The sequence below is a fragment of the Pedobacter punctiformis genome, assembly GCF_027213715.1.
Lineage (GTDB): Bacteria > Bacteroidota > Bacteroidia > Sphingobacteriales > Sphingobacteriaceae > Pedobacter > Pedobacter punctiformis.
On the sequence record NZ_JAPWGM010000001.1, the window covers coordinates 1038086 to 1268771 of the forward strand.

Here is a 230686-nt window from a genome sequence, read left to right on the forward strand (position 1 = left end):
ATTAGTGCAGTGCTGTTTAGCTTTATATTGTATAATCCGATGTCGAAGATTTACATTATGTTTATTCCAATAGGCATTCCGGCGGTTGTTTTTGGCGTTATTTATCTGGTTTATTGTGCATATGCCTCCAGAAATTCGAGAGACAGTATTAACCATGATGCACACTTTTTTGGCGCATTAACCGGACTAATTTTCACGATTGTTTTTGTGCCGGGTATTTTACAAAACTTCTTCACCGCATTAACAGGAGGCAGATAGTATTTAAATTAAGGCCGAAGGTTCAAAACCGTTCATTTCCAAATTAAGAATATACTGAAATCCGAATTATAAGATGATTCGGGTTTTGGAAACGAATGTCAGTTTTTCATCGCTTGCGGTCATCCCGTCATTCGCTATAGTCCTGATGAAAAATCAGGAGCTGCCGCTGCTACCGGGTTTATTAAAAAGGCTTTGTTTTCCTGAACGTTATTATTCTTGTAATAACTTCTTTAACTGAAATAATATATTATCCCGCCACCGGTAAATAAGGGTTTTCAAAAAAACTCATAGGTTGCTCCGGGTTTTTAATAATTTCGAAGACCACATAACCCCACGGTTTCCAAAAATTTTCTAAAACCTGCGCATAAATTTTATGTTGCCACACGTCAAAAAGAGGCTTGGTCATGTTTCCGCGTAAAGGCATAGCCTCAATGTAAGTGGTTCCCTCCACAGGCATAAAAGTGTATTCGGGCAGGCGGTTAAAAAGGTAGGCCGAATAATAAAAACGGGCGCTTAGTTCTTCAAATTGTTCAGCCGTTAAAGCCTTTCCTTCTACTTCATTCACAATATCCTGATGATAGCGTTTATTGGTGCCGTTGTCTTGTAAACAAGCAATTATTCCAAAATCTTTCATCTTTAAAGAGAAAGTTAAGGTATTAATTTCATCACGGAAGCTAAAAGGCGTTTCCTCATTTTCCAGTTTAACTATGGTTATAGACCAAGGTGTAAAATCTTCAAATACCAAACTGGTGTATAAGTTCTGAATCATGAAATTCAGGTTGCCAAACTTCATCATTAAAGATTGCGACATGTTTAAACCGTCAGCCGTCATTTCTTTTCGCAAAGCAGAATGCATTTCGATATAAACAAAACCGTATAAAAACTTACCAATCCAGTTAAATAAATCCAGTGGTGGCAATGCCGAAACAGCCTCGTAACCCTGCGCAAAGGCTGCTTCAATTTTAGCCTCAAGTGGATTTAAAAACTGCTCATTGATTTCGCTGTTTACCGGAATAACCAAAGTGTTATATGAACGGATACTTTCATCCAGAAACTGGATTTGTTCTTCTCCGGTTAATCCTGCCTGTGCTAAAAGCCATTTAGGAATTAAAGGAACCTGAACTACAGGAGAGTTGAACGTTTGACCGCTTAAAAAGCAGGTTTTGTATAAAAAATCAAATTTTTGGAAAGGATTGTATAAGCCGGTATTCATTGCTGCAATATTAGCCATTATATTTTTATGGCTTTACAACGGCGAATTATTTTAACGTTTGGATTATAAAGCACCCACTAATTGTTATTTAGTGGGTGCCATTCATCAGTAATTGTTATAAAAATAGGTAATGTCGTTTACCAGCTGGTTATAAATAGGTTTGGTAAACTCCAAAAATAAAGCACCCGGAGGTGGCGGTACCGTCTCTCTCCTCCTGCACATCATAAGTTGCTGGTTATTCAAAGCTCTTTCATCGCCTTTATAACTTGCCCAGCTGTCCTGCCAAATATAAGTTCCCGGAAATTTTTGCTGTCTGATTATTTTTTGACTTTGCCAATCGGTAATCGTTAAATCCAATAAACCCGAAGAAGAAACCTTCTTATCGAAAATGCTTAAAGTAGCTTTAACTGTTCCATAAATTACTTTTTTGTCCCTTGTCTCACCCATTACCACGCTATCCCGTTTTAATTTCTCTACCCGTTCCTTTACATAAGTTTCACCAACCACAAAATCATCAAAATTTAGACTTAAAACCTGGTCTGGTCTTATTTTTTGGCTGCTTGCCTGTTGTTCAGAGTAAAATAAAACAAATTTGTTTTTTTGATAATCACCTATGAAATTATCGATTTGCTGCTGGAAATAATCTGCACTCAATTTATAGATCCTGCTGTTTACCAAAATTGGTTGCACCACCACTCTGGTTACAGCAGCCCAATAGGCATCTTCCATTTTAGCTTTAGCATCTTTATAATTTGGATAAAAGTTCTGTGCTTTTTCAAACTCGTAATAAGCTTTTTTAGCACTTAACCGATCGTTTTGCTGCAATAAAGCAAGGCCTGAGTCGTATCTTGCCACCGCGGCACTATATTTACTGTCAGTAAGCTCTTTAATGTACTTAGAAGGATTGGCAACCACATTTAAACAAGCCGGACAGCTATTAATTTCATCGGCAAGCTGATTAATTTTTTGGTAATCATATATTACAGATTCCCATTTAAATGGATCGGCAGCTAATTTTGCCTCCTCTATCCTTCTTAAATGATCTTGCAAAGCAAGGTTATAGGCCGTTGATAAAACTTGAGTAGCTTCTGCATTTTTTGGCGAATTTTGTAATCGTCCTACAGCTTTAAGTACAGAAGCATCATAATCGCCTTTTTGCAGGGCTTTTTTTCCGGTGGTACATCCTCCAATAATTATTAAGGAAAAATAAATAAAATACCGTAATCTTGAAATGTTTTTCATGGCGGGGTGATTTGCGTTAATAAAACAAATATACTTCAGTCAGCTAATAGTTACCTATTATTTTATAGACGATTGATAATGAAAATAAGTTGCAAGCCATTTGAGCTGGAATTAAAACATCCTTTTTCTATTTCTAAATTTACCCGGACCAGTACGCCGCTGATGCTTTTAAAAGTTCAGTATGAAGATGTTATTGGTTATGGAGAAGCCTCTATGGTGCCTTACATGGGCGAAAGTTATGAAAGTGCAAATACCTTTATAAATCTCGTCGATTGGGATAAAATTCAATACCCGTTTAATTTTCAGGAGATTATTGCCTACCTCGATAGCCTTGCTCCAGGTCAGCCCGCTATAAAAGCAGCTATTGATATTGCCTTAAATGATATTCAGGGGAAAATTTTAAATAAACCTTGTTACGAAATTTATGGAGCTGATTTATCTAAAATGCCGGTTACCTCGTACACGGTGGGCATTGATACACCAGAAGTTATCCGCGAAAAACTGAAAGATGCTGAAGCGTTTAAAGTAATAAAAGTAAAACTGGGTCGGGATAACGATCAGGAGATTATTGAAACAATACGGGATTTAACCAATGTGCCTTTGTACGTGGATGCAAACCAGGGTTGGGCGGATAAAATTAAAGCCATTGATTTGATTTATTGGTTGCATAGCAAAGGTGTTGTTTTAATTGAACAACCAATGGATAAAAATAATCCGGATGGAAATGCCTGGTTAACCGAAAGAAGCCCGATACCATTATTAGCAGACGAAGCTGTGCAACGTTTAGCCGATATGGACAATTTAAAAGGTGTTTATCACGGCATTAATGTAAAGCTGATGAAAAGCTGCGGCATGTACGAAGGCCATCAGATGATTTTAAAAGCCCGGTCTTTTGGAATGAAAGTTTTAATTGGATGCATGAGTGAAACAAGTTGTGCTACTTTAGCTGCGGCAGCCTTAGCTCCATTATGCAATTGGGCTGATTTAGACGGCCCTTGGCTAACTAAAAATAACCCTTTTAATGATCCGGTGTTTGAAAACGGACGTTATATCTTAAAAGATTTACCCGGATTAGGTTTGGAAGGCGTTACTTCTGATCTTTTTCTTTAAAAGATCTTCTGATTTCTTTTGTCAGCTGAATTTTAAAATAAATTAAGCAGGCACCAGTGCCTACTAAAAAAGCTGCCGGAATGTATTTCCCGTTGTTATAGCACCAAACCAATCCGAAAAGAGAAAGGATAATGGCCAGGTTATAGAAAATATTTAATGCGAATTTTTTACCCACGGTATCAGATTAAAAAGATTGAGTGTATGCAAAACAGGGTTTCATCATACACTCAATCATTATGATTTAGTAAACAGGCATATTTGGATCAAAAGCCTCTTGCCAGGCTAAAATCCCACCTTTTAGGTTATAAAGATTATCAAAACCATATTGTTGTTCTAATTGCATTACAGCAGCAGCACTTCTTTTACCGCTCCGGCACTGAATAATAACAGGTTTATCTTTAGCAATTTTATCTGCTTCAATTAAAATTCCACCCAAAGGAATGTTTTCTCCTTCAAGGTTAGAAACTTCATATTCAAATGTTTCACGAACATCAATCAATTGAAAATCTTCTTTAGCGTCGATCTTCTGTTTTAGTTCTTGTACTGATATTTCTTTCATGTTATTTTGTGTATGCACAAAGATATAAAAAACTGAATTAGCCAGCCGATTAAAAAAACTTCTTACAATATTCAGATTTTTTGTAACATGTTTAGGCCTCAGGCGTTTAATTATAAAATATTATCATGGACAAACTGAACCGCTTTTTTTGGTTTTGCTCTGGCGCTCACATTCCAACACTCGAAAAATATCCATCTGAACAAAATAAATACACGGGAATTGGAGCCACCATATTCTTTACGGGGCTTTTTGCAGCCCTATCTGGAGGTTATGCGATGTATTTTGTGTTTAAAGGAGATGATTTAGCTATAATTTTCGCCATTGTTTTTGGATTATTATGGGGAGCGGCAATATTTAATATGGACCGTTACATCGTATCCAGTATTAATAAAAGTGCAACTACCAATAAACAGCTTTTGCAGGCTACACCACGTATTTTGCTGGCCATTATGATTGGTATTGTAATTTCAAGGCCAATAGAGCTGAAAATTTTTGATAAAGAAATTAAAGAGCGTTTAAAGGTGAGTTATTTAAACGGACAACGTGCAAAAATTGATACGTTAAATAAGGTCTTCGAAAATAAATATCAAGTTGAGTTTGGTCGTCTGAACCAACAAAAAGCAACAAGGGATTCTTTAGAAAAGGGAATAAAATCGGACAGACAAAAGCTGAATTTCGAGATTTTTGGTAATAAAACGACAGAAACATCCGGTGTGATGGGATATGGACCTTACGCTAAACGGAAAGAAGCTGAAATAAAACAAAGAGAAGCTGATTTGGATAGCTTAAAAACCAATATTGGCAAATCAGAAACTTTTATTGACAAAAGAAAACAGTTTGACGGTTTATTTACCGAAAAATTATTTACTGCAAAACAGCAGGATAGTTTGGCTAATATTGCCGGCTTTGCCGATCGGAACTGGGCTTTAGGGCAGCTTAAATTTAATGCTGATGGCACCCGGGATAATAACACCGCACTGGCTGTAACTTTTATTGGGTTATTGTTTATTTTCTTTGAATGTTTACCGGTTTTTGTAAAACTGATGAGCAGTCGTGGTCCTTATGATTTTGCTACTGCGGATGGTGATGAAGTAGCCATATATCAATCGAAAAAAGATAAAGATTTTGAAATTGAAGTAGCAGATAACATTCACGAAACCCGGGTGGATTCCGAATCCACAAAACGAAAGGAAATATTAAAAGGTAAAGCTTACCGGGATCTTGAAAAACATGATTGGGATCAGGAATAGTGTAAAATGTAAGATGGATGCCCATAAATAAGCCTGAATTATCTGCTGCTGCATACATTTCAACATTTAAAGTGGTATTTTAAGGCCTTCAAACTTTTTTTATGAAAAAAATTCTTGGTACAGCGATGATGAGTTTATTTTCACTCTGTGCTTTCGCTCAAAATGAGATCAGTTATGCGGTTTCTTTTCCAAATGCCATCCACCATGAGGCAGAAATCAGCATGTTAATTCCAAATGTTCCTGCAGGGCCATTAAAAGTAAGGATGAGCCGTTCTTCACCCGGGCGCTATGCTACGCATGAATTTGGAAAAAATGTATATAATCTTAAGGCTTTTGATCAAAATGGAAAAGCTTTGACGATTAATCAATCGGCCGGTGATGTTTATGAAATTCAAAATCATGGGAGCAATGTAAAAATAACCTATACTTTATTTGGAAACTGGATTGACGGAACTTATGCAGGCTTTGACGAAAGTCATGCCCACATGAACATTCCGGCAACTTTTGCTTTTCCGGTTGGAATGGATGCGCGCCCCCGGCTGGTAAAATTTAATTACAGCGAAAAGCAAAACTGGAAAGTTGCTACCCAGCTAAAACCTATGGGGAATGACACCTATTATGCCCGGGATTTGCAATATTTTATGGATAGCCCAACAGAAATAGCCAATTATAAAACAGCCAGTTGGGAAGTGAAAAATCCGGATGGAAAAACTCAAACCATTCATTTAATTGCGCATTCTAACGACGAACAAAAAACGATCGATAATTATGCAACCCAGCTCAAAAAAATGGTTGATGAGCATCTGGCTGTTTGGGGAGAATTTCCTGTTTATGATTATGGGCATTATTACTTTTTGGATGATGTTTACCCGGATAATGCAGGTGATGGAATGGAGCACCGGAATTCGACCTCAATTGTGCAGCGTACACCTAAAATTGAAGGCAACGAATCAGCCTTGCTGGGAACTTTTTCTCACGAATATTTCCACAGTTGGAATGTAGAAAGATTGAGGCCCAAAACCCTGGAGCCTTTTAACTTTGAACATTCAAATGTTAGCGATGAACTTTGGCTGGCTGAGGGTTTTACCCAGTATTATGGCAATTTATTATTAACAAGAGCGGGTTTAAAAACAACGGATAATGCTGTTCAAACTTTTAATGGTTTAATTAATGCTGTTTTAAATTCTGCAGGAGCGAAAAACTTTTCTCCGATTGAAGCGAGTAGATATGCGGTTTTTGCCGATGCAGGCGTAGCGATTGATCAAACCAATAAAGTAAATATTTTTACTTCCTATTATACTTACGGAGCAGCAACGGCACTGGCCCTAGATCTTCGGTTAAGGACAGAATTTAAACTTACGCTTGATGATTACATGAGGGCACTTTGGAAAGCTTATGGCAAACCGGAAATTGCCTATACTGTACCCGATTTGGAGAAAACTTTAGCTTCAATAACTAAAAATCCAGCTTTTGCAGCCGACTTCTTTAAACGGTATATTTACGGAAAAGAGAAAAACAATTACGAAAAGTTATTGCTAAATGCAGGTTTTATATTGCGTAAAGCAAATCCAGGCAAGGCCTATGCTGGCTTTGGGCGTGTAAATTTCAATAATGAAAAAGTAAGCTTGTCGCAAACCATGATGGGTACGCCCGCATACGATGCAGGTTTAGATATCGATGATATAATTTTAAGTATGGATGGTACAGAAGTTAAAGATATAGCCGCATTAAATAAAATTACAGAAAATCATAAACCAGGAGACGTAGTTACGATTAATTACAGTTATCGCGGAGCGCAAAAAACAACCCGTTTGACCTTTGCTGAAGACCCTGCTTTAGAAATTGTTTCTATAGAAAAAACGGGAGGTGTTTTAACACCTGAAATGCAAAAATTCAGAGATAATTGGCTAAACTCGCAGATTAAAATCAAATAAATACAAGAAAACGATAATAAAATGAAAAAAATATTCCTCTTTACCCTGGTTGGGTTAGCTGGGTTGCAGCTTAGAGCACAAAACATTGATAAAATTATAACGAAAGAATACACGGATCATTTGATTAAAACTTTAAGCAGTGATGAAATGCAGGGCCGTGCTACTTTTTCGCCGGGCATTGATAAGGCTGCAACTTTTATTGAGACAGAATTTAAAAAAATAGGCTTAAAACCTCTAACGGGGGCAACTGGTTTTCGTCAGAGTTTTTATAAATACCAGATCAAAAAACTAAGTACATCTGTAAAAATTGATGGTAAGGAAATTGATCCCGTATCAGTAATGATTGCCGGTGTAACTACAGAAAGTGTATCCATCAATAAAGGGAATGCCGAAATTATAAAGCTTGATGTAAATAAACCTTTTGTAGAGCAGTTTAGAGCTTCGCTTACCTCAAAGAAAAACCAATTGGTTTTAGTGGATGCAAAATTTGCTGAAAACTTTAAACGATATAAGAACTACATTGACAGACCAGCAACTTTAGATGAAAAGGATGTTAATGCTGCTGAAACGGCAACACAGGTTTTTGTATTAGGTGTTGATGCGGCTTCTGATTTTTCAGCTGAAGCCAAGAGTAAAGTAGATAAAATGCCTCTTTTCAATGTGGCGGGTATGATTCCGGGAAAATCAAAAGCAAAAGAACTGGTGGTTTTTTCAGGTCATTACGATCATTTAGGTATTTTGAAAAATACGGAAGGAGATAGTATAGCAAATGGCGCCGATGATGACGCATCCGGAACAACCGCAATGATTGCGCTTGCGAAATACTACAAAACCTTAAATAACAATGAACGGACCTTAATTTTTGTGGCTTTTACTGCTGAAGAAATTGGTGGTTTTGGTGCAAGATATTTCTCAGAAAAATTAAACCCTGACGAAGTGGTTGCCATGTTTAACATTGAAATGATTGGTAAAGATTCTAAGTTTGGAAAAAATAGCGCTTTCATTACGGGGTACGATAAATCTGATTTCGGAAAAATTTTGCAAAAGAATTTGGCAGGAACGGAATTTACTTTTTATCCGGATCCTTACCCACAGCAAAATTTATTTTATCGCAGTGATAATGCAACGCTTGCTGCGCTTGGCGTGCCTGCACACACCATCAGCACAGATCAAATTGATGTAGATAAATTTTACCACACGATAAAAGATGAATACAGCACTTTAGATGTAGAAAATATCTTATCAACCATTAAAGCCATTGCAAAAAGTGCAATTACAATTGTTAACGGAAAGGATACACCAACCAGAATCCCGAAATTAAAACAATAACTTTTCTAACCGGCCTTCATCTCTTATCTTTAATCAAGATTATAAGAAGATGAAGGCTATTTTTATTCTTGCAGTTTCCATATTTATCCTGTCGGCATGTTGCTGTACGGCTCCTGCTGCGCCCGAAGAAAAAGCAAAATCACTGATTAAAGAACTCTTTGAGGCACCTAAAAATTATACTTACGGTTATGAAGCGGGCGTATTTGGCAAAATAGACAGTTCTTATTCTACTTATGCTGGTGATCCCGAATATGCAAAGGTTTACGATAGTATACATAACAACCTTGATAAATTAATCGAAAGTTTTCCAGAGTTAATGAGCAGGCAGCAAGCATTAATACACGCAAAAAATGTGGAACAGAAAAAACTGGCAAACAAACGGCTTGATGAAATTATAAAGTACCGCGATGAACTATCGAAGAGAATGGATTTGCCAATGAAAATGCGGGACTCGATTAAAGAAAATTATAAGCCTGTATTTAATGGCTGGAAAATGGAACATCAGTATAAAGCCAATAATAGTTTTGGATTTAAAACAGACCGAAAAGATGTATTCTATTTTGATCCGGAATTGACTAAAATTGTTAAGCAGGAAGATATTTCTGATTTAAAAAAAGACGGTTTACCTTAATAAACCTTCGGTTGCCTAAATTGATTATTGTACCGGGTTATCGCGGTTGAGGTGATAGTTGTACGACCAGAACATTCGCAGGTTGATAAAATGAGTAACTGTTAACACCAGGGTTGTACTAAAAGGGAGTTCCTCAAACACTTTTGAAGAAGAAATGGTATAAGTGTAATTTTTGCCAGCTGTTTCTGTCCACCAGCAGGGTACTGCATTTATTTCTAACAAATGCTGCTCCTTTTCGTCAGATAAGTGGAAGGATATCGTGGCGTAACCCTCAGCCATGTAAAGTGTAAATTCACGTTCTATACCCTCTTCAATAACTCTAAAAGCTGTTTTTCCTCCGTTTTGAAATTTATATTCCAATACAGTTTCTTCTCTTCTTTTTAACGGAGACCATCCTAAAAGATTTCTTTCAAAATAATAGGTGGTTTTGTTGGGCAAATCGATTAACGGAGCATAATCTGCACCAACATTGGAGGTATTAAAAGGTTGCTTATACACTAAAACGCCGATCTCCTTATCTTCAGCGGTTATGCAGAAGTATCTTCCATTCTTTTGTTCCGTTTTGTAAGTGGCCATTTATATTGTTTTAAAGCCAAAGCCCTCTAAAATTACTGAATTTGGTATTCCATCACATAATCATCCATTACATAGCCATTACCAATATCAATTGTAACCGGTTCTTTAATGTTGAATCCGGCTTTTAAATAAAAATCTTTAGCCTTGTTGTATTTATTAACGTTAAGCTGCAAAGCACTGCCCCCGGCATCTTTAACCTGATTAAGGACTTCGTTCATTAAAATTTTGCCAACACCTTTGCCATGTGCACCTGGCAATACATAAAGTTTATGCAATTTATAAACCCGGTTTTCATGGTCCGAAATGGAGTACCCCGCAAAACCATATTGAAATTCATCTTCCTCAGCAATCAAAAAAATATGGCCTTCCATTAATTGTTTAAGCAATTCGCCCCTGCTGTACATTTTGTCCAGCATATAATCAATCTGAGCCTGCCCGATAATTTCGAGGTAAGTAGAAGGCCATGTTTCCTTTGCAATCATTCTGATCAGCTCAATATCTTCTTCTTTGGCTTTTCTAAGTGTTATCATATTTGTTCGCTGATAAAAATAGGTTCTCCTGAAAAACTAAAATCTATAAAGCCATCTTTAACAACGGTAAATAAACCCGTTTCATTTTGTAAAAGATTACTTACTTCAATATAAGAATTGCCATGAATGTTGAACAGAGTTCCTGCCGGTTTCCAAACGGAAAAACCGCTTTTTACCGCATAAAATTTTTCTGTAGCGGTAAATACCACTAAGTTTATACTATTGTTAAATCCGGCAAATCTTTCTAAATCAAATTTATCGGTAATTACATTTACTGCCGGATATTTTTCTTCAACTAGGTAATTTACCGCAACCATGAGCGCATCAACAGGGCCCTGAATAATTTTAGTGTTTTCCTGTGGGTCAATTTCTGCCGCATTAACAACCACATCAACCTTTAAGCCTAAAGAAATAATTTTGTCGTAATTGCTGTAATTAACCAATAATGTAGGGCTCCACTCTAAAAGCTGACCCAGATTTTCTTCGTTAAAATCGCCAAGTTCATCAATATATAATGCAGGCTCTTGCTTTTCTTTTACAATATGGTGTGAAGACATGTAGCGAAGATAAAAAAAATGAAGCAAGTAGTGATGTTTGGAGATCAGAACAAAAATGCGGTTACCTGTTATATGGATGTTCGTTAATCCAATGAAACCCCCGGTTTATGAGTCTGAAATTCTTTAAATCATACTTTTTAAAGGTAATGGATAATGAATCTTTATCTTTCGATCCGGATAAAATTAATTTATTCCGGTCATCAGCATTGTATTTAAACTTATATTGAGTTGGCACTCCTTTTCTTGGTCCCATTCCAATTTCTTTGGTTTCCGGATCTAATTTAAAGCTAAAAAATACGTTGCTGTCATTCATTAATTTTACGCTTACAAAATCTGAATTTTCTATAACCAGCCGTTTCCATCTTTCGTTATCTGTTGTTAAGGGCAGAAGCTCTTTTCCATTTAATTTGTAGCTTTCTACATTATAAACGCCATATAAAGCTGGTTTAGGAGCAAGAGCACCATACCGGTATTGTGAAGACCAAGCGTTGCTTAAGGTAAATCCGATGGTGGAAACAATAAATAAATATTTTAAGGAGGTTACAGTAATATTTTGCCACCTCTTTTTAAAAACCGGGGCCTGGGGTTTAATTAGTTGCTGTGGAGTATTGCTAAAGAAAAACCGATAAATGGTTAAAAAATAGGGTGCCAGAATAAAAAGACACATGAAGACCAAAGCCGTTGATAATATTTTAACGGGAACATCGAAAAAATAGTTCATGGCCATTACGTGTACACTCGCCGCTAAGGATAAGAATGCGCCCGCAACCATAGTTTTTCTGAAAAGAAGCAGTACCGATGAAATTTCAATAATCCCCATAAAGATGTTGTATCCTTTGGAAAGCCCCAAAAATGTCCAGGCTAAACCCATTGGTGATGCTTCTCCGAAGGGTTGAAGAAGACGGCTTAAATAAGGATCAGGAAATTGAAGTTTAATTACTTTAATCGAGCCGTATAAAATAAGTGTAAAAGCAACATAAAAACGTATAAACACAATTAACCAATAGTATAACTTATTATAGTTTTTTCGGCTCCGGTCTAATATTGACCATAAAAAACATCCGGCGAGCGAAACCATAAAAAAGAATAATAGGGAAATATAATCATAGGAGGTATCGCCACTTCCATTGGTGAAAATGGTAAAATCATACTCGTATTTTAACACATTGGCTGAAAACCATGGAATAAATTGACGGAGCAAGTGGCTGGGGTAAGAAAAAAGCAGGCGAAAAAAATAAAAGGCTCCATTATTATTGAAAATGATAAACAGAGAAAAGAGGATAAAGAAAAACTGAAATGAAATCTTTTTAAGAAGGCTCCAGTTCGAATCGTTTTGAGAAAAAGAGAGGTCGGGCATTTTGGTTGGGTTTTAAACCAAATCTAAAAAATATATCTTCATCAACAAACTGAAAACGAATGGATTTAGCTTCCTTTATGCTTTAACAGCCATATAGAATTCCTGATAAGCTTCTTCAAAATTATCAGCAAAATTTAGAGCTCCGGATGCCGCAATACCGTAAATTCCGGTCTGCATTAAAACTTCAACATTATTTAAAGTTATGCCACCAACGGCTAAAATGGGCATTTGAATATCGTTTGCTTTAAGTTTTATTATAGCATCGGTATAATCATTTAAACTTAAAACAGGCAAATTGTTTGGTTTTGTTTGTGTGGTTGCAAAGGGGCCAAATCCGGTATAATCTGCACTTTCGTTTGCCAGCCTGATCAGGTTTTCTATTGTGTTGGCCGAACCACCCAAAGTAATGTCATCACCAACCATTTTTCTAATGGCTAGAAAGTCTGCATCCATATTCTCGATATGAAAACCCTGAATATCGGCTTTGCCATTTAAATGAACATGGTTTGTTACAATTAGAGTTGTGCCCCAATCGTCGCAAATTTCTGCAATAACATTAATATCACTTAAAAGCTCATCATCATTTTTACTTAAACAACGGTATTGAATCCATTTTGCACCCGCTTCGCAGGCCTTTTGAACTTGTTCAATATGACTTAAATGAGGAATATCGTGTGTGATGTATTGAAACTTTTCTATGTATTTCATGCTGCGGAATTAATCAGATGGCCAAGATAAACAAAATCGTCATCGCAGAACAAGAAGCAACCTTATAACCTTACAGTTTTAAAGACTGCTACGTTAAGATTGCTCAATAGGCTGCGATGACGACAAAACGGATTGTTTTTTCTTAAAACTTTACGTTTAAGCTTAATAAAAAGTTTGTTCCGGCCTGAGGGAAATAAAAGTTTTCTGTTGTTAGCGCACCTCCTGATATATATCCGTAAGTGTAACCGTTGCTTTCGTATTTCTTATTTAAAAGGTTATTAACCAATAAACCGAGATTAACATTTTTAACGCCATTAAACTTAAAGTCGTAACCCAAACGGGCATTATTAACCCAGTAACCTTTTAGTCTGCGCTCCTCATTTTGAGTATTATCTAAATATTGTTTGCCTACATATTTACTTTGAAGGGCAATTGCAAAACCGGTGACAGGTTTATAAACCAACTCCCCAAAAATAACCTGGTTAGGAGAAAAAGATATGTTAGTGGTGCTGTAAGTATTAACTTTTTGTACTCCGGTATCGTAATCTTCAATGTATTCGGTATAGTTTTTAATTTTATTTCTGCTGAAAGCTGCATTTGCATTTAAAATAAATTGCGGACTAATAATGTAAGAACCATCTATTTCTATCCCCATGCGGTAACTTTTATCAACGTTTTGGCGGAAATTGCCCCCAACATCATTAATCTTACCGGTAAAAACCAACTGATCTTTATAAAACATACCGTAGGCATTTGCGCCCACATTAAACAACTTATTTTTAAAGCGGTAACCAAATTCTACATCGTTTAATGTTTCAGGTTTAGGGAAGGCGCCGGCGATTGCATCCGTATAATCGTTTCTGTTAGGCTCTTTGTTGGCCACACTGAATGAAGCATATAAATTGCTCTGAGGATTAATAAAATAAGTGGCGCCTATTTTTGGATTAAAGAAATTTAACTGATCTTTTATAGATAGCGTATTTAGTTTGTTCTCTGTTCCGTCAATAGTGTAATAAATACGGCGGTATTGTAAATCTGCAAAAATGCTTAATTGCTCAACAGGGCTGTAATTTGCTTTTGCATAAATATTAAAATCGGTTTTAAAACCATCGTTGTCGTAATAATGGCGATCATTGCTGCCATTTGATGCATACTGCGACCAGATAACCTGACCGAAATGGGCTCCTTTATATTCATTATAAGCGCCACCTAACGTAAAGTTAAGATTTTTCTCTGGTACATAATTTAAGGCATAAGTAACGCCATAAAAATCATTATCCAACCAGCGGCGACGGATTAAGTCTGTTTTCGAAATGGTGGTTGTACCAGCAACAACATTGTTTAAGCCATAAGCCGAAAATTTTTGGCCTGTTTTATACTCTTCGTAATAACCTTTTCCCTGCGTGTAATGCAGGGCCCCGTTAAAAGATAAAGTGCTGGAAATTTGGCGGGCATAAAGCAACTGATAATGATTTTGGGCATAATTATCCGTCTGATCGTTATAGGTAAAGGCATTATAAGTTCTGCCAGAATTAAGCAGGTTCGCTGCATCGGCCGCATTAAGCTCGTTCCGGGCAATATAGGCATTCATACCTGCAACATCGTTATTCAATCTCGATTCAGGAATGCCGTTCCACGATTGATACGTTTTTTCGTTGCCGGCGAATACATTTACACGCAATAAATCTTTTTCGCCTTTGTAAGCACCGGACAGATAAAAAGATTTTAACAGAGAAGAGCCCCTATCAACATAACCATCGGAACTGATTCTGGATAAGCGGCCGTCGAAACTAAATTTATTATTAATTAATCCCGTTCCAACTTTAACCGTATTTTTCCAGGTGTTAAAGCTTCCGAAGGTGTTGTTAGATTCGGCATAAGGCTCCGCTTCTCCTGAGGCTGTCTGGATATTTAAGCTTCCGCCAAAAGCACCTGCTCCGTTAGTTGAAGTACCTACACCACGCTGAATTTGAATGTTATCAACAGAGGAAGCAAAATCGGGCATGTTTACATAAAAAGTACCCTGACTTTCGCTGTCGTTAATTGGAATTCCATTAACCGTTACATTTATACGGCTGTTGTCCGTTCCACGGATGCTGATGCCTGTATAGCCAACGCCCGCACCGGCATCAGAGTTAACCACAACACCAGGTGTGTTTTGTAAGATAAAAGGTAAATCCTGGCCAAAGTTATTTTGCTGAATTTCTTCTTTATTCAGGTTTTTATAGGTTGTTGCAGATTTTTCTGTAGCTCTGGTTGCACGAACAATAACTTCTTCTGTAAGAAATGTTGAAATATTCAGGCTAAAATTTACAGTGTTGTTACCCGAAAATTCAATTGTTTTTTCTTCTGTTTGATAACCTACATAACTGGCTACAATTACAACTTTACCCGCAGATAAATTGCCAAGGGTATAATTACCACTGGCATCGCTTAATACCGCAGTTTTTTTATTCTTTAATTTAATGGTTGCTCCCGAAAGCGGTTTCTGATTATTATCGGTTATTTTTCCGCTAATGGTAATTTGAGCCATTGCAAAATAGGGCAACAGCATGGCAAGAACTGCCAGTAAACTTAACTTTTTCAATTTTTTGCTTTTTAGTAAAACCCGTCGTAAGTAGGGGTACTCCCGACTTTAGTTAAACTCCATAACTCCAATCCCTACGCCGGCATTACCCGGATCAGGTGCATTTAAGGTTTAGAGTATGAGGGTTAAGGTTTATGGCTTTGCGTGTCGCATAACCTTTTACCTTCGCCTTTTACCTTTCACCATAAAATGGGTATGTTCTCAGCCTGTTTTTGTGTTTTATAAAAAAACAAGGCACCCCTTTTGATTTGGCAAATGTAGAAAAATATTTAAAATCTACGCTTAATTATTTTGCGGCTGATTGATTTAAGAAAGTATCAACAGCATGTATTGCATTTTCGAACCTTTCTTCCCCTGCTCCGCCAATTACTTTATAGTTTGCATTAAGAGCGTTAAGTTCCTTATGCCAAACTTCCATAAAATATTCCCGTTGATTTGGGAAATCCCGCAAAGGATCGTCCTGCCAGGGTAAATCGATATCCATTAAAAGATATAAATCATAAGGCCGTTCAGGCAAAGCATCCAAAACAATTTGAGGCGTTTCGCCCAATACCTCATCACTCCAAATTTTAACTGTAATAAAAGTGGTGTCGCAAATAATAAAATCTTTAGCGTTGGTTACTAAAACGGCATCTTCCAGCGCAACCTGTCCGTAATACATATTTACCTCGTCCTGTAACGTGTAAGGGCCGACCAAAGTTTCGCAATAATAACGTGCATATTCAGGCACCCATGCTACCTTATAGTGTTTAGCTAAAAACTGAGACATGGTTGACTTGCCCGTACTTTCAGGGCCTACAATGGCGATTTTTTTAATTGCTTTGTTCACGGTAAGTTTTTCTCCAATCCAGATAACCTTTAAAAGCGATCAGGATTAATACAAAATATAAAACGGCACTTAAATTTAGGTGTTTGTAAATAAACAAAGGTACGTAGCAAATATTAGCGAACACCCATAAAAGCCAGTTTTGCAAAATTTTTCTGGTCAATAATAACTGGGCTATAAAACTTACGGAGGTGCAAAAGCCATCTGCATAAGGTACCGTACTATTGGTATAGTTATCCATAAACCAGCCGAGTAAAAGGCTAAGCCCCGGAATTATAATAATAACTAAAAGCCAGCCTTTTGTACTAAGATTCGTAATTAGTTTAGGTTTTTCAATTTTTTTACTGATCCAGAAATACCATCCATAAAAAGCAGTGAATAGAAAATAAACCTGCAGGCTCATATCGCCATACATAGCTTCTCTGTAAAATAATAAACCGTAAGCAACAACACTGATAATTGATATTGGCCAATTCCAGATGCTTTCTTTAGCGGCCAGATAAATGCAGATAAATCCGGTTATAACTGCAACCCATTCCAGTATAGAAGTGTGCTTAAATTGTTCAAAAAGAAACTGAAAAAATGGTATTACCAGCAAAGTCATAGATTCAAATGTAAAAGAAAATGGCTTTAAAAGAAAAAATCCGGTTGGGGAGGGCTCCCCAAACCGGATAATAAACCAAACAAACTATTTATGAAGAAAATCCTCTGTGGGTAACTAAGCCACGAGGAAGCTTTAGATCTAACTAAAGTATTTACAAAACGCAAATATGTTGTGGTTATTACAACATTATTGCCAATATCTTATTTAATATGTTTTCGTGACTTAAACATGACTTCTGGCCTCTGGCTGCCATAAAAATGTTACGGAGCCGGGAATTATGTTAAAAAAATTAACATAAAAAAGCCAAATGTTTTTATGAATTTGCGGCGTTGTATAAAAAAGAGCACACCAATTATAGTACATTGCGACTTTGCTTTAAGTACGTACAATAAAACAATTAATTAAATTGAAATGTTATTAATACTAATCCTGATTAAAAAGGATTGATTTTTAATAAAGCCCTATTAAAATAAATTATAATCAAATGAAAAAGCTAAGTATTTTTTTATTCGCTTTAATTTTATCCTCATTATGTTTCATTGCCTTTACCAGTATTAAGCTTGGCGGTATAACCGGCAGAGTAAGCCCGGCCAGTGCAGTTGTTTCAGTTTCTTTAATTTCAACGGGTACAGATACCTTAAAAGCTCAGGTTAACGATGGAGCATTTACATTTAGTAACCTTAAACAAGGTGTTTATACGGTTTGGATTAAGGCTGGCACACCTTATAAAGATACTGTGATTGATAATGTTGCAGTTAAGGACAGTTCTACAACCGATTTAGGGGAAATTAAATTGCAGCAATAGCCTGTTTATAGCTGTTATAACTTCTTAATAACAACTGGATTTTTTAATTTTTACTATCTTTAATTTTTCATCCCCTTTAAATATTTAAGCAATACAACCAATAGGGATGAGTTATTTAGAAGATATAAAAGAACATTATGCAAAGTTTGGCGACCAGGAGTTATTAACCTTTGCTGAAAAAAACGCTAAGGATTTAACCGCAGAAGCACGAACCGTTATAAGAGAGGAGCTTGCCAAACGGGGTTTATCCAAAGATGTTCCTGAAACAGATAAGCCTAACTTTAGTTCAGAACCCATTGAGTCCAAACCTTCAGCTGTTAATGAACTGGATGATGAATTTGAGGGATTTATGCACAGAAAACTATCATCTGCTAACTTTGGTGCTTTAACAATTAGTTTCATTGTCATTATTGTTCCGCTTATTATTATTGTTTTTGGTTTTTTATTACAACTGGTTCCGGTAATATTAATCGGCTTAATTTGTTTCGGTTTCTTTACTTTCCGGCTGAAAAAACTCAAAGGTGCACGTAAGGGAGGTGAATACTGGCTGGATTTAATCAGGTATAACAGTACCGATATTGTTTGGATAAAACCTATTGTGGTTAAACACACTGTTTATTTTGTGGTTACTTTATACAGGGAGAAACAGTTTCAGCTTTTAACCTCTGATCATTTGCAGGTTACAATTAACTGTGATTCAGATCATGACAGAGAAATGTTTTTCAGGGGAATTACAAAATACCTGTCTAAAACCCATATTGGTTATTCTGCAGAGGTGGACATTTTATATTCAGAAAGCCCTGAAAATTTTTTTCTGAATGTCAGAAGAAGTAGAGAATACTATCCGGTTTCGAGGCTGGCACCTTATCCATAAGGTGAAATAATAAAGAACAGGAAATTATAACTTTAAGGGATGTTATTTAAACATTCTTTTTATCATCAGAAAAAAAGAATGTTTAAATAATTGTTTGATTCCAGTGCCGTCTAATTTTTCAAAATCATTTTGTACTGATCGGTTTTTGTAATAATTGGCAAGTAATTCAGGTCAATTTTTACGAATCAGCTCCGGCCATAATTAATTGTTCTACGATTTCGTTATAACCTTTTTCAGAAGCATAATGTAAAGCAGAATGTTCATCATTATCTTTCTCGTTTACGTTAGCTCCTTTTTCAATTAGTAAAGCAGTCAAATCATTAAACCCACAAATGGCTGCAAGAATAAGCGGGGTTTCTCCCTCATTATTTTTAATGTTGATTTCCATACCTTTTTCAACAAGAAGTTTTGCTATTTCTTTGTTACCTCTTCCGCTTACGTAATGCAAAACCGTATTTCCGTCCAGCCTGCGAAGCAATAAATCCGCTCCTGAATTGATCAGTATTTCAGCTACCCTCAGGTTGTTTCGGATACAAGCCAAAACAAGAGGCGTTTCTCCCTCATCGTTCAGCGCATTAATATTGGTCGAACTTAACTTTAGTAATTCGTTCACAACTTCTGCCTGTTCGTTCCAAACAGCCTGGTGAAGTGGAGTGTTTCCTGAATTGTTTTTTTCTTCTGTTTCTCCGGCCAGCAAAACAATCGTATCCCGCAATCCTCTGCTTGTTGCATAATCCAAAGCACAATATCCGTTGTTGTCCTTAATGTTTTTGTCAGCCCCTTTTGATAAAAGAAACTTGGTAAATTCTGTTCTTCCGTCTGCTAAAGAATAAATAAGCGGGGTTTTTCCTTCCTTGTCTGTTACATTAATATCTGCTCCATTAGCGAGTAAAATAGTTACAATTTCCTTGTTCCCACTTTGAGAAATAATATGCAAAGGTGTGGTACTGTTATTGTTGGCCAGATTTACATCTGCCCCCTCTTCTACAAGAAGTTTCACAATATCTCTTGCGCCTTTTTGTGAAGCATAAAACAAAGCTGTGTTTCCTTGGCCATCTCTTTTATCCAGGTTTATACCTCCTTTTTTCAGAAAGGTCTGTACAATTCCCTTCTGATTATTTTTACAAGCATTTAAAAAAATATTTTCCATTGTATTTTAGTCTTTTTAAAATTGATATTATTTTTGGTTTTAGGGGCCAGCAATATTTTTGATAATTATTCTCTTTCCAGCAGCCAGGCCACCAAATTCTCATTGTTATTTTCAACTGCATAATCCAGGGCCGATTTTCCGGAATTGTCTTTTGAATCAATCAATAGATTTCCAAATTCGGCCAACAGTTCACAATAAGTTTTGGCTACAGATTTATCTGGATTGTTTACTGCATATATAAGTGCTGTTTTTCCGTTTTTGTCCTTCAATTCGGTTGAAGCACCCTGCTCCAAAACTGTTACAAGATTTTTCTCTGCTCTTTGAGAATCTCCCAAACACAGATACATCAAGGCCGAAATGCCTTCCCGGTTTGTCTTGTTTACATCTGCATTTGAATAAACGGCTTCTTCAATCAAAACTTTTGCAACCGAATTACTATTGTAAAGGGTTAAACCATCAGCATATTTAGCAGATATTGTTAAAAGCGTGTTTTCATCATCGTCTAAAAGTGAATTGATATCAAAACCAGTTTCGATATAGGACTTTAAAATTCTTGGGAAAGTTTTGTCGTTAAATTGATCTGAATTTGTATTGATATTTGACTCAGGAATATACAAATACCGAAACGGATGCCATGATTTACTATCCAGGCGGTAGGGGTCTGCCCCATTTTTCAGTAATAAATCTATACAATCAAAATGATGTAAAACCATTGCGATAGATAGGGGTGTCATTCCCTGGTAGCGATCCCCTTCTTTGTCATATTCTTCATTAAGATTTTCTCCAAGCTGAATCAAAGCATTCAAAGCTTCTGTATCTTTATAGATGCAGGCTTGAAAAACATTCATTCCTCCAGCCTTAAAATATAAAGGCGCTGTTTCCTGGTTTGATAAATCAACTCCGTTCAAAATTGCCCCGATTGGTTTAGATTTATAACGAACAGATACATCAATGGCCGTTTCTCCTTCATTATTTTTCTGATGCGGATCGGCTCCAAATTCCAACAACAGAAGCGCAAAAGTAATAAAGTGATTTACCCTGGCTTGTTTTACATTAAAATGCCATTCCAGCTCTGATCTTTTTTGAACATCCCTTTGGCTGTTTTCGTTAAAATCCGCACTCTGATAATTGTACTCTAATTGCTCCCGGGCTGTTTCAAAAGCAAACATAGAATTATATGAATATTGCGCCAAAATATGCAATAAGGTATTTCCGTTCCGATCTGTAAAATTGCTTTTTGCTCCAAGTTCTTCATATGCCTGAAGCATTTCGAAATAACCATTTTTTACGCCGATCATGATAGCCGTTTCTCCATCGTTATTCTTTCTGAGCGGGCTTACCTTTGCTTCTAAAAGTAATTTGGTTGTTTCGTAAATACGATTTTCTAAAATAAAGTAATTACCCAGCTGTTCAGCTTCAGCCATGATATGAAGCAGGGTATTTCCATATTTGTCCTCAACTCCTGCAGCTCTCCAGCCCTGGGAAAGCAAATATGTTATCATTTCTACATTAGCAAAAATGCATACCTGCTTCCAAACCTCAAATTGTAGTTCATCACTTAAATCCGAAAGACGGGATTTATACATTTCATTAATTTCCGAAAGCTCTTTTCCTTCGAGATAAGCATATCTTATTTCGGTTAAATTCATATCTATTTTACAGGTTCTTATCGTTTATATATTTTCTTTTGCTTTAGCGAATGCCAATCTGACATTTTCGCATTTTTCCATATCCGGTAAGGCCGATAGCCTGATGATTTCTTTCCAGTTTTCAAGATGATAATGTGTATCAACTAAAAGTCTTCTTATTCGTAATTTTGTAATCGGATGATTAAGATCAACCGCCGAAGAGGTCAAAGCTTTCAGGTAGTGTTTTCCCTGATATTCATCTTCCAGTAAAATATCCGGAATTTGATGATTAAGATTTGAACGGATGGATGGTACAGATAAAAAGGTTAAAGCCTCGTTTAAAACGTAAATCGTTTTCTGGTATTCCTTAGCAAAGAAATGACAAAGAGCCATATTATACAGCACTTCAACAGAAATGCTTTTTGAATTATCTGTCAGATGTTTAAAAGACTGATATGCCAGCAACCATTGAGAAGAATTAATATAGGCAATTCCTTCTGAAAACATCTCAGTTTCATTTGAAAGGATTTTTGGATCGGATCTTTTATTTATCAGCATATTTTAGGCTTGTTTTTATTCGTTGTTCTGGTTTAACTTACTCACCTGATACAAATTACCCTTGTACTGTTTTATTCAGTTGCTAATTTAATTATTTTGTTTACTTAATTACTACGGCCGCTTAATTTGTCTCTTTTAAACCTGAATTTTTGTGTTATTAATTATATTAATTTTGGAATACATGGCTGAAAATACTTTCCCTACCTGGCTGATAATAAAAAGCAAAGCCACTTAACTTTCTTTAATGTTTACTTTTGCCTGTTTTAAATACCTTTAAAAAAATACAAATACGATTATAAAACACTTATTAACAGCTGTTTTTCCATTATTAATCTCAGATCTATTTTTCATGAAAATTTATTCTAAAAAATTAGTCTAAACCACGTTAAAAGCCTATCTTTGCATCCCGACAGAACAGTTGGGATTTTTCTTCTTATCAAAGCACAAATCTCGTTGCTTCAGTGGTTCTAACAAGGGCCAACACTTTAGAATTTTAATTATAGTATTAAGCTTTACCAATGCCTAAAGACACTTCCATTCGCTCAGTATTAATTATCGGATCAGGACCAATTATTATTGGACAAGCCTGCGAATTTGATTACTCGGGTTCTCAATCGGCCTTATCTTTGAAAGAAGAAGGAATTGCCGTTTCAATTATCAACTCTAATCCGGCTACCATTATGACGGATAAAGTTATTGGTGACCATGTTTATCTGCGTCCTTTAACGGTTGATTCTATTGAAGAAATTTTACAGGAGCACATCGCTTCTGCCGATTTACCTAAAATTGATGCCGTATTGCCTACAATGGGTGGTCAAACCGCATTAAACTTGTGTAAAGAAGCGGAAGAGCGTGGTGTTTGGGAAAAATACGGTGTAAGGGTTATCGGTGTGGATGTTGCCGCAATCGAGAAAACTGAAAACCGTGAGGCTTTCCGCCAGTTAATGGTTGATATTGGTGTGGGAGTTGCGAACTCAAAAATTGCAAACTCATTTTTAGAAGGTAAAGAAGCTGCACAAGAAATTGGCTATCCATTAGTTATTCGCCCTTCATATACCCTTGGAGGATCTGGTGGTGGTTTCGTACATAAAAAAGAAGAATTTGATGCTGCACTAAAACGTGGTTTAGAAGCTTCGCCAACCCACGAGGTTTTGGTAGAGCAAGCCGTTTTAGGATGGAAAGAATATGAGCTTGAACTTTTAAGGGATAGCAATGATAACGTAATTATCATCTGTTCTATCGAAAATTTCGATCCAATGGGTATCCATACCGGAGATTCGATTACAGTTGCACCGGCAATGACTTTATCTGATCGTTGTTATCAGGAAATGCGTAACCAGGCGATAAAAATGATGAGAGCCATCGGTAACTTTGCAGGTGGTTGTAATGTTCAGTTCTCGGTTAATCCTGCCGATGATGAAATTATCGCAATCGAAATTAACCCACGTGTATCACGTTCATCTGCACTGGCGAGTAAAGCAACCGGATATCCAATTGCTAAAATTGCAGCAAAACTGGCTATCGGTTACAACCTTGATGAGATTGAAAATCAAATTACAAAAACAACTTCAGCATATTTTGAACCTACTTTAGATTACGTTATTGTTAAGGTTCCACGCTGGAATTTCGATAAATTTAAAGGTGCAAATAAAGAACTTGGCTTACAGATGAAATCTGTTGGTGAAGTAATGGCCATCGGCCGTACTTTTATTGAAGCCCTTCAAAAAGCATGTCAGAGTTTAGAAATCAACCGTGCCGGATTAGGTGCAGATGGCAAACAAAACCGCAACATTAACGAAATTATGGATGGTTTGGAGCATGCTTCATGGAACCGTTTATTCTTAATTAAAGATGCGATGACCATGGGTGTTCCTTTGGAATCTATCCGTAAAGTAACCAGAATTGATAAATGGTTCTTAAACCAAATTCAGGAATTGGTTGCTCTTGAAGTTGAATTAAAAAGATATTCGCTAAATAATATTCCTCAGGATTTCTTCTTTACCCTTAAACAAAAAGGTTTCTCTGATGAGCAAATCGCCTGGTTGTTGGGTAACGTAACTGAAGATGAGGTTTACGACAGAAGAAAAGCTTTAGGCATTAACCGCGTTTATAAAATGGTTGATACCTGTGCTGCGGAATTCCCGGCACAAACCCCTTACTACTACTCTACTTTTGAAGAAGAAAATGAATCCATTCCTTCTGACAGAAAGAAAGTAATTGTTTTAGGATCGGGCCCTAATCGTATCGGACAGGGTATTGAGTTTGATTATTCGTGTGTACACGGTTTACTTGCAGCTAAAGAAAGTGGTTTTGAAGCCATTATGGTTAACTGTAATCCTGAAACGGTTTCTACAGATTTTAACATGGCGGATAAGTTATACTTTGAACCGGTTTTCTGGGAACATGTTCGTGAAATTATCGAGCTTGAAAAACCCATAGGGGTTATTGTTCAGCTGGGTGGACAAACGGCCTTAAAAATGGCAGATAAACTAACGAAACTTGGTGTTAAAATTATTGGTACTTCTTTCGAGAATATGGATATCGCCGAAGATCGTGGTCGTTTTTCAGATTTGTTGAAAGAGCTGAATATTCCTTACCCTAAATATGGTGTGGCTGAAAATGCCGAAGAAGCTATTATTGTTGCAAACGAGGTAGGTTATCCGGTATTGGTTCGTCCGAGTTATGTTTTGGGTGGACAAGGCATGAGTATTGTAATTAACGATGAAGATTTAGAAAAAGCGGTTGTAAAATTATTGGGCGATTTACCGGGCAACAGGGTGCTAATCGATCACTTTTTAGACCGGGCTGAAGAAGCAGAATCGGATTCGATTTGTGATGGTGAAGATGTACACATTATAGGTATGATGGAGCACATTGAGCCTGCAGGTATCCACTCCGGAGATTCATTCGCAGTATTACCAACCTTTAGTTTAACAGAAAAGGTTACTAAATCAATGGAAGAATACTCTGTTAAATTAGCTAAAGCTTTAAATATCAGCGGATTGCTAAATATTCAGTTTGCGATTAAAGATGAGAAAGTTTATGTAATCGAGGCCAATCCAAGAGCATCACGTACAGTGCCTTTCATTGCGAAGGCTTATGATGTACCATATATCAATATCGCTGCAAAAATTATGTTGGGTGTAGCTAAATTGAAAGATTTTACCATCGAACGCAAGCTTAAAGGCTATGCAATTAAAGAACCGGTTTTCTCTTACGAGAAATTCCCGGAAGTAGCTAAAGAACTAGGTCCTGAAATGAAATCTACCGGTGAGGCCATCCGCTTTATTAAAGATTTGGAAGACCCTTATTTCCGCAAGCTTTACAAAGACAAATCAATGTATTTGAGTAAATAATTTTAATGGGCAGTATAATCACTGCCCATTTTTGTTAAAGTCATTCTGAAACTAAAAAGCATTCTAGCCTTTCATTATCAGTAAGTTACATAGAATAGTGTAAAAATTGTTTGATTTTAATGTAAGGAAGCCTGTTTTTCTAGTTTTTATGGCTGCATTAAAAATCATTGCACAATCCATAATTCTTTCCCATAACTATCCATCAACTAACCTATTCTAAGCGAGGCAGATCAACAAATTAACAGTAGTATCGTCAAAAGTGGCAAGTTGATTAACATCGAAATTACGGATCACCTGATTATCACTTCGTATTCATTTTATTCTTTTGCAGACAATAATCTTTTATACCACATATATTGACCAAGCTAAAGTAATCCTTTCAATTAGCTTTCTAATAAATTAATTCCATAAGTTCTTTCTTAATTTCTTTGCTCGCAGGAGAGTCAATTTTCTCTTTTCTATTAATTAGCTTTTTAGCAAGATTGTTAGCTTCTTTTTTACGGCCTTGTTCATAATATAACTTGGTTAAGAGATACTGCGGATAAAGTAAGTTTGGAACCATATTATGGGCCGCAAAATAAGATTCTTCTGAGGAGTTATATGCCTTAATTCTTTGATAGCATTCTCCAAGAGTGAGTTGGACTAAGACAGAGTTTTCTTTAGCCATCGCCCTCTTCAAGATCTTTATAGCCTCTACAACTTTTCCTTGCATGTATAGTGTCTTTCCATATTGGAGTAAGTATACCGCGTTTTGATTTTGCAAATAGTACTCCTCATGGTAATACAAAGCTGCAAGTTGATAATTCTGAGTTTGATAAACTCTATTGGCCTTAGTTAGATTGATAAATGATTTTCTCAATTTCACCACATAAAGTAAGTTAAGTGCTACAGCTAGTACTACCACACTCAAGATTCCTGCTTTTAGCCAGTTAAAATTATTGTACTCAGGTAATTTTAGTCCTGAATGGGAATTGCTGGCAATAAATGCTATGCAAATGATCATAATCAATTTGATTGGTAGTATAGAAAATGGATATGAAAATAGAGAAAAGGTAAGTATCGCGATCAAACTTGCCTTACAAGCTATGACTATCGGGGTATTGCATACCGAAAATGTTTGTATTAGCAGCAGCGTAAGAATGATTATACCAACAATACCGTTTTCGGACCAAAACTCTAAAAGTTCGTTAAAAGCATAGGTTACCGTCGATGCGTTAATAGTAAACACACTTTCCGGATTTTCACGAAAAAATTCACCCTGAGCATTCATATATCTTGATGAGAAACTTCCATGTCCTCCACCAAATACGAAATTTTCACCTATTAATGTGATTGTGTTTTTCCAAATAAATATACGCCCGTCGGCTGAATCTGCTTTTATTACATACAGCAAATAAAGACCTCCAATTGTAAAAAAAAACATAGCAACCTTTAGCAAAGTACTTTGTTGAGCCAACCAACCAGTTATTTTTAAATTGGTTATGGTTATTGAAAGGAATATTATTGCAACACCTGCCCCCATGAATCCCGCCCTTGATTTGGTAATCGGCAATGCCAAAACAATTACCAAAAGGCAAATTGGTAAAATATATCGACGGATTGTTTTGAGAAATAATCGTTTATTATCCTTGTCTTGTCCTTCTGAAAAAGCTTTTCGACTGAATAGTACATATTCTAATGCGAAAGGAAATACTGCAGTAAGATACCCTGCTAATGGACCCGGATTGAAGAAACTACCTGTGACTTTAAATATTGAATGGTTTGAGGACGCCAAGCCATAGAGCTGACAATTTGCGTAAACGGCTTGGACAGCTCCACCTACAATTAATATTAGAATGAAGTGGCGTTGATCTTCTTTAGGGATTCTTCTAAGGAAAATATATAATAAGGTCAGAAGTAAAAGCTCGTAGCACTCCTGCCAATTGCTTCCTTTACGAACAAAATAGTTGATCGAAATATAAAGGATTAATAAGGCCGCAAACAGATCAAGCATTTTAAAATGCCTTGTTTTTTTACCATCTGGAGATGTTTTAAAAAATAGCAATAATGGGATGATAGAGACAATTCCAGAGAATAGAATGAATTTTGAGGATTGAGTTCCATTATACATTTCGCTGGAGTTAACAGATGGCAAGATCCCATAAAGCATTATAACTACTGCAAAACTTATAGTAGAAATAAAACATTTCATGAATGATCTATTTTTATCTATTGTAAAAATGCTTGATAATAACCTACTCAAATCAATTCTTTTTTAGAGTTGGACGGATCTTTATGAGATAATACAACACCCCATAAATTGGCCACCAGGTTACCATAGTAGTTAAGCTTGCTTTTTTTTCCCTACTCAAAGTTTTATTCTTTGATATATCAAAAACTGCCCATAAACTAATGCATACAAATATCAAGATAATACCAGATATTATCATCATTACCAGCATATCTGATTGATATTTTTTCATCATTATTATCATAAATAGAATTTACATTTTTCAAAATTAAAGTCCCTCCAACAGCGCGGAAAATCTATGAGTACGCCCTTGTATATTTTTGCTCTTCCTAGTCACATATTCGTTTGGGTGTATGGGTGACCATTCCTTCGGATTGGGCAAAATGACTGCGATTAAGGCTGCTTGATTTTCATTAAGTTGGATTGGATTAATATTAAAAAATAACTTAGATGCCGCATCGATTCCATAAATGTGATCACCATATTCCACTACGTTTAAATACACTTCAAGTATTCTTTTTTTATCCCAGCACAATTCAATAAGAAATGTAAAATATGCTTCAAATACTTTCCTGATCCACGTCCTACCATTCCATAGAAAAACATTTTTTGCAGTCTGTTGTGTTATCGTGCTCGCCCCGATCTGTGTTTTGCTGTCACTAAGGTTGATTTTATAGGCTAATTTAATTGCGTTAAAATCAAAGCCATGGTGATATAAAAATGATTTGTCTTCAGCTACAACAACTGCTCTTTTTAGATTTATAGATATATCATTATAGTCAACCCATCTAAATTTAGACTGTACATTTTCAGCCGCAACCCTAGAATGCGGCATGGGTGGATTAACATAACGATAGATGAAGACCCAAAAGAATGTTGTGAGTATGAAAACATTAGTACAGAATAAAGCTTTTTTAAGACAATTAACTACAGTGAATGAAGGAATACGCATAAGGTGGGAATTCTAAAACAAATTGTACGTTTTCTTTATTTCACTACTACTGCTCTCAAATCCAACTAGTTATTACTTTCCTTTAATTTTAACAGTTCCATCTTTCTGTTTAATCTGTTGTGTAATTTAATTTTCATCTCTTTAGACATTCCACCTTTAGCTTCACTCATGATATGCTGCCTTGTGGATTTATCCATAGTTCGAAGTTCCGGAAATTTTTTACCGAGGCGACTTTGGCTTATCAATAAAATAGTTTGATTTTTGATTAATTCGCCTGGGTTACCAATACCGATGCTTTTGAAATATTCATACCTATCTTTATAAGTGACCCGCTGGCCAATAGATTGCCTCTCACCAATTGTCTTTTCTTTAGCCGCATAGGCCAACATAATGGCATCTAAACTCTTATTGAAGGCTATAAAGTCACTGTCTTTTTTTAATCTTATGACTAGTTCCTCAGAGAAAATTTTCTGATCCTTAGCACTAAGGGTATTATAATTTTTTAATTTAAGGGAATCATAGGATACTGATTCATTTGATTTTTGACAGCTAACGCAAAAACCGACTATTATAAGTATATATATAAACAGATAATTTTTCATAAAAAACAGTTTTTAATTACATCCAAATAAAACACAATCAGTATAATTGTCATATACCTGATCCAACTCTAAGTTCATTTGCGTCTCCATAAAGTCTAAACATCCATACGCGTCCCATATTGTAGGAAATGTCTCAGCAATGGTATCAACCGCATTCATAAAATCTAATGCAGGGTTTCCTGAATCAGGCAATATATATCCTGCTAACGCATCATAAAAACTACCGTCTACACAGCCCCACATATTATCTCTAGCTCTATCCCATGTTCTATTTTGATCATAATCCATGTCGCTGAAGCATTCTTGCTCGCAATTTGTGTCAGATAAAGCAGACCGAACAGCAGCTAAGCTTAAAGCATTGCCCTTTTTAATTGTTGTTGCTGAAATGTTTAGATACATTACAAACCCTAGCCCCAGTATAGGCAATACTTTTAAAAGCCTGATGACTTTCTGTTTTTTTTTCATAAGAAATGTTATTTAGATAAATTATTTGGGTACTCTAGGGAGATGATTTAAATATATTAATAAAAATATACTTATTACATGAAATTCATTTGTAATTTTTTAATTACAAGACAACCTGTTTCGCTTACGTCTATAGTGCTTGACATATAGACGAGTGATGTGATTTAAATTTGTATTCAATCCTATCAGTATATATATCATCAAAAATGATCCCTTTGTTTCGATGCAAAGTGGGCCGCCAAGTAAATAAACGACGTTCCTTCCCGGTGAACTCCAACGATCCAGCATACCATTTTTTAATCCTGATTTCTTTATTGAAACTTTTTTAATTGATTACAAATTTAGGTCTGCCTAAAAATTATAAATAAATATGAGAAGTAAAACCCTTGTCAGCAACTATTTTATTTTCGTCTAAAAGAAGCCAAATGACTTTATAAGACAAAACCGTAAAAAAGAAGTTTCCTACATTTTTCAGACACTTAAATTTTAGTCTGAAAAACATAGGAAAAATTAGTTAAATATTTATATGAAGCTAAAAGATAAGTTAAACCTAATATAAACGGTACATGCAAACATTTGACAATAGAATATAATTTATGATGGATTACTAGAAAAGTTTTTCTAATAAGTCTGGTTGCAAATCAGCATAACGGTTATCGCTTGCTAAAACTGGTTTGGTTACTACACTAATGTTTATATTCTGAGCATAAAAATCATCCATTTTCATTTTAGCTTCGCTACCCATTGCAGCCTCGTGGTTTTCAGTAAAGCCCTCTAACTTTAAGCTTGCCGCATCTTGTACAGTTGTAGTCAGGTTTATGGTATTTGCATTAATATCTGCGGTCGCTTGATCTTTTAGTGCAATTTTAAGGTTTAACAAATTAAATGATCCTGAGGTAATTACTTTCGAAGTATTCGAAGCTTCGATAGAGGAAAGGTTATTTACATGAGCAATAATGGTTAAAGCATCTTTAGTAAATGAACTGATGCGAAGCTCAGTGCCTTGTTGCTGTACTAAGGCATTGTTAGAATAATACTGGCCGTAAATTTCTACACCTTCTTTGTTGTCCTGAACCAGGATTAATTTTACATTACCGCTTACTGCAATTTTAGTAATGTTTTTTACCTGAGTTAAAGCAGTGTAACCTGCATTAATTTCTGAAGCATTGGCTGCTATTGTGGCGCTGCTTAATACAACTGTTGTTAAAGCTGCTGCGAATAAAGTTTTGATAAAATTTTTCATGATCTTAATATTTTGTGTTTATATATCTTTTTTTAAATCCCTAATAATTAGGTGGTTTTGTATATAAGACGACAATATTTTGAAAACGTTTCAGCAGGTTTGGGCATATTATACCAGAGCCATGTAATTATAGACGAACGCCAATTTTACCTATACGAAAAACTGTATAAATTTTGTAATTCAACTTATTTCATCATTTTGTTACAATAAATGGCGTAACAAAACACTTGGTGAGTGCTCTTTTAGGCGTATGATGGCCATAAGTTATTTTTTGTTAAAAAAAGTTAAAGCTCTTTTTAAACTAAAAATATAGTTTATATTCGCCTGCCTAATCAAAATTAACAAATGAGAAAAACCTTACTATTATTGTGCTTCTTCCTCTCCCTGTTTATCTACTCGAATGCTCAAAATCAGCAATTTATAAAAGGAAGAGTTATTGATACTGCTTCTACTTCTATTCTGAGTGGCACATCAGTTTCCATTTTAAGGGCAAAAGATTCTACCCTTGTAAAATTTACCAGGGCCTTGGATAATGGTACTTTTGAAATGAACAACATCCCAAAAGGAAAATATATTCTGCTCGTTTCCTATCCGAAATATGCAGATTTTGTTGATCATTTTACGCTCGACTCTATAAAACCTAGCATCGACTACGGGAAGATTAATTTAACCGGAATGGCCAAAATTCTTGCCGATGTAATTATTAAGGGAAACCGGGCTGCCATAAAAATTAAAGGTGATACCACTGAGTTTGATCCGAAAGCTTACAACATTGAACCCAATTCGAAGGTTGAAGATTTAATTCGCCAGTTTCCGGGTATCCAGATTGATAAAGACGGTAAAATAACTGCTCAGGGACAAGCCAATGTAAAGGTATTGGTAGATGGAGAAGAGTTTTTTGGTGATGACCCAACTTTGGTTACCAAAAACATAAGGGCCGATATGGTGGATAAAGTACAACTTTATGATAAAAAAAGCGATCAGGCCACATTTACAGGTATAGATGATGGGGAGAAAACAAAAACCCTTAACATTAAACTAAAGGAAGATAAAAAGAATGGCTACTTCGGTAAAGTTACCGGTAGTTACGGCACAGATGATTTTTATCAGGGACAGGCCATGTTTAATAAGTTTTGGGGAAAGAAAAAGTTCTCTGCTTATGGCATTGCGGGTAATACAGGCCAAGTAGGGTTAGGCTGGCAGGATAGCGATAAGTACGGCTCCAATAACATGCAGGTGAGTGATGATGGTGGAATTTATTTCTACAGTGGTGGTGGCGATGATCTGGATTCTTACAGCGGTCAGTATAATGGTAGAGGTATTCCGATAGCAAGATCTGGCGGTATGCACTTTGATAGTAAATGGAATGGCGATAAGGAATCGCTAAATACCAATTACAAAGTTGGATCAATGTCTGTAAGAGGAACTTCAAATACCATAAATCAGAATAACCTTTCATCGGGTGTTATTAACAGTAATTCGGACCAAAATTTTGATAATGATATGTTCCGTCAAAAACTTGATGCAACTTATGAGGTTAAACTGGATTCTACATTAACCTTAAAGGTAAATGTAGATGGGACTTTGAAAAACAGTACAACGATTACAAACAATATTACCACAAGTACACGTGGCGATAATACGCCGTTAAACAAATCGAGTCAAAGCATAAATAATAATGCCGACGACCAACAATTTAATATCAACGTGTTATTTACAAAAAGGTTAAAGAAAAAAGGCCGTACCCTTTCGCTTAATCTAAGTCAATCGGCAAGTAAAAATAAAACCAATGGCTACCTTAATACTTCCAACGATTATTATAACCTTACAGGAACTGCTATTGATAGTAGCAGAGTTGTAAATCAGTATAAGGTTAACGATATTACCAACAATGTTTTTAAATCTAATTTGGCTTACACGGAGCCGTTATCGCCAACATTAACGGTGATTGTAAATTATGGTTTAAATATTATAGGTGGAAAATCAGACCGTAAATCTTTTAATAAATCTGGAACTGGTAATTATGATGTTTTAGATACTGATTTTAGTAATGACTATGAACTAAACCAGATTGTTAATCAGGGAGGGGCAATTTTCAACTATAAAAAAGGTAAAACGATTATCAATTTTGGTTCTAAAATAAGTGGTGTTAACTTTAAACAGGCAGATTTATATCACAATAAAACCTATAACCGCAGCTTCATAAATTATATGCCTCAGGCATCTTATCAATATCGTTTTTCTCAGCAAAAATCGTTCAGGTTAAACTATAATGGAAATACTAATCAGCCATCATTGGATCAGTTGCAGCCAATTAGGGTAAATACGAATCCACTAAATGAAATTTTGGGTAATGCTGATTTAAGGCCATCATTCAGAAGCAATTTAAATGCAAGCTACAATTCTTACAAAGTTTTAACCAACGAATCTATTTGGGTAAGTGCAAATTATGGTTTTACCGCCAATCCAATTATTAGCGATGTGGTTACAAATTTAGGTGGTGCAAGTAAATCTCGCTTTGTAAACTTAACAGATAGAATGACTACAAATTTTAATATGTACGCTAACTATGGGCAGAAAATTAAAGGAATTGATTTGAATGCAGGTATATATGGAAGTGTTAATGGAAGTAATTCTTATAATTATATTACTACCCCACCATCCAACCTTCGCGAATTAAATAAGACTGAAAACTACAACTATTCGGGAGGGTTAAACATTTCGAAATACAAAGAGAAAAAGTATAATTTCTGGGTAAGTTTTGGACCAAGTTACAATGTGAGTAAGGCATCTGTACAAAAAACAGGAAATAGCAGTGGCTGGGGCTGGAATGGAAATGCATCAACAACGGTTCAATTGCCGGGTAAGTTTGAGATTTCAACAGATGGATCGTATCAGTTTAATGGCAAAACCCAAACTTTTGATGAAAACTTTGAACGGTTTATCTGGAATGCATCCTTAACCAAAAAATTCTTTAAAGGAGAAAACCTTAAGGTTTCTATTTCAGGAAATGACCTTTTAAATCAGAATGTTGGTTTTAGCCGATCTGCGTATAATGGTAATATTTCGCAAAACAGTTATACCACAATACAAAGATATTTCATGTTTAACGTAACATGGGATTTTAATAAAATGGGCGGAGGCGTAAAGAAATAAATCAAAAATTATGAAAGCTACTCTAAAATATACAATCTTATTTGCTGTTACGTTCATTAGCGGTAACCTTTTTGCTCAAAATGCACACTTCGTTCAAAATGGAGTAATTGAGTTTGAAAAGAGGTCAAATATGTATGCCTTAATTAAAAAGAAAATCACTAAAGACAATGAGTCTTATTTGCAGCCTGCTTTTGATGCCTACAAGAAAAATAACCCACAGTTTAAATCTGTAAAAAGCACATTAAGCTTTACCAAAGATAAAAGTCTTTATAAATGGCCTGAAACCAGTGAAAATGTAAATACCAATTGGGTAAGCTCTGATGCGCTTGCTGATTTAAAGAATACGATAGGCACTGATTTTAAAACAGATATTAGTACAACACAGAAAAATATTTACGAAGCCACTTATCTGGTTAAAGACAGTGTTAGAAAAATCAACTGGAAAATTACAGATGAAACACGTGAAATTGCAGGTTACGAATGCCGCAGAGCCAATGCAATTATTATGGATTCAGTATATGTGGTTGCCTACTATAGCAATCAAATTGCAGTTTCGGGCGGACCAGAATCTTTTACCGGTTTGCCGGGCATGATTTTAGGTTTAGCCTTGCCACACGAAAATGTAACCTGGTTTGCTACAAAAGTAACTGAGGTTACCGTGCCAGAGAAAGATTTGCTGCCCCCAGCTAAAGGTAAGCCGGTTGATAATAAGGGCTTGCAGGCCATATTAAAATCAGCAATGAAAGATTGGGGCGAGTATGCGCACCCTATGCTCAAAGCATTTTCATTATAAATTAAATACTGGTTTACATGCGGTAATTATGTTAATTTAGCATCATCAGCTTAAAAAATGTATAGCCAGTTATTTAATCACATTAAAAAATTTATAGAGCTTACGACGGAGGAGGAAGAAATGCTCTCGACCTATTTAAAATCTATTTCTGTAAAAAAGAAACAGTTCCTGCTTGAACAAGGACAGATATGCAGGGCAAATTATTTTGTGGTAAAAGGCTGCCTGAGGCTTTATTTTATTGATATTAAAGGTGCAGAACAAACCACACAATTTGCCATTGAAAATTGGTGGATTACTGATCTCACTAGTTTTTTGTTTCAAAAACCGTCCGAATTTTACATCCAGGCGGCAGAAACAGCAGAAATTATTGCTATTGAGCCTCATCATTACGATGAAATGTTCCGTAAACTGCCCAAACTGGAAAGATATTTCAGATTGATATTACAAAAAAATCACCAGGCCTCGCAAATGCGGATAAAATACCTTTATAGTCAAACTGCAGAAGAAAGATACCGTCATTTCAATCATTTATTTCCAGAATTTGTGCAGCGTGTACCACAATATATGCTGGCTTCTTATTTAGGTTTTACCCCTGAATTTTTGAGTAAAATAAGAGCCAAAAAATAAAATTCATACCCCAATTCATTTCTTAAACTACATTAACTTTTTTAATAATATAGATGCCGATCTTTACATTGTAAATAAAAACAAATACAATGGAAAGCAGAATAGACATCCAAAAAGTACAACCTGCGGCATACCAGGCCATGTATGCACTTGAGAAATACTTAAGCACAAGTAATCTGAATCCGATACTTAAAGAGCTGATTAAAATGCGTGCATCGCAAATTAATGGTTGTGCTTTTTGCATTAATATGCACACCACCGATGCCCGTAAATATGGAGAAACGGAGCAACGTATTTATCTTTTAAACGCCTGGAGAGAGACCAATTTATTTACGGAGGAAGAACAGGCCGTTTTAGCTTTAACAGAAGAAGTAACACTTATTAATCATCATGTTTCTGACGCTACTTACCAAAAAGTAGCCGGTTTTTTTAATGAAGAAGAAATTGCACAAATCATTATGGCAATTGTAACCATTAATGCCTGGAACAGGATTGCTATTACTTCAAAAACAATGGTTGGTTAGTTTTTTAAAGAGTTCGCCTGCAACTTAAACGGGCGAACTTATTTTCTGATGGATTATTTAAGGGCTTCAACCCTGAACCAATCGTATTCGGCAATTCCTGAATCATTAGTTTGGCTATCCCGAATAGCAAATAAACCCATTTTCGCTCCAATCCATTGGCCTGCATTGGCCTGGAATTCTGCACCTACATTTATAAAATTTATTCCATCCTCGCTATAACTGAATTTGCATTTTGCACCAAGGCTTACCTTTACCCTAAAATAAATGGTGCCTGATTTCAGTTTTGTGATTTCAGTTTCATCCTCTGATTTTCCCTTATCGGCATTAATACAAGAACCATAAACCAGATATAAGCCATCTTTTTTGCTCTTAACAGCAATATTTGCATAACTTCTACCCATAATGACCAATCCGGTTTTTTCATTTTCTAATTTAGGATTCGGTTTAAAAGTAAGTTTAGTTGTTGCCATAAATTCATCTGCCGGAAACTTTTGCAGCAATAAATTGGGTACATCCCAAAGGTTTTTAGCCTCTTCGGGAGTTTTAAAGGTATATAGTTTTAATACTCCTTTTGTAGCGTCGGTAAAAGCCCAAAAGGTTTTAGGGTTTGCCTGCCACTGCCATTGTAAACCTAATTGCTGAGTATTAAATTCATCGCTTTCATCGGGTGTCACTATCGGATAAACCTTTCCCGTGTTTGGTTTCTTATAAATCATGACTGGCTCACCCTTTCCCGAATTGTTTTGATCTAAACCAATAACCGGCCAGTTATTAACCCATTTCATAGGCTGTAAATGCACTACGCGGCCATAAGCATCTTTGTCCTGAAAATGCAGAAACCAGTCTTCGCCAGTTTGTGTACTTACCCAGGCGCCTTGATGCGGTCCATTTACGGTAGATTTCCCCTGATCCATAACCACTTTCCGTTCGTAAGGGCCGTAAATATTTTTACTTCGTAATATTAATTGCCAGCCCGTAGAAACACCTCCAGCCGGGGCAAAAATGTAATAATAACCATTGCGCTTATAAAATTTTGGGCCTTCAATGGTCGGGTCGAGTTCGTGGCCATCGTAAACAATAGTTCCTGTTCCTGTAGCACTTGTTCCTTCGGCATTTAAAGGCATTACCGCAATCACACTTTTTATGCCAGCTCTACTGCCTGCATAAGCATAGGCCAGATATGTTTTTCCATCTTCATCCCAGAGCGGGCAAGGATCTATCAAGCCTTTTCCTTCGGCAATCAATTTTGGTACAGACCATTCGCCGGTTATGGTTTTGGCTTTTGTTAGATAAATCCCAAAATCTGGGTCAGGATAATAAATATAAAACTCACCGTTCCGGTAGCGGATGGATGGTGCCCAAACACCGTTTCCATGTTGTGTTTTTTCAAAATGTTCAAAAGGAGGTTGTCTTTTTAAGGCATGCCCAATAATTTTCCAGTTCACTAAATCTTTCGAGTGCAGAATAGGCAAACCTGGAACGGCATCAAAACTTGAGGCAACCATATAAAAATCATCCCCAACACGAATGGCATCAGGGTCAGAGTAATCTGCATTGATTACCGGATTTTTGTAGGTTCCATTGCCCTGATCTGCTATCCACACTTTAGAAATATGATCTGTTTGTTGTGAAAATCCTGAATTGTAAAAAAACAGTGAGGGCAGAGATAAGCACAATTTAAGGCAGGTTTTTAAGGCAATAAAATTAGTTTTATCCATTTAACAGGTGATTTTGATAAGAAATGGCTATTGAATACTTTGGTTATAAACAAGAATAGGAGATTTTTTAATTTAATCCAACCTAAGAATATGCAATCGTTCCCGACATCGTTTGCGTTTTATTATTTGATTTTACTCGCAGCGCAAGGTTTTATTCTTTAAAATTGTTCATCATATATTTTATTAGAAACCGGCTGCATTGAAGGGTTAGAAAATCACGCAGCCGGTTTTAATTTTAGCCTAACCAAATGTGATATGAAAGCTTGTTTATTATTTATCCTGACATTGGTTTGCTTGTATGCAAATGCGATAGAGGTTAAGCCCGATCTTGTTGTGGCAGCCGATGGAAGTGGCAATTTTAAAACCGTTCAGGAGGCTATAAATACTGTACCCGATTTTAGAAAGGTTATTACGATAATACTGATTAAAAAAGGAGTGTATAAAGAGAAATTAGTTTTGGCGGCATCTAAACAAAATGTAAAATTCATTGGCGAAAGCAGGGATGAAACCATTTTAACTTATGATGATTTTGCCCAAAAGAAAAATATTTTTGGTGAGGAAAAAGGTACTTCAGGTTCGTCCAGTTTCTATATTTACGGCGAAGGCTTTTCTGCCGAAAATATTACTTTCGAAAACTCCTCAGGACCAGTTGGCCAAGCCGTTGCCGTTTGGGCTGGTGCTGATAAAATGATTTTTAATAACTGCAGGTTTTTAGGTTTTCAGGATACCCTTTACACGTACGGAGGCAATAACCGTCAATATTATAAAAATTGCTACATCGAAGGGACGGTCGATTTTATATTTGGAGCCTCTACAGCCTGGTTTGAAACCTGCACTATATTTTGTAAAAAGGCAGGTTACATTACCGCGGCATCAACTGCTGATACCACAAAATATGGCTATGTTTTTAGCAAATGTAAAGTTATTGGCAATGCACCATCAGATAGTTTTTACCTGGGCCGTCCATGGAGGCCTTATGCTAAAGTTGCTTACCTAAATTGTGAGCTGCCTGAGTTTATAAAACCGGAAGGATGGAATAACTGGGGTAAAGAGAGCAATGAAAAAACCGCTTTTTATGCAGAATATAAAAGCAAGGGAAAAGGAGGTAAAATTGAGAGCAGAGCAAGTTGGTCGCACCAGTTAACGGATGAAGAATATAAGCATTATACTTTGGAAAACGTTTTCCGTGGCTGGGTTCCGACACTAAAATAAACGACTTAATTTGTTGATTTATAGAGGTTAATGGGCTTTGTGATAGCGCTTTTTAGCCACGTTTCTCGGCAACGATTGCATAGATTTCTCTTCTGATTTACCATCAAACACCGTACACTTGTTTTAAGAAGAACCAAGTATAAATTTAACAGCGCAAAACAATGAAATTTTTCTCAGGTAATTTATGCCGTATCCAAACCGCTCTGGCTTGTTTAATTTTGTTTTCAGCAGTTCAGGCATTTGCACAGAAAACCGCTTTACCAATTATCAGACAAGTTAGTTTTAAAAAAGATACCACAAGCATTATCAGTTTTGGAGCCAAAGGAGATGGAGTTTTCTTAAACACAGAAAGCATTAATAAAACCATTGCAAGTGTAAGCCAAAAAGGAGGCGGTGTTGTTTTAATTCCTTCCGGCCTGTGGCTTACCGGACCAATCGAATTAAAAAGCAATGTGAATTTGCATTTAAAACGCGATGCCATTTTGCAGTTTACGGATGATTTTAACCAATACAAATTAGTAGAAGGAAATTGGGAAGGCGCTCCGGCATGGCGCAATCAAAGCCCGATATCCGGAAATAATTTAGAAAATATAGCCATTACCGGAACCGGAATTATTGATGGAAATGGTGGTGCCTGGCGCATGGTTAAAAAAGAAAAATTAACTGAGTCGCAATGGAAAAAACTGCTTGCCTCGGGCGGCGTGGTTAGTGAGGATAATAAAACCTGGTATCCTTCTCAAAAGGTAATTAAAGGTTCTAAGACAAAAAGTGCCGGTGTAATAGAAGCTGGAAAAACGGCAGCGGATTATGATGATATTAAAGACTTTCTTCGTCCGAATTTATTGGTGCTAACCAATTGTAAAAAAATTCTTTTGGAAGGAGTTACTTTCCAGAATTCTCCGGCATGGAATTTACACCCATTACTTTGTCAGGATTTAACTTTAAGAAATTTGCAGGTTAAAAACCCATGGTATGCACAAAATGGTGATGGCGTTGATATTGAATCCTGTAAAAATGTATTGATAGAAGGCAGCACTTTTGATGTGGGTGACGATGGAATCTGCATTAAATCTGGTCGGGATGAAGCCGGAAGAAAACGTGGTGTACCAACAGAAAATGTAATTATTAGAAACAATGTGGTTTATCATGCACATGGTGGTTTTGTAATTGGCAGTGAAATGAGCGGCGGAGCCAGAAATATCTGGGTATACGATTGTTCATTTATCGGCACTGATATTGGCTTACGTTTTAAAACAACCCGGGGCCGCGGGGGCGTAGTGGAAAATATTTTTGTAGATCGCATCAACATGATTGATATTCCTGGTGAAGCCATTTTATTTGATATGTATTATGCTGCGGTAGACCCGGTTCCTTTAGCTGGCGAAAAACGGGAAGCCATTAAAACGGTTTTGGTTCCGGTTACGGAATCGACGCCACAATTCAGAAATTTCTACATCAAAAATATTGTTGCAAACGGAGCCGATAAGGCTATATTTTTCAGGGGTTTACCCGAAATGAATATTAAAGATATTCATTTGGAAAATGTAACCATCCAATCGAAAAAAGGCATTGAAATTATTGAGGGCACGGGAATTTTCCTTAAAAATGTAAATGTAATTACAGAAGATACCAATCCGGTAGTACATGTGCAGAATAGCAGCAACATTAATATTGATGGATTACAGTTTAAAAAAGGAAGCGATTTATTGTTCAACATTACCGGTGAAAGATCAAAAGATATTAAGGTTTCAGGAACTGATGTTTCAAAAGCTAAAAATACTTCGGTGATGAGCAATGATGTAAATAAGTCAACTTTATCCATTAAAAAATAAGGTTATGAAGAGATATATCCTGCTCGTTTTTGTATTTGTTTTTGGCGCTGGTCAAAATGGGTTTGCACAGAAAAAACTTTCTGAACAGCTTACACTAACGGCAATAGAAACGATGTTTAAAGACAGCATTTACACCAATAATCCAAAGGGGCCAAAGTGGACTTACGATATGGGTGTAGTGCTTGAGGGTGCTGCTTCGGTTTGGAGAAATACAGGAGATGGCGATTATTTTAAATACATACAAGCTTCAATGGATGCTTATGTGGATAAAGCCGGGAACATAAAAAACTACAAACAGGAAGATTACAATATTGATAATGTTAAAAATGGAAGGTCTTTATTGCTTTTATATAAAGTAACCGGGCAGCAAAAATATTTAACGGCTGCTACACAATTGTATAATCAGCTGGAAAAGCAACCAAGAACTAAGCAAGGTGGCTTTTGGCATAAAAAAGTTTACCCAAATCAGATGTGGTTAGATGGTTTATACATGGGCGAGCCTTTTTATGCTGAATATGCGGCGTTAATGAAAAAAGATTCTGCTTACACCGATATTTCCAATCAGTTTATTTACATGGAGCAAAATGCGCTTGACAAAAAAACAGGCTTGCTTTACCACGGCTGGGATGAATCAAAAGCAGAAAAATGGGCCAATAAAATAACCGGAACTTCCGCGAATTTTTGGGCAAGAGCAATGGGTTGGTACATGATGGCGTTGGTTGATGTACTGGATAACTTTCCTGAAAATCATCCTAAAAGACCAGAACTATTGGCCATTTTAAAACGTACTGCAAATGCCATTGTTAAATATCAGGATGCTAAAACAGGGGTTTGGTACGATGTGATGAATATGCCGGAAAGGAAAGGAAATTATCTTGAGTCTTCGGCTTCTAGCATGTTTGTATATGGTTTGGCGAAGGCTGTACGTAAAGGATATTTACCGCCATCTTATTCCGTTGCGGCTACAAAAGGCTATAAAGGTTTGCAGAAAGAATTTGTTTCTCCTGCCGGAAATGAGCGCATTAATTTAAATGGAACGGTTGCCGTTTCGGGTTTGGGTGGCAAAAATCCATACCGCGATGGCAGTTTTGAATATTACATTAGCGAAAAAGTAATCACAAATGATCCGAAAGGTGTTGGTGCATTTATTTTGGCAGCTGCTGAAATGGAAATTGCTGCTTTGCCAAAACCGGGCAAAGGATTAACAGTTACCGTAGATAATTATTTTAATAATGAATTTAAAGACGGTCCCACAGGTTCAAAAATTCCTTTTCATTATCTGTGGGATGAGGATGATAATAATGGTTTTTCCTTATTTGGAAATGTATTTAACCAGGCCGGGGTAAAAACAGCTACACTTTCTGCTGCACCCACAGCAAATAACCTGAAGAATAGCAACATTTATATACTCGTTGATCCCGATGCGGAAAAAGAAACAGCAGGGCCAAACTTTATGAATGCGGAACATGCTAAACAAATTGCCGAATGGGTTAAGGCCGGAGGCGTTTTAGTGTTGCTGTTAAACGATGCCGGAAATTGTGAAATAACAAAATTTAATGTCTTGCCAGAAAGATTTGGTATTCATTTTAATGAAGATAGCCGCAATAAAGTTCAGGGGAGTAATTTTGAACAGGGTGCCATAAAAATTCCTTCCGGCAATAGCATTTTTAAAACGGCAAAGAAAGTTTACATCAAAGAAATCTCGACCATTGAGGTTAAAAGCCCTGCAATTTCTGCCTTAACAGATAATGGAGATGTTTTGGTTGCCACAGCAAAATATGGTAAAGGAACCGTTTTCGCTGTAGGTGATCCATGGTTTTATAATGAATATATAGATGGACGCAAGCTGCCAAAAGATTTAGAAAACTTTAAAGCGACCAATGATTTGGTAAACTGGTTGATTAAGCAAGTGCCAACTAAGAAATAACCTGATATGAAAATTAAAATATTGTTATCGCTGGCTTGCTCGTGTTTGTTCACATCCTGCTATGCGCAACAACCCACAGATTCTATAGCGGATAAAATGCTTATTTATCAGCTTGGCAATGGTGGCTGGCCTAAACAACTGGAAGATAAAAGTGTGGTTAAATACGAAAACCCCCTGACGCCAGAATTAAAAGAATTGATTAAATCCACTAAAGATTTACATGCAACTTTTGATAATAAAGCCACCAGCCGCGAAGTGGTTTATTTGGTCAAAGCCTATAAAAAAACTCAAAATAAAGCTTATTTAAAAGCTGCGGAAAAAGGAATAGATTATATTCTGGAAGCGCAGTATGAAAACGGGGGCTGGCCTCAATACTATCCTGATAAAGCATTATACCGTTCGGAAATTACTTACAACGATGATGCAATGATTAATGTGCTCAACATTTTACAGGATATCGCTACAAAAAGCAATGATTTTGAAGTTGTAAATGCGGCATATATTCCTAAAGCTGAAAAAGCCGTAACCAAAGGACTTAACTGTATTTTAAAAACCCAGGTTAAACAAAATGGAAATTTAAGCATATGGGCCGCACAATATGATAAAGATTCAATGTTGCCGGCTAAAGCCAGAAATTTTGAGCCTGCATCTTTAAGCACGAGCGAATCTGTTGGAGTTACCCGTTTTTTAATGCGGATTAAAACCCCTTCATCTGAGATAAAAACTGCAATTGAAGCTGCTGTGAAATGGTTTGATGCGAATAAAATTACCGGATACCGATTTGATGATGTTAAAGACAGTTCCAAACCAAATGGAGAAGATCGTTTATTAATTGCTGATGCTTCGTCGGTAATCTGGGCAAGGTTTTACAGTTTGGATGGAGATAAACCCATTTTCGGCGACCGCGATAATTCCATTAAAAATGATGTAATGGAACTGAGTTATGAGCGTAGAAAAGGATATGCCTGGTATGGCAACTGGGCTAGAAAACTGATCGAAAAAGAATACCCGAAATGGTTAATCGCCAACAGAACTAAATAATAAAATCGTCATCATAGCTAATCTATAATGATGAAAATGTAAGAACACATGATACTCAGTAAAGAAAATTTAATTAATATAAATTCAGCAGGTGTAGTAAAGCCAACTGCCGAAATTTTTGAATTGCCCGAAAGAGTTATTCAGTTTGGTACGGGCGTTTTGTTGCGCGGACTGCCAGATTATTTTATTGATAAAGCCAACCGGAAAGGTATTTTTAATGGACGTATTCTGGTAGTAAAATCGACTTCAAATGGTGGATCGGACAAATTTTCAAAACAAGACAATTTATATACACTTTGTGTTAAGGGTATTGAAGGTGGTGTAAGTGTCGAAGAAAATATAATCAATTCTTCCATTAACCGCGTACTTACCGCTTCGCAAGATTGGGCTGAAATTTTGAAGGCTGCACATAATCCTGAAATGCAGGTAGTGATTTCGAATACAACGGAGGTTGGTATTGTGATGAGTGAAGATAAAATAACTGATGACCCTCCTCAATCCTATCCCGGTAAGTTATTGGCATTTTTACATGAACGTTTTGTGGCTTTTAATGGTTCTGCTGAAAGCGGAATGGTAATTATTCCGGCCGAACTGATTAGCGATAACGCCAATAAATTAAAAGAAATACTATCAGAACTAGCCATTCAAAATAAACTCAACTGGGATTTTCTCCAATGGTTAAAAACAGCGAATTATTTCTGCAATACTTTGGTTGACCGCATTGTTCCGGGTAAACTTCCGGCAGAAGAACAAAAAGGAATTGAAGCAAAATTGGGTTACAGCGATGATTTAATGATTATGGCAGAACCTTTCCGGCTTTGGGCAATAGAATCTTCAAATAAAAAAGTAGAAGAAATCCTGTCCTTTGCACAGGCTGATAAAGGCATTTTTATTGTTCCATCCATCAATAAATTTAAAGAGTTAAAACTGCGCTTGTTAAATGGTACACATACTTTAAGCTGTGGTCTTGCAATTTTATCCGGTTTTAATACGGTAAAAGAAGCCATGACTGATGCAGGCTTTGCCACCTATATTAAAGGTTTGATGCAAAAGGAAATTTCGGAAGCACTGGTAAATGAGGAGATAACCTACGAAGAAACAATCGATTTTGCTTCAAATGTAAGCGATCGGTTCAGTAATCCGTTTTTAGAACATCAGTGGCAAGCCATAGCATTAAATTTTACCTCAAAAATGCAGATGCGAAATATTCCGCTGATCAGGAAAATGTATTGTAGAAATACAGAAGTTCCGGCGCACGTAGCTTTGGGCTTTGCAGCTTATATTTTGTTTAATAAATCTGTAAAAAACAAAGATCAGTATACAGTAAATGTAAACGGAAAAGTTTTTCAGATTCAGGATGAGTATGCAGAAATTTTATTTAATTACTGGAAAAGTCCATCAACAGCGGTAGAAAACATATTGGCTGATGAAAGACTGTGGTCTATCGATTTGACGCGGTATCCTGGTTTTAAAGATGCTGTAAAAAAGAACGTAAATTTACTAAAAGAAGAAGGTACAAAAGCTGTAATAAATAACTTGCGTGTAGAAAGGACAGTTTAAAATGGTTACGAGAATTTTAAAAATTCATCCAAATGATAATGTGTTGGTTGCCTTGCAAAATCTGGCAAAAGGGGAAACAATTATCCATGATGGGCAAGAATATATTTTACAGGACGATATCAATGCGAAGCATAAGTTTTTTATGCAGGATATGCAGGCTGGTGATCCGGTTATGATGTATGGCGTTTTGGTTGGAAAGGCCCAAAATTTTATCCCAAAGGGTGGTTTAATGAATACCGAAAATACCAAACATGCATCTGACCCTTATGAATTCAGGCCTTATCATTACGAATGGCAGGCACCTGACGTTTCTAAATTTAAAGACCGGACTTTTAACGGATATCTTCGGTCTGATGGCCGGGTTGGAACCGCGAATTACTGGCTGTTTATACCAACTGTTTTTTGTGAGAACCGCAACCTTGATGTCATTCGGGAAGCTTTACACAACGAGTTGGGCTATGCGGTAACCGATAAATATAAATCTTATGCCCACAACCTGGTTGATGCCTGGAAAAACGGGGAAAACCTAGACGAAGCCGATTCAAATTCAATTACTCAGGCCAATCCAGTAAGCAACCGTATTTTTAAAAATGTAGATGGAATTAAATTCCTGAACCATCAGGGCGGTTGTGGAGGAACGCGTCAGGATGCTGCGGTTTTAAGCAAGCTATTAGCGGCTTATGCAGATCATCCAAATGTTGCAGGAGTAACAGTTTTAAGTTTAGGCTGTCAGAATTTACAGGTATACGATTTGATGGAAGATTTAAAACAGCGCAATCCAAATTTCGATAAACCTTTATTTATTTTCGAACAGCAGCAATCGCAAAGCGAAGAGCAGCTGATTAAAGAAGCCATCAGAAAAACCTTTATCGGGCTAACCGAAATTAATAAAACAGAACGCCAGCCTGCACCATTAAGTAAATTGGTTTTGGGTGTAAAGTGTGGTGGCAGCGATGGTTTTAGCGGCATTAGCGCAAACCCGGCCGTGGGCTATACTTCCGATCTTTTGGTGGCTTTAGGCGGAACGGTACTTTTAGCGGAATTTCCTGAACTTTGCGGAGCCGAACAACAATTAATTGACCGTACAAAAGATGAAAATGCGGCAAAAAAATTTATTCAGCTGATGAAGGCTTACAGCCAGGCCGCTGAAAATGCTGGCTCAGGTTTTCACATGAATCCATCACCGGGCAATATAAAAGATGGTTTAATTACCGATGCCATTAAAAGTACAGGGGCAGCAAAAAAAGGAGGAACTTCTCCTGTTGAGGATGTGCTGGATTATACCGAAGCGGCAACAAAACCTGGCTTAAATTTAGTGTGCACACCCGGAAATGATGTGGAAGCCACTACGGGCAAAGCTGCATCTGGGGCCACCTTGATTTTGTTTACAACCGGCTTAGGCACACCAACGGGAAACCCGGTTTGCCCAACCATTAAGGTGGCAACCAACAATGCATTGGCCAGGCGCATGGGCGATATTATCGACATCAATACCGGGCCGGTAATAGAAGGCGAAAAAACCATAGAACAAATGGGCGAAGATATATTAGAATATTGTATTAAAGCCGCTAGCGGAGAGGTAATTCCAAAAGCAGTTTTGTTAAATCAAGATGATTTTATACCTTGGAAGCGCGGAGTAAGCCTGTAGGCCAATCCGTTAAAGCCCTATTGTAAATTAACCAAATTGATACCTAGCTGCACACAAATTAAATTTTGTATGTGCTTTCTACATAACATCCACTTCAAATGAAACCTTTTTTAGACGAAAATTTTCTTTTACAAAGTAAAACAGCACAAACGCTTTACCACAATTTTGCAAAGTCATTACCCATTATTGATTATCACAATCACTTAATTCCTGAGCAGATTGCTAATAATGTTCAGTTTACAAACATCAGTCAAGTTTGGCTTTCCGGCGATCACTATAAATGGAGGGCCATGCGTGCCAATGGTGTTGACGAAAAATACATTACCGGTGCGGGTTCTGATTACGAAAAATTTGAGAAATGGGCAGAAACCGTTCCTTATACACTGCGCAATCCCTTATACCATTGGACACATTTAGAATTGCAGCGCTATTTTGGAGTAAACGAATTGCTGTCGGGTAAAACGGCTCAAAAAATATATGATGAATGTGCTGCTAAACTACAAACTCCTGAATATTCAGTTCGTGGTTTACTGGCTAAAATGAATGTGGAGGCCGTATGCACTACTGATGATCCTTTGGATAGTTTAAACTTCCATCAGCAACTGGCCAGAGAAGGCGTAAATTTAAAAATGCTTCCCGCTTTTCGTCCGGATAAAGCCATGAACAGTGATGATGTGGAAGGTTTAAACGAATACATTGATAAACTGGAAAGTGTGGTGAATAAAACCATTGGTAATTTACAGGATTATATTGATGCACTAAAAAACCGCCATGATTATTTTGCCGCTAATGGTTGCTCGGTTTCAGATCATGGTTTAGAACAGATTTACGCAGAAGATTATACAGAAACTGAAATCTCAGGCATTTTCGATAAAATCCGTAGTAAACAAAAGATCTCTTATCAGGAAAACCTGAAATTCAAGTCCGCTATGCTGGTTTATTTTGCAGAATGGGATCATGAAAAAGGCTGGGTTCAGCAATACCATTTAGGCGCATTGCGGAACAACAATACCCGAATGCTTAGTAAATTAGGCCCCGATACAGGCTGGGATTCTATCGGCGATTTTAGTCAGGCCAGAATGTTATCTAAATTCTTAAACCGTTTGGATACACAGGATAAACTCGCTAAAACCATCATCTATAATTTGAACCCTGCAGATAACGAATTAATTGCAACAATGATCGGTAATTTCAATGACGGATCTGTAGCGGGTAAAGTTCAGTTTGGCTCGGCCTGGTGGTTTCTGGATCAAAAAGATGGAATGATCAAACAGTTAAATGCATTGTCAAATATGGGGCTTTTAAGTCGTATGGTTGGGATGCTTACCGATTCGCGAAGTTTCCTGTCTTTTCCCCGTCACGAATATTTCAGAAGGATTGTTTGCAACCTTTTTGGAGAAGATGTTGAGAACGGAGAATTACCCAATGACATGGAGTGGATTGGCAAAATTGTGCAGGATATTTCGTATTTTAACGCAAAAAATTACTTCAAATTTTAATAAAAACGTGCTTTTTGAAGGAAAATGGTTCGAAAGAAATCATTTCAATCGTTTTCCTTAAATTTTCAGCCTGATTGTGAGAATAGGTCGAAATACGCCGATTAGAGATAAAAATGAGTGACCAAATATCATCCCTGTCAAAAAAAAGAGAAAAAGTTTTAAGCTTCGGGGAATTACTTTTACGCATTTGTCCGGATATGGACGGGCAATGGCTTAAAGAAAATAAACTGCCTTTTTATGTAGGCGGAGCAGAGTTAAATGTAGCAACTGCCCTTGCCCTTTGGAATGTGCCTTCTGCTTATTTATCGGCAGTGCCCGATAATTCTATTGCGCATGAAATTGTAGATGACCTGGCAACTAAAAATATTGACATTTCTAAAATGATATTTGCAGGCAACAGGCTTGGTTTATATTATTTGCCGAAGGGAAAAGACCTTAAAAATGCAGGTGTAATTTACGATCGAGCACATTCCTCTTATTCAGATTTACAGGTCAATCAAATTAACTGGGATGAGGTTTTTGAAGGCGTAAGCTGGTTTCATTTCAGCGCCATTTGCCCGGCCATTAATCAATCGGTAGCTGATGTTTGTTTGGAAGCTGTAAAGGCTGCAAGCGCAAAGGGAATTACCATTTCTTTAGACTTAAACTATAGAGCCAAACTTTGGAAATATGGTAAAGAACCGATAGATATTTTACCTGAACTGGCCAGATACTGTAATCTGATTATGGGTAATGTTTGGGCAGCCAATAAAATGCTTGGAACAGCATTGCATACAGATTTAAAAACAGATGGTGCCTATGCAAAGGAAACGTTACTGCAACAGGCAACCAATACCTCGAAAGAAATTTTAAGTTTGTTTCCAGCTTGTAAAGTAGTTGCCAATACCTTTCGTTTCGATTATGGCAAGGGAATAAGATACTCAACGGCCATTTATACAGAAAATCAATTATCACTTTCAGCAGAATACGTTTCGGATGAAATTTTAGATAAGGTAGGCAGCGGAGATTGTTACATGGCCGGTTTAATTTACGGTTTTTATAATCAGTTGCCGGTACAGGATGTAATTGATTTTGCTACCGCAGCCGCTTACGATAAATTGTACATACCCAGCGATGCCACCACCAGCACCGTTACTGATATAGAAAAAAGAATTATACGCGATGATAAGTAATAAGCATAAAATTTTAGATGCCATTTTAGAACAAGGCATGTTGCCTCTTTTTTACCAGGACAGCGAAGAAGGAAGCGTAGAAATATTGCGCACTTTGTACAAAGCCGGTGTTCGGGTTTTTGAATACACCAACCGGGGTAAATCGGCCCTGCCAAACTTTAAAAAGTTAAAGGAAATCAGAGATGCTGAAATGCCTGATTTATATTTGGGTATCGGAACAATTAAAACGCCTGCAGATGCTCATGCTTTTATTGATGCTGGAACTGATTTTATTGTTGCGCCCATCGTAAATCCGGCTGTTGCCGAAATTGCCAATAAGCTGAATATGCTTTGGATTCCTGGATGTATGACGCCAACAGAAATTAGCGTTGCACAGGAAAATAAAGCGATGCTGATTAAAATTTTCCCGGCTAACATTTTGGGACCAGAATTTATATCATCCATTAAAGATTTATTTGCCGGACAATTATTTATGCCAACCGGAGGAGTAGAAATTGATGCAACGAATTTAAAAACCTGGTTTAAATCAGGTGTTTGTGCTGTAGGCATGGGCAGTAAATTAATCAGTAAAGAGGTTATAGCTAAAGGACTTTATGAGGAGTTATTTGACAATACCAAACTGGCGCTGGAGCTAATTCAGCAGAGTAAATAAAAAACTTAAACACCCAAACTAACCAAATGAACCAGGAAAAAATTGGTAAATACAGATGGACCATTTGCGCCCTTTTGTTTTTTGCTACCACCGTAAACTATTTAGACAGACAAGTATTGAGTTTGCTTTCGGGCAAGCTTGAAACAGAATTTAACTGGACCAATAGCGACTACGCGAACATTACCGCAGCATTTCAATTTGTTTACGCGATATCCATGCTTTTTGCAGGCCGGATTATTGATAAACTGGGTACAAAATGGGGCTATGCCGTTGCAATTGTTGTATGGTCTTTAGGTGCAATTTTACATGCAAAAGCCATTCCGGTGGGTGGTGCAATTTCTTCCCTTCTGGCTTTAGCCGGAATAACAGGAATTTCAATTTCCGTATTGGGTTTTATTGTTTCAAGAGCCGTTTTAGGCTTTGGCGAATCGGGTAACTTTCCGGCAGCCATTAAAGCAACCGCAGAGTATTTCCCTAAAAAAGAAAGATCATTGGCGACGGGTATTTTTAACTCCGGGGCAAACGTTGGTGCTATCCTTGCACCAGCAACGGTACCTTATATTGCCGAAGCCTGGGGCTGGGAAACCGCCTTTTTAATTATCGGTGCCGTTGGTTTTTTATGGTTAATTTTTTGGTTTATATTTTATGATAAGCCGGAAGAACAGAAACGTTTACATAAAGCAGAGCTTGAATATATTTTATGCGATACCGATCAGAAAGTTATTGTGCCCACTGAATCGGAAACAGAAGCTAAAAAAGTTTCCTGGTTTAAGTTGTTGGGCTATAAACAAACCTGGGCCTTTACCTTTGGTAAATTTATGACCGATGGTGTTTGGTGGTTTTTCCTGTTCTGGTTGCCCTCTTATTTAAAAGCACAATATGGCATGGAAGGAACCTCAATTTCATTCCCTCTTTTTGTATTGTACAGCATGACCATGATTGGAAGTATTGGCGGCGGCTGGTTTCCGGCATATTTCCTTAAAAAAGGGTATAATGTTTACGAAGGCCGTATGAAAGCCATGTTCGTCATTGCATTATTCCCATTGGTTATTTTACTGGCGCAACCATTGGGGCATTACACGTATTGGATTCCGGTGATTTTAATCGGGATCGGTGCATCTGCACATCAGGCATGGTCTGCAAATATTTTTACAACCGTTTCCGATATGTTTCCTAAAAAGGCTGTTGGTTCCATCATCGGTATTGGTGGCATGGCCGGAGGTATTGGCGGGGTAATTGTTTCAAAAGTTGGCGGAGCATTATTTGATCATTATAAAACACTGGGACACATTCAAACAGGGTACACCATAATGTTTGCTTTTTGCGCTGTTGCCTATATCATCGCGTGGGTAGTGATGAAAACATTAGTACCTAAAATGAAAATTATCGAACTTTAAAAAAATGATAGGGCATTATTAACCCAGTGCCCTATTTCTTGAAAATAAATCTATACTAAAACTATGGATTAAGCGAACCATAAAACTAATAACAACCAAAATTGAGTACAACATTAAATCTCGACAACCTCTTCGTTGAAGAAAGCCAGATTCCGGATGAATTCAGGCTTTCAGAAGAAATCAATCAGAAAGAGTTTCTCTCTAATGGAGAAATGAAAACCTGGACCGGACCTTTTAACGAAGTTTTTTCGCCTGTTTGCGTAAAAACCGCTGAAGGCTTAAAGCGAAAACGCATCGGTAGTTTCCCGGTTTGTACCGAAAAGGAATCTACTGAAGCACTCGATGCTGCGGTTGCGGCTTATGATAACGGCCGCGGGCAGTGGCCAACCATGAGTGTGGCCGACCGGATTACCTGTGTGGAGAATTTCACGCATAAAATGATCGAGCAAAAGGATATTGTTGTGAAGCTCATTATGTGGGAAATTGGTAAATCCTTTGCCGATTCGGTAAAGGAATTTGACCGTACGGTAGAATATATTTATGCAACAATTGATGCTTTAAAGGATATCGACAGGCAATCATCACGTTTTGAAATTGAGCAGGGAATTATCGCTCAGGTTCGCCGTTCGCCGCTTGGAGTGGTATTGTGTATGGGGCCATTTAATTACCCTTTAAATGAGACTTTTACAACACTTATTCCTGCTTTGATTATGGGCAATACGCTTTTATTCAAACCACCAAAACATGGTACTTTATTGCACTATCCTTTGCTTGAAGCTTTTCGTTCAAGTTTTCCAAAAGGCGTGGTGAATACCATTTATGGCCGTGGAAATATCATTGTGCCGGGTTTAATGAAATCGGGTAAGGTTAATGTGTTAACGCTGATTGGTTCAAGTAAAGTGGCCAACGAACTCAAAAAACTGCATCCAAAAGTAAACCGTTTGAGGGCAATATTGGGGTTGGATGCTAAAAATGCCGCCATTATTACTAAAGATGCTGATCTGGATCTGGCCGTTTCAGAAACCGTTTTGGGCTCACTTTCTTTTAACGGACAGCGTTGTACCGCCATTAAAATTGTTTATGTACACCGTAGTTTAGCGCAGGAGTTTTTAAAGCGTTTATCAGCAGAAGTAGAGAAATTAAAATTTGGAATGCCATGGGAAAAAGGCGTGGCATTAACACCGCTTCCCGAATTGAATAAACCTGAATATTTAAAAGAATGTATTGATGATGCTGTAACACACGGTGCAAAAGTGGTGAACAAAAATGGCGGTCAAACGCTTGAATCTTTTGTTTACCCTGCCATTATGTATCCGGTAAACAGCAATATGAAATTATACCGCGAAGAGCAGTTTGGCCCTGTTATTCCGGTGGTGCCTTTTGATGATCTGGAAGAGCCAATCGAATATTTAATCGGTTCGCCACATGGGCAACAGGTAAGTATTTTCAGCAATAATGCTGCTGTAATTTCTTCGCTGATTGATCCTTTGGTCAATCAGGTAAGTCGTGTAAATATTAACTGTCAGTGTCAGCGTGGACCGGATGTGTTTCCATTTACAGGGCGTAAAGACAGTGCGGAAGGCACCCTTTCGGTCGTTGATGCCTTACGTTCGTTCTCTATCCGTTCTTTGGTGGCCACCAAGCTAACAGACAATAACAAAAAACTGCTGAATGAAATTGTAAGCGACAATGATTCCAATTTCTTAAGTACGAAGTATATATTTTAGATTTTGTAAATCTATATTCAAAAAAGATGTCCCTGTGAGTTTATCAGAGTGGACATCTTTTTTAATTTTAAGGGCGCTTATTTCAGCTTCTTTACTAAATCCAGTTTTAACGTTTTAATTCCTTTTACCACCAGGCCCGCCACGGTTTTAGCACCTTGAGGACTTAGATGCGTATCGTCTTTTTTGCCTGCAGGATAATTTACATTTCCTGAATCAACGTGGTTAAATAATTTTATAGACGATTGATCACCCAGTTTTTTAAGCAAGTCTTCAGTCATAACCAGCATATCAATTAAGGGAACTTTTAATGAATCGGCAACTTTTCTGGTTACGGCAGGATAACCACCATGTGAATCGGTAAGGACACCGTTTTTAAAACTTCTCCTTGATATTGGGGTGAGTAACACCGGAATTGCTTTTTTATTTCGGGCTTCATTTACATAATTAACCAGATTGGTTTTAAACTCGCCTAATGAAGTCCCTACCGCGGGTTTATCTGTTTTTTCGTCATTGTGCCCAAACTCGATCAATACATAATCGCCGGGAGCTAACCGATCAATAACCGGCTGCCAGTGATCAACGGTTTGACCAGTTTTCTCGTTTACATCTGTTTTAAAAGATTTTGTACTTCTGCCATTTAAAGCCCGGTTATCAATGGCTACGTCTGAATTAAAAAAAGCCGGAAGTTCCATACCCCATCCGGTTTCAGGGAAGGCTTTAGGCAATTTGTTGGCGGCGGTAGAATCTCCAACAATGTATACCGTTGTTTTCTTTTGAAAAATGGTGAACTATGCCAGGCTAATAATCGCTATTGCGGCTAAACCGGGAAAGAATTTTATTTTCATATTAATTTTGACGTTGCTTATTGAATTGGATTCCAATGATCCGATCCGCCTAAAATATTTAGAAGAGTATAAGATTTAAATTCGTTGTTTGTTAACTGTTTCGCCCAGCTTACTCTTGATTGAACTGGAGCCCCCGGACCAGTATTTTTGTACTCAGCATAAAATGTAGTTTTTTCTTTGTCAGCAAACATGGCGTCTCCTTTCCAGGGATTCCAGCCTTCGGGAACAATATGACTGCCTAATTCGCATTGGATAAATACAGTTTTCGCATAAGGGCGCCAAGGCCTGCCTAAAAACACTTTTTTAACATCAGAACCGGCGATGAGTTTACAATTAAAAAAAACAAAACCAAAACGCTGACGTGAGGTGGTTGCCGCAGCTGTAATATAAGAATCGGCCAGGCTTTTAATGGTACAGTTTTGAAATACAGCTGTCGCTTTCCCAAAAATAAAATCGGTGGTACCTGCTATAAAACATTGCTCGTAATACTGTCTGCTATTTTCTGTTGCTGCAAACAACGCATCCTGGTGGCCTAAAATTTTGCAGTTTTTTGCCTTAAAACGATCACCTTCAACATGGAGTGCTACCGCTTGTCCAACTTTTCCAGAAGTATTTATAATGGTCAGGTTTTCAAGGCTAATGTCATCGGCTTCGACAAGCAAGGTATAAGAAGTATAGGTTGTTAATTTTTCATTTCCAAAAATGTCTTTCCCTGAAGGATTAGCTTTCCCTGAATAATCATTAAAACTGATAATGGTATTTTCCTCACTTTCTCCTACTAAAGAAATTTTGGTTTTCCAGGAGGGGATAATTAATTTTTCGTTGTAGGTGCCATTTTTAATATAAATTTTGACCTCCTTTTCTCCTAAATCACGAGTGGAATTAACCGCCTCCTGAATGCTTTTGTAATTGCCTGTTCCATCTTTTGAAACCGTTATTGTTGCAGGATATTTAACCTCCTGAGCATGGAGATGAAGAAATGAAAAACTACTTAAAATGAAGAGGGCTATAAATTTAAAATGAGGTGCTCTTGTCATTCTGATCAATATAAATCTGCACGATAAAGTTCATTAAAAAGGGGCAGATTAAAACCTGCCCCTTAAAAAAATATTGATTTAGTTTCTCCACCTTGGATCGCCTATTCCGTTTGCCTTTAAATCTGTTTGGCTGATGGTAAAGTTACCGGTAGCCGGAGCATTAAAGCCAGGGTTTAGCGTTGTAAAAGTTCCTGCATCATATTTGGCACCCGATGTGGCACTTCCTGACATATAGGTTGGTGCATTGAAATAATTATTTGCTGTAAAATTAGCTGCTACAATAATTGTTGATGCCTGGTTGGTTAAAATTCCGCCAGAATTAGCGACTATATTTTTGGAGAAATAAATTTCGTGTTTGGCTAAACGAACATAAAAAAGTCTATTGGCCGCACCATTACACATACCATTAAGCGTATTTGTAGAAACAGTAATAACTGAGGTTATTGAAGGGAAATTCGTAGAACCGGTAGGATCCATCCTAAAAAAGTCTCTTGCTAATACAGATGCATAAACCGTATTATTTGAAAAATTAAGCGTTTTAGTTAAACCCGATCTGAAATCAATAAAATCTCCACCATTACATTCTATACTGCTGATTATGTTGCCTTTAATGCTTACAGATTCGATAAGGGTTTTTAAGTTTACATAAATCAATCCTTTAACATAATTCTTGATTACGCAATTTTCAATAGACAAATTGCCATAGGCATTATCAGAAGCCTCATCATATATAATAGCCTGACTACCATTTAATGAACCCGTACCATCGATTTCTAAATCTTTTAAACCCAAACCAGCATTGGCTTTTACCCTCACAACCATGCCTTTAATCGCTGGCTTTTCTGATGGTTTTGCCCCTTTTAGAGAAATAGAGTTGGTTACTATAACATCTGCATTGATGTTGTAAGTTCCTGGAAATAATGCAAATACATCCCCTGCTTTAGCATTTGCCATTAAAGCTGCTAAATTATCGGTTGGCATTACCGGAATAGCACCTCCCAAATCAAGTAAAGTTGTAAAGGTGGTTGTGCCCCTAACTTTTGCTCCGTTTAATAATTTTGCGGTATATAAAGTTTCACCTGTTAAACCGGTAATGGATGCTTCGCCTGCTGTAATTTCAGCGGCGGTAATGGTGTGCGTAATATTACCTGGGGTTAATGTAATTGTTGTTGCGGGTTCTCCGGCCGGCCAGTTTAAGACAACAGAATTTGATGTTAATTTAGCGGTATTAATCGCCTTAAAAATTTGTTCGGCATCTGTTTTTACGGTTGCTGTAATCCATTTAGAATCCGTTACCCCTTCTCCAATAGCTTTAACCCGGATCGAATATTGCGTATCACCAGCAAGGCCGGTAACGGTATAAGGAACTTGTGTAAAAGCAATATTACTGATAGATTTTAATGGAGTACCAGAAAAATCTGCAGTTTCAAAAACCTCAATGGTATAGGTTTTAGCATTGTTTACTGCTTTCCATGTTAGTTTTACACCTGTTTTATTTACAACACTTGAGGTGAGATCGGTAGGAGAAAATGCCCTGTCAGTCTGTAAACTGGTAATTTCTTCTACTGTATTATCTTTACAAGCTGAGAACCCAATTAAAGCCATCAGAAAGAAAAGGCTGATATATAAATTATTTCTTTTCATAACCTTATGCGCTTATAAATTCAAATTTTTATTATTTAACAATCCGTTAGAAGAGTCTAAAAAGACTTGCCAAATTGGCCAGAACTGCTGTTTATTTGGGTCTTTTACGGCAAGTGCATCCCAATACGTAATGGCGTCACCCGTAGCAGCCATTGTCCATGCCTTGCTCGATGGGTAGTTTAAAGCAATGCCTTGCGCATCCGTATCCCCGAAGTTTAAGCCATAAATTTCAACAGTTTCGCCATTTGCAGCTGTTCTGTAATAAATTTTAGCTGGAAGTGCGGCATATTTACCCTGTCTGGTTTCTAATTGCTGCAATTTAGTTTTAGCCTCTGCAATTTTTACCCCTAATAAATTCCAACGGATTAAATCATTCTTTCTTAACATTTCGCCGGTAAATTCTAAAGCTCTTTCGTTTACAATTGCATCAAAGAAAGCTTGTTTTGATGCGGTTGCCGTAGCCATAAACGCAGTTACTTTTGCCGGATTAGTAGGGAAAGCTCTATCTCTGATCATTTTTAAATATGGAGCAGCTGCGGCCGGACCATCTAATTCGTTAACGGCTTCTGCGGCCATTAAAACCACATCCCCGTAACGCATGTACATCCAGTTTAAACCATCATCGTTGGTAGAGGTTACCCTTCTTTTCATCCACTCATAACGGTATTTACCAAAATATAAACGGCCTAATGCCGAAGGCACCTGGTAGCCGCCGGTATCGCCTGTGCCACCATCCCATTCGTAAGGAACGATGGTTACAGCTCTTCTTACATCATCTTTATCATACTCATATAACATAATTGGGTTTGGCCCATCAGTACCCCCTTTATTCTGCCCGGTATATTTATCTGTTTTGAGGTGTTTAACACCCAGATCAAAAATAACCCGGCCTCTGCCTTCGCTAAATGGAATTTCCCACATCGATTCTAAACCAGCTGCACCGCCTTCTTCATTTAGTTTTCTAAATATTTCTTCAAAGCCCAGTAATCTAAGTTTGTTGCTGTTGATGATGTCGATACATTCTTTTTTAGCAATGGCATACATTTTATCACGCGATAAATCCGGATCAGAACTTAAGCGTACTGTACCATCAAGACGTTGTGCATAACCACCCGCAGCTAAGGCCAAACGAGCTCTTAAGCCTTTGGCGAAAGCTTTACTTACCCGTTCTACTTTGGCTGTTATTGCATTTTCTCCCGGCCAGGGCAGGTAACCTTGTGCCTCATCTAAATCAGCTAATAATTGTTTGTAAATAACATCTCTGTCGTTTCTTTCCAAGTAGGTTGTTCCTGAAGTAATGGGCTCAAAACGAGCCGGTACATCGCCCCAACCCTTAATTAAATCGTTGTATAATACTGCACGCAGGGTTAAAATTTCACCTAAAATTTGAGCCATTTGCGGATTACTGCTAATATTGCCGTATGTTCTCAAACCCCTGATGGCTAAATTAGCCCTTTCAATACCTTCATAAAATTTGGCCCAGGCATTATCTGCTGTATTCATTTGACCATTGTTTACATTGGCATCGTAGTTAGATAACTTTGCTTTATCGTCTATCGTTTTTAAACCATTATAAACTTCTGCATCGTTGTTTAGTCCATAATAAACCAAAAACCGGCCACGGTAAGAATTGGTTTCTCCAAATGACTGAAGAATACCCGGAATTGATCCTTCTGCCAAAGCTGGAGTAGAAAAAATAACAGACTCGTCCAAAGAGGATTTTGCGGGAGCATCTAATGCTTTTTTACAGCTGCTTATAAAAGTAAGCGTTGTAAGGATGAACATTGTATATATAATCTTTTTCATTCTTTTTATATTAAATGATGTGCCTAAAAATTAACATTTACACCAAAAACAAACGATTGGCTTTTTGGATAAGCAGAATAATCTACGCCAGGTGTTAGTGAGCTTTTGCGGCGGGTAGAAACTTCCGGATCAAAGCCCGAATAGTTGGTTAACAGCCATAAATTATAAGCAGAAGCATAAACTCTTAATTTTTTCATTTTTAATTTCTCCGAAATTTTCGCTGGCAAGGTATAACCCAGTGTTAGCGTAGATAATCTTAAAAATGAACCATCTTCAACAGCCCAGTCGCTTAACACAAATGTTTTCATATAAGGAGACCATAGCGTTGTATTTGCATTCATGGCAGCAAGTTCGGCCGGATCATTACTAATGGTACCATCAGCACGTAAGTTTGTCCAGCGGTTTCCAGTAGCCATTTCAGAGATCATATTTCTGGAACTGTATTTACTGGTAGAAGTATATTCTATTTTATTGGCATTGTAAATATCGTTTCCATAACTCCAGTTAAAATAAGCACCAATATCGAAATTGTATATTCTTGAATTTATAGAGAAACCACCTGTATTTAATGGATTTGCATTACCAATAATTGTTCTGTCTGACAGATCGATTTTACCATCACCTGAAAGGTCTTCAATCTTCATAGAACCCGGACGTAAAGCTCCGATAAATGCAGTAGCATCTACCACTCCAGGTTTCAATGTCCAGTTACCCGTTGTTGCATTATAACCAGAGAAATCAGAAACTTCGTATCGGCCAGCACTGCGGTAACCATACATTCTACCTACCGAAGCGCCTTCTTCAACTAAATAATCAACACCAACTTCGGTTGAAGCCCAACCCGATGATGCGTTGATGTTTTTAACCGGACCTAATGAAAGTACTTTATTTCTATTGAAACTAATATTTGCATTAAATGATAAATCGAAATTGGTTTTGCGCACTGCATTCCAGTTCAGGGTAAATTCTAAGCCCTTATTTTGTGTTGAGCCAAGGTTGCGATACTGATTATCGTAACCGGTACCGGCAACGGGAAATAGAATTAATAAATCTTTTGTCTTATTTGAATAGGCATCAATCGTACCGGTAACCTTTGAGTTAAACAATGAAAAATCAAGACCTATATTCCTGGTGATGGTGGTTTCCCATTTTAAATCTGGGTTAGCCATAACTTTAGAAGCAGCCCAATAGCTACCGAAACCATTTACCCAAGTGGTAACAGAATTCTGGAAGCTTTGAACGGTTTGACCTACCGGGATATTGTTATTACCTGCGCTACCATAACTCGCTCTTAATTTTAAATCGTTAAGCCATGGTTTCGTTCCTTTCATAAAATCTTCCTGAGAAATTCTCCAGGCACCAGAAACTGAGGGGAAATAGGCCCATTGGTTTCCCGGCGAAAATTTAGAAGAGCCATCCGCCCTGAAAGTTGCACTCAGTAAATATTTGCCTAAATAATCATAGTTTGCTCTTCCAAAAAAAGAAAATAAGTTATTATCGTTAGAAAAATTGTTATCAATGGTGTTTGCTTTTCCTTGAGTAGATAAAACTCTGGCTTGCTCAAACGTAAAGGTTTTCGGAAGCCCATGCACAACGTTGATCAAAGTACCAGCTTCAGTTGTCATGTACTCCTGTCCCACCATCACATTTAAATTATGGTTTTTATTTAAGACTTTACTAAAGTTATAATTTAAAGTATTTGAATTTCTAAAGGTATTCGTGGTTGCATTTGCAAAAATAATGGCCGGTAGATTCTGGTTTTCTGCTGAAGGAACATTTCTTACATAATAAGTTGTGGTTCCATAAAAACGATCCTGATTATTTCTAACATCATCAATACCCACTTCAGCACGCAATCTTAAATTATCGATAATGTCATAAGTTAGGGCACCATTAACATTAAAAGCCTTACGACGGATATATTGGTTGTTATCAGAAATTGAAACCAATGGATTATACAAGTTAAATTCATCATCAGTTTCTGTAGTGGTGGTTAAACCCGGTACAGGAAAAGGTGGATAAATCATGGCAAATTTCAAGCGTGAATCTGCTGAAGAAACCTCGTTTTGCTCATTTGTACCCCCGCCATTTGTTTTGGCATCCGAATACCTAAATCCTAAATCAAGTGTAAGCTTGTCGAATAATTTATGGTTGAGCTTAAAGTTTAAATTTTGTCTTTGATAATCCGAAAGCTGCATAATGGCTTTATCCTTAACAAAGTTATGGCTAATGGTATATTTAGTTTTTTCGCCACCACCACTAATGCTTAAATTAGAGTTAAAAGTACTGCCTGTACGTCCAAAAACTAACTCTTGCCAATCGTTTGCAGGTACATTCTGGTATAAATCAATATCCTGGTAGTTGCCAAAATACTTGGTATAATCAGTTGGTGATTTATCTAAAAGCGAACGCTCATATTGCCAGGTTGCATAATCGTAAGGCGTTAAAACATCCAGTTTTTTCGCCAGTTTTTTTACCCCGCCAAATACATTAAAGCTGATGGCTGTTTTACCGTCTTTACTATTTTTTGTGGTAATCATGATTACTCCATTAGCACCTCTTGAACCATAAATCGCTGCAGATGATGCATCTTTTAAAATATCTATACTCTCAATATCCTGTGGCGCAATATCTGAAATCGAATTTACAGGGAAACCATCAACGATATAAAGAGGTGTATTATCACCTGTTATAGAGCCACCACCTCTAAGGCGTACCACTAATTCTGCATTTGGCGCACCTTCTGTTGATCCAATACTTACACCTGCAACCCGGCCCTGAATGGCCTCTATAGCAGAAGAAACGGGAGCTGCGGCGATTACATCAGCACCTACGGAGCCTACTGCACCCGTTAAGTCTTTTTTGCGCACCGTTCCATAACCAATATTTACCGTTACTTCCTGTAAGGTATTGGCATCTTCTTCTAAACTAACATCAAGTTTAGATTGATCGGTAACCGCAATACTGCGTGATTTGTAACCAATGTAACTAAAGGTCAAAATAGCACCATTTGAAGGGACACTTATTTTGTAAGCGCCCTTGCTATCGGTAGTGGTGCCAACTTTTGAATCTTTAATGTTAACACTTACTCCAATCAGTGGTAATCCGTCTGATTTATCTTTTACTATACCCGTTACCTGCTTATTTTGTGCGAATGCCAGGCCAACAGAAAAAGAGAGAAATGTTAATACGAGTAAAACTCTTCTCATAATCGTTTATTTATTTTGAAATTAATTTGGTTTCCGGTTAGAATGTGCCTGTTAAAACACAAAGAATATTATTCTTAACTTTTGCTTTAAAGGATGGTTAATATTTGGTTTATTTTAGCTTAACAATTTTACAAACTAAATATTAATTGAACTCAGATTTAACCAAAAAACTGTGCAATCGTTCCCGTTAACGTTATCATGTAATTCCCACTAATTTTAACTTTAAGTCGCCTTAACCGATATTTTTTGTAAATTCGGAACTGGTACTTAATATGAGACTTGAAACATCCACTATAAAAGATATTGCCAAAGCTTTAGGATTCTCAACTTCCACTGTTTCCAGAGCTTTGAGAGACCGTTACGAAATTAGTGAAGAGACTAAGAAAATAGTCTTGGCTTATGCTGAAAAGGTAAATTACCGGGCCAATCCAATTGCCCGCAGTTTGAAAGAACGCCGTAGCTATTCTATCGGGATTGTGGTGAGCGAAATTGCCAATAATTTCTTTTCTCAGGTCATTAACGGCATGGAATCTATCGCTTATGACAAAGATTACCATGTGATCATTTCTCAAAGCCACGAATCACATAAACAAGAAAAACTCAACGTAGAGCATCTTGCATCACGTTCTATTGATGGTTTACTAATTGCGCTGTCATCAGAAACTGAAGATATAGATTATTTAAGAGATTTGTATGCCCGTGGTTTGCCAATTGTATTCTTTGACCGCGTGCCCGAAAATTTTGAAACACATAAAGTAATTGCCAATAATTTTAAAGGCGCTTTTGATGCGACAGAACACCTTATTTTATCTGGCAAAAGAGTCATTGCACACCTGACCAATTCTGAAACCTTATCCAACACCAAAGAAAGATTAGAAGGCTATAAAGCAGCTTTGGCAAAATATCACATTGAGTTTAAACCCGAACTGGTTAAATATTGTCAGCATGGTGGCATGCACAGCGAAGAATTGGAAGTTGCGGTAAAAGAACTATTGCCACTTAAACCGGATGGCATTTTTATCTCCAGCGACAGGTTAACCACGGGCTGCATTATGGCCCTGAAAAATACCAATCCAGAAGTGGCACATAAAATTGCAATCGCTGGTTTTACCAATTCCAGCCTGGTTAATTTGTTTTCCCCATCATTAACTTCGGTTAAACAGCCTGCCTTTGAAATGGGACAGGTTGCGACCGAATTACTCATCAAAATGATTGAGGCCAAACGACCCGTAACTGAGTTTGAAACCAGGGTTTTAGACACCGAATTGGTTAAAATGCATAAACAACCAAGCAATCGTTTCCTTTAATTTTTACATTTCGCCTCCCTGTTCCATCCTACCGCTCTTTTACTTACCTTTGCGGCATGGTAGAAATCATATTAAAAAAGGGCAAAGAAAAAGCAGCATTGCAAAGACATCCCTGGATATTTTCGGGTGCACTGGATAAAATAAAAGGAAAACCAGAAAATGGTGATGTAGTAAAAGTATTTGCTTTTGATCATGAATTTTTAGCCTACGGATATTATAATGCCAATTCAAGAGTGGCGGTGCGCCTTTTAGAATGGAATGAAAACCAGCTGATCAATAAGTCCTGGTACCAGAGCCGCTTAAAACAAGCCATTGCTTCTCGACAATTTATTTTGAGCGATCAAACCAATACTTGTCGCCTCGTATTTAGTGAAGCCGATTTTCTACCCGGCCTTATCGTTGATCAATACGCCGATTTCCTTTCCCTGCAAATTTTATCATCGGGAATAGAAAAGGTAAAAACAGAACTGGTTGATATTTTGAGAACAGAATTACAGCCTAAGGGTATTTTTGATAAAAGTGATGCCACCGCCCGCAGGCATGAAGGTTTGCCCATTGAAAATGGCTTGCTTTGGGGCGAAAATCCGCCTGAATTTTTAGAAGTAAAAGAGAATGGAATTCGCTATAATATTAACATTGCGGAAGGACAAAAATCGGGATTTTATTGTGATCAGCGTGATAACAGACAGATTTTAGCCAGTTACACCAAAGGCAAAAAAGTTTTGGATTGCTTTAGTTACAGTGGTGGATTTAGCTTGAACAGTTTGGCTAATGGTGCAGCAAGTGTAACCAGTGTAGACAGCTCAGGCCTTGCCGTTGAAACCCTGAAACAAAATGTTGCTTTAAATAGATTTGAAGAAAGCAAAGTTACAACCATACAATCTGATGTAAATAAACAATTAAGAACGTTTAAAGAATCAGGAGAATTATTTGATGTAATTGTACTCGATCCGCCAAAGTATGCGCCTTCGCGTTCGGCTTTAGACCGGGCCGCAAGAGCTTATAAAGATTTAAACCGTTTGGGCATGTTGCTACTTGAAAAAGGTGGTTTATTGGCAACATTTTCTTGCTCTGGTGCGGTAGATTTAGAAACCTTTAAACAAATTATTGCCTGGGCTGCGCTTGATGCCGGTAAAGAAGTTCAGATTATTAAACAATTTAGTCAGCCCGAAGATCATCCGGTTCGCATCTCATTTCCAGAAGGCGAATATTTAAAAGGTTTATTGGTTAGGGTGCTTTAAGCAAGATTGTTATAGTTTTTGTTGCAAACTGAAGCTGAAGGCTGTATGTTAAAGCAATAAAGATTTTTGGTTTTGGAAAGCAATGGTCATTAGTTCTTAAAGAAGTTTGTTCCTGCTTTCCGCTGTATCCCCGATGAAATATCGGAGGATGCCGCTCCAATCAGGTTTATAAACATTGTAGGTGCAGGAAAGTAAACCGTCATCATGACGTGGTATTGTTATAATTTTCATCTGTTTAAAGCAATAGATATTTTTTGGAAAGGGAAGTTTTGTGAAATTAAATTTCTTCCGAACTTTCGGGCAGCTGATCGTATTCCCCTTTCCAGGCATAAAAACCAAAAATCATTAAACCTAAACTGATTGGAAAAAAGATAAACAGAATAATGCCCCACTGTAAAATGGTATTGGTTCGTTCAATATCAGTGTGGGTTAATCCAACTTTTTCTATGGCTTGAATAAACAAAAAAGTCATGGCCATTGGGCCCAAAACCATCCAGATTAACCCTAAAAATTTCTTTACTGCTTTCATCTTTTAATCGTTAATATTTTCGTCTCTTTTGTTTGATAAATAAATGGTTCCAATAACCAAACTTAAGGTTGCAATCCCAATTGGGTACCAAAGTCCTGATAAAGGTGTTGAGCCCGCAAAACTGGCAATCAGTGTGGCAATAAACGGAACCAGGCCTCCGAAAACACCATTGCCAATGTGATAAGGTAATGACATGGAAGTGTACCTGATTTTTGTTGGAAAAAGCTCAACCAAAAATGCTGCAATTGGTCCGTAAACCATGGTTACCAATAAAATCTGAAAGAAAATTAAACCCACAAATTTCCAAAAGGTTGCCGTTGGCAAAACCTTATCTTTTATAATCTCTTTTGCTGGCAATAAACCATTTTTAAGAGAAAGCGTATCCACCTGAATTTTATTAAAAGAAGCACCATTTTTCAATGTGACTTTTGTTGTAGAGGTATAAAGGCTGTCTGGAGTACCGGGTATCACTTCGTGCTTTACTTTCGGCGCCATATAAACGGCACCCGTTAAATCCATTTTAGAAGTATCCGTATCATTCAGAAATATTTGATAAATAGGCCGGTAAAAGACAATACCCAGCAGCATCCCGGTCAGCATAATCCATTTGCGCCCAACTTTATCACTCCAGGAACCAAAAACAACAAAAAAGGGCGTGGCAAAAGCAATTCCCCATAGCAAAATATACCGTGAGTCATTAAAATCAAGTTTACAGGTGTTTTCTAAAAATGACTGTGCATAAAACTGTCCGGTGTACCAAATTACACCTTGCCCCATGGTTGCCCCAAATAACGCCAGCAACACCATTTTGAAATTGGCTTTCTGACTAAAACTTTCCTTTAAAGGGTTTTTAGAAATTTTACCTTCAGATTTTAACTTGGAGAACATGGGCGATTCATGCATTTTCATCCGGATGTAAATCGAAACCACGACCAAAACAATAGATAATAAAAATGGAATGCGCCATCCCCAGTTGCCAAAAGCTTCTGCACCTAAAATGTTTTTAGTAATTACGATTACACCTAACGAAAGAAAAAGACCTAATGTTGCAGTGGTTTGAATCCAGCTGGTAAAAAATCCCCTCCGGTTTTTAGGGGCGTGTTCGGCCACGTAAGTTGCCGCACCTCCATATTCGCCACCTAAAGCTAAACCTTGAATTAACCTTAAAATTAAAACCAATATTGGGGCTGCGTAACCTATAGTTTTATAAGAAGGAATTAAGCCAATCAAAAAGGTAGAGCCACCCATTAATACGAGTGTAAGCAGAAAAGTGTATTTCCGGCCAATTAAATCACCTAAACGCCCAAAAACCAATGCCCCAAAGGGACGCACAATAAAACCAGCGGCGAAAATAGCAAGGGTGTTAATCAGTGCAGATGCACCTGCATCTTCAGGGAATAACTGATGACCAATAATTACAGCCAAACTGCCAAAAATATAGAAGTCGTACCACTCAATTAATGTGCCCAGCGAAGACGCACCGATCACTTTAAAAATATTATTCTTTGGGATGATTTCACTCATGAAAAAGGATATTTGGTTTTTCTAATATAGTTTAAATTTAAGAGGATAAGGATTTTAGCAAAAGATTGTAACTAAAATTGTTACACCAGCAAACATTTCGCTTTTAGAATTGTATTTTCACTCATAAAATAATAATATGCTTTTAATACAGAACATCCGGTTAAGCCGAATTTTAAGAAATACATGGCAGGTTGATCTGATTATGATCGTTTCCTGTACCGGGGCTTATCTGATTCGCGAATATTTAATTGCTTACCACTTCGAAATCCCTTCCATCATTCCGACTGTATTGGGTACGGCTATTGCTTTTTTTATTGGTTTTAATAATAACCAGGCTTACGACCGCTGGTGGGAAGGCAGAAAGATATGGGGCTCGCTGGTTAACGATTCCCGTTCATTTGCCCGCTGTTTAATTAATTATGTGGATAAAGACAATGAAGTAGCCAAAAAGATGGTTTTCAGGCACATTGCTTTTTTATATGCACTGAAAGCAAATTTAAGAGGAACAGTTGACGAAATTTATATTAAATACTTGAGTGAGGAGGATTTGAAAGAAATAGAGAAACACAGTAACGCCCACAATGCCATTCTGAATATTCAATCCAGAGATTTACAGATCTTATCTAAAACAAATGCGGTAGATGGTTTCAGATTTATTGAAATTAATGAAATGCTTACCCGTTTTTCGGATTCTATGGGAATGAGTGAGCGCATTAAAAACACCATTTTCCCTACAACTTATACCTATTTAACCAAGGTATTTATCTGGCTTTTTGTAGTTACTTTTACCTTGGTTATCAGTCAGTCGGCAGGTATTTTTTCTATTTTCCTGGGGTGGCTGATTGGATTTGTATTTGTTTCTACCCAAATAAACGGAATGAGCTTAGTCAATCCTTTCGAGAATAATTCTGCAGGAGTACCGTTGAATCAGATTACCCGAACCATAGAGATTAACCTGCTTCAAATGCTTGGAGAAGACGAAATTCCGGAGCCGGTAAAACCAATTAACGAAGAATATATCCTTTAAACCTAGTCTTCTATTTTAGAGTGATGTTTGGTGTCTTTCATTGTGCTATATAAAATCAATGAAATTAATACACAAAAACTAACATAGATGTAAAAGTAATTTTCGTGACCAATGTTTTTAAACCAGAGGGCTAAATATTCTGCTGTTCCTCCAAAAATTGCAACGGTTAAAGCATAAGGAAGCCCAACACCCAATGCCCTGATGTGTGCCGGAAATAATTCTGCTTTAACTACAGCATTAATACTAGTATAACCACTTACAATAATTAAAGCGCCAACCATTAAAAGAAAAATAAGCGTAGTGCTTGTCGCAAAAGTTAAGGTAATTAAAATAGGATAAGTACAAAGAGTACCTAAAATACCAAAACCAATCAGTAAGGGTTTGCGTCCGATTTTATCAGACAGTAAGCCAAACAAAGGCTGTAAAAAGGCAAACACCAAAAGCGAAACAAAGGATAAGATGGTCGATTTCTCTTTGGTTAAATGCACCGTATTTACTAAAAATTTCTGCATGTAAGTACTGAAAGTATAGAATGCAATTGTGCCACCGAGCGTAAGTCCAACCACGGTTAAAACTTCTTTAGGATAGTCTAATAGTGCCGCTATTCCTCCTTTTTGGGCTTTTTCACTGGTCGATTTGAAAGCGGAGGTTTCATTAATGTGCCTGCGTAAATACAAAGCAGTAAAAGATAAAATTGCACCAATAAAAAATGGAATTCTCCATCCCCAGGCATGTAATTCAGCAGAGGTTAATAGCCAGTTTTGTAAAATCAGCTGGATGCCCAGGGCCAATAATTGCCCGCCAATTAAAGTAACATATTGAAAACTTGAGTAAAAACCACGATGCTTTTTCGTGGCCATTTCACTTAAATAAGTCGCTGATGTTCCATATTCACCACCTGTGCTTAAACCCTGAATAAGCCTTGCGAAAAGTAATAACAGGGGTGCCGCTACGCCGATTTGATTATAACCGGGTGCTAAACCAATCATCAGGGAGCCAATGGCCATAATAAAAACCGAAAGTGTCATTGATTTTTTCCTTCCGTATTTATCTGCAATACTGCCAAATAACCAGCCTCCAATGGGGCGCATTAAAAAGCCAACGGCAAAAATTCCGGCGGTGCCTAAAAGCTGTGCTGTTGGATTGCTGTTGGGAAAGAAAATAGGAGAAAAGTATAAGGCAAATGCCGAATAGGTATACCAATCATACCACTCCACCAGATTACCTATAGATCCGCCAAAAATAGATTTTAGCCTGTGTTCAACATCTTTAATCTCATCTTTTTGTAAAGTATCAGCAGTTTTATGCATACAGCGAAAGTTTTACCCGGAATGGCTTAAATTAAATTTATGGCTTGGTTAGAAACAGAACAAATATAGCTTATTTGTGTTTTAATCCTGTCCGTTTACTGATCTAAGTATATTTCCTTATGAAAGATAATTTTTCTACGCAGGCAGCAGAATATGCGCAATTCAGACCTACTTATCCACCTGAACTCTATGATTTTCTCTTATCACTAATTAAAGAAAAGAATAATGTCTGGGATTGCGCAACTGGAAACGGACAGGTTGCCCGTGAACTGGCGAAGCATTTTAAGCAGGTTTTTGGAACGGATATCAGCGAAAATCAACTTAAAAATGCAGCTAAAGCTGAAAATATTTCTTACCTGATCGAACCTTCTGAACGCAGTTCTTTTGCAAATCATATTTTTGATTTAATTACGGTTGCCCAGGCCATCCATTGGTTTCAGTTTGATGCTTTTTACCTGGAAGTTAAACGTACTCTAAAACCCGAGGGCATTTTTGCGGCAATTGGTTATGGTATCATGCAGATTGATCAAAAAGTAGATGTTGTTATCCACAAACTTTACGAGGATATTTTAGGGAAGTACTGGGATGAAGAACGCAAATATATTGAAGAAGGATATCAAACTATTCCTTTCCCTTTTGAAGAGATTGCCACCCCCCATTTTTCCATTAAAACCACCTGGAATTTTGATCAGCTGATCGGCTACTTAAATACCTGGTCAGCTTTGCAGCATTACAAAAAAGCGAATGATAAAAACCCAATAGAATTTGTTTTTACAGAACTAAAAGAAGCCTGGGGAGACGATGCTTTGAAAGACATCACCTTCCCTATTTTACTAAGAGTGGGGCGTTAACTTTAATCGGGAAAATAGAAAGAATTTTACAGCTCAGGTTTCTGTCAGATCCATTAAGATTGCTTCGTACCTCACAAGGAGGAAATCATTTTCTTTACTTCAGCAAATCCAGAATACTTAAAGTGGTTAATTTTTTCTGCTCCCCGCTTTGCATATCTTTCAACGTAAGTTCTCCGCTTGCAATTTCATCACCTCCGATTAAAATCACGTAAGGAATTTTTTTAGCGTCAGCATAAGCCATTTGTTTTTTCAGCTTTGCTGCAGTTGGATATAACTCAGCAGGAATCCCTGCCGTTCTAAGTTGCTGCAGAATGGGTAAAGCATATTTTTCTGCCTCCGCATCGAAATTGCTGATGAGTACTTTCGTACCTATTTCGGCTGACGAAGGGAAAAGATTAAGTTCTTCTAAAACGTCATAAATACGATCTGCTCCGAAAGAAACACCCACGCCAGTTAAATCTTTAAGCCCAAACATGCCTGTTAAGTCATCATAGCGACCGCCACCACCAATACTGCCCATGGCAACTTCGTTGGTTTTAACCTCAAAAATGCAGCCTGTATAATAATTTAAGCCGCGTGCTAAGGTAATGTCTAATTCTAATTTGGCGGTAAGTGGCAAAGCGTAAGCAATAAGGCTGTCGACATATTCAAAAACCTGTTCAATTTCTGCAATACCTTTTAAACCAGTTTCAGAATTTGCCAAAACAGCTTTTAAACTGGCGAGTTTTTCCTCGTTTGTTCCTTGTAATAAAATTACCGGACGAAGTTTTTCTAAATCTGCTTCTGTAAAACCGCGTTCTAATAATTCTTTACACACGCCATCTAACCCGATTTTATCAAGTTTATCAATGGCAACCGTCATATCAATGATTAAATCAGGTTTGCCTATAATCTCGGCAATGCCTGATAGAATTTTTCTATTATTTATTTTAACAACAAAATCCTTCAAGCCCAATTTGCTTAAAGCTTCATCATAAATCAGGATAAATTCGGCTTCATTTAATAAACTTTCAGAACCTACCACATCAACATCACATTGATAAAATTCCCGGTATCGGCCTTTTTGTGGCCTGTCTGCACGCCAAACCGGCTGTACCTGAAAACGTTTAAAAGGTAAGGTTATATCGTTTTGGTGCATTACTACGTAACGGGCAAAAGGTACTGTTAAATCATAACGTAATGCTTTTTTAGACAAACTTGGAGTCAATTCTTTTGCGCTGATAGATTTTCTCGCCTTAACTTCTTCATCAAGAATCTTTTTTAATGTTGAACTTCTATTAATTATATAATAGAACCCGAGGTAGATTTCTTCATAACGGAAGTTACGATCAGAAATCTCAGAATAATAAGCTAGTCTATTAATAAACGGTTTGAATTTTAAGCTTTTGGTTCCTTTACTCAAAAGATATTTAACAAAGATGTTCTTAATCTCAAAGAAATAATTGGTTCTTTTTATTTTTGTATGGAAAAGACTAGATGACAATTTTGATAATAAAAGGTCTTTTTGGTAGAGCAGACTTGTATTTTTCAATATTGGAATAAAATCAATAAGCTGCTTTGCAAAATCATCTGCAATAAGTAAAAAATCTTTACGTGTGTCCTCTTTAACAAGGATGGAATCTAATTTCGGCAAGATTTTTTTGTTTAAATCACTTGTATATTCACCTGATTCTAATATCTTAAAAATCAGCTTGTCACCCTCTTCCCCATACTTCCCCATTAAGGTATCACTATTTTCCATACTTGGTGTTTGGATTTCTGCATAACCATATTTTTTGAAAACCGTTTTAATGGTATCATAAATAAAGTTGCGTTTAACCATTTCAACCGGAGAAAAATCGCGGGTACCTTTTGCTAACGAGGGTTTAATAACTGACATAGCCGCAAAAGTACAAAAATGTAAGGTTTATTAATAACGGCTGATAAAGAGTTTTATAAAGTGCGATAACCTTAAATATATGATTGTGCTGAGGCAAGAAGCATATTTGCGTTAGTCAGGGATGCTTCTTGCCGCAGCAGGGCAGGAATCGTTAAAAACACTTTTATCATCTATATCTAAATATCTAATATAATACCTTGGTTTAATGGCAAAAAAACTAAATTTGCGATAACAAAATCAAAATTATAATGAGTTTCAGAATAGAACACGATACCATGGGCGAGGTGCAGGTGCCTGCGGATAAATACTGGGGTGCACAAACCGAACGCTCACGCAACAACTTCAAAATTGGCCCGGAAGGTTCAATGCCAAAAGAAATTATACATGCTTTTGGTTATCTTAAAAAAGCTGCGGCATTAGCCAATACTGAATTAGGCGTTTTAGCTGTAGAAAAAGCAGATTTGATTGCTAAAGCTTGTGATGAAATTATTGCAGGCCAGTTAGATGACCAGTTCCCATTGGTGATTTGGCAAACTGGTTCGGGTACGCAAAGCAATATGAATGGTAACGAAGTAATTGCTAATCGTGCGCACGTAATTAATGGTGGTCAGCTTTCTGATGATAAAAAAGTACTTCACCCAAATGATGATGTAAATAAATCGCAGTCATCAAACGATACTTACCCAACGGCGATGCACATTGCGGCATACAAACTTACGGTTGAAAACACAATTCCTGGTTTAGAGAAACTGAGAAATACTTTAGCTAAAAAGGTTGAAGAATTTAGCAGCATAGTTAAAACCGGTCGTACCCACTTTATGGATGCAACTCCGCTTACTTTAGGACAGGAGTTTTCTGGTTATGTACAACAAATTGATAACAGCATCAGGGCAATAAAAAATGCTTTGGTTATGGTTGCCGAACTTGCTTTGGGCGGTACCGCCGTGGGTACAGGTTTAAATACCCCAAAAGGTTATGATGTTTTAGTCGCTAAAAAAATTGCTGATTTAACGGGATTACCTTTTGTTACGGCTCCGAATAAATTTGAGGCTTTGGCAGCGCATGATGCAATGGTTGAATTATCGGGTGCATTAAAACGTACGGCTGTTTCTTTAATGAAAGTTGCTAATGATGTGCGGATGTTAAGTTCAGGTCCACGTTGTGGAATTGGCGAAATTGTAATTCCTGATAACGAACCGGGATCTTCAATTATGCCAGGCAAAGTTAATCCAACACAACCAGAAGCTTTAACAATGGTATGCGCTCAGGTTATGGGTAATGATGTTGCCGTTTCAATTGGTGGTGCAACAGGTCATTTTGAACTGAACGTTTTTAAACCTTTAATTGCAGCTAACGTTTTACAATCTGCCCGTTTAATTGGCGATGCCTGCGTTTCTTTCAATGATAAGTGTGCGGAAGGAATTACTGCAAACGAGCCTGAAATTCAGAAACATTTACAAAACTCTTTAATGCTGGTTACGGCTTTAAACCCTCATGTGGGTTACGAAAATGCTGCTAAAATTGCCAAAAAAGCACATAAAGAAAATAAAACCTTAAAAGCAGCTGCTGTTGAGCTTGGTTTATTAACCAACGAACAGTTTGATGAATGGGTTAGACCAGAAGATATGGTTGGAAGCTTAAAATAATTTTAGAAAACAAAACCAATCTTTAAGCTGCAATAAATAATAAAACCCCAAGGTTTAAAAGTCTTGGGGTTATACAGTTTTAGGTTCCTTTTAAAAATGAGGACATTAAAAATTCAAATTTATTCAAATCACCATGCATAATGTTAATCCGGGCTTAAGGCTTTTTCATATTTTCCTCATCGCCTTTTTCGGTTTACTTGTTGCGGGCTGTTCCTTTAGTCCTAATATTCAGGGAAAAGGTGAGGTTTTTATGCAGGGTGTTTGGAATGAAGATTCTGTTGCTTTTAGTAATAAATTAACCAATTATACCCAGCATCATTTCAAGTTTACCTGTGATTCTTTCTATGTAGATTTAACCACCCACAGCAAAGTTAATTTTTACGAAGATTCCTGTTATAATAATGGGGTTTGGAAAGAATATGCTAAAGGCGTTTATGCTGTTCGCAGCGATACTTTATTTCTTGGAGGAACTTTTACACATGCCAACTACAAACAAAAAATATCAGGTTGCTACCGCATTGGCCGGTACGACAAAAACTTCCTGATTAAAAAATCTTCTGCAAATACATTGTTACTCCAGAGTTTAAGTGATCAGCGTGAAACAACTTTAACTTTGAAAGAAAAAATTACCTGCATACAAAAAGAATTATAAAAATGATATTTACATCCATTCAAAAGAAATTATTAACCGGTTTTGTGCTGGTTTCATTAGCGTATATGCCAATGAAGGCGAGCGCCTGGGGCATGCTTGGACACCGTATTGTGGGTGAAATTGCAGATGGCTATCTTAAAAACAGAACCCGTAAATCAATTGAGGCTATTTTGGGTGGCGAATCTCTGGGAATGTCTGCCAACTGGGGTGACTTTATAAAATCAGATTCTACCTATAACTACATGTACAACTGGCATTTTGTAAACCTGGCTGCCGGATTAACAAAAGATGGTGCTTTTAACTATCTGGAAACTGAAAAAGCGCCGAATGTGTACAATAAAATCCCGGATTTAGTAGCCGTATTAAAAAACCCAAACAGTACACTTGATGAAAAAAAGTTAGCCATACGCATGCTGGCGCATTTGGTAGGCGATTTACACCAGCCCATGCATACCGCACGTAAAGAGGATTTAGGTGGAAACCGGGTTTCGTTATTGTGGTTTGGAGAAAAGTCAAACCTTCATAAAGTATGGGACGAAGGTTTAATTGATTATCAGCAGTTAAGTTATACTGAATATGCAAGGGCAATAAATCATCCTTCGGCGATACAATTGGCTAACTGGCAAAATAGCAGTTTAAAAGATGCTGTTTATGAATCTTATACCATTTGCAATAAAATTTATGATAACATTAAACCTGATGCAAAATTAAGCTATCGTTATAATTTTGAATGGATTGATACCCTAAATGAACAATTGCTAAAAGGCGGCGTTCGTTTGGCAAAAATTTTAAACGACATTTACGCATAAAATAAATTTAATCAATACTTTAGCAATGCCGTAAACCCTTAAAGTTTAAGGCATTATTTTTTTATCTTGTAGCGAATGATCAACCATTTACGTTTATATTAAAAAACTAAAATATGATGAAGAACTTTCTATTAATCGCACTTATTTGCCTTGCATTTGGTTGTAAAAAGAAAGATATTGTTACCGGCAATGACATTACAAAATATAACTGGCCTTTGTCATCTGCTACGGTTAAGCCTGCAATGGTGGCCAATGGAATGGCTACAACCAATTACATGACAATGCCAGGCAATTCCACTTGTTTAAATCATAACTATACCCTTTCTTTCTATGATGATGGTTTCTTTTCCGTTTCATCTAACGGTCCTCTGTGTGATATGTTTGCTTCGTCAAAAGCTACATGGGTAATTAATGGTAACGATATTAAGTTAAATAACGGAATGGGTAATGAATCTGTTGTCAAATTGAATGGCAATACCATAACAGGTATAGACACATTCGAACAAAATGGTGTTACCTATACCGTAACTTATATCTACAAAGCAAAATCTAAATAGTATTGAAAATTTTAATGGTTTGTTTGGGTAATATTTGCCGTTCTCCGTTAGCGGAGGGAATTATGCGACAGCTGGCTGATGAACAAAACCTAAACTGGAAAGTCGCTTCGGCCGGAACAGGAAACTGGCATATTGGACAGGCGCCTGATCATAGAAGTATCGCAGCGGCAAAATCATTTGGCTATGACATCAGCAGGCAAAGGGCACAGCAGTTTAGCCATAATATGTTTGGAGAGTACGACCTGATTTTAGTGATGGACAGGAACAACCTGAACGATGTTTTGCGAATGGCAAAAACTGAAGAGGAACGGGAAAAAGTGAAACTTTTTTTAGATAACGAGGAAGTTACAGATCCTTACTGGGATAATACCTTGTTTAAGCCGGTTTGTGGGCAGGTAGAAAAAAGATGTAAGGAAATTATCAGAGCGCTTTCTTAAATTTACCCCAATCATTCTCCACAAACCATATATTATGAAAAAGATTCTTTCATCTTGTCTTTTAATTGCTGTTGTCATTTTATTTCAGGCCCATGTTCCTGTTAAAAAAGCAGCAAAAATTTTAGTGTTTTCAAAAACTAAAGGCTTTCGCCACAATTCTATCCCTGAAGGAATAGCTGCAATTCAAAAACTTGGTAAAGAAAATAATTTTGAAGTAGATACGACTGAAAATGCGGCCTTGTTTACAAAGTCAAACCTAAAAAAGTATGCGGCTATAGTTTTCTTAAACACAACTGGTGATGTTTTGGATAATGATCAGCAGACTGCTTTTCAAAACTACATTCATCAGGGCGGTGGTTATGTTGGGGTTCATGCGGCTACAGACACAGAATATGGCTGGCCATGGTATGGAAAACTAGCAGGAGCCTATTTTACCAGCCATCCAAAAGTGCAGGAGGCCAAATTTATTATAAAAGATATGAATCATCTGTCTACCAGATCTTTTAAAGATTCTGTTTGGATGCACAAAGATGAATTATACAATTTTAAAGATATAAACCCTGATATTAAAGTACTGATTACGCTGGATGAACATTCCTATACCGGTGGTCAGAATGGAGATTTCCACCCATTTAGCTGGTACCATAATTTTGAAGGCGGCAGGGCATTTTATACTTGTTTGGGCCATACTAAAGAAACCTACAACGATGATTTATTTTTAAAACATTTATTAGGTGGCATCCAATATTCAATCGGAAAGCATTAAATTTTCATTCTTTTTAGTTTTTGACTAAAATAGTTTCTTCAAATGAAGGTTTGATTAATATTGTACAGAATTTCAATAACCAATCCTTAATAAGGAAATGAGTACGTTACCTATAGTTTTCTTGAGGTTATAAACCATTTTTTTTGTAAAAGTTAATGCCAATAAACATGGAACAACAAAAATTATTTATGCTGATGCTGGGCTGTAAGCCAGAAGGCAGACAAACCGAACAGCACGATATTTTCTTTGGTATAGGTTCTTCTTTAGATGCACTGATTCCAGATATTTTTGCGTTTTGGCCTGAAGCCAAAGATAAAATTCATGTGGATGCCTGGCGTGAAGTCAATTATGTAGAAGGTTGTAAAGTTGAAGTGGTTACCGCAGATGAGGTTGTAAATAATAAACTGGGTTTGTTTTTTATTAATCTGGGCGGATATCGCCCGGATGAATTTGATGAACCACATTATAAGATGATTTTGGCTACCACAGATAAAGCGACAGCCATTAAACAGGCAAAAGAAACTGCTTTTTATAAACATACCGGTTTTGAAGGCGCCCCTTCTCATATCGATGATAAATATGGTGTGGATGTAGACGATGTTTTTGAGATCAGTGATGTTTTAACAAAGGAAGTTAAAAGCCATTATAAACTAAAGCTAACCGCAACTGATAACACAATACCCGACAAAATACACCTTGGTTATCTTCCGCTTCGAAATATCCAATAGTTTAAAATAGCTGATGGTTGTAAGCAATTTAAAAAAATGACAAACCTTTTTTTGATTGACCATGTTCTTTATACATCAGAACTATAAAAAGACATGAAAACAACAACAGTAACAACAGAGGTATTGAACGATTTGGTTCAAATTAATAACGACCGCATTGAGGGTTATGAAAAAGCACGTGAAGAATTAAAAGATGAGGACGCTGATTTAAAATCTTTATTTCTAAATATGATTGAGGAAAGCCAGAAATATAAAATGGCTTTAGCAACTGAAGTTTCCGCATTGGGAGAAGACATTGAAACCGGAACCACCACATCAGGCAAAATTTACAGAGGCTGGATGGATGTTAAGGCTTTATTTACCGGCCATGATCGCAAAACAGTTTTAAATAACTGTGAGTTTGGAGAAGATGCAGCTCAAAATGCTTATAAAATGGCATTGGAAGAAGAAGATTTGCCTTCAAATATCAGAACGTTAATCTCTGATCAAAAAGCATCTTTAAGGCGGTCGCATGATGAAATTAAAAGATTACGCGATACGCAGGCATAATCTTTAAAGTAAAAAAGCATCCCAATAACGGGATGCTTTTTTTATGCAATTTGTAATCGAATTATGATTCAAGCTCTTTATCCAAATGTTCGGTAACACGTAGAATAGTATTGTCAATTGTATTACTCAAAATAGTCAGGTAAGAACCTTTTTTAGCACTTTTAATCGCTTGTTCCAAACATTCTGTGCTTCTGTTGTTTATAATTACTTCTTTATTTGGATCAACTTCATAAATTCCTTTTAAAAGTAAATCAACCAATTCCTGTTGCTGGCGACCACGTAAATATTTCTCCTGGCAAATGTAAATCTTATCAAACATCTGTGCAGAAATACGTGCCGTTTCAATGATGTCTTCATCGCGTCTGTCTCCCGTTCCGGAAATAATACCCACATGCTCCGAAGCCTCTACGCTTTGTAAATAAGCTTTTACACCATTAAATCCGTCAGGGTTATGGGCAAAATCAACCAGAATTTTAAATTCTTTAAACCTGAATATGTTCATCCTGCCTGGTGTATGGGCCGCTGAAGGAATAAAAGTTTCTAATGATAAACGAATATCTTCCGGTTTGTAGCCCCATAAATAAGCGGCAAGTGTTGCAGCCAATACATTCTGAATCATAAAGTTTACCGATCCACCAAATGTTAGTGGAATGTGTGTGGCTTTATCAACCCTCAGCTTCCAGTCGCCTGTTTTTATGGTAATGTAACCATTTTCGTAAATGGCCGCAATCCCTCCTTTTTTGCAATGCTCTTTAATTACCGGATTGTTTTCATCCATACTAAAATACGCAATATTGCAGCGTGCTTCTCTTGCAATTTTAACACAGTAGCCATTATCAGCATTTAATACCGCCCAGCCTTTACGGCGAACAGCACCAATAACTACCGATTTTACGCGGGTTAAATCATCCAGATTATGAATGTCAGAAATACCCAGGTGATCTTCCTGTATATTGGTTACCACGCCAATATCACAGGCATTAAAACCTAATCCAGAGCGTAAAATGCCGCCCCTTGCCGTTTCTAAAACCGCAAATTCTACTGTTGGATCTTTCAAAATAAACTCTGCACTAACCGGTCCTGTGGTATCGCCCTGCATCAACATGGTGTTGTGCACATAAATACCATCACTTGTGGTAAACCCCACCCGCTTACCATTACTACGGATAATATGGGCAATTAAACGGGTTGTAGTTGTTTTTCCATTGGTTCCGGTAACTGCGATAATTGGTATTTGCGAAAGTTTTCCAGGAGGATAAAGCATATCGATTACCGATGAAGCTACATTTCTTGGCAAGCCTTCGCTTGGTGCAAGGTGCATCCTGAAACCCGGAGCAGCGTTTACTTCTAAAACCACCCCACCATTTTCATTTAAAGGTTGGGTAAGGTTTTGAGCCATAATGTCTATCCCACAAATATCCAGTCCGATAACCCTTGAAATCCGTTCGCAGATAAAAATATTTTGTGGGTGAACAATGTCGGTTACGTCAATAGAAGTTCCGCCGGTACTTAAATTAGCTGTCGACTTCAGGTAAACAATCTCTCCCTTTTCAGGAATAGTTTCTAAAGTATATTCCTTTTTAGCCAGTAAATCCAGGGTGTCGCGGTCAACAGCTATTTCTGTCAGTACATTTTCATGCCCGTAACCACGGCGTGGATCTTCATTTTCTTTGTCAATTAATTCCTGAATGGTGTGTATGCCATTTCCCCGCACATGGGCGGGATCGCGTTGCGCAGCTGCAACCACTTTATGGTCTATTACCAAAACCCTAAAATCAAATCCGGTAATAAATTTCTCAATAATTACCCTGCGTGAATACGTTTTAGCATATTCAAAAGCCTCTTTAGCGGCCTCCATTGTTTTTACATTAATGGTTGCACCTTTACCGTGGTTGCCATCCAAAGGTTTAAAAACCAATGGAAATCCTACTTTTTTAACTGAAGCCTCTAATTCGTCAGGATTGGATATGGTAACCCCTGAAGCCACAGGAATGGCTGCTTCAGTTAACAAGCGTTTAGTTTCTTCTTTATTGCTGGCAATATCTACTGCTATACTGCTGGTTTTTTCGGTCATGGTTGCCCTAAAACGGACCTGATTTTTTCCATAACCCAACTGTACCAGCGAACTTTTATTTAAACGAATCCAGGGAATGCTCCGGCTTACGGCCTCTTCAACAATTGATCCGGTACTAGGGCCCAGGCGCTCCATCTCACGGATTTCTTTCATTCGTCTGATGTCGTGCTCCAGATCGTATTCCTGATTATCAATTAAGGCCTGTGCAATGTTTACAGCAGCTTCAGCTGCATAAACACCAACTTTTTCTTCCAGATAACTGAAAACCACATTGTAAATGCCCTCTGTTTTGGTCTGCCGTGTACGCCCGAAACCGGTGTCCATCCCCGCAAGTGTTTGAATTTCTAAAGCAATGTGCTCAATTACGTGGCCCATCCAGGTACCTTCTTTTACACGGGTAAAAAAACCACCTTCAACACCTTTAGAGCAACGATGAGTAAACATACTTGGAATTAATTTTTCAAGCCGCTCTCCAAAGCCATCGATTACATTGGTTGGTTTTTGCTCTAATTCTTCCAAATCGAGACGCATTTGGATCAGTTTTTTGCGACTTATTGACCATATATTAGGCCCTCTTAGTACTTGTATGTTTGATATCTTCATTTTTAAACCTTACTATTTGTTTTGATCAACAAGCCTTTGTTCGCCTGGTAAACTTAATTCCCCAATATAAAATTGGTGTCTGTAAATTATACATTTATTTTGAAAATCGGTATGGCAAATATCTAAATCAATTTTATCGGGTATTTGTTTTGTTTTCAGGCACAAGGGCATCAGTTTTTGTCACGTTTATTTCAACGTTTGTTAATAACCCCGATTTTATTGACAAAAAAAGTCGTGTTTTTTATCCTAAGCTGATATATTTGAGTTTTTTGATAGAATATAACACATAAAGAATGGTTCCGAAGGGTAAACTCATCATTATTGGTGGCGCAATAAATACAGGCAGCTTTGCAGAAACGCAATTTGGACTGCCAGAAAACATGAATTTTTTTGAACGTGGAATTTTAAAAAGAATTACCACTGAGTCTTCAAGAGATGTAGAATCACGCTTTGAAATTATTACAACAGCTTCATTAATGCCAGAAAAAGTTGGCGAAGAATACATTAAGGCTTATGCACAACTTGATGTCCACAATTTAGGAGTTTTAAATATTACCAATCGCGAAGAAGCCAATGCCGCAGATAATTGCGAACGTATAAAGGCGGCCGATGTAATTATTTTTACTGGTGGAGATCAATTGCGCTTATCGTCTATTTTTGGCGGAACGGCTATTCATCAGATTTTACTGGAAAAATATAAAAATGAGCCAGTGGTTATTGCTGGTACATCTGCAGGTGCGGCAGCGAGCTCTAAAAATATGATTTATCAGGGCAGCAGTAAAGATGCTTTGTTAAAGGGAGAAGTTAAAATTACTGGTGGCCTGGGTTTTATTGACGATGTTATTGTGGATACCCACTTTGTGCAACGTGGTAGAATTGGGCGGTTACTCTATGCTGCGGCAAGTAATCCCGGCATTTTAGGCATTGGTTTAGGTGAGGATACAGGCTTGTTTATTTCTGACGGACACACGATGGAAGCCATAGGATCGGGTATGGTTATTTTAGTTGATGGCCGCCAAATGGCTGATACAAATTTAACGGATGTAGAAATGGGACAACCGGTTTCTATAAAAAATATGGTGGTTCACGTTATGTGTGATGGAGATGTTTATGATTTAAAAGACCATAGTTTGGTTATTCACCACCCTAAAGTTGTTCCGGTAGGATAAAGAGGTAAGCTTAAAGCGGAGAGACAAAAGTGGAACAGATTTTAAGTTAGTGAAAACATGCGCTAATCTTATTTGTACGCCTCTTATAATCAATTAAAAATGAAGTTAATTATACATGGTGGTTTTTTTAGCGAATCATCTACAAATCAGGAAACAAAAAAGGCTAAGCAAGATGCTTTATCGCAAATTGTTAGTCTTGGACACGAATATTTAAAAACGCACACAGCTTTAGAAACTGTGGTGTATACCGTTGCTTTGCTGGAAGATAATCAATTATTTAATGCAGGTATTGGCTCTCAAATTCAGAGTGATGGAAAAGTGCGGTTAAGTGCTGCATTGATGGATGGTAAAACTGAAAAATTTAGCGGAGTTATTAATATTGAAGATGTTAAAAACCCAATTATAGTGGCCAAAGATCTTTTAGCTTATGACGACCGGGTTTTAAGCGGGGATGGTGCACAAAATTTTGCCCGGAAAAATGGATTTGAATACTTTAACCCAATTACCGAGCAGCGCCAGGCCGAGTACGAAGCTAAATTAAATCAGCAGAACAATAAAGGAACGGTTGGTTGCGTAGCTTTGGATGCAGAGGGAAACCTGGCCGCTGCAACTTCTACAGGTGGAAAAGGATTTGAAATTCCTTGCAGGGTAAGTGATTCTGCAACAGTAGCAGGTAATTATGTAAATCAATACGCTGGCATTTCTTGTACCGGTGTTGGCGAAGATATTGTAAGCGGCGCTTTGGCTGCTAAAATTGTAACCCGGGTTACCGATGGATTTTCTTTAAAAGATGCCTGTGATAAATCTTTTGCAGAACTTAAATCTTTTGATGGCTTTGCAGGCGTAGTTGGCATATCCGCTAAAGGAGAAATTTACCATTGTGATGCTCATCCATATATGGTTTGGGCATCATTTGATGTTAATTTACAGGTATTTAACTAAAATTGAATTTAAAGTATTATTTTTGTTGCATGACGAAAGTAGTATTGGCTGTTGTCGGCCTTTTTGCATCATTACAAATAAACGCTCAAAACATTGATAAATCTGACGCTCAGGATCCTGTTTCAGGTGGAAGTTCAATAAATATAGCGGTTTCTAAATTCGACGCTGCCGATGCAGACAGCTTTTATGAAGAGGCTGAAAGCCTGGAGCGTAAAGGTTCTTTTAACGAGGCATTAACGATGTTTGGTAAAGCAGCGTTTGAATATAATGCGGTAAAAAACTTTAACAGATATGGGCAAGCCATTATTAAAATGAGCAATATGCACTATCAGTTAGGCCGTTTTACGGATGCGGAACAGATTTTATTAAACGTTGCTCTTAAAAATTATTCAAAACTAGGCAGCAAGTCTGGTTTAATGAATACCTATAATTTATTAGGCAAAGTTTATCTCGCCAACAGTAAATATACCCAATCGATGTGGTTTTATACCCAGCAAGGTATTTTGGCAAAGCAATTAAAAAGCAATAATTCTTATATTGAATCTGTTTTAGGCATTGCACAGGTTAAAATCAAAAAGAAAGATTTTACACTGGCCCTTAGAGATTTAAAAACAGCGGAGTTTTTGGCCAGTTCTATAAAAACTAACCAGTATAAGAGTCAGATTAAAGATGCCCGTGAAGTAATTGCCTCCAAAGCAATCGATAAAAAATAATTTTCACGTCACATTTATTGTCTTTGCAGGATTTATAAATCTTGTATCATCCCTAAAATGTAGCTTCAGCGTAATATTAACGCAATACAGGCCATAAACGAAACAAAAGTAAACTGTAACCGTTAGCTTTCAAAGGATTGATTTATAGAAAGCTTTTAGTTAGATTTGGTAAGTTTTAACTAGAGACGGTAATAAATACTGTCTCTTTTTTGTTTTTTCGTTAAAATGGTATCATATTGGCTATATAGAATTAGAAATGGATTTTAAATTGTTTAAAGAGATGTTAAAGAAAATATTTTTTATAATTTTTACCGCTGCTGTACTCGCTTGTCATGCCGCACCAAAAGTTCAGCCTCTTGTTGAAGGCGTTACAAACATTAAACCCGATGAGCAGCAACAACTGGTAATTAAAGAGGTTGTAAATCTTATCGAAAGCTACAACTATAAGAAAATACAGATTAATGATTCTATATCATCTCTTATTTTAGATAAATACATCAATACTTTGGATAAAGGAAAAAACTATTTCCTTGCCACTGACATTAAAGATTTTGAAAAGTACAGATTTCAATTAGATGATGACTTTAAAAATGGTGATTTAAGCGCTCCTTTCTATATCTATAATGTATATGCAAAGCGATTAAACGAATATTTCAGTTATTCATTGGCCCAGGTTAAAACCAAATTCGATTTCAATCAGAATGATACTTATGTGTACGACAGAGAAAAACTGCCTTGGGCTAATTCTGCTGCTACTTTAAACGATACCTGGAAAAAACGTGTAAAATATGAATTGGTTAATTTAAACCTGGCGGGTACAACCGATCAGGCTAAAAATATTGCCACCTTAACCAAGCGCTATAAAGATTTGCAGTCGCAAACCGTTAAAGTAAATAATCAGGATGTTTTTCAATACCTGATGGATGCTTTTACCGCTTGTATTGATCCGCATACCAATTATTTTAATCCTTCTAACGCTGTTGCATTCAATGAAGACATGTCACGCTCATTTGAAGGAATCGGTGCCCGCTTACAATTGGAAAACGAGGTGGTTAAAATTGCTGAAGTAATTCCGGGCGGACCTGTGTTTAAAAGCAAACAATTAAATGCCGGAGACAGAATTATTGCTGTAGCGCAAGCTGATGGAGATTTTGTAGACATTACTGGCTGGAGATTGGATGTAACCATCACTAAAATTAAGGGCCCGAAAGGAACCAAAGTTCGCTTAAAGGTTATTCCTGCAGGAAAAGAAATGTCTTCTAAACCAGTTATCGTAGAACTGGTTCGTGAAAAAATTATTCTGGAAGATCAGTCAGCCAAGAAAAAAGTAAAAGAAGTAACCTCAAACGGTAAAACCTATAAAGTAGGTGTGATATCGTTGCCAGCTTTCTATGCAGATTTTAAAGCGGCAAATGCTGGTGATAAAAATTATAAAAGTACAACCCGTGACGTAAGATTATTGATCGATACCTTAAAAAATAAAGATAAGGTTGATGCCATTATCATGGATTTACGTGGAAACGGTGGTGGTTCATTAGTAGAAGCCATTTCATTAACCGGATTATTTATCGATAAAGGCCCCGTTGTACAGGTTAAAGATTTAAGAGGCAAAATTGAAGTTGATGAGGATGAAAATACGGGTGTTGCCTGGGATGGCCCATTCGGTGTAATGGTGGATCGTTTAAGTGCATCAGCGTCTGAAATTTTTGCTGGCGCCATTCAGGATTATGGTCGCGGTATTATTATGGGTAGTCAAACCTATGGTAAAGGAACAGTTCAATCTTCTATCGATTTAAATAAACTGGTAAATCCAGGTGTGCTGCAAAGAATAGCTGCATTGGTTTCTAAAGATAGAACGACTGGTACGGCACCGGGTTCAGTATCAGATATCAAACTAGGTCAAATTAACCTTACGATGGCTAAATTCTATCGTGTAGCGGGGAGCAGTACGCAACATAAAGGTGTAACTCCTGATGTAGTTTATCCTTCTGTTTATCCAATGGACAAAATTGGAGAAGATACAGAGCCTTCTGCATTGCCATGGGATATCATACCAAGTTCGAGCTTTAAAGCGGTGGCAAATTTAGCTGCGGTTAAAGCAGGCTTAATTAAAAACAGCGAGCAACGTGTGGCAAACTCTTTAGATTTCAAATTTTTAATTCAGGATATTAAAGACCTTGAAGTACGCGATAAAGAGGTATCAGTTACTTTAAATGAAGCTAAATTGAAGCAGGAACGTGATGCTAAAGAAGCTAAAAGCCTTGCCAGGCAAAATGAACTTAGAGCGTTAAGAGGCTTGCCGGCAATTAAAAAAGGTGAGAAAGCAGTTAAGCAGGATTCTTTCGATTTTATTGAAGATGAATCGCTTCATGTAATGGCCGACTTTATGCAACAATCAGGTAATTACGTGATGAACTTAGGTTCTTTCTAAAAAAATATAGTAAGCATAAAAAAAGTCGTTCAATTACTGAACGACTTTTTTTATGCTGTAAACTTGGAATATTATTATTTTTTATCCGCTTTATCTTTATTTATTTGCATGGCCATCATTTCTTTAAGGGTTTTATTCATCCCCTCACTGCTGCCATCCAGGAAGATTACGTTACCATCACCATTTTCAGCAAAATGCTTGATAGATTCTGTCCACATGGTAAATAAGATTACAGAAATATCCAGGTTAGCGCTTTCCATTTCCTGCGCCGCTTTGGTCATACCATGTGCAACCTCTGCCCTGAATAAAGCAATACCCTGTCCGCGGAGTTGAGCGGCCTCACGTTCTGCTGTGGCAGCAATTTTAATCGCATTTCCATCTGCTTCGGCAGCTTTGGTTTTGGTAATTAATAAAGCTTGTCCTTCATTTTCAGCAGCAGCTTTTAAGTTATTCGAAGCCACCACACGACTCATTGAGCGCATAATTTCTTCATCAAAAGTGATGTCGTTTAATTGAAGATCCTGTAAGTGATAACCCCAGCCATCTAAAACCTGATCAATTTGCTCCTTAACGTGCAGCACAATTTCGTTTCGCTGCGCCAACACATTTGCTTGCTTTTGAGTTGCTACGTAAGCCCGGATAGAGCCTTCGATGGTACGGATTAAAGCCTGCATTAAATTCGTTGCATCCACAAACTTAAAAGCTACATTTTTGATCGTTTCCTCGTCCTGGTTTACAACGGAATATAAAAGCATAGCTTTAAAATAAACATTGGCCTGATCTTGCGTTACCGCCTGAAAAGATAACTCAACCGAACGGTTTTGAATCGAGATGCGTGAGTAAATTTGCTCAATTAATGGGATTTTGAAATTAAGCCCCGGTCTTAATTGTCTCCGGTATTTTCCAAAAACAGTTACCACCGCTATTGTACCTTGTTTAACGGTTACAAATGAGCTAAAGAGAATGATAATCCCCAGGAAAATTAGAATGTAAATTGTATACTGCATAATTAGATTTTTTTATGAAGTTATAAAAAAATTCATACAAACTACATCAGGCATTTTGTAGCTTTATGTTTTCTAACTAATTTAAATTCATATGAAAAGTAAATTATTTCTGCCCGGTGCTGCTTTATTGCTCTTAGCAGCCTGCCAGAACAACAAATCTCATCAGCAAAATGATGAAGCAAGTCAGCGTACCTTATTTTTTGATACGGCTGGAATGGATACTACAGTAAAACCGGGTGATAACTTCTTTCTTTATGCAAATGGAAAATGGTCTAAAAACACAGAAATTCCTAAAACTGAAACCGGATGGGGATCATTTTATACCTTATATAATGACAACCTGAAAAACCTGAATAAAATATTGGAAAATGCAGCTAAAAGCAATTCATCAAAAGGAAGCCTGGAGCAGAAAGTTGGTGATTTTTATGCAAGCGGCATGGATACCGTTACCATTGAAAAATTGGGTATAGAACCGCTAAAACCGTTACTTGCCAAAATAGATGGAATTAAAAATGATAAAGACCTGATTAATTTTATCGCCGATGGTTACAAGGACGGAGAAGGCGATTTATTGGGTTTTGGTGTACAGCCGGATGATAAAATCAGTTCAAAAAATGCAGCTAATTTTTATCAGTCTGGAATTACCCTGCCAGAACGAAGTTATTATTTAGAGCAGGATGATAAGGCCAAAAAGATAAGAACGGCCTACCAGACCTACATTACCAAACTTTTTAGTCTTTCAGGAGATTCTGTAAATGCAAAGAAATATGCAGACCAGATTTTAAAACTTGAAACTAAAATTGCGCTTTCACACTCAACACCAGTTGAATTACGTGATCCTCAGAAGAATTACAATAAGTTTTTTGTGGCTGATTTTCAGAAAGAAACTCCAAATATTGACTGGAAATTGGTTTTAAACAAATTGCAGTTAAAAACGGATACCATTTTAGTTGGTCAGCCTAAATATTACAAGGCTCTAAATACCCTGATTAAAACAGAACCGATAGAAATTTGGAAACAAAAGTTAAAATTTGATGCTTTAAACAGTGCGGCAAGTGCTTTAAACAAAGGTTTCAGAACGGCGAAATTTGAGTTTTTTGGTAAAACATTAAGCGGTCAGCAGGCTCCAACCGAAAGATGGAAAGCCATAGTAAACAGCACGGATAGAAATTTAGGTGAACTTTTAGGTCAGTTGTATACCGAACAATATTTTAAACCTGAAGCTAAAAAGAGAATGCTTACCCTGGTGGATAATCTTCAGAAAGTATATGAAGAAAGAATTAAAAAAGTGGACTGGATGACTCCGGAAACCAAAAAGAAAGCCTTAGAAAAGTTAAATGCTTTTATCAAGAAAATTGGTTATCCGGATAAGTGGAAAAAATATGATGATGTAGAAATTAATAAAGGTACTTATTATGCAAATCTTCAATCAGCAGAAAAACATGCTTACAAGGAAATGATTGATAAACTGGGGCAGCCAGTTGATAAAACAGAGTGGGGCATGACACCGCCGACAGTAAATGCTTATTACAATCCATCGTTTAACGAAATTGTTTTCCCTGCCGGAATCTTACAATTCCCTTTCTTTGATTTTAATGCGGATGATGCTATTAATTATGGTGCAATTGGTGCGGTAATTGGACATGAAATGACCCATGGCTTTGATGATCAGGGCAGGCAATACGATGCTGCAGGAAATCTAAAAGAATGGTGGACTAAAGCTGATGCGGATAAATTCAAAACAAAAGCAGATAAGGTTGTGGCATTCTACAATAATTTTGCGCTTTTAGACAACCAACATGTAAACGGTTCTTTAACCTTAGGTGAAAACCTGGCCGATATTGGTGGTTTAAATATTGCCTATGATGCGTTTAAATTAACTGAAGAAGGCAAAAAGAACGATAAAAAAATCGATGGTTTTACACCAGATCAACGTTTCTTTTTAGGATTTGCTCAGGTATGGAGAATCAAAAACCGCGATGAAACCATGCGTGTACGTTTAAAAACCGATCCGCATAGTCCTGAAATGTTCCGTGTAAATGGTTCTGTATATAATATGGAAGCTTTCTACAAAGCATTCAACATTCCAACCACGGCTAAAATGTACTTAACTCCTGAAAATAGATTGGGTGTTTGGTAAATCACTAAAAATTTAAGATTAGCACAAAGCCTCATCATTGATGGGGCTTTTGCATTTAATCTAAAACAAAATTGACTTTTTATTGTCTTAACTCTATTAAATTTCAGACTATGAATGTAAAGCGCACTTTTGGAACCATTTTAACCGTATTGGGTATTATCGGTTTAATTTATGCAGGTTATGGCTTTGTAAACCATAATCAGAATACACGCGGATTAATCGTGTACGGAGTTATTGGCATTATCTTTTTTGTATCAGGGATTGGCTTAGTAAAAAATACTAAAGACGAGGTTTAACCTGGGTTTGGGCAGATTATTTTTTGTTTTTGCCCTTAATAATCAAATACTGACTGAAAGCGACAAAACAACCTGCAAAAATTACAATCCCAGCTGATATTAAGTTTTTCGGGTTTTCGTAAATATAATATATTGCAACAAGCGCTAAAATTGCTGCACTAATACCTATAATATAATGGAGTAATGTCCCTTTCATGTGGTGTATTTTAATCTTTCTTTGAAATCCGGTTGTGCTCAAAGTTTAAGCCGTGGCCAGGGAAATCAGCATTCGTTAATTCCTGTATCCTTTTAAATGCCCTGTGGCTTTCGTCTTGTGTTAACCGGGTCGCCTTATCTTGCTGTACAGAAATTACATCTGCGAAGAGGAAATTGCCCTTGCTGTTGATTTTAAGCTGAAGCAAAGGAGCAAAACCATTTGATCCTTTTAGGCTAAACATGCCATAGGTACAAAAATTACCCAGGCTGTAGGCAATAAATTTATTTTTATATACTTCTACAGCTCTGCTTACATGCGGGCCATGACCCAGAACAACATCTGCTCCGGCATCAATAACTGCATGGGCAAAAGCGTAAACATTACCGCGGTTTTCGCGATAAAAGATTTCGTTTTTGCGGGTTACATGTTCAAATCTTGCACCTTCGCCACCACCGTGAAAAGATACAATTACAATATCTGCCATTTTTTTTAACCTCGAAACCAATGCTTTTGCACTATCAACTTTGTTAATAGATACGGTGTTTTCATTTGGTGCAAAAGCACAGAAGGCATATTTAACACTGTCTTTCTCAAAAATTTCGAATGGTTTGTTTACCTGTCCGGCATAATGAATTTGTAAAGAATCTAAAATTCTGGCCGTATTTTTACGCCCATTGGCATTAAAATCTCCAACATGATTATTGGCGATACTTAAAAGGTTAAAACCTGCTTTTTTATAAATTCCGGCATATCTTTCGGGCATCCGGAAAGCAAAGCAATTATTCGGATTTATACCATTACACTTATAAGAATTGCCTGAATTTAAAAAACAACCCTCCAGGTTTCCGAAAACCAGATCGCCTTTTAATAAAGTATCTACAGCCTGAAAACTATTTACAGCATCATCAGGAGGAAGATTGCTTTTAGAAGGGAATGCCGAACCCAGCATAATATCGCCAACCGCAACAATAGAAATGGTGTCTTTTATTTTTCTGATCACGGTATCTGCTTTTACCGGCTGCGTAACTACCTGAGCATTATTTCCGGTACAGCTTATAAGAATTGGAACAACGATTAATGATAAAAATAGGCTTGTTGTAAATTTCATCCCTGGTTGTATTATAAAAAAATCCTCCGAAATTTCTTAAGGAGGATTGTATGCTTGACTTAGCTGATTATAGCTAAGAACTTATTCTACGGTAAAATCTTTCTTATAAGATTCTAAAATGCGACCGCCTTTGTAAAAGAAACGGCTGTAATAAGGCTCGTTTAAATTACTGATTACCACCCCGCGTGAGCTTGATGCATGAGCGAAACGGTTATCGCCTAAATAAATACCGATATGTGAAATGCTTTTGCTTTTGATTTTGAAGAAGACCAGATCACCTTCTTTTAATTCATCCTTAGAAACCGGATCAACCATGCTAAAAATATCGCGTGAATTTCTTCTTATGGTTGTGTTGAAAACTTTATCGTAGATCGCTTTTGTAAAAGCTGAACAATCAATTCCTTTTTTGGTATTTCCACCGTAACTATACGGGGTTCCAATCCATTCGTAAACAAACTTATAAAGCTTTAAGTTTGATGTCGCATCAACGGCGACACCCATGACCTGGGAAAAATATTGGGATGCTAAGTTGTCAGGGTCGTTTGATTCTTTACCAGATTCTTTTGTTTTTGTTTGCGCAAATGCGGCTGAGAGCGTGCAGATAGCGATTAGGGAAGTAAACAAAAATTTTTTAATCATGTTATACAGTTATGTTTGGGTAATTCACTTACACATTAACGTACACCACATGGGCTTATTGTTGGTTGCAAAAGTATTAATTATACAAATGTTATCCAAATGTTAATTATTAAAAAGCGAAAGTTATTAACAATTTAACCTTTTGTTCGTTTATATTAAGCCTTTTAGCTAGGAGATTATGATTGTTAATATCGTGTTGAGGCATGATTTTAAGGGTTGAAAATTTTCATATAGTATAGTTGTTACATTAAAAATTGAAGAAATTTAATTCTTTAAATCTTTGGAGCAACACTTCATTAATTTTTAATCAGACTCAAATGTTTGTTGAAAATGGAGTTAATAAAAATATGGACACAGGCATTTAGGCGAAATAATATTTTATGATCCTTTAATTATGAATGAGGATAAAAGGTGTAAATGCGCAATGGTAAAATCAGGTTAAATTATCATGTAAGCGTAAATAAAATAAAACAGATCTTTTGTTGTGATTATTTGCCTTTAAAACGAGAATTAAAATTAACTTTAACACTGCGGCAAAGATGATTTTACATTCAAGAGTGCCAAAAATTACAATAAAAAAATTAGATTTGCTGTCGCAAAAAAACAAATACCCTAAAATGAGTGCAGTAGAAATAAATAAAGATACCTGGTTAAAGTGGTTTGAGTCGATGTTGCTTATGCGCAAATTCGAAGAAAAAACTGGCCAGTTATACGGACAACAAAAAATACGTGGCTTTTGTCATTTATATATTGGACAAGAAGCTGTAGTTGCAGGTGCTATATCTGCAATGCAAAAAGGCGATTCGATGATTACTACTTACCGTGATCACGCTCACGCTTTAGCTTTAGGGGTAAGTGCTGATAGCATTATGGCAGAAATGTATGGTAAAGCTACAGGTTGCTCTAAAGGTAAAGGTGGTTCAATGCACATGTTTAGCAAAGAACACAATTTTTATGGTGGACATGCAATTGTTGGTGGTCAGATTCCTTTAGGAGCTGGTGTTGCTTTTGCAGAAAAATATAAAGGCACAGATAATGTAAACATTTGTTATATGGGCGATGGCGCTGTGCGTCAGGGTGCTTTAAATGAAACGTTTAACATGGCTATGCTTTGGAAACTTCCGGTAGTTTTTGTTTGTGAAAACAATGGTTATGCGATGGGTACATCCGTACAGCGTACCACAAATATGACCGATATTTATAAAATCGGTTTAGGTTTTGATATGCCATGTGCTCCGGTTGATGGTATGGATCCGGTTGCAGTACACAATGCAATGGACGAAGCTATTCAACGTGCACGTAAAGGCGAAGGACCAACTTTCTTAGAAATGAGAACTTACCGTTACCGCGGTCACTCGATGTCAGATCCGGCTAAATATCGTACTAAAGAAGAATTAGAAGATTATAAAGCAAAAGATCCGGTGGAGCATGCAAGAGAAACTATTTTGAAAGAAAAATATGCAGATCAGGCCTGGATTGAAGAAGTAGAAGCTAAAGTAAAAGCAACTGTTGATCAGGCCGTGAAATTTGCTGAAGAATCTCCATGGCCGGATGCATCTGAATTATACAAGGATGTATACATGCAACAGGATTATCCTTACGTAATGGATTAATTATTTTAAGATTTCAATTAAAGATATATAATGGCTGAAGTAGTTAGAATGCCCAAAATGAGCGATACCATGACTGAAGGGGTATTGGCAAAATGGCATGTTAAAGTTGGCGATAAAGTAAAGAGTGGTGATGTGCTTGCCGAGGTAGAAACCGATAAAGCAACAATGGATCTTGAATCTTACGAAGAAGGTACTTTATTACATATTGGTGTTGAAGAAGGTAAAGGCGTTCCTATTGATGCAATTATTGCAGTAATTGGAAAAGAGGGAGAAGATTTTCAGGCCGCAATTGATGCAGCAGGTGGTGCTGGTAAAGCGGAGGGTGAAAAACCGAAAGCCGAAAACACTGAAGCGCCTAAAGCTGAAGATAAAAAAGAAGAAGCACCAGCCCAGGGTGGTGGTTTAAGCGAAGAAGAATTAGCAGCAAAAGGTGTTACGGTAATCCGCATGCCTTTGTTAAGTGATACCATGACTGAAGGCGTAATTGCTGAATGGCATAAAAAAGTTGGTGATAAAGTAAAAGATGATGATGTTTTAGCAGACGTAGAAACCGATAAGGCAACTATGGAAGTTATGGGTTATGCAACCGGAACTTTATTGCACATTGGCGTAGAAAAAGGTTCCGCTGCCAAAGTAAATGGAATTATTGCAATTGTTGGTCCGGAAGGAACTGACATTAGCGGAATTTTAAGCGCTGGTGATGCCCCTGCTAAAAAAGCAGAAAGCACTGAAGCTAAAACAGAAGCTCCAAAATCAACGGCTGATGCAAGTACAGCTGCTGCTCCGGTTGCAGAAAGTACTTCTGATAGCCGCGTTAAAGCATCTCCGTTAGCAAAGAAAATTGCAAAAGATAAAGGAATAGATTTAGCTCAGGTTTCAGGAAGTGCAGAAGGTGGCCGTATCATTAAAAAAGATATCGAAAACTTTAAACCTGCTGCTGCACCTGCTAAAGCTGAATCTTCTTCGGCTCCTGCAGAGAAAGCTGCTCCAGCCCCTCAGTTTATAGGCGAAGAGAAATTTACTGAAAAACCAGTTTCGCAAATGCGTAAAGTAATTGCGAAGCGTTTATCTGAAAGTTTATTTACGGCTCCGCACTTCTATTTAACAATGGCCATTGATATGGACAAAGCTATTGAAGCCAGAGCACGTATTAATGAATATGCACCATCAAAAGTTTCATTCAACGATTTAGTTTTAAAAGCAACCGCAATTGCTTTAAAACAACACCCAATTGTGAATTCTTCATGGTTAGGTGATAAAATCCGTTACAATGAGCATGTAAATATTGGTGTAGCAGTTGCTGTAGAAGATGGTTTGTTGGTTCCGGTTGTGCGTTTCGCCGATGGAAAATCATTAACACATATTTCTGCTGAAGTAAAAGATTTTGCGCAAAAAGCTAAAGCTAAAAAACTTCAGCCGGCAGATTGGGAAGGTTCTACCTTTACCATTTCTAACCTGGGTATGTTCGGTATTGATGAGTTTACTGCGATTATTAACTCGCCTGATAGCTGTATTTTAGCTGTTGGAGGTATTTCTCAGGTTCCTGTTGTTAAAAACGGAGCAGTTGTGCCCGGAAACGTAATGAAAGTAACTTTAAGTTGCGATCACCGTACAGTTGATGGCGCCAGTGGTGCTGCATTTTTACAAACGCTTAAAGCTTTGTTAGAAGAACCGGTTAGATTATTAGCCTAATCATTTAACAAGTTTAAGTTTTAAACGGATTAAAATAATTAAAGGCTTCCAATTTTGGGAGCCTTTTTTACTTCGCCAATTTTGCTAAATCTCGAAAAACCTCGATGTACAATAATCTTTCTTTATTAATGTTATCTGTTTGAGAATGGCTATTTATTGCAATTCCAAATAAAAGTATGATAGCTAAAGCAATTTTTTTCATATTAACATCCCTTCTTGTTTGTTGAATTTGATGAGTTCGTTAATTCTTTACTCCCATTTGATTTTGCTCTCGTCTTATCAGGTGCTTTTATATTATTCTAAAGATGTCCCCAAAAGTTTGACATTTTTGAGGACATCATTTTAGATAATTTAATTGGTTGTATGCTGTTTAGCGTCCTTTAATATAAAATCAACAATTACAGAATCTCCTTTGACAAGATTGAGAGAATTAGTTGATGTTAAATGATATCCAAGGTAGGTAGCACGCAAAATATGTTTTCCTGGCATTAATTGGATTCGATACTTACCATTTGAATCTGTCGTTGTTAAAAGCGATGTGTCAGCAGATTTTATTGCTGCGCCTGGCAGTGTCCGGTAATTTATATTTGTGTCATAAACTGTCCCGGTAACAATAACCTTATCACCAAAGTTTTTTTTAATTGTTTGCGTATAACTACCATTTCGATTCAACGAACAGCTTGACAAACAAGCTAACATCATTACTGAACTTAATATTAATAATTGCTTTTTCATATTTTTTGAATTAACATCCTGAAGGATTTCCTTTACCCGATTTAGGGTCCCCATTTCTATCTGTGCCATATTGCTCAGCCAATAGAGTGTCTTGTATTCGATTTTTTTCAGCAGTTGAAAGCGTTTGATACGCTGGCGTACCTTATAGTCCTCCCCATGCCATGTCGCTGTAGAATTGTTCTTTTTCTGCAATACTGGAGAAAGAATATCCATGCATATCTCCATATTCTTGAAGCCCTTTTGCAATGTCATTTTTAAATTCAATTGTCATTTCAATAGGTTTATGTTGGGATGATAAATCAAATATAAAAATATTAAATATTTATATACATTAACGTAGTATTAAGTTTCGGTACAAATTCCGCGTAAACTATTTTGCCATTTGTATGTCAATGAATTTCCATCTTCCGCTTATTGAATTTAAAGCAACCGTCGCATTACATAATTTGCGTAAAACCTCTATGTGTTGTGCCTGTGGTTTTATATTAACTAGCGGTTGAAGTCAAAAATGCTTTTATTTATAGTCCAAACAGAGAGATTATTGAATTTTTGGTGCCCCATAATTATAAATCTTCTTTCCTGTTTTAAACTTACTATTAAATCTAAACCCTTTAATGATTAATTTGTTAGTAGATAAACACCTTAATCATGGACAAAGAAAAATTAATACAGGAAGCCTATCTGGTTTCCCACAAAATAGAAGAAAACGGAAATTTCCCTAATAATAAAAACCTGCCTTTAATGATTTATAAAGGTGCTTTTTTAATTCATCCGGATGAATCTGAAGAAGTAATTAAAAAGGTATTTGCTCAAAATGGTTATACCAATGCCTGGGTTGATTCTATTTTTGACTATCATCATTACCATAGCAATACACATGAGGCAATGGGTGTTTTTTGCGGAAAGGCTGAGGTACAGTTTGGCGGCGAACACGGTGTTTGTATTGAACTTGATAAAGGCGACGTAGTCGTGATTCCGGCAGGTGTTGCGCATAAAAAATTAAACTCAACCGAAGACTTCACTGTAGTTGGAGCTTATCCAAACGGAATGAGTTATAACATCAGATATGGTAAAGCTGATGAACGCCCGGAAGCAGATCAGGATATTGAAAAAGTTAAAAATCCAGACAACGATCCCGTGTATGGGAGCAAAGGTCATTTATTTGAGTGCTGGTATAAACAAAATTGCGAAAATGTGTAAAACTCTTTGAAAATAACGATTCAAAATTCTTTATTTTTCGGGTTTTAAATTAAGTATTACCGACATAAATGAATTTTCGCAATATAATCGCTGCCATAGCACTCTCTTCAATATTATTAACCGCTTGCTCAAGTAAAAAATCAGAAGAAAAAAAAGCTGCTGAAAAGAAAATTCGAACCAAAGAAGACGATAAGGCCGATAGCCTGTTATTAGTCTACGATCCTGCAAAAGGAGATAAATGGATCGCCGATTTTGTAGATAACTTGCATAAAAAATTTGGCTTTAATGGCAATATGCTTGTTGCGAAAGACGGGAAGATTCTGTATGAAAAGGCAATTGGCTGGGCAGATTATTTGCACCGCGACAGTTTAAAAATAAATTCAGAATTTGAACTGGCCTCCATTACTAAAACGTTTACCGGTACAGCCATTATGCAATTGGTTGAAGCAGGTAAACTTTCGTTAAACGATAACGTTAAAAAGTTTTTTCCAAATTTTCCTTACGAAGGAATTACTGTGAAGCTATTGTTAAGCCACCGTAGCGGAATGATGAATTATGTTTATTTTATCGATGACATTTGGCGCAAGGAAAAACGCAATATGAAAAAAGGTGTAACCAACCAGGAGGTGATGGATGTTATTGCCGAGAAAAAGCCAAACCCATACACCAAACCTGATAACCGGTTTCATTATAACAATTCAAACTTTATGGTTTTGGGTGCTATTATTGAAAAAGTAACTGGTCAGCGTTATTCCCAGTATATGATGGAACACGTTTTTAAACCGGCAGGATTAAAAAATACCCATGTTTACAGCACCACGGAGTACGAAAAAATTCCGGTTGATGTAGTTGGCCATGACAGAACCTGGAAATACTCTGTAGCTCAAAACTTTTTAGATGGCCCGGTTGGAGATAAAGGAATTTACAGCACAGTACACGATTTAGTTTTATTTGATAAATACCTGAAAAACGGGAGGTTACTCACCAAAAAGAGCCTGGATTCTGCCTACGTTGGTCGAAACAAACCTATTAATGGTCATTTTAATTATGGTTACGGCTGGCGCATGTTTGATGGAGAAAATATGGATAAAGTAGTATATCATACCGGATGGTGGCATGGTTTCCGTCATATTTATGTACGTGATTTAAATAAAAATATCGTAATTATATTTTTGGGTAATTTAACCAACGGCAGTTTAATGCACCTTGATGATTTGTATAAGCATTTTGATATGCCTGTTATCCGCAAAGGTGCGTATCATGGTAACGGAAGTTTGCCGGGAAGCGATGAGGATTAAAATCACTCTAATCTGCAATTAGATTATACTCTTTTAATGATTTGGTTAGATTTCTTTAATTTGGAATCTAACCAATTTTATTTACGAGGTATCGCATTTAAACTCTATTTTTCAAAAAAAATAAGCGGAAGAAAAACAAAACGTGTTAATTTCGTTTTATTATAAAAACACAAATTATGTTTGATAAATTATTTGCGGCACAACAAAAAGCCGAAGAGATTAAAAAGCGCTTGGATACCATTTCAGTATTCGGCGAAGTTGAAAATGGTGCAATAAAAATAACTGCAACAGCAAATAAAGCCATTACCGCCATTGCGATTGATGAAGAATTTTTAAAGTCTGCGGATAAAGAAGAACTGGAAGAGCTTTTATTAACAGCAATAAATAAAGCACTGGCAAATGCAGAACAGGTTAGTGCAACCGAAATGCAGTCGGCTACTAAAGATATGCTTGGTGGTTTGGGTGGAATATTCGGTTCTTGATAAAACAAAATCTTAATCCCACAATTATGAAATATACATATTACGGTCAGTCATGTTTTTTAATTGAAGCGGCTGGAAAAAAACTATTATTTGATCCATTTATTACGCCAAATCCATTAGCTAAAAATATTAATGTAAAAGCAATTGAAGCCGATTATATTCTGGTCAGTCATGGACATGGAGATCATGTGGCAGATTTAGTTGAGCTGGCTAAACAAACCGGTGCTACGGTAATTGCAATTCCTGAAGTTATTGGTTGGGTTCAGAAACAAGGTATTGATCAGGTTCATCCAATGAACTTTGGAAAATTTACGTTCGATTGGGGTGCAGTTCGTATGGTGCCGGCTACACATTCTGCAGGTTTGCCTGATGGAAGTTATGGTGGTAACCCAGCCGGTTATGTACTGGAATTAGAAGGCAAATCTATTTACTTCGCCGGAGATACGGGTTTGACAATAGAAATGAAGGTGCTTGCAGACCTTTACAACCTGGATTATGCCATTTTACCAATTGGAGGCAATTACACCATGGATGTTGATGATGCCTTAATTGCAACTAAATATTTAGAATGCAATAACGTTATTGGTGTTCATTATAACACTTTCCCGGTTATAGAAATAGATACAAATATTGCTGCTGATAAGTTTAAGAGAGAAAATAAAGTATTGTTGTTGCCCGAAATTGGCGAAACGATAACCTTGTAAATAAAAAAAGGTTCCGATTAAAACCGGAACCTTTTTGAATTATAAACCTAAACCTTAGTTCTTTTTAACTGCTGCAGCTGCTTTGTTAGCTTTGTAACGCATATCGGCTGTACCATCTTTTTTAGTTGGACCTACAACTTTAACTGCAGCTTTAGCTTTGTTTTCTTTAAAACGCATGTCTGGCGTACCATCTGCTTTTACTTTTGCAACTGTAGTCGTTGTTTTGGTTTCTACTTTTTTAGCTTCTGTTTTAACACCCGCTTTAACTGGAGCTACAGTAGTTTTAACTTCTTTTTTTACAGTTCTTTTTGCCTGGTTAGCAGTAGCTGTTGCCGCTGCTGGTGTTTGAGCAAACGCTGCTGTTAAACTAAATGCTGCGATTGCGATTAAACTCAATAATTTTTTCATGGTTTTTTAAATTTTGTTTTACTCTTTATTTGTTGATATAAAATTGGTTATCGGGGATGAAGATTGTATGAAGATAATGAATGATTTTTAATTAATCGAAAAGTTAATAGATATTATATAGCGCATTTTAACAGGATTCCAATTCATTAATGAGCCGCTAACCAGTTATCGCCTTCACCAATTTCTACAACAATTGGAACAGTTGTTTTTATTGCGTTCTTCATTCTATCCTGAATAATGATTTTCATGGCCTCTTTTTCCGATTTTAGAACATCGAAAACCAACTCATCATGTACCTGCATAGTCATGGTTGATTGTAAATTTTGCGCCTTCATATCTTTATGAATATTGATCATTGCAATTTTAATCATATCTGCCGCTGATCCCTGGATAGGTGCGTTTATCGCATTTCTTTCTGCAAAGCCACGTACGGTTTGATTTGCGGAGTTAATGTCTCTCAGGTAGCGTCTGCGACCCATGATGGTTTCTACAAAGCCATTCTCCCTTGCAAAGTTCATTGTGTCGCTCATGTAACGTTTAATGCCGGGATATTGAGTAAAATATTGTTCGATAATTTCTGCTGCTTCTTTACGTGGAATACCCAGGTTTTGAGAAAGCCCGAAGGCCGATTGACCATAAATAATTCCAAAGTTTACCGCTTTAGCATTTCGGCGTTGTGTGCCGTCAACCTCCTCAATACCAATACCATAAACTTTGGCTGCCGTTGCCGTGTGAATATCGATCCCCTTATTAAAAGCATCGATCATATTTTCTTCCTGACTGATGTGTGCAATAATGCGCAACTCTATTTGCGAATAATCGGCAGATAGCAAAATGTGGTTCTCATCCCGTGCAATAAATGCTTTACGCACCTCCCTTCCTCTTTCGGTACGAATGGGAATATTTTGCAAATTCGGGTTATTAGAACTTAATCTTCCCGTTGCCGCAACAGCCTGATTGTAAGAAGTGTGTACGCGACCCGTTTTTGGATTAACCATTAACGGCAAGGCATCCACATAAGTAGATTTTAGTTTTTGGAGCTGGCGGAAATCCAGAATATCCTGTACAATGTCGCTTTTACTAGCCAACGCCATTAAAACATCTTCTCCGGTTTGGTACTGACCAGTTTTGGTTTTTTTCGCTTTGGGGTCAAGCTGTAATTTATCAAATAATACCTCACCCAGCTGTTTCGGTGAAGCTAAGTTGAATTTAACACCCGCTTTATCGTAAACATTTTGCTCAAACCTGATGATGTCTTTTTCAAGCTCAGTTGAATAGGTTTTAAGCGTTTCAATATCAATTCTTACCCCTTCCTTTTCTATATCGGCTAAAACATAAACCAATGGATTTTCAATTTCTTCAGCCAGCTTATCCGCATTAAGTTCTTTAAGTTTAGGCTCAAAAATATGTGCCAGTTGTAAAGTAACATCCGCATCTTCAGCGGCGTAGTCTACCACTTTTTCTACCGGAACATCCTGCATGGTGCCTTGATTTTTGCCTTTTGGACCAATTAAAGTGGTAATTGAAATAGGTGAATAACCCAAATAATTTTCAGACAATACATCCATTCCATGACGGGTATCCGGATCAATTAAATAATGTGCCAGCATGGTGTCAAAAAGCCTTCCTGCCACTTGCACACCATACCATTTTAGCACCAGGATATCGTATTTGGTGTTTTGTCCAATCTTGTCAATCTTATCATTTTCAAGCACCACCCTAAATTCATCAACAATAGCCTGTGCTTCTTCCCGAATAGCTGAAACCGGAATATAATAAGCTTCGCCTGGTTTTATGGAAAATGAAAGACCAACTAAATCGGCCATATTCGCGTCCGTTCCCGTCGTTTCAGTATCGAAAGAAATCTGTTTTTGCGTTAATAATAACTTAATTAAGTCTGCACGTTTCTCTACCGTATCTACCAGTTGATAGTTGTGTTCAGTATTTTCTATGGTTTTGGCCGGCAGTTTTTCCGCAGGTTCTTCTTCAAGCGTATTGGTGTATTGAATGGCTTCGCCCGGTTGATTTCCAAAAAGGTCTGTCTGTGTGCCCTCCTGAAATTTGGCTGTGGTTACGGAAAATCCATCACCAAAAACCCTTCTTCCAAGTGTTCTAAATTCCAGCTCTGTAAAAAGTGGTTCTAATAAATCACGGCTGGGATCACATAATTCCAGTTCCTGCTCATTCAATTCAACCGGAACATCCAATAAAATTGTTGCCAGTTTTTTAGAAATTAACCCCTGTTCGGCAAAATTTTCAATGTTTTCACGTTGCTTACCTTTTAATTCATGACTGTTGGCAATAATATTTTCCATTGAGCCGTATTGCTTTATTAAAAGTTTAGCCGTTTTTTCACCAATGCCCGGAATGCCTGGAATATTGTCAACCGCATCGCCCCATAAACCTAAAATATCTATCACCTGCAATACATTATCTATTTCCCACTTGGCTAAAACTTCTTTTACACCAAGTATTTCCATATCATTACCCATGCGGGCAGGTTTATAAATAAATATATTCTCCGAAACGAGTTGCGCAAAATCCTTATCAGGTGTCATACAATAAACCTGATAACCTTTTTGCTCTGCTTTTTTAGCTAATGTGCCGATAATGTCATCCGCTTCATAACCATCAGAAGTAATTACAGGAATGTTAAATCCCGTAATTAATTTAATTACGTAGGGCATTGCAGCCGATAAATCTTCGGGCATGGCCTGGCGGTGCGCTTTGTAAGCCTCGAAAGAAGTATGTCTTTCTGTTGGGGCTTCGGTATCAAAAACTACCGCAATATGTGTTGGTTTTTCTTTCTTTAGTACATCAAGCAAAGTATTGGTAAATCCCATTACGGCCGATGTATTAATCCCTGTAGAAGTAAACCGGGGGTTTTTACTTAGTGCAAAATGCGCCCTGTACATCAGCGCCATTCCATCTAAAAGAAAGAGTTTTTTCATAAAATATTAATTACACAGACCAAAAGGATTACGCCAATTGCTGTGAGTTACTGATTTGAGTAAAAGTAACCAAAGTTAATCATATCGGTAAAATGCTTTTCAACAAAAAAATTAAATTTAATTATTGAATTCTTGTATTTTAATCATCATCAAATAAAAACGCTTTATGAAAACATGTTGTACATTATTTTTTTGTTTAATAGCTGGCTTAGTTCATGCTCAACTTCCGGCTGATACTTTAATTACCTACATTACTTTTGAAAATCTGAAGGGGCATAATGACGGTTATGGTGCATCCATCGATCGCCCAATTGGCACTGGTGCTTTTAAAAATCTGGTTGACAGAAGTTATTTAAGCTCAAGGATGGCCAAGCTTGAAAATTCTTATCGCTGGCCGGATGGGACAAGAATCGATTTTACCAAAAGAAACAGTGAGCATTCGAGTACAGGAATTGTAGACCGCTATACCTTAATACACCCGAATTTAAAAGATACGATATGGTTATTTGTTGATCCATATAAATTAGATTCTATTTTTTATGTGCCCAAAGGTTTGATTGCAATTAATAAAGATGTTTTAGCAAAGGAAATTGCGCCACAGCTTAAAGCGATTGAAGATATTAATGCCGCTAAAGATGCTTATAGCAACGAACAGCAAAACATAAGGAATATTGCCAACTACATTGCAGCTCGTTTTGGCGTAGTTAATTTTATTGATCAGGATAATTTGCGGAAAGTAATGAAGGATACACAGGCCGGTGCCGAAATAAAAAATTATCTATTTATGCTTTACGTTTTAAATAAATTTTATGCATTGGGAAAAAATATTACACAACCTAAAATGTATGCTTTGAATAAAATGAAGCAAGCGTTTATTAACTTCCAAAAAGAACATCCTAATGTAGAAACCGGCAACATTAAAATTAACCTGAATTAGTACGATTTGAAATTAAGTTGCGTTATTTGTGAAAAGCCAATTGATTATATGAAATTTCTGTTTTTTTCCTTTCTTTTCTGGTTTACGTTAAACCAGGTTTCAGCCCAGGATTTTGTGGTTAAAAATAACGATGAAGTCATTCGCGGGACCATTAAAGGAACAGACTATTTTTCAGTTTTTATTAGTCAGAATGATGAAGCCGATGTGGTGCTTTCTGCCAGCAATGTGAAAAATTTCTTTTGGAATGGAGATACTTATTTAAGTAAGGGCTTTGCGAACAAAAAGAACTTTGAATATCGTTTCGTAAAAGTAATTGAGCTGGGCGCAGTTAACCTGTATGCTTTTGGTGGAGGAACTTTAATGCCTGTTCAAAAAGAAAGAAAGGTAAGGTTCAGACCTTCAGTTGGCATTGGTGCAGGTGCCGGTGGTTACAGCGGTATGGGTATGGGTGGTGGAATAAGCATTGGCGGTGGTGGAAATAGAAATAATACACCTGAACAGCTTGCCGGCAGTATGGCGGTAAGGTATTTTATTGAAAAACCCGGTACGGGACCTTTGCAGGAATTGCCCATTAAAGCAATAACCGATGCAGATAAAAAAGCTGTGGTAAAAAGTATTCTCCTGCAAAAGTTAGGTGATCAGTCAGCTTTGCTGGAAAAGGTTGAGGCAAATACAGAACTAAACAGCCGGGATGTAATTGAATTGGTGAAAGCCTATAATGAAGCAAAAAAATAGAATTATCTTCTTGCGCAACAATTTATTAAATGATCGTTTACCATGCCCGTAGCTTGCATGTGGGCGTAACAAATGGTCGTTCCAAAGAATTTAAAGCCCCGCTTTTTCATGTCTTTGCTAATCTGGTCTGATAGCTCTGTTCTGGGCGGAACATCGCCCATTTTTTCAATATGATTTAAAATTGGTTTACCATTGGGTAAAAAGCCCCATATATATTTAGCGAAACTGCCAAACTCCTGTTGAATATCAATAAACAACCTGGCATTGGTAATTGCTCCATTAACTTTTAACCAGTTCCTTATAATTCCCGGATCATTCATCAGCCGCTCTACATCATCTTCCTTAAAAGCAGCAACTTTTTTAACTTCAAAATCTGCAAAAGCCTTTCTATAATTTTCCCGTCTGCGTAAAATGGTAATCCAGCTTAAGCCGGCCTGTGCTCCTTCCAAAATCAAAAATTCAAATAAAATTTTATCATCATAAACGGGTTTGCCCCATTCTTCATCATGGTATTTGATGTACAAAGGATCAGCACCCGCCCAGGCGCAGCGAATTAAGTCCTTAGTCTGAAGTTTTAAGTCTGTAGCCATTATTAACTATGAAAATTTAGTGGAATTATTAATCATGTAATTGATTAATTTGCTGATTTCTTCGCACTGGTTATCCAATGAGATAAATTCTTCTTTTGAGATGTAATTACAAGCTAAGGCAACATCTAACCAAACTTGTGTTTCTCCATTTTCCATATCTGCATCGGTTAATTTGCTTATAAAATGACTAGGGTACCTTCTTTTTTTATACGCTTCTCCAATACTACTACAAACAGAATGAGAAGATCTTCTGATTTGATCAACCAAGCTATATTGCTCTTCTTTTGGGAAAACCTTAGTTCAATCATAAATTCTCATTAATAGAGAAAACCCTTTTTTATACGCTATCAGTTCTCTGAATTTCCCCATTTTTTCAAAATATCGACTAAAGACTTTAGACTGCTGACTTAGGGCTGTTTAAAAGCTCATCCCAATACTCCACGGCTCTTCTATAGTGAGGAATAACAATACTGCCACCAACTAAATTGGCAATCATAAAAATCTCATTCATTTCATCTGTATTCACGCCTGCATCATAACATTTACCTAAATGATATTTAATACAATCGTCGCAACGTAAAACCATAGAAGCTACAAGACCCAACATCTCTTTGGTTTTTACATTTAGTGCACCATCCGCATATGAAGTTGTATCCAATGCAAAAAACCTTTTAATGTTTGTATTGGCTGTTTCCATTATTCTATCGTTCATTTTTTCACGATAGCCATTAAATTCTTCCACAAGCTTTCCCATATTTCTAATTTTCTTTTCTAAAACAACCAGTGCTTTATATTATTTCTTCAAGTGGATCCCAAAAAACCTTTTTAAAATTGACCACTTTATCATTTTTAACTTCTATTCCTTCTTTTTCCAATAATTCCTGCATTGCATTTGGATCTTCAAAATGAAATTTGCCCGTAAGTAAGCCACTACTGTTGACCACACGGTGTGCCGGAACCTTTGGGTGCGATAAGCCAGAATACAGCATCGCATGACCAACCATCCTCGAAGATTTTGCTGCACCCAAGCTTTTAGCGATGGCTCCATAAGAAGTAACCCTTCCTTTTGGTATTAATCTGACGATCTCGTAAACCTGTTCGTAAAAGTTGGTATCCATAATATTATTCGAATGAGAATTGAATATAGTTAATATTTTTATCGTGTAACAGATACTTTTTCTCGTAATATGTTTTTATAGCCAAAACGTTGTCAACCAAATCTGAGCTATACAAATGATTTGTATTTTTGTGCACTGGTAAGCCTAACTCAGTAACTTTTTCACAAGTGTAAGCATACAGGCCATCGTTATCCGTTTTTAAATTAACTCTTCCTTCTGGGTTTAAAATTACTTTGTAACGATTTAAAAATGCAGGGAAAGTTAACCTCTTTTTCTCTCTGCTATCCTGTGGCTGCGGATCAGGAAATGTGATCCAGATTTCGTCAATTTCTCCGGCCTCAAAATAATCCAGTAAATTTTCGATCTGGATTCTTAAAAAAGCAACATTGTCAATTCCTTCTTCAATTGCAGTTTTTGCACCTCTCCAAATCCGGTTTCCTTTATAATCAATGCCTATAAAATTTTTTTCAGGAAACAAAGTAGCCAGGTTAACTGAATATTCTCCTTTTCCACAAGCCAGTTCCAACACAACCGGATTGTTGTTTTTGAAATGATCTTTTGCCCAGTTGCCTTTTAGTGCTTTTCCCTGATCTAATTGATATACGTTTGCAAATGTTTCTATTTCAGCAAAACGTCTAAGTTTATCTTTACCCACTATTAAATATTAAGTCGCAAATTTAATATTAATTGCTTACTTAATTACAAAAAGCACTGGCCCGAAAATTTATTTGAGGCCGATCAAAGTCTTCCGTTGCTGGTTATTTTGTATTTTTGCAGGTATTAAAAAAAAGAGTTTTGGAAAAATCAGCTAAAATATACGTTGCAGGTCACCGCGGAATGGTAGGTTCTGCAATTTATCGTAAACTACAGCAAGAAGGGTACACTAATTTATTAACAAGAACATCTGAAGAACTTGATCTTCGTAATCAACAGGCTGTAGCAGATTTTTTTGCTTCTGAAAAACCTGACTACATTTTTTTAGCTGCAGCTAAGGTTGGCGGCATTGTTGCAAACAATACTTACAGGGCTGATTTTCTTTATGAAAACCTGGCCATTCAGAACAATGTTATTCACAGCGCCTATATAAATAAGGTAACCAAGCTTATGTTTTTAGGCTCGAGCTGTATTTATCCCAAAATGGCACCACAGCCGCTGAAGGAAGATTACCTTTTGACGGGTACTTTAGAAGAAACCAACGAGCCTTATGCAATTGCTAAAATTGCAGGAATTAAAATGTGCGATGCCTATCGTGATCAATATGGCTGTAATTTTATTTCGGTAATGCCAACCAATTTATACGGATACAACGATAATTATCATCCACAAAATTCACATGTTTTGCCTGCACTGATTCGAAAAGTGCACGAAGCTAAAATTAACAATGAAAAACAAATTGTGGTTTGGGGTTCGGGCTCGCCAATGAGAGAGTTCTTATTTGCCGATGATTTAGCTGATGCCTGCTATTTTTTAATGCAAAATTACAATGAACCACATCTGATTAATATTGGAACAGGTCACGATTTAACCATAAAAGATCTAGCCTTATTGATTAAAGATGTTTTAGGATTTGAAGGCGAACTGGTGTTTGATGCCAGTAAACCGGATGGTACACCACGTAAACTAATGGATGTAACCAAACTGCATAACCTAGGCTGGAAGCATAAAATAGAACTTCCTGAAGGTATTGCTTTAGCTTATCAGGATTTCGAAAGCAGGTACTAAAATAGATTTCATCTTTCTGTTTTTTATCACTTTTTTATTATACATTTCTATTCAGTTTTTATATCATAGTTAAAATCGATATATTTGTTTTAATCAATAAATTTTAACTATATGACTTTAGTTCAGCTTGAATATATTGTTGCGGTAGATACCTATAGAAGTTTTGTAACTGCTGCGGATAAATGTTTTGTAACCCAGCCAACATTGAGTATGCAGGTTCAGAAACTGGAAGAATTAATTAATGTTAAAATATTTGACAGAAGTAAACAACCCGTTAGTCCTACTGAAATTGGTGCGCAAATTATAGCGCAGGCCAGAATCATTTTACAGGAAAGCGGAAAGATCAAAGAGTTAATCAGCAGTCAGCAGCAGGATGTTTTAGGTGAACTTAGGATAGGCGTAATTCCAACGGTAGCCCCTTATTTATTGCCAGAAGTTATTTCTGCAATGCTCGAAAAGTACCCGGATCTGAAATTATTAATCTGGGAATATACAACGGAAGATATTATTCACCATTTAAAAACCGGCGTACTGGATTGCGGTATTTTGGCTACGCCATTAACGGATTCAAATATTACCGAACTGCCCCTTTATTACGAAAATTTTGTGAGTTACATTAGCAAAAGCAGCAAACTATATAAAAAGAAAGCAGTGGATGCGGATGATTTAAATGATGAAAATATCTGGCTTTTAAATGAAGGTCATTGCATGCGGAATCAGGTTTTAAATATTTGCCGCTCTACAAAAAATAACAGATTACAAGGACTGGAATATAACACGGGTAGTGTAGAAACTTTGGTGCGAATGGTTGATTTAAACGGTGGGGCTACGCTATTACCCGAATTGGCTATTGCAGAGTTGAGTGCCAAACAAACCGGAAAAATCCGTTATTTTAAATCGCCCGAACCTGTAAGAGAAATTAGTTTGGTTACCCATAAAAACTTCATCAAAAAAAGAATGCTGAATGCTTTAAAAGAGGAGATTTTAGATATCATTCCTAAGGCAATGAAACAACGGAAAAAGAAAGATGTAGTTGGGATTTAGTGATTTTCTTCTGGTTGTATTGTAACTGAACCAGTGCTTTCTTTTAAGTTTCTTTCCTGTAAATGATCGGCAAGTTGATAGCCCTCACTTTCAGGGTTCTTATCTTCTAAAAAGATTAAAATGATTAGCGAAATGATTGGAATCAGAAAGGAAATAAAGAACCAGAACCAAAAATTTCGACCCGTTCTTTTAGCTAAAAACCCGGCTAAAATTTGCGGGGATAATAACAAACCCAGAACTACAATTCCAAGAAGTATCTCAGGCATAGTAAATCAAAGCTGAATTCAATATTAGTTTTGTTTCTCTGGTTTAGGTCCCGAAAGCAAGCCTTTAATATCACTTTCTACTTCTTCCTCTTCACCTTTTTTCTTCTTTTTGCTTTTGTTTGATTTTCCACTTAAACGTTCTTCGATAATTTTATCGTATTCAGGCTGTTGCTCTGGCCTTAAAACGTTGCGGATATTTTTTGAAGTTTCGTTTTGAAGCTTATAGAATTTATCTACATCTTCCTCACGGGAATTACCAGCTTGTTGTCTTTTTATTAAATCGGCCTGTTCTTTAGCCTGGTTATAAGTAAAGCTATAAATTACACTTTTTTGAGTACCATTGAGTTTAAGTCTTTTATCTAAATCATCAACATTCTTTTGTGCAATTTCCGAAGGTGTAGGCATTTTATTTTGTTGTGCCTTCAAGCTACTGCAGATCCCAACCACGATAAATAACAGAAAAATAAACTTCTTCATCTTTAATAATTTAATAAAACACGAAGTTATCAATTAATCTTAAAATAAGAAAGCCCGCAAAATTGAATTTGCAGGCTTTTTAAACGATAATGATTTGTATTACAGTGCTTTTTTGTAAAGTTCAGCAACGGCATCCCAATTTACTACATTCCAGATTGCAGCTAAATAATCAGGACGTTTGTTTTGATATTTTAAGTAATAAGCATGTTCCCACACATCAATGCCTAAAATTGGCGTACCTTTTACTTCGGCAACATCCATTAAAGGGTTATCCTGATTTGGTGTAGAAGAAACCTGAAGTTTTTTATCCGCACTAACTGATAACCAGGCCCAGCCTGAACCGAAACGGGTTGCACCAGCTTCCTGCATTTTAGTTTTTAAATCAGCAAATGAACCAAAAGTTTCATTAATTGCTTTAGCTAAATCGCCGGTTGGCTCGCCACCTTTGTTTGGACCTAAAACGTTCCAGAATAAAGAGTGGTTATAATGACCGCCACCATTATTTCTAACAGCTGCAGGGTATTTTGAAATGTTTTTTACAATTTCCTCGATGCTTAAACTTGCTTCAGGTTTGCCTTCAACAGCTTTATTTAAGTTAGTAACGTAAGCTTGATGATGTTTATCATGGTGGATTTCCATGGTTGTTTTATCAATATGCGGTTCTAATGCATCGGTTGCGTAGTGTAACGCAGGTAATTCAAAAGCCATAATGTTTTATGTTTAAAGATTTATAAATATTTCTTGTAGCAAATATAACATTCAAAGGTTAAGATTTGTTCATGTTATTATCATCATTCTGTTTTATTGCTTAAGTTAAGCGTTTACGTTTATAAAAATCAATCCATTAACAAGGAAGATAATTGCTCAAAGGTTTTAAAAAATTCAGTAGTTTTTGGAAATGACCGGTAGCAATTCTTTGTTTTTTCAGTCCCGCCATTCACTATAGTCCCGATAGAAAAAATCGGGAGCTGCCGTTTCTGTCGCGTTTATTTAATACAGGTAAGTGGTTCTTCGGATTGTATTAAGCTCATTAACGCTTTCTTGCGAAAAAACCTTTCATCAAGGTGGCACATTCATCGGCTAAAACACCACCTTTTAATTGCGTTTTAGGATGTAAAAGATCAGCGTTTTTTGATAAGAAACCACGTTTCTCTTCCCTGGCTCCGTAAACAATGCGGCTAATTTGTGTCCAGTAACTCGCTCCAGCGCACATTACGCATGGTTCAATGGTTACATAAAGGGTACAGTCTGTTAAATACTTGCCGCCTACTGTTTGTGCTGCAGACGTAAAGGCCTGCATTTCTGCATGTGCGGTAACATCATTAAAACGTTCCGTTAAATTATAACCCCGCCCTACAATCCGGTTTTTGCACACTACAATTGCACCAATAGGAATTTCATCTTCAGCAAAAGCCTTTTGAGCTTCGGCCAGCGCAAGTTTCATGTAATGAATATCCTCCTCGTCCGGATTGTTATTTTCGAAATTATAAAAACTCATGAAGCAAAGATAAGAATAGAAAAAACTTAAATCATTTTACTTCCGTTAGGAACTTCTCCTCTGAGGCTTGTTAAAATAATATCTCCATTTTCATCAGCAAATCCGGTTACTAAAAATTCAGACATAAATTTGCCAATTTGTTTCTTAGGGAAGTTAACTATGCCTATAATTTGTTTTCCGGGTAATTCTTCCTTAGTATAGTGTTTGGTAATTTGGGCACTGCTGGTTTTAATTCCAAATTCACCGAAATCTACTTTTAATTTGTAAGCAGGTTTTCTGGCTTCAGGGAAATCAAAAACTTCTACTATTGTTCCGGCACGTAATTCTACTTTTTCAAAGTCGGCCCATTTTATTGTTTCCATAAATGATAAATAATTAGATTAAGGCAAAAATATAAATTAATAGATAAAAGCAATTTTCAGTTTTTTACTGATTTTAGTTTATTCATTTGAGGCAATTTAAAGGCACATATAATCAATTAATTAACAAAAAATTTGTGATTAATAAATTAACATCTATATTTATGCAACCGTTTGCATAACCAAGTATAAAATTTTATAATGCCCATGTATTTATTAGGTATTGATATAGGCACCTCGTCTATAAAAGTTTCAGTTGTTGATGCGGGCACACGAAAAAGTGTGGCCTCAGTTCAATTTCCTGAAGAAGAAACTGAAATTAAATCCATTCAACCCGGATGGGCCGAGCAATCGCCTGCTGATTGGTGGCATAATACACAGCAGGCCATATTAAAATTAAATGCCTGTAATCTGTTTAACCCCAAAGACATTAAGGCCATTGGTATTGCTTATCAAATGCATGGATTGGTTGTTGTCGACAGCGATCAAAATGTTTTGCGTGATAGTATTATCTGGTGCGACAGCCGGGCAGTAGATTCGGGCGCAGCGGCTTTTGACGGCATTGGCCATCAAAATTGCTTAAAAAACCTGCTTAATTCTCCCGGTAACTTTACGGCATCCAAACTGGCCTGGGTAAAAAATAATGAAGCCCATATTTACGATCGCATTCATAAAATTATGCTGCCAGGCGATTTCATTGCGATGAAATTAACAGGAGAAATTACAACCAGCATCTCTGCTTTATCAGAAGGTATTTTTTGGGATTTTGGAAAAGACGAAATCTCAGCAGAGGTTATGAATTACTATGATTTAGATCGCAATTTTATTCCGGAAGTTAAGCCACTTTTCTCCGAACATGGTTATTTAAAAGAAGGTATTGCCCGTTTGTTAGGCTTATCAGCAGGTATTCCGGTTTCTTATAAATCAGGAGATCAGCCTAATAATGCGCTCTCTTTAAATGTACTTAAACCAGGCGAAGTTGCGGCAACTGCAGGTACATCTGGTGTAATTTACGGAGTGAGTGATGAGCTGACTTACGATCCGCAGTCGAGGGTAAATACTTTTGCACATGTAACCTACGCTAAAGAAAAAAAACATACAGGTGTTTTGCTTTGCATTAATGGTACCGGAAGTATGTATCGCTGGGCAAGGGATCAGTTTGCCGCTAAAACTTCTTATGCAGAACTTAATCAGCTTGCTTCAACATCGCCAATCGGTAGTAAAGGACTTATGGTTTTGCCTTTCGGAAATGGTGCGGAACGCATGTTGAATAATCAATATACCGGAGCACAATTTATAGGGATAGATTTAAACACACATAAACAAGCTGATATTTTTAGAGCAGTACAGGAAGGCATTGCTTTTGCTTTTCATTATGGATTGGATATTATGCGTGAAAACGGCATGAAACCAAAAGTAATCCGTGCGGGAAGAGCCAATCTTTTTTTAAGCGACCTGTTTGCGCAAACTTTTGTTGATGTAACAGGTATTCCGCTGGAATTGTATGAAAATGATGGAAGTGTGGGGGCCGCCCTGGGCGCAGGGATTGGGGCAAAGATTTTTAATAGTCCGGAGGATGCTTTTGCTGATCACGAAATTCAAAAATACTTGGAACCTAAAAATGCAGAAGTCTACGAAAAGGTTTATCAGGACTGGAAACAAATTTTAAACAAAACCTTAAATAAATAGAATCACAAAAATTATAACTATGACAAAAGTAGTAACTGGCGCAAAAACCTTTTTTAAAGATATTGACCAAATTCAATTTGAAGGCTTACAAAGTGATAATCCTTTAGCATTTAGATGGTATGATGCAAATAAAGTAGTTGCAGGAAAAACCATGAACGAGCATTTTAAATTTGCCTGTGCTTACTGGCACTCATTTAATGGCAATGGCAGCGATCCTTTTGGCGGTGCTACGCATGTTTTTCCCTGGGATGAAAAGAAAGATGCAGTAGAAAGAGCAAAAGATAAAATGGATGCTGCTTTCGAATTTATCACTAAAATGCAATTGCCATATTATTGTTTTCATGATGTTGATGTAGTGGATTATGGCGATAATATTGCGGAGAATGAACGCAGATTGCAGGCACTTGTTGAATATGCAAAACAAAAGCAGGCAGCTAGTGGAGTAAAACTTCTTTGGGGTACTGCAAATCTGTTCAGCCATAAAAGATATATGAATGGGGCATCAACCAATCCTGACTTTCATGTACTGGCACATGGCGCCGCACAGGTTAAGGCTGCATTGGATGCAACAATTGCACTGGGTGGAGAAAATTATGTTTTTTGGGGTGGCAGAGAAGGCTACATGAGTTTGTTAAACACCAACATGAAACGTGAGCAGGAGCATTTGGCTCAATTTTTACATACGGCAAAAGATTATGCCAGAAAGCAAGGTTTTAAAGGCACATTTTTTATCGAACCGAAACCATGCGAACCATCTAAACACCAATATGATTATGATGCAGCAACAGTTAAAGGTTTTCTTCAGCAATACGATTTGCTTGCAGATTTTAAATTAAACCTGGAAGTTAATCATGCTACGTTAGCTGGTCATACTTTTCAGCATGAATTACAGGTTGCGGTAGATAGTGGTTTATTAGGCTCTATTGATGCAAACCGCGGCGATTACCAAAATGGCTGGGATACAGATCAGTTTCCAAACGACATTAATGAACTTACAGAGGCCATGTTAATTATTTTAGAAGGTGGTGGTTTGCAAGGTGGGGGCGTAAATTTTGATGCTAAAATCCGTCGTAATTCTACTGATCCAAAGGACTTGTTTTACGCACATATTGGGGGCATGGACATTTTTGCACGTGCTTTAATTACCGCAGATGCCATTCTTCAGAAATCGGATTATAAAAAAATCAGATCAGATCGTTATTCTTCTTTTGATAGTGGAAAAGGAGCCGATTTTGAGCAGGGTAAATTAAGTTTGGAAGATCTTAGAAATTATGCAGCAGAAAATGGTGAACCCGAAGTAAGAAGCGGTAAACAGGAATATCTGGAGAACATTATAAACAGATATATCTAATTTAAATCCCCAAATAGCAGATAAAAGCATTTAATATTCGTTTTTGAGCATAAAATTTATGTTAAAAACGAATATTATTTTACGATTTTATTACATTTAGAATTCGAAACCAAATAACCTCTAAATAATTAATGAAAAATAACCTCCTTGATACGAAGGATTACATTGTATTTTTAATCTACTTCGTTATTGTGGCAGCCTATGGCCTGTACATCTACAAAAAGAAAAAATCTGAATCAACGGGCTCCAAAGACTATTTTCTTGCCGAGGGATCGCTAACCTGGTGGGCTATTGGCGCATCGTTAATTGCTTCCAACATTTCTGCCGAGCAATTTATCGGAATGAGTGGTTCTGGCTTTAAAATGGGGCTTGCCATTGCTACCTACGAGTGGATGGCTGCAGCAACTTTAATTGTTGTTGCGGTGTTTTTTATTCCGGTGTACCTTAAAAATAAGATTTCAACGATGCCGCAGTTTTTGCATCAGCGGTATAACGGTACGGTAGCAATGATTATGGCTGTTTTTTGGCTTTTACTTTATGTGGTCGTTAACTTAACCTCAATCTTATATCTTGGCGCATTAGCCGTAAGCAGTATTTCGGGTTTTAACCTCGATTTTTGTATGTATGCAATTGCAATTTTTGCAATTATCATCACGCTTGGCGGGATGAAAGTTATTGGTTATACCGATGTTATTCAGGTATTCTTTCTTATTCTTGGGGGTCTTGCAACTACCTATCTGGCCTTAAATCTGGTGTCTGATCATTATGGAACCAAAGGAATTTTAGAAGGCTATAGTTTAATGACCAGTAAGGCTTCTGAGCATTTTCACATGATTTTAAAACCTGACAACGAAAATTACATTGATTTACCAGGTTTAAGTGTGCTTGTGGGCGGTATGTGGATTGTGAACCTGAACTATTGGGGATGTAATCAATACATTACTCAGCGTGCTTTGGGTGCAGATTTAAAAACGGCAAGAAGCGGTATTTTATTCGCTGCATTTTTAAAATTACTGATGCCAATTATCGTGGTACTTCCGGGTATTGCCGCTTATGTTTTATACAAAGACGGTGCATTCCAAAGTGAAATGCTACAAGATGGCAGCGTTAACCCTGATCGTGCTTACCCTGTTTTGTTAAACTTATTGCCAGCCGGTTTAAAAGGACTTTCTTTTGCTGCTTTAACTGCCGCTGTAGTGGCATCACTTGCGGGTAAAGCCAATAGTATAGCGACTATTTTTACGCTTGATATTTATAAAAAGGTACTTAAACCTGAAGCTACAGAAAAGAACCTGGTAATTACAGGAAAAATTGCCATTGTTGCTGCAATGATTCTGGGCGTAATTATTGCACCACATTTGGGTATTGATAAAAAAGGTGGTTTCCAATATATCCAGGAATATACAGGCTTTGTATCGCCGGGTATTTTTGCCATGTTTATATTGGGCTTCTTCTGGAAAAAAACAACTTCAAATGCAGCTCTTTTTGCTACAATCGGAGGATTTGGATTATCTCTTCTCCTTAAATTTTTACCGGGATGGACTGACCTCTCTTTTCTATCGCATGTAGGCTTCTCTGTAAAAAGCGCAGCCGGAATTTATGAAATTCCATTTATTGACCGAATGGGTTTTGTATTTTTATTCTGTGTAATTGGAATGTATATCATTAGTATGATTGAAAATAAACGCGGTACTGAGAATAAAGGCCTTGAAATAGATGCAAAGATGTTCAAAACCACAACTGGTTTTGCTGTTGGAGCACTATTAGTCATTGGTTTGATCATCGCCCTTTATACCGTTTATTGGTAAACAAGGTGATAGTAAAGTAAAAAGGTCCCGGTTTTAACCGGGACCTTTTTTATGCTGATTCTTTTTTCTAATTATTACTGAGAACAAGGCCCATCAGGAATATCTTTAGTCATCTTAATTACCTTGGTTACTACTAAGGTAGAATCGAAATCGCTGGAAACAGTCGCTGTATCTGATTTCGCAAAATAACCTTGCAACTCTACGTAAACAGGCTCGTATGGCTTTTCAAAATTCAGATTGCTATAAGAAAGTTCTAAGTTTTTAACACTATCCGCTACCCAGTATTCACGTCCATCTTCGCACAGTGTAAAAGATTTCATTTCGGGCCCAAAAGTATAAAGGCCTTTTACGGTTTTAATATTACTTTTTCCTTCAACTGATTTCTCTGTTCTATTACAAGCGGTAACAGCCACACCAAGGAGCATAACAAATACGGTTGCTTGTTTAAATAATTTCATGTTTAAATAGTTTGATTAATTTGGCCTATCTTCTTTACGCTTAAACTAGATGACAAAGCAGATGCCAAAAATGAAAAAATACCCACAGTAATAAATACTAAAACGAAATCTTTCCATTTTAGTGCTATGGGATAGGCACTTATCAATGTATTTTCTTCACCCATTTTTATAAGGCCGGTACGCTGTTGAAAAAGACAGAACAATAAGCCGATGATTAACCCCAAAATACAACCCGACATGGTTATCATCATCCCTTCAAACAAAAATATTCGTTTTATTAATTTTTTTTCAGCGCCCAAACTGCTCAAAATGGCAATATCTTTTAATTTATCGATGACCAGCATGGTTAAAGACCCTATGATATTAAATATAGCAATAATTAATATAAAAGTCAGGATGATATAAACGGCCCATTTTTCGGTGTTCAGGATGTGGTAAAGCGACCTGTTTTGTTGTGCCCTATTTCTGACTTCAAAGGTTTTTCCAACTTTCGAAACCACTTCTTCCTGAAAATGGTCTACATCTGTACCGGGCTGAAGGTTGATTTCTATAGAAGAAACGTCTTTTTCCTCCCCCAAAAGCTCTCTGGCAAATTCGAGGGGAACAATTATACCATTATCAAATTCCTGCTGTACTTCAAAAACACCACTCACCCGGATACTTTTTATAATAAAATCATCTGCAGGATTAATATTGCTAACCGATATGTTCTTTTTTGGAGAATATATTTCCAGTTCTGTGAAAGGATCTACCGTATTAACCGCCAAATAACTTTGCAAAGCAGATCCTATTACTGCATTATAACCGCTTTGATTATGTAACACAAAACGTCCTTCCTTGATGGTACTGTCCAGTTTATTATTCTTCAGGTAATCGAAACTAACCCCTTTAACCATACCAACCGCTTGTTTATTGTTGTATTTTAGCAAGGCATTTTCCTGTAAAACCTCAGTAAACGAATAAACATCCTTATGATTTTTGAGCTGGGTAAAATAAGCGGTGTTTGGGTTAAATGTTTTACCCTTTGCTGGCGTAATGGCAATTTGAGGGGTAATGGTATTAAACATATTCAACACCACGGTTTCAAAACCATTAAATACAGAAAGGATTATAATTAATGCCGCACTGCCAACCAGTACACCAACCATTGATATACCCGATATCAGGTTGATTGCATTGGTTGATTTCTTTGCAAACAAATACCTTTTGGCTATATAAAATGGCGTATTCACGGGGTAAAGATAGTTAAAATGAAAGAGCTAAAGGGTAACATAACAGTTCAACTCCAGCGCTTATCAGGTTAGATTGTAATCTTTGTCTTTATTGCAGAAAAGGATTTTGTTCTTTTTCGAATCCAATGGTTGTGGCAGGTCCATGACCGGGATAAACCTTGCAATCATCAGGCAGTAAAAATAGCTTTTCCTTAATATTTTTAATAAGCTGCTGATGATTTCCACCCGGTAAGTCGGTACGTCCTATACTTCCATAAAACAGCACATCGCCACCGATTAAGAAATGGTCTTCCTCGCTATAAAAACACAAGTGCGCAGGCGAGTGCCCGGGAGCAAAAATAAGTTCAAGCGTACTGTTGCCAAAGCTAATGGTGCCCGTTTCCGGTAAGAAAATTTCAGGCTCAGGAGAAAGTTCATAATGGGTAAAGCCCATTTGAGGTGCGTAGCCAGGTACGGCCTGCAAAATTGGCAACTCTCCAATATGGAACTGAGGTTTTAACCCCCAGCTATCGAAAACAAATTTATTACCAAATACATGATCCAAATGGCAATGTGTATTTAATAGTAAAACAGGTTTTAGTTCTTTTGATTTTATGAAATTAACCAGTTCATTTTGCTCTGATCCATCATACATACCGGGATCAATAATGACACATTCTTTTGTCTCATCATATAAAACATACGTATTTTCACTATAGGCATTGAAACTGAATATTTTTATACTAATCATATTTGCTAAATAAAAGCTCTAATCTTTCCACTTAAATGTAGAAATCATTTTATCAATATCCTTTTTAATAAATTTAACAACGGGCTCAATGGAATCGTATTGTGGGCGTTCATTAAAGTATAAGGCTCCTCTAAAATAATGTTTGGCACTATCGGTAAGAAAAAACTGCACTGATGAAGCAGTATTCCCTTCAATGGCGTAATAAACTCCGTAAACTTTATGCTCGGGATAATTAATTATTTTTTGGTCTATTGCCCTGGCTTTAATGGTGTGTTTAAAGGCCAGTTTTCGTGCGTCTTCCACCATCTCATCATAGGCTGGTTTATTGGCTACATCATAATAAGTCAGGTGCAAAAAGCCATTAAATTGTTTGAAATGTAAATTATACCAATATTTTTCAGTGTTTTTACTAATGTCGTTTTCCATTGTGGCATACACCGGATAATCGAAAGTATAAGGTGCCGTAGAATTAAATAATTGATATTTCTTCTCGGGATATGCTATCCGAAAATAAGCTCTTGGCTTAGGGCTGTAATCGTTATTTTGGCAAGAGCTGATGAACAAAAGGATTACAACAGAAGCAAAAATCAAGTCTCTTATTTTCAATAATTTATTCATACTTATTTTTCTAAGACTATTGAATTAATGCAAATTAACGGTTCCAGATTTCCCATGCTTTTTCTGCCTGTTGATGCAACATTTCCAATCCGTTTTTAATTTTAGCACCGCGGGCAGCAGCTTTACTCATAAAAGCAGTTTCTAAAGGATTGTACACAATATCGTAGGCCAGGTGTTCAGGCCCTAATAAAGAATAATCTATATCAGGGTAAGTATCTACATTTGGCGACATGCCCAAAGGGGTTGTATTGATCAATAAAGTATGAGACCGGATCATTTCGGGGCTTAAATCCTGATATAAAACCGTTCCCGGAGTTTCTTTACGTACGACAGTAATAAACTCTATATTCAACTTATTCAGAACGTATTTTATGGCTTTAGTAGCACCACCATCTCCAAAAACGAGTGCTTTGGTATGATGCGGTTCAAGTAATGGTTTTAAAGATTCTTCGAAACCATAAGCATCTGTATTATAACCTTTCAGATAATTTTCTCCATCATGATTTTTGATGCAAATACAATTTACTGCACCAATTTTCTCCGCAACCTCATCAAGCTCATTTAAATATTGCAATACATTTACTTTATGCGGAATGGTTACATTTAAGCCACAAAGTGTAGGGTAATTTGCCAGTAAACCAGTAATAGAGTCTATGTTTTCTATTGGATAGAGTTCATACTGATAATCATGAAGGCCTTCATTTAAAAACTTTTCGGTAAAATACTTTTTAGAGAAAGAGTGCGAAAGCGGGTATCCGATTAAACCGTAGGTTTTCATATGCGTATTTTACGTCACTGCAAGGTATAAATCAATTGTTGGTTTACCTGATGCCTTGCAATGACGAATTTTGTGTTTATTTTCCTAAGTTCAGGAAATGATCAAAGGTATCTCCGCGTAATCCTAAACGAATGGTTTCCAGTGGAATAACTTCTGCCGGAGCAATATTTCCAAGGTTTACGTTTGTGCCAATAAGTTTGATAAACCAAACCTGCTGTTCTTTTTGAGGAGCTTCCCAAATGATGGTTTCTTCTGGTATTTGTGTTAAAATCTCATCTACTAATCCTTCTCTCACCTCTCCGCTGCCTCTGTAGATACCAACATTACCACCTTCTCTGGCTTCAGCAATTACTTTCCATGAACCGGCTTCCATTTCAGCTTTCATCAATTTAATCCATTTGTATGGAGCAAATATTTTAGCCGCATCTTTACTTCCTACTTCAGAAATTACGGTTACCTGCTTTGCTAATTTGCTGATGAACTCACATTTACGGTCGTGTTCTATATCAATTGAACCATCAGATACTTCTGCATATTCCATTCCATACTGGTCTAAAACACGCTGATAATCTTCAAACTGATTTCTAATGATAAACGCTTCGAATAATGTGCCTCCAAAATAGGTTGGTATGCCTGCGCTTTTATATAAAGCTAATTTTTCTTTAAGGTTTGGGGTTACATGAGAGGTAGCCCAGCCCAATTTAACAATATCTGTATGTACACCTGCAACTTCAATAAAATCTTCTACCTGGCGCAGGCTTAATCCCTTATCCATAACCATTGTTAAGCCTTTTTGGCGTGGTTTTGCAGGACGTTCAGGGACGTTTAATAATGGGTAATTCATATAGTGTACAAAAGTGAAAAAAAAATTGAGATTAATTGTCAATTTTTTTTAACATGCTTATTAGCGGATATATCGGTTTATAACGTTTAAAATTGCACTGTTATCCTGCAATTGAGGTAAGTATTCAAATAAAATATAATGCTTTTCCGGATCTGTTGTTAAAGCAGTTTCCAGATATTCCAGCGCATCACTATAATTTCCTAAGGCAAAAAGATAAGCCACCATACGATAGTATAATTCTGCTGCTTCCGGATTATTTTTAATGGCATCTGCCATCGTTTCCGAAGCTTCTAATAATTTACCCTGTTCATATAAAACGGTACTAAAATCTAACCACGCTTCAATATCAAGCGGGTTATATTCCAATACTTTTTCGTAAGCAACAATAGATTCCTCAATCTGGCCCAGTTTATAATAGGCATCTGCCATGGCAAACCAAAAATCAGGATTTTCAGCTTCCAGGTCTATGGCTTTTTTATAAAAATGTAACGATTCAAAATAACGTTCTTCGTGGTTTAAGGTTACCCCTATGCCAAACCATGCATCGGCCATTTTGGGGTCCATTTTAACCGATTTTTTGTAGTAAGAACGGGCTTCATCCATTTGTTCAAGCTTTTCGTAGCATTCTCCAATAGCACAATAAGTATCGGCATTGGGCTGCTCGTACTCAAAAGTATGTTTGTAAACGGTAATGGCCTCATCGTATTTATCAAGCTGCACCAGTGCATTACCTTTATTAAAGTAGGCAGAACTAAAATCTTCCTTAATTAAAATGGCATAATCGTAGGCATCAATTGCTTTTTCCCAAAGGCTAAGCTTGTGGTAACTGTTGCCCAAATTATACCAGGCGGCATAAGAATAAGGATCGGTATCAATATACTGCTGATAAAATTTAATGCTTTCTTCCTGTTTGTCTAAAACATCGTAACAAAAAGCCAGTTCGTACAGGCCGTCCTGATTTTCCATGTTTTGCTCTAAACTTAACTTTATATAGGTAATGGCGCTTTCATAATCAGACATGCTTTGGTAAACATAAGCCATCTGTAATAAAATTTCGTCTGTACTTTCAGCCAGGCCAAGTGCTTTTTCATAATTTTCAAGCGCCTCTGCATAACGTTCTGTATTTTGAAAAATATTACCACGCAGTAAATAAATATCAGGTTCTGATGGTTCTAAAAGTTCGGCTTTTTGCAAAGCCAAAAATGCCTGTTCGTGGTTATTCGTTAAAATATAAAGGTGAGCCTGTTTGATTAAGAAAACTGTTGCATACGGGTGTTGGCTTACTGCATAATCAACTACCTGTAAAGCTTTAACCGGATCGTTTTTCTCAATGTAAAAATCTACTATGTATTCAAAAGCATGCGCATCAAAAAAATACTGGTCCTTGTTTCGGATCATCTCTTCGTAACGTTCTACTGAGCGTTGCGCATCTTCGTTGGATTCAAAAAAGAATTCTTCTTCCATATCGTTATCATTAAAGAACCGTGCCAATTAGCAGAAAAACACATTATAAGTTTACAATATTTAATTATTCGTTTTAAAAATAATTATTAACATTAGCCTTCCCGGCAGATGTAAATACCTGAATATAAACTGTATTGATTGTGATTAAGATGTGTGAATAATCAAATGATTTTTGCAGCATCGCGGTTCCATTTCCCTACTTTTACAAAAGTAATATAAATTTATTCTAAAATCAGTAATTAACAAGTCATGAAAAGATTAGCCATTTTAGCATTGTTTTTAATGCTTTTTACTCCAAAATTGTTTGCCCAGTCTAACGAGGAAGAACAGGTTAAAGATGCCGTTAATAAGTTATTTACCGGTATGAAAGCTGGCGACAGCACCTTAGCAAGATCGGCTTTTGCAAAAGGAAGTTTAATGCAAACCATTGTTAATAAAGATGGAAAAACGACAGTGAGAACTGAATCTGTCGACGGCTTTTTGAAATTTTTAGGTACGCCGCATAAAGAAAAGTATGATGAGCGAATCGTTTTCACCAAAATATTAATAGACGGGCCTTTGGCCAGTGTATGGACGGATTATAAATTTTATGTTGACGAGAAATTTAGCCATTGTGGCGTAAATTCTTTCCAGCTGGTAAAAGGAGAAAAGGGTTGGCAAATTGTTTATATCATTGATACCAGACGAAAGGATGGTTGTAAATAAAAAGGATAACCCACTGTAGTTAAGCCGTGGGTTATCACTTTGTAAACACAAGAAAAGTAATTAATTAGATGCATTATAATATTTGAATACCTCAATTAAACCTGTATCGGTATTCAAATCTGGCTTTTCAGTATCAATTAAAGCCTGTATTTTGTCTTTTTTATCGGCTAATAGAGCGTGGATGTTTTTGCCTGCCGGAGAAATTTTTTGAATTTTTCCATCTTTATTTAGAAAATAAATGACCTGATGTACCATTTTTTTCACCTGTTTTTTGGTGTACCAATCTTCAGTAACCTCATTTTTAGCGATGTATTGCTTTAAAAGTTCAGCATTGCCCGAAAAAAGTATTTCATAAAAAGCGTCCTTTTTCTCCCCTTTCTTTTTAATAAAGTGATGAATGTGGCCAAGACTATCAGGCATTGTGAATGCTTGTACCGAATCCTGGATAGCATAGACTTTATCATTGTCGGAATATTCCAGCTGCTGCGTATAAAGGTTATACCTTAAAGCAGGCGCCATGAATTCTTTTTGACTATTTGTTTTTACCCTGCTTTCTGTATAACTATTGTTAAAGAATGGCGAACCCTCGTAACTTTTCATGTTGGTGGCCATTAGTTGTTTTGAACTTGGTCCAACGGTTAGGTTTTGCGCAAAAACAGCAACTGTTAACAAGTTAAATGATAAGGCTAGCATAAAAATTCTTTTCATAATAATTGGTTTGAGGTGAATTTGTAGTGATTTGGATTTTGTTTAAAATGAAGTGCTGATTAAGGATTTTAGTTCTGTTAATGGCTAACAAATCTGAACGAATTTAGTTAAATTTTTATTCAAAATATTGAAAAGAATAAATTTACTAAAACATTTTAGTGATATCTTAAATGTATTTTATATTTTAGTCCGGTAATTACAGATGTATTTGACATTGAGTTAAATATTCGTGTAATTATGGTTCATTACTAACTATAAACTAGATTAAAAAAATTATGAAAAAACTTGTACTTGGTTTGTTCATATTCTTGTTTATGGGACTTACTCAGATAAGAGCCCAAAATAAGAATGTAACAGGAAAAGTGGTAGGGTCGGGCGATGGTTTGCCGCTTCCTGGAGTAAGTGTTCTTATAAAAGGCACTAAAAAAGCAACAGTAACTTCTGCTGATGGAAAATTTACGATTAGTGCAGCCCCACAGGATGTACTTCAGTTATCTTACATTGGTTTTATTACACAGGAAATTACCGTTGGAGGTCAGTCGACAATTAATGTTAAGCTGGCTTCAGATGACAAAACATTGAGCGAAGTGACCATTACTACAGCGCTTGGTATTAAGCGTAAGCCAAAAGAAATTGGCTATGCTACTCAGCAAGTAACGGGCAAAGCGTTAACTTCAAGCAGGCCAACCAACCTGGCAACTGGTTTATCCGGAAAAGTAGCCGGTTTGCAAATTACTCAGGCCAATAACCAGATTGATGCTGGCGACCAGGTAAGGGTTGTTTTAAGGGGTAACCGCTCTTTTACAGGAAATAATCAGGCTCTTTTGGTATTGGATGGTGTTATTGTTCCGTTAAGCCAGTTAAACTCTATCAATCCAAATGACATTGACAATGTAAATATTTTGAAAGGTGCAAATGCGGCGGCATTGTATGGATCTGATGCTTCAAATGGGGTAATTATTGTGAGTACCAAAAGGGGATCTTCTGATGGAGGCTCGGTAACTTATACTAATTCCACGTTACTAAATCGTTTATCCTATTTTCCAAAGATGCAAACTGAGTTTGGCGGAGGTACCACACAGGATGATTTTGGCTTTGGTTTATATACTCCATTTGAGAACCAAACATTTGGAGATCGTTTTGATGGAAGCCTAAGACCAGTTGGCCGGGTATTGGAAGATGGTACTTATCAAATGGTTCCTTACACGTATAAAAAAGGTGAAAAAGAAAACTTTTTTGAAACCGGTATTGATGAGCAAAATGATCTTACCTACTCAGGTGGAAATGAAAACGGAACTACTTATATTAACATGCAGCGTGTAAACAGTAAAGGTTATGTTCCGGGTGATAAATCAAACAGAACAGCTTTTCGTGTTAACGGCACAAGAAAAATTAATAAATTTTTTGCTGACTATTCATTTAACTATACCCAGCGTAACTACGATAAAAGTACCAACCAGGTTTATAACAACGTAATTAATACGCCGGGTAATATTCCGTTAACCGAGTATAGCGATCTAAATTCGAAATACGGAAATCCTAATGATTATTATAACGATTATTATTCAAGCCCTTACTTTGGATTACAGCAAAATCGTAATAAAGAGAGAAGAGATGACCTTTTGGGTAATATTTCCATCACTTATAAACCAGTTAGCTGGGTAAGTATAATGGCAAGAGGCGGTTTGAGTACCAAAAATACACAGGGTAAGGATTTTAATTATGCTTACACCTATTCTGATTTTGCACACGATTCAGGTAAAGGAGTTGCCGCAACGCAATACACCCGATCTTCTGTCCGCGATTATAATGAGTTTGAAAGCAGGTACACAGGAGATTTTTTAGCGACAGTTACTAAAACGTTTAACCAATTTAAATTTACATTAATCGGTGGTGCACAGGTTATTCAAAAAAATTATAAGTACATGACTTCGCAAGGAAATAACCTTGTTATTGATAACTTATTTAACCTGAACAACCGTACCGGCGAAATTGTAGGTTCTGAAACTGAGCGTAACTCCCGCCAGTTAGGTGCTTTTGGAGATTTAACGGCTACTTATAACGACTACCTGACTGTCCACCTTTCTGGAAGAAATGACTGGGATTCGCGATTAGGAAAAAACAACCGTTCTTTCTTTTATCCGGCAGTAGATGTAGCGGTTACACTTACGGATGCAATACCTGCGTTAAAAGAGAGTAAATTAATTAGTAATTTGAAAGTTCGTGGAGGGATTTCTAAAGTATATGCGGTTCAAATTGATCCATATAAACTAATTTCTACCATTAATGCTGCGGGTAATTTCCCTTATGGCGGTACAGCAGGTTATACAATAGATAATGTTGTTTACGATCCTAATTTAAAACCTGAACAAACCATTTCAAAAGAAATTGGCGTTGATATAGGCTTTTTAAACAATAGAATTACCTTAGAAACTTCTGCATACATTCAAAAAACTAAAGATCAGGAAATTATTAATGGTATCGATTTATCGGGTACAACTGGTTATACAAGTGCAATTATCAATACTGGAGTTGGACAAAACAAAGGGATCGAGTTTAGCTTAAACGCTGCGCCAGTTATTGGTTTATCTAATGGTTTCAGATGGAATGTGGGTGTTAACTATTCTTATAACACCAATAAGGTATTATCATTATACCAGGGGCAGTCTCAATTAGGTATAGGTGATAATAACTACATCGTGGTTGGACAAAGTTTTCCGTCATTGCAGGTAAGTACTTATCAAACTACTCCTGATGGACGTGTTATTGTAGATGCCAACACAGGTTTGCCACTTTCTAATCCGGTAAACAAAGACTTTGGACAAACCAACCCAAGCCATATTTTAGGGGTTAACACCAGCGTTACCTTTAAAAACTTTACTTTATCAGGTGTTGCTGAATATCGCAGTGGAAATGTTTTCTACAGCAGCATGGCAAGCACATTGGATTTTGCGGGTATCAGTTATACTTCTGCGCAGGCAGGTCGCGAACGTTTTATTTATCCAAATTCAGTAATACAAACTTCGCCAGGCGTATTTGTACCTAATACCAATACCACAACCATTCAGGGTAACGGATCTTTCTGGTCTGATGGTATCCGTACCAATACCGCTTCAAACTATGTTTCAAGTGCTGCATTCTGGAAAATCAGAGAATTATCTTTGGCTTATCAGGTGCCATCTCAATGGTTGCAAAGTAAAGCCAAGTTTATTAAAAATGCCAGTATCGCATTAGTTGGAAGAAACTTATTCATGTTCAGGCCTAGTGACAACATTTACACAGACCCTGAGATTAACGTGGGAACGGGTAATGCACAAGGTGTAAACAATTTAAATCAAACCCCTCCAACCCGTATTTACGGATTTACAGCAACAGTTGGCTTTTAAATAATTAAAGAAAAGACATGAAAAAGAAATTAATATATTTATTTACAGCCTCGGCCATATTGCTGGGGGCATGTAAAAAGGGATATTTAGATATTAATACTAACCCTAATAATGCAACTTCTGCTAAACCAGCCTTGATTTTAACAGGTGCATTAAACAATACTGCCGCTTCAACAACCGGACATTCTATTTTCTACAGCTTCGCTGCCTTATGGATGAACTACTGGATGACACCGGGTGGGGTTTCGGGCTGGTATGAAGAACGTTCTTATAACTTTACAACAAACTGGAGTGGATCTACTACGCTTTGGGCTAATGTTTACGATAACTTAACCGATTACACTTATCTTGAAACTCAGGGTAAAGCTTCAGGACAAAACTTTTTTGTAGCAGTGGCTAAAACCATGAAAGCGTGGGATTATCAATACCTGGTTGATTTTTATGGCAATGTACCATATTCACAAGCCTCGCAATCTGTTAAATTCCTTACCCCTAAATATGATAAGGGACAGGAAATTTATGAAGACCTGGCTAAACAACTGGATACAGCTGCAAACCTCTTTAAAACAGCTAGCGTAGCGCCAGGAGATGCATCGGCAGATATTTTTGCCAAAGGTAATGTTCAGAAATGGGGTAAATTTGCCAATACTTTAAAATTAAGAATCCTGTTGAGACAATCTCAAATGCCGGGAAGAGAAGCTTACATTAAAGCCGAAATAGCAAAAATTAATGCAAATGGCATGGGCTATATCGGTACCGGCGATGGCATTTTTAATAATCCCGGTTACTTAAATACGGATGGCAAGCAAAACCCGTTTTGGGGCGTATACGGTTATAAAGTTGATGGTACCCGTACGGCAAGTCATGGCTATATGCTGGCCAGTACCTACGGTATGGACTTTCTTAAAAACAATGCCGATCCGAGATTAGCCAAAATGTATAATACTGTAAATGATAATGCAGGCAGTACTTATGTAAGTTTACAGTGGGGGCAAGATGTTAATTTTGATCAAACCATTCAAACAGTTTCTTCTATAGGTGAAGGTGTTTTAAAGTCGTATGATCAGCCGCAACCGATTATAACCGATTTTGAAAGCTTATTTATCCAGGCTGAGGCTGCGCAAAGAGGATGGATTGCAGGTGATGCCAAAGCTTATTATGAAGCTGCTGTTAAAGCCAACTTTGTTTACCTGGGTTTAACGGAGGCAGAAGCGATAACTTATCTTGCTGATCAGGCAGTTGCAAAATGGGATACCAATTCAGATAAAATGGCCTTAATCATTAAACAAAAATGGGCTGCAATGAACGGTACAAATGATATCGAGCCATGGTCTGACTACAGACGTTTGGAACTTCCTGCCGATATGCCAATTTCAATTGCTTCTACAGTAACCACCAAAAAAATACCGGTAAGAATGTTATACCCTCAAAGAGAATATAACACCAACTCTGCCAATGTTATTGCAGAAGGTACCATTAACCAGTTTACTTCCAGAATCTTCTGGGATGTTCAATAATTAATCACAAAAAGATGAAAAATAAGAATATACTAAAAGGAATTGCTCTTGTTATTTGCACAATAGCTTTATCCTCCTGCTTAAAAAATAAAAATGAGCAGCCTGATTTTTCGAGTACTACCCCAGTTGTTGAAATTCCTGTTGGATCCCCAATGGGTGATGGGAGTGTGAATTCGTTATCAACCTCACTGATTCAAAAAGATGAACCGAGCGATTATTTCTTTTACATTAATTACACGGCTTCAAATACAAAATCAACACCGATTAACGTGACTTTGTCTATTAATCCGGCAATGATTGACAATTATAACACTGCTCATCCCAATGATCCGCCCTTAACCATTTTACCGGTTAATGCGTTCTCTATGCCAACATCAATTACGATTCCGGCAGGTCAGCGCCGGGTTCAGGTGCCGGTTAAATTTGTAAGCACTTTACTTAACCCTGATTTAGCTTATGGACTTCCGGTAACCATTACCGATGCTTCTGGTGAAGTAATTAGTAAAAACTTTGCTTCTGTGGTGGTAAATGTGGGCGTAAGAAACAGATACGATGGGGTGTACAATTTTAAAGGCTATGTATTTAGAGAAGGTGATCCCGTTTTATCGGGTAATTTCTCAGGATTGAGTAAAGAGCTGGTTACCCATGGTGCTAATGCTGTTGATTTTTCTCAGGTTTGGTCTAATGGAGGTGCTGTTGGTGGTATTGACGGATTAACAATTAATGTTGATCCTGCAACAAACAAGGTAACCATGAAAAGTACAGCAAACAGTTCTTTGCAAAACACGCCAGGTTATGATAACCGTTACGATCCGAATACAAAAACTTTTTACCTTTCTTTTCAATGGGGCACAAGCCCTTCCAGCAGATCTGCTACAGATACGCTGGTTTATAAAGGATTAAGGTAATACTTGATTTTTTCAAAATAAAAAGCTCCGTAGATTAATTTCTACGGAGCTTTTTTAATATAATGGGTAAACGCTATCTTTCTATTTATTATTTAAATCAACAGCCGCTTTTTTAAATAAATCTGCCTGTTTTTCTAAATTAGTTTTCGCATCTCCGCTTGCTGATGAAGCTTGTTTTGCTTTCCCTTGTGCAGTTGAATCATAAGCTGCTGCAAGTTGTTTGGTTAAACCACCGGATAATTTTAAACGGTCAATCGCATCGCTGATGTTTTTGATCCCTTTTTCTGTAACGGCGGGATTGTTATTTCTGGTCAGGTACTGATAATATGCACCAACTACAGCATAAACTTTATTTCTGTCGCCGTTCGCCATAACATTTTCAAAAAATGGCTGGTGTGCATCCGCAGGATCGCCAACATATAAAGCAGCAATAGAGGGAGCAATATGATCTTTCGTATCCTGATCCAGCTGAGCCAAAGCCGCAATGCTTTCTTCAGGAGCCAGTTTAGCTAAACCACCAATAGAAGCCGCAATTACTTTGTAAGATCTATCTTTCAGGCCGTCACTTAATAACGCTTTATAAGCTACATCACCTGTGGTAGCCAGTTTTGAAATAGCGGCCGATCTTACATCTGTATTTTTATCTGTTTTAGCCAGTTGAAGCAGAATTGGAAGCGCAACATTTTTGCTCTGCTCATCAGTTAACTTAAGGCCACGAATGCTCAGTACGCGTAAATCAGCCGACTGATCCTTTAAGCCACTAACCAATAAATCCTGTGCTTTTGCATCTTTACTTTTTGCAGCAAAACTTAAAGCATTAATTCTGTTTGCATAGCTAGCCGCATTTTTATACTGGAAATAATAGTTTTCAGGCGTTTTATTGTCCTGAATTTCACCTACTAAAATTTTATCCACATCCAAATCAATCAGATCAGGTTTACTGCTTACCTCAAAACTGAAACTTTGGTCACGGCTGTCGATTAAAATATCTTTGCTGATTTTTTTACCACCAGCATAAATATCAACTTTCAAAGGCAGCGTAAAAGTCTGGACAGCATTCTCCTGAATTTGTTTAATTTTTATGATGGCTTTGCCATTGTCATAGCTATAATCAACACTTAAAATCGGGTGACCTCCATTATAATACCATTGATTAAAATATGGGCTCCAATCTTTTCCCGTAACCTCTTCCATTGCCAAGCGCAATTGGTGGGTTTCTCCGTTTTTAAAAGCATTTGTGGTTAAATAACGATTTAAAGATTTGAAAAAAGCGTCATCACCCATTTGGTTTTTAAGTGCATATAAAATGATCGATCCTTTTGAATAGCTGATGTTATCAAACATGTCTTCCTTATCATTGTAATGGAAACGGGCCAATACCGGGCTTTCGCCATCTTTTGTTGAGCCTAAATAAGTTTGTAGTTTTTCATAACGGGATTTATCTTCTGCATCCTTTCCGCCGTCATGGCCACGCCAGATAACTTCCCCAAAAGTTGCAAAAGATTCGTTCATGGTTAAGTTAGACCACGATTCGGCAGTTACGTAATCACCAAACCACTGGTGAAAAAGTTCGTGGGCAATGGTACCCTCTTCATTTCCATCCAGCAACTCACGGTCCGTTTTTTGAACATGCTCTCCATGTAAGGTTGCGGTGGTGTTTTCCATAGCACCAGAAACATAATCACGACCCACAATTTGCGAATATTTATTCCATGGGTAATCCACACCTAAGGTTGTGCTGTAAAACTGGATCATATCTGGTGTTTTGCCAAAAATCTGCTTGGCATAAGGCGCATACTTCGGCTCAAGGTAGTAACTCACTTCTTTTCCTTTCCAGGTATCCTTCGTTATTTTGAAATCGCCTACAGCCATCATAAATAAATACGGAGAGTGGGGCAAATCCATTTTCCAGGTATCGGTACGCGTTCCGTTTGCATTGGCTTTTTGAGTAACCAGCTTACCATTAGAAAGCGTTACATATTTCGATTGAACAGTCATCGAAATTTCTGCCGTTGTTTTCTGATCTGGTTTATCTATCGTTGGAAACCAGGCCGATGAAGATTCTGTTTCACCCTGTGTCCATATTTGGGTAGGTTTGTTTTTATCGCTGCCATCCGGATTGATAAAATATAGTCCTTTTGCATCTGTAATTGCAGCGCTGCCTTTTACTTTAAGTTCATCGGGTTTGGCGGTATAGGCAATATAAACGGTATATTTTTCGGTGTTGCTGTACTTTTTATTTAAGGTAATGTATAATTTATTGTCGTTGTACGAATATTTTAAAGGCGTATTGCCTTTTAAACCGACCAAGGCAACTTCTTTAATATCCATGCCTTGTGCATCAAGGGTTAAAGAATCTGTTGCATAAAAATGGGGCTTTAACGTTAGCCATTCTTTACCATATAAATATCGCTTTGCGTAATCAAAAGATACATCCAGTTTAGTGTGTACAAGATCATTTACTTTGGTGGCGGTAACACGATAAATTTTTAAATTGTTGTCTTTCGAACCGGGTTGCGTTTGGGCCTGGAGTTCTGTAGCATAAGATAAGCCAGCTGCAATTAACCCATAGAGCACGAAATGCTTTTTCATATTTTATTCTTTATTTTAAATGGTTATTGGATAAGGATAAGAAAACCAAAGTTACAATTTATGGGAAACTAAAAATTTATTATGAAGCAGTTCTGTTAATTTTTTGTTTTTTTGTATAAACCACATATTTAAAATTATGCAAGCAGATATTAAATCGATATTAAGCAAATTAGGTATCCACGCCGGGAATGCTGCTTTTAGTACGGGCAGCCATTGGGGTGGCGAATCGAATGCAAAATCTTTAGAAAGTTTTTCACCCGTTGACGGAAAAATAATTGCCACTGCAAAAATGGCCACACCTGCAGATTATGAAACGATTATTGCTAAAGCGCAGGAAGCATTTGTGTATTGGCGTACCATTCCAGCTCCGAAAAGAGGGGAAATTGTACGACAATTTGGCGATGCGCTTCGTGCAAATAAAGAAGCATTAGGTAGCCTGGTTTCGTATGAAATGGGTAAAAGTTTGCAGGAAGGATTTGGTGAAGTACAGGAAATGATTGATATCTGTGATTTTGCAGTGGGTTTATCCCGTCAGCTTTATGGTTTAACCATGCATAGCGAGCGCCCGAGCCATCGCATGTATGAGCAATGGCATCCACTGGGTATTGTGGGGATTATTTCTGCCTTTAATTTTCCGGTTGCCGTTTGGAGCTGGAATGCCGCACTGGCCTTGGTTTGCGGAAATGTTTGCATCTGGAAACCATCAGAAAAAACACCACTAACCGGGATCGCCTGTCAGCATATTATTACCAAAGTTTTTGAAGCCAATAACATTCCCGAAGGCGTATCCAGCTTAATTATTGGCGATCGTGAAGTTGGCGAACTGATGACCAATGATGGTCGTGTACCTTTAATTTCCGCTACAGGATCTACGCGAATGGGCAAGGCGGTTGCAGCTGCGGTTGGGGCGCGCCTGGGTAAAAGTTTATTAGAGCTTGGCGGCAATAATGCCATTATTATTTCTGAGCATGCTGATTTGGATATGAGCTTAATCGGTGCCGTTTTTGGGGCTGTGGGTACGGCAGGTCAACGTTGTACATCAACCCGAAGATTAATTATTCATGAAAGTGTATATGATGCTTTTAAAGAAAAACTGGTTAAGGCTTATGGTCAGATTAGAATTGGAGATCCGTTGGATCAAAGCAACCATGTAGGACCATTGATCGATACCGATGCTGTTGCAGCCTATCTGGATTCTATTGAAAAATGTAAAGCTGAAGGTGGAAATTTTGTGGTAGAAGGCGGCGTTTTAGAAGGTGCAGCTTACAGCAGCGGATGTTATGTAAAACCCTGTATTGCTGAAGTTAAAAATGAATATAAAATTGTTCAGCATGAAACTTTTGCCCCGATTTTATACCTCATTAAATATAAAACACTTGATGAAGCCATTGCTTTGCAAAATGGGGTGCCACAAGGATTATCATCTGCAATAATGACGCTGAACTTAAGAGAAGCAGAGCAGTTTTTATCTGCACAAGGTTCTGATTGTGGTATTGCCAATGTAAATATTGGTACATCCGGTGCAGAAATTGGTGGTGCATTTGGTGGCGAAAAAGAAACCGGTGGTGGCAGAGAGAGTGGATCTGACGCATGGAGAGCTTACATGCGCCGACAAACAAATACCATAAACTATTCTAATACATTGCCTTTGGCTCAAGGTATAAAGTTTGATTTGTAATACGATTAGCATAAATCCCATAAAAAAGGCCCGGTTACCAATGGAACCGGGCCTTTTGGTTGAGGTGATCTGTTAATTTTTTATCCTGCCCTGCTCAGATTCTAATCCGGTACTTCTTCTTCTGGCTGGTTTAATTTCATTTTGTCCAAAGCGATAAGTAAAGCTTATTCTTGCAACACGGCTATCGTAATCCTGGCGAATGGTATATTCAAGACCTGTTAAAGTGCTGTTTGCCCGCATTTTTTGTGTTTTAAATACATCACTTAAAGAGAATTTCAAATTCATTTTTTTCTCCATAAACGATTTGCTTAAACCCATATCCACCCCATAACGCTCTTTAATGGCAATGGTACCGCCATCAATCGGAGATTCATAGTTTCCGCTTAACTCACCTGTAAAACCTTTTGCAATGGTAAAAGTATGCTGTGTTTTAAACTGGAATGAAGTTTTATTGGTGCTTAGTGCTCTGCCTGCCAGATTTGGTGAATCATATTTCAGGTTAAAAATATTAAGATTGTTATTGGTTTCCCACCATTTAAATATTTTTACCGGCGCATTAATGTTTAAACCCCATACTTCTTGCTTAGCAAGATTTTCATTGGTTTGAAACAAAGCTTTTCCATCAGGAAGCAATACCTGACTAATCAGATCACTTGTTCTGCTATAACTTAAAGCGGCAATATACTTTTTCATAAAGGTGTAGTTTAACTCAAAGTTATGGGTGTATTGAGGGTTAAGAAATGGATTACCTTTCTGGTAAGTATATTGATCCAGAAAATAGATGAACGGATTTAAGTCATCATAACTTGGTCTGTCTATCCTGCGACTGTATGAAATCCCCAAATCATTATTTTTTGATAAAGCCTGGTTAATAAATACACTTGGAAAGAAATCAAGATAATCTCTTTTTACAATTTTATTCTCGGTAATAGAATTTCCTTTTGAGTTGGTTTGCTCTGCCCTTAAACCCAGCTGAATACTGGTTGATTTAAACTGTTTATTTAAATTTGCATAGGCAGCGTTTACATTTTCATCATAAATAAACTGATTGCTTTTGTGTACATCGTTCTGCCAGATATTATTTACAAACTGTTCTGCTGCAAAATTATTGTCTGTAGTAACCCAGCTGCTTTTTATACCGGTTTCAAATTTTACGGTCTTACTAATTGGCAGTGTGTAATCTATCTTAAATGCTTTAATTTTAATATTGGTAGGTGTGGCATTACGGGTTAAAACGGTTGGCCTTATCGGTGTGCCATTTGCAAAAAAGTAATCATTAATATAATCAATGTTACTATTGCCTTTATAACTGGAATAGTCACCATCAAAGGTTATTTCCTGTCCTGCGGTATCTAAAACCGACTTATAATTAATATTGTAAGCAATGTTTTTATAACTGTTTTTTGTGAAACTGTTGGAAATAGTAAATGAATCCAGCTTAGAAAAAGAAGGGCCAATTAAGGTTTTGTTATTTTCATCCTGGTTGCTTGTATTAGAATAACCGTTTACAAGGAAGCCAAGTGTATTGTTTTTATTTAGAAATATATCCAATCCAACTTTATATCCGTTGCTGTTGTTGTGACGGATATTGCCTCCACCCTGAGAGAAGTAAGTATCAGGGTTCCCGTTTACTCCATTAGAAATACGGTCTATATAAATGTTGCGGCTATTTTTATTGTAGAAATAATTGTAATTGCCATAAAGATTGAATTTTTTATCGCGGTGGTTTAAATCAATTCCGGCATTCCCTCTAAAATTTTTACCCTGACCAGCACCTAAATTAAGACTGCCGTTTGTACCAGCACTTTTACTTTTTTTAGTTTTAATGTTGATGATTCCAGAGTTACCGGCAGCATCATATTTCGACGAAGGGTTGGTAATCAGTTCAATGCTTTCTATTTGGGAACTTTGCATATTGCGAAGCAAATTTGCTACATCAGCACTGCTCATATAGGTTTGTTTACCATCCAGCATAATTAAAACCCCTTGTTTTCCCTGCATAGAAATGTTGTCATTTTGATCTACACTTACACCTGGCGCTTTTTGTAAAAGTTCTAAAGCAGTAGATCCTGTTGCAATGCTGCTATTTTCAACATTCATAACCAGTTTATCGCTTTTACGCTCAATTAAAGGTTTGGTAAACGCAACAGTAACCTCTTTTAAGTTTTGTGAAGCAGAACTTAACTGAGCTGACCCAAAATCTATTTTCTGATCGGCATTTTCCAGTTTAAAGGTTTTACTTCTTAAGGTTTTATAACCCATCATACTGGCTTTATAAAAATAATCGCCTTTGGCTGAAACTAAGAAGTTGAAATTTCCAGCCTGATCTGTAAAAGCGGTTTTAACAACACTTGAATCTGTTGCTTTAAAAAGAACAACCGTAACATAATCTGCAGGTTTTTTGTTTTCATCTAAAATAACGCCGCTAATATTGGGCTTGCTACTGGTTTGAGCATAAAGGCTGTTCGCTGTAAAAACGGAGATGGCGGTTAGTAATAGTTTGTAAAATGTATTCACTGGGTTGATTTTTTTATTTTTAAAAATTTAGCAAAACAGTTTTCAACGCAGCTTTAACTACGCTAACTTAATTGCCGGCTTATTTAAAGTTTATTTGGGAAATGAAAAGCTTTCCACTGTTTTAGTATTATTAAGACGATGTTTTTTTTAAAAGGTTACAAACTTTTTGCAAAAATGTAGCCGCCCTAATCGTGTTGAAATAAAAAACCCGGCTAACTGTGACAGCTAACCGGGCTTTTACCCTAAATATTTTAGATACTATTTTACGCCAAGTACATCTACGCCCTGTTCAAAAACAACATCTACAGGAATGCTCTTTTTAGTTAAACGATCTAAGTCCGTTTGCAATTCTGCAGGAACCAGCGCCATTGTTTTTTGAGTTTTTTCTACTGTAGCTTTATCGCCGTTACCTTGTAAAGTGATGATAAAAGCACTTAAATCGTTCATGGCAGAAGCAAATTTGTCGAAATTTACCTTGTAAGTTCCTTTTGTAGTACGTTCAAATGCCCCTTTTTCTTTAAAGTAATTAAAGCATTGCATATTGGCTTTACCATGTGCTTCTGATACGCCAAAACGTACAGAACGTAAAATACCTGCCATAAAAGTGGTGTAGTAATCTTTTATATCGCCCGTTAACTCTCCTTTTTTAAGTAAGCCGGTTACCATATACAAACCTAATATATCGGCTTTGCCTTCTTCCAGCCAGCTGTACTGTTCTTTCAATGCCTCACGAACAAATCCTTTGCCTGTTATTGTTTTTTTAATACCCAGGCCGTGGGCTACTTCGTGGAACATTACATTTGCAAAAAAGGCATCGAATTTAATGTATTGTTGTTGGTCAGCATCAATTAATTCTTTGGCTATGGGTACGAGAATTTTATCAAACTTGGCCTTCATCGCATTTTTAAGCTGAGAACGGCGTGTTCCTTTTTCCTGTTGAATTTTCTCATCGTTGGGTAAATTCACCGCAATGGTTTTAGATCCGGCATTACAATCTCCGGCATAATAAACAACATCATAAGCATTTAATTCAGAATCTGTACCTGGCGTTTCCGCTTTGTATTTTGCTGCAACAGGTAATCCTTTTTGTAAATCGGGAAGCATTTTTACGTATTTAGCAAGTCGCTTGCTCCATTCTTTATCTTTTATTAAAACGTAAGCTTCATAACTGGTCCGGGCATTAAAAAGTTTATCCTCATAGTTTTCTATCGGGCCGATAATAATATCCAAACCATTGGTTTTCATATCCAGCCAGGCATAATCACTAGCCGTAAAATTATCTGTTACCAATGCATCCGCTCTAAGCGTTAAGTATTTTTTTAAGCTGGCATCTTCCGTAATTAATGCTGCTTGTTTTAATAAAGAAGAAGCTTTTTGCAATTCTGAGGCAAATAAAATATGGTAAGGAACGGTACTTAACTTACCAGTACTATCTTTTCTAACCACTGAATAAGCACCGGATTTATCCGCCAGGTTTGATTTTTCAATCGCTTCCTTACTGATTCCGTAGGGATAAAAAGAAGCACCCTCCGGTTTTACGCCAACCCCGGTAACAAAAGGTTTGTCGTTATTTAATCTATCCCACGGGCCATAATTGATGTTTACAAAATCGCGGGTTTTTTCATCTTTTATGGTTGCAAGTAGGCTGTCGCGTTGCGGATAAGCCTGTTTCCAGTAAAGCTCGTCCATAATTTCAGCAGCCTGAATTAAAAGCGGTAATATTTTACGGTCGTTAACGCTTAGCAAGTTAATATTGGTTGTTAATTTAACCTTTTCATAAATGGGTAAACGATGCGCAACATAGTCTACAAGACTGTCTCTTTGCTCCGTTACATTTTTATTGTCTGTAGATTTTGTGTTGCTGGTGCAGGCCGAAAAAAGGCTTGCTGAAAGGGCTAATGCCGATAGAAATATGGTTGGTTTATATAAATTCTTCATTCTTAAATTATATCGGCGCTAAATTAGTAAAATTTGAAAGCTTTGTATAAAGTTTGATGGAAAGGATGAAGTTTAGCATAACTTTGTAACTTCATTTTTTTAATATTAATATCATGTCATCAATAATTTCTTCAAAATTTCTATCTTATTTTTCTATTGCCGGTATCGCTTTACTTTCTGCCTGCAGCACAAGTAAATATGCAGCTTCGGAAAAAGTTTATAAAGAAAAAGCGAGAGATTTCTCTAAAGTTATAAGTACAACACCACCAGAAGGTCAATTATACGATTCTCTAATGGCTTCAAATCAACAGTGGGTTGGTTCCGTTAATTTTGGTATCCGTAAACCCAATTTTGTAATTATTCACCATACCGCCCAGGATAGTTTAGCCCAAACCATTAAAACTTTTACCCTTACCCGAACAGGTACCAGTGCGCATTATGTAATTAGCCGTGATGGTAAAGTAGTGCATATGGTTAACGATTATTTGAGGGCAAACCATGCTGGTGTTAGTAAATGGGGAAAGGATACGGATTTAAACTCTTCCTCAATCGGCATTGAAATGGATAATAATGGAACAACAGATATATGGACCGATGCACAGATTAACAGCCTGATTAAACTTTTAGGTACACTGAAAAAGAAATACGGTATTCCGACTGCAAACTTTATTGGACATGCCGATATTGCACCAAAACGTAAACCCGATCCAAATAATTTTCCGTGGAAAAAACTGGCTGATAAAGGTTTCGGTTATTGGTATGATGAGGTGCTTAAAAATCCACCTGCCGATTTCGATACCACCAATGCATTAAAACTTATTGGATATGATACAAGTGATTTAGGTGCGGCTATTACTGCCTTTAAGCGTCACTTTATACAAAGCGATTTGACACCAAAGCTTACACCTGTAGATATTTTGGTATTGTATAATGTGTATACAAAGTATTAGCTAATTCAATTTATACGTTCTGCATATATTACTGATAGCTTGTGTAAAAAGAACAAAAAATAGCCACGGAATCACGAAATTGATACGGAATATTTTCCGTGGATTCTGTGTTTCCGTGGCGTATGCCTTAAAGAAATTTTATTCCTTTAGTTAGGCTTCTTAAAAGTATCTTTTAAAGTAACTGTTCTGTTAAATACCAGCTTTTCAGCGGTAGAATCTTTATCCAAACAGAAATAACCTTTACGGATAAACTGATAACGGCTATCTAAGTCAGCAGTTGCCAAAGCAGGCTCAATATAAGCATTCGGCAATACGGTTAAACTCTCAGGGTTTAAGTAATCTTTAAAATCACCCTCTTCTGCATCAGGCGTTTCAGAGGTAAACAAGCGGTCATACAAACGAATTTCGGCCGTTTTTGCATGTGCTGCACTTACCCAGTGTATGGTACCTTTAACATTAATGCCGCTGGTATCGTTTCCACTTTTAGAATCAGGGAAATAGGTGCAACGAATTTCGGTTACCTGACCATTTTCATCTTTTACAAAATCTTCACATTTAACGATATAGGCAAATTTTAAGCGAACCATAGCCCCTGGTGCCAGACGGAACCATTTTTTTGCCGGAACTTCCATAAAATCTTCTCGCTCAATCCAAAGTTCATTGCTGAAAGGAATTATACGTGTACCTCCACCATCTTCAGCTTCAGGATTATTTTCGCCAATTAAATCTTCACTTTGTCCTTCCGGATAATTGGTGATTACCAGTTTAATCGGATCTAAAACAGCCATTACACGGTTAGCCGATTTATTTAAATCTTCGCGAATGCAGAATTCAAGTAAGCTTAATTCAATCAGATTTTCACGTTTTGCGATACCGATACGTTCACAAAATTCGCGAACACTTTTCGGCGTAAAACCACGTCTGCGTAAACCCGATATCGTAGGCATGCGTGGATCATCCCAGCCGTTTACCAAATTTTCGTTGACCAATTGAAGCAATTTGCGCTTACTCATTACCGTTGAAGTAAGGTTTAAACGGGCAAATTCATATTGTTTAGAAGGAAAAATTTCCAGCTTTTCTATAAACCAATCATACAATTCACGGTGCGAAACATATTCCAGAGTACAAATAGAGTGTGTAATATTTTCTATACTATCGCTTTGGCCATGGGCAAAATCATACATCGGATAAATACACCATTTATTCCCTGTACGATGATGTTCAGCATGTTTAATGCGGTAAATAATCGGATCACGCATTAACATATTCGGGCTTGTCATATCAATTTTAGCCCTTAAAGTATAGGCCCCATCACCAAATTCTCCATTTTTCATTCTGGTGAAAAGGTCAAGGTTTTCTTCCATGCTGCGGTTGCGGTAGGGGCTGTCTTTGCCGGGTTCGGTAGGGGTTCCTTTTAAAGCAGCAATTTCGTCTGCACTACTTTCATCCACATAGGCCAGGCCCTTTTCGATCAGTTTTACGGCAAAAGCATATAATTCATCAAAATAGTTTGATGCATATAACTCGTTTTTCCAGGTAAATCCAAGCCATTTTATATCTTCCTGCTGACTGTTAACATATTCTGTTTTTTCAGTTACCGGGTTGGTATCGTCAAAACGTAAGTTGGTATAACCGCCATATTTTTGTGTTAAACCAAAGTTTAAACATATAGCTTTAGCGTGGCCGATGTGTAAATAACCATTTGGTTCAGGCGGAAAACGTGTAACCAATGTTTTATACTTACCACTATTTAAGTCGTTCTCAACAATCTCTTCAATAAAGTTCAATGACTTTTCTTCACTCATAAAAACCTGTAAATTAAGAATGCAAAGTTAAAAAGATTGAGCGTAATTCTTCTTGTTTTAGTTAATGATTAATTTCAGAATCAAAATCTATACATTTACACCAACTTAATATTCACTATGAGCAAAATATTAAACCGCCCAATACGCGTTTTGGTGGCGAAGGTTGGTCTTGATGGTCACGATCGTGGAGCCAAGGTTATTGCAACTTCCCTTCGGGATGCTGGTATGGAGGTAATCTACACCGGACTTAGACAAACCCCCGAAATGGTTGTTAACACCGCATTGCAGGAAGATGTGGATGCCATTGGAATTTCCATACTCTCTGGTGCACACATGACCGTTTTTCCAAAAATCATTCATTTTATGAAAGAAAAGCAATTAGATGACGTTCTGTTAACTGGAGGTGGAATTATTCCTGAAGCAGACCGGGCAAAACTCGCTGAACTTGGAGTGGGAGAATTATTCCCGCCGGGTACCACCATGGCAAGCATAGTAGAATACATTCAGAATTGGGTTACTGAACACAGAAACTTTTAATTATGGCATACCAGAATTTAATATCAGAAATTAAAGAAGGCATTTTATACCTTACCATTAACCGTGAAAAGGCATTAAATGCATTAAATAAAGAAACCCTGACAGAACTTGCAGAGGCAATTGCTTTTGCGGGTAAAACCAATGAAGTTAGAGGAGTAATATTAACGGGGGCAGGTGAAAAAGCTTTTGTGGCCGGAGCAGACATTAAAGAATTTTCTGATTACAGTGGGAAGCAAGGCGAAGAATTGGCTCAAAAAGGCCAGGATGCCGTATTTAATGCGATAGAAAATTCGCCCAAACCTTTTATTGCTGCTATAAATGGATTTGCTTTGGGCGGTGGATTGGAACTGGCAATGGCCTGCCATATGCGTATTGCATCTGATCATGCAAAACTTGGCCTGCCCGAAGTTACTTTAGGTTTAATTCCCGGTTATGGCGGTACGCAACGGTTAACCCAGTTGGTTGGAAAAGGTAAAGCTATTGAATTGATTACCACCGCTGGTATGGTTAGTGCGGTTGATGCAGAAAAAATTGGATTGGTTAATTATGTTGTTCCTCAGACAGATTTAATAAGCAAGGCGGAAGAAATTTTAAATATCATTAAGCAAAGAGCACCACTGGCAGTTGCAGCGGCTATTAAGTCTGTTGTCTCATCAATAAATGACGTTAACGGCTACCAGACTGAGATTTCTGAATTTGGCAAGTGTTTTGAGACAGAGGATTTTAAAGAGGGTGTTTCTGCATTTGTAGAGAAAAGGAAGCCTGTATTTACGGGAAACTGATATTTTGTATGATTAATTCTATTTTAAAACGAAAAAGTGTAGAAAAAATTTCCCAATTCCATTTTTTTTAAGTAATTATGTGCAGCTAAATTTCTGAACTAAAGCTTCATTTACATGTGAACAACATAAAAATGAAATTTAATTAGATTAAAAAGGCTCCTCCTGATGAAAAAAAAGATACTGATAATTGATGATGAAGTAAATATTGGACTTTTACTTTCAAAATTTTTGGTGAGAAATGGATTTGAAGTTTCTAACGCAATAACAGGTAACTCTGCACTGGAAATTTTAACAAATGAAACGTTCGATCTTGTTCTTTGTGATTACCGCCTGGATGACACAGATGGCAAAGAAATTCTGATTAAGATTAAAGACAACTATCCTACAACCGGCGTAATTATTATTACCGGCTATTCTGATATTAAGTTAGCCGTTGAATTAATTAAGCTTGGAGCATACGATTATATCACCAAACCATTATATCCTGACGAAATATTGAACACCATTAACAAGGCACTTGAAACGCAAAGAGCCCTTAATGAGAGTAAAAGTTCGGGTCAGAAAAACAACAATGAAGATTCTGATTACATCAACAATACCGAATATATTGATGGTAAAAGTGAAGTGTCGGCCACTTTATTAAAACAAATCCAGTTAATTGCACCAACCTCTTACAGCATTATTTTAACCGGAAAAAGTGGTACCGGTAAAGAAGCGGTTGCAAAAACAATTCATTTAAACAGCTTAAGAAAGGATAAACCTTTTGTAGCAATGGATTGCGGCTCGTTAACAAAAGAACTTGCCGGAAGTGAATTTTTTGGGCATGAAAAGGGTTCATTTACAGGGGCTTTGTATACTAAAATCGGCCACTTTGAACAAGCCAATGGAGGTACATTGTTTTTGGATGAGATTGGTAACTTATCGTACGAAATACAAGCTACTTTGTTAAGAACGGTACAGGAAAGAAAAGTTAAACGTATTGGGAGCACTAAAGAGATTGATCTTGATGTACGTATTATTGTGGCAACGAATGAAAATCTGGCAGAGAACATAGTAAAAGGTACTTTTAGAGAAGATTTGTACCACCGGTTTAATGAGTTTTCTATTCACCTGCCATCCTTAAAGAAACGGGGCAATGATATCCTCATTTTTGCTGATAAATTTCTGGCTATTGCAAATCAGGAATTAAATAAAAATATCAAAGGTTTTTCTGATAGTGTAAAAGAGTGTTTTTTAAACTACAGCTGGCCGGGTAATGTTAGGGAATTAAAAAATGTAATCAGAAGAGTAGCGCTGTTAACCGATACGAATACAATACAGGTAGATGTTTTGCCACTTGAACTGGCTAATAATGCTAAATTCTACGATTCGGATAAGCCGCTCATTCAAGCTAAGGCCAAACTTGTTGAAAAGCCAAAAGATTTGAAAAATGCTGCACAGGAAGCAGAATATGATACAATTTTAAATGTACTGAAAGAGGTTAATTTCAATAAAACTAAAGCCGCCAAAATCCTGAAGATCGATAGAAAAACACTTTACAATAAAATTAAAGGCATTAAGATTGACGATTTGGAATAAATTAATTTAAACAAAACAAAATTACAGGTTTTAACATTTAAAGAATACCAAATCGTCCCAATTATATGTCGGTGTTCTCCTATAAACAGCGCAACAATATAAACCTTGTTATTATAATAGCACTTGGATTATTAATTGCCTATTCTTTGCAAAGTATATTTAGCGCAATACTCAGTACCCTGGTGCTTTATACCATAATGAGGCCGGCTTATATTTATCTGGCCGAAAATAAAGGCTGGAACAGGAGATTTGTCGCTATTTCTTTAATTACTGTCAGTATTGTTGTAATTATTCTCCCATTTTATGCTTTAAGCAGCATGGTGATCAGTAAAATCTCCGAGCTTAGAAATAATGAAATTTTCTTTAAAAACCTGCTGGTTAAGTTGCAGCATCTAAGCCCTGTTAAAATTAATCAGGATTTAATTCAGGAAGGATTAAACAGGCTTGGAAACTGGGCTACACAACTCTTTCCATCATTAATATCCAGTGCAGTAAATATTATATTAAGTTTACTGGTCATGTACTTTTTACTCTACTTTATGCTTATTGAGCGCTCTAAATTTGAACGGTCATTAATTAAGTATGCTCCATTGAGAGAGCAAAATGCATTACGTTTTGGAGATGAAATGCGAAATACCACTTATGCAAATGTACTTGGGCAGGGGCTTATTTGTTTGGTTCAGGGCTCACTCGTTAGTCTATCATTTTATATCCTGGGCTATCAGGACCCTGTATTTTGGGGCATAATTACAACATTTATTTCTTTTGTACCCGTTTTGGGTCCGCCAGTAGTTTTTGTGCCAGCTGCCATTTTGCAAATAGCGAACGGGCATAATTTTGAAGGCTGGGCGATGCTCATCTTTGGTTTTGTAGTCATTATTAACATTGATAACGTGCTCCGGTTTATCATTGCGAAAAAAGTTGGAAATATTCATCCCATTATAACTGTAATTGGCGTAATTATTGGTATACCCTTATTTGGAATATTAGGGCTTGTTTTTGGGCCGCTACTATTATCTTATTTTATATTGCTTGTTAAAATTTATGAAACCAGTACGCTGGCGTCAGAAAGATTGGAAAGAATTAAAACAAATAATGAGCTAAATGAGTTATAATTTATAGCTTAACAATAAAATACTATAGTAGTTAGTTATATTTATATTGTACATGAATTGTTAACCCTTAAAAATACATTATTATGAATGATAACTCAAAAGTTGTAGTTGCTCTTTTAGCTGGTTTAGCTGCCGGTGCTGCTCTAGGTATTTTATTCGCACCAGAGAAAGGTGAAGAAACCCGCGACAAATTAAGCCAGTCGTTAAAAGATCTTGGGGATTCTATCAAGGATAAAGCAGCTGATGAAATCAACAGTCTGGCTAACCTTAAAGATAAAGTTGTTAGTTCTATCAAAACCAAATTAAGAAGTGTTGAAGAAGAGTATAGTGACGATGTAGAACACGCTTAACCGATAAAAACATATAACCGGGCATATTTTGCCCGGTTAAATACATCTAAACTATGCAAGAAAATAAAGAGAAAAGTATTGAAGACCTTATAGATGACACCAAAGGTTATTTAGAAGCAAGAATCGAATATACGAGGTTATACATAGTAGAAAAGGCTTCTAAAGCATTTGCAGATATAGTAACCAGTACGGCAGTTATAGTATGTTTTATTCTCGCATTTTTGTTCGGTTCAGTAACACTGGCTTTATATCTATCATCAGTTTTACACAGCTATGCAGCAGGTTTTGGTTGCGTATCTCTAATTTATATTGCGCTGGCCATTATTGTTTACCTTACAAAAGATAAATATATTGAGAAAGCCATTATTAATGTTGCCATTAGAAAGTACTTCGATAAATTAGCCGACAAGGAGGAGGATGAAGATGAGAAGTTATAAAACCATCAGAACACTGGAAGACCTGCAGGCAAAAAAGTTAGAGCTTAAGTTAGAATATACTTCCAAACAAACCTTGCTAAAAACCGATAGTAAAGCTTTTTTTAAGCAATTTACATTAGGCTCTCTTATTAAGAAGTACGCTACGCCAAGCAATTTATTTAAGGTTGATGATAAATTCAACATCAGCGGAACCATCATGTCTTTACTTTTGCCGACGGTTATGAACAAAACTATTTTCAAGAGTTCAGGATTTTTAACTAAAGCAGTAGTTGGTCTTGCATCAGGCAAATTAGGAAAGGCATTAGATGCAGAACATTTATCTGCAATTTTTAACTCCGTTAAAAGCTGGTTTGGAAAGAAAAAGGATAAAAAAGAAAAGAAATTTATCGATTACGGCATACCGCCAGATAGTGAAACTTATTAATGAAAGCCCCGTTTTAAAGCCGGGGCTTTTTTGTATCATTTCAATTACATACTGAACAGAAAATAACTTATTATTATTAGTTTGTCTTCAATTTAAATGCTAAATTGATTATTATGTAAAGTTTATGTCTAATTGCCTTATTTGATTCTATATCAATTAGATGGGTTTATTTAAGGACAAAATGCCATCAAACTATTTATTTAGTTGTGTCATAAGAAAGACATAAATTGTCTTCAATGTGTTAAATTTCGTTAAAAAAAATATTTAGCTTCCTATCTTTAGCTTTTTAACAGACATATTATTCTACTAACTTAAATTTTCATGAAAAAACTTCTACAAAGTTTGTTCATTCTAATGTTTGTTGCTTTTACGGCAATGGCACAAGATAGAACAATCACGGGTACAGTTACTTCACAGGATGACAAACTACCCATTCCTGGGGTAACTGTAAAAGTAAAAGGTACACAAGCTGGTGCCGTTACCGATTCAAATGGAAAGTACACACTTACTTTACCATCAGGCTCTTCTGTATTAGAGTTCTCTTACATTGGTTTTATAACACAATCTAAAATCGTAAACTCTTCTAATGTTAACATTACGCTTGTCCCAGATAATAATCAATTATCAGAGGTAATTGTTACAGGTTATGGCAATCAGACAAAAGGTAAATCTGCAATTTCGTCTGCAAGAGTAGATGCCAAGGACATTCAGAATACGTCAATTACAAATGTTAATGACGTATTACAAGGTAAAGCAGCTGGTTTAACTGTAATGACTGCTTCAGGACAGCCAGGATCTCAGTCCAACGTACGTGTACGTGGTGTTGGGTCTATCACAGCTTCAGCTGCGCCGTTATATGTTTTGGATGGTATTATTATTCCAACTGGTCAGTTCGCACAAGATCCATCGGCGATTGGACAAACCAATGATGTATTGTCTAATTTGAATGCTAACGACATTGAGAGTGTTACTGTACTAAAAGATGCATCAGCATTAGCTTTATATGGCTCAAGAGGTGCAAATGGTGTAATTGTAATTACAACCAAAAAAGGAAAATCAGGCGAGTCTAAAATTAATTTTAGTGCTCAGGTAGGTTCTACTAAACCAAGTTTTGGAAATTGGGGCATGATGAATGCTGATCAGGTTTACAATTATGAAAGGTCTGTTTTAGCTTTAAACGGGCAAACACCTGCTCAAATTAATGCAGCATACCCAGCATCAATGTTAAACCAAACATTTGATTGGGTTGATGCTGCCTTTAAAAATGGTTCAACACAAGGTTATGATCTTGGTATTAGTGGGGGAAGTGAAAAAACAACTCATGCTTTATCATTAGGATATTTTAAACAAGACGGAACTGTTCCGAACTCTAGTTTTGAGAGAATGAATGCAAATCTTAATATAGAGAATCAAGCTAAAGAGTGGTTAAAAGTAGGATTATCGTTTAATACCTCTTTTTCTAATACAAACAATGCAGACGGTGGGGGATTTTATTCAAGCCCTATATTAAGTACATTAACCAACAGCCCGTTACATGTTTATCCTTATAAACCGGATGGTTCTCTTTTTACAGGATCAGAAGCTGAATACGGAGGTTTTACAGGCGATAACTTTTTATACTCTAATCAGTTGAATTATAATAAACTTAAACAGTTTAGAGGAATAGGAAGAGGTTTTGCTGAAATAAAAGCAACAAAATGGTTAAACATTAAACAAACTGTAGCAATTGATTTAATCAACTCGGCTTCTAAAAATTACTTCGATCCAACAACAGGTAATGGTTTAGGCGCAACTCCTGATAAAAGCGGAGAGTTGATTCAGGCTCAAAATAATGTTTATACTTTTACTTCACAGTCTTCGTTATTCGGTAATTTCAGCCTGAAAGATACACGTCATCAGTTTGATTATTTATTATTGACGGAATATCAAAGAAATAATGCGTCTAATTTTTCAGCAGATGGATTGGGTAGTGTAGATCAAAAACTTCAGGAACTTGGCACTTTTGGAACACCTAATGGTGTAGCTGGTAGTCAAGCAGAATATTCTTTCTTATCTTATTTAGGCCAATTGAACTATACCTTCGATAATAAATATTCTTTAACTACTTCAGTTAGAAGAGATGGATCTTCACGTTTTGGTGCTAATAACCGATATGCTACTTTCTATTCAGTTGGTGGCTCATGGAAAATTATCTCTGAGGAATTCATGAAAGACCAAAAAGTTTTTTCTGATTTACGTTTACGTTCTAGTTATGGTACATCTGGTAATGCAGATTTTGGAGCACTAGGTAATTATGTTGCTCAACAATTATATACTTATAGCGGTGTTACCTATAACGGATCTGGCGGTAGTGCTCCTTCAACTCCAGGTAATCCTAACTTAACATGGGAAAAAAATAAACAATTTGATGTAGGTTTGGAAGCTGCCGTATTTAATGGCAGATTAAGAGGTACATTCGATTTTTATAACAGAGTTTCTGATGACTTATTATTGAGTGTTCCTGTTTCTAGAACCAGTGGTTTCAATACAACTTTCATGAACGTAGGCTCTGTTTATAACAGAGGTTTCGAAACTACTTTAAACAGCATAAACGTTGATTCTAAAGGTGGTTTTAAATGGACTACTGATTTTAACTTCTCTTACAATAAAAATAAAGTAACAAAACTTTACGGAGGTAAAGATATTATTGGCGGTACTTTAGGCATAACAAGAGAAGGCGAATCATTAGGTTCATGGTTTCTTCCTGTTTGGGCTGGTGTTGATCCTAATAATGGTGATCCTTTATGGTATCTTGCTGATGGCAAAACAACTACAAATAGCTATTCGATTGCAAGTAGAACAGAAAACAGAAAAGTTGCAGGCTCTGCTCTTCCTAAATATAACCTTGGTTTAAATAACTCATTTAGTTATAAAGGTTTTGATTTCTCGTTTTTCTTTTATGCTAGCTTAGGTGCTAAAGTTTACGATCAAACTTTAAGTAATATTGACTCTGACGGTTTACGCTGGCAGTGGGGTTATTATAAAGATGCAGGAGACAATTTTTGGACTACTCCAGGACAAAACGCTGATAGACCAAAACCAGTTTCTGGTGGAAATAAAAATTCTGCAAGTGCTTCAACAAGATGGATCGAAAATAACAACTTTTTACGTTTAAGAAATGTGACATTAGGTTATAATCTACCATCGAAAGTTGCTGAAAAACTTAAATTATCATCATTAAAAGTTTTTGTTACAGGTGTAAACTTATTAACAATTACAGATTATAAAGGTGTTGATCCAGAAGTAGGGGTAACTGGTAACGATGTATTTAAATATCCAATAAATAAAAGTATTACCGCAGGAGTAAATATATCATTGTAGTAATTATATAAATTATATTATATGAAAAAGATTTTAATTGTAAGTGTTATGATGGTTAGTGTTTTGTTATCATCATGCACTAAACAGTTGGATTTAAATCCAAAGGACGCTTTAAATACAGGAGATGCACTAAGTACTATAAAAGGTGTAAACTCTGCTATTTTAGGTATGTATGCGAGCATGCGTAGCGTGAATTATTATGGACGTTCACTATACATTTATGGTGATTTAAGTGGAAATGATGTATATCTTTCGAAAGCCAATAGTAACCGTTATTTATCTACATTTCAAAGAACATATGCGGCAAATGATGCAGATCCTTTAGCAATGTGGACAGCAATGTATGCTACGATTTCGAGAGCTAACAACATTATTAACAGTGTCGATAAAGTTTCGGCAACACAAGCTGAAAAAGATCTGGCAAAAGGTCAGGCACTTTTCATTCGTGCTTTAGGTTACTTTGACTTGGTACGTGTATTTGCAAAACCATACAATCAGGGAAATGGGGCTCAACTTGGGGTTCCAATCGTTTTGGTCTCTGATATTACTGCTTATCCCGCAAGAAATACAGTTGCTGACGTTTATAGCCTGATCATTAATGATTTGAATGCTGCTAAAACATTATTAGCAAGTACTACTGCTACAGATAAAGTAACCGCAAGTAAATTTGCAGCTTCAGCTTTATTATCGAGAGTATATCTTTATAAAGGAGATAATGCTAATGCTATTTTAGAAGCAAATGCAGTAATTGGTAATACAGGTTTCGCAGTTACACCTGCAGCTGATCTTCCTTCGTTTTATTCATCTACTGAAAATGATGAGGAAATTTTTACCGTAAAATTTTTATCTACTGAAAGTCTTGGCTCTGATAATATTGGTAACATTTATTTGAAACCTGGTTATGGAGATGTTCGTGTTTCACCAGATTTAGTTAATGTATTTGATAAAGTTAATGATGTAAGATATACATCATTTATAAGTGCATTCAGCAATAGTCCAACTGAATTCCAAAATAATAAATATAAACAACAAGATGGTGCACAAGGAATGTATAGCCCTAAAGTACTTCGTTTATCTGAAATTATATTAAATAGAGCAGAAGCCGAAAATAAAGTTGGTGGAAAAGATGCAGAGGCATTAATAGATTTAAATAGTATTAGATCTAAACGTGGCTTAGCGCCGCTTTCTGGTCTTACCGGAGCAAACTTATTGAACGCCATTTTATTGGAAAGAAGAAAAGAGTTAATGTTTGAAGGACAATCATTTTTTGATTTGATGAGAAATGGTATTACAATGCAACGTAATTTTTGTAATGATCCTTTAGAGCTTACATCTCCTCAATGTAGCTTAATTGCAACTGATCCTAAGACAATTGCACCAATTCCACAGACTGAGATATCTGCAAATCCATCATTAAATGGGCAACAAAATACTGGATATTAAGAGCCGGTATTATTAAATAAAAAGGTCGGATTAGAGAGTCCGACCTTTTTTATTGTTGATGGATTTTAAATTTTAATAATATAATGGTATAGTAATTATTTATTAGTAAATGAAAATCCTCTCATAAAAAAGTCCTGTGTTATTTAAAAATAATACAGGACTTTTAATTTATAGCTAAAAACTATTTCCTAAAAGTCAGTTTTGATTTTCAATTCTTTTAATTGTTTGTCATCAATTGTACTCGGACTATCAATCATTACATCGCGACCTGAATTGTTTTTTGGGAAAGCGATTACATCACGAATTGAATCTAGACCTGCAAAAATTGAAGTTAAACGATCAAAGCCGAAGGCGATACCACCATGTGGCGGTGCACCAAACTCGAAAGCATCCATTAAGAAACCAAACTGTTTCTGTGCCTCTTCCGTGCTGAAACCTAGATGTTTAAACATTAAGGCCTGCAATTGTCTATCGTGAATACGGATAGAACCACCACCGATTTCAGTTCCGTTAATAACCATATCATAAGCATTTGCACGCACTTCTCCAGGATTGGTATCGAGCATGGCAATATCTTCAGGTTTTGGCGAGGTAAATGGGTGGTGCATGGCGTGGTAACGTTCTGTTTCTTCATCCCATTCTAAAAGCGGGAAGTCTAAAACCCAAAGAGCAGAAAACGTATTTTTATCACGCAAGCCTAAACGGTTACCCATTTCTAAACGAAGCTCGTTTAACTGTTTGCGAACTTTATCTTTTGAGCCCGCTAAAACTAAAAGTAAATCGCCTTTTTCCGTTTGAAAAGCCTCACCCCATTGTTTCAGGTCTTCTTCATTGAAGAACTTATCTACCGATGATTTAATTGTTCCATCTTCATTATGGCGGGCATAAATTAATCCTGTAGCACCAACTTGCGGACGTTTAATAAACTCTGTTAACTCATCTAATTGCTTACGGGTATAACCGGCAGCACCTTTAGCATTAATACCAACAACCAATTCAGCATGATCAAAAACAGGGAAACCTTTTCCTTTTGCCAACTCATTAAGCTCAACAAATTGCATCGCAAAACGGGTATCAGGCTTATCAGAACCATATAAACGCATCGCATCTGCATACTGCATACGAGGTACGGCAGGTAAATCATAGTTGCGTACTTCTTTAAATAAGGTACGGATTAAGCCTTCGAAGGTGTTTAAAATATCTTCCTGTTCAATAAACGACATTTCACAGTCAATCTGTGTAAATTCAGGCTGACGGTCTGCTCTTAAATCTTCATCTCTGAAACATTTAACAATTTGAAAGTACCTGTCGAAACCCGAAACCATTAATAATTGCTTAAAGGTTTGAGGAGATTGTGGCAACGCATAAAACTCACCACCATTCATGCGGCTAGGCACCACGAAATCTCTTGCGCCCTCTGGCGTAGATTTAATTAAAACTGGCGTTTCTACTTCGATAAAATCTAATGCATCTAAATAACGGCGCACAGACTGAGCCATTTTATGACGTAAAATCAGGTTATTACGAACCGGATTGCGACGTAAATCCAGGTAACGATATTTCATCCGAAGTTCATCACCACCATCAGTCTCATCATCAATCATGAACGGAGGTAATTTTGCCGGATTTAAAATTTCTAAAGCTGTAATTTTGATTTCTACATCACCCGTAGATATTTTTGGGTTTTTGTTGCTTCTTTCTACAACGGTACCGATGGCTTTAATTACAAATTCACGACCTAAGGTACGTGCTCTTTCGCAAAGCTCACGGTTATCATCCATGTTAAAAACCAACTGAGTAATACCATAACGATCACGGATGTCTATAAATGTCATGCCGCCTAAATCTCTTGATTTTTGTACCCAACCACACAGGGTTACACTTTCACCTAAATTTTGAAGGCTTAATGCACCACAAGTTACTGTTCTTAACATAATTATAATTCTAATTTGAGCGGCAAAAATACCGATTTTGTTTTAAAGTTTGAGAATGAAGATTTAAGGAAATTAATTTAAAACGAATATCCTTTCCAGAGGTCTGAACCGGATTAAAAATTAACGAATCAGTACTTCTCTTCCAGCGTTATCTCTACTTTTATTATCTTCCAAATCCCATCAATATTTTTCCAGTGGTAAATTTCTTCTGTTTGGATGGTTTGTTTTTTAGAAAAAAGTAAGAGTTTCTTTATTTGAAGGACAGATTTCCGGGCAATTTTTTCGGAGAAAATACCACCTTCAACAGCCGATTTTATTCTGTAATGCGTAGTGCTGATCTCCCTTGTTTTATTGAAATACCGGTCAATATCAATAGCCAATTGCTTTTTATTCAGGGTTTCGCCATTGGCTTCGGTATAGTTTAAGCTTTCATCAAAACAACTTAAATAAGCATTTGTATTCTTATTCATTAAAGCCCCGTTGATCTTTTTATGTGCCTCGTCTATCTCTTTGATTATTAAATCGGTTTCCATGGCATGAAGTTAATTGTTTGTTTCAGTGATTTCAAATTTATGATGATTAAGTCACCAATTTTTCATAATGGGGCTTCCGATACAGCTATATTTTGATTTTTATTTACAATACCATATAGCTTGCAGAAGCATAATGCTGAACAGTTTATTGAAATTTTTTATACCTTGATGCAACGTTTTAATTTTCCCTATGTCTTATAAACAGAATCAACAAAATTTTGGAAGCCGTATACGTCGATAAGAACCTCCAGCTAGTAAAAGAGTGCATGCAGGGCAGCCGGGCAGCGCAGTTTGAATTGTATAAACTGTATGCAAAGGCAATGTATAATGTGGCGCTGCGCATTTTGAATTATGAAGAAGAGGCTGAAGATGTTTTGCAGGAGGCTTTTTTAGATGCTTTTACCAGAATTGTTGATTTTAGGCAGGAAACTACCTTTGGACTTTGGTTAAAGCAGATTGTAATCAATAAATCAATCAATTACCTACGCAAACGAAAATTTGAATTTGTAGGAACTGATGAAATTGCCGAGATACCGGATGAAGCGATTGCTGATGATTATGATATACAATTGCAGGCTGATGAGATTAGAAAAGCCATTACCGAATTGCCAGATGGTTACAGGGTGGTACTGAGTTTGTACTTGCTGGAGGGCTATGATCATGAAGAGATATCGCATATTTTGAAAATAAGTGAAAATACAAGCCGTACACAGTATATGCGGGCCAAAAAGAAGTTAAAAAGTATTTTAGAATCGAAAGGGATGAGAGATGAATAATAGATTAGAAACCTTTGTTAAAGAAAACCGAAAATCGTTTGATGTGCTGGAGCCATCTGCAGGTCTTTGGGCAAAGATAGAGCAGGAGCTGGATAGCAAAAAGAAAAAAAAGCCGGTAAACCTGTATTTATGGATCAGTGCAGCAGCATCTATCGTAATTGTTTTAGGTTTAACCTGGCTTTACGTAGGAAGCATGCGAAATCGAGACATCGAAATCGCTGATGTTAATGCAGCGATTGCAAAAAAAGAGATTCATTTTGCGGGTTTAATTACTGAAAAACGAGATAGTCTTGCAATTTTTGCTTCAGCAAACCCTGATTTATATAAAAAATTTACCAGCGATTTAAAAAAGCTGGATGAAGATTACGAACGCTTAAAAGCAGAATTACCTACAACGCCAAATCAACTTTATGTAGTTAAGGCAATGGTGAAAAATCGTGAACTTCAATTGCAATTATTAAAACAACAATTAATGATTATTAACCAGGTTGACGATTACAAAAGAGTTAATCAGATTTAAATATAGATGCAAAAAGATGGTGATGGTAAAATCTTGATACCCAGATACACGATCTTGTATTCAAACAATACGCTCACTGCGTTTATAAACCTAAGCCAGCCGGCAGGTTTTAGGTTTTTGAATGTTTAACAATTAAAAAAATGAAAACAATTAAAATATTTTTAGCCTTTATGGCTTTCATCGCCGTAAAAACCAATGCACAGGGGGTTGTTGTTACCAGTAACGGCTCAACAAGCTATGCTGTAAATACCGTTACCTCATCATCAGTAAATTCTTCCACTGCTCCTGATCAGGATGTGGTGCAATCAGGAAGTGATGCCGAAAAAACAAAAACCTTTAGTAAAAGCTTTAGTGTTGATGGCAGCGATAAAATTAATTTGAGTAATCAATACGGATCTATCGTCATTAAAACCTGGGATAAAAAAGAGTTTCGGGTTGATGTTGATATCAAAGCATACAGCAACTCGAGCAGCGATGTTCAGAAATTAATTGATGAAGTAAGTATTGATGCGACTAAAAATGGTGATTTAGTATCGGTTAAAACAATTATGCAAGATAGAAATGGCCGTTATGGCAGGGGTGTTAGAAATGGGGTTACCACCTGGCGTAGAGAAGTTAAAGTAAATTACGTTGTTTACATGCCGGCAACCAATGCGCTAACGGCCATGCAGGAGTATGGAAATATAGATTTAGGCAATTTTTCAGGCCCAACTTCATTTAAAGTACAATACGGTAACCTTACTGTTGGCAATTTAAGCAATAGCAATAATTACATCAATGTACAATATGGTAAAACAAGTATTCAGGATTTAAATGCAGCGGTTGTAAGACATGAGTATGGCAGTGGTGTAAGCATTGGTGCTGTTGGTACTTTAGAATTAGATGCTCAATATGTTACCGTGAATGTAAATACCATTAGAAAATCTGCTGATTTGAAAGTAGAATATGGCGGTGGTTTAACCGTTGGAAACATTGGCGGTAATTTATTACTGAATACGGAATATGCTAAGGTAAACATCAATAGTATTAAAGGAAATACCGTAATTAAGCAAGGTTATGGCAGTCTTTCTGTTACCAGTGTAGGCAAACTTACTTTAAAAACCGAATATACCAATGTTACTTTAGGCAGTTTAAATGGTGATGCTAATATAAATATGGACTATAACCGGTTAAGTGTTGCAGAGGTTACACCGGCTTGTAAAAGCTTTGTTTTTGAAGGAGAGTATGCAAGTGTAGGATTAGGCTTTGGCAATGGTTATAATGGTAATTTTAATATTTCTACCGCTTACACAGGATTTAAATACGGCTCAAATGTATCATCAAGAATGGTTAGTGAAGATGATGAAGTTAAAAAATATGCAGGAAAGATTGGTTCAGGTGGATCATCGAATGTTTCGATAAAGACCGAATACGGTTCTATTGTATTCAAATAAAAAAACAACAACCAAACAAGTTAGGCCCTGATCATATTCAGGGCTTTTTTGTGAAATAACTGTTCAAAAACGTATAGTTAGTGTTCGTAAATGAACAGTGTTATTTTGAAAACTTTAGTTATGGAGGCAGAAGGACACATTTTTTGGCTGGTATAAATATTGAGCTCATCAGGTAACTAACTAATCTAATTAATATGAAGAGAATTATTTTACTTCTGCTTTTTCCTATGGCTGTAATGGCCCAATCAAACAAACTCACTAAATCTGATAAAATATACGGCCTTTCTAAGTTTTGGCAGGAAGTGAATTATAACTTTGTTTACCTTAATAAAATTGACAGGGTTAAATGGGATAGTACCTATAAAGCTTTAATTAATACCATTCCAGAAACTAAAACAGATTACGAGTATTATCGTGAGCTGCAAAAATTCTGTGCCTTGCTTAAAGATGGACACACGAATGTGAATATGCCTGCAGGCAAAGATTTTGAATCTATGAACACCATGTTTGGCGATTACCGGTTTTTTATCGAGAATATTGAAGGAAAAGCAATCATTACCCATGTAAATCTTAGCAAAAAGGAAGAAATCCCGGTTGGTAGTGAAGTAATTGAGGTTAATGGTAAAACCACTGCAGATTATATTGCCGAAAGCGTTGCGGCATATATTTCTTCTTCAACCGATTATGTAATTCAGGATTGGAGCAGAAGTTCTTTATTACGGGGTTTGGAAGGAGAGCGTTTTGTGGTAAAAATTAAAAAGCCCAAAGGCGAGATTGTAACTTTAAATTTAGCGCATAAAACAACAGAAGAAAAGGAGATTTATCCTGCTTTTCCATCTGAATCTCAACTTTTGGATTTTAAATGGTATTCTAATGATGTTGCTTATATGGCACTAAATTCTTTTGGCGACAGAAAAATTGATTCATTATTTTTAACCAAATTGCCTGAATTGTATAAAGCAAAAGCATTAATTGTTGATTTAAGAAATAATGGTGGCGGAAGTACAGGTATTGGAAGTTACATTCTGAAATATTTAACCAACGATAGCCTTTTATATGGTTCCAGGTATTCTACCCGTCAAAATACTGCAGCTTTTAAAGCGTGGGGAAAATATACTGAAGCTAAAGATACAGTAAACAACGACTGGAATAAGAAGGCTTTACTAAGCTATCAGGACAACTATTTTTATAATTTAGATTACAGCCCTTTAAAAATAAAAACAACTGAAAAGAGAATTGTAATCCCAACGGCAATTTTAATCGGGCACAACACGGCTTCAGCTGCTGAAGATTTTTTAATCTATGCTGACAATCAAAAACACATGGTCAAAATTGGGCAAAACTCTTTTGGAAGTACCGGACAACCTTATTTGTTCGACTTGCCAGGAGGTGGAAGCGCTAGGGTTTGCACCAAAAAAGATACCTATCCGGATGGAAGAGAATTTGTTGGCTATGGAGTTAAACCAGATATTGAAGTTGTGCCAACCTTGAAAGATTACCTGAATAAAAAGGATGCAACGATTGAGAAAGCCCTCGATTATCTCCATAAAAAGGTTAAATAATACTGTCTAACCCAAACAATCCTTAAGCTCCGCCAGTTTTGACGGGGCTTTTTTTATATTTACGGCCTGTTATGAAAACTCATTTATTCTTTTTCTTCTTTGCAAGCCTGTCGTTATGGGCTAATGCGCAGGATGTTCCTGTTAAATGGGCTACACAGGAAACTTTTTTCGAAGAACTTGCTGGAAAAGATTTACCTGATTTTAAAGGGTTGACCATAAAGAAGATTCCTTTTTCAAAATCAGAATTAAAAGATCAGATTGTTCTGATTAATTTTTGGTTTGAAAAATGCCCGCCCTGCATTGCCGAAATGCCAGAATTAAATAAATTGGTGAATCAATACAAAGCCAAAGGTGTTCGGTTTATAGCCATTACTTACGATTCGCCAAAAGCAGCTAAGAAATTTCAAAAGCAAAATGGTTATAAATACGAAATCGTTTCTTTAAGTATGGATGAAATCAGGAAATTGAATATTAACCATGGCTTTCCATCCAATATTTTGATTGGTAAAGACGGAAAAATCCTCTACGCCACCGCAAACATTTCTTTTGCAGATGATATGCCGGAGTTTAAAGCCAAGTCTATTTTACTGGAAGAAAAACTAAAAGCAGAAATTGCTAAAACAGGAAAATAGCTGGATTAAACCCCTGAAAGAATTTTTTTAAAATAATCAAACCAAATCCTTATAAAATCTGTTGATAAAATTCAATCACCTTTTTTATATCTTCGCCTTATCAGATAAAATAAATTTATGGAACTATTAACAAGCCCTGAGGCCTGGATATCACTTTTTACATTAACCCTTTTAGAGATCGTTCTGGGGATCGATAACGTGATTTTTGTGAGCATTATTTTAAACCGTGTTCAGGAGAAATCTCAAAAAACCGCCCGCATCATCTGGATGATTACTGGCATTATTTCACGCTGTTTAATGCTTTTTGGATTGAGCTGGTTACTTTCTCAAAAGGGAAAATTCATTATCCCTGAATCCTGGTTTGGAAAAGGCTTTGATTTGGCCAGTATTGTAATGTTATTAGGCGGTTTATTTCTGATTTACAAATCCGTAATGGAAATTCACCATAAACTTGAAGGAGAAGACCCCTCGTTAAACACAGAGAATAAAAAACCACTGGGTTTTGGTCAGGCAGTTTTTCAGATTATGCTGATTGATGCCGTTTTCTCTTTTGATAGCATTATTACAGCCGGCGGCACGGCAAAACATGTTGAAGTTATGATTATAGCCGTTGTTATTGCCATGTTCATTATGTTTACATTCAGTCCTAAAATTGCAGGTTTTATACACAAACACCCAACGCTGAAAATGTTGGCCTTATCATTTTTAGTGATGATTGGTTTAAGCCTTGTTATTGAAGGTTGGGACGCAAAGGCTGCACACGAAATGCACCTTAAAAATTATATTTATTTCGGCATGGCTTTTTCTGTGGGTGTAGAAGTTTTAAATATGGTATTTAGAAAACGTCAGCAAAAAGCACGTGTTGTAGAATTAAATGAACCAACCATAGAGGATAAAGAATAAGATTTAAACAGAGGTCAATTCCTTTGCAAATCTTATAAAATTAATACTTATAAATATGCTTGTCTAAATCAGATAAGCATATTTTTTTTGTCTGTATTTTCTAATTGGTTTCTATAAATAATTACTGATTTCGATCAGATTCAAATAATAAGTACCAATGTAAACTTGGTTTTGATTAGCGGCTGAAAATTAAAGTAAATCTCTTGTCTCAAAGCCTCAATCATTTAAACAAACTTAACTGAATTTTATATCTTTACCATTATGCAAAATTTGCCGCCTTTAGCCGAAAGAATGCGTCCTCAAAACCTTGATGAATACGTTGGTCAGCAACATTTGGTTGGTGCCGGTGCCGTTTTGCGTAAAGCGATAGAAAGCAGCCAACTGCCTTCCATGATTTTTTGGGGGCCACCTGGTGTTGGAAAAACAACACTCGCTTATATCATTTCGCAGACCTTAGACCGCCCTTTTTTTAATTTGAGTGCCATTAACAGTGGAGTAAAAGATATTCGGGAGGTAATTGACAGGGCGGCACAGCTTAAAGATAGTTTTTTGGGCCTGCCAATTTTATTTATTGATGAGATTCATCGTTTTAGCAAGTCCCAGCAAGACAGTTTGCTTGGCGCAGTAGAAAGAGGTTTGGTTACGCTGATTGGTGCCACCACAGAAAACCCTTCTTTCGAGGTTATTTCCGCTTTGCTTTCCAGGTGTCAGGTTTATATTTTAAAATCACTTACCGAAGAAGAATTAGCCGGGTTATTACAAACTGCAATTAAAAAAGATCAAATCCTTTCTGAAAAGAAAATTACAATAAAAGAGCATGAGGCATTAATCAGGCTTTCTGGTGGCGATGCCCGAAAATTATTAAATGTTTTAGAAATTGCTGTTAATGGTATTGGAGGAGATAAAATTACACTCACTAACGAGAATGTTTTAGCCCATGCACAACAAAACCTGGCTTTGTATGATAAGGCCGGAGAACAGCATTATGATATTATTTCGGCTTTCATAAAATCGATACGAGGAAGCGACCCCAATGCAGCGGTTTACTGGCTGGCCAGAATGATTGAAGGCGGTGAGGACCCGTTATTTATCGCCCGCAGGTTGTTGATTTTATCTTCTGAAGATATTGGAAATGCCAACCCGAATGCATTACTGCTGGCTAATAATTGTTTTACCGCTGTAAACGTAATTGGTTATCCGGAAGCCAGGATAATTTTATCGCAATGTGTAACCTATTTAGCTAGTTCGGCAAAAAGTAATGCATCTTACGAAGCCATAAATAAGGCCCAGGCTTTAGTAAAACAAACCGGAAATTTACCGGTGCCCTTACACATCCGTAATGCGCCAACCAAGCTGATGAAAAATATTGGTTATGGAAAAGATTACCAGTATGCACACGGTTATGAAGGTAATTTTTCACCGCAGGAATATTTCCCCGAAGAATTAAGCGGAACTAAACTTTACGACCCGGGTAAAAATGCAGCAGAAGATAAATTGCGTGAAAAACTTAAACAAAACTGGAAGGATAAGTATAACTATTAATGTATAGTTAAAGCCAACTAATAATTTTTTGCAGTTGATGTAACATATTGCCTTTTACCCATACTAATTAACCGAATATTAATAATTGCATTTTATATCGACCTTATAAACCAAATAAATAATATGCTCAGTACTTTTTTAGATCATCAATGGAAATCCTTCTGGCGTTCGCGTAGCAAAGGGGGCAATATTGCAGGCCAGATTGTTTTGGGATTCTTTTTGCTGTATTTTCTAGCTATTGCGGTTGGTGTTGGTTTTGGAATGGCGCCGTTGCTTCCAAAAATATTTCCGAACCAGGATGCAATAACCAGTTTTAACGGAATTATTCTTTATTACTTTGCCCTCGATTTTGTAATGCGCCTGCAATTGCAGGAATTACCCACCCTGAGTATAATTCCTTACCTGCACCTTAAAATATCAAAAAGTAAAATTATTAGTTTCCTGAATGTTAAAGCCCTTTTCTCTGCATTTAACCTTTGGCCGCTCTTTATTTTTTTACCTTTTTGCTTTGTTAAAATTGCTCCAACCTACGGCGCTTTTACCACACTAATGTACCTGATTTCTATACTTTCCATTATGGTTTTTAACAACTATCTGGTATTGTATATTAAAAGAAAATCGATTACCAATGTAATGTATACCTTTGCCGGCCTGGTTATTATTGCCGCATTTGCTGCATTAGAGTATTACAAAGTAATTTCTATAATGAAAGGTTCCGATTATGTTTTCAGGGCTATTGCTACGCATCCTTACCTGGGTTTTGTTTTTACAATAATTGCCTTCGGAATATTTACCTTTAATGCTAATTTTTTACGCCGCAACCTTTATGTTGAAGAATTAAGCAGTAAACAAGAGAAAAAAGTAAGTACGGATTATGCTTTTCTAAACCGTTTTGGTAAAGTGGGTGAACTTGCCGCATTGGAACTAAAACTAATTCTTCGCCACAAGCGCCCCCGTTCTGCAGTTATTTTAGGATTTTTCTTCCTTTTTTATGGCTTCATATTTTACAAGGAAAAGGCGATAAACGCTGATGCTTTTGGACAAATGATGTTTGGTGCTATTTTCATGACGGGAATTTCCATCATTATTTACGGACAGTTTATGTTTGCCTGGCAAAGCGCGCATTTTGATGGTTTGTTGAGTAACAAAATTAACTTCAAAGATTTTATTAAAGCTAAATTCCTGCTTTTTACCATTTCTTGTACCATTATAACCCTGCTGGCTAGTTTTTATGGGTTTTTAAGCCCTAAATTATTGCTACTGCATTTAGCGGCCTATTTATACAATGTAGGTTTTGGTACGGTAGTGGTACTTTATCTGGCTACCTTAAATTACAAAAGACTTGATATTAAAAAAGCAGCTACTTTTAATTATCAGGGTACGGGTGCTACTCAATGGCTTCTAATGTTTCCTTATGTCCTTACCCCTATTTTAATTTATGTGCCTTTTGGAATCATGAATAAACCTTACTGGGGACTAATTGCCGTTTCGATATTTGGTTTGGCAATGCTTTTAATGCGTGGTTTTTGGGTAAACTACATTACAAAAAGATTTCAATTAAAAAGATATAAAATAGCCGAAGGCTTTAGAGAATAATATTATGATTTTAGAAGTAAAAAATTTACAGAAAGTTTATGGCGATAAAACCGTTGTAAACATACAAGATCTACAAATTGCGGCGGGTGAAACGGTTGGCTTGGTTGGAAATAACGGAGCTGGTAAAACCACTTTTTTTCGCATGCTTTTAGATTTAATTCGTCCTACACAAGGTGAAGTTTTATCTAAAGGGCAAAATGTAATGCAAAATGATGAATGGAAAAATTATACGGCATCATTTTTAGATGAAGGTTTTTTAATTGATTACCTGACGCCAGAAGAATATTTTACCTTTATTGGTAGTTTGCATAATCTAAGTGTTGCCGATGTGAGCGATTACTTAACTCAGTATACAGAGTTTTTTAATGGTGAGATTATAAACAGCGGTAAATATATCCGCGATTTTAGTAAAGGAAATCAGAACAAAGTAGGCATTGCTGCGGCCCTGATGCAAAACCCTGAAATATTAATTTTGGATGAGCCCTTTGCTAATCTTGACCCAACTACGCAAATCCGTTTAAAGAAATTACTGAAAGAACATAAAGGCAACATGACGACTTTTATTTCCAGCCACGATTTAAATCATGTTACCGATGTGTGCAGCAGAATTATTCTGGTAGAGAAAGGGCAAATCATTAAAGATTTTAAAACAGACGAGAATACGCTAAAAGAGCTTGAAAGTTATTTTTCTGCATAAAATTGTACTAAGAATGATACATTTAATAAAGCACATGCTCTAACATGTGCTTTTTTTTTACTTCATTATATTAATTTCTGCGCTAAAGCCAATAAATAAAGCAAGTAATTATTTTTGGCATCGTGTTTGAATAGAAGCAATAGAATTATAAATCTAGAGTATTATGAGTATTTCAAAAGTAAGAATAGCAACACTAAGTATAGGATTAGCAATAGGTTCAATGGCATTGCAAAGTTGCGATAGCTTAACCAAAACACAAAAAGGAGCAGGTATTGGTGCCGCTGCTGGTGGTGTGCTAGGTGCCTTAATTGGTAAAAAAGCAGGTAACACAGCTGTTGGGGCGCTAATTGGTGGTGCTATTGGTGGTACGGCTGGTGCTTTTATTGGTCGCAGAATGGACAGACAGGCTGCGGAGATCCAAAAAGCAATACCTAATGCAGAAGTAATTCGTGAAGGAGAAGGTATCATTGTAAAATTTGATAGCGGTATCTTATTCGATTTCGATAAAACGGCTTTAAAAGATGCAGCAAAAGCAAACGTTCAAAGTCTTGCAGCTTCATTAAACCAATATCCTGATACCGATATTAAAATTATCGGTCATACAGATAGCAGAGGAACAGAAGCTTATAACATGGGCCTGTCAGAAAGAAGAGCAGCAGCTGTTAAAGCTTATGCAGTTTCTCAGGGTGTTCCGTCTTCAAGATTAGTAACCATTGGTAAAGGTTTTGCGGAGCCAATTGCTGATAATGAGACAGATGCAGGTCGTGCAGCTAACCGTCGTGTAGAGATTGTAATTGTTGCAAACGATGCATTAAAAGCTACAGCAGAAAAACAAGGATAATTTTCGGATCTATACTTCTACCTGGGAAGATCAACATACCTTCAACCCTAATGTAAAAACATTAGGGTTTTTTTATGCCTTTAATTATTGCTGATCAGGGCCATAAATATCTTCGAAATAGCTAACCACTAAAGATTTCATTAGCATTTCCTGTTCCAGCATAGTGTAAGGTGGGATAGCTTTAATTAATTTCCAGTGCGGCCAGCCGTCCTGATCTAATCCTTCCAGTTCATAAAAGCCCATTTCACTTAAAAGCCTGCAAGTTGCAATGTGCATTAATTCTTCTTTCTGGCGTTTGCTGTATTTTTTTGGCCCTTTTCCTAATTCCTGTACACCAATTAAAAACAACATCACTTTCAGGTCAGGAAAATCGGAATCAAATTCTTTTGAAATTTTTTCCTGTAAAACTTTCCACTTTGCATTAATCTCCGACGGTTTCATAGGGCAAAGATAGCGTTAAAAAGGATTAGACCGTAAGGTAAAAGGTTTATGGTTTGACATAAAAGATCAATCATAATTGTATTTTTGGTCACATTTATTAATTATGGATTCAAATTCAAATAAAATAATTAACGCTGGTTTATTGGCTTATGGCATGTCTGGAAAGGTTTTTCATGCCCCTTTTTTAAATGCACACACAGGTTTTAATTTAAAAGCAGTTGTTGAGCGCAACCACAAAAAGGCACAACAAGATTATCCGGATTTAATTAGTTACAACAGTGTTGATGAGTTGTTAAATGACGACGAAATTGAGTTAATTGTTATTAATACGCCCAATAACCTGCATTACGAGCATGCAAAAGCTGCATTGCAAAAGGGTAAAAATATTTTAGTTGAAAAACCTTTTACCGCAACAACTGAACAGGCTAAGGAACTTTTTGAACTGGCAGACCGGGTGGGTAAACAGATTTTATTTTACCAGAACCGTCGTTGGGATAGCGATTTTACAGCCGTTAAGAAAGTAATAAACAGTGGTAAGTTGGGTAAATTAAATGAAGTACATTTTCGGTATGACCGATATAGAAATGTAATCGGTCCAAAAGCCTTTAAAGAAAATCCCGGCGAAGCCAGTGGTTTACTATACGATTTAGGCCCTCATTTGTTAGATCAGGTGATTAGTTTATTTGGCAAGCCTTTAAGTTATCATAAAGTGCTAGGTAAAAACAGAAAGGATACCCTGGTTGATGATTACTTTACCATTCAGTTAACTTATCCCGATAGTGTAAATGTATTTGTTACGTCGAGCATGTTGGTGGTTAATCCCCAGGCTGCATTTGTTTTACATGGTGTAAACGGAAGTTTTATTAAACAGCGTGCTGATGTACAGGAAGAACAATTATTAGCCGGTATAAAACTAACTGATGATGTTTATGGTAAAGAGCGTGAAGATAAAGCAGGTTTATTAACAACAATTGATGAACAAGGCAATAAAAAGAATGAAATTATTAGGTCTGAAACCGGCAGTTATTTGTCACTTTTTGAAGCAGTCTATCAATCATTAGTCAACAATAAGCCTTATCCGGTGACCAGAGAAAATGTATTAACCCAGCTGGAGATTTTAGAAAGTTAAAATATATGAATTCATTACCATTTGCATACCTCATTCCCATCTTTATCCTAACGCTATATTTTATCTTACGGAAGAAAAAACCCGCAATTGAGCCGTTAACGGAGACGGATAAAACAATATTAAACGACTATGTAGATTATTACCACAAATTAGATGCGGCTAAAAAAATACGGTTCGAACAAAAAGTTGCAGAATTTTTCAGCTCGGTTAAGATTGAAGGTGTGGGGGTAGAAATGACCACTTTAGATGAGCTTTTAATTGCTTCAAGTGCTGTAATTCCGATTTTTGGCTTTCAGGATTGGCAATATAAAAACCTGAGCAGTGTATTGCTTTATCCGGATACCTTTAACAAAGATTTTCAGTTTGAAGAGGGAGATGACCGGAACATTATGGGAATGGTGGGTACCGGTTATATGAACGGACAAATGATTTTATCACAATCGGCTTTAAGACATGGTTTTTCTAAAAGCGCCGGAAAGGAAAATACAGCTATCCATGAATTTGTACATCTTTTGGATAAATCTGATGGAGCTACGGATGGTGTTCCGGAGAATTTGATGGGCCATGAATATACTCTACCCTGGCTTAAAATGATCCATGATGAAATTGGACGAATAGAAGACAATCAATCGGATATTAACCCTTATGCGATTACCAACGAGGCAGAGTTTTTCGCGGTAGTTTCTGAATATTTTTTCGAAAAGCCTGAATTGCTAAAAGAAAAACATCCTGATTTGTATTTGCAACTCAGTCGTATTTTCGCTCAAAACCCTGCAGCCTAAAAGCATAAAGTCTATGAAATTTTTAACAACAATTGTACTTAGCTGTTTGATTTCAATCAGCAGTTTTGCTCAAAAAACCTATATAATTAAGCAAAATTATCCTGTAGGGAAAAAGTACGATTACAATATTACCTCTGATCAGATTATAAAAGAGAAGATTAGCGGACAGGAAATTAACCTGACGCAAAATATCGGTACAGATTATACCTTCGACATTACAGATGGTAAGAACGGCGATAAAAATATTAAGGTAATTTATAATCGCATCACCATGAAATCTGTGGCAATGGGCAATACTATGATTATGGATTCCGATCAGGGCAATACCGATCAGAAAAACCCTTTTGCAGGTTTAAAGGGCGCTACTTTTAATATGGTTTTTGGTGTAAATGGCGAGATAAAATCGGTTACCCGTATTGATGAAATGCTGGATAGAATGGTGAGTAAAATGACTTCAGACAGTAGCCAGGTTAAGCTATTGAAAAATTCATTAAGCAAGCAATTTAATGCGGAGGCGATGAAACAAACTATGGAATCTTCTTTTAAACTTTATCCGGGTAAACCAGTAAAAATTGGCGATTCGTGGACAGTTGATACCAAAATGCAAATGAGCATGCCGATTGAAACCAATACAACCTATTTACTTAGAGAGGTTAATGACGGAATCGCAACCTTAAATGTTAAAGGAACTTTAGTTTCTAAAGGTAATTTTGAAGCTATGGGGAATACTATGGAGACGGATTTAAAAGGGACCAATTCGGGAGATGTTCAGCTTGATTTAAAAACAGGAATGATACTGAACAGCCATCTTCGCATTGAAATGTTTGGCCGGGTTAAAACCATGGGACAGGATATTGATTTTGAAATTCAGGGGATTAATAAAATTACGGGTAAGGCTTTAAATTAGAAAGTTAATTATAGGCACAAGGCAATCTATTATTGTAATTTTATCAAACCAACAACAATTTACAAACTTCCTGTAAGCGCAACTAAAAATTCGGTCGCAATTTCAATATGCGGAATGTGTCCGCAGGCTTCGAATTCCACAATTTTAGCCCCCGGAATTTTAGCGGCAGTTTGCTTGCCCAAAAGTTTATACTGACCATGCAACGCCTGCTGATCTGGTGTTAATAAGCCCTTTCCTACAATTGTTTTATCTTCTTTTCCAATAAATAAAACGGTTGGTACTTTCAAATTCTGAAATTCATAAACAACAGGTTGTTCGTAAATCATGGTAAAAGTTGAAGCCGCCACTCTGGCCCATCTTGGATAATCGGCACTAAAAGTAACGCCGGCAGCTACATCAACCAAACTTTCATATTCAGGTTTCCATAAAGTGAAATAAGAACTCTGATAATATTTACGAACGCTTTCTGCGGTTGTTTTTAGCTCGTTTTGGTATTGTTGGTCTGTAGTAATGTAGGGAACAAAGGTTTTGTAATCTTCTAACCCAATCGGGTTTTCCAGTAACAGTTTTTCGGTCTTTTCCGGATACATTAAAGCAAAACGCGTAGCTAGCATTCCGCCCATGCTATGGCCTAAAACTGAAGCTTTTTGAATGCCCAATGTATCCAATAATTTTTTATTCCATGTGGCCATTTGATGAAAGCTGTAGTGAATAAATGGTTTCGATGATTTTCCAAAACCGATCTGATCCGGCGCAATAACCCTGAAACCATTTGCCGTTAATGCTTTAATTACATTCCCCCAGTAGTATCCGCCAAAATTTTTACCATGAAATAAGATCACTGTACGCCCATTTGCCGCAATAGTGGGAGCAATATCCATATAAGCCATTTTAATATCCTGCCCTTCTGTATTAACGGGTAAATATTTAACCGGGTAAGGATATTTAACGTTTTCGAGTGTAATAGACAGCGTATCAGTTTTTTGTGCTTTGGTATAATGGAAAATCGTCAGAAAAATGGCCATCAGAACGAAAAATCTCTTCATGTTTTTTATAATTTATATGTAATAACGAAAGCGAACCGGCCTAATTTAAGACTTAATTTATATTTTTGACCAACCAAATAGACTAAAAATCATGCCTGTATTTTACCTTGGAGAATCCCTTTTAACCCTAAATTCTCTTTCCGAAATTATTTCAGAAGCCCAAACTATAGCTTTAAGCCGGGAAGCAATTGAACGGATTGAGAAATGCAGAAATTACCTTGATGATAAATTAAAGCATCATAAGGAGCCTATTTATGGCATAAATACTGGTTTTGGTTATCTTCAGCACATCAAAGTAGAGGAAGAAAACCTAACAAAATTACAGCATAATCTTTTACTCTCGCACGCATGTGGAACAGGCGAAGAGGTTCCGGCCGACATTGTAAAGTTAATGTTGCTTTTAAAAATCCAATCCTTAAGTTACGGTTTCTCTGCCGTTGCCCTAAGCACAGTACAAAGGTTAGTCGACTTTTATAACCACGGTATTTTGCCTGTGGTTTATACCCAGGGATCTTTAGGCGCTTCAGGCGATTTAGCGCCGTTGGCTCATTTGGCATTACCACTTATTGGCCAGGGAGAAGTTTTTTACGAAGGCCAAAAAATAAGTACCGTTGCATTATATCAAAAATTAAACTGGCAGGTGCTTTCGCTGCAATCAAAAGAAGGGTTAGCGTTAATTAATGGTACTCAATTTATGAGCGCTTATGGCATTTATATTCTTTTAAAAACACAAAACTTAAGCAAATGGGCAGATGCGGTCGCAGCAATCTCTATTGATGCCTTTGATTGCAGAATTGATCCTTTTCATGAGCTTAGTCATCAAATAAGACCACATAAAGGTCAAATTGAAACCGCTGCGAATATTAGTAAATGGTTACAGGGAAGTGAACTTATTCAAAAAGAAGGTAAACAAACCCAGGACCCTTATTCGTTCCGCTGCGTGCCTCAGGTACATGGTGCCAGTAAAGACAGTATAGCTTACATCACTACGGTTTTTGAAACTGAAATTAACTCCGTTACAGATAATCCAAATGTTTTTCCGGATGAAGACCGGATTATATCGGCTGGAAATTTTCATGGTCAACCTTTAGCTTTAAGTTTAGATTTTCTATGCATTGCCCTGGCAGAGCTGGGTTCAATTTCTGAACGCAGGGTGTTCCAGTTAATTTCCGGACAACGCGGTTTGCCTCCCTTTCTGGTTAAAGATGCCGGTTTAAATTCGGGTTTAATGATTGCCCAATATACGGCTGCATCCATTGTGAGTGAAAATAAACAGCTTTGTACACCATCATCTGTGGATAGTATTGTAAGCAGCAACGGACAGGAAGATCATGTAAGTATGGGGGCAAATGGAGCTACGAAATGCCTTAGAGTGGTTCGCAATCTTGAAAATATTTTAGCCATTGAATTATTAACGGCAGCACAAGCTTTAGATTTGCGCAGACCTTTAAGATCATCTGCTGCAATTGAGAAAATAATGTCAGCCTACAGAGAAAAAGTAAACTTTAATGAGGCCGACAGAATATTATCTGTTGATATCCGGGCCTCTGCGGAGTTTATGAAAACCACTCCACTTAAATTAGTTTTATAACACTTCTGTAAATAAGATACGGGCTTAATTTCTTTGGCCCTTTTTTTGGTATAACGGTGATTGAAAACCGGAGGCATCAGCTCCCAGTTGATTGATATTGCATTTTTATCAGGATTGTTGGCCTGCCACTTGCCAAAGCAGGTAGGTCTCGGATTAACTTATTAAAAGATCATTGTAAATAATATGTCGAAACTATTTTCTCCTTTAACCATAAAGGATGTGACGTTTAAAAATCGTTTGGTTATTTCTCCAATGTGCCAGTATTCGGCTATAGATGGTTTTGCCAACGACTGGCATTTGGTTCATCTTGGAAGCCGTGCAATTGGTGGAGCCGGGTTAATTATTCAGGAAGCCTCTGCCGTTACTGAAGATGGAAGAATTACTTACGCGGATTTAGGTATCTGGAAAGATGAGCACATTGAAAAACTAAAACAAATCGTGTCTTTTATCCATCAAAATGGAGCAATTGCGGGTATTCAGCTGGCACACGCTGGTAGAAAGGCCAGTTGTGAAGTACCGTGGAAAGGCGGCGAACAAATTGCCGAAGGACCAAATAGCTGGAAACCAGTTGGGCCATCTCCTGTACCGTTTAAAGAAGGACAGGTTTTGCCTCATGAACTAAGCATTGCCGAAATCCAGCAAATTGTGATGGCTTTTAGAGCTGCAGCTAAACGTGCTGTAGATGCAGGTTACAAAGTTGTCGAAATTCATGCCGCACATGGTTATTTACTGCACGAGTTTTTTAGTCCGGTAAGTAATAAACGAACAGATGTTTATGGCGGAAGTTTCGAAAACCGTATTCGCCTGGTCATTGATGTAGTAGAAGCGGTGCAATCTGTATGGCCTGAAAATTTACCGCTTTTTGTTCGTATTTCTGCTACTGAGTGGACTGAAGGTGGCTGGACCGAAGAAGATTCTGTTCAATTGGCTGCGGTTTTAAAAGACAGGGGTGTTGATCTTATCGATACTTCATCCGGTGGTAATGTATTCAATGCTGTAATTCCGGCAGGACCGAATTATCAGGTTCCATTTGCTGATAAAATCAGAAATGAAATTGGAATTTTAACCGGAGCAGTAGGTATAATTGTTGAGGCGCAGCAGGCAGAAGAAATATTAGAGCAAGGCAAAGCTGATTTAATTTTTATAGCACGAGAATCTTTACGGGATGCTTATTTTCCAAATCATGCCGCACAGATTTTGGGCGATGATACCGAATGGCCGGATCAATACATTCGGGCAAAAAGAGAGGTTTTTAAGAAGCCGTAATAATAAACTAACCTATTTTAAAGGAGCCTTGTTTCTGAACCATAGAATACGGGTTTAATTGTACAATTGTTGAATAAGAAAAAGATAGTCAAAAAAACCGGTGTTAAATGCACCGGTTTTTTATTAAAATGATTTCCTCGTTTATTTTACCAGGGTAAATGGGATGTATAGGCCAAAAGTAATGTTTCTTCCAGTATTATAAACACCTAAGTTTGGGTTTTCTGAATCAAACCTGCCGGGTTTAAATCTGCTTAAAGCATCGTAGTATTTCTGATTTAACAAGTTATTAGCCGATACGGATAGCTTAATTGGTTGTTTACCTAAATTAAAGCTAGCGCCAATGCCTGCATTTAATAAAGTATAACCGCTTGTTTTGGTTTCAAACTCTTCATCAATACGATTTTGTTTAAAAGCAGAGTTAATGCCAACCGATAAATATGCATCGTTTGTTCCTTTTAGCTTAGGCTCAAAACGCAATTCGTTTCTTAAGCTTGCTGCCGGAATAAAAGATAGTGGTTTATCTAAGGACATATTTTGTGCATGCACATAACCAAAAGTGTTTTCAAAGTGGATAAAAGGAACCGGATGGATGGTTAAACTGGCTTCGGCACCGTAAAGATTAGCATTTACTTGCCCATAGTGATATACATTAAATTGGTCTCCATCTACTGATTTTACTTCTCCGTTGTTTGAAGCATAAATGTAATTGTTGATATAATTATTGTAAACACTGGCGCTTGCACTTACTATTTTACCTTCATACTCTAAAGCAGCATCAATTTGATAGCTACGCTCCGGGTTTAGGTTAGGATTACCAACTTCATAACGGAAAGTACCTTCATGCACACCATTAGAGCCTAATTCGGCTGGGTTTGGTGCACGGAATGCCGAACCTGCATTGGCTTTGAAGTTCCATTCATCGTTAAACTGGTGAGTAAAGCCTAAAGCACCACTCACATTAGAAAATTTGTTTTCAAAAGGGGCAAATCTTTCTTCGCCTTCATCTTCATCCAATAATTGTTTTCCATTGTTTTTGCGAAAATCGTAACGGGCACCTAAACTGAACGTATTATTATCCCAGTTCTTTTTAGCATAAGCAAATACACCAATTCCATAAGTATCGTAAGCGGGAACTAAAAACTCAGTTCCTTTGTTTTGACTATGTCCGGCATCTGCGCTCACCCCAAAAACAGGTTGCCATCCATTCACTTCGTGGATGAAATATTTTAAATCTGCATTGTAGGTTTTAAGGTCGAAAAATAAAGCCGGGTCTGGTCCGTCTAATTCCCGACGCTGGTTTTGCTGATAGCCAAAATCTGCCTTTAAGTTGCCGTTTCCTAAAATAAAATTGTTATTTAGAGCAATTTTAAAATGTCTGATGTCCTGACGGGGATATTCCAGATCGCGATTTTTATAGTCGGCATTGGTAAAGGGATTTCCATCTTCCGTAACAAAATTTCCGTTTTCATCCAGATTCGGTTCATAAAAACCAATGTTGTTTCTAAAATTTGATACGTTTAAATGTGTATAACCCCAGCTTTTATTTAAACCTATCATTCCACTTAAATCAGTCTCGTTAAAGCCCGAGTTTGGGAAATAACCCGTTGGTGTTTTAAATGAATAAGCGTTTTTATAGGTGCCACGAGCTCTCCAGACAAAGCCATTTTCATTACCATTCAACATTAAAGAGTTTGCAGTAAGGCCATTGTTTGTAGAGTAATTGGTGATGAATTCGCCTTTTATTTGCCCCTCTGGCGGGCTGCTTGGTTCTAATAAGTTAATTACGCCACCAAGTGCATCAGAGCCATACATTAATGAAGCGGCACCCCGCAAAACCTCCACCCGGTCTGATTTAAACTGATCAATTTCGATACCATGTTCATCGCCCCATTGCTGGCCCTGTTGTTTAATCCCATCGTCTAAAGTTACGATGCGGTTATAACCCAAACCTCTTATTACAGGTTTAGAAATAGAAGGACCAGTGGTAATTTGAGATACCCCCGGAATTTTGGTTAAGGCATCAATGAGGTTACTCGAAGGCGCTAAAAGCTGATCTTTGCCCACAACTGCCGAAGAAGCACTATTCCGCTTACTGGTACTGCTGATTAAGCTACCTGTAATTACCACTTCTTTGGTTTCAATTGCAGTAGGCTGTAAAGAGAAGTCGAGACTTGATGTGGCCGCCAGATTAACAGTTTTGGTTGCCGTTTTATACCCGACATAATGTACTTCAACCAAATAAGTTCCTTTGGCAGGTAAGTTACTTAAGATAAACTCGCCATTGTTATCCGTAACTGCGGTAACACGTAAATCAGGGATAAAAATGGTTGCGCCGGGTAAGGTTTGCTGATTGCTGGCATCAACTACCTTACCCTTAATGTCTTTTAAAATTGCTGCAAAAGCAGTATTTGTAAATATTGTATATAGAATTACAAGGCCGATAAGCTGTAATTTTTTCATGTTGTTAATTTTTAAATGGAACGAAATAGCCTGAAAAATCCTGTTACAGAACAGAATACCACGGTATAACATTAATAAATACTGGAAAACAAACATCCTGAGTGTTTGTGAAGATTTAAAAAATTAAACTAAAGGAGGGCCCCGTAAATTGGTTCTTTTTAATTCGGTATAAAGGCGTTGCAAAACCGGGTCGGTTTGTGCGAATAATTTTGCCGAAAGAAAGATTTTATACAGGTGATGGGTTTGAACATAGTTTTTTTCAAAACCGGCATTACAAATTAAGCAGTTATCAGCATGTGCCTGAACGTGACTTAAGTGTTTGCAATTAATTTCTTTTGCTGCAGCCGGAACAGGTTCATGGTGATGAATCAGGTTCCAGGGTGTTAATGCAATAGCAAAAACAACCAGCATAATAGCTGATAAATATTTTTTAATATGTTGTTTCTGCTTTTTCAATAAGCCAAAAGTAGTAAATAGTATCCAAATATATATCTTTGGAGCGTAACATTGCTTTTATAGTAAATATGACTACCTCTCTAACCAACGGTTTAAATTTAAACCAAAAACAAACACCAACAGGCTCAGCATTAAATTGCAAAGGCTGGATTCAGGAAGCCGCATTACGTATGTTGTTAAACAATTTAGATCCGGATGTGGCCGAAAGACCAGAGGATTTAATTGTTTATGGAGGTCGTGGTAAAGCCGCCCGAAATAAGGAATCATTAAGCTTAATTATAAAAGCACTTAAAGAATTAGAAGATAATGAAACGCTTCTGGTTCAATCGGGTAAACCGGTGGCGATATTGCCTACACATAAAGATGCACCACGGGTTTTAATTTCAAATTCGCAGCTGGTTCCAAAATGGGCTACTCAAAAGCACTTTGATGAACTGGAAGATAAGGGGCTGATGATGTATGGCCAGATGACTGCCGGCTCGTGGATTTATATTGGTTCGCAGGGTATTGTGCAGGGAACTTACGAAACCTATGCGGCCCTGGCTAAAAAACACTTTAATGGCAGTTTAAAAGGCAAACTTAATGTTACTGCCGGTTTAGGTGGTATGGGAGGTGCACAGCCATTAGCCATAACCATGAATGAAGGTGTGTGTTTGGCGGCTGATGTAGAAGAATGGCGCATTCGTAAGCGACTGGAAACCCGTTATATTGATGAAATTATTTTTGATCTGGATGAAGCCATTGATAAAGCTTTAGCTTATAAAAAAGACGAAAAGGCAATATCTATCGGTGTGGTTTGTAATGCTGTAGAATTGCTGCAAAGATTGATTGACCGTGGCATAACGCCTGATACCTTAACGGATCAAACGTCTGCACACGATCCTTTAATCGGATATTTCCCTGAAGGATTAAGTGTTGATGAAGCTGCGGTTTTACGTAAAGACAACCCGGAAGAATATGTGAAAAAATCTTATGCAACAATGGCCAGGCATGTAAGGCAAATGCTCGAATTGCAAAAAAGCGGTGCAATAACTTTCGATTATGGAAATAATCTGCGTGGAAGAGCTTTAGAAGTTGGTGTAGAAAATGCCTTTGATTTCCCTGGCTTTGTACCTGCTTATATCCGTCCGTTATTTTGTGAGGGAAAAGGACCATTCAGATGGGCTGCTTTAAGTGGCGATCCGCAGGATATATATGAAACAGATAAATTGATTTTGGAACTTTTTCCTGAAAATGAAAGTTTGCACCGCTGGATAAAAATGGCACAGGAGCGTATTGCTTTTCAGGGTTTGCCAGCCAGAATTTGCTGGTTAGGACAGGGTGAAAGAGAGAAGGCTGGTTTAGCTTTTAATAAACTGGTTGCAGAAGGTAAAGTAAAAGCACCAATTGTAATCGGTCGTGACCATTTGGATACAGGCTCTGTAGCTTCTCCAAATCGCGAAACGGAAGCCATGCTGGATGGATCTGATGCGGTAGCAGACTGGCCGGTTTTAAATGCACTGATTAATACCGCCGGAGGAGCCAGTTGGGTTTCCTTACACCATGGTGGTGGTGTTGGAATAGGATATTCTATTCATGCAGGTATGGTAATTGTTGCTGATGGAACAGATGAAGCAGCAGTTCGTTTAAAAAGAGTTTTGCATAATGATCCTGCAATGGGCGTAATCCGTCATGCTGATGCAGGATACGATATCGCAAAAGATACCGCCCGTAAGTTTAGATTAGGGTTATAATTAGTGAAAAAATGAAATTTATAAAAAAGAACATCTTTAACACCTTAATTATTGTTTTACTGCTGGTGATTATTTTTGTGCCCGATGCAAAGGCACTATTAATTCAGGGCTTAATGAAAGTGGGTTTTTATTCGCCAAAAATTGAAGAAACCAAAAAAAGCGCTGGCAATTTAAACGGAATCCGGTTTAAAAATACAAAAGGCGAAGTGGTAGATTTAGGCGATTTAAAGGGTAAAGTTATCTTTTTAAATTTTTGGGCAACCTGGTGTCCGCCATGCAGGGCCGAAATGCCATCAATTAATAAACTGTATAGCCAGTTTAAAGACGATAAAAATGTTGTTTTCCTTTTTGCAGATGCTGATGGGGATTTGGCGAAATCATCGAAATTTATGCTTGATCGCAAATATGAATTGCCGGTTTATAAAATAGAAAGTGATATTCCGAAACAGATATTTGAGAGTTCTTTACCAACTACGGTAATCTTTGATAAGCAAGGTCGCTTATCTTTCCGCCATGAAGGAGTAGCGGATTATTCCAATAAAAAGTTTGTCGATTTTTTAAATAAACTTAAAGGCATGTAACTTTCTGTGTTTCCTATCCAGCTTCAAATGAAGACAGATAAAACAATCTGACGTAAGCCGCTCGAGATCAGGCGTCAAAAACTGATCAGTAAAACTGCTAAACCCATGGCTTTTTACTACTTTTGCCGCCATGATTTCATTTTTCGAGGCTTCGCTTAAACAACTTTCTATCCACCATACCGGTAATAAAATACTGGACGAATATTATCGTCTTTCTGATAAACCACTAAATATTAGCGATGAGGTTTTAGGTAATTTGTTGATGCAGTATTTCTTGAAACCTTTTGAAAAGGTAAATGAAGTCTATCGTTTTTGTCATCCTAATGATAATCTGCAACTGAACGAAGTTTATCATTTTGTACATGAAATTTTTGAGAATAACGAACTCTTTCACGAAAATTCGCAGCAACTGGCTAAACATTTACATGATGTTGCCAATCATCCAAAAATTAAGTCCGGAGAGTTTTACGTTGCATTTTTTAACAATGTGCAAATTGAAGGAGAGCAGCTGGAGGTGGTTGGTGTTTTTAAATCGGAAACCAAAGACACTTATTTGAAGGTTTACCCTGAGGATGATGGTTTCGGAATGAGCTTTGAACAGGAAGCCATTAGTATAAATAAACTGGATAAAGGTTGTTTGATTTTTAATACCGATCAGAAAGAAGGATATAAAGTTGTGGTTTTAGATCAAACCAACCGCAGTACGGAAAGCGCAGTTTACTGGAAAGATGAATTTTTGAAATTGAAGATCCGTAACGATAGCTATAATCAAACTAACAATGTACTTGGGGTGTATAAAAACTTTGTCACTCAAAAATTAGATGATGATTATGAGATCAGTAAGGCAGATAAAATTGATTTGTTGAATCGTTCCATGAAATATTTTAAGGAAAAAGAAACCTTTGATATTGAGGAATTTGGGAACGAAGTGATTGGCAGTGCAGAAGGAATAGAATCTTTTAAAAACTATAAGAAAAATTACGAAGAAGAATACGAAAGCCCAATTGCCGATCATTTTGAAATCGCTGAATCTGCGGTTAAAAAGCAGGCCCGGGCCTATAAAAGTGTGTTAAAACTGGATAAGAACTTTCACATTTATATCCATGGCAATAAAGAGCTGATTGAAAAGGGATACGATGATGATAAGCTGATGAATTATTACAAAGTTTTTTTTAGAGAAGAAGAATAGATTAGTCCTCAGTCCGTCACCCTGAATTTATTTCAGGGTCTTTATATCAAAAAGATGCTGAAAAAATTCAGCATGATGTTAAGCTTAGGTTTTGTGTTTATAATACAGGATTTTAAAAGAAATAATAATTGGACTCAGGTATTAAACACTAAGCACTGCTGACTTAAGACTCGGGATTAAATTCTCTGCTGCGCTTTTAGTGCCAGGTATTGATTCACTACATTTACGGTTAAGTTTTGTGGCGAGGTTAAAAGACCCAGAATGCCATGTTTGGCCAACTCTTTTACCATGAGTTTCTTTTCGTAGGCAAATTTTTCTGCCACGGTTTTAATGTAAATACCCTCAACATCCTTAGCAGGTTCTTCACTAAGCGATTTTAAACTTGTATTCTCAAAAAATACCACCAAAAGTAAATGGAATCTGGCTATTCTTTTTAAATGAGGCATTTGTCTTTCCAATGAAGACATACTTTCAAAATTGGTGAAGAAAATAACCAGGCTGCGCTGTTTTAAAGTTGCCCGAACACTGATGTACAAGGCTTCCATATCGGTTTCCAGGTAACGGGTTTTTTCCTTGTAAAGCACTTCCATTATTTTGTTAAGCTGGGTCGGTTTCCGGTCAGCAGGTACAACGCTTCCGGTTTTTTCAGCAATGGTAATTAAACCCGCTTTATCTTCTTTGACCAAAGCCACACTACTCAAAATCAGGCTGGCATTAATGGCGTAATCTAAGAGACTTAAACCATCAAAAGGCATTTTCATGGCTCTGGATTTATCAATTACGCAGTAAATATGCTGTGCCTTCTCGTCCGTGTACGAATTAACCATCAACTCGCCTTTACGTGCTGTTGCTTTCCAGTTAACAGTTCTGTAATCATCTCCGGCTACATAATTTTTAACCTGATCAAACTCCATGCTGTGACCAATCCTTCTCATTTTCTTAATTCCAATATCGGTTAGGCGATTAGAAATTGCCATGAGCTCGTACTGTCTGAGCTTTAAAAAGGACGGATACACCGGAACGGTTTTATTGGTTCCAATGTTAAATCTGCGGCTCAATAAACCTAAGGGCGACTGAACATAAAGCCTGGTTTGCCCGAAATCATATTCTCCACGCTTGGTAGGGCGAAGCAAATAGGTTATGGTTTTCTGCTCTCTTGAAGACAATGAAGTACTAAACCACAAATCGCGTTTTTGAAACTGAAAAGGAATTTCATCAATAATCCCAACTTTAATCTGAAAAGGATAAAAATTTTCAAGGTATATTTTCAACTCATTATCATCGCCATTACTCAAACGATCGGGTGTATCCCTTCTAAGGAAAACAGTTTTATTTTTTCTGTACAGTAAAATGAAATCCAGGATAATCAATACCATTAAAGCGCCGAATAGAAAATAAGGCAAATCACCTAAAAAGGAAATGAAAAAAGAAAATACAAACAGGCATACACAAACGCCAAGGGCGATGAATAATCTGTTAGTCAGAAAAAGATCTGTATAATATTTTCTTAAAATTTTTTTCATGTTTAGCTATCTGGGCACCTCTATTTTTTTGATGATTTGAGCAATGATGTCTGCAGGAGTTAAGCCTTCCATTTCTTTTTCCGGACTTAACATAACGCGGTGTGCCAATACAGGTGTTGCCACTTTAATAATATCTTCAGGGGTTACAAAATCACGGCCGGCCATTGCTGCAATGGCTTTAGCACTGTTAATCATTGCGAGTGATGCCCTTGGAGATGCACCAAGATATAACGATTTATTGTTGCGTGTTTCGTGGGTAATCTGTGCTGCGTAAGCCAACAATTTAGGCTCAACAAATAAAGCTTTTATTGTTGCTCTTAACGATTTTACCTGCTCAACAGATAAAACTGCTTTAATCTCCTTTAGTTGCTCATCTGTTTTATGTTGGTGCTGATTAGTCAAAATCTCAATTTCTTCCTCTAATGAAGGATATTTAACTTCGATTTTGAAAAGAAAACGATCCAGCTGTGCTTCAGGCAAACGGTAAGTTCCCTCCTGTTCTATGGGATTTTGCGTTGCCAAAACCATAAAAGGTTCTTCTAAAAGATAAGTATGCCCGTCAACGGTAATCTGACGTTCTTCCATCGCCTCAAATAAGGCCGATTGTGTTTTTGCCGGAGCCCGGTTAATTTCATCAACTAAAATAATGTTGCCAAAAATTGGGCCCTGCCTGAATTGAAATTCAGCAGTTTTAGGACTAAATACTGCGGTTCCTAATACATCCGAAGGCATTAAATCGGGCGTAAACTGGATACGCGAAAATGTTGCAGAAATACATTTAGCAACCAGTTTGGCACTTAATGTTTTGGCTACTCCCGGTACACCTTCCAATAAAAGATGCCCGTCGGCCAGTAAACCCGCAACTAAAAGATCGATTGTGTCTTTTTGTCCAACTATGATTTTGCCCAGCGTTTCTTTAATTTGTTGCACAGCTGTGTTTAACTGGCTCAAATCCGTACGTTGGTTAAACATTTCCTGTTCCATATTTATTGGTCTTGTTTATAAAATTGTTCAATTACTTTGTTCAGGTTAATTAAATGCTGATCGCTAACCATTTGCCCTTTTTTTAAATGATAAATTTCTATCAAAAGGTTTTCTATGGTCTGCGGATCGGCATCAGATACATTGGTCAGTTTTTCTTTAAATTCCTGATCTAGATCTAATGTTCTTAATTTGTATTTGTTTCTGATGTATTCAAATAAAAACTTTACTTTTTTCTCTGCAATATCCCGGTTATCCCGTTGCTGATAGTAAACCCGGCCAACCACTTTTACAAATTCTACCGAAGTGTTGCTCGGTCTTGTAATGACCGGGATTATTCTTTGCCGTCTTTTGATTTCGAAGAAAATAAAGGCAAGTAATCCAAACAGGGCAATATAATAAGCCCATTTTAACGGTGGATTATTAAATATTACCCTTAACGGAGAAGTATCTTCCGAATCCGGACGAGTGAAATGTTCATCCCAAATAATGGTTTGGGCTTTGGGCAAATAGGATAATGCTTTAGACGCATAATCCAGTCCATCTGGTTTTAACAGATTATAATTGGTTAACAGCTGCGGGTTAGGCATGATAAATAAAGAGCCCTTGCCAAATTTATATTGAATAAAATTGGCTTCGTTATCCTCTTTTTTACCTAAAACAATTGCTTTTACAGAATCTATTTTCTCAAAGTATTGTTGGCTGACTCCTTTGTCAAAATAATAATTTCCATTTTTATGCAGTGCAGGATTGGTAAAGTTAATACCAGATTTCTCTTGCTTGTTAGCCATATTAAAGTCTGAAGAAATATCCAGCTTTAAAGTGTCAGGTAAAACCCCGCTTATTTGAAAGGCAGAAATGAAAATATTATTTCCGCTTTCCATGTACCTGATCATTTCCCGGTAATCAAGTTTATCTATTTTAAGTTTAGAGGCAATAATTAAATAATTGGAAGTACCCGCCAGTTTTTCTTTTAGAGTATTGTAAACCGGTTTTTGTGTTTTTTTAATTTCGGCATTTGGAAAAATATCATTGATCCGCTGGCGCAGAATATAAGTGCCAAAAGGAATTTTATCTTCTGATAAATAGGTTGGTGCCCAATTGGTTGGTTTAGGTTTAAAATATTGAGCAAGCAGGTACAATACCAAAAGCACAGTACTAATTATCAAATATTTTTTCAATCCACTCATGATTTTTTCAGATTGAATTGATGAAAAGATTGATGAATCGGCTCAAAACTTTGTTTATCTATAGAAAAATCTCCATACCAGATGTATTCAAACTGGTAGGTTAATCTGGAGAATTCTGCCCGGTCGTTTTCGTTTTTAATTTCCTGAATGTAAGCCTGATTTGTTTTTTCAGGTAACCAGGTAATCACTTCGTGATCGCTTAACCTTTTTAAGGTTTTTAAATACAAAAGCCTAACAGCTAAACGGTAATTGCCATTTTGAAGTGCTTTTTCAATTTGTTCATCAAAATTTATTTCATGGATATTTTCCAGACTCTCTTCAAATGGAACTTCCAGCTGTTTTGATTTTCCGGTAAGCAATTTAAAGTCTATTCCAATCAGCTTTATTACGATAAATACAACAATACCTATGCCGAGCGCTATCAAAATATATTTTAGTAGCCCGCCTCCAATTGATGAACCAAAAACTTTAAGCAGCATGTTTCCGATCCAGTTCCAAAAACGTTGCCACCAGCTTATTGTTTCAGGTGGTACATCGTCATAAATAAAATCTTTTTGTTTGCTATAAGTTTTTACCGCCTGGGAATCAATTTTACGGACTTCTACTTTACTGCTGTCTGTTTTTAAAACAATGCTTTTTTTAGGCAAAACCGGTTTTTGCTCAGGTTTTGCCCGGGCCGTAGTAAGGCTGAAGAAAAGAATTAAAATGAGCAGTAAACGCATACTAATATTCTTCCGGGGTTATATTCGTTTGATCTGCTGCTTTTCCCAAGCTATCGATTCTGTCCATTAAGCCGCTGCTCTCTTTACGTTCTACCAGATTAAAGTAAATTAACGTAGCGCCAATAATTGGTATAACCATAAATATTTGTGCAATGTACTGGCAAATTGAACTTATAATTGCATAGGCAGCGGTAATGGGTTTTCCTGCATGCGTAAATGTGTTTATCATCATTAATATAATTCCCGGTAATTGAGCAAATGTTGTACAAGCGTAGGTAATGATCCAAATTACTAGTAAAACTGCTGCAGTAACCCACCATTCTTCTTTCAATAATTTAAAAGTACGGTTAAAAGAATAGCCTAATGCGCCGTTTTCGATAATCATAACCGGATAAAATAAGGTTATCGCCGGAAAAACATAGATGCCGGGTATAATGCAACAAACAAAGCAAATGATAAAGAATAGAGACATGACAATGGTATTGCCTAACATTCTAAAAAAATAGAACTTAAAATAACTCCATACTTCTTCTACGTTTGGTGCCGTGTTACCCTTTTGCACATACAACGCAACATAACTTAAAACAGTTAAATGAATAGAGATATAGCTAAGCAGCATAAAGGCATACATTAATAAATAATGAAAGGCAAACTTTGAAATTACCGAAGCAAAATAACCATTCCGGTAGGCTGGGCTAATACTTACCTGATCGGATGCGCTTATAAGTTTAAACTGAGCCATCATGGTTGTTAATACACCGCCAATGAGAAAAATACCACATAAATAAAGGAAAGCCTTGCCAAGCGGTTTAAAATTTTGCCTTATAAACAGAAAGGTATCTCCGATAATTTCTCCGAATTCACGTATTTTTCTAAATTCTACTTTTCCTGCCATTGTAATTCTTGTTGAGTACGTTTAAATAGTTTTATGGGGTAAATAATTACATAACCCACCATAAAAGTCAGTGAGCCTGTTAAAATGCTTATACTTAGCCAAATGGGCATTTCTGTATGTCTGGTAACAAAACTTTCAAAAAAGGCAGCCAGCAAAATAATAGGAATAATGCCTAATGCAATCTTTGAAGCATCTTTTGCACTGTTTTTTAAAGCCGTTAAGCGTGTATGTGTTTTTGGGAATAATAATCCGCTTCCTAAAATCAAGCCTGCACCACCCGCGATAACAGCAGCCAGGATTTCTAAGGTACCATGAATCCAGATCACTAAAATGGATTGCACACCCAAACCTTTGCTAAAGAAAAAATACTCAAATGCGCCAATCATGATCCCTGTTCGAAGCAGAAAAAATACCGGACCAATGGAAAAAAATGCACCACTGGCAAACATTAATAACATTACCCAAACATTATTTGAGGCAATTTGTAAAAACATCTGAAATTCGCCCTGTTGTTTATACACACCGAAGGGATCGCCTTTGGCAATGTTTTCGTTGGTCATATTAACATAACTATCGCCAAAAAACATGCGCAGAAAAGAATCGTCATATTTAGCAGAAAGTACCCCAATAGCACAGGAAATGGTAAAGAAAATAAAGGAATATAATAGCTGTTTTCTGTACTGATAGAATAACAAAGGCAGTTCATATTTCCAGAAACGGGCAAAACGACCTTTTTCTTCCTTTTTATTTTTATAAATGGCCTGGTGCAAAACCGAAGCAATGCCATTTAAATAATCCGTAGTTTTTGATTTTGGATAAAATGTTTTGGCGTAAGCTAAATCATTTGTGATATCGATAAAACGATGTGCCAGTTCATCCGGATTGTCTGTTCGCATTTGCTCATAGCCTTTCCATTTTTCAGAATTTTGCTTCACAAACAGCGCCTCTCTCATAAAGAATTTTCCGGTTTTAAATTTTGGTTAAAATAAAACAAAAATCTTATTAGTCAATAGAATATATAAGGATATTACTTTGAAGGCTTTTATTTCTGCTGTAAAAGTGATCCAAATAAAATTGTCGGGATTTAGTATGTCTTAAAAACAATTTTTTCTAAGTTTGAATAGATATGGAAACAATTAAAGTCAGTACAAGCCAGCACATCGATATAGATTATGCCGTAGCTGGTTTAGGAGAACGTGTTGCAGCGAGATTAATAGATTTGGCGATGTTTGGTATTGTCTTTTTTGTTTTTCTGTTCCTGTTTTCCATATTGGGGGTTTTAGATCAGGGCGGAATTCTTCCGATGGTTCTTTTAATTATTTACGGTGCAGGCTTTGTTTTTTATGATTTATTGGCCGAAATTTTTATGAACGGGCAAAGTGTGGGCAAGAGGCTGCTTAAAATTAAAGTAATTAGTCTCGATGGTGCACAGGCAAGTTTAGGACAGTATTTTATGCGCTGGGTATTCAGAATTGTTGATTTTGCTTTAACCGCCCAGTTGGGAGGCTTGGTTTGCGTAGCCGTAACCGAAAATAAACAACGTTTTGGAGACCTTGTTGCCGGAACCACTTTGATTAAAACAGAACCTGCAACTACATTTCAGCAAATTGCTTTTCATCCGGTTGTTGAAGAGTATACCCCTGTTTTTGATAGTGTGCATTTAATGACCGACCGGGATATTGAACTGATCCATGAAGTTTTGACTACTTATTATAAAACAGGCAATCATACTTTAATTTATCAGATGGCAACCCGGGTTTCTAATCACCTGAGCGTTACCTTACCAACCGGTATGCACGAATTGAGTTTTCTGGAAACCGTTATGAAAGATTATAACTACATAACGGCGAATGTAGATTAAGTTTCAATAGCTCCCGGCATTTCAAACACCGGGAGACTTAATGATATAGTTGAGAAATTTTTAAACTACCCCTGCGCCTAAAATTAATCTTATACCACCAAATACGATAGCAATTGCACATAAAACAATACCTGTTACTGCTGTACCTGTAGGCATGTTTATCTTTTTCTCCTGATTGTATCCAACTATACTTAGGATTAATCCAACTACTGCAAATGGAATATTTAACCAGTTAAATGCCCCAAAGCAAGGTATAAAGCCTAAAAGCATACCCAGTATTGATAAAATTCCAAATATTAATCCTGCTGTTTTCATAATTTACTGTTTTTTGTTTGAACGTGATTTATTAATTTAAATGTTGAATAAGCTAAAAATACGAGGCCATTAGTCAGCATGGCGGCAAATAAAAACAGGCTACCGCGATTTAAGATGAATGCCTGTTTAAAGTTTAAAGTGCTGATTTGTATAAAAGCGCTGGTCATTCCGCAAAAACTGCATGTTTCATGGTTTAATTTTGAAGTACAGGTTGGGATCAGGCTGAAATAATCAGGGTTTACAAATTTGCTGGCTAAAAGAATGGCGATAGTTAGGATGGAAATAATAATCCAGACAGTTTTAAACGCGAAGGTTATTTCGGGATTATTTAATTTCATTCATAGAATTTCTAAGATGGATCGGTATTTTAACCATCTTAAACGGAGCGTTTATAATTTTTTTTATAGAAACAGATTATGCCTGCTTCTTTCGGCAATTATATCAATTTAAATTGTATTAAATATTATTTATTTTCTACTTCGGGTATTATTGTTTTAAAGCAGCTACTACTTTTGGCAATAAAGCAGCCGCCCATGCGCTATACATTTTGCCACTTGGGTGTAATCCATCCGTTGCAACTAAAGAGAGATCTGTTGCCGCATTTCTGGATGCAGGGGTAATATCTGTATAACTTACTCCAGCGGCAAGGGTGATTTGCTGGTTTACGGCATTAAACTGATCTATTTCCTGAGCGATCGTTTGTGCACTTCGTGGGCCATCTTTGGCAAAAGGAGTAGCACCCCAATCTGGAATGGACACCACAAAAACCTTATTTTTATCTCCGTTGGCAAACGTAATTGCTTTTTGCAGCAGTTCCGAAAATTCTTTTTTATAAGTTTCGACTGGATAACTCCGGTATTGATTATTAACTCCAATCAACAGGGTAACGAAGTCATATTTTCCGGTTAAATTGGCCTGTTTAATTGCATTTTGCAGTTCATCTGTTGTCCAGCCCGTTGTTGCAATAATTTCAGGGTTTGCCACATTAAATTTTTCTGCACTTAACAGATTTTGTAACTGATAAGGGAAAGATTCTTCCTGTTTTACCTGTTCGCCAATGGTATAAGAATCACCAAGAGCAAGGTAAGTATAGCTTTTGCTGTCTGAAAGCATTTCAGGAGATTGATAGGCCGGCATATTAATTTGTTTTGTACAAGCCGAAGTTAATAAAGAAAATAAAATGGAGCAGAATAAAACTTTCATAGAATTAACTACGAAAAATTTGTCTGAAGCGATTTTAATTAAATCAATTTCATTCCAAATAAACTGGCAATGTGGTTTTTAAGTTTTCCTTTAACCTCTTCCATATCCAATTTTCTTCCTAGTTCCTGTTCTAAAGAAGTTACAGCTTTATCGTCAATGCCGCAGGGAACAATATTTTTAAAATAATTTAAATCTGCATTAACATTAAAGGCAAAGCCATGCATGGTTACCCAACGACTGCAACGAACACCCATTGCACAAATTTTTCTGGCTTTTTCATTGTCTGCATCCAGCCAAACGCCTGTATAACCTGGATAACGGCCAGATTCTATTCCGTAATCTTTTAAAGTTAAAATAACGGCTTCTTCCAGTGTGCGGAGATATAAATGAATATCGGTAAAGAAATTATCCAGATCTAAAATCGGATAACCTACAATTTGGCCTGGCCCGTGGTAGGTAATGTCTCCGCCACGGTTAATTTTATAATAAGTAGCGTGTTTTTCTTTTAAGCCTGCTTCATCAAGCAACAAGTTTTCCGGATGACCACTTTTTCCAAGCGTATACACATGTGGATGTTCGCAAAAAATAAGATGATTTGGAGTAGGCAAATGTGTGCCGTTTACCCGGTTTTCAGTTTTAACAGCAACCGTTTTATTAAGCAAATCTTCCTGCTGATCCCAGGCCTGCTGATAATCTATCAGACCCCAGTCTACAAAGTTAACCGTTGTGTTTTTAACCGCTTCTGTACTGATATCACTCATCTTATTGTATTATTTGCGAATTTTTGAATTAGGCGCCCACATAACCAAGCATGTAACCATCTTTAGTTTTAAAGTAGTTTACCGTTAACGATCTGGTGCCCTCCGGTAATTCCACTACGGCACTTAAACTACCTTCACTTTTTAGTTTAAAAGGCTTAATGTGTATGTGTTGCTTAAACTCCAAACCTTTTTTTCCGTACCATTTGTAAATAGCCTCTTTGGCACACCAGCAAACATACAGGCCATCTGTGTTGTCGCCAATTTGTTTTTGAGCAAGTTCTATATCACTCAAAAATTTATGTTTAATGCTTTTTATTTTATGTTTAATAAGTTCAATATCAACACCTACCGGATGGTTTTTGCTGATCATGACCGCAGCATAATCGTAGGAATGGCTTAAAGAAATCGAGTAATCAAAGTTAACCAGGTAAGGTTTTCCGTGTTCATCAAACTGACAATCAATATATTCGGCGGTATTGAGCATTGTTCTGAGTAAAAGCCTTGTGCTTAACCAGTGCAAAAGCCTTTTTCCATTATTGAACGTAGAAATAACATCAAGCTCGTGTTGTTTAAGCTGTAATCCGGCAAACAATTCGGACTCCGTTTCTTCGATTTTCCAAATGGCCAGAACCGAATGCTCATCAATATTTTTATTATAAACTATGGGCATTTATAAAATTGGGATTAACATGCAAAACTATCTTAAATAAATGATAATTTAGGCCAAAAATAAGCATAAAAATGATATTATCAGATAAAAGGATACTGGAAGAAATTGATAAGGGTACAATTATAATAGAACCTTTTGATCGGGAGTGTTTGGGCACTAATTCTTATGATGTACACCTGGGTAAATATTTGGCCACTTATAAAAACAGGGTACTTGATGCAAAGCAACACAATGAAATAGAGCATTTTGAAATCCCTAAAGATGGTTATGTTCTTAATCCTGGAACCTTGTATCTCGGCGTAACTTTAGAATATACCGAAACACATGGCCATGTTCCTTTTTTAGAAGGCAAAAGCAGCACCGGCCGTTTAGGAATTGATATACATGCAACGGCTGGAAAAGGCGATGTTGGCTTTTGTAATACCTGGACGTTGGAAATTTCTGTTGCGCAACCTGTAAAAATTTATGCAGGCATGCCTATTGGCCAGTTAATTTACTTTGTTGTTGAAGGCAGTATTGAAACGATGTACAACTCTAAAGGTAATGCCAAGTATAATAATAAAACAACCCGACCAGTTGAAAGTATGATGTGGAAGAACAGTTTCTAACTGTTAAATTCATTTTAACTTCATCAATATATGCCTCATGTTTTGTACCTTGAGGCATATTTTATTTGTACCCAACCACAATGAAACTCAAAATTACTCTCGCAATCAGTTTTCTTTTCGTTGCCATCAGTTTTATGGCCTTTAAAATGGAAGATCCATTTACAGAGCTTCTAAAAAAACTAGACGAATACACGAACAAATATCCTCAGGAAAAAGTTCATTTGCATATGGATAAGCCCTATTATGCCATTGGGGATGATATTTGGTTTAAAGCCTATGTTGTAAATACCAAAACGCAGGCACCTTCTCTCATCAGTAAGGTTTTATATGTTGAATTAATTAATGAAAAAGATTCTGTAAAAAAACAAGTTAAATTACCGCTAATGGGCGGAGTAACCTGGGGCGATTTTAAACTGACCGATTCCTTAGGTGAGGGTAATTACAGGGTTAGAGCCTACACCAGGTATATGCGCAATTTTGGAACCGATTTTTTCTTTGATAAAACGATCAAAGTAGGCAACAGCTGGGCAAATAAAGTATTTACAAACACGCAGTACAGTTTTGTAAAAGAAAACAATACCGATAAAGTTAATGCCACCATTCATTTTGAAGATAAAAATGGAGTGGCTTATAAAGAAAATGAGGTAAACTATGACGTGCAGCTCGATTATCGTTCGGTTGCCAAAGGTAAAACCAAAACAAATTTATCCGGAGATGCCCAGATAAGCTTTGCAAATGCACAAATGGCATCAAATAAAACGGGTAAAATTGTAGCTACAATTACGCTTGATAATAAGCAAAAGGTTGTGAAAACAATTCCGATTACCTCAACATCTAATAGTGTAGATGTACAATTTATGCCCGAAGGCGGAACTTTAATTGAAGACTTGCCTCAAAAAATTGCAATCAAAGCGATTAATTCGGCCGGCCATGGAGAAGATGTTTCCGGTATTATTGTTGATGATTCAGGAAACGAACTAACTACTTTTGAAACCAGCTATTTAGGCATGGGGAATTTTATTTTTAATATGCAACCGGGAAAAACCTATACTGCAAAAATAAAATTTAAGGATGGGTCTACTAAAGACTTCAGACTGCCCCTGGCACAAAAAAGTGGTTACGCTGTAGCCGTTAATAATTTGGATACTGCAAAAGTATCTCTGAAAATTATGGCAAGCAATGACATCGTTAATGGCGAAGAGCTTAAAGTTGTGGCACAACAGGGTGGAAATGTGTACTATGTTTCAAAGGCAAAAATGGATAAACAAGTGTTATTGGCTAATATTCCAAGAAAAAACTTACCAGCCGGAATTATACAGTTTACGCTATTCTCTGCTACTAATCAACCGATAGCAGAACGCTTAATTTTTAATCAGAACAAGCAGGATTTGATTGATGTTGCCTTAAATAATTCAGGAGTATCAACAAATAAAAGGGGGAAATCAACTTTCACTTTTGATGCCTCAAGTGAACAAAAACCAGTTGTGGGCAGCTTTTCGGTATCGGTTACTAATGCCAGTAAAGTTGAACCTGATGAAGATAACGAGACTAATATTTTAACTTCCTTATTGCTTACATCTGATATAGCCGGTTATGTTGAAAAGCCAAATCATTATTTTTTAAATGATGATGTTAAAACACAAAAAGAACTCGATAACTTAATGCTTACCCAGGGTTGGAGAAGATTTAACTGGAAAAACATAATAAACTCCCAAAACCCAAACATTACTTACAAACCGGAGGAATCTTTATCCATCAGCGGAACAGTAATGAAGGGTAATAAACCTGTAGTTGGCGGTAAAGTGATGTTAATGGCCACTAAAGGAACCGTTTTTATTTTGGATACCATAACCAATGCCGAAGGCAAGTTTGTGTTCGATAATTTAACCTTTGGCGATAGTACTAAGTTTGTGGTGCAGGCCAGAACAAAAACCGAACGCAAGTTTGTTGATATTAACCTCGATGTTGTACCGGGCCAAATTGTGACGAAAAATAAAAACGGAGCAGATGTTGAAATAAATGTAAACAATGCTTTAATGAAGTATATTAAAGAAAGCGACAATTACTTTAACGAAATGACCCGTTTAGGTTTACTGGAAAGAACAATTAAGTTGGACGAAGTAACCATTACCGAGAAGAAAAATCCAGTTAAAAATTCTTCAAATTTAAATGGAGCCGGGCACGCCGATTATATTCTGAAAGCAGATGATCTGTCAACCTGCGTTACCTTGTCTCAATGTTTACAAGGACGGTTACCAGGGGTAATATTCAGAGGTACAACACCTTACTTAATGAGAAGTCAAAACCAGCCAATGTCTATAGTTTTAGATGGAATGCAGGTAGAGGCAGATTTTCTGGATAATATTACGCCAACAGATGTAGAAACCATTGAATTACTTAAAAGTATTGGTAATACGGCAATTTATGGTAGTCAGGGCGGTGGCGGTGTATTAGTCATTACCACAAAACGTGGTGGTGGCGATTATAGTTATAACCGTTATGCACCCGGAATATTGAGCTTCAGTCCAAAAGGATTTTCGGTATCACGTGAGTTTTATGCGCCTAAATACGATCAGACTAATAATCCAAATACAGCCGATTACAGAACTACTATTTACTGGAATCCACAGGTTGTGGCCGGTACAGATGGCAAGGCAAAATTCGAGTTTTATAACGCTAACGAACCGGGCAATTATCGTGTGGTTATAGAAGGAATAGATGCTGTTGGACATTTGGCGAGAAAAGTTTACACTTATGATGTTAAATAGGGAAAAAAAGATAAATTTGAAAATAGTATGCATGCATAATTTATACAAAGTATAATTGTCTTGATACCAGATGTTTAAATCCTGATCCTATTTAATTATGAAAACAATAAAAGTAAGTGTAAAAGACCGGTTGGCAACTATAACGCTCGATCGAGGTAAATCCAACGCTTTAAACCGAGAACTGATTACCGAGCTCGATGAAATGTTAAAAAACATTGCAGGCGATGATAATATTGGAGGTGTAATTTTAACCGGAACAGCACCATTTTTCTCCGCCGGACTGGATTTGATAGAACTTTATAATTATAATCAGGAAGAAGCTAAATCTTTTTGGCAACTGTTTTTAAATTTCACGGCCAATATGGTTTCCTTTAAAAAACCAATGGTTGCGGCAATAAGTGGTCACAGTCCTGCTGGTGGTTGCGTAATGGCTTTAGCTTGCGACTATCGGGTAATGGCCGAAGGGCAATACATTATTGGTTTAAATGAAGTTCCCGTTGGAATTATTGTTCCAAACAGTATTTTTCTGCTGTATGCCTTTTGGATTGGTAAGGCCGAAGCAACGAGAAGTTTACTTTCGGGCAGACTTTATACTCCTGAAGAAGCTTTAAAAGTTGGTTTGGTAGATGATGTTGTTAAAAATGAAGGTTTGTTAACTGCAGCAGAACGTAAGATTAAAAAGTTTATGGAGCTGGAAAGCAACACCTGGTCGCAAAGTAAACTAAACATTCGTGCAGAACTGATTGAAGCAGTTAGCGCAGATCAATCTGCAACACTCGAAAAAATGTTGGCACAATGGTGGTCGCCGGCAACACGCCATATTTTAAAAACCATACTCGCTAATTTACAACGGAAATAACTATGCTCCGTTTGCAGCTGTTTCAATAAATCAATTGAAACAGTTATCAATTTAATACATCATTAACCGATTAACCAGATATTATTATGTTCAGCTATAATTCACCAATGCTCAGAGAAGACGCCCTAAAAGGAAAAACCATTGTAATTACCGGAGGTGGTACAGGTTTAGGGAAGGCAATGGGGATCTATTTTTTAAAATTAGGCGCCAATTTGGTCATCACCAGCCGTAAACAGGATGTATTGCAAAAAGCTGCTGATGAAATGGAGGAGAAAACCGGGGGTCAGGTTTTAGCGGTGGCCTGCGATGTTCGGGAAACCGAACAAATAGAAAATGTACTGGCTAAAACTTTAGAAAGATTTGGTTCAGTTGACGTTTTGTTAAACAATGCAGCTGGCAACTTTATTTCGCCGACTGAACGTTTATCGGCTAATGCTTTTTCTTCTATCATTGATATTGTGTTAAAAGGTACGGTAAATTGTACGCTGGCCTTTGGTAAACACTGGATTAAAGAAAAACAGGCCGCTACAGTTTTAAATATCATTACAACCTATGCTTTCACCGGTTCAGCTTATGTGGTGCCCTCTGCTTGTGCTAAAGGTGGTGTTTTGGCTTTAACAAGGTCTTTGGCAGTGGAGTGGGGTAAATATGGAATCAGAACCAATGCCATTGCACCCGGACCATTTCCTACAAAAGGTGCATGGGAAAGGTTACTCCCCGGAGATTTAGCTAAAAAATTCGATTTTAAAAATCGAGTGCCTTTAAAAAGAGTTGGAGATCATCAGGAACTGGCCAATCTAGCTGCTTTTTTAGTCAGTGATTTTTCTGGTTACATTAACGGTGAAGTAATTAGTATCGATGGCGGCGAATGGTTGCAGGGCGCAGGTCAGTTTAACGGGCTTGAAGCCATTCCAAATGAAATGTGGGATATGCTGGAACAAATGACCCGAAGTGCAAAAGGAAGTTAGCGCAAGTGTGAACTGAAAAAAGTAAGCCATTAGCTACATTTTCCATTTCACATATTACATTTTAATTATCTTTGCCGCTATGAACATTTTACTATTAGGATCAGGCGGCAGAGAAAGTGCTTTTGCCTGGAAAATGAGCCAATCTCCGCTTTGCGATAAACTGATTATTGCACCCGGAAATGGCGGTACAAATGCTTATGGTACCAACATTAACATCAGCGTAAACGATTTTGATGCAATTAGAAAAATTGCAATTGCCGAAAAAATTGATCTGGTAGTGGTTGGTCCGGAAGAACCTTTGGTAAATGGCATTCATGATTTTTTTCTTGCAGATTCAACTATTGCACATATCCCGGTTATTGGCCCTAAAAAAGAAGGCGCAATTTTAGAAGGCAGTAAAGATTTCTCCAAACAATTTATGCAGCGTCACGGTATTCCTACTGCGGCATCGCAATCCTTTACCCCCGAAACTTTAGAAGATGGTTTAGCCTACCTGCAAAATCATGCACTGCCGGTTGTGTTAAAAGCAGATGGTTTGGCTGCAGGTAAAGGTGTTTTAATTTGTACTGAAACAATTGAAGCACAGGAAGAACTTAAACTGATGCTTGGTGGTAAATTTGGTGCTGCCGGAGCAAGGGTTGTAATAGAAGAATTTTTAAGTGGAATTGAACTTTCTGTCTTCGTATTAACAGATGGGGAGCATTATATTACCTTACCTGAAGCTAAAGATTATAAAAGAATTGGTCAGGGCGATACCGGCTTAAATACCGGTGGTATGGGTTCTGTATCTCCGGTTCCCTTTGCTTCTGCTGAGTTTTTAAAGAAAATTGAAGACAGAATTATTAAACCAACAGTAGAAGGTTTAAAGAAAGACAATATTGATTATACAGGTTTTATTTTCTTCGGTTTAATTAAAGTTGGAGAAGAGCCTTACGTAATTGAGTATAATGCCAGAATGGGCGATCCGGAAACGGAAAGTGTTGTTCCGCGTATAGAGAATGATTTGGTAGAATTGTTTATAGCAACGGCCAATAAAACTTTAAACCAGGTAAAACTGGTCATCAGTGAACAAACTGCCGCTACTGTAATGATTGTTGCAGGAGGTTATCCGGGTGATTATTTGAAAGGTAAAGCCATCTCGGGGATCGAAAACCTGCGTCATTCAAATGCTTTCCACGCCGGAACACTTTTAGATAACGACGTAGTAAAAACAAATGGTGGGCGTGTAATTGCCATTACCAGTTTACAAAAAGATTTGTTTACTGCATTACAATCTGCCACTGCAGATGCCGGTCGTATTTATTTCGATGGCAAATATTTTAGAGAAGATATCGGTTTCGATTTAGTATAACTAACAGGGTTTGCCTTTTTGAAGGCGATTCAGAGATAAAAAATCCAGCAAAAAGAAAGCCCCGTTAAAATTTTAACGGGGCTTTCTTATCAATAGTAAATTTTATTTCGATTTGTTTCCTAACAATTCTTGAAGTTTATCCTGTAAGGCTTGTTCTCTTAAACCTTTGGCAACAATTTTTCCGGTCGGATCAATTAAGAAGTTAGCCGGAATGGATTGGATGCCGTACATTTTGGCGACTTCATTACCCCATCCGTTTAAGTCGGATACATGTGTCCACGTTAACTTATCAGCTTCAATAGCCTTTAGCCAACCTTCTTTAGTTGTTCTTGTACTAGCTCCATCTAATGATACACCTAATACTGTAAATCCTTTATCTTTAAATTTATTGTAAGCAACTACTACGTTAGGGTTTTCCTGACGGCATGGACCGCACCATGAAGCCCAAAAATCGACAAGTACATATTTACCCTTAAAATCAGAAAGCTTTACGGGCTTACCATCCGGATCATTTTGAGTAAAATCCATTGCCATTACACCAACAGCGGTTTTTTTAGCGGCATCAAAAATTTGCGCAATTTGTTTTCCCGATTTAGAATCTTTTAAAGCAGGTAATAATGCATTAAATGCTTTTTCAGATTCAGTGAGTTGATCAGGATCGCTTATCAACTGACCAATTGCTGATAAACTGATGTATGATTTAGGATTGTTTTTTGCATAAGATAACAAGATCGGTGTTAAAGCAGCAGCGGCCTTATCGTAACGGTTTCCAATATCTTCTCTTACTTTGGGGTCTTTTTTCTGCTCTTCACTAAGTTTAGAAAACTCTGTGTTAATTGCAGCAAGCTGATCGTTTACCGGTTTAGTTAATGCCTTTAATTTTTTGTCTTCATCATTGATTAATGAGCCTGTAATTGTTGCCTTTTTAATAGAATCCGGAGCGGTTAACTTAATCGTTGTTGGCTCAATATATAAAGCAATAAAATCCAGCACTTCGCCTTTAGCAGGGCGGTTAACGTAAGGGTTTTTATTCAGGAATAAACTTCCTCTTGAAGGATCATTTATAGTACCTTTAAAAGCAAAGGCTCCATTAGTCACAGTTGCCGAATCCGTAATATTTTTACCATCGCCAGCGTAAACCAGATAAACTTTATCTCCGGTTTTCAGTCCTTTAATATTTCCATCGATGTTGAATGGCTTTTGAGCCATTGCTGCTAATGGTAATAAAGCCACCGCAGATAATAATAATTTTTTCATTTTTAATAAGTAGTTATGTGGTTCTCTGGTCAAATATAAGATTGTATGGTTTTAAAACGTAAATTAACTTGTAAAATTATGATAACTTTTGATAGGTACGCCACCAAAGATCGGGCATATCGCCATTTACAGCAATTTGATAATCTTCGTAACGGCAGGGTACTAAATGATAGCGTTCGTTTTTAGACTGACCTGAAGGATAAGGAACCTGCATCCACCAGCGATCTGATTTTTTACTTTTTACAAAAGTCATTTCACCCGAACCGTCTTTTAAACTCGTTCTGTAAATAATAAACTGAGATTTTGGTGTAAGCGGAAAATCCTTTTTACGGGCGTAAAATCCATCAACAAAATACCAAACCATTTGAGCCAGTAAAAAGGCGGTTTGGCCATTGTTATCATAAGCCGGATTAAACTCGTAAAAACCAATGGAGGTTAATTTATCGTTCATGCCTGCATAACGGGCAATTCTGCAAGCCTCTTCGCCGTCAAAACCATTCGGAGTGGCGTTGGCATTTGCTGCGGCATCGGCCGAACGGATAGCACCCATATCAAAACTAATCATATTCGCATTTCTGATAATGGGTTCCGTTAAGGTAATATCCTGTGCAAACTCACCGAGGCGATGTACATCAAAATAAAGTTTATCCATTACACTCAGGCTTTCCTGATTAACAAAATAGGTTTGATAACCAATATTGCTAAAATTGAAAAGATAATTGGGTTGATGCAGAAAAATTTTATTCAAATAACAATCAGACCGTGTCGCAATTCCTTCATGGTTGTCATCATCAATATCAAATTGATTGTCGATAATAACCAAATCTACCTTTTGTTCCAGGTTTTCGTAACCCAGGTATTGCGCATAAGTTAAATCCTGTCCACCACCGATAATAATTGGAATAATATTATTTTTAATCAATTCAGAAACGACCATTTTTACCGCAACATAGGTATCAGCAAGTGTGGCGCCATGTTTAATGTTTCCTAAGTCAACAATTTTGCTACTAAATGCACCTTCATTAAGTTTATAAAATTTCTCTCTGAAATAATCGGGGGCTAAAGCACAGCCTTCATTATTAACCGCACTTCTTCCATCCAGCACACCAATAATGGCCATGTCGTAAGTATTTTCCTCTAAATCTGGAAATTTGCCGGTATAAATTTCAGTTTTTAAGCCCAGCTGACTGGTTAAAAAACCTTGTTTAGGGGTAAATTGATCTGGATTAAGGGGCGAAAAGAAATCGGTTAATGACATATATTTAAAACTATCGCCTCAAATATCTATTTTTGAATGCACATATTATATAAAAATAAAATTTCTGCTGATTTCTTTTTTGGCAGGCTTTTATAAATCACTCATTTACAGCTTTCAAATTCAATAAAAAGGCTTAGCCTTAAAATGATGAATAAGATAGGTTTACAGCCCGATAAATAAACATGATACTGGTAACCGGCGGAACGGGATTTTTAGGATCTGAATTAATAAAACAGCTAACAGATAAAGGTTTTGCAGTACGGGCCCTGCGCAGGGAGAAATCCGTTATTCCAGCCCTCATTAAAGATAATCCTTTAATAGAATGGTTTACGGCCGATATAAATGAACCGTCGGCACTGGAAGATGCATTTGTGAGCATTACAAAAGTTTACCATTGTGCAGCCTTTGTTTCTTTTAACCCAAAAGATAAAAAGAAACTTTTCCATGTTAATATAGAAGGAACCTCAAATATTGTAAACCTTTGCACTGAACATCATTGCAGGTTATTACATGTAAGTTCTGTTGCGGCTTTAGGCGAACCCAAACGGGGAAAGCAGATTACGGAAAAAGATTTTTGGGAATACGATGCCAAAGCACATGCCTATGGCCTGTCTAAATATGAAGCCGAAATGGAAGTTTGGCGTGGAATTACTGAAGGACTTCAGGCGATTATCGTAAATCCATCCGTAATTATTGGTAAAAATGCAGGTTTTGAGGGCAGCGGAGCAATCTTCAAACTGGTAAAAGGCGGTTTTCCTTTTTTTACTAACGGAGCCACGGGCCTGGTTGATGTGGAAGATGTAGCCCATGCGATGATTTTACTCATGGAAACTGATGTTGTTGCGGAACGGTACATCATTTCTTCAGAAAATTACCATTATAAAGATTTATTCGATACAATAGCTCAGGGTTTTAATGTAAAAGCACCAACAAAAGAAGCAAAACCCTGGATGCTTGGCATTGCCTGGAGATCGCTGGCCCTTGTATCGGCCATTACAGGAAAAGAACCATCTATAACCAAAGATGCTGCAAAAAGCAGTTTGGTTTTAAGTTATTACGACAATAGTAAAATCATTAAAGAAACAGGGATTAAATTTAAAGTCCTTGCAGATAGTATAAAGGAAATTACACAACATTTAAAAGATGCCTAAGCAGAAAGCATATTACATTATCGATTTTGACAGCACATTTACTCAAGTGGAAGCGCTGGATGAACTGGCCAGAATTTCTCTAAAAAAACATCCGGAAAAAGAACTTATTTTTCAAAAGATTGAAGATTATACCAATCTGGCAATGGAGGGTAAACTTTCTTTTTCTGAAAGTTTGGCACAGCGGGTTAAGCTGCTTGAAGCAAACGAAGATCATTTAAAACAATTAATTAAACACCTGAAGAAAAAAGTTTCAACCTCGTTTTCACGTAATGCAGAGTTTTTTAAAAAACATGCAGACGAAGTACTGATTGTTTCAGGGGGATTTAAAGAGTTTATTACGCCTGTGGTGAGTCAATACCACATTAAAAAAGAAAATATTTATGCCAATACTTTTGTAACCACAGGAGACGGGAAAATTATAGATTACGATCACGCTAACCCTTTAAGCGAAGAAGGTGGAAAGGTGAAATTATTGCAACACTTAAAACTGGAAGGCAAATTGTTTGGTATTGGTGATGGATACTCTGACTTTCAGCTTCGCGAAAGTGGCATGATTAATAAGTTTTTTGCTTTTACAGAAAATATTGCCAGACAAACCATTATCGAAAAGGCAGATCACATTACGCCCAGTTTTGATGAATTTTTATATGTAAACAATTTGCCCAGAGCAATATCTTATCCTAAAAACAGGATTCTTTGCTTAGTCATTGGTGATGTTGACGCTAAAAGTATTGCCCTATTGAAAAATGATGGACTATCAATCAGACATAAAACTTCTTTCGAAGAAAAATATGTTAAAGATGTTGGTGTAATTTTGCTTGGAGATGGAGAAAAGCTAAGTAACAGTCAGTTAAAAAACGCAGTTAAGCTTAAAACGGTTGGTTACCTGGGGAGTGCAAGAAATAAATTCGATTTCGATTTATGTACCAAACAGGGGATTGTTGTGTTTGATGACCCTAAAAATAATCCACGCAATCTGGATTTTATTCCAAAAAGGATGATCGATTTTATGAATACCGGAGCCACGTATTTGAGCAGTAATTTCCCGAATTTGCAATTGCCCAAAATTGATAAATCACACCGTTTAATTCATATTCATAAAAATGTGCCGGGTATTATGGCGCAGATTAATACTGTTTTCGCTAAACATAATATCAATATTGTTGGTCAGTTTTTAATGACGAACCCCGAAATTGGTTATGCCATTACGGACATTAATACCGAGTATGATAAGCAATTATTTAAGTCACTTAAAAAAATTGAACACACTATAAAGTTTAGGGTGCTTTATTAGTATTGGTTTTACCAGAAATTTCTACTTTACCTGTATAAATGATTTGTCATGCCGACGATAGGAAGCATCTCGGGCAATGAATTTCGGACAGGGAATTAAGAAATCCTTCGTGCCTCAGGATGACAAAGTGAGTTAATTTTTTAGAACCATAAATAATATTTAATCCACAGGCTTGAATTAACTAAACCCGGGCGACAGCGTTATCCCGATTCTTCATCGGGATTAAGCAAAGAACGGGACTGAAGAAACCGAAATGTTCAGTAACCTGCTTTCCAAAAATGAAAGGTTTTTAGCCTTGTTATTTCAAAAACTGATGTCTTTTTAATAACAAATGTTTCGGGCTTCCTATAGCCTGAGCATGGTAAATTCCGGTATGCCCTGAAAACAGGTAAGCCGTTACACAGGCAATGGCAATGTAAATGCCCGGTGTAACTCCAAATAATTCTATTCCCATTAATGTACAAGCCAAAGGAGTATTTGCTGCCCCGGCAAAAACCGCTACAAAACCCATTCCGGCCAGTAAACCATAAGGCATTGGAATAAAAAAACTTAAAAAACTGCCTAATGTAGCGCCAATAAAAAATAAAGGCGTTACCTCGCCTCCTTTAAAACCTGCGCTAAGTGTTAAAGCGGTTAAAAAAAGTTTAATGGCAAAAGTATAATAAGGCTCCTGTGTGGTAAATGATTCAGAAATTACCGGGATGCCCAAACCAATATACCTGGTAGAGCCTGATAAATAAATAATTGTAACCAAAATAACACCGCCAACTACTGGTCGTAAAGGCGGGTATTTTATCTTTTTAAAAACATTGGATAAAGTATGATTTAAAGCCGAAAAGCTTCGGGCCACTAAACCGAAGATAACTCCGCAACCTAAAGACCACAATAAATTTATTCCATCCATTTCCGGAACAATTCCGATAAAATAATGTGTATGCCCTACACCCCAGGCTTTACAAACATAATCTGCAATTATTGCGGTAATAAAAGAAGGTAATATGGCATTGTACATCAGGCTGCCAATAATAAACACTTCAAGACCAAAAATGGCACCGGCAAGTGGTGTTCCAAATACAGAAGCAAAACCAGCACTAATACCACAGATTAAGATTACTTTCCGGTCTCTGGGTTTTAGTTTAAGTATTTTGGTAAACTGATCGGCAAAAGCACCTCCAATTTGAACTGCTGTACCCTCTCTGCCTGCAGAGCCTCCAAATAAATGCGTAACAATGGTGCCTGCAAAAATAAGCGGCGCCATAACCAGTGGAATTACTTTTTTAGGACTTTGTAATTCTTCTATTAAAAGATTATTACCCTTTACTACTTCTTTACCCCAATAATGATAAGCCAGACCAATTAAAAGACCAGCCAGCGGTAAAAATGCAATAATCCATACATGTTTTTCACGCCAGTTGGTGGCCAGATTAAGAGTTTCTAAAAATAAGGCGGATGCAGAGCCCACAATAGAGCCAAGTAAAGCAGCAAGTAAAAGCCATTTAAGCGTATTTAAAAATAATACACCAAATTCTAATTTAACAAAGCGGTTAATGGATAGGGAAAATCCCTCTGATAAGTTTTTAACAGGCATTTTAATTCAATTTTTAATAAAATCGTAGGAGTCATCAGCCTGTTTGGGCGGTTTTGGCGGTACCCCATCGCCTTGGCTTCAAATTTAGAAAAATTAATAATTGTTCCAAAATATGTTATCATATTTGCGTAACTAAATTATGTAATGGATTTTACCCCCGAAATAAAAGAAAAACTTAACCAATTGCAGGAAAAGTATACCGCTATGGGACAAGATATGGCTTCTTATCTTGATGGTTTGCTTTATGCTGATTTTTTAACCTATTGGGATTACATCCATCTGGATACCCTTTTGAGTTTGCAAAGCCCTAAAACGCCATTTCCGGATGAGGAAATTTTTATCATGTATCATCAAATTACGGAGCTTTATTTTAAGCTTAGTTTGCATGAATGCAGGCAAATTGCAGAACATGAAAACCTGAATGTTGATTTTATTACTGCAAGGGTAAAAAGAATTAATGCCTATTTTAATGCATTAACAACCTCTTTTGAGGTGATGGTGGATGGAATGGAAAAAGAACAGTTTTTAAAATTCAGAATGTCTCTTTTACCTGCAAGTGGTTTCCAATCCGGGCAATATCGAATGATTGAAATTTGTGCAACAGATTTCATCCGTTTGGTAGATAAAAGTAAACGGGAAGAACTAAGTACAGCGCCAATTGAACAGCAGTTTGAACATATTTATTGGAAGTTTGGAGCAACAGAGTTAGCTTCGGGCAAGCAAACACTTACTTTAAAACAATTTATAAAGAAATACGCAGATCAATTTTTACAACTCGCAAAGGATCGGGTTCAAACTAATTTTGCCGCACTTTATCATCAGCTTCAAGCCAATGGAAGTGATGTTTCGGCCTTGGCAGAAGAACTGCGCAAACTGGATTTGTATGTAAATGTAGAATGGCCGCTTGCTCACTACAAATCGGCGGTACGTTATTTAGAGAAAGACCCTGTGGATGTAGCAGCTACCGGCGGAACAAACTGGCAAAAATATTTGCCTCCGCGTTTTCAAAAAAGAATTTTTTACCCTTTTTTATGGACTGATGAACAAATGGACGAATGGGGTAAAGGATGGGTGCTTAGTGTACTTAAAACACTAAAAAACAGAGATTAAATTGACAATTTTAATTGAAAAAACGGTCATTTTTTGCTAATTTGTGCCCATAATGAATGACCGGATTGGGTTTGACCAAAATATTACGCACAATGTTTAATATTTTGAAATACCTGATCCAAAATAATAAATACAATGACCGAGACATTAGACATAAAAATCACGAAAGCGGATCAAACCCGTTTAACCGTTACAGATTTTTCGCAATTACCTTTTGGTAAAGTTTTTACAGATCATATGTTCGTTGCTGATTATGAGGACGGCGAATGGAAAAATTTACAGATTATTCCTTATGGCCCAATTCCAATGAGCCCGGCAATTTCTGCATTACACTATGGTCAGGCAATTTTCGAAGGATTAAAAGCTTATCGCCAGCCAAACGGTCAAATCAGTGTTTTTCGTGCAAATAAAAACTTTGAGCGTTTTAATAAATCGGCATCAAGAATGTCTATGCCAACTGTTCCTGAAGAAATTTTTATGCAGGGATTGGCTGCTTTAATCAGTATTGATGAAAAATGGGTTCCTTCACAAGAAGATTACGCTTTATATATTCGTCCGGTAATGTTTGCTACTGATCCTTATTTAGGCGTTAAAGCATCAGATACCTATAAATTTGCTTTATTAACTACGCCAACAGGTCCTTACTACAGCAAAGCTTTAAAAGTTAAAATAGAAACTGAGTTTACACGTGCGGATGAAGGTGGTGTTGGTTATGCTAAAACAGCTGGTAACTATGCCCGCTCCCTGTATCCTTTTGAAGAAGCTAAAAAAGAAGGCTACGATCAGTTAATCTGGACAGATTCGGTAACACACGAATTTATTGAAGAAGCCGGAACTGCGAATTTAATTTTTGTAATCAATGGTAAATTGGTTACACCTTCGGTAAGAAGTACAGTATTGGATGGCGTTACGCGTGATACAATTATTCAACTTGCAAAAAGTGAAGGCATAGAAGTGGAAGAACGCAGAGTTTCTGTTAAAGAGGTAATTGAAGGCATAGAAAATGGCACATTAACCGAAGCCTTTGCTGCGGGTACAGCTGCAACAGTTACTCAAATTGGAGAAATTGGCTACCAGGGTAAAACCTACCAGCTTACAGATTCGGCAACCAGAACGGTGTCAAATGGTATTGCTCAGAAATTAAACGATATCCGTTACGGTTTAGCGCCTGACGAATTTGGATGGAACTGGGTATTGTAACCCAAATAAATAATAAATTAATGGCTTCGAAATTTCGAAGCCTTTTTTATGCTTTTCAATTTAAGTAAAGCAACAAAAACAATACAAAAAAGGGAATCAGCTTATCCTTTTGTAAATTTCAACTTTCTAAAATCAAGCAAATGAATAAATCTTTATTTTTTCTTTCAGTCGCAACTGTTTTATGCAGTTATAGTGTTCAGGCACAGAAAAAACGACTAAGTCTGCAGCAGTCAATTGGTGCACAACCATCACTAACTAAAGCCATAAACCCGGTAAGTGGCTGGGCAGATCAAACTCATTATATTGAAAACGATTTGCGTGAACGCAAACAATATGCGGTTGATATTAACACGGGCGAACGCACAGCTTATACACCACCACCAAAAAGTGATGTGGATGTTTTTGTTAAAGACAAAGATGTGTACATCCAGTATGGTAAAGCTGAAGCTAAACGCCTGACCAATAATACTGATGAGGAAAAAAATCCAACTCTTTCTCCTGATGGAAAATATGTAGCTTTTACAAAAAACAACGATTTATATGCCGTAGAAGTAGAAGGAGGAAAAGAAATAAGATATACAAGTGATGCAACTGATGTAATTTATAATGGTTGGTCATCATGGGTGTATTTTGAGGAAATTTTAGGCAGACCAACAAAATATAAAGCATTTTGGTGGGCACCAGATAGTAAGCATTTATCGTTTATGCGTTTTGATGATACCAAAGTACCGATGTTTCCAATAAACGGATCAACAGGGCAGCATGGCTATACTGAAAAAACACGTTATCCAAAAGCTGGTGATCCTAATCCGGAAGTAAAGGTTGGTTTCGTAAAATCAGAAGGCGGAGCGGTAGTTTGGGCAGATTTTAATGAAAAAGATGACCAGTATTTCGGTACGCCTTACTGGAGCTTTGATGGCTCGAGCATGATGGTGCAATGGATGAACCGCGGACAGGATGATCTTAAATTTTATTCGGTAAATCCAAATACAGGTGCTAAAAAAGAAATTTACGATGAAAAGCAAAAAAGCTGGGTAGATTTAGATTATGATGGCCGTATTGAGTATTTGAAAGACAATAAACTGTACATCTTAAAAAGTGATAAAACAGGTTGGGCACATTTTTATCTGTATACTTTAGATGGAAAATTGCTTAACCCATTAACCAGTGGTAAATGGCAGGTTAAAGATTTGGAATTTGTGGATGAGAAAAATAAAGTAGTTTATTTTACTGCACGAAAAGAAGCATCTACCACAGTTGACCTTTACCGTGTTGATTATAGTGGTAAAAACTTAAAAAGATTAACTTTTGGAGAGTATACTCACCAGGTTAACATCTCTCCGGATGGAAAATATTTTATCACAACTTATTCTAACGTTTCTACGCCACAAAAAAGATCGTTGGTAGATAATACAGGTAAAATTGTAAAAGAGCTGGCAAACAGCAAAGCTGATGATTTTGACGGATATGATTTTGGTAAAACAGAAATGATTACCATTCCTACAGAAGATGGTTATAACCTTCCGGCTGTAATTACATATCCTACAGATTTTGATCAGACAAAAAAATATCCGGTTGTATTTAGCATGTATGGCGGGCCAAATGCGGGTACCGTAAGCAATACCTGGAAAGGTACAGCCAATCAATTATGGGCTAATGAAGGGGTTATTCAAATTGTTGTAGATCACCGGGCATCTGGTCAGTTTGGAAAAGAGGGTGTAGCCCTAATGCACCGTAATTTAGGTAAATGGGAGATGTACGATTACATTACAGCTGCAAAATGGCTTAAAGCTAAACCTTGGGTAGATGATAAGAAATTATTAATTACTGGGCATAGTTATGGTGGTTATATGACGTGTATGGCTTTAACGTATGGCGCTGATTATTTTGATTTTGGATACGGTGGTGCACCGGTAACCAGCTGGGAACTTTACGATAGCGTTTATACAGAACGTTTTATGGATACGCCGCAAGAAAATCCGGAAGGTTACAAAGCTGCATCGGTATTAAGTTATGTAGATAAATATAAAGGCCTGTTGCGCATTATGCATGGCGATATGGATGATAACGTACACATGCAAAACACAATTCAGTTAATTGATAAATTAGAAAATGCCAATAAACATTTTGAACTAATGATTTATCCGGGCGGAAGACATGGCTGGGGTGGTGTAAAATCTGCTCATGACCGTTCAGAGCGTTACCGTTTTTATTATCAAAACTTATTAAACAAACCAGTTCCGGCTGAGTTGTTGAAATAATAAACCAATAAAAAGAAAAGCCCGATATTAACTTATCGGGCTTTTCTTTTTATAAAGATTTAATGTGAGCTTATTTGTTTAAAATAACTACACCTTTAGCTTCAAAAGCAAGTTCTTTTTTCGGGTCGGTAATTTTAGCAACCTCTTCAGCAGATTTATGTGCATCTTCAGCGTAGTGACGTAAGGTTTCTACTGAAATGGTTTGTTTTTTCGCTATGCCGTCTAAAACAACTTTTTTCCCAACAATATCCATTGGCATAAAGAAAGCATAATCTTTAAATGTAACCCGCATAGGCTCGCCATTTGGCATTTCTAATGTCATCCAGCAGCCTTTCTTTTTGCAAACATCCACAACCTTGCCTTCAATTTTCATGTCAGCAGCATTCTTATCGCCCATAGCAGCTTCCATTTTAGCAGCTGGTTTTACATCTCCTGGCGTAACGCTTTCGCCAAATTTTTGACCCTGGTATTCTGCTTGCGCAAATGCAAAGGCAGCCAGCAAACAAAAGCTTAAGCTTAAAATAATTTTTTTCATATCAATCTTAATTTAAATTCCGGTTATCTGATTCAAAGTTATTTAAAATTTCTCTAAATAAAGGTGCAAAAAAAATCCTCGCTAGTTTTCACTAACGAGGAAAATCATCCCTATTGTTATAGATCACATCCCATGATGTACAACATATTACCTTAGGCAAATGTTGAACCAAAAAAGCAAAACTATTTAAAATTACGTTGTATCTTTTTGTTAATCAGCACTTTGTGATAAATCACAGGGGCGTGCCAAAAAAAAATTCCATGGGGAATTGGGTATTTTTTTTCGCGGATTGTAGAATGTTGTTGAGATGATTCCCCGTTTTACGTTTATTAACCGAAAACCAGACTAAAAACTTCTTCTATTTTACTTACCGCTTTTATTTCAATCTTATATTTATCTATGGCTATCCCTTTTAAATTATATTTTGAAATATAAATGGTTTCAAAGCCTAATTTATCCGCTTCGGCAATTCGTTGCTCAATTCTATTCACGGCTCTGATTTCTCCTGACAAGCCAACCTCGGCAGCAAAACAATTTTTAGAGGAAACGGCTATATCCTGATGGGAAGAAATAATTGCGATTAAAACCGCAAGATCAATTGCCGGGTCTTCAACACGAATGCCACCTGCAATGTTTAAGAAAACATCTTGCGTACTTAATCTAAAACCACAGCGTTTTTCAAGGACGGCCAGCAGCATGTTCATTCTTTTGGTATCAAAGCCTGTTGCCGATCGTTGAGGTGTTCCATAAGCCGCCGGACTAACTAATGCCTGTGTTTCAATCAGCATTGGTCTGGCACCTTCCAGCATAGCTGCTATCGCAATCCCGCTTAATTCTTCATCACGTTGTGATAAGAGAATTTCTGAAGGATTTGATACCTCACGCAAGCCACTGCCCTGCATTTCGTAAATCCCAAGCTCTGCTGCTGCTCCAAATCTATTTTTAATTGAGCGTAAAATGCGGTATACGTGATGCCTGTCGCCTTCAAACTGTAAAACGGTATCAACCATGTGTTCCAGTATTTTTGGTCCGGCAATGGCACCATCTTTTGTAATATGCCCGATCAGAAAAACAGGCACACCCGTTTCTTTGGCAAAGCGAAGTAATTCTGCTGTACACTCCCGTACCTGCGATACGCTTCCGGGCGTAGATTCTATATGTGCCGAATGTAAAGTTTGAATGGAATCGACAACCAGAATTTCGGGTTCCAGAATTTCAATTTGTTTAAAAATATTCTGTGTGGAAGTTTCTGTTAAAATATAGCAATTTCCTGATGGCTGATCAGTAATTCGTTCTGCCCTCATCTTAATTTGCTGTTCACTTTCTTCGCCTGATATGTAAAGGAGTTTTTTGCCTTTTAGGTTCAGCGCCAGTTGCAGCATTAAAGTTGATTTCCCTATTCCTGGTTCTCCACCAATTAAAATTAGCGATCCTTCTACCAATCCACCACCTAAAACCCGGTCTAATTCTTTATCTCCTGTTAAAATTCTGCGTTCGCTCGAAGATTGAATCTCATCAACTTTACTGGGCTTGCTTAATTTACGGCTGGTTGTTTCGCTTTTCCAGGCAGGTACAGCAGCAGAATTTTTCTCTACAATTTCTTCAACAAAAGTATTCCATTGATTGCATGAAGGGCATTTACCCAGCCATTTTGCAGATTCGTAGCCACAGCTTTGACAGAAGTACGCAGTTTTTGTTTTTGCCAATTGATTTTAGATTTTAGATTTACGAATTTAGATTTTACTGCTTGAAATAAATGAATATTTTTTGAACAATCTTAATAAGAGGTTAATCCTGCTGTAAAACAAAAAGCCTGACTTTAAAAAATCAGGCTTTCTGTTAAATGTTATTTGAAATTATAACTTAATCTCTTCGTCTTTTGATGAGATAAAGTGAAACTCATTTAAGTAATAGGATGATTGAGCTTTAACTTTTATCCATTGGCCATATTTAAAGAACCAACGGCGTTGCAAGTTGAAAATTCCTTTTGTTATATAAGCTTCAATGTAAGGGTGAACACAAAGGGTTACGCCTTTTTCATTCTGCTCTCTTAAAATATAATTCAGGTTATTTTCAATATCATCCATTAAAACGATACTCGCTTTAATTTCTCCGGTACCACCGCAGGCCGGACATTTTTCTACCGTAACAATGTTCATTTCCGGGCGAACACGTTGTCTGGTAATTTGTACCAGGCCAAACTTGCTCGGAGGCAAAATTGTATGTTTTGCTCTGTCCAATAACATCAGCTCACGCAAATAGTCGAACAGCATTTTACGGTTTGTTGGCTTGTGCATATCGATAAAATCGATTACCACAATGCCGCCCATATCACGTAAGCGTAATTGACGGGCAATTTCTTTAGCCGCTTCTTTATTTACCTGTAAAGCATTTTCCTCCTGGTTTTCTTTACTGGCTGTGCGGTTTCCACTGTTTACGTCTATAACGTGCAGTGCTTCGGTGTGTTCTACAACAAGGTAGGCACCGCCGGGTAAGTTTACGGTTTTGCCGAAAGCATTTTTAATTTGCTTTTCTATTCCAAAATGTTCGAAGATTGGTTCTTTTTGTTTGTACAGTTTAACAATCTTTTCCATTTCAGGAGAGATGTCGTGTACATAAGAACGGATATCATCATACAACTCTGGTGTACTCACATAAACGTTTGTAAAATCAGGATTCAGAATATCACGAATTAACGTAGATGATCTGTCCATTTCTCCCCAAACTCTTTTTGAAGGTTCAGTTCCAGGAACTTTCTTGATGAAGCTTTCCCATTTAGCAACTAAATCTAAAAGATCTTTTTGCATTTCGGCAACTCCACGGCCTTCAGAAACAGTTCTGATAATTACTCCAAAATTTTGGGGCTTAATACTTTCAATAATCTTTTTTAAACGATTACGTTCGGTATTACTTTTAATTTTTTTTGATACGGATATGGTATTGGAGAATGGCACCAGTACCACATACCTGCCGGCAATAGAAAGATCGGAACTTAAACGCGGTCCCTTGGTTGAAATAGGCTCTTTGGCAATTTGTACCGGTAAGAGCATATTTTTGCTTAGCACATCAGAAATTTTGCCTGCCTTGTTTATATCAGCTTCGAGCTTTAAATTGTCTAATAATGTGCCTGTAACCGAGCCATTACGCTTGATCTTTGTTAGCTTAATTAAAGATTGCACTTGAGGGCCCAAATCAAAATAATGCAAAAATGCATCTTTTTCATAACCAACATCCACGAAAGCAGCATTCAGGCCGGGCATAATTTTTTTAATGCGACCTAAATAAATATCGCCTACGGCGTAGTTATTATTGATTTGTTCTTTGTGAAGCTCAACAAGTTGTTTGTCTTCAATCAATGCTATGGTAACTCCGGCAGGAGTCGAATTGATAATTAATTCTTTTACCAACAGCTACAGATTTTAAGGCTTTCGCCCATTAACAAATGGATAGTAAATCAGAAAATATTGATGTAGCTGAAATTTATACAATAAAAAATCATATAAAAGTATTTAAACCTCACAGTGTTTACCATGAGGTTTAAAAAGCTATATCAAAATAAGAAACTATTTTTTCTTATGTCTGTTTTTTCTTAAACGTTTTTTACGTTTGTGCGTAGCCATTTTATGTCTTTTTCTTTTTTTACCGCTTGGCATAGTTTTAAGTTTTAAATGTTTTTATTAATCTGTTAATTAATTTTATTCTTTAGTTCAGCCACCTTCTTATCAATGAAAGATGATAAAGTTGGATTTGCTGCTAATTTTTTGCTTTTTAAATAAGCATCTACTGCTTCTTTGTTTTTGCCTAAATTTTCTAAAGCAGTTGCTAAATAGAAGTAGGCTTCAGGGGTAGGTGCTTCGGCAATTACCGTATTAAAACGGGGAATTGCTTTGTCAAACTGACCTGATTTTATAGAGAATAATCCTAAATTCATGTTTGCTTTTACATTTTTAGGTTCTTTAGCAACAACTTCAAGCAGCATTGCAATACCTTGCATTGGCGCTCCTAAGCCATTTACTATCGTAACACCCAAGCCTGTTTTAGCATCAATGTTTGTCGCATCTTTCTCTAATGCATTTTTAAAGGATGTATTGGCTTTCTGCAATAAAGCAGGCTGAGCTAAACTATCCTGTGTACTCTCAAAGGCTCTTAAGAATTTGTTTCCTGAGGCCAGCCAACTTGTTGAAGATGGATTTCCTTCGGCTACTACTTCTAAATAAAGTGCAGATGGAGTAATTTGCTCTACATCATCCCATTTTTGGGCCAATTGCTTTGCAAGTTCAATTTTCTCAGCACCTTTAGCGTTCTGATAACTGTTTTCTAAAATGGTAATGTCTTTAGCTAAGCTTTTATTAATTACATTTTTAGCAGCTTCTGAGGCTTGTGTGATGCTTATAGAGCCAGCAGGAGGTGCCTGAGATCCAGCCATTGGACCTGAAGCGGGCATTTTGCCATTTTCTTCTGTTGGTTTTACTAAACCTTTAATATCTCTTGTAAATAAAAATGCAACAAGCAATAAAATCGCTCCTATAATGATGGTTTGTTTTGATCTGATGTTGCTATTCACAAGGGGATATTTTAAGCCTCTACTTTAATTTTTTTGTTGTTTTTTACTTTATCAACAAAAACTTTTGCTGGTTTAAAGCTTGGAACGAAATGTTCCGGGATAATTATTGCAGTGTTTTTAGAGATGTTTCTCGCAGTTTTTTGTGCTCTCTTTTTAACAACAAAGCTTCCGAAGCCTCTTACGTATACATTTTCGCCACTAATCATGCTAGTTTTGATAACTTTGAAAAATGCCTCAACCGTTTCCTGTACGTCAACCTTCTCAATTCCGGTTTTTGTTGATATTTCTGAAATAATATCTGCCTTAGTCATATTTTATTATTTATATATATTGTGTTTTAATATTATAACTGTTTTGGGGTTGCAAAAGTATTGCTTTTTAATGAGATAGGGAAATAAAAGATGATTTTTTTCTCTTAGTTCTTATCACCGGAATGCAAGTTTTTTTAAAAACGGATAATTACACCGTAATTTGTATCAATGATATTTCAAAATGAACTGATTAACTGGTACAAAATAAATAAAAGAGATTTGCCCTGGAGGCACACTCAGGACGCTTATGTGATCTGGTTATCCGAAATAATATTGCAACAAACCAGGGTTGAACAGGGGCTCCCTTACTTTAATAAGTTTTTAGAAAATTTTCCTGCAGTTGCTGATTTTGCAGCTGCAAATGAGTCGAAAGTACTTAAACTTTGGCAGGGATTAGGTTATTATTCAAGAGGAAGAAATATGCATGCCACTGCACAAATTGTAATGAATAATTTTGGTGGCGTTTTTCCAACCCGGCATGATGATTTGATTAAACTAAAAGGAATTGGCGAATATACAGCAGCAGCAATATCCTCTTTTTCATCAGGAGAGGCCAGGGCGGTTGTTGATGGCAATGTATTTAGAGTTTTAGCCAGATACTTTGGTATTCGTACCGCTATTAACTCTCCGGCTGGTAAAAAAGAGTTCTTTACGCTGGCTAACGAATTGCTTTACCGCCCGGATCCGGCACTTTATAACCAATCTATTATGGAATTTGGTGCCATACAATGTAAACCCAAATCTCCAAATTGTGCGGTTTGTTCTTTAATCCAAACTTGTTATGCCTATCAGCATAAAGAAGTTAATGCGTTACCTGTTAAAATTGGTAAGGCGGAGAAGAAGAACCGGTTTTTTAATTATCTGGTTTGCACAAAAGATGATCAGATTTTGGTGAGGGAGCGTCAGGCCGGAGACATTTGGCAGCACTTGTATGATTTCCCATGCATTGAAACACCGGATTTGCCTGCGCTAGATGATGATAACTTCGTATGTAAAATCCACGAATGGTTTGGTGAAGAGGTGAGTTATGAGTTAAAAAGTTCTAAAAAACATATTTTAACTCACCAAATTATACAAGTACAATTTTTTGAGTTAAAAAATTATATATTTAACTTTAGTAAACAAAAGGAACTTAATTGGGTTTCTTTAAATAAACTAGATGAATTACCGCAACCAAAAGTAATCCATGATTTTCTTGTTGAACATCAGGAGGAAATGAGACAGCGTAACTAACTGTTTAACGTTGTGGTGATTGATAAATAAAAAACTAACCAAAAATATTTTATGTCAGGGATTAACAAAGTTATTTTAGTAGGGCACTTAGGCAAAGATCCTGAAGTGCGGCATTTAGACGGTGGCGTAACTGTAGCAAGTTTTCCGCTCGCTACTTCAGAAACCTATAACAAAGACGGGAAAAGGGTAGAGCAAACAGAATGGCATAATATTGTTTTGTGGCGTGGCCTTGCAGAAGTGGCTTCTAAATATTTGCAAAAGGGTAAACTGGTTTACATAGAAGGAAAGTTAAGAACCCGCTCTTTTGAAGATAAAGAGAAGGTGAAGAAATACGTAACCGAAATAGTTGCCGAAAACTTTACCATGCTGGGCAGAAAGAGTGATTTTGAACAAAGCCCTTCAACCAGTGCACTCCCGCCAATTAGTGAAACGAAAATAGATGATGAATTTGCCATAAATCCATCGGATGAAAATGGCGATTTACCTTTTTAAATAAGAGATATAAAAAAGAAAGCCCTGGTTTTAAACCGGGGCTTTCTTTTTTGAAATTATATTTTTTCTATTCAACGGTTACAGACTTAGCCAAATTTCTGGGCTGATCTACATTACAGCCACGCATTACAGCAATATGATAAGAAAGTAACTGAAGTGGAATGGTTGCAAGCAACGGTAAAAATGCTTCATTAGCATCTGGAATTTCGATGCAGTAATCTGCCATTTTCTTCACTTCGGTATCGCCCTGCGTTACAATGGCAATTACCTTACCTTTTCTTGCTTTTACCTCCTGAATGTTGCTGATTACTTTTTCGTACGAAGAGTTTTGGGTTGCAATAAATACAACAGGCATTTCTTCATCAATTAAAGCGATTGGGCCGTGTTTCATCTCTGCGGCAGGATAACCTTCGGCGTGGATATAAGAGATCTCCTTAAGCTTTAAAGCGCCCTCTAATGCCACAGGGAAACCGCTGCCTCTGCCTAAGAATAAGCAGTTGGTAGAATCTTTGATCTGGGCAGCTACTTCTTTAATCAGGTCGTTAGATTCTAAAGACATTTGAATCTTCTCAGGAATATTATCCAGCTCGGTTAAAAGCTCAATCATTTTTGAGGTGGTAATGGTTCCTTTTTGCTGAGCCATATAAAAGGCCATTAAGGTTAAAACTGTTACCTGGGCTGTAAATGCTTTTGTTGAGGCTACACCAATCTCAGGACCGGCATGGGTATAAACTCCTGCATGCGTTAAACGAGGAATGGATGCGCCTGCAACATTACAGATTCCGAAAATTGTGGCGCCTTTTTCTTTAGCCATTTCAATAGCTGCCATGGTATCGGCAGTTTCTCCGGATTGAGAAATGGCAATCACTACATCTTTTTCGGTAATAATTGGATTGCGGTATCTGAATTCTGAAGCATACTCAACCTCCACCGGGATGCGTGCATATTCTTCGATCAGATATTCGCCAACTAAACCTGCATGCCACGAAGTACCACAAGCTACAATAATAATACGGTCTATGTTTTTAAGCTTCTCCGCAAACTCTTTAATGCCGCCTAACTGTACTTTGCCTTCTTCGGGATAAATACGGCCACGCATACAATCTTTGATGGATCTGGGTTGTTCATAAATTTCTTTAAGCATGAAGTGCTCAAATCCGCCTTTTTCAAGCATTTCTAATTTTAGCTCCAACTCTTGAATTAGAGGAGTTTGAACCACATTATCCAGTCTTTTTACCAAAAGATCATCTTTAGTAATCAAAGCGATCTCGTTGTCATTTAAGTAAATTACATTTTTGGTATACTCGATAATTGGCGTAGCATCAGAAGCAATGAAATATTCGCCATTTCCTACACCTATAACCATTGGGCTTCCTTTTCTGGCTGCAATTAATCGGTCAGGATTTTCTTTATCCATGATCACAATGGCATAAGCACCAATTACTTCATTAAGTGCCAGGCGAACCGCTTCAAGAAGATCAATTTGCTCCAGTTTCTGGATTTCTTCAATAAGATGGATCAATACCTCGGTATCGGTATCACTTTTAAACTCATGCCCACGGTTTGAAAGTTCTTCTTTAAGTGTGGCATAGTTTTCTATAATACCATTGTGTATAATAGAAAGTTTTCCATCATTAGAAGTATGAGGGTGAGAATTGCGATCCGAAGGAACCCCATGGGTAGCCCATCTGGTGTGCCCCATGCCTATAGAGCCAGTAATGTCCTGACCCTTAGCAAATTCTTCAAGCACAGCAACTTTACCTGCCTTTTTATAAATATGTTGCCCGCTATTATTCATTAACGCAATACCTGCGCTATCGTAACCGCGATATTCTAATCTTTTTAGCCCTTTTAAAACAATTGGCCAGGCTTCTCTATAGCCTATATAACCTACAATTCCACACATGTTTTTTATAAATAAATTGGGTCAAATATAATAAACAAACGTTTGATTACGCATTTTGATAATATTTTTTTAATGAAGATTTGATGAACAAAAAAAAGCCCCTGCTTAATTTATAAGCAGGGGCTTTTTCAGAGGTATTTCGTATTAGTTTATTTTTGTATAATAAATATTCAATTTAACCTTATTGTTTGCATTTCCTTTGGCTCCAATAATCGCTCTTTCGGCTGATGTACCTGTTGGAGTTAATTGAAACTCGGTTAAAGGAGTTACGGAAAGAAAAGTTCCATAATCTTCTTTCTTTTTGTCAATTAAATCCTGAACGTAGCTGGTTACGATAAATACGTATCTGTTTTTAAGTGAATCGTAATACCCACCAAATGTTCCATCGGTTACTGCCCGTGAATCACCTGTATAGTTTGAGCCTGATTGATCATGATCAGGGACATTTACCGGTTGTTGTGCAATATCCCAGCGATATAACGCCAGTCGTTGTGCCGGGTTAAACGGATAAGCATAAGTGCCTGTACTTAAATCTACAACAAGTTCAGCTCTGTTAATAATAGATTTACCATAGGTTGAACTAAAGTTTACCAAATTCGGGAATGAAATTTTAGTTTTCACACCTCCCAAACCCTGTACATATGTTGTTGTAAATGTAGATGGAGTAGCAGATGCTAATTGAGCAGCTACAGGTGTACCAGTATAATCGTGTTTCACATTGGCCGCTATACCAGTTGAATTGCTTATTGGAAATTTGATATTAAGCGTGTCAGTACCGTTACTGGTATTTGTTTTTCTATATACCAATTGCAAATACGATTTATCCGATGCAAAATTTATAAAAGCAATTCCTCCTGTACCAGTATTGGTTGCAGTAGCAGACAGGCCCTTAAAATAATCAACAAATTTAGCATTCGTTGACATAGCCGTTGCAGCTAGATTGACAATATTATTTTGAAAAAACTGTTTGTCTAACTTAATTCTGATCTGTGCTTTTAATGTATCCGTTTTTTTGCTTGTAACATTATAAACTTTTACTGGTGTGTTAGGATAAATTTTGCCATTAAAAGTTCCTAAAAGCTGACTGTTATGCGCTTGCGTGGTTGAACTTTTATAATCAGTAATTTTATTGGTTAACTGGTGAATTGCAATATTGTAAACAGAATTTGACGTATCTCCATAAAACTTCGTGTTAACGTTAGTAGTATCTATGCGTAAAACTAAAACTGCAGAATCCAATACGGGTGCAGTTCCGAAATCCTGACTAAGTTGATTAGGATATATCGTCATGGCAAGACTAGATTCTGTGATGCCAAAAACAGGGTCAGTCATTCTTCCCAGCGGATGTCTTACTAAACCACCGGTATTAAAAGCAGCCTCAGCAACGGTTTGAGATACAATTTCCTGATTATCTACCAGTGTACCAACAATTGCAGTATTCGGATCAACATCTAAACCAACGCCATCAGGGTTTTTGCAAGATGCAAAAAGAAAAAGACCTATCAACAGGGTTAATAAGTCTTGTTTTATAAATTTCATATTTATTATTAATAGTATCTAATTATGCAACTGAAACCAACTCGTCATTTGAAATTTCCTCATAAAAATTATAGAAGTTTTCAAAATTTTCGGTTAAGTTATAAGCTAGAGTTGGCTTATTAGAATCTTTAACAAATTTTAACACATCTTTATTAAGTTTTTCGTCTGCTAAAACAACTGCATCAGAGTGTGTTACGGCGCCAATATGCATGCTATTGCAATCTGAAGCTTCGAAAGCTTTAGTATCGGCCTCAGTCATATTAGCCATTACTGCTTTTTTAGAAAAATTAGCATTTAATGTCTCAGTAAAACAATCTTCGTAAATAGAATATACTACTTTAGAATTTTTAAAAGTAGGGTCGTTTTTATAAGTTGTTTTAATGTAAGCAGGAACTAAAGAACTCATCCAGCCATGACAGTGAACGATATCCGGAGCCCAACCTAATTTTTTAACCGTTTCTAAAGCACCTTTGCAAAAGAAAATGGTACGTTCATCATTGTCATCGAAAAATTTTCCGCTGGCATCTCTGAATACTTGCTTACGTTGAAAATATTCTTCGTTATCCAGAAAATAAACTTGCATTCGTGCAGCTGGGATGGAGGCTACTTTAATAATTAAAGGATTATCGTTGTCATCAATAATGATGTTCATTCCTGATAAACGGATTACCTCGTGTAAACGATTTCTTCTTTCGTTAATATTACCAAACTTAGGCATCAGAATACGGATTTCGAACCCTTTATCCTGCATTGCTTGTGGTAATTGACGGGTGATTTCAGAAATTTTAGTAAGCTCGAGGAAAGGCGACATCTCGTGTGTAACAATCAGCAGCTTCGTTTTTGCCATCTCCATATTTTAAGAAAATATTAAGTTAAATAAAAGATAATGAGCTGCAAAGATAAGCATAATAATACTATTTATCAATATAGCAAGCATTTGTTTGGTTTCGTTTAGATTAATTTACACCTTTACGCCTTTAATTTAGACTGTCAAAATTGGAGATATTTAAAACCAAAGCAGAACTTGGTGCTTATCTTAAACCTTTAAAAGATTTAGGAAAGAAAGTTGCGCTTGTACCCACCATGGGTGCTTTACATAATGGCCATATTTCATTAATAAAACTAGCTCAGCAAAATGCAGATATTATTATATGCAGCATTTTTGTTAACCCAACTCAATTTACAGATCCTAAAGATCTGGAAAAATATCCCCGCCCTATCGAACATGATTTAGCCATGTTAAATGAAGCCGGATGCAATGCCGTATTTATGCCTGATGTTACAGAAATGTATCCAAAACAAGAATCCTGGCATATAGATCTTGGTAATGCAGAATTTTTACTGGAAGGTGAATTTAGAAAAGGGCATTATCAGGGCGTAACCCAGATCGTTAAAAAATTATTTGACGCCGTTAAACCTGATGTAGCTATGTTTGGACAGAAGGATTTTCAGCAGGTGTTAATGATTAAAAATATGCTGGCTTACTTTAAACTGCCAATTAAAATTATTACCTGTCCTATTATTAGAGAAGATGATGGTTTGGCCATGAGCAGCAGAAACATACATTTATCAGCAGATGACCGGATTCATGCATTGGTATTAAGTGCATCTCTAAAATTTGTTGAAGATCATTTTAATGATTACTCTTTAAAAGAGCTGGAAGCTAAAGCCAAAGCATTTTATGTCGGTGTACCGGATGTTGAACTTGATTACTTTACCATAGCAAACGGTGAAACGCTGGAACCTGCAAAATCAAAAGATGAAAACAATCTGGTTGCTTTAGTTGCGGCTAAAGTAGGTTCTACCAGACTGATAGATAATACAATTATTAAACAGGCTTAAATAGGGAGCGTTAGATAATAAGATTTGGAGACTTGAGCTAAACTCCAAACTGATGACTGAAAACTCCAAACTGATTACTAACTTTGCCAAATGATTATCACGATATTAAAATCGAAAATACACCGTGTTAGGGTAACACAGGCCGAATTGAATTATGTAGGCAGTATTACGATAGATGAAGATTTAATGGATGCTGCTAACATTATTGCTAATGAAAAAGTGCAAATTGTTAACAACAATAACGGCGCACGCTTTGAAACTTACGTTATAAAAGGCGAACGTGGAACCGGAACCATTTGTTTAAATGGCGCTACGGCCCGTTTAGCACAGCTAGGCGATATATTAATAATTATGTCTTATGGCTCTTTACCTGTAGAAGAAGCTAAAAAATATAACCCGATCCTGGTTTTTCCTGACGATAACAACCACTTGTTGAAATAACATTTTGACAATCGACCTTAAATCTGCTATTAAATACCTAATCCTGTTTTTAATAGGAATCGGGGTTTTATATTTAGCATTTAAGGGACAAGATCTACATAAGATTTGGCTGGAAATTAAAACAGCCAATTTCTTTTGGATTGCCGTTTCTGCTTTTGCGGTTTGGCTTGCCCACGTATTAAGGGCCTTGCGCTGGCAAATGCTCTATCAATCTATTCAATATAAAGTAAATTTCTGGAATGCTTATCACGCCGTAATTATTGGCTATCTGGCTAATCTGGCTTTGCCCCGTTTTGGAGAAATAGGTCGTTGCTCTGTAATTAATAAAACGGAAAAAGTACCCATGTTTGCTTCAATTGGTACGGTAATAACCGAAAGACTTTTTGATGTACTGGTACTTTTTATTACCGGGCTTTTAATGCTCATCTTTCAATATCATATTGTTGCTGATTTTCTTTATAATACCATATACCTTAACCTGATTAAAAAGCTTGAAAGTTTAAATTATATATGGATTATTGCCCTTGTAATTGTATTGCTCGTTTTATGTATTGCAGGTTTTTATTTTATCCGGCAAAAGTTTAGCAAAAAATTCTTAAGAATATTTGTAAGCCTCAGACAAGGATTTGGCTCTTACAGCAAACTGAAACAAAAAGGTTTGTTTCTCACTTATACCTTATTAATTTGGTTTCTGTATTTTCTATCCATGTACCTTGCTTTTTTTGCCATCCAAAAAACTTCAGGACTGGAGTTAAATGCCGCTTTTACTGCAGTTGTATTTTCTGGTTTTGCCATGGTTGCCCCGGTACAGGGCGGTATTGGGGTTTTTCATTGGATGGTTGCACAGGCACTGGCTTTATATGCCATTAATTTTAAAGATGGACTGGCTTATGCAACCATCATTCACTCCTCACAGGTTCTACTGATATTAGTTTTGGGTAGTTTAAGTCTTGCCACTGTATTACTAAAAAAACAAAAAAATAATTTTTAAAATTAATTAAGCTTCAGTTCATAAACAGCAGTATTTTAAAAATTGTAAGTTTATATAGATTCTTCAAATGAAAGAGTATGAAATAAATGCTATGCAACCATAGTATTTTTGATGTAGAACTCTTACATTTGAAAACTAACCCTTTATCCATAAAATGTTATGCATTTTGAATTAACTGAAGAACAAATAATGATTCAGCAAGCTGCCAGAGATTTTGCGCAGCAAGAATTGAAACCAGGCGTTATTGAAAGAGATGAGCATCAGAAATTTCCGGCTGAGCAAGTAAAAAAACTCGGAGAACTTGGTTTTTTAGGTATGATGGTCGATCCGAAATATAATGGAAGCGGACTCGATGCCATTTCGTATGTACTGGTTATGGAAGAACTATCCAAAATCGATGCGTCCGCTTCTGTAGTTGTTTCTGTTAATAACTCTTTAGTGTGTTATGGGCTGGAAGCTTATGGAAGTGAAGCTCAAAAGGAAAAATATTTAAAACCGCTCGCATCAGGCGAAAAAATTGGGGCGTTCTGTCTGTCTGAGCCCGAAGCAGGTTCTGATGCAACATCACAACGCACAACAGCTGAAGATAAGGGCGATTATTACTTACTTAATGGTACCAAAAACTGGATTACTAATGGAAGCACAGCCTCTACTTATCTTGTAATTGCTCAAACGCATCCTGAATTAAAACACAAAGGCATTAATGCTTTCATTGTAGAAAAAGGAGCCGAAGGTTTTACCATTGGACCAAAAGAAAATAAATTAGGTATTCGTGGTTCCGATACGCATTCTTTAATGTTTAATGATGTTAAAGTGCCAAAAGAAAACAGAATTGGCGAAGATGGCTTCGGTTTTAAATTTGCTATGAAAACGCTGGAAGGTGGACGTATTGGTATCGCAGCACAGGCTTTAGGCATTGCTCAAGGCGCTTTTGAGCTGGCTACCCAATATGCTAAAGAACGCAAGTCTTTTGGAAAACCAATTTCGGAACATCAGGCTATCGCCTTTAAACTGGCAGATATGGCTACACAGATTGAAGCCGCCAGATTATTGGTTTATAAGGCAGCCTGGCTAAAAAATAATGGTTTACCTTATACTCAGGCAGGTTCTATGGCTAAATTATTTGCTTCAAAAGTAGCTATGGATGTTACGGTTGAGGCCGTTCAGGTACATGGCGGTTACGGTTTCGTAAAAGAATACCATGTAGAAAGATTGATGAGAGATGCAAAAATTACCCAGATTTACGAAGGAACATCTGAAATACAAAAAATGGTTATTTCGAGAGAAGTAATACGATAGTCATTTAGTCTGGAATCAGTATTCTTAGCTCTTAAAGCCTTAAGACAACTGACTCCAGACCCGTTACTTATTCCTTATCACCTGCAATTGCACCAAAAACAGCTTTAACCAAAGCTACTACAATTGCTAAAAACACAGCGGGTAAAAATCCATTAACCTGGAATGAGGCCATCATGTTGCTGACCAATAAAATCATTAATACGGAAATAATAAAGGAGACTAAACCCAGTGTTAAAAAGTTAACAGGAAAGGTTAAAACCCTTAAAATAAAACCAATAGTTGCATTTGCTAAAGCAATTAAAACCGCCGCAATAATTGCATTTACATAACCATCAATAGTTACTCCAGGAACTAGTTTTGCGCCAATAAAAACGGCCAGGCCCATTAAAAGGACTTCGATAATTAATTTCATATTGTTTAATTTAGTAAAATGAATAAACGCTTTTTAAAATATTCGGTTGTTTCTTTAATCACGATCATTGCGTTCTCTTGTTCCAATGCAAACAATAAGCCAATTATTAAATTTTCGATAGATAGTTCTTCAATTGTAATTAAAAATATTGATGAAGTAAGCCTTTTACAAGTTAAAAAGGTTGTTTTTAGTGATTCCATTTCCAGTCATTTGATTAGCGTTTTATTATCTCCCGGAGATGAAGATAGCTTGCAAACTGAACAGGAACTGGATGGTAAACTGACTTTAATTGGTGATTCATTGGTTTTTAAGCCGCACACCCCCTTTTTAAAAGGTAAAAATTATCTGGTCGAAAGCTATATAGAAGCACAATTTGGAAATAAAGAAAAACTTTTAAAAGGAACGCTTAAATACAAACTAGAGCCGCAACAGGTTATTCTTAAGCGATAAATATTAGTGTAATTTACTGTCTCTTAGTTTGATTGTTTACAAAAAATTACTACATTTGCATCGTAATCGAAGAAAAGAGAAGGGGACAGTGTCCCCTTTTTCTATGAAATCAGGTTAAAATATGCAGGTAGAAAAGAGAGTAATAGCACTCGTTGAAGAGAAAATTGCAGATCGGCCGGAGCTTTTTCTGGTTGAAGTAAAGATGTTGCCAAATAACAAATTGATTATTCATGTTGATGGTGATGAAGGCATAAGCATACAGGATTGTGTTGCAATAAGCAGACATGTTGGTTTTCATCTGGAAGAGGAAAACACCATTGAACAAGCTTATAATTTAGAAGTTTCATCTCCTGGTGTTGGCGAGCCTTTAAAATTAATTCGCCAGTACAATAAAAATATCGGCCGAACCATTAGCGTTAAGCTTAAGGAAGGGCAGAAAAAAGAAGGTAAACTTTTAGAAGTTACAGAAGATAATCTGTTAATTGAAGAAGCGGTAAAAGAAAAAGGGAAAAAAGCGGTGTCAGTTCAGGTAACTGTACCCTTTAATGATATAATAGAAACAAGTGTGTTAATTTCATTTAAATAAAAATGAGTACTACAACAATTAATTTGATTGACTCTTTTCAGGAGTTTAAAGATTTTAAAAATATAGATCGCCCAACGGTGATCAGTGTGTTGGAAGAGGTTTTTCGTAGCATGTTGCGTAAAAAATATGGAACAGACGAAAACTGTGATGTAATTGTGAACCCGGATAATGGAGATTTGGAGATCTGGAGAACGAGAAAAGTGATGGAAGATGGTTTCTCTGAAGATGATGATCTGGAAATTGAACTTGCTGATGTACATAAATTAGACCCTACTTTAGAGGTTGGTGATGATTATATCGAGCAAATCACTTTAGAAAGCTTCGGCCGCAGAGCGATTTTAGCTGCACGCCAGACTTTAGTTTCCAAAGTATTGGAATTAGAGAAGGATGAGATCTTCAAAAAATATAAAGATCGTGTTGGCGAAATCATTACCGGAGAAGTTTATCAGGTTTGGAAAAAAGAAACTTTGGTTTTAGATGATGAAGGCAATGAGCTTTTAATGCCTAAAACAGAACAAATTCCTGCAGATTATTTCAAAAAAGGCGATTCTGTGAGAGCAGTAATCTCTAAAGTAGAAATGATTAACGCCAATCCAAAAATCATCATTTCCAGAACTGCACCTGAGTTTTTACAACGCTTGTTCGAACTTGAGGTTCCTGAAATTTTTGACGGTTTAATTACTGTTAAGAAAATCGTTCGCGAACCTGGAGAACGTGCTAAAGTAGCTGTAGAATCTTATGATGACCGTATCGATCCGGTAGGCGCATGTGTGGGTATGAAAGGCTCACGTATCCACGGTATCGTTCGCGAGTTGAAAAACGAAAATATTGATGTGATTAATTTCACAAACAATCTTTCATTATACATTACCCGTGCTTTAAGCCCGGCAAAAATCACTTCAATCAAATTAGATGATGAAACTAAACATGCTTCGGTTTACTTAAAGCCAGATCAGGTTTCATTGGCAATTGGTCGTGGCGGACACAATATCAAACTGGCTGGTAAATTAACCGGTTATGAAATTGATGTTTATCGTGAGGCTGGTGAAGAAAGTGATGAAGATGTTGATTTAGAAGAATTCTCAGATGAGATTGATAGCTGGATCATCGATGAATTAAAGGCTATCGGTTGCGATACTGCTAAAAGTGTTTTAGCGCTTTCAGTAGAAGATTTGGTAAAACGCACCGACCTTGAAGAAGAAACCATTAAAGAAGTGGTTCAGATTTTGCAATCAGAATTTGAATAAGTGGTGTAATTGCCAAATAAACACTACTTTTGTATTAATAAGAAAAAAATAACAGGAGATAAATGTCAGACGACAAACCAATCATTTTAATTAAAGCTATTAAAGAACTTAATATAGGCATGGGTACGGCCGTAGAGTTTTTAAACAAAAAAGGCTTCTCAGCTGAGAAAAGCCCTATGTTTAAACTTACGGGAGACATGTATAATGCCTTATTAAAAGAGTATCAGGGAGATAAGATCGTAAGAGAAGAAGCCAAACAAATAGTGATTGGTAAAATACGTCGTGACGAGCCTGAAACTGAAAAACCAGCCGAAGCGCCGAAGAAAAATGCCGATTTTGAGAAAAGTGACGAGATTTTAATAAAAAATGCTCAATCTTTTACTCCTCCGGTAGAAAAACCAAAAACTGAGCAGCCAAAAGTTGAAACAGCACCGGTTAATCCACCTGTAGCAAAACCAGAACCGGTTAAAGAGAATAAAACTGAAGATAAAGCAGAAGAAAGTGGCTTGCCTGGGGTTAAAGTTGTAGGAAAGATCGATTTAAATGATCTTAATTCAAAAACACGTCCTGTTAAAAAAGAAGAAACTCCCGTTGCAGCTGCAACACCAGCTCCGGTAGTTAAAGCTGAAGAACCTGTAAAACCTGTTGAACAGCCAAAAGCTGAAGCTAAGCCAGTTGAGGTTAAAAAGGAAGAAGCGCCTGCAGCACCAGCTCCGGTGGCTAAACCTGTTGAACCTGCAAAACCTGTTGAACAACCAAAAACAGAAGTTAAAGCAGAAGAGACTAAACCGGCCAGTACTGAGCCTGAAGTTATAAAAGCACGTACCGTTAAATTAACAGGTCCGAATATTATTGGTAAAATTGTTTTACCAACAACACCAGACAGGAGAAACGGTCCTGTGGCCTCATCTAGTGATAGTGAAGCGGCTAAACGTAAACGTAAGCGTAAAAAAACTCCGGGAGCACCAGGTCAGCATGGCGGTGGTCAGGGTCAGCCAGGTCAAAATCCTGCAGGTCAGGGTCAGGGTGGCGCACCAGGGCAACCTCGTCAACCATACCAGGGCAACAGACCAGCAGGTGGCGGCGGTACTCCATACCAGGGTAACAGACCAGCTGGTGGAGGTGGTACACCTTATCAGGGAAATAGAAATAATAACAGACCAGGTTTCCAAAATAGAAATGCTACACCTAGCGGACCTAAAGAAGAGCCTACTGAAAAAGAAATACAAGATCAGATTAAAGCAACACTTGCCCGTTTAAGTGGCGCAGGTAAATCTGGTAAATTTGCACAACGTGCTAAATTGCGTCGTCAAAAACGTGATGATGTAGCTTCATCAGCAGAAGAAGCAGCAAACGAATTAGAATCGCAATCGAAAATATTAAAAGTAACAGAATTTGTTACGGCTAATGAATTGGCGAGCATGATGGATGTTCCGGTTACCAAAATTATTGGTACCTGTATGAGTCTTGGAATGTTTGTTTCCATTAACCAGCGTTTAGATGCAGAAACTTTAACCATTGTTGCAGATGAGTTTGGTTACGAAATCCAATTCGTTAAACCAGATGAAGATGAAGAAAATGTTATTGAAGAAGAAGATGACGAAGCAGATTTAGTTGAAAGAGCACCAGTTGTGACCATCATGGGTCACGTCGATCACGGTAAAACATCATTGCTGGATTATATCCGTAAGGCAAATGTGGTTGCGGGTGAGGCAGGTGGTATTACCCAGCACATTGGTGCTTACATGGTAACTACACCAACAGGTAAAAAAGTTACTTTCTTAGATACACCAGGTCACGAAGCCTTTACCGCGATGCGTGCACGTGGAGCTAAAGCAGCCGATATTGCAATTATTGTTATTGCGGCAGATGATGCAGTAATGCCTCAAACAAAAGAGGCTATTAACCACGCACAGGCAGCAGGTGTGCCTTTAGTATTTGCTTTTACCAAAGTAGATAAACCGGGTGCAAATGCAGATAAGGTACGTGAACAGTTATCCGTAATGAATATTTTAGTTGAAGACTGGGGTGGTAAATATCAATCGCAGGAAATTTCAAGTAAAAGCGGCTTAAATGTTGACTTACTTTTAGATAAAGTATTATTAGAAGCTGAATTATTAGAACTGAAAGCAAATCCGAATAAGAGAGCGACAGGTACTGTAATTGAATCGGCTTTAGATAAAGGTCGTGGTATTGTAACTACAGTATTGGTTCAGGCCGGTACTTTAAAAGTTGGAGATCCAATTTTAGCAGGTAGTTACAGCGGACGTGTAAAAGCGTTAACCAATGAGCGTGGTGCTAAAGTAGAATCAGCAGGCCCATCACAACCCGTACAGGTTTTGGGTATGCAGGGCGCACCTACAGCTGGCGATCGATTTAATGCCTTAGAAAGTGAAACTGAAGCACGTGATATTGCAAACAAACGTATGCAATTACAACGAGAACAAGGTTTACGTACGCAAAAACACATTACTTTAGATGAGATTGGCCGTCGTTTAGCGATTGGTAACTTTAAAGAACTTAACATCATCGTTAAAGGTGATGTGGATGGTTCGATTGAAGCATTATCAGATTCATTATTGAAACTTTCAACTGAACAGATTCAAATCAATGTAATCAGCAAAGGTGTTGGTCAAATCTCTGAATCAGATGTATTGTTAGCTTCAGCTTCTGATGCGATCATCATTGGTTTCCAGGTTCGTCCATCAACAGGTGCACGTAAATTAGCTGAGCAAGAGCAAATCGATATCCGTTTATATTCTATCATCTACGATGCAATCAACGAGATTAAATCAGCAATGGAAGGTATGTTAGATCCGGAATTTGAAGAGAAAATTGTGGCTAACGTAGAGATTCGTGAGACTTTCAAAATCACTAAAGTGGGTACCATTGCAGGTTGTATGGTATTAGATGGTAAAATTACCCGTAACAGCAAAATCCGTATCGTACGTGATGGTGTTGTAGTGTACACAGGTGAATTAGCATCATTAAAACGCTTTAAAGATGATGTTAAAGAGGTGTTAAAAGGTTATGAGTGTGGTTTAAACATCCAGAACTTTAACAACATCGAAGTTGGCGATATTGTAGAAGCTTATGAACAAGTTGAAGTAGCCAGAAAACTTTAACAATTAAACATATTACAGAAAAAGGGGCTTAAGAGATTAAGCCCCTTTTTTTATAGGAATTGAAATATTCAAACCTATTTGACCAGATTAGGATGCTGATGAAAGTGTAATATTTTTCGTACATAGATGTTAAAAGAGTCTCGATTTCGAATTGAGGCTCTTTTTTTCTACATCTTTGCCGACTATCATACAAGACATTTAATGGATATTGAATTAAAGAAAGAAGAGACTCCCTTAAAAAAGAATTTTGATTTTGTTGACACCATCAGATGCATTTCTATGATCGGAATTGTATTTGAACATTCTGCATCAATGTGGGGCATAAAGTATGCAAGCCAAAATGACACCTGGATACAGATATCTACCATGCAGTTTTGGAAGTTTGCAACCATTGCTTTTTTTCTAATCGCAGGCTTCTTAATTAATTATAAGTTTACTGAGTATACCCCAATTCAATATTTAAAGAGAAGATTTCGTAATACCATAAAACCCTGGTTATTTTGGATTGCAGTACTTGTTATTTTAAACCTGATTCATGGAGCAATTATTTATTTGAAAGGTGGAAAAGATCTTTTTGGAGGAAATATTTCTGCATATTTTATAGAAGAGTTCAGGTATATTTTATTTGAAAGCAGTTTTTGGTTTATCCTTAACTTTTTAATTTGCATTAGTATACTGCTTGTCTTTAAAAAATATATCTATAAGCTTTGGTTTGGGTTATTTTGGGCTATAGTATCTTTAATCTACAGTTTAAATTTATATCATGAATGGTTTGTAACACATCATTCGGCGGCATTATTTGGATTTGTCTTTTTCCTTTGGCTGGGTGTTTACTTAAACAGATATTATGATCGGGTTATGCACATAATCTATAAAGTTAAGTGGTCATGGGTTTTGATTATTAACATTCTTTTCTTTTTGCTTTCCTGTGCTGAAGTTATGTATTTAATGCATCATGGTTCAAAAGATGAATATAATACGCTTCGTGTATCTAATATTTTATATTCACTTTCTATGTTTGTCTTATTACTCAAAATGGGGAGCGTAAAATTTATTGATAAGAGATTAAAACCACGTACTTCAACATTTGGAATATACCTTATACATCAGGTTTTAATTATCAGGCTCCTCCCCGAAATTTTTAAATGGAACGATTGGAATACAACTACTTTTACTGTAATAGGGAATATCTCTTATTCTATTATGCGTTTTCTAATTGTCTATTCATTAAGCTTTATTTTAACACGAATGATATTAAAAACAAAGCAAGGCTGGATTGTAGGCGGCTAAACTAAGTAAAGAAAACAACCGGAAGCGCTTTAGTTTTGATATTATTATAACTTAGATATAAATTGATCAGACGTTCAGATAAAAAGCCAAAAACCCGTTTTTGATACGGATATTCACTAATTTTTATCTTTTTTTCAAGTTCAAAAATAATAGGGAAAAGCCACTCACAATAAGATCTGAATGTATTTTTATCGGCAATAAACATGTTGTAGTTATGCATTTTCGTTTCCGAATCAAAGAATGTATCAAATTTATCTTTAAGATCCGGATAGAATTTAATAACAGCATCGCGCATCAGGTACCAATCTTCTTTAATGTGATAATAAACGTAGTGGTTTTTTATAGAAGCATTATATATCAATTCTATTGACGTAGATGAAGGTATTGGTATAATTACATTTCCTTCTTTTAAAGCTTCAATTAATACTGTTTTTAACTCATTTGAACAAACTTGATTAAGGGTACCATGATTTAACTCTTTCGGGTAAACATCTCTTGAATCTACAACGGTTTTAGTTTGTAGTAATTTCTTTTTGATGTGTATCTCAGGTAAAATGAAATAACGGCGATAATGACATAAGCCAATCCAATTGCTGTCAATTTTATCCATATTTTTCCAGATCCAGTATAACGCAGTAAGTTCACTGTGCGTGTCATTTTTATCGGCTATATTATCTCCCTCATCATCAGAAGTAAAACCAAGCTCAAGAGTACTTGATTTTCGACCAACTTGTATCGGTTTTATGAAATCACATTGCGGAACGGGATATTCTTTGTGAAATACTGAAAAAATAGTTAAATCCTGACTCATTATTTTAATTCTGTTTTACTCTTTATTAGTGCAGAGGCTATAACCTGATGCATATCATAATATCTGTATTCGGCCAAGCGTCCTCCAAAAATTACATTTTCTTCTTTCTCGGCCAATAATTGATATTGTTTTAAAATGGCCATGTTTCTTTCATCATTAACGGGATAATAAGGCTCTGCATTTTTAACGTCTTTAAGGGGATACTCTCTGGTAATAACTGTTTTAGACTGTGTACCAAATTCAAAATGTTTATGCTCGTACACCCTATTAAATGGGGTTTCAGCATCCGTAAAATTCATTACAGCATTTCCCTGAAAATTTTCGGTATCATGTATTTCAACCTCAAATTTCAGACTTCTATACTCTAATTCACCGTAACAATTATCAAAATAGTGATCAATTTTACCAGTAAAAACGATTTTATTTGCAATACCCTTCCAGTAATTCCTGTCCGCGAAAAAATCTGTATTCAATTTTACTTCACAGCCTTTTAAAAGCCCCTCCACGATTTTGTTATACCCTCCAATTGGAATACCCTGGTATTTATCGTTAAAGTAATTATTGTCATAAGTAAATCTAACCGGTAATCTTTTAATAATAAAAGCTGGAAGTTCTGTAGCGCTTTTACCCCATTGTTTTTCGGTATAATGCTTAATTAATTTTTCATATATATCCGGCCCCACTAATTTTAAGGCTTGCTCTTCAAGATTCTTAGGCTCGGTTATCTTAAGGTGTTCTATTTGCTTAGCGATTTTTTCTTTAGCTTCCTCAGGTGTTTTAGTTCCCCAAAGTTTATAAAAGGTATTCATGTTAAAGGGAAGGTTATAAAGCTCTCCTTTATAGTTGGCTATTGGCGAATTTGTATATCTGTTAAATTCTGTAAATTGATTTACATAATCCCAAAGCGATTTGTCGTTGGTATGAAAGATATGGGCTCCATACCAATGCACATTAATATCTTCTATTTTTTTGCAATGAATATTTCCTCCAGCATGATCTCTTTTATCTATAACTAGACATTTTTTGCCAGCTTTGGTCATCTCGTGAGCGAATGTCGCACCAAAAAGGCCCGATCCAACAATTAAATAATCATATTCTTTAATATTCATTCGCTTTTTACAGATTATTAATTCTATTTATAATATTAGCTGTCATAAATTTAATCGCTGATTGATAAGTCAATTTTTCTATAGCAAATTTATAGGCATTATTAATGATTTCCTGATATAAATCCGGCTTCGATTCAATCATTTCATACTGGCTAACCAGATTACTCAAATCGTTTTTTACCGGGATATAATGTTTATAGGCAACCAGTTGATCATGAAAATATTCTTTCCACTCCCGGTCCTGGATGAAAACAACCCTCCGGCTGTAAAAAAGAAATTTCAATCTTGCTGAGTAACTATTCCCTTCCACATCAATAAGGTATTTATATTTACAATGATCAGGTAAGGTAGTATAGGGAACATCTTTTTTGTGAATTACAAAGTTATCCACAAATGTATCCTGAAAGATAAATTTATCAGGATGATCTTCTCCTATTTGAATCAGTCTTTCTCTAATGACGTTCGTTTTTTTATTTCCTATCCAAAATAACCTGTTATCGTTCCAACGATCTAAACCTTTTAAAAGCATTTGATTAGTTATTTCTTCAAAGGAAGTAATGCCTGCTTCAGGCCAGCTATCAAAAGCAAAATCTGGAATTAAATAATCTTTATGATCACTGTTAAGGCAATAATAAAAATCTTCTTTCGAAATCACATCATTTGGTTTGTCGTTGATGAAAAATCTAAATAAAAAATCTTTATCCGTTTTTATATTTTTTAAGCAATCAGAAATAAGTTTAGCTGTGGAGAAACCTCTCGATTGACTTTTTCCTATGAAAGAAATTTTTAAAAATTCACCTGTTTTAATCAGTTCAACATGAGGTAATTTATTCCTGTGTTGCTTTAATAGGAATTTTTGGTCCTTAGTAATTTTATCAATTTTTTTATATGCAAAAGAGGTTAACCCCATATTTAACTCCGGTATTTTTGTAAAGGTATCTCATTTTCCGTAATTGAACTGATTAAATGTATATTTTTGTCACTTATGATATCAGTTATAATTGCTTCTGTTGATGAGAAAAGACTCCAGGATGTAAAAAATAATATAGAAGAAACTATTGGTGTTGAATATGAAATAATTAGTTTCAATAATGGAGGCACAGATAAGCTTGGACTGTGTGAAGTTTATAACGATGGAGCAAAAGCAGCAAAGTATAATTTACTTTGTTTTATGCATGAAGACATTAGTATTAAAACCCAAAATTGGGGCTTAGAAGTAGTAAACTGTTTTAAAAAGAATCCTAAAATTGGTGTTTTGGGTATTGCCGGAAGTGCTTATAAAAGTGCAGCCCCTTCGGGTTGGTTTGCAGAAAGCCATCATACCAATTTACTCTATTG

202 protein-coding genes, 1 pseudogene and 1 riboswitch (2 of these 204 cut by a window edge) are annotated in these 230686 nt (G+C 36.8%); of the genes and pseudogenes, 112 read left to right on the forward strand and 91 right to left on the reverse strand.

Annotation, left to right across the window (positions count from 1 at the left end; translation table 11 throughout):
* Positions 1-258: the 3' portion of a rhomboid family intramembrane serine protease gene (locus tag O0955_RS04660; RefSeq protein WP_269426357.1), read on the forward strand. It extends 357 nt beyond the left edge of the window; 258 of the gene's 615 nt are visible here — the last part of the coding sequence; the start codon falls outside the window, past its left edge; the stop codon is at positions 256-258.
* Positions 259-505: 247 nt separating this feature from the next.
* Here the strand turns inward: O0955_RS04660 and O0955_RS04665 are convergent, their stop codons facing one another.
* Together O0955_RS04665 and O0955_RS04670 are read right to left on the reverse strand one after the other, a co-directional pair.
* Entirely contained in the window at positions 506-1489 is a 984-nt protein-coding gene (locus O0955_RS04665; RefSeq protein ID WP_269426358.1) for a hypothetical protein, read from the reverse strand.
* A gap of 87 nt (positions 1490-1576) precedes the next feature.
* Positions 1577-2713 (reverse strand): hypothetical protein, encoded by a 1137-nt coding sequence (locus O0955_RS04670; RefSeq protein WP_269426359.1) that lies wholly within the window; start codon positions 2711-2713, stop codon positions 1577-1579.
* 78 nt (positions 2714-2791) lie between these two features.
* Between O0955_RS04670 and O0955_RS04675 the strand changes: the two genes are divergently transcribed.
* Positions 2792-3823: a dipeptide epimerase gene (locus tag O0955_RS04675; protein WP_269426360.1), complete on the forward strand. Its 1032-nt coding sequence runs from the start codon at positions 2792-2794 to the stop codon at positions 3821-3823.
* Here the strand turns inward: O0955_RS04675 and O0955_RS04680 are convergent.
* Both O0955_RS04680 and O0955_RS04685 read right to left on the reverse strand, forming a co-directional pair.
* Entirely contained in the window at positions 3801-3998 is a 198-nt protein-coding gene (locus O0955_RS04680; RefSeq protein ID WP_269426361.1) for a DUF6358 family protein, read from the reverse strand. The two genes, O0955_RS04675 and O0955_RS04680, sit on opposite strands and share 23 nt — an antisense overlap.
* 66 nt (positions 3999-4064) lie before the next feature.
* Positions 4065-4382 (reverse strand): rhodanese-like domain-containing protein, encoded by a 318-nt coding sequence (locus O0955_RS04685; protein WP_269426362.1) that lies wholly within the window; start codon positions 4380-4382, stop codon positions 4065-4067.
* A gap of 125 nt (positions 4383-4507) precedes the next feature.
* Here O0955_RS04685 and O0955_RS04690 point away from each other — a divergent pair, with 125 nt between their 5' ends.
* The 4 genes from O0955_RS04690 to O0955_RS04705 all read left to right on the forward strand — a co-directional run bounded on the left by O0955_RS04690 (position 4508) and on the right by O0955_RS04705 (position 9526).
* Positions 4508-5632 (forward strand): DUF4407 domain-containing protein, encoded by a 1125-nt coding sequence (locus O0955_RS04690; protein ID WP_269426363.1) that lies wholly within the window; start codon positions 4508-4510, stop codon positions 5630-5632.
* A gap of 101 nt (positions 5633-5733) precedes the next feature.
* Positions 5734-7566, forward strand: coding sequence for a M61 family metallopeptidase (locus O0955_RS04695; RefSeq protein WP_269426364.1), 1833 nt, complete (start codon positions 5734-5736; stop codon positions 7564-7566).
* 21 nt (positions 7567-7587) lie between these two features.
* Complete coding sequence (locus tag O0955_RS04700; RefSeq protein WP_269426365.1) at positions 7588-8895, forward strand: M20/M25/M40 family metallo-hydrolase; 1308 nt, start codon at positions 7588-7590, stop codon at positions 8893-8895.
* A 49-nt stretch (positions 8896-8944) separates the two neighbouring features.
* Positions 8945-9526 carry a hypothetical protein gene (locus O0955_RS04705; protein ID WP_269426366.1) on the forward strand — a complete coding sequence of 194 codons (582 nt, stop codon included), beginning with the start codon at positions 8945-8947 and terminating at the stop codon, positions 9524-9526.
* 24 nt (positions 9527-9550) lie between these two features.
* Here the strand turns inward: O0955_RS04705 and O0955_RS04710 are convergent, their stop codons facing one another.
* The 8 genes from O0955_RS04710 to pnuC all read right to left on the reverse strand — a co-directional run bounded on the left by O0955_RS04710 (position 9551) and on the right by pnuC (position 17271).
* On the reverse strand, positions 9551-10102 hold the full coding sequence (locus tag O0955_RS04710; protein WP_269426367.1) for a hypothetical protein: 552 nt from the start codon (positions 10100-10102) through the stop codon (positions 9551-9553).
* A gap of 32 nt (positions 10103-10134) precedes the next feature.
* A complete protein-coding gene (locus O0955_RS04715) occupies positions 10135-10632 on the reverse strand; it encodes a GNAT family N-acetyltransferase (RefSeq protein WP_269426368.1) in 498 nt (165 codons plus the stop codon).
* Positions 10629-11189 (reverse strand): thiamine pyrophosphokinase, encoded by a 561-nt coding sequence (locus O0955_RS04720; RefSeq protein ID WP_269426369.1) that lies wholly within the window; start codon positions 11187-11189, stop codon positions 10629-10631. The genes O0955_RS04715 and O0955_RS04720 overlap by 4 nt, the downstream gene beginning before the upstream one ends.
* 61 nt (positions 11190-11250) lie before the next feature.
* Positions 11251-12546: a hypothetical protein gene (locus O0955_RS04725; RefSeq protein WP_269426370.1), complete on the reverse strand. Its 1296-nt coding sequence runs from the start codon at positions 12544-12546 to the stop codon at positions 11251-11253.
* A gap of 75 nt (positions 12547-12621) precedes the next feature.
* The gene (locus O0955_RS04730; RefSeq protein WP_269426371.1) at positions 12622-13254 is read right to left on the reverse strand and encodes a thiamine phosphate synthase; all 633 of its coding nucleotides are present in this window, start codon (positions 13252-13254) and stop codon (positions 12622-12624) included.
* Positions 13255-13396: 142 nt separating this feature from the next.
* Positions 13397-15841 carry a TonB-dependent receptor gene (locus O0955_RS04735; protein WP_331283536.1) on the reverse strand — a complete coding sequence of 815 codons (2445 nt, stop codon included), beginning with the start codon at positions 15839-15841 and terminating at the stop codon, positions 13397-13399.
* Positions 15842-16127: 286 nt separating this feature from the next.
* A complete protein-coding gene (locus tag O0955_RS04740; protein WP_269426372.1) occupies positions 16128-16670 on the reverse strand; it encodes an ATP-binding protein in 543 nt (180 codons plus the stop codon).
* The gene (pnuC, locus tag O0955_RS04745; protein ID WP_269426373.1) at positions 16654-17271 is read right to left on the reverse strand and encodes a nicotinamide riboside transporter PnuC; all 618 of its coding nucleotides are present in this window, start codon (positions 17269-17271) and stop codon (positions 16654-16656) included. Before pnuC ends, O0955_RS04740 begins: the two co-directional genes overlap by 17 nt.
* A gap of 484 nt (positions 17272-17755) precedes the next feature.
* Between pnuC and O0955_RS04750 the strand changes: the two genes are divergently transcribed.
* Entirely contained in the window at positions 17756-18076 is a 321-nt protein-coding gene (locus tag O0955_RS04750) for a peptidase associated/transthyretin-like domain-containing protein (protein WP_269426374.1), read from the forward strand.
* A gap of 106 nt (positions 18077-18182) precedes the next feature.
* On the forward strand, positions 18183-18950 hold the full coding sequence (locus tag O0955_RS04755) for a hypothetical protein (protein WP_269426375.1): 768 nt from the start codon (positions 18183-18185) through the stop codon (positions 18948-18950).
* A 178-nt stretch (positions 18951-19128) separates the two neighbouring features.
* Here the strand turns inward: O0955_RS04755 and O0955_RS04760 are convergent, their stop codons facing one another.
* The 3 genes from O0955_RS04760 to O0955_RS04770 all read right to left on the reverse strand — a co-directional run bounded on the left by O0955_RS04760 (position 19129) and on the right by O0955_RS04770 (position 22286).
* Entirely contained in the window at positions 19129-20100 is a 972-nt protein-coding gene (locus O0955_RS04760; protein WP_269426376.1) for an ankyrin repeat domain-containing protein, read from the reverse strand.
* 65 nt (positions 20101-20165) lie between these two features.
* Complete coding sequence (locus tag O0955_RS04765) at positions 20166-21749, reverse strand: ankyrin repeat domain-containing protein (RefSeq protein ID WP_269426377.1); 1584 nt, start codon at positions 21747-21749, stop codon at positions 20166-20168.
* Positions 21750-21773: 24 nt separating this feature from the next.
* On the reverse strand, positions 21774-22286 hold the full coding sequence (locus O0955_RS04770) for a hypothetical protein (protein ID WP_269426378.1): 513 nt from the start codon (positions 22284-22286) through the stop codon (positions 21774-21776).
* Between the two features lie 518 nt (positions 22287-22804).
* On the opposite strand from O0955_RS04770, the gene carB reads away from it, so the two are divergent.
* Both carB and O0955_RS18190 read left to right on the forward strand, forming a co-directional pair.
* Complete coding sequence (gene carB, locus O0955_RS04775; RefSeq protein WP_269426379.1) at positions 22805-25642, forward strand: carbamoyl-phosphate synthase large subunit; 2838 nt, start codon at positions 22805-22807, stop codon at positions 25640-25642.
* Between the two features lie 213 nt (positions 25643-25855).
* Positions 25856-26002: a JAB domain-containing protein gene (locus O0955_RS18190; RefSeq protein ID WP_428982400.1), complete on the forward strand. Its 147-nt coding sequence runs from the start codon at positions 25856-25858 to the stop codon at positions 26000-26002.
* Between the two features lie 31 nt (positions 26003-26033).
* Here O0955_RS18190 and O0955_RS04780 read toward each other — a convergent pair whose 3' ends face one another.
* The 5 genes from O0955_RS04780 to O0955_RS04800 form a co-directional block, all read right to left on the reverse strand.
* A complete protein-coding gene (locus tag O0955_RS04780; RefSeq protein WP_269426380.1) occupies positions 26034-27833 on the reverse strand; it encodes an O-antigen ligase family protein in 1800 nt (599 codons plus the stop codon).
* Between the two features lie 307 nt (positions 27834-28140).
* Positions 28141-28824: a monofunctional biosynthetic peptidoglycan transglycosylase gene (gene mtgA / locus O0955_RS04785; protein ID WP_269426381.1), complete on the reverse strand. Its 684-nt coding sequence runs from the start codon at positions 28822-28824 to the stop codon at positions 28141-28143.
* A gap of 65 nt (positions 28825-28889) precedes the next feature.
* The gene (locus tag O0955_RS04790; RefSeq protein WP_269426382.1) at positions 28890-29426 is read right to left on the reverse strand and encodes a hypothetical protein; all 537 of its coding nucleotides are present in this window, start codon (positions 29424-29426) and stop codon (positions 28890-28892) included.
* 12 nt (positions 29427-29438) lie between these two features.
* The gene (locus O0955_RS04795; protein ID WP_269426383.1) at positions 29439-29891 is read right to left on the reverse strand and encodes a hypothetical protein; all 453 of its coding nucleotides are present in this window, start codon (positions 29889-29891) and stop codon (positions 29439-29441) included.
* Between the two features lie 607 nt (positions 29892-30498).
* Positions 30499-31134 (reverse strand): GIN domain-containing protein, encoded by a 636-nt coding sequence (locus tag O0955_RS04800; RefSeq protein WP_269426384.1) that lies wholly within the window; start codon positions 31132-31134, stop codon positions 30499-30501.
* Positions 31135-31479: 345 nt separating this feature from the next.
* Here O0955_RS04800 and O0955_RS04805 point away from each other — a divergent pair, with 345 nt between their 5' ends.
* The 4 genes from O0955_RS04805 to O0955_RS04820 all read left to right on the forward strand — a co-directional run bounded on the left by O0955_RS04805 (position 31480) and on the right by O0955_RS04820 (position 36234).
* Positions 31480-34290 (forward strand): outer membrane beta-barrel family protein, encoded by a 2811-nt coding sequence (locus tag O0955_RS04805; protein ID WP_269426385.1) that lies wholly within the window; start codon positions 31480-31482, stop codon positions 34288-34290.
* A gap of 10 nt (positions 34291-34300) precedes the next feature.
* The gene (locus tag O0955_RS04810) at positions 34301-35083 is read left to right on the forward strand and encodes a GLPGLI family protein (RefSeq protein WP_269426386.1); all 783 of its coding nucleotides are present in this window, start codon (positions 34301-34303) and stop codon (positions 35081-35083) included.
* A gap of 57 nt (positions 35084-35140) precedes the next feature.
* Positions 35141-35710, forward strand: coding sequence for a Crp/Fnr family transcriptional regulator (locus tag O0955_RS04815; RefSeq protein WP_269426387.1), 570 nt, complete (start codon positions 35141-35143; stop codon positions 35708-35710).
* Positions 35711-35799: 89 nt separating this feature from the next.
* Positions 35800-36234 carry a carboxymuconolactone decarboxylase family protein gene (locus tag O0955_RS04820; protein ID WP_269426388.1) on the forward strand — a complete coding sequence of 145 codons (435 nt, stop codon included), beginning with the start codon at positions 35800-35802 and terminating at the stop codon, positions 36232-36234.
* Positions 36235-36287: 53 nt separating this feature from the next.
* Here the strand turns inward: O0955_RS04820 and O0955_RS04825 are convergent, their stop codons facing one another.
* Positions 36288-37952 carry a glycoside hydrolase family 43 protein gene (locus tag O0955_RS04825; RefSeq protein ID WP_269426389.1) on the reverse strand — a complete coding sequence of 555 codons (1665 nt, stop codon included), beginning with the start codon at positions 37950-37952 and terminating at the stop codon, positions 36288-36290.
* Positions 37953-38207: 255 nt separating this feature from the next.
* Between O0955_RS04825 and O0955_RS04830 the strand changes: the two genes are divergently transcribed.
* From O0955_RS04830 to O0955_RS04880, 11 genes are all read left to right on the forward strand, one after another.
* Positions 38208-39164 (forward strand): pectinesterase family protein, encoded by a 957-nt coding sequence (locus tag O0955_RS04830; protein WP_269426390.1) that lies wholly within the window; start codon positions 38208-38210, stop codon positions 39162-39164.
* A gap of 161 nt (positions 39165-39325) precedes the next feature.
* Positions 39326-40996 carry a glycoside hydrolase family 28 protein gene (locus O0955_RS04835; RefSeq protein ID WP_269426391.1) on the forward strand — a complete coding sequence of 557 codons (1671 nt, stop codon included), beginning with the start codon at positions 39326-39328 and terminating at the stop codon, positions 40994-40996.
* 4 nt (positions 40997-41000) lie between these two features.
* Positions 41001-42923, forward strand: a complete 1923-nt coding sequence (locus O0955_RS04840) for a glycoside hydrolase family 88/105 protein (RefSeq protein ID WP_269426392.1) — start codon at positions 41001-41003, stop codon at positions 42921-42923.
* Between the two features lie 6 nt (positions 42924-42929).
* Entirely contained in the window at positions 42930-43964 is a 1035-nt protein-coding gene (pelA, locus tag O0955_RS04845; protein WP_269426393.1) for a pectate lyase, read from the forward strand.
* A gap of 48 nt (positions 43965-44012) precedes the next feature.
* Positions 44013-45524: a tagaturonate reductase gene (locus tag O0955_RS04850; RefSeq protein ID WP_269426394.1), complete on the forward strand. Its 1512-nt coding sequence runs from the start codon at positions 44013-44015 to the stop codon at positions 45522-45524.
* 1 nt (position 45525) lies between these two features.
* Positions 45526-47172, forward strand: a complete 1647-nt coding sequence (locus tag O0955_RS04855) for a UxaA family hydrolase (RefSeq protein ID WP_269426395.1) — start codon at positions 45526-45528, stop codon at positions 47170-47172.
* Positions 47173-47270: 98 nt separating this feature from the next.
* On the forward strand, positions 47271-48671 hold the full coding sequence (gene uxaC / locus O0955_RS04860; RefSeq protein ID WP_269426396.1) for a glucuronate isomerase: 1401 nt from the start codon (positions 47271-47273) through the stop codon (positions 48669-48671).
* Between the two features lie 113 nt (positions 48672-48784).
* Positions 48785-49843, forward strand: a complete 1059-nt coding sequence (locus O0955_RS04865; RefSeq protein WP_269426397.1) for a sugar kinase — start codon at positions 48785-48787, stop codon at positions 49841-49843.
* Entirely contained in the window at positions 49833-50495 is a 663-nt protein-coding gene (locus O0955_RS04870) for a bifunctional 4-hydroxy-2-oxoglutarate aldolase/2-dehydro-3-deoxy-phosphogluconate aldolase (RefSeq protein ID WP_269426398.1), read from the forward strand. The genes O0955_RS04865 and O0955_RS04870 overlap by 11 nt, the downstream gene beginning before the upstream one ends.
* 26 nt (positions 50496-50521) lie before the next feature.
* Entirely contained in the window at positions 50522-51892 is a 1371-nt protein-coding gene (locus O0955_RS04875; RefSeq protein ID WP_269426399.1) for an MFS transporter, read from the forward strand.
* A gap of 101 nt (positions 51893-51993) precedes the next feature.
* Positions 51994-53619 (forward strand): NADP-dependent glyceraldehyde-3-phosphate dehydrogenase, encoded by a 1626-nt coding sequence (locus tag O0955_RS04880; RefSeq protein ID WP_269426400.1) that lies wholly within the window; start codon positions 51994-51996, stop codon positions 53617-53619.
* 77 nt (positions 53620-53696) lie between these two features.
* Here the strand turns inward: O0955_RS04880 and O0955_RS04885 are convergent, their stop codons facing one another.
* From O0955_RS04885 to O0955_RS04905, 5 genes are all read right to left on the reverse strand, one after another.
* On the reverse strand, positions 53697-54401 hold the full coding sequence (locus O0955_RS04885) for a rhamnogalacturonan acetylesterase (protein WP_269426602.1): 705 nt from the start codon (positions 54399-54401) through the stop codon (positions 53697-53699).
* 80 nt (positions 54402-54481) lie between these two features.
* Positions 54482-55501: a pectinesterase family protein gene (locus tag O0955_RS04890; RefSeq protein ID WP_269426401.1), complete on the reverse strand. Its 1020-nt coding sequence runs from the start codon at positions 55499-55501 to the stop codon at positions 54482-54484.
* Between the two features lie 78 nt (positions 55502-55579).
* Positions 55580-57145, reverse strand: coding sequence for a fibronectin type III domain-containing protein (locus tag O0955_RS04895; protein WP_269426402.1), 1566 nt, complete (start codon positions 57143-57145; stop codon positions 55580-55582).
* 12 nt (positions 57146-57157) lie between these two features.
* The gene (locus O0955_RS04900) at positions 57158-58951 is read right to left on the reverse strand and encodes a RagB/SusD family nutrient uptake outer membrane protein (protein WP_269426403.1); all 1794 of its coding nucleotides are present in this window, start codon (positions 58949-58951) and stop codon (positions 57158-57160) included.
* 23 nt (positions 58952-58974) lie between these two features.
* A complete protein-coding gene (locus tag O0955_RS04905; RefSeq protein WP_269426404.1) occupies positions 58975-62160 on the reverse strand; it encodes a SusC/RagA family TonB-linked outer membrane protein in 3186 nt (1061 codons plus the stop codon).
* Between the two features lie 272 nt (positions 62161-62432).
* Here O0955_RS04905 and O0955_RS04910 point away from each other — a divergent pair, with 272 nt between their 5' ends.
* Together O0955_RS04910 and O0955_RS04915 are read left to right on the forward strand one after the other, a co-directional pair.
* Positions 62433-63467, forward strand: a complete 1035-nt coding sequence (locus O0955_RS04910) for a LacI family DNA-binding transcriptional regulator (protein WP_269426405.1) — start codon at positions 62433-62435, stop codon at positions 63465-63467.
* Positions 63468-63523: 56 nt separating this feature from the next.
* Positions 63524-64708, forward strand: coding sequence for a class I SAM-dependent rRNA methyltransferase (locus tag O0955_RS04915; RefSeq protein WP_269426406.1), 1185 nt, complete (start codon positions 63524-63526; stop codon positions 64706-64708).
* 277 nt (positions 64709-64985) lie between these two features.
* Here the strand turns inward: O0955_RS04915 and O0955_RS04920 are convergent, their stop codons facing one another.
* Positions 64986-65237, reverse strand: coding sequence for a DUF6814 family protein (locus O0955_RS04920; protein WP_269426407.1), 252 nt, complete (start codon positions 65235-65237; stop codon positions 64986-64988).
* Between the two features lie 3 nt (positions 65238-65240).
* Positions 65241-66761: an MFS transporter gene (locus O0955_RS04925; RefSeq protein WP_269426408.1), complete on the reverse strand. Its 1521-nt coding sequence runs from the start codon at positions 66759-66761 to the stop codon at positions 65241-65243.
* A 136-nt stretch (positions 66762-66897) separates the two neighbouring features.
* Here O0955_RS04925 and O0955_RS04930 point away from each other — a divergent pair, with 136 nt between their 5' ends.
* Positions 66898-67788, forward strand: coding sequence for a bestrophin family protein (locus O0955_RS04930; RefSeq protein ID WP_269426409.1), 891 nt, complete (start codon positions 66898-66900; stop codon positions 67786-67788).
* A 2-nt stretch (positions 67789-67790) separates the two neighbouring features.
* Here the strand turns inward: O0955_RS04930 and O0955_RS04935 are convergent, their stop codons facing one another.
* Positions 67791-69098 (reverse strand): MFS transporter, encoded by a 1308-nt coding sequence (locus O0955_RS04935; protein ID WP_269426410.1) that lies wholly within the window; start codon positions 69096-69098, stop codon positions 67791-67793.
* Positions 69099-69217: 119 nt separating this feature from the next.
* Between O0955_RS04935 and O0955_RS04940 the strand changes: the two genes are divergently transcribed.
* A complete protein-coding gene (locus tag O0955_RS04940; RefSeq protein WP_269426411.1) occupies positions 69218-69949 on the forward strand; it encodes a class I SAM-dependent methyltransferase in 732 nt (243 codons plus the stop codon).
* Positions 69950-70043: 94 nt separating this feature from the next.
* On the opposite strand, the gene hisS is transcribed toward O0955_RS04940, so the two are convergent.
* Complete coding sequence (gene hisS, locus O0955_RS04945; RefSeq protein ID WP_428982401.1) at positions 70044-71432, reverse strand: histidine--tRNA ligase; 1389 nt, start codon at positions 71430-71432, stop codon at positions 70044-70046.
* 644 nt (positions 71433-72076) lie between these two features.
* On the opposite strand from hisS, the gene fumC reads away from it, so the two are divergent.
* The 8 genes from fumC (at position 72077) to O0955_RS04985 (ending at position 77972) form a co-directional block, all read left to right on the forward strand.
* Entirely contained in the window at positions 72077-73474 is a 1398-nt protein-coding gene (gene fumC / locus O0955_RS04950; RefSeq protein ID WP_269426413.1) for a class II fumarate hydratase, read from the forward strand.
* Between the two features lie 133 nt (positions 73475-73607).
* Positions 73608-74126, forward strand: coding sequence for a fumarate hydratase (locus O0955_RS04955; protein WP_269426414.1), 519 nt, complete (start codon positions 73608-73610; stop codon positions 74124-74126).
* Positions 74127-74128: 2 nt separating this feature from the next.
* On the forward strand, positions 74129-74935 hold the full coding sequence (locus O0955_RS04960; protein WP_269426415.1) for a S1/P1 nuclease: 807 nt from the start codon (positions 74129-74131) through the stop codon (positions 74933-74935).
* 113 nt (positions 74936-75048) lie between these two features.
* Entirely contained in the window at positions 75049-75492 is a 444-nt protein-coding gene (locus O0955_RS04965; RefSeq protein WP_269426416.1) for a lipocalin family protein, read from the forward strand.
* Between the two features lie 2 nt (positions 75493-75494).
* Entirely contained in the window at positions 75495-75929 is a 435-nt protein-coding gene (locus O0955_RS04970) for a low molecular weight protein-tyrosine-phosphatase (RefSeq protein WP_269426417.1), read from the forward strand.
* A 34-nt stretch (positions 75930-75963) separates the two neighbouring features.
* The gene (locus O0955_RS04975) at positions 75964-76695 is read left to right on the forward strand and encodes a ThuA domain-containing protein (protein ID WP_269426418.1); all 732 of its coding nucleotides are present in this window, start codon (positions 75964-75966) and stop codon (positions 76693-76695) included.
* A gap of 167 nt (positions 76696-76862) precedes the next feature.
* Positions 76863-77423: a DUF1543 domain-containing protein gene (locus tag O0955_RS04980; RefSeq protein ID WP_269426419.1), complete on the forward strand. Its 561-nt coding sequence runs from the start codon at positions 76863-76865 to the stop codon at positions 77421-77423.
* A gap of 93 nt (positions 77424-77516) precedes the next feature.
* Positions 77517-77972: a ferritin-like domain-containing protein gene (locus tag O0955_RS04985; RefSeq protein WP_269426420.1), complete on the forward strand. Its 456-nt coding sequence runs from the start codon at positions 77517-77519 to the stop codon at positions 77970-77972.
* Positions 77973-78033: 61 nt separating this feature from the next.
* Here the strand turns inward: O0955_RS04985 and cphA are convergent, their stop codons facing one another.
* The gene (gene cphA / locus O0955_RS04990; protein ID WP_269426421.1) at positions 78034-80649 is read right to left on the reverse strand and encodes a cyanophycin synthetase; all 2616 of its coding nucleotides are present in this window, start codon (positions 80647-80649) and stop codon (positions 78034-78036) included.
* Between the two features lie 293 nt (positions 80650-80942).
* Between cphA and O0955_RS04995 the strand changes: the two genes are divergently transcribed.
* The 4 genes from O0955_RS04995 (at position 80943) to O0955_RS05010 (ending at position 85904) form a co-directional block, all read left to right on the forward strand.
* The gene (locus tag O0955_RS04995; protein ID WP_269426422.1) at positions 80943-81818 is read left to right on the forward strand and encodes a cyanophycinase; all 876 of its coding nucleotides are present in this window, start codon (positions 80943-80945) and stop codon (positions 81816-81818) included.
* A 99-nt stretch (positions 81819-81917) separates the two neighbouring features.
* Positions 81918-82760, forward strand: a complete 843-nt coding sequence (locus O0955_RS05000; protein WP_269426423.1) for an isoaspartyl peptidase/L-asparaginase — start codon at positions 81918-81920, stop codon at positions 82758-82760.
* A 29-nt stretch (positions 82761-82789) separates the two neighbouring features.
* A complete protein-coding gene (locus tag O0955_RS05005) occupies positions 82790-83473 on the forward strand; it encodes a hypothetical protein (RefSeq protein ID WP_269426424.1) in 684 nt (227 codons plus the stop codon).
* Between the two features lie 280 nt (positions 83474-83753).
* Positions 83754-85904, forward strand: coding sequence for a carboxy terminal-processing peptidase (locus tag O0955_RS05010; protein ID WP_428982393.1), 2151 nt, complete (start codon positions 83754-83756; stop codon positions 85902-85904).
* A 74-nt stretch (positions 85905-85978) separates the two neighbouring features.
* On the opposite strand, the gene O0955_RS05015 is transcribed toward O0955_RS05010, so the two are convergent.
* Positions 85979-86911, reverse strand: coding sequence for an SPFH domain-containing protein (locus O0955_RS05015; RefSeq protein WP_269426426.1), 933 nt, complete (start codon positions 86909-86911; stop codon positions 85979-85981).
* Between the two features lie 91 nt (positions 86912-87002).
* Between O0955_RS05015 and O0955_RS05020 the strand changes: the two genes are divergently transcribed.
* Together O0955_RS05020 and O0955_RS05025 are read left to right on the forward strand one after the other, a co-directional pair.
* Positions 87003-89051: a M13 family metallopeptidase gene (locus O0955_RS05020; protein ID WP_269426427.1), complete on the forward strand. Its 2049-nt coding sequence runs from the start codon at positions 87003-87005 to the stop codon at positions 89049-89051.
* A 110-nt stretch (positions 89052-89161) separates the two neighbouring features.
* On the forward strand, positions 89162-89347 hold the full coding sequence (locus O0955_RS05025; protein WP_269426428.1) for a hypothetical protein: 186 nt from the start codon (positions 89162-89164) through the stop codon (positions 89345-89347).
* Between the two features lie 16 nt (positions 89348-89363).
* Here the strand turns inward: O0955_RS05025 and O0955_RS05030 are convergent, their stop codons facing one another.
* The 3 genes from O0955_RS05030 to O0955_RS05040 form a co-directional block, all read right to left on the reverse strand.
* Positions 89364-89543 carry a hypothetical protein gene (locus O0955_RS05030; RefSeq protein ID WP_269426429.1) on the reverse strand — a complete coding sequence of 60 codons (180 nt, stop codon included), beginning with the start codon at positions 89541-89543 and terminating at the stop codon, positions 89364-89366.
* 10 nt (positions 89544-89553) lie between these two features.
* The gene (locus tag O0955_RS05035) at positions 89554-90651 is read right to left on the reverse strand and encodes a CapA family protein (protein WP_269426430.1); all 1098 of its coding nucleotides are present in this window, start codon (positions 90649-90651) and stop codon (positions 89554-89556) included.
* A gap of 81 nt (positions 90652-90732) precedes the next feature.
* The gene (locus O0955_RS05040; RefSeq protein WP_269426431.1) at positions 90733-91290 is read right to left on the reverse strand and encodes a C40 family peptidase; all 558 of its coding nucleotides are present in this window, start codon (positions 91288-91290) and stop codon (positions 90733-90735) included.
* A gap of 617 nt (positions 91291-91907) precedes the next feature.
* Here O0955_RS05040 and pdhA point away from each other — a divergent pair.
* Both pdhA and O0955_RS05050 read left to right on the forward strand, forming a co-directional pair.
* Positions 91908-92903 carry a pyruvate dehydrogenase (acetyl-transferring) E1 component subunit alpha gene (gene pdhA, locus O0955_RS05045; protein WP_269426432.1) on the forward strand — a complete coding sequence of 332 codons (996 nt, stop codon included), beginning with the start codon at positions 91908-91910 and terminating at the stop codon, positions 92901-92903.
* Between the two features lie 30 nt (positions 92904-92933).
* Positions 92934-94595, forward strand: coding sequence for a pyruvate dehydrogenase complex dihydrolipoamide acetyltransferase (locus tag O0955_RS05050; RefSeq protein ID WP_269426433.1), 1662 nt, complete (start codon positions 92934-92936; stop codon positions 94593-94595).
* Positions 94596-94946: 351 nt separating this feature from the next.
* Here O0955_RS05050 and O0955_RS05055 read toward each other — a convergent pair whose 3' ends face one another.
* Positions 94947-95543 carry a carboxypeptidase regulatory-like domain-containing protein gene (locus tag O0955_RS05055; RefSeq protein ID WP_269426434.1) on the reverse strand — a complete coding sequence of 199 codons (597 nt, stop codon included), beginning with the start codon at positions 95541-95543 and terminating at the stop codon, positions 94947-94949.
* A gap of 435 nt (positions 95544-95978) precedes the next feature.
* On the opposite strand from O0955_RS05055, the gene O0955_RS05060 reads away from it, so the two are divergent.
* The 4 genes from O0955_RS05060 to O0955_RS05075 all read left to right on the forward strand — a co-directional run bounded on the left by O0955_RS05060 (position 95979) and on the right by O0955_RS05075 (position 99014).
* The gene (locus O0955_RS05060; protein WP_269426435.1) at positions 95979-96530 is read left to right on the forward strand and encodes a cupin domain-containing protein; all 552 of its coding nucleotides are present in this window, start codon (positions 95979-95981) and stop codon (positions 96528-96530) included.
* Between the two features lie 68 nt (positions 96531-96598).
* On the forward strand, positions 96599-97828 hold the full coding sequence (locus O0955_RS05065; RefSeq protein ID WP_269426436.1) for a serine hydrolase domain-containing protein: 1230 nt from the start codon (positions 96599-96601) through the stop codon (positions 97826-97828).
* Between the two features lie 176 nt (positions 97829-98004).
* A complete protein-coding gene (locus tag O0955_RS05070) occupies positions 98005-98310 on the forward strand; it encodes a YbaB/EbfC family nucleoid-associated protein (RefSeq protein ID WP_269426437.1) in 306 nt (101 codons plus the stop codon).
* A 26-nt stretch (positions 98311-98336) separates the two neighbouring features.
* Complete coding sequence (locus tag O0955_RS05075) at positions 98337-99014, forward strand: metal-dependent hydrolase (RefSeq protein WP_269426438.1); 678 nt, start codon at positions 98337-98339, stop codon at positions 99012-99014.
* Positions 99015-99068: 54 nt separating this feature from the next.
* On the opposite strand, the gene O0955_RS05080 is transcribed toward O0955_RS05075, so the two are convergent.
* Both O0955_RS05080 and polA read right to left on the reverse strand, forming a co-directional pair.
* The gene (locus O0955_RS05080) at positions 99069-99422 is read right to left on the reverse strand and encodes a hypothetical protein (RefSeq protein WP_269426439.1); all 354 of its coding nucleotides are present in this window, start codon (positions 99420-99422) and stop codon (positions 99069-99071) included.
* A gap of 146 nt (positions 99423-99568) precedes the next feature.
* Positions 99569-102373 (reverse strand): DNA polymerase I, encoded by a 2805-nt coding sequence (gene polA / locus O0955_RS05085; protein ID WP_269426440.1) that lies wholly within the window; start codon positions 102371-102373, stop codon positions 99569-99571.
* A gap of 166 nt (positions 102374-102539) precedes the next feature.
* Between polA and O0955_RS05090 the strand changes: the two genes are divergently transcribed.
* On the forward strand, positions 102540-103310 hold the full coding sequence (locus O0955_RS05090; protein WP_269426441.1) for a hypothetical protein: 771 nt from the start codon (positions 102540-102542) through the stop codon (positions 103308-103310).
* Positions 103311-103358: 48 nt separating this feature from the next.
* Entirely contained in the window at positions 103359-104045 is a 687-nt protein-coding gene (locus tag O0955_RS05095) for a hypothetical protein (RefSeq protein WP_269426442.1), read from the forward strand.
* 2 nt (positions 104046-104047) lie between these two features.
* Here O0955_RS05095 and O0955_RS05100 read toward each other — a convergent pair whose 3' ends face one another.
* The 5 genes and pseudogenes from O0955_RS05100 to trmB form a co-directional block, all read right to left on the reverse strand.
* Positions 104048-104635 carry a DNA-3-methyladenine glycosylase I gene (locus O0955_RS05100; RefSeq protein WP_269426443.1) on the reverse strand — a complete coding sequence of 196 codons (588 nt, stop codon included), beginning with the start codon at positions 104633-104635 and terminating at the stop codon, positions 104048-104050.
* Positions 104636-104641: 6 nt separating this feature from the next.
* Positions 104642-104923 (reverse strand): annotated as a pseudogene (locus tag O0955_RS05105) (four helix bundle protein); the annotation flags it as partial.
* Positions 104924-105029: 106 nt separating this feature from the next.
* Positions 105030-105389, reverse strand: a complete 360-nt coding sequence (locus O0955_RS05110; RefSeq protein WP_269426444.1) for a carboxymuconolactone decarboxylase family protein — start codon at positions 105387-105389, stop codon at positions 105030-105032.
* A gap of 34 nt (positions 105390-105423) precedes the next feature.
* The gene (locus O0955_RS05115) at positions 105424-105753 is read right to left on the reverse strand and encodes an MGMT family protein (RefSeq protein WP_269426445.1); all 330 of its coding nucleotides are present in this window, start codon (positions 105751-105753) and stop codon (positions 105424-105426) included.
* A gap of 4 nt (positions 105754-105757) precedes the next feature.
* On the reverse strand, positions 105758-106408 hold the full coding sequence (trmB, locus tag O0955_RS05120) for a tRNA (guanosine(46)-N7)-methyltransferase TrmB (protein ID WP_269426446.1): 651 nt from the start codon (positions 106406-106408) through the stop codon (positions 105758-105760).
* Between the two features lie 140 nt (positions 106409-106548).
* On the opposite strand from trmB, the gene fcl reads away from it, so the two are divergent.
* Positions 106549-107475 (forward strand): GDP-L-fucose synthase, encoded by a 927-nt coding sequence (fcl, locus tag O0955_RS05125; RefSeq protein ID WP_269426447.1) that lies wholly within the window; start codon positions 106549-106551, stop codon positions 107473-107475.
* A gap of 111 nt (positions 107476-107586) precedes the next feature.
* Positions 107587-108519, forward strand: coding sequence for a hydrogen peroxide-inducible genes activator (locus tag O0955_RS05130; protein ID WP_269426448.1), 933 nt, complete (start codon positions 107587-107589; stop codon positions 108517-108519).
* On the opposite strand, the gene O0955_RS05135 is transcribed toward O0955_RS05130, so the two are convergent.
* The 5 genes from O0955_RS05135 to O0955_RS05155 all read right to left on the reverse strand — a co-directional run bounded on the left by O0955_RS05135 (position 108516) and on the right by O0955_RS05155 (position 111122).
* The gene (locus O0955_RS05135) at positions 108516-108785 is read right to left on the reverse strand and encodes a hypothetical protein (RefSeq protein WP_269426449.1); all 270 of its coding nucleotides are present in this window, start codon (positions 108783-108785) and stop codon (positions 108516-108518) included. The genes O0955_RS05130 and O0955_RS05135 overlap by 4 nt on opposite strands.
* Positions 108786-108809: 24 nt before the next feature.
* A complete protein-coding gene (locus O0955_RS05140; RefSeq protein WP_269426450.1) occupies positions 108810-109262 on the reverse strand; it encodes a hypothetical protein in 453 nt (150 codons plus the stop codon).
* A gap of 99 nt (positions 109263-109361) precedes the next feature.
* Positions 109362-109970, reverse strand: coding sequence for a superoxide dismutase (locus O0955_RS05145; protein ID WP_269426451.1), 609 nt, complete (start codon positions 109968-109970; stop codon positions 109362-109364).
* Positions 109971-110292: 322 nt separating this feature from the next.
* Positions 110293-110760, reverse strand: coding sequence for a nucleoside deaminase (locus O0955_RS05150; protein ID WP_269426452.1), 468 nt, complete (start codon positions 110758-110760; stop codon positions 110293-110295).
* Between the two features lie 26 nt (positions 110761-110786).
* The gene (locus tag O0955_RS05155) at positions 110787-111122 is read right to left on the reverse strand and encodes a tRNA-binding protein (protein ID WP_269426453.1); all 336 of its coding nucleotides are present in this window, start codon (positions 111120-111122) and stop codon (positions 110787-110789) included.
* A gap of 204 nt (positions 111123-111326) precedes the next feature.
* On the opposite strand from O0955_RS05155, the gene O0955_RS05160 reads away from it, so the two are divergent.
* The 3 genes from O0955_RS05160 to O0955_RS05170 all read left to right on the forward strand — a co-directional run bounded on the left by O0955_RS05160 (position 111327) and on the right by O0955_RS05170 (position 115967).
* Positions 111327-112808, forward strand: coding sequence for a xylulokinase (locus O0955_RS05160; protein WP_269426603.1), 1482 nt, complete (start codon positions 111327-111329; stop codon positions 112806-112808).
* A 19-nt stretch (positions 112809-112827) separates the two neighbouring features.
* The gene (gene xylA, locus O0955_RS05165) at positions 112828-114159 is read left to right on the forward strand and encodes a xylose isomerase (protein ID WP_269426454.1); all 1332 of its coding nucleotides are present in this window, start codon (positions 112828-112830) and stop codon (positions 114157-114159) included.
* A gap of 131 nt (positions 114160-114290) precedes the next feature.
* Positions 114291-115967: a sodium/sugar symporter gene (locus O0955_RS05170; RefSeq protein WP_269426455.1), complete on the forward strand. Its 1677-nt coding sequence runs from the start codon at positions 114291-114293 to the stop codon at positions 115965-115967.
* A 74-nt stretch (positions 115968-116041) separates the two neighbouring features.
* Here the strand turns inward: O0955_RS05170 and O0955_RS05175 are convergent, their stop codons facing one another.
* The 7 genes from O0955_RS05175 to O0955_RS05205 all read right to left on the reverse strand — a co-directional run bounded on the left by O0955_RS05175 (position 116042) and on the right by O0955_RS05205 (position 122091).
* Positions 116042-116425: a hypothetical protein gene (locus O0955_RS05175; protein ID WP_269426456.1), complete on the reverse strand. Its 384-nt coding sequence runs from the start codon at positions 116423-116425 to the stop codon at positions 116042-116044.
* 2 nt (positions 116426-116427) lie between these two features.
* Positions 116428-117657 carry an ABC transporter permease gene (locus O0955_RS05180; RefSeq protein ID WP_269426457.1) on the reverse strand — a complete coding sequence of 410 codons (1230 nt, stop codon included), beginning with the start codon at positions 117655-117657 and terminating at the stop codon, positions 116428-116430.
* Between the two features lie 88 nt (positions 117658-117745).
* Complete coding sequence (locus O0955_RS05185) at positions 117746-118387, reverse strand: MBL fold metallo-hydrolase (RefSeq protein WP_269426458.1); 642 nt, start codon at positions 118385-118387, stop codon at positions 117746-117748.
* A gap of 18 nt (positions 118388-118405) precedes the next feature.
* Positions 118406-119005, reverse strand: a complete 600-nt coding sequence (gldD, locus tag O0955_RS05190) for a gliding motility lipoprotein GldD (protein WP_269426459.1) — start codon at positions 119003-119005, stop codon at positions 118406-118408.
* A gap of 34 nt (positions 119006-119039) precedes the next feature.
* Positions 119040-119783: a shikimate dehydrogenase family protein gene (locus tag O0955_RS05195; RefSeq protein WP_269426460.1), complete on the reverse strand. Its 744-nt coding sequence runs from the start codon at positions 119781-119783 to the stop codon at positions 119040-119042.
* Between the two features lie 76 nt (positions 119784-119859).
* On the reverse strand, positions 119860-120627 hold the full coding sequence (locus O0955_RS05200) for a phosphosulfolactate synthase (RefSeq protein WP_269426461.1): 768 nt from the start codon (positions 120625-120627) through the stop codon (positions 119860-119862).
* Positions 120628-120687: 60 nt separating this feature from the next.
* Positions 120688-122091, reverse strand: a complete 1404-nt coding sequence (locus tag O0955_RS05205; RefSeq protein WP_269426462.1) for a tetratricopeptide repeat protein — start codon at positions 122089-122091, stop codon at positions 120688-120690.
* Between the two features lie 249 nt (positions 122092-122340).
* Here O0955_RS05205 and O0955_RS05210 point away from each other — a divergent pair, with 249 nt between their 5' ends.
* Complete coding sequence (locus O0955_RS05210; protein WP_269426463.1) at positions 122341-122796, forward strand: nuclear transport factor 2 family protein; 456 nt, start codon at positions 122341-122343, stop codon at positions 122794-122796.
* A gap of 60 nt (positions 122797-122856) precedes the next feature.
* On the opposite strand, the gene O0955_RS05215 is transcribed toward O0955_RS05210, so the two are convergent.
* The gene (locus O0955_RS05215) at positions 122857-123504 is read right to left on the reverse strand and encodes a hypothetical protein (protein WP_269426464.1); all 648 of its coding nucleotides are present in this window, start codon (positions 123502-123504) and stop codon (positions 122857-122859) included.
* A 275-nt stretch (positions 123505-123779) separates the two neighbouring features.
* Here O0955_RS05215 and O0955_RS05220 point away from each other — a divergent pair, with 275 nt between their 5' ends.
* From O0955_RS05220 to O0955_RS05230, 3 genes are read left to right on the forward strand one after another with little or no spacing between them, the layout of a single operon-like run.
* Positions 123780-126890 (forward strand): SusC/RagA family TonB-linked outer membrane protein, encoded by a 3111-nt coding sequence (locus tag O0955_RS05220; protein ID WP_269426465.1) that lies wholly within the window; start codon positions 123780-123782, stop codon positions 126888-126890.
* A 17-nt stretch (positions 126891-126907) separates the two neighbouring features.
* The gene (locus O0955_RS05225; protein ID WP_269426466.1) at positions 126908-128407 is read left to right on the forward strand and encodes a SusD/RagB family nutrient-binding outer membrane lipoprotein; all 1500 of its coding nucleotides are present in this window, start codon (positions 126908-126910) and stop codon (positions 128405-128407) included.
* A gap of 14 nt (positions 128408-128421) precedes the next feature.
* Positions 128422-129315, forward strand: coding sequence for a DUF1735 domain-containing protein (locus tag O0955_RS05230; protein ID WP_269426467.1), 894 nt, complete (start codon positions 128422-128424; stop codon positions 129313-129315).
* Between the two features lie 81 nt (positions 129316-129396).
* On the opposite strand, the gene O0955_RS05235 is transcribed toward O0955_RS05230, so the two are convergent.
* On the reverse strand, positions 129397-131907 hold the full coding sequence (locus O0955_RS05235; RefSeq protein WP_269426468.1) for a M1 family metallopeptidase: 2511 nt from the start codon (positions 131905-131907) through the stop codon (positions 129397-129399).
* 136 nt (positions 131908-132043) lie between these two features.
* On the opposite strand from O0955_RS05235, the gene amaB reads away from it, so the two are divergent.
* Entirely contained in the window at positions 132044-133585 is a 1542-nt protein-coding gene (gene amaB, locus O0955_RS05240) for an L-piperidine-6-carboxylate dehydrogenase (protein ID WP_269426469.1), read from the forward strand.
* Positions 133586-133657: 72 nt separating this feature from the next.
* Here the strand turns inward: amaB and O0955_RS05245 are convergent, their stop codons facing one another.
* Both O0955_RS05245 and O0955_RS05250 read right to left on the reverse strand, forming a co-directional pair.
* A complete protein-coding gene (locus O0955_RS05245) occupies positions 133658-136102 on the reverse strand; it encodes a TonB-dependent receptor (RefSeq protein WP_269426470.1) in 2445 nt (814 codons plus the stop codon).
* Positions 136103-136360: 258 nt separating this feature from the next.
* Complete coding sequence (locus tag O0955_RS05250; RefSeq protein ID WP_269426471.1) at positions 136361-138040, reverse strand: dipeptidyl-peptidase 3 family protein; 1680 nt, start codon at positions 138038-138040, stop codon at positions 136361-136363.
* A 113-nt stretch (positions 138041-138153) separates the two neighbouring features.
* On the opposite strand from O0955_RS05250, the gene O0955_RS05255 reads away from it, so the two are divergent.
* Positions 138154-138990, forward strand: a complete 837-nt coding sequence (locus O0955_RS05255) for an N-acetylmuramoyl-L-alanine amidase (protein ID WP_269426472.1) — start codon at positions 138154-138156, stop codon at positions 138988-138990.
* A 146-nt stretch (positions 138991-139136) separates the two neighbouring features.
* On the opposite strand, the gene O0955_RS05260 is transcribed toward O0955_RS05255, so the two are convergent.
* Positions 139137-140795 (reverse strand): glutamine--tRNA ligase/YqeY domain fusion protein, encoded by a 1659-nt coding sequence (locus O0955_RS05260; RefSeq protein ID WP_269426473.1) that lies wholly within the window; start codon positions 140793-140795, stop codon positions 139137-139139.
* A gap of 117 nt (positions 140796-140912) precedes the next feature.
* Between O0955_RS05260 and O0955_RS05265 the strand changes: the two genes are divergently transcribed.
* The 9 genes from O0955_RS05265 to O0955_RS05305 all read left to right on the forward strand — a co-directional run bounded on the left by O0955_RS05265 (position 140913) and on the right by O0955_RS05305 (position 150821).
* Positions 140913-141332 (forward strand): cobalamin B12-binding domain-containing protein, encoded by a 420-nt coding sequence (locus O0955_RS05265; RefSeq protein ID WP_269426474.1) that lies wholly within the window; start codon positions 140913-140915, stop codon positions 141330-141332.
* 2 nt (positions 141333-141334) lie between these two features.
* A complete protein-coding gene (locus tag O0955_RS05270) occupies positions 141335-142114 on the forward strand; it encodes an enoyl-CoA hydratase/isomerase family protein (protein WP_269426475.1) in 780 nt (259 codons plus the stop codon).
* Between the two features lie 165 nt (positions 142115-142279).
* Positions 142280-143692 (forward strand): sigma-54-dependent transcriptional regulator, encoded by a 1413-nt coding sequence (locus O0955_RS05275; RefSeq protein ID WP_269426476.1) that lies wholly within the window; start codon positions 142280-142282, stop codon positions 143690-143692.
* A gap of 65 nt (positions 143693-143757) precedes the next feature.
* A complete protein-coding gene (locus O0955_RS05280) occupies positions 143758-144807 on the forward strand; it encodes an AI-2E family transporter (RefSeq protein WP_269426477.1) in 1050 nt (349 codons plus the stop codon).
* An 83-nt stretch (positions 144808-144890) separates the two neighbouring features.
* Positions 144891-145157 (forward strand): YtxH domain-containing protein, encoded by a 267-nt coding sequence (locus tag O0955_RS05285; protein WP_269426478.1) that lies wholly within the window; start codon positions 144891-144893, stop codon positions 145155-145157.
* 53 nt (positions 145158-145210) lie between these two features.
* Entirely contained in the window at positions 145211-145594 is a 384-nt protein-coding gene (locus O0955_RS05290) for a phage holin family protein (protein WP_269426479.1), read from the forward strand.
* A complete protein-coding gene (locus O0955_RS05295) occupies positions 145575-146018 on the forward strand; it encodes a hypothetical protein (protein ID WP_269426480.1) in 444 nt (147 codons plus the stop codon). Before O0955_RS05290 ends, O0955_RS05295 begins: the two co-directional genes overlap by 20 nt.
* A 321-nt stretch (positions 146019-146339) precedes the next feature.
* Positions 146340-149378, forward strand: a complete 3039-nt coding sequence (locus O0955_RS05300; RefSeq protein ID WP_269426481.1) for a SusC/RagA family TonB-linked outer membrane protein — start codon at positions 146340-146342, stop codon at positions 149376-149378.
* Between the two features lie 21 nt (positions 149379-149399).
* Complete coding sequence (locus tag O0955_RS05305) at positions 149400-150821, forward strand: RagB/SusD family nutrient uptake outer membrane protein (protein ID WP_269426482.1); 1422 nt, start codon at positions 149400-149402, stop codon at positions 150819-150821.
* Between the two features lie 188 nt (positions 150822-151009).
* Here the strand turns inward: O0955_RS05305 and aspS are convergent, their stop codons facing one another.
* Together aspS and O0955_RS05315 are read right to left on the reverse strand one after the other, a co-directional pair.
* Entirely contained in the window at positions 151010-152755 is a 1746-nt protein-coding gene (aspS, locus tag O0955_RS05310) for an aspartate--tRNA ligase (RefSeq protein ID WP_269426483.1), read from the reverse strand.
* A gap of 128 nt (positions 152756-152883) precedes the next feature.
* Positions 152884-153288: a hypothetical protein gene (locus O0955_RS05315; protein WP_269426484.1), complete on the reverse strand. Its 405-nt coding sequence runs from the start codon at positions 153286-153288 to the stop codon at positions 152884-152886.
* A 266-nt stretch (positions 153289-153554) separates the two neighbouring features.
* On the opposite strand from O0955_RS05315, the gene O0955_RS05320 reads away from it, so the two are divergent.
* The 10 genes from O0955_RS05320 to O0955_RS05365 all read left to right on the forward strand — a co-directional run bounded on the left by O0955_RS05320 (position 153555) and on the right by O0955_RS05365 (position 163790).
* Positions 153555-154064: an RNA polymerase sigma factor gene (locus tag O0955_RS05320; RefSeq protein WP_428982395.1), complete on the forward strand. Its 510-nt coding sequence runs from the start codon at positions 153555-153557 to the stop codon at positions 154062-154064.
* Positions 154057-154584: a hypothetical protein gene (locus O0955_RS05325; protein ID WP_269426486.1), complete on the forward strand. Its 528-nt coding sequence runs from the start codon at positions 154057-154059 to the stop codon at positions 154582-154584. Before O0955_RS05320 ends, O0955_RS05325 begins: the two co-directional genes overlap by 8 nt.
* Before the next feature lie 140 nt (positions 154585-154724).
* A complete protein-coding gene (locus O0955_RS05330; RefSeq protein ID WP_269426487.1) occupies positions 154725-156017 on the forward strand; it encodes a hypothetical protein in 1293 nt (430 codons plus the stop codon).
* Positions 156018-156211: 194 nt separating this feature from the next.
* Positions 156212-157579, forward strand: coding sequence for a S41 family peptidase (locus tag O0955_RS05335; protein ID WP_269426488.1), 1368 nt, complete (start codon positions 156212-156214; stop codon positions 157577-157579).
* Positions 157580-157650: 71 nt separating this feature from the next.
* Positions 157651-158211: a peroxiredoxin family protein gene (locus O0955_RS05340; RefSeq protein WP_269426489.1), complete on the forward strand. Its 561-nt coding sequence runs from the start codon at positions 157651-157653 to the stop codon at positions 158209-158211.
* Between the two features lie 117 nt (positions 158212-158328).
* Positions 158329-159114, forward strand: coding sequence for a TerC family protein (locus tag O0955_RS05345; RefSeq protein ID WP_269426490.1), 786 nt, complete (start codon positions 158329-158331; stop codon positions 159112-159114).
* A 261-nt stretch (positions 159115-159375) separates the two neighbouring features.
* Positions 159376-160656 carry a replication-associated recombination protein A gene (locus tag O0955_RS05350; protein WP_269426491.1) on the forward strand — a complete coding sequence of 427 codons (1281 nt, stop codon included), beginning with the start codon at positions 159376-159378 and terminating at the stop codon, positions 160654-160656.
* 123 nt (positions 160657-160779) lie between these two features.
* Positions 160780-162252, forward strand: a complete 1473-nt coding sequence (locus O0955_RS05355; RefSeq protein ID WP_269426492.1) for a DUF5687 family protein — start codon at positions 160780-160782, stop codon at positions 162250-162252.
* Positions 162253-162256: 4 nt separating this feature from the next.
* The gene (locus O0955_RS05360; protein WP_269426493.1) at positions 162257-162949 is read left to right on the forward strand and encodes an ABC transporter ATP-binding protein; all 693 of its coding nucleotides are present in this window, start codon (positions 162257-162259) and stop codon (positions 162947-162949) included.
* Positions 162950-163112: 163 nt separating this feature from the next.
* Complete coding sequence (locus O0955_RS05365; protein ID WP_269426494.1) at positions 163113-163790, forward strand: YiaD family glycine zipper/OmpA-like lipoprotein; 678 nt, start codon at positions 163113-163115, stop codon at positions 163788-163790.
* An 84-nt stretch (positions 163791-163874) separates the two neighbouring features.
* Here the strand turns inward: O0955_RS05365 and O0955_RS05370 are convergent, their stop codons facing one another.
* Positions 163875-164231: a hypothetical protein gene (locus O0955_RS05370; protein ID WP_269426495.1), complete on the reverse strand. Its 357-nt coding sequence runs from the start codon at positions 164229-164231 to the stop codon at positions 163875-163877.
* A 103-nt stretch (positions 164232-164334) separates the two neighbouring features.
* Here O0955_RS05370 and O0955_RS05375 point away from each other — a divergent pair, with 103 nt between their 5' ends.
* The 3 genes from O0955_RS05375 to O0955_RS05385 are packed head-to-tail and all read left to right on the forward strand — an operon-like array spanning position 164335 to position 167049.
* Entirely contained in the window at positions 164335-165360 is a 1026-nt protein-coding gene (locus O0955_RS05375) for a Gfo/Idh/MocA family oxidoreductase (RefSeq protein ID WP_269426496.1), read from the forward strand.
* A gap of 5 nt (positions 165361-165365) precedes the next feature.
* Positions 165366-166142: a M90 family metallopeptidase gene (locus O0955_RS05380; protein WP_269426497.1), complete on the forward strand. Its 777-nt coding sequence runs from the start codon at positions 165366-165368 to the stop codon at positions 166140-166142.
* Positions 166143-166155: 13 nt separating this feature from the next.
* Positions 166156-167049, forward strand: coding sequence for a DUF6263 family protein (locus O0955_RS05385; protein WP_269426498.1), 894 nt, complete (start codon positions 166156-166158; stop codon positions 167047-167049).
* Positions 167050-167108: 59 nt separating this feature from the next.
* Here the strand turns inward: O0955_RS05385 and O0955_RS05390 are convergent, their stop codons facing one another.
* Positions 167109-168095, reverse strand: a complete 987-nt coding sequence (locus tag O0955_RS05390) for an alpha/beta fold hydrolase (RefSeq protein WP_269426499.1) — start codon at positions 168093-168095, stop codon at positions 167109-167111.
* Positions 168096-168186: 91 nt separating this feature from the next.
* On the opposite strand from O0955_RS05390, the gene hutH reads away from it, so the two are divergent.
* On the forward strand, positions 168187-169686 hold the full coding sequence (hutH, locus tag O0955_RS05395) for a histidine ammonia-lyase (protein WP_269426500.1): 1500 nt from the start codon (positions 168187-168189) through the stop codon (positions 169684-169686).
* 183 nt (positions 169687-169869) lie between these two features.
* Positions 169870-170952, forward strand: a complete 1083-nt coding sequence (locus tag O0955_RS05400; protein WP_269426501.1) for an NADH:flavin oxidoreductase/NADH oxidase — start codon at positions 169870-169872, stop codon at positions 170950-170952.
* Between the two features lie 141 nt (positions 170953-171093).
* On the opposite strand, the gene O0955_RS05405 is transcribed toward O0955_RS05400, so the two are convergent.
* Both O0955_RS05405 and O0955_RS05410 read right to left on the reverse strand, forming a co-directional pair.
* On the reverse strand, positions 171094-173412 hold the full coding sequence (locus tag O0955_RS05405) for a TonB-dependent receptor (protein WP_269426502.1): 2319 nt from the start codon (positions 173410-173412) through the stop codon (positions 171094-171096).
* A 123-nt stretch (positions 173413-173535) separates the two neighbouring features.
* Entirely contained in the window at positions 173536-173868 is a 333-nt protein-coding gene (locus O0955_RS05410; RefSeq protein ID WP_269426503.1) for a hypothetical protein, read from the reverse strand.
* Between the two features lie 68 nt (positions 173869-173936).
* Here O0955_RS05410 and hutU point away from each other — a divergent pair, with 68 nt between their 5' ends.
* The 3 genes from hutU (at position 173937) to O0955_RS05425 (ending at position 177371) form a co-directional block, all read left to right on the forward strand.
* Positions 173937-175601: a urocanate hydratase gene (gene hutU, locus O0955_RS05415; protein WP_269426504.1), complete on the forward strand. Its 1665-nt coding sequence runs from the start codon at positions 173937-173939 to the stop codon at positions 175599-175601.
* Positions 175602-175612: 11 nt separating this feature from the next.
* On the forward strand, positions 175613-176182 hold the full coding sequence (locus tag O0955_RS05420; protein WP_269426505.1) for a TlpA family protein disulfide reductase: 570 nt from the start codon (positions 175613-175615) through the stop codon (positions 176180-176182).
* A 130-nt stretch (positions 176183-176312) separates the two neighbouring features.
* A complete protein-coding gene (locus tag O0955_RS05425) occupies positions 176313-177371 on the forward strand; it encodes a nucleoid-associated protein (RefSeq protein WP_269426506.1) in 1059 nt (352 codons plus the stop codon).
* Positions 177372-177547: 176 nt separating this feature from the next.
* Here the strand turns inward: O0955_RS05425 and O0955_RS05430 are convergent, their stop codons facing one another.
* From O0955_RS05430 to O0955_RS05455, 6 genes are read right to left on the reverse strand one after another with little or no spacing between them, the layout of a single operon-like run.
* Positions 177548-178894 carry a DUF58 domain-containing protein gene (locus tag O0955_RS05430; RefSeq protein ID WP_269426507.1) on the reverse strand — a complete coding sequence of 449 codons (1347 nt, stop codon included), beginning with the start codon at positions 178892-178894 and terminating at the stop codon, positions 177548-177550.
* A 6-nt stretch (positions 178895-178900) separates the two neighbouring features.
* Positions 178901-179878, reverse strand: a complete 978-nt coding sequence (locus O0955_RS05435; protein WP_269426508.1) for an AAA family ATPase — start codon at positions 179876-179878, stop codon at positions 178901-178903.
* A gap of 2 nt (positions 179879-179880) precedes the next feature.
* The gene (locus O0955_RS05440; protein WP_269426509.1) at positions 179881-181065 is read right to left on the reverse strand and encodes a DUF4350 domain-containing protein; all 1185 of its coding nucleotides are present in this window, start codon (positions 181063-181065) and stop codon (positions 179881-179883) included.
* Positions 181062-181787 (reverse strand): DUF4129 domain-containing protein, encoded by a 726-nt coding sequence (locus O0955_RS05445; protein WP_269426510.1) that lies wholly within the window; start codon positions 181785-181787, stop codon positions 181062-181064. The genes O0955_RS05440 and O0955_RS05445 overlap by 4 nt, the downstream gene beginning before the upstream one ends.
* 1 nt (position 181788) lies before the next feature.
* Complete coding sequence (locus O0955_RS05450) at positions 181789-182682, reverse strand: hypothetical protein (RefSeq protein WP_269426511.1); 894 nt, start codon at positions 182680-182682, stop codon at positions 181789-181791.
* Positions 182667-183635 (reverse strand): stage II sporulation protein M, encoded by a 969-nt coding sequence (locus O0955_RS05455; RefSeq protein WP_269426512.1) that lies wholly within the window; start codon positions 183633-183635, stop codon positions 182667-182669. The genes O0955_RS05450 and O0955_RS05455 overlap by 16 nt, the downstream gene beginning before the upstream one ends.
* 173 nt (positions 183636-183808) lie before the next feature.
* Here O0955_RS05455 and O0955_RS05460 point away from each other — a divergent pair, with 173 nt between their 5' ends.
* Positions 183809-184543, forward strand: coding sequence for an RDD family protein (locus tag O0955_RS05460; protein WP_269426513.1), 735 nt, complete (start codon positions 183809-183811; stop codon positions 184541-184543).
* Between the two features lie 60 nt (positions 184544-184603).
* Here O0955_RS05460 and O0955_RS05465 read toward each other — a convergent pair whose 3' ends face one another.
* The 4 genes from O0955_RS05465 to O0955_RS05480 form a co-directional block, all read right to left on the reverse strand.
* Positions 184604-184858 carry a hypothetical protein gene (locus O0955_RS05465; RefSeq protein WP_269426514.1) on the reverse strand — a complete coding sequence of 85 codons (255 nt, stop codon included), beginning with the start codon at positions 184856-184858 and terminating at the stop codon, positions 184604-184606.
* Between the two features lie 486 nt (positions 184859-185344).
* On the reverse strand, positions 185345-186061 hold the full coding sequence (locus O0955_RS05470) for an SGNH/GDSL hydrolase family protein (protein WP_269426515.1): 717 nt from the start codon (positions 186059-186061) through the stop codon (positions 185345-185347).
* Positions 186062-186099: 38 nt separating this feature from the next.
* Positions 186100-186822, reverse strand: coding sequence for a lipoyl(octanoyl) transferase LipB (lipB, locus tag O0955_RS05475; protein WP_269426516.1), 723 nt, complete (start codon positions 186820-186822; stop codon positions 186100-186102).
* Between the two features lie 28 nt (positions 186823-186850).
* Positions 186851-187492, reverse strand: a complete 642-nt coding sequence (locus tag O0955_RS05480; protein WP_269426517.1) for a 4'-phosphopantetheinyl transferase family protein — start codon at positions 187490-187492, stop codon at positions 186851-186853.
* Positions 187493-187563: 71 nt separating this feature from the next.
* On the opposite strand from O0955_RS05480, the gene dcd reads away from it, so the two are divergent.
* The 5 genes from dcd (at position 187564) to purD (ending at position 194046) form a co-directional block, all read left to right on the forward strand.
* Positions 187564-188100, forward strand: a complete 537-nt coding sequence (dcd, locus tag O0955_RS05485) for a dCTP deaminase (protein ID WP_269426518.1) — start codon at positions 187564-187566, stop codon at positions 188098-188100.
* 80 nt (positions 188101-188180) lie between these two features.
* Complete coding sequence (locus O0955_RS05490) at positions 188181-190868, forward strand: carboxypeptidase-like regulatory domain-containing protein (protein ID WP_269426519.1); 2688 nt, start codon at positions 188181-188183, stop codon at positions 190866-190868.
* 97 nt (positions 190869-190965) lie between these two features.
* A complete protein-coding gene (locus O0955_RS05495; protein ID WP_269426520.1) occupies positions 190966-191727 on the forward strand; it encodes an enoyl-CoA hydratase/isomerase family protein in 762 nt (253 codons plus the stop codon).
* An 86-nt stretch (positions 191728-191813) separates the two neighbouring features.
* Positions 191814-192695, forward strand: a complete 882-nt coding sequence (locus tag O0955_RS05500) for an SDR family oxidoreductase (protein ID WP_269426521.1) — start codon at positions 191814-191816, stop codon at positions 192693-192695.
* Between the two features lie 79 nt (positions 192696-192774).
* Positions 192775-194046, forward strand: a complete 1272-nt coding sequence (gene purD / locus O0955_RS05505; RefSeq protein WP_269426522.1) for a phosphoribosylamine--glycine ligase — start codon at positions 192775-192777, stop codon at positions 194044-194046.
* Positions 194047-194148: 102 nt separating this feature from the next.
* Here purD and O0955_RS05510 read toward each other — a convergent pair whose 3' ends face one another.
* Entirely contained in the window at positions 194149-195303 is a 1155-nt protein-coding gene (locus O0955_RS05510) for a TlpA disulfide reductase family protein (protein WP_269426523.1), read from the reverse strand.
* Between the two features lie 76 nt (positions 195304-195379).
* Positions 195380-196561, reverse strand: coding sequence for a formimidoylglutamase (locus O0955_RS05515; RefSeq protein ID WP_269426524.1), 1182 nt, complete (start codon positions 196559-196561; stop codon positions 195380-195382).
* A 182-nt stretch (positions 196562-196743) separates the two neighbouring features.
* Between O0955_RS05515 and O0955_RS05520 the strand changes: the two genes are divergently transcribed.
* Together O0955_RS05520 and O0955_RS05525 are read left to right on the forward strand one after the other, a co-directional pair.
* Positions 196744-197712: an NAD-dependent epimerase/dehydratase family protein gene (locus tag O0955_RS05520; protein WP_269426525.1), complete on the forward strand. Its 969-nt coding sequence runs from the start codon at positions 196744-196746 to the stop codon at positions 197710-197712.
* On the forward strand, positions 197705-199006 hold the full coding sequence (locus O0955_RS05525; protein ID WP_269426526.1) for an HAD-IB family phosphatase: 1302 nt from the start codon (positions 197705-197707) through the stop codon (positions 199004-199006). The genes O0955_RS05520 and O0955_RS05525 overlap by 8 nt, the downstream gene beginning before the upstream one ends.
* A 298-nt stretch (positions 199007-199304) precedes the next feature.
* On the opposite strand, the gene O0955_RS05530 is transcribed toward O0955_RS05525, so the two are convergent.
* Positions 199305-200594, reverse strand: coding sequence for a voltage-gated chloride channel family protein (locus O0955_RS05530; RefSeq protein ID WP_269426527.1), 1290 nt, complete (start codon positions 200592-200594; stop codon positions 199305-199307).
* A gap of 18 nt (positions 200595-200612) precedes the next feature.
* Positions 200613-200675: riboswitch (Fluoride riboswitch) on the reverse strand.
* A gap of 63 nt (positions 200676-200738) precedes the next feature.
* On the opposite strand from O0955_RS05530, the gene O0955_RS05535 reads away from it, so the two are divergent.
* The 3 genes from O0955_RS05535 to O0955_RS05545 all read left to right on the forward strand — a co-directional run bounded on the left by O0955_RS05535 (position 200739) and on the right by O0955_RS05545 (position 205165).
* Positions 200739-201704 carry a tryptophan 2,3-dioxygenase family protein gene (locus O0955_RS05535; protein WP_269426528.1) on the forward strand — a complete coding sequence of 322 codons (966 nt, stop codon included), beginning with the start codon at positions 200739-200741 and terminating at the stop codon, positions 201702-201704.
* 135 nt (positions 201705-201839) lie between these two features.
* Entirely contained in the window at positions 201840-202904 is a 1065-nt protein-coding gene (locus O0955_RS05540) for a branched-chain amino acid aminotransferase (protein ID WP_269426529.1), read from the forward strand.
* A gap of 140 nt (positions 202905-203044) precedes the next feature.
* A complete protein-coding gene (locus O0955_RS05545) occupies positions 203045-205165 on the forward strand; it encodes a S9 family peptidase (RefSeq protein ID WP_269426530.1) in 2121 nt (706 codons plus the stop codon).
* A 70-nt stretch (positions 205166-205235) separates the two neighbouring features.
* Here the strand turns inward: O0955_RS05545 and O0955_RS05550 are convergent, their stop codons facing one another.
* The 5 genes from O0955_RS05550 to O0955_RS05575 form a co-directional block, all read right to left on the reverse strand.
* Positions 205236-205700: a DUF4920 domain-containing protein gene (locus O0955_RS05550; protein WP_269426531.1), complete on the reverse strand. Its 465-nt coding sequence runs from the start codon at positions 205698-205700 to the stop codon at positions 205236-205238.
* A 329-nt stretch (positions 205701-206029) separates the two neighbouring features.
* Entirely contained in the window at positions 206030-207406 is a 1377-nt protein-coding gene (gene radA, locus O0955_RS05555) for a DNA repair protein RadA (RefSeq protein ID WP_269426532.1), read from the reverse strand.
* A gap of 150 nt (positions 207407-207556) precedes the next feature.
* A complete protein-coding gene (locus O0955_RS05560) occupies positions 207557-209107 on the reverse strand; it encodes an Rne/Rng family ribonuclease (protein WP_269426533.1) in 1551 nt (516 codons plus the stop codon).
* Between the two features lie 278 nt (positions 209108-209385).
* Entirely contained in the window at positions 209386-210264 is an 879-nt protein-coding gene (locus tag O0955_RS05570; protein ID WP_269426534.1) for a tetratricopeptide repeat protein, read from the reverse strand.
* Between the two features lie 11 nt (positions 210265-210275).
* Positions 210276-210575: an HU family DNA-binding protein gene (locus tag O0955_RS05575; RefSeq protein ID WP_269426535.1), complete on the reverse strand. Its 300-nt coding sequence runs from the start codon at positions 210573-210575 to the stop codon at positions 210276-210278.
* Between the two features lie 168 nt (positions 210576-210743).
* Here O0955_RS05575 and mutY point away from each other — a divergent pair, with 168 nt between their 5' ends.
* Positions 210744-211808, forward strand: coding sequence for an A/G-specific adenine glycosylase (gene mutY, locus O0955_RS05580; RefSeq protein ID WP_269426536.1), 1065 nt, complete (start codon positions 210744-210746; stop codon positions 211806-211808).
* Between the two features lie 51 nt (positions 211809-211859).
* The gene (locus O0955_RS05585; protein ID WP_269426537.1) at positions 211860-212300 is read left to right on the forward strand and encodes a single-stranded DNA-binding protein; all 441 of its coding nucleotides are present in this window, start codon (positions 211860-211862) and stop codon (positions 212298-212300) included.
* 67 nt (positions 212301-212367) lie between these two features.
* On the opposite strand, the gene glmS is transcribed toward O0955_RS05585, so the two are convergent.
* The 3 genes from glmS to O0955_RS05600 all read right to left on the reverse strand — a co-directional run bounded on the left by glmS (position 212368) and on the right by O0955_RS05600 (position 216592).
* Positions 212368-214206 carry a glutamine--fructose-6-phosphate transaminase (isomerizing) gene (gene glmS, locus O0955_RS05590; RefSeq protein ID WP_269426538.1) on the reverse strand — a complete coding sequence of 613 codons (1839 nt, stop codon included), beginning with the start codon at positions 214204-214206 and terminating at the stop codon, positions 212368-212370.
* A 144-nt stretch (positions 214207-214350) separates the two neighbouring features.
* Complete coding sequence (locus tag O0955_RS05595; protein WP_269426539.1) at positions 214351-215745, reverse strand: DUF4270 domain-containing protein; 1395 nt, start codon at positions 215743-215745, stop codon at positions 214351-214353.
* Positions 215746-215767: 22 nt separating this feature from the next.
* Positions 215768-216592, reverse strand: coding sequence for a glycogen/starch synthase (locus O0955_RS05600; protein WP_269426540.1), 825 nt, complete (start codon positions 216590-216592; stop codon positions 215768-215770).
* A 149-nt stretch (positions 216593-216741) separates the two neighbouring features.
* Here O0955_RS05600 and panC point away from each other — a divergent pair, with 149 nt between their 5' ends.
* The 4 genes from panC to O0955_RS05620 all read left to right on the forward strand — a co-directional run bounded on the left by panC (position 216742) and on the right by O0955_RS05620 (position 220318).
* Complete coding sequence (panC, locus tag O0955_RS05605; RefSeq protein WP_269426541.1) at positions 216742-217587, forward strand: pantoate--beta-alanine ligase; 846 nt, start codon at positions 216742-216744, stop codon at positions 217585-217587.
* Between the two features lie 90 nt (positions 217588-217677).
* A complete protein-coding gene (gene panD, locus O0955_RS05610; RefSeq protein WP_199158410.1) occupies positions 217678-218028 on the forward strand; it encodes an aspartate 1-decarboxylase in 351 nt (116 codons plus the stop codon).
* 4 nt (positions 218029-218032) lie between these two features.
* Entirely contained in the window at positions 218033-219019 is a 987-nt protein-coding gene (locus O0955_RS05615; protein ID WP_269426542.1) for a lysylphosphatidylglycerol synthase transmembrane domain-containing protein, read from the forward strand.
* 159 nt (positions 219020-219178) lie between these two features.
* Complete coding sequence (locus O0955_RS05620) at positions 219179-220318, forward strand: acyl-CoA dehydrogenase (RefSeq protein WP_269426543.1); 1140 nt, start codon at positions 219179-219181, stop codon at positions 220316-220318.
* A gap of 67 nt (positions 220319-220385) precedes the next feature.
* Here O0955_RS05620 and O0955_RS05625 read toward each other — a convergent pair whose 3' ends face one another.
* Positions 220386-220730 (reverse strand): phage holin family protein, encoded by a 345-nt coding sequence (locus O0955_RS05625; RefSeq protein ID WP_269426544.1) that lies wholly within the window; start codon positions 220728-220730, stop codon positions 220386-220388.
* An 18-nt stretch (positions 220731-220748) separates the two neighbouring features.
* Between O0955_RS05625 and O0955_RS05630 the strand changes: the two genes are divergently transcribed.
* The 5 genes from O0955_RS05630 to O0955_RS05650 all read left to right on the forward strand — a co-directional run bounded on the left by O0955_RS05630 (position 220749) and on the right by O0955_RS05650 (position 227428).
* Complete coding sequence (locus tag O0955_RS05630; RefSeq protein WP_269426545.1) at positions 220749-221180, forward strand: hypothetical protein; 432 nt, start codon at positions 220749-220751, stop codon at positions 221178-221180.
* Between the two features lie 121 nt (positions 221181-221301).
* On the forward strand, positions 221302-221766 hold the full coding sequence (gene rimP / locus O0955_RS05635) for a ribosome assembly cofactor RimP (RefSeq protein WP_269426546.1): 465 nt from the start codon (positions 221302-221304) through the stop codon (positions 221764-221766).
* A 2-nt stretch (positions 221767-221768) separates the two neighbouring features.
* Positions 221769-223013, forward strand: coding sequence for a transcription termination factor NusA (gene nusA / locus O0955_RS05640; RefSeq protein WP_269426547.1), 1245 nt, complete (start codon positions 221769-221771; stop codon positions 223011-223013).
* A 62-nt stretch (positions 223014-223075) separates the two neighbouring features.
* A complete protein-coding gene (infB, locus tag O0955_RS05645; RefSeq protein WP_269426548.1) occupies positions 223076-226138 on the forward strand; it encodes a translation initiation factor IF-2 in 3063 nt (1020 codons plus the stop codon).
* A 201-nt stretch (positions 226139-226339) separates the two neighbouring features.
* Positions 226340-227428 carry an acyltransferase family protein gene (locus O0955_RS05650; protein WP_269426549.1) on the forward strand — a complete coding sequence of 363 codons (1089 nt, stop codon included), beginning with the start codon at positions 226340-226342 and terminating at the stop codon, positions 227426-227428.
* Position 227429: 1 nt separating this feature from the next.
* Here the strand turns inward: O0955_RS05650 and O0955_RS05655 are convergent, their stop codons facing one another.
* The 3 genes from O0955_RS05655 to O0955_RS05665 are packed head-to-tail and all read right to left on the reverse strand — an operon-like array spanning position 227430 to position 230258.
* A complete protein-coding gene (locus tag O0955_RS05655; RefSeq protein WP_269426550.1) occupies positions 227430-228239 on the reverse strand; it encodes a DUF4422 domain-containing protein in 810 nt (269 codons plus the stop codon).
* Entirely contained in the window at positions 228239-229348 is a 1110-nt protein-coding gene (glf, locus tag O0955_RS05660) for a UDP-galactopyranose mutase (protein ID WP_269426551.1), read from the reverse strand. The genes O0955_RS05655 and glf overlap by 1 nt, the downstream gene beginning before the upstream one ends.
* Before the next feature lie 7 nt (positions 229349-229355).
* Positions 229356-230258 (reverse strand): glycosyl transferase family 90, encoded by a 903-nt coding sequence (locus O0955_RS05665; RefSeq protein ID WP_269426552.1) that lies wholly within the window; start codon positions 230256-230258, stop codon positions 229356-229358.
* Between the two features lie 75 nt (positions 230259-230333).
* On the opposite strand from O0955_RS05665, the gene O0955_RS05670 reads away from it, so the two are divergent.
* Positions 230334-230686: the 5' end (the start) of a glycosyltransferase gene (locus tag O0955_RS05670; protein ID WP_269426553.1), read on the forward strand. The gene runs 550 nt beyond the window's last position; only the first 353 of its 903 coding nucleotides appear in the window; its start codon is at positions 230334-230336; its stop codon lies off the right edge, out of view.

What these genes read in the sequence shown, in the direction of transcription:
- O0955_RS04665 (WP_269426358.1), bottom strand. Translation starts at nt 1,489, where the DNA reads ATGGCTAATATTGCAGCAATGAATACCGGCTTATACAATCCTTTCCAA.
- O0955_RS04670 (WP_269426359.1), bottom strand. Translation starts at nt 2,713, where the DNA reads ATGAAAAACATTTCAAGATTACGGTATTTTATTTATTTTTCCTTAATA.
- O0955_RS04675 (WP_269426360.1), top strand. Translation starts at nt 2,792, where the DNA reads ATGAAAATAAGTTGCAAGCCATTTGAGCTGGAATTAAAACATCCTTTT.
- O0955_RS04685 (WP_269426362.1), bottom strand. Translation starts at nt 4,382, where the DNA reads ATGAAAGAAATATCAGTACAAGAACTAAAACAGAAGATCGACGCTAAA.
- O0955_RS04690 (WP_269426363.1), top strand. Translation starts at nt 4,508, where the DNA reads ATGGACAAACTGAACCGCTTTTTTTGGTTTTGCTCTGGCGCTCACATT.
- O0955_RS04695 (WP_269426364.1), top strand. Translation starts at nt 5,734, where the DNA reads ATGAAAAAAATTCTTGGTACAGCGATGATGAGTTTATTTTCACTCTGT.
- O0955_RS04700 (WP_269426365.1), top strand. Translation starts at nt 7,588, where the DNA reads ATGAAAAAAATATTCCTCTTTACCCTGGTTGGGTTAGCTGGGTTGCAG.
- O0955_RS04705 (WP_269426366.1), top strand. Translation starts at nt 8,945, where the DNA reads ATGAAGGCTATTTTTATTCTTGCAGTTTCCATATTTATCCTGTCGGCA.
- O0955_RS04710 (WP_269426367.1), bottom strand. Translation starts at nt 10,102, where the DNA reads ATGGCCACTTACAAAACGGAACAAAAGAATGGAAGATACTTCTGCATA.
- O0955_RS04715 (WP_269426368.1), bottom strand. Translation starts at nt 10,632, where the DNA reads ATGATAACACTTAGAAAAGCCAAAGAAGAAGATATTGAGCTGATCAGA.
- O0955_RS04720 (WP_269426369.1), bottom strand. Translation starts at nt 11,189, where the DNA reads ATGTCTTCACACCATATTGTAAAAGAAAAGCAAGAGCCTGCATTATAT.
- O0955_RS04725 (WP_269426370.1), bottom strand. Translation starts at nt 12,546, where the DNA reads ATGCCCGACCTCTCTTTTTCTCAAAACGATTCGAACTGGAGCCTTCTT.
- O0955_RS04730 (WP_269426371.1), bottom strand. Translation starts at nt 13,254, where the DNA reads ATGAAATACATAGAAAAGTTTCAATACATCACACACGATATTCCTCAT.
- pnuC (WP_269426373.1), bottom strand. Translation starts at nt 17,271, where the DNA reads ATGACTTTGCTGGTAATACCATTTTTTCAGTTTCTTTTTGAACAATTT.
- O0955_RS04750 (WP_269426374.1), top strand. Translation starts at nt 17,756, where the DNA reads ATGAAAAAGCTAAGTATTTTTTTATTCGCTTTAATTTTATCCTCATTA.
- O0955_RS04755 (WP_269426375.1), top strand. Translation starts at nt 18,183, where the DNA reads ATGAGTTATTTAGAAGATATAAAAGAACATTATGCAAAGTTTGGCGAC.
- O0955_RS04760 (WP_269426376.1), bottom strand. Translation starts at nt 20,100, where the DNA reads ATGGAAAATATTTTTTTAAATGCTTGTAAAAATAATCAGAAGGGAATT.
- O0955_RS04765 (WP_269426377.1), bottom strand. Translation starts at nt 21,749, where the DNA reads ATGAATTTAACCGAAATAAGATATGCTTATCTCGAAGGAAAAGAGCTT.
- O0955_RS04770 (WP_269426378.1), bottom strand. Translation starts at nt 22,286, where the DNA reads ATGCTGATAAATAAAAGATCCGATCCAAAAATCCTTTCAAATGAAACT.
- carB (WP_269426379.1), top strand. Translation starts at nt 22,805, where the DNA reads ATGCCTAAAGACACTTCCATTCGCTCAGTATTAATTATCGGATCAGGA.
- O0955_RS04780 (WP_269426380.1), bottom strand. Translation starts at nt 27,833, where the DNA reads ATGAAATGTTTTATTTCTACTATAAGTTTTGCAGTAGTTATAATGCTT.
- mtgA (WP_269426381.1), bottom strand. Translation starts at nt 28,824, where the DNA reads ATGCGTATTCCTTCATTCACTGTAGTTAATTGTCTTAAAAAAGCTTTA.
- O0955_RS04790 (WP_269426382.1), bottom strand. Translation starts at nt 29,426, where the DNA reads ATGAAAAATTATCTGTTTATATATATACTTATAATAGTCGGTTTTTGC.
- O0955_RS04795 (WP_269426383.1), bottom strand. Translation starts at nt 29,891, where the DNA reads ATGAAAAAAAAACAGAAAGTCATCAGGCTTTTAAAAGTATTGCCTATA.
- O0955_RS04800 (WP_269426384.1), bottom strand. Translation starts at nt 31,134, where the DNA reads ATGAAAAATTTTATCAAAACTTTATTCGCAGCAGCTTTAACAACAGTT.
- O0955_RS04805 (WP_269426385.1), top strand. Translation starts at nt 31,480, where the DNA reads ATGAGAAAAACCTTACTATTATTGTGCTTCTTCCTCTCCCTGTTTATC.
- O0955_RS04810 (WP_269426386.1), top strand. Translation starts at nt 34,301, where the DNA reads ATGAAAGCTACTCTAAAATATACAATCTTATTTGCTGTTACGTTCATT.
- O0955_RS04815 (WP_269426387.1), top strand. Translation starts at nt 35,141, where the DNA reads ATGTATAGCCAGTTATTTAATCACATTAAAAAATTTATAGAGCTTACG.
- O0955_RS04820 (WP_269426388.1), top strand. Translation starts at nt 35,800, where the DNA reads ATGGAAAGCAGAATAGACATCCAAAAAGTACAACCTGCGGCATACCAG.
- O0955_RS04825 (WP_269426389.1), bottom strand. Translation starts at nt 37,952, where the DNA reads ATGGATAAAACTAATTTTATTGCCTTAAAAACCTGCCTTAAATTGTGC.
- O0955_RS04830 (WP_269426390.1), top strand. Translation starts at nt 38,208, where the DNA reads ATGAAAGCTTGTTTATTATTTATCCTGACATTGGTTTGCTTGTATGCA.
- O0955_RS04835 (WP_269426391.1), top strand. Translation starts at nt 39,326, where the DNA reads ATGAAATTTTTCTCAGGTAATTTATGCCGTATCCAAACCGCTCTGGCT.
- O0955_RS04840 (WP_269426392.1), top strand. Translation starts at nt 41,001, where the DNA reads ATGAAGAGATATATCCTGCTCGTTTTTGTATTTGTTTTTGGCGCTGGT.
- pelA (WP_269426393.1), top strand. Translation starts at nt 42,930, where the DNA reads ATGAAAATTAAAATATTGTTATCGCTGGCTTGCTCGTGTTTGTTCACA.
- O0955_RS04850 (WP_269426394.1), top strand. Translation starts at nt 44,013, where the DNA reads ATGATACTCAGTAAAGAAAATTTAATTAATATAAATTCAGCAGGTGTA.
- O0955_RS04855 (WP_269426395.1), top strand. Translation starts at nt 45,526, where the DNA reads ATGGTTACGAGAATTTTAAAAATTCATCCAAATGATAATGTGTTGGTT.
- uxaC (WP_269426396.1), top strand. Translation starts at nt 47,271, where the DNA reads ATGAAACCTTTTTTAGACGAAAATTTTCTTTTACAAAGTAAAACAGCA.
- O0955_RS04865 (WP_269426397.1), top strand. Translation starts at nt 48,785, where the DNA reads ATGAGTGACCAAATATCATCCCTGTCAAAAAAAAGAGAAAAAGTTTTA.
- O0955_RS04870 (WP_269426398.1), top strand. Translation starts at nt 49,833, where the DNA reads ATGATAAGTAATAAGCATAAAATTTTAGATGCCATTTTAGAACAAGGC.
- O0955_RS04875 (WP_269426399.1), top strand. Translation starts at nt 50,522, where the DNA reads ATGAACCAGGAAAAAATTGGTAAATACAGATGGACCATTTGCGCCCTT.
- O0955_RS04890 (WP_269426401.1), bottom strand. Translation starts at nt 55,501, where the DNA reads ATGACAAGAGCACCTCATTTTAAATTTATAGCCCTCTTCATTTTAAGT.
- O0955_RS04895 (WP_269426402.1), bottom strand. Translation starts at nt 57,145, where the DNA reads ATGAAAAGAAATAATTTATATATCAGCCTTTTCTTTCTGATGGCTTTA.
- O0955_RS04900 (WP_269426403.1), bottom strand. Translation starts at nt 58,951, where the DNA reads ATGAAAAAGATTATATATACAATGTTCATCCTTACAACGCTTACTTTT.
- O0955_RS04905 (WP_269426404.1), bottom strand. Translation starts at nt 62,160, where the DNA reads ATGAGAAGAGTTTTACTCGTATTAACATTTCTCTCTTTTTCTGTTGGC.
- O0955_RS04910 (WP_269426405.1), top strand. Translation starts at nt 62,433, where the DNA reads ATGAGACTTGAAACATCCACTATAAAAGATATTGCCAAAGCTTTAGGA.
- O0955_RS04915 (WP_269426406.1), top strand. Translation starts at nt 63,524, where the DNA reads ATGGTAGAAATCATATTAAAAAAGGGCAAAGAAAAAGCAGCATTGCAA.
- O0955_RS04920 (WP_269426407.1), bottom strand. Translation starts at nt 65,237, where the DNA reads ATGAAAGCAGTAAAGAAATTTTTAGGGTTAATCTGGATGGTTTTGGGC.
- O0955_RS04925 (WP_269426408.1), bottom strand. Translation starts at nt 66,761, where the DNA reads ATGAGTGAAATCATCCCAAAGAATAATATTTTTAAAGTGATCGGTGCG.
- O0955_RS04930 (WP_269426409.1), top strand. Translation starts at nt 66,898, where the DNA reads ATGCTTTTAATACAGAACATCCGGTTAAGCCGAATTTTAAGAAATACA.
- O0955_RS04935 (WP_269426410.1), bottom strand. Translation starts at nt 69,098, where the DNA reads ATGCATAAAACTGCTGATACTTTACAAAAAGATGAGATTAAAGATGTT.
- O0955_RS04940 (WP_269426411.1), top strand. Translation starts at nt 69,218, where the DNA reads ATGAAAGATAATTTTTCTACGCAGGCAGCAGAATATGCGCAATTCAGA.
- fumC (WP_269426413.1), top strand. Translation starts at nt 72,077, where the DNA reads ATGAGTTTCAGAATAGAACACGATACCATGGGCGAGGTGCAGGTGCCT.
- O0955_RS04955 (WP_269426414.1), top strand. Translation starts at nt 73,608, where the DNA reads ATGCATAATGTTAATCCGGGCTTAAGGCTTTTTCATATTTTCCTCATC.
- O0955_RS04960 (WP_269426415.1), top strand. Translation starts at nt 74,129, where the DNA reads ATGATATTTACATCCATTCAAAAGAAATTATTAACCGGTTTTGTGCTG.
- O0955_RS04965 (WP_269426416.1), top strand. Translation starts at nt 75,049, where the DNA reads ATGATGAAGAACTTTCTATTAATCGCACTTATTTGCCTTGCATTTGGT.
- O0955_RS04975 (WP_269426418.1), top strand. Translation starts at nt 75,964, where the DNA reads ATGAAAAAGATTCTTTCATCTTGTCTTTTAATTGCTGTTGTCATTTTA.
- O0955_RS04980 (WP_269426419.1), top strand. Translation starts at nt 76,863, where the DNA reads ATGGAACAACAAAAATTATTTATGCTGATGCTGGGCTGTAAGCCAGAA.
- O0955_RS04985 (WP_269426420.1), top strand. Translation starts at nt 77,517, where the DNA reads ATGAAAACAACAACAGTAACAACAGAGGTATTGAACGATTTGGTTCAA.
- cphA (WP_269426421.1), bottom strand. Translation starts at nt 80,649, where the DNA reads ATGAAGATATCAAACATACAAGTACTAAGAGGGCCTAATATATGGTCA.
- O0955_RS04995 (WP_269426422.1), top strand. Translation starts at nt 80,943, where the DNA reads ATGGTTCCGAAGGGTAAACTCATCATTATTGGTGGCGCAATAAATACA.
- O0955_RS05000 (WP_269426423.1), top strand. Translation starts at nt 81,918, where the DNA reads ATGAAGTTAATTATACATGGTGGTTTTTTTAGCGAATCATCTACAAAT.
- O0955_RS05005 (WP_269426424.1), top strand. Translation starts at nt 82,790, where the DNA reads ATGACGAAAGTAGTATTGGCTGTTGTCGGCCTTTTTGCATCATTACAA.
- O0955_RS05010 (WP_428982393.1), top strand. Translation starts at nt 83,754, where the DNA reads ATGTTAAAGAAAATATTTTTTATAATTTTTACCGCTGCTGTACTCGCT.
- O0955_RS05015 (WP_269426426.1), bottom strand. Translation starts at nt 86,911, where the DNA reads ATGCAGTATACAATTTACATTCTAATTTTCCTGGGGATTATCATTCTC.
- O0955_RS05020 (WP_269426427.1), top strand. Translation starts at nt 87,003, where the DNA reads ATGAAAAGTAAATTATTTCTGCCCGGTGCTGCTTTATTGCTCTTAGCA.
- O0955_RS05025 (WP_269426428.1), top strand. Translation starts at nt 89,162, where the DNA reads ATGAATGTAAAGCGCACTTTTGGAACCATTTTAACCGTATTGGGTATT.
- O0955_RS05030 (WP_269426429.1), bottom strand. Translation starts at nt 89,543, where the DNA reads ATGAAAGGGACATTACTCCATTATATTATAGGTATTAGTGCAGCAATT.
- O0955_RS05035 (WP_269426430.1), bottom strand. Translation starts at nt 90,651, where the DNA reads ATGAAATTTACAACAAGCCTATTTTTATCATTAATCGTTGTTCCAATT.
- O0955_RS05040 (WP_269426431.1), bottom strand. Translation starts at nt 91,290, where the DNA reads ATGATTAAAAAATTTTTGTTTACTTCCCTAATCGCTATCTGCACGCTC.
- pdhA (WP_269426432.1), top strand. Translation starts at nt 91,908, where the DNA reads ATGAGTGCAGTAGAAATAAATAAAGATACCTGGTTAAAGTGGTTTGAG.
- O0955_RS05050 (WP_269426433.1), top strand. Translation starts at nt 92,934, where the DNA reads ATGGCTGAAGTAGTTAGAATGCCCAAAATGAGCGATACCATGACTGAA.
- O0955_RS05055 (WP_269426434.1), bottom strand. Translation starts at nt 95,543, where the DNA reads ATGGATATTCTTTCTCCAGTATTGCAGAAAAAGAACAATTCTACAGCG.
- O0955_RS05060 (WP_269426435.1), top strand. Translation starts at nt 95,979, where the DNA reads ATGGACAAAGAAAAATTAATACAGGAAGCCTATCTGGTTTCCCACAAA.
- O0955_RS05065 (WP_269426436.1), top strand. Translation starts at nt 96,599, where the DNA reads ATGAATTTTCGCAATATAATCGCTGCCATAGCACTCTCTTCAATATTA.
- O0955_RS05070 (WP_269426437.1), top strand. Translation starts at nt 98,005, where the DNA reads ATGTTTGATAAATTATTTGCGGCACAACAAAAAGCCGAAGAGATTAAA.
- O0955_RS05075 (WP_269426438.1), top strand. Translation starts at nt 98,337, where the DNA reads ATGAAATATACATATTACGGTCAGTCATGTTTTTTAATTGAAGCGGCT.
- O0955_RS05080 (WP_269426439.1), bottom strand. Translation starts at nt 99,422, where the DNA reads ATGAAAAAATTATTGAGTTTAATCGCAATCGCAGCATTTAGTTTAACA.
- polA (WP_269426440.1), bottom strand. Translation starts at nt 102,373, where the DNA reads ATGAAAAAACTCTTTCTTTTAGATGGAATGGCGCTGATGTACAGGGCG.
- O0955_RS05090 (WP_269426441.1), top strand. Translation starts at nt 102,540, where the DNA reads ATGAAAACATGTTGTACATTATTTTTTTGTTTAATAGCTGGCTTAGTT.
- O0955_RS05095 (WP_269426442.1), top strand. Translation starts at nt 103,359, where the DNA reads ATGAAATTTCTGTTTTTTTCCTTTCTTTTCTGGTTTACGTTAAACCAG.
- O0955_RS05100 (WP_269426443.1), bottom strand. Translation starts at nt 104,635, where the DNA reads ATGGCTACAGACTTAAAACTTCAGACTAAGGACTTAATTCGCTGCGCC.
- O0955_RS05110 (WP_269426444.1), bottom strand. Translation starts at nt 105,389, where the DNA reads ATGGGAAAGCTTGTGGAAGAATTTAATGGCTATCGTGAAAAAATGAAC.
- O0955_RS05115 (WP_269426445.1), bottom strand. Translation starts at nt 105,753, where the DNA reads ATGGATACCAACTTTTACGAACAGGTTTACGAGATCGTCAGATTAATA.
- O0955_RS05130 (WP_269426448.1), top strand. Translation starts at nt 107,587, where the DNA reads ATGACTTTAGTTCAGCTTGAATATATTGTTGCGGTAGATACCTATAGA.
- O0955_RS05135 (WP_269426449.1), bottom strand. Translation starts at nt 108,785, where the DNA reads ATGCCTGAGATACTTCTTGGAATTGTAGTTCTGGGTTTGTTATTATCC.
- O0955_RS05140 (WP_269426450.1), bottom strand. Translation starts at nt 109,262, where the DNA reads ATGAAGAAGTTTATTTTTCTGTTATTTATCGTGGTTGGGATCTGCAGT.
- O0955_RS05145 (WP_269426451.1), bottom strand. Translation starts at nt 109,970, where the DNA reads ATGGCTTTTGAATTACCTGCGTTACACTACGCAACCGATGCATTAGAA.
- O0955_RS05150 (WP_269426452.1), bottom strand. Translation starts at nt 110,760, where the DNA reads ATGAGTTTTTATAATTTCGAAAATAACAATCCGGACGAGGAGGATATT.
- O0955_RS05155 (WP_269426453.1), bottom strand. Translation starts at nt 111,122, where the DNA reads ATGGAAACAATAAAATGGGCCGACTTTGAAAAAGTAGAATTACGTGCC.
- O0955_RS05160 (WP_269426603.1), top strand. Translation starts at nt 111,327, where the DNA reads ATGTATTTATTAGGTATTGATATAGGCACCTCGTCTATAAAAGTTTCA.
- xylA (WP_269426454.1), top strand. Translation starts at nt 112,828, where the DNA reads ATGACAAAAGTAGTAACTGGCGCAAAAACCTTTTTTAAAGATATTGAC.
- O0955_RS05170 (WP_269426455.1), top strand. Translation starts at nt 114,291, where the DNA reads ATGAAAAATAACCTCCTTGATACGAAGGATTACATTGTATTTTTAATC.
- O0955_RS05175 (WP_269426456.1), bottom strand. Translation starts at nt 116,425, where the DNA reads ATGAAATTATTTAAACAAGCAACCGTATTTGTTATGCTCCTTGGTGTG.
- O0955_RS05185 (WP_269426458.1), bottom strand. Translation starts at nt 118,387, where the DNA reads ATGATTAGTATAAAAATATTCAGTTTCAATGCCTATAGTGAAAATACG.
- gldD (WP_269426459.1), bottom strand. Translation starts at nt 119,005, where the DNA reads ATGAATAAATTATTGAAAATAAGAGACTTGATTTTTGCTTCTGTTGTA.
- O0955_RS05195 (WP_269426460.1), bottom strand. Translation starts at nt 119,783, where the DNA reads ATGAAAACCTACGGTTTAATCGGATACCCGCTTTCGCACTCTTTCTCT.
- O0955_RS05200 (WP_269426461.1), bottom strand. Translation starts at nt 120,627, where the DNA reads ATGAATTACCCATTATTAAACGTCCCTGAACGTCCTGCAAAACCACGC.
- O0955_RS05205 (WP_269426462.1), bottom strand. Translation starts at nt 122,091, where the DNA reads ATGGAAGAAGAATTCTTTTTTGAATCCAACGAAGATGCGCAACGCTCA.
- O0955_RS05210 (WP_269426463.1), top strand. Translation starts at nt 122,341, where the DNA reads ATGAAAAGATTAGCCATTTTAGCATTGTTTTTAATGCTTTTTACTCCA.
- O0955_RS05215 (WP_269426464.1), bottom strand. Translation starts at nt 123,504, where the DNA reads ATGAAAAGAATTTTTATGCTAGCCTTATCATTTAACTTGTTAACAGTT.
- O0955_RS05220 (WP_269426465.1), top strand. Translation starts at nt 123,780, where the DNA reads ATGAAAAAACTTGTACTTGGTTTGTTCATATTCTTGTTTATGGGACTT.
- O0955_RS05225 (WP_269426466.1), top strand. Translation starts at nt 126,908, where the DNA reads ATGAAAAAGAAATTAATATATTTATTTACAGCCTCGGCCATATTGCTG.
- O0955_RS05230 (WP_269426467.1), top strand. Translation starts at nt 128,422, where the DNA reads ATGAAAAATAAGAATATACTAAAAGGAATTGCTCTTGTTATTTGCACA.
- O0955_RS05235 (WP_269426468.1), bottom strand. Translation starts at nt 131,907, where the DNA reads ATGAAAAAGCATTTCGTGCTCTATGGGTTAATTGCAGCTGGCTTATCT.
- amaB (WP_269426469.1), top strand. Translation starts at nt 132,044, where the DNA reads ATGCAAGCAGATATTAAATCGATATTAAGCAAATTAGGTATCCACGCC.
- O0955_RS05250 (WP_269426471.1), bottom strand. Translation starts at nt 138,040, where the DNA reads ATGAAGAATTTATATAAACCAACCATATTTCTATCGGCATTAGCCCTT.
- O0955_RS05255 (WP_269426472.1), top strand. Translation starts at nt 138,154, where the DNA reads ATGTCATCAATAATTTCTTCAAAATTTCTATCTTATTTTTCTATTGCC.
- O0955_RS05260 (WP_269426473.1), bottom strand. Translation starts at nt 140,795, where the DNA reads ATGAGTGAAGAAAAGTCATTGAACTTTATTGAAGAGATTGTTGAGAAC.
- O0955_RS05265 (WP_269426474.1), top strand. Translation starts at nt 140,913, where the DNA reads ATGAGCAAAATATTAAACCGCCCAATACGCGTTTTGGTGGCGAAGGTT.
- O0955_RS05270 (WP_269426475.1), top strand. Translation starts at nt 141,335, where the DNA reads ATGGCATACCAGAATTTAATATCAGAAATTAAAGAAGGCATTTTATAC.
- O0955_RS05275 (WP_269426476.1), top strand. Translation starts at nt 142,280, where the DNA reads ATGAAAAAAAAGATACTGATAATTGATGATGAAGTAAATATTGGACTT.
- O0955_RS05280 (WP_269426477.1), top strand. Translation starts at nt 143,758, where the DNA reads ATGTCGGTGTTCTCCTATAAACAGCGCAACAATATAAACCTTGTTATT.
- O0955_RS05285 (WP_269426478.1), top strand. Translation starts at nt 144,891, where the DNA reads ATGAATGATAACTCAAAAGTTGTAGTTGCTCTTTTAGCTGGTTTAGCT.
- O0955_RS05290 (WP_269426479.1), top strand. Translation starts at nt 145,211, where the DNA reads ATGCAAGAAAATAAAGAGAAAAGTATTGAAGACCTTATAGATGACACC.
- O0955_RS05295 (WP_269426480.1), top strand. Translation starts at nt 145,575, where the DNA reads ATGAAGATGAGAAGTTATAAAACCATCAGAACACTGGAAGACCTGCAG.
- O0955_RS05300 (WP_269426481.1), top strand. Translation starts at nt 146,340, where the DNA reads ATGAAAAAACTTCTACAAAGTTTGTTCATTCTAATGTTTGTTGCTTTT.
- O0955_RS05305 (WP_269426482.1), top strand. Translation starts at nt 149,400, where the DNA reads ATGAAAAAGATTTTAATTGTAAGTGTTATGATGGTTAGTGTTTTGTTA.
- aspS (WP_269426483.1), bottom strand. Translation starts at nt 152,755, where the DNA reads ATGTTAAGAACAGTAACTTGTGGTGCATTAAGCCTTCAAAATTTAGGT.
- O0955_RS05315 (WP_269426484.1), bottom strand. Translation starts at nt 153,288, where the DNA reads ATGGAAACCGATTTAATAATCAAAGAGATAGACGAGGCACATAAAAAG.
- O0955_RS05320 (WP_428982395.1), top strand. Translation starts at nt 153,555, where the DNA reads ATGCAGGGCAGCCGGGCAGCGCAGTTTGAATTGTATAAACTGTATGCA.
- O0955_RS05325 (WP_269426486.1), top strand. Translation starts at nt 154,057, where the DNA reads ATGAATAATAGATTAGAAACCTTTGTTAAAGAAAACCGAAAATCGTTT.
- O0955_RS05330 (WP_269426487.1), top strand. Translation starts at nt 154,725, where the DNA reads ATGAAAACAATTAAAATATTTTTAGCCTTTATGGCTTTCATCGCCGTA.
- O0955_RS05335 (WP_269426488.1), top strand. Translation starts at nt 156,212, where the DNA reads ATGAAGAGAATTATTTTACTTCTGCTTTTTCCTATGGCTGTAATGGCC.
- O0955_RS05340 (WP_269426489.1), top strand. Translation starts at nt 157,651, where the DNA reads ATGAAAACTCATTTATTCTTTTTCTTCTTTGCAAGCCTGTCGTTATGG.
- O0955_RS05345 (WP_269426490.1), top strand. Translation starts at nt 158,329, where the DNA reads ATGGAACTATTAACAAGCCCTGAGGCCTGGATATCACTTTTTACATTA.
- O0955_RS05350 (WP_269426491.1), top strand. Translation starts at nt 159,376, where the DNA reads ATGCAAAATTTGCCGCCTTTAGCCGAAAGAATGCGTCCTCAAAACCTT.
- O0955_RS05355 (WP_269426492.1), top strand. Translation starts at nt 160,780, where the DNA reads ATGCTCAGTACTTTTTTAGATCATCAATGGAAATCCTTCTGGCGTTCG.
- O0955_RS05360 (WP_269426493.1), top strand. Translation starts at nt 162,257, where the DNA reads ATGATTTTAGAAGTAAAAAATTTACAGAAAGTTTATGGCGATAAAACC.
- O0955_RS05365 (WP_269426494.1), top strand. Translation starts at nt 163,113, where the DNA reads ATGAGTATTTCAAAAGTAAGAATAGCAACACTAAGTATAGGATTAGCA.
- O0955_RS05370 (WP_269426495.1), bottom strand. Translation starts at nt 164,231, where the DNA reads ATGAAACCGTCGGAGATTAATGCAAAGTGGAAAGTTTTACAGGAAAAA.
- O0955_RS05375 (WP_269426496.1), top strand. Translation starts at nt 164,335, where the DNA reads ATGGATTCAAATTCAAATAAAATAATTAACGCTGGTTTATTGGCTTAT.
- O0955_RS05380 (WP_269426497.1), top strand. Translation starts at nt 165,366, where the DNA reads ATGAATTCATTACCATTTGCATACCTCATTCCCATCTTTATCCTAACG.
- O0955_RS05385 (WP_269426498.1), top strand. Translation starts at nt 166,156, where the DNA reads ATGAAATTTTTAACAACAATTGTACTTAGCTGTTTGATTTCAATCAGC.
- O0955_RS05390 (WP_269426499.1), bottom strand. Translation starts at nt 168,095, where the DNA reads ATGAAGAGATTTTTCGTTCTGATGGCCATTTTTCTGACGATTTTCCAT.
- hutH (WP_269426500.1), top strand. Translation starts at nt 168,187, where the DNA reads ATGCCTGTATTTTACCTTGGAGAATCCCTTTTAACCCTAAATTCTCTT.
- O0955_RS05400 (WP_269426501.1), top strand. Translation starts at nt 169,870, where the DNA reads ATGTCGAAACTATTTTCTCCTTTAACCATAAAGGATGTGACGTTTAAA.
- O0955_RS05405 (WP_269426502.1), bottom strand. Translation starts at nt 173,412, where the DNA reads ATGAAAAAATTACAGCTTATCGGCCTTGTAATTCTATATACAATATTT.
- hutU (WP_269426504.1), top strand. Translation starts at nt 173,937, where the DNA reads ATGACTACCTCTCTAACCAACGGTTTAAATTTAAACCAAAAACAAACA.
- O0955_RS05420 (WP_269426505.1), top strand. Translation starts at nt 175,613, where the DNA reads ATGAAATTTATAAAAAAGAACATCTTTAACACCTTAATTATTGTTTTA.
- O0955_RS05425 (WP_269426506.1), top strand. Translation starts at nt 176,313, where the DNA reads ATGATTTCATTTTTCGAGGCTTCGCTTAAACAACTTTCTATCCACCAT.
- O0955_RS05430 (WP_269426507.1), bottom strand. Translation starts at nt 178,894, where the DNA reads ATGAAAAAAATTTTAAGAAAATATTATACAGATCTTTTTCTGACTAAC.
- O0955_RS05435 (WP_269426508.1), bottom strand. Translation starts at nt 179,878, where the DNA reads ATGGAACAGGAAATGTTTAACCAACGTACGGATTTGAGCCAGTTAAAC.
- O0955_RS05440 (WP_269426509.1), bottom strand. Translation starts at nt 181,065, where the DNA reads ATGAGTGGATTGAAAAAATATTTGATAATTAGTACTGTGCTTTTGGTA.
- O0955_RS05445 (WP_269426510.1), bottom strand. Translation starts at nt 181,787, where the DNA reads ATGCGTTTACTGCTCATTTTAATTCTTTTCTTCAGCCTTACTACGGCC.
- O0955_RS05450 (WP_269426511.1), bottom strand. Translation starts at nt 182,682, where the DNA reads ATGGCAGGAAAAGTAGAATTTAGAAAAATACGTGAATTCGGAGAAATT.
- O0955_RS05455 (WP_269426512.1), bottom strand. Translation starts at nt 183,635, where the DNA reads ATGAGAGAGGCGCTGTTTGTGAAGCAAAATTCTGAAAAATGGAAAGGC.
- O0955_RS05460 (WP_269426513.1), top strand. Translation starts at nt 183,809, where the DNA reads ATGGAAACAATTAAAGTCAGTACAAGCCAGCACATCGATATAGATTAT.
- O0955_RS05465 (WP_269426514.1), bottom strand. Translation starts at nt 184,858, where the DNA reads ATGAAAACAGCAGGATTAATATTTGGAATTTTATCAATACTGGGTATG.
- O0955_RS05470 (WP_269426515.1), bottom strand. Translation starts at nt 186,061, where the DNA reads ATGAAAGTTTTATTCTGCTCCATTTTATTTTCTTTATTAACTTCGGCT.
- lipB (WP_269426516.1), bottom strand. Translation starts at nt 186,822, where the DNA reads ATGAGTGATATCAGTACAGAAGCGGTTAAAAACACAACGGTTAACTTT.
- O0955_RS05480 (WP_269426517.1), bottom strand. Translation starts at nt 187,492, where the DNA reads ATGCCCATAGTTTATAATAAAAATATTGATGAGCATTCGGTTCTGGCC.
- dcd (WP_269426518.1), top strand. Translation starts at nt 187,564, where the DNA reads ATGATATTATCAGATAAAAGGATACTGGAAGAAATTGATAAGGGTACA.
- O0955_RS05490 (WP_269426519.1), top strand. Translation starts at nt 188,181, where the DNA reads ATGAAACTCAAAATTACTCTCGCAATCAGTTTTCTTTTCGTTGCCATC.
- O0955_RS05495 (WP_269426520.1), top strand. Translation starts at nt 190,966, where the DNA reads ATGAAAACAATAAAAGTAAGTGTAAAAGACCGGTTGGCAACTATAACG.
- O0955_RS05500 (WP_269426521.1), top strand. Translation starts at nt 191,814, where the DNA reads ATGTTCAGCTATAATTCACCAATGCTCAGAGAAGACGCCCTAAAAGGA.
- purD (WP_269426522.1), top strand. Translation starts at nt 192,775, where the DNA reads ATGAACATTTTACTATTAGGATCAGGCGGCAGAGAAAGTGCTTTTGCC.
- O0955_RS05510 (WP_269426523.1), bottom strand. Translation starts at nt 195,303, where the DNA reads ATGAAAAAATTATTATTATCTGCGGTGGCTTTATTACCATTAGCAGCA.
- O0955_RS05515 (WP_269426524.1), bottom strand. Translation starts at nt 196,561, where the DNA reads ATGTCATTAACCGATTTCTTTTCGCCCCTTAATCCAGATCAATTTACC.
- O0955_RS05520 (WP_269426525.1), top strand. Translation starts at nt 196,744, where the DNA reads ATGATACTGGTAACCGGCGGAACGGGATTTTTAGGATCTGAATTAATA.
- O0955_RS05525 (WP_269426526.1), top strand. Translation starts at nt 197,705, where the DNA reads ATGCCTAAGCAGAAAGCATATTACATTATCGATTTTGACAGCACATTT.
- O0955_RS05530 (WP_269426527.1), bottom strand. Translation starts at nt 200,594, where the DNA reads ATGCCTGTTAAAAACTTATCAGAGGGATTTTCCCTATCCATTAACCGC.
- O0955_RS05535 (WP_269426528.1), top strand. Translation starts at nt 200,739, where the DNA reads ATGGATTTTACCCCCGAAATAAAAGAAAAACTTAACCAATTGCAGGAA.
- O0955_RS05540 (WP_269426529.1), top strand. Translation starts at nt 201,840, where the DNA reads ATGACCGAGACATTAGACATAAAAATCACGAAAGCGGATCAAACCCGT.
- O0955_RS05545 (WP_269426530.1), top strand. Translation starts at nt 203,045, where the DNA reads ATGAATAAATCTTTATTTTTTCTTTCAGTCGCAACTGTTTTATGCAGT.
- O0955_RS05550 (WP_269426531.1), bottom strand. Translation starts at nt 205,700, where the DNA reads ATGAAAAAAATTATTTTAAGCTTAAGCTTTTGTTTGCTGGCTGCCTTT.
- O0955_RS05575 (WP_269426535.1), bottom strand. Translation starts at nt 210,575, where the DNA reads ATGACTAAGGCAGATATTATTTCAGAAATATCAACAAAAACCGGAATT.
- mutY (WP_269426536.1), top strand. Translation starts at nt 210,744, where the DNA reads ATGATATTTCAAAATGAACTGATTAACTGGTACAAAATAAATAAAAGA.
- O0955_RS05585 (WP_269426537.1), top strand. Translation starts at nt 211,860, where the DNA reads ATGTCAGGGATTAACAAAGTTATTTTAGTAGGGCACTTAGGCAAAGAT.
- glmS (WP_269426538.1), bottom strand. Translation starts at nt 214,206, where the DNA reads ATGTGTGGAATTGTAGGTTATATAGGCTATAGAGAAGCCTGGCCAATT.
- O0955_RS05595 (WP_269426539.1), bottom strand. Translation starts at nt 215,745, where the DNA reads ATGAAATTTATAAAACAAGACTTATTAACCCTGTTGATAGGTCTTTTT.
- O0955_RS05600 (WP_269426540.1), bottom strand. Translation starts at nt 216,592, where the DNA reads ATGGCAAAAACGAAGCTGCTGATTGTTACACACGAGATGTCGCCTTTC.
- panD (WP_199158410.1), top strand. Translation starts at nt 217,678, where the DNA reads ATGATTATCACGATATTAAAATCGAAAATACACCGTGTTAGGGTAACA.
- O0955_RS05620 (WP_269426543.1), top strand. Translation starts at nt 219,179, where the DNA reads ATGCATTTTGAATTAACTGAAGAACAAATAATGATTCAGCAAGCTGCC.
- O0955_RS05625 (WP_269426544.1), bottom strand. Translation starts at nt 220,730, where the DNA reads ATGAAATTAATTATCGAAGTCCTTTTAATGGGCCTGGCCGTTTTTATT.
- O0955_RS05630 (WP_269426545.1), top strand. Translation starts at nt 220,749, where the DNA reads ATGAATAAACGCTTTTTAAAATATTCGGTTGTTTCTTTAATCACGATC.
- rimP (WP_269426546.1), top strand. Translation starts at nt 221,302, where the DNA reads ATGCAGGTAGAAAAGAGAGTAATAGCACTCGTTGAAGAGAAAATTGCA.
- nusA (WP_269426547.1), top strand. Translation starts at nt 221,769, where the DNA reads ATGAGTACTACAACAATTAATTTGATTGACTCTTTTCAGGAGTTTAAA.
- infB (WP_269426548.1), top strand. Translation starts at nt 223,076, where the DNA reads ATGTCAGACGACAAACCAATCATTTTAATTAAAGCTATTAAAGAACTT.
- O0955_RS05650 (WP_269426549.1), top strand. Translation starts at nt 226,340, where the DNA reads ATGGATATTGAATTAAAGAAAGAAGAGACTCCCTTAAAAAAGAATTTT.
- O0955_RS05655 (WP_269426550.1), bottom strand. Translation starts at nt 228,239, where the DNA reads ATGAGTCAGGATTTAACTATTTTTTCAGTATTTCACAAAGAATATCCC.
- glf (WP_269426551.1), bottom strand. Translation starts at nt 229,348, where the DNA reads ATGAATATTAAAGAATATGATTATTTAATTGTTGGATCGGGCCTTTTT.
- O0955_RS05665 (WP_269426552.1), bottom strand. Translation starts at nt 230,258, where the DNA reads ATGGGGTTAACCTCTTTTGCATATAAAAAAATTGATAAAATTACTAAG.